The organism is Streptomyces sp. NPDC026206 (assembly GCF_040638465.1).
Taxonomy (GTDB): domain Bacteria; phylum Actinomycetota; class Actinomycetes; order Streptomycetales; family Streptomycetaceae; genus Streptomyces.
On sequence record NZ_JBEZYL010000002.1, the window covers coordinates 57672 to 288357 of the forward strand.

The 230686-nt window shown below is 71.1% G+C and carries 189 protein-coding genes and 3 pseudogenes (2 of these 192 only partly in view); 109 read left to right on the plus strand and 83 right to left on the minus strand.

What is annotated here, in order from left to right; all coding sequences use genetic code 11:
- The 4 genes in view from AB0F13_RS03790 to AB0F13_RS03805 are tightly spaced (at most 57 nt apart) and all read left to right on the plus strand, a layout consistent with a single transcriptional unit that may run on beyond the window.
- A protein-coding gene (locus AB0F13_RS03790) for a GNAT family N-acetyltransferase (RefSeq protein WP_362074647.1) crosses the window boundary here: on the plus strand, nucleotides 1–2703 show its 3' portion. It extends 96 nt beyond the left edge of the window; the window shows 2703 of its 2799 coding nt (coding positions 97–2799); the start codon falls outside the window, past its left edge; the stop codon is at nucleotides 2701–2703.
- A 57-nt stretch (nucleotides 2704–2760) separates the two neighbouring features.
- Entirely contained in the window at nucleotides 2761–3357 is a 597-nt protein-coding gene (locus AB0F13_RS03795) for a DUF5998 family protein (protein ID WP_362074650.1), read from the plus strand.
- Nucleotides 3357–4577 carry a nucleotide pyrophosphatase/phosphodiesterase family protein gene (locus AB0F13_RS03800; RefSeq protein WP_362074653.1) on the plus strand — a complete coding sequence of 407 codons (1221 nt, stop codon included), beginning with the start codon at nucleotides 3357–3359 and terminating at the stop codon, nucleotides 4575–4577. The genes AB0F13_RS03795 and AB0F13_RS03800 overlap by 1 nt, the downstream gene beginning before the upstream one ends.
- A gap of 45 nt (nucleotides 4578–4622) precedes the next feature.
- The gene (locus AB0F13_RS03805) at nucleotides 4623–5282 is read left to right on the plus strand and encodes a thymidine kinase (RefSeq protein ID WP_362074656.1); all 660 of its coding nucleotides are present in this window, start codon (nucleotides 4623–4625) and stop codon (nucleotides 5280–5282) included.
- Here AB0F13_RS03805 and AB0F13_RS03810 read toward each other — a convergent pair.
- A complete protein-coding gene (locus tag AB0F13_RS03810) occupies nucleotides 5279–6085 on the minus strand; it encodes a VOC family protein (RefSeq protein WP_362074659.1) in 807 nt (268 codons plus the stop codon). The two genes, AB0F13_RS03805 and AB0F13_RS03810, sit on opposite strands and share 4 nt — an antisense overlap.
- A 269-nt stretch (nucleotides 6086–6354) precedes the next feature.
- Here AB0F13_RS03810 and AB0F13_RS03815 point away from each other — a divergent pair, with 269 nt between their 5' ends.
- Complete coding sequence (locus AB0F13_RS03815; RefSeq protein ID WP_362074662.1) at nucleotides 6355–7191, plus strand: sulfurtransferase; 837 nt, start codon at nucleotides 6355–6357, stop codon at nucleotides 7189–7191.
- Between the two features lie 54 nt (nucleotides 7192–7245).
- Here the strand turns inward: AB0F13_RS03815 and sepH are convergent, their stop codons facing one another.
- Nucleotides 7246–8310 (minus strand): septation protein SepH, encoded by a 1065-nt coding sequence (gene sepH, locus AB0F13_RS03820; RefSeq protein ID WP_362074665.1) that lies wholly within the window; start codon nucleotides 8308–8310, stop codon nucleotides 7246–7248.
- A gap of 587 nt (nucleotides 8311–8897) precedes the next feature.
- Between sepH and AB0F13_RS03825 the strand changes: the two genes are divergently transcribed.
- Nucleotides 8898–9695: a hypothetical protein gene (locus tag AB0F13_RS03825; RefSeq protein WP_362074668.1), complete on the plus strand. Its 798-nt coding sequence runs from the start codon at nucleotides 8898–8900 to the stop codon at nucleotides 9693–9695.
- 18 nt (nucleotides 9696–9713) lie between these two features.
- Here the strand turns inward: AB0F13_RS03825 and AB0F13_RS03830 are convergent, their stop codons facing one another.
- Nucleotides 9714–11036 carry a D-arabinono-1,4-lactone oxidase gene (locus AB0F13_RS03830; protein WP_362074671.1) on the minus strand — a complete coding sequence of 441 codons (1323 nt, stop codon included), beginning with the start codon at nucleotides 11034–11036 and terminating at the stop codon, nucleotides 9714–9716.
- Nucleotides 10993–12240, minus strand: coding sequence for an MFS transporter (locus AB0F13_RS03835; protein ID WP_362074674.1), 1248 nt, complete (start codon nucleotides 12238–12240; stop codon nucleotides 10993–10995). The genes AB0F13_RS03830 and AB0F13_RS03835 overlap by 44 nt, the downstream gene beginning before the upstream one ends.
- A gap of 139 nt (nucleotides 12241–12379) precedes the next feature.
- Here AB0F13_RS03835 and AB0F13_RS03840 point away from each other — a divergent pair, with 139 nt between their 5' ends.
- On the plus strand, nucleotides 12380–13507 hold the full coding sequence (locus AB0F13_RS03840) for a ferrochelatase (protein ID WP_362074677.1): 1128 nt from the start codon (nucleotides 12380–12382) through the stop codon (nucleotides 13505–13507).
- Nucleotides 13508–13521: 14 nt separating this feature from the next.
- Nucleotides 13522–14322 carry an inositol monophosphatase family protein gene (locus tag AB0F13_RS03845; RefSeq protein WP_362074680.1) on the plus strand — a complete coding sequence of 267 codons (801 nt, stop codon included), beginning with the start codon at nucleotides 13522–13524 and terminating at the stop codon, nucleotides 14320–14322.
- A gap of 96 nt (nucleotides 14323–14418) precedes the next feature.
- Here AB0F13_RS03845 and AB0F13_RS03850 read toward each other — a convergent pair whose 3' ends face one another.
- The gene (locus AB0F13_RS03850) at nucleotides 14419–14586 is read right to left on the minus strand and encodes a hypothetical protein (RefSeq protein WP_177337439.1); all 168 of its coding nucleotides are present in this window, start codon (nucleotides 14584–14586) and stop codon (nucleotides 14419–14421) included.
- A 300-nt stretch (nucleotides 14587–14886) separates the two neighbouring features.
- Here AB0F13_RS03850 and AB0F13_RS03855 point away from each other — a divergent pair, with 300 nt between their 5' ends.
- The 4 genes from AB0F13_RS03855 to AB0F13_RS03870 all read left to right on the plus strand — a co-directional run bounded on the left by AB0F13_RS03855 (nucleotide 14887) and on the right by AB0F13_RS03870 (nucleotide 18336).
- The gene (locus tag AB0F13_RS03855; protein WP_362074683.1) at nucleotides 14887–15540 is read left to right on the plus strand and encodes a response regulator transcription factor; all 654 of its coding nucleotides are present in this window, start codon (nucleotides 14887–14889) and stop codon (nucleotides 15538–15540) included.
- Between the two features lie 6 nt (nucleotides 15541–15546).
- Entirely contained in the window at nucleotides 15547–16827 is a 1281-nt protein-coding gene (locus AB0F13_RS03860; RefSeq protein ID WP_362074686.1) for a HAMP domain-containing sensor histidine kinase, read from the plus strand.
- A gap of 407 nt (nucleotides 16828–17234) precedes the next feature.
- The gene (locus AB0F13_RS03865) at nucleotides 17235–17531 is read left to right on the plus strand and encodes a DUF4193 domain-containing protein (protein ID WP_361895416.1); all 297 of its coding nucleotides are present in this window, start codon (nucleotides 17235–17237) and stop codon (nucleotides 17529–17531) included.
- A 13-nt stretch (nucleotides 17532–17544) separates the two neighbouring features.
- The gene (locus AB0F13_RS03870; protein WP_362074689.1) at nucleotides 17545–18336 is read left to right on the plus strand and encodes a hypothetical protein; all 792 of its coding nucleotides are present in this window, start codon (nucleotides 17545–17547) and stop codon (nucleotides 18334–18336) included.
- Nucleotides 18337–18349: 13 nt separating this feature from the next.
- Here the strand turns inward: AB0F13_RS03870 and AB0F13_RS03875 are convergent, their stop codons facing one another.
- Nucleotides 18350–18793, minus strand: coding sequence for a DUF3093 domain-containing protein (locus AB0F13_RS03875; RefSeq protein WP_362074692.1), 444 nt, complete (start codon nucleotides 18791–18793; stop codon nucleotides 18350–18352).
- A gap of 59 nt (nucleotides 18794–18852) precedes the next feature.
- On the opposite strand from AB0F13_RS03875, the gene AB0F13_RS03880 reads away from it, so the two are divergent.
- The 7 genes from AB0F13_RS03880 (at nucleotide 18853) to kdpC (ending at nucleotide 25671) form a co-directional block, all read left to right on the plus strand.
- Nucleotides 18853–19437, plus strand: coding sequence for a PaaI family thioesterase (locus AB0F13_RS03880; RefSeq protein WP_362074695.1), 585 nt, complete (start codon nucleotides 18853–18855; stop codon nucleotides 19435–19437).
- 85 nt (nucleotides 19438–19522) lie between these two features.
- Complete coding sequence (dut, locus tag AB0F13_RS03885; RefSeq protein WP_360910664.1) at nucleotides 19523–20023, plus strand: dUTP diphosphatase; 501 nt, start codon at nucleotides 19523–19525, stop codon at nucleotides 20021–20023.
- Between the two features lies 1 nt (nucleotide 20024).
- The gene (locus AB0F13_RS03890; RefSeq protein WP_362074698.1) at nucleotides 20025–20810 is read left to right on the plus strand and encodes a DUF3710 domain-containing protein; all 786 of its coding nucleotides are present in this window, start codon (nucleotides 20025–20027) and stop codon (nucleotides 20808–20810) included.
- Nucleotides 20811–21124: 314 nt separating this feature from the next.
- Nucleotides 21125–21214, plus strand: coding sequence for a K(+)-transporting ATPase subunit F (gene kdpF, locus AB0F13_RS03895; RefSeq protein ID WP_043188605.1), 90 nt, complete (start codon nucleotides 21125–21127; stop codon nucleotides 21212–21214).
- A gap of 8 nt (nucleotides 21215–21222) precedes the next feature.
- Nucleotides 21223–22914, plus strand: coding sequence for a potassium-transporting ATPase subunit KdpA (gene kdpA / locus AB0F13_RS03900; RefSeq protein WP_362074701.1), 1692 nt, complete (start codon nucleotides 21223–21225; stop codon nucleotides 22912–22914).
- The gene (gene kdpB, locus AB0F13_RS03905; RefSeq protein ID WP_362074704.1) at nucleotides 22911–25019 is read left to right on the plus strand and encodes a potassium-transporting ATPase subunit KdpB; all 2109 of its coding nucleotides are present in this window, start codon (nucleotides 22911–22913) and stop codon (nucleotides 25017–25019) included. Before kdpA ends, kdpB begins: the two co-directional genes overlap by 4 nt.
- 4 nt (nucleotides 25020–25023) lie before the next feature.
- The gene (gene kdpC / locus AB0F13_RS03910) at nucleotides 25024–25671 is read left to right on the plus strand and encodes a potassium-transporting ATPase subunit KdpC (RefSeq protein ID WP_362074707.1); all 648 of its coding nucleotides are present in this window, start codon (nucleotides 25024–25026) and stop codon (nucleotides 25669–25671) included.
- Nucleotides 25672–25741: 70 nt separating this feature from the next.
- Here kdpC and AB0F13_RS03915 read toward each other — a convergent pair whose 3' ends face one another.
- The 5 genes from AB0F13_RS03915 to AB0F13_RS03935 form a co-directional block, all read right to left on the minus strand.
- A complete protein-coding gene (locus AB0F13_RS03915) occupies nucleotides 25742–26350 on the minus strand; it encodes a DUF6875 domain-containing protein (protein WP_362074710.1) in 609 nt (202 codons plus the stop codon).
- A 51-nt stretch (nucleotides 26351–26401) separates the two neighbouring features.
- Nucleotides 26402–26848: a lasso peptide biosynthesis B2 protein gene (locus AB0F13_RS03920; protein ID WP_362076003.1), complete on the minus strand. Its 447-nt coding sequence runs from the start codon at nucleotides 26846–26848 to the stop codon at nucleotides 26402–26404.
- An 8-nt stretch (nucleotides 26849–26856) separates the two neighbouring features.
- Nucleotides 26857–27087, minus strand: a complete 231-nt coding sequence (locus AB0F13_RS03925; RefSeq protein WP_362074713.1) for a lasso peptide biosynthesis PqqD family chaperone — start codon at nucleotides 27085–27087, stop codon at nucleotides 26857–26859.
- 29 nt (nucleotides 27088–27116) lie between these two features.
- On the minus strand, nucleotides 27117–28940 hold the full coding sequence (locus tag AB0F13_RS03930) for a lasso peptide isopeptide bond-forming cyclase (protein ID WP_362076005.1): 1824 nt from the start codon (nucleotides 28938–28940) through the stop codon (nucleotides 27117–27119).
- A 112-nt stretch (nucleotides 28941–29052) separates the two neighbouring features.
- A complete protein-coding gene (locus AB0F13_RS03935) occupies nucleotides 29053–29190 on the minus strand; it encodes a lasso RiPP family leader peptide-containing protein (RefSeq protein WP_362074716.1) in 138 nt (45 codons plus the stop codon).
- A 362-nt stretch (nucleotides 29191–29552) separates the two neighbouring features.
- Between AB0F13_RS03935 and AB0F13_RS03940 the strand changes: the two genes are divergently transcribed.
- Together AB0F13_RS03940 and AB0F13_RS03945 are read left to right on the plus strand one after the other, a co-directional pair.
- Complete coding sequence (locus AB0F13_RS03940) at nucleotides 29553–31403, plus strand: NAD-binding protein (RefSeq protein ID WP_362074719.1); 1851 nt, start codon at nucleotides 29553–29555, stop codon at nucleotides 31401–31403.
- Between the two features lie 45 nt (nucleotides 31404–31448).
- Nucleotides 31449–31565, plus strand: coding sequence for a DUF6191 domain-containing protein (locus AB0F13_RS03945; protein ID WP_362074722.1), 117 nt, complete (start codon nucleotides 31449–31451; stop codon nucleotides 31563–31565).
- A gap of 28 nt (nucleotides 31566–31593) precedes the next feature.
- Here the strand turns inward: AB0F13_RS03945 and AB0F13_RS03950 are convergent, their stop codons facing one another.
- Nucleotides 31594–32133: a GNAT family N-acetyltransferase gene (locus tag AB0F13_RS03950; RefSeq protein ID WP_362074725.1), complete on the minus strand. Its 540-nt coding sequence runs from the start codon at nucleotides 32131–32133 to the stop codon at nucleotides 31594–31596.
- A 269-nt stretch (nucleotides 32134–32402) separates the two neighbouring features.
- On the opposite strand from AB0F13_RS03950, the gene AB0F13_RS03955 reads away from it, so the two are divergent.
- The 4 genes from AB0F13_RS03955 to AB0F13_RS03970 all read left to right on the plus strand — a co-directional run bounded on the left by AB0F13_RS03955 (nucleotide 32403) and on the right by AB0F13_RS03970 (nucleotide 37007).
- Nucleotides 32403–34955, plus strand: coding sequence for a sensor histidine kinase KdpD (locus tag AB0F13_RS03955; RefSeq protein WP_362074727.1), 2553 nt, complete (start codon nucleotides 32403–32405; stop codon nucleotides 34953–34955).
- 85 nt (nucleotides 34956–35040) lie between these two features.
- Complete coding sequence (locus AB0F13_RS03960; protein WP_362074730.1) at nucleotides 35041–35730, plus strand: response regulator; 690 nt, start codon at nucleotides 35041–35043, stop codon at nucleotides 35728–35730.
- A 128-nt stretch (nucleotides 35731–35858) separates the two neighbouring features.
- The gene (locus AB0F13_RS03965; RefSeq protein ID WP_362074733.1) at nucleotides 35859–36257 is read left to right on the plus strand and encodes an OB-fold nucleic acid binding domain-containing protein; all 399 of its coding nucleotides are present in this window, start codon (nucleotides 35859–35861) and stop codon (nucleotides 36255–36257) included.
- 3 nt (nucleotides 36258–36260) lie between these two features.
- Entirely contained in the window at nucleotides 36261–37007 is a 747-nt protein-coding gene (locus AB0F13_RS03970) for a DUF3159 domain-containing protein (protein ID WP_362074736.1), read from the plus strand.
- A gap of 69 nt (nucleotides 37008–37076) precedes the next feature.
- Here AB0F13_RS03970 and AB0F13_RS03975 read toward each other — a convergent pair whose 3' ends face one another.
- The 3 genes from AB0F13_RS03975 to AB0F13_RS03985 form a co-directional block, all read right to left on the minus strand.
- On the minus strand, nucleotides 37077–37754 hold the full coding sequence (locus AB0F13_RS03975) for a TrkA family potassium uptake protein (RefSeq protein WP_362074739.1): 678 nt from the start codon (nucleotides 37752–37754) through the stop codon (nucleotides 37077–37079).
- Nucleotides 37751–38422: a TrkA family potassium uptake protein gene (locus AB0F13_RS03980; RefSeq protein ID WP_362074742.1), complete on the minus strand. Its 672-nt coding sequence runs from the start codon at nucleotides 38420–38422 to the stop codon at nucleotides 37751–37753. The genes AB0F13_RS03975 and AB0F13_RS03980 overlap by 4 nt, the downstream gene beginning before the upstream one ends.
- A gap of 247 nt (nucleotides 38423–38669) precedes the next feature.
- The gene (locus AB0F13_RS03985) at nucleotides 38670–39692 is read right to left on the minus strand and encodes an RICIN domain-containing protein (RefSeq protein WP_362074745.1); all 1023 of its coding nucleotides are present in this window, start codon (nucleotides 39690–39692) and stop codon (nucleotides 38670–38672) included.
- Nucleotides 39693–40448: 756 nt separating this feature from the next.
- On the opposite strand from AB0F13_RS03985, the gene AB0F13_RS03990 reads away from it, so the two are divergent.
- The 8 genes from AB0F13_RS03990 (at nucleotide 40449) to AB0F13_RS04025 (ending at nucleotide 49574) form a co-directional block, all read left to right on the plus strand.
- Complete coding sequence (locus tag AB0F13_RS03990) at nucleotides 40449–41978, plus strand: ATP-binding protein (RefSeq protein ID WP_362074748.1); 1530 nt, start codon at nucleotides 40449–40451, stop codon at nucleotides 41976–41978.
- On the plus strand, nucleotides 41975–42409 hold the full coding sequence (locus tag AB0F13_RS03995) for a roadblock/LC7 domain-containing protein (protein ID WP_362074751.1): 435 nt from the start codon (nucleotides 41975–41977) through the stop codon (nucleotides 42407–42409). The genes AB0F13_RS03990 and AB0F13_RS03995 overlap by 4 nt, the downstream gene beginning before the upstream one ends.
- Entirely contained in the window at nucleotides 42406–42768 is a 363-nt protein-coding gene (locus AB0F13_RS04000; protein ID WP_361895462.1) for a DUF742 domain-containing protein, read from the plus strand. Before AB0F13_RS03995 ends, AB0F13_RS04000 begins: the two co-directional genes overlap by 4 nt.
- A complete protein-coding gene (locus AB0F13_RS04005; protein ID WP_362074754.1) occupies nucleotides 42746–43375 on the plus strand; it encodes an ATP/GTP-binding protein in 630 nt (209 codons plus the stop codon). The genes AB0F13_RS04000 and AB0F13_RS04005 overlap by 23 nt, the downstream gene beginning before the upstream one ends.
- The gene (locus AB0F13_RS04010) at nucleotides 43372–44877 is read left to right on the plus strand and encodes a cytochrome P450 (protein ID WP_362074757.1); all 1506 of its coding nucleotides are present in this window, start codon (nucleotides 43372–43374) and stop codon (nucleotides 44875–44877) included. Before AB0F13_RS04005 ends, AB0F13_RS04010 begins: the two co-directional genes overlap by 4 nt.
- On the plus strand, nucleotides 44859–45980 hold the full coding sequence (locus AB0F13_RS04015) for a cytochrome P450 (protein ID WP_362074760.1): 1122 nt from the start codon (nucleotides 44859–44861) through the stop codon (nucleotides 45978–45980). The genes AB0F13_RS04010 and AB0F13_RS04015 overlap by 19 nt, the downstream gene beginning before the upstream one ends.
- Before the next feature lie 127 nt (nucleotides 45981–46107).
- Nucleotides 46108–48159: an APC family permease gene (locus AB0F13_RS04020; RefSeq protein ID WP_362074763.1), complete on the plus strand. Its 2052-nt coding sequence runs from the start codon at nucleotides 46108–46110 to the stop codon at nucleotides 48157–48159.
- Between the two features lie 86 nt (nucleotides 48160–48245).
- The gene (locus AB0F13_RS04025) at nucleotides 48246–49574 is read left to right on the plus strand and encodes a TRAM domain-containing protein (RefSeq protein ID WP_362074766.1); all 1329 of its coding nucleotides are present in this window, start codon (nucleotides 48246–48248) and stop codon (nucleotides 49572–49574) included.
- Nucleotides 49575–49914: 340 nt separating this feature from the next.
- Here the strand turns inward: AB0F13_RS04025 and AB0F13_RS04030 are convergent, their stop codons facing one another.
- Together AB0F13_RS04030 and AB0F13_RS04035 are read right to left on the minus strand one after the other, a co-directional pair.
- A complete protein-coding gene (locus AB0F13_RS04030; RefSeq protein WP_362074769.1) occupies nucleotides 49915–50211 on the minus strand; it encodes a hypothetical protein in 297 nt (98 codons plus the stop codon).
- 99 nt (nucleotides 50212–50310) lie between these two features.
- Nucleotides 50311–51711, minus strand: coding sequence for a hypothetical protein (locus AB0F13_RS04035; RefSeq protein ID WP_362074772.1), 1401 nt, complete (start codon nucleotides 51709–51711; stop codon nucleotides 50311–50313).
- A 214-nt stretch (nucleotides 51712–51925) separates the two neighbouring features.
- On the opposite strand from AB0F13_RS04035, the gene AB0F13_RS04040 reads away from it, so the two are divergent.
- Nucleotides 51926–52135, plus strand: a complete 210-nt coding sequence (locus AB0F13_RS04040) for a hypothetical protein (protein ID WP_362074775.1) — start codon at nucleotides 51926–51928, stop codon at nucleotides 52133–52135.
- A gap of 614 nt (nucleotides 52136–52749) precedes the next feature.
- On the opposite strand, the pseudogene AB0F13_RS04045 reads toward AB0F13_RS04040, so the two are convergent.
- The 3 genes and pseudogenes from AB0F13_RS04045 to brxD form a co-directional block, all read right to left on the minus strand.
- Nucleotides 52750–54638 (minus strand): annotated as a pseudogene (locus AB0F13_RS04045) (DUF2075 domain-containing protein).
- 217 nt (nucleotides 54639–54855) lie between these two features.
- Entirely contained in the window at nucleotides 54856–56985 is a 2130-nt protein-coding gene (locus AB0F13_RS04050; protein WP_362074778.1) for a DEAD/DEAH box helicase, read from the minus strand.
- A complete protein-coding gene (gene brxD / locus AB0F13_RS04055) occupies nucleotides 56985–58319 on the minus strand; it encodes a BREX system ATP-binding protein BrxD (protein ID WP_362074781.1) in 1335 nt (444 codons plus the stop codon). Before brxD ends, AB0F13_RS04050 begins: the two co-directional genes overlap by 1 nt.
- 148 nt (nucleotides 58320–58467) lie before the next feature.
- Between brxD and AB0F13_RS04060 the strand changes: the two genes are divergently transcribed.
- Nucleotides 58468–60285 (plus strand): DUF262 domain-containing protein, encoded by a 1818-nt coding sequence (locus tag AB0F13_RS04060; protein ID WP_362074783.1) that lies wholly within the window; start codon nucleotides 58468–58470, stop codon nucleotides 60283–60285.
- Nucleotides 60282–61322 (plus strand): CBS domain-containing protein, encoded by a 1041-nt coding sequence (locus tag AB0F13_RS04065; RefSeq protein WP_362074786.1) that lies wholly within the window; start codon nucleotides 60282–60284, stop codon nucleotides 61320–61322. Before AB0F13_RS04060 ends, AB0F13_RS04065 begins: the two co-directional genes overlap by 4 nt.
- A gap of 12 nt (nucleotides 61323–61334) precedes the next feature.
- Here AB0F13_RS04065 and pglZ read toward each other — a convergent pair whose 3' ends face one another.
- From pglZ to AB0F13_RS04080, 3 genes and pseudogenes are all read right to left on the minus strand, one after another.
- Nucleotides 61335–64229 carry a BREX-2 system phosphatase PglZ gene (pglZ, locus tag AB0F13_RS04070; RefSeq protein WP_362074789.1) on the minus strand — a complete coding sequence of 965 codons (2895 nt, stop codon included), beginning with the start codon at nucleotides 64227–64229 and terminating at the stop codon, nucleotides 61335–61337.
- Entirely contained in the window at nucleotides 64226–68140 is a 3915-nt protein-coding gene (locus tag AB0F13_RS04075) for a DUF6079 family protein (protein WP_362074792.1), read from the minus strand. Before AB0F13_RS04075 ends, pglZ begins: the two co-directional genes overlap by 4 nt.
- 419 nt (nucleotides 68141–68559) lie before the next feature.
- Nucleotides 68560–68761: pseudogene (locus AB0F13_RS04080) on the minus strand (hypothetical protein).
- Between the two features lie 143 nt (nucleotides 68762–68904).
- Between AB0F13_RS04080 and AB0F13_RS04085 the strand changes: the two are divergent.
- The gene (locus AB0F13_RS04085) at nucleotides 68905–69057 is read left to right on the plus strand and encodes a DUF397 domain-containing protein (RefSeq protein ID WP_362074795.1); all 153 of its coding nucleotides are present in this window, start codon (nucleotides 68905–68907) and stop codon (nucleotides 69055–69057) included.
- Between the two features lie 126 nt (nucleotides 69058–69183).
- On the opposite strand, the gene pglX is transcribed toward AB0F13_RS04085, so the two are convergent.
- Nucleotides 69184–72801: a BREX-2 system adenine-specific DNA-methyltransferase PglX gene (gene pglX, locus AB0F13_RS04090; protein WP_362074798.1), complete on the minus strand. Its 3618-nt coding sequence runs from the start codon at nucleotides 72799–72801 to the stop codon at nucleotides 69184–69186.
- Nucleotides 72798–77444 (minus strand): BREX system serine/threonine kinase PglW, encoded by a 4647-nt coding sequence (gene pglW / locus AB0F13_RS04095; protein ID WP_362074801.1) that lies wholly within the window; start codon nucleotides 77442–77444, stop codon nucleotides 72798–72800. Before pglW ends, pglX begins: the two co-directional genes overlap by 4 nt.
- Before the next feature lie 248 nt (nucleotides 77445–77692).
- Here pglW and AB0F13_RS04100 point away from each other — a divergent pair, with 248 nt between their 5' ends.
- The 4 genes and pseudogenes from AB0F13_RS04100 to AB0F13_RS04115 all read left to right on the plus strand — a co-directional run bounded on the left by AB0F13_RS04100 (nucleotide 77693) and on the right by AB0F13_RS04115 (nucleotide 82348).
- Nucleotides 77693–77851: a DUF4011 domain-containing protein gene (locus tag AB0F13_RS04100; RefSeq protein ID WP_362074804.1), complete on the plus strand. Its 159-nt coding sequence runs from the start codon at nucleotides 77693–77695 to the stop codon at nucleotides 77849–77851.
- Between the two features lie 191 nt (nucleotides 77852–78042).
- Nucleotides 78043–78165: pseudogene (locus AB0F13_RS04105) on the plus strand (DUF4011 domain-containing protein); the annotation flags it as partial.
- 155 nt (nucleotides 78166–78320) lie between these two features.
- A complete protein-coding gene (locus AB0F13_RS04110; RefSeq protein WP_362074807.1) occupies nucleotides 78321–79091 on the plus strand; it encodes an AAA domain-containing protein in 771 nt (256 codons plus the stop codon).
- Nucleotides 79092–80449: 1358 nt separating this feature from the next.
- A complete protein-coding gene (locus AB0F13_RS04115; RefSeq protein ID WP_362074810.1) occupies nucleotides 80450–82348 on the plus strand; it encodes a hypothetical protein in 1899 nt (632 codons plus the stop codon).
- A gap of 973 nt (nucleotides 82349–83321) precedes the next feature.
- Here the strand turns inward: AB0F13_RS04115 and AB0F13_RS04120 are convergent.
- From AB0F13_RS04120 to AB0F13_RS04150, 7 genes are read right to left on the minus strand one after another with little or no spacing between them, the layout of a single operon-like run.
- Nucleotides 83322–83621: an antibiotic biosynthesis monooxygenase family protein gene (locus AB0F13_RS04120; protein WP_362074813.1), complete on the minus strand. Its 300-nt coding sequence runs from the start codon at nucleotides 83619–83621 to the stop codon at nucleotides 83322–83324.
- A complete protein-coding gene (locus AB0F13_RS04125; protein WP_362074816.1) occupies nucleotides 83618–85165 on the minus strand; it encodes a class I adenylate-forming enzyme family protein in 1548 nt (515 codons plus the stop codon). Before AB0F13_RS04125 ends, AB0F13_RS04120 begins: the two co-directional genes overlap by 4 nt.
- A complete protein-coding gene (locus AB0F13_RS04130) occupies nucleotides 85149–86114 on the minus strand; it encodes an aromatase/cyclase (RefSeq protein ID WP_362074818.1) in 966 nt (321 codons plus the stop codon). Before AB0F13_RS04130 ends, AB0F13_RS04125 begins: the two co-directional genes overlap by 17 nt.
- 43 nt (nucleotides 86115–86157) lie before the next feature.
- On the minus strand, nucleotides 86158–86925 hold the full coding sequence (locus AB0F13_RS04135) for an SDR family oxidoreductase (protein ID WP_362074821.1): 768 nt from the start codon (nucleotides 86923–86925) through the stop codon (nucleotides 86158–86160).
- A complete protein-coding gene (locus AB0F13_RS04140) occupies nucleotides 86922–88604 on the minus strand; it encodes an FAD-dependent oxidoreductase (RefSeq protein WP_362074824.1) in 1683 nt (560 codons plus the stop codon). The genes AB0F13_RS04135 and AB0F13_RS04140 overlap by 4 nt, the downstream gene beginning before the upstream one ends.
- Nucleotides 88601–89218, minus strand: a complete 618-nt coding sequence (locus tag AB0F13_RS04145; protein ID WP_362074827.1) for a dTDP-4-dehydrorhamnose 3,5-epimerase family protein — start codon at nucleotides 89216–89218, stop codon at nucleotides 88601–88603. The genes AB0F13_RS04140 and AB0F13_RS04145 overlap by 4 nt, the downstream gene beginning before the upstream one ends.
- A complete protein-coding gene (locus AB0F13_RS04150; RefSeq protein ID WP_362074830.1) occupies nucleotides 89206–90366 on the minus strand; it encodes a nucleotide disphospho-sugar-binding domain-containing protein in 1161 nt (386 codons plus the stop codon). Before AB0F13_RS04150 ends, AB0F13_RS04145 begins: the two co-directional genes overlap by 13 nt.
- A gap of 199 nt (nucleotides 90367–90565) precedes the next feature.
- Between AB0F13_RS04150 and AB0F13_RS04155 the strand changes: the two genes are divergently transcribed.
- The 4 genes from AB0F13_RS04155 to AB0F13_RS04170 are packed head-to-tail and all read left to right on the plus strand — an operon-like array spanning nucleotide 90566 to nucleotide 95295.
- Nucleotides 90566–91765, plus strand: coding sequence for a nucleotide disphospho-sugar-binding domain-containing protein (locus AB0F13_RS04155; protein WP_362074833.1), 1200 nt, complete (start codon nucleotides 90566–90568; stop codon nucleotides 91763–91765).
- Nucleotides 91766–91781: 16 nt separating this feature from the next.
- Nucleotides 91782–93068, plus strand: a complete 1287-nt coding sequence (locus AB0F13_RS04160; RefSeq protein WP_362074836.1) for an acyltransferase — start codon at nucleotides 91782–91784, stop codon at nucleotides 93066–93068.
- Nucleotides 93065–94267: a nucleotide disphospho-sugar-binding domain-containing protein gene (locus AB0F13_RS04165; protein WP_362074839.1), complete on the plus strand. Its 1203-nt coding sequence runs from the start codon at nucleotides 93065–93067 to the stop codon at nucleotides 94265–94267. The genes AB0F13_RS04160 and AB0F13_RS04165 overlap by 4 nt, the downstream gene beginning before the upstream one ends.
- Before the next feature lie 11 nt (nucleotides 94268–94278).
- Entirely contained in the window at nucleotides 94279–95295 is a 1017-nt protein-coding gene (locus AB0F13_RS04170; protein ID WP_362074842.1) for an NAD-dependent epimerase/dehydratase, read from the plus strand.
- Here the strand turns inward: AB0F13_RS04170 and AB0F13_RS04175 are convergent.
- A complete protein-coding gene (locus tag AB0F13_RS04175; protein ID WP_362074845.1) occupies nucleotides 95268–96494 on the minus strand; it encodes a class I SAM-dependent methyltransferase in 1227 nt (408 codons plus the stop codon). The two genes, AB0F13_RS04170 and AB0F13_RS04175, sit on opposite strands and share 28 nt — an antisense overlap.
- Nucleotides 96495–96660: 166 nt before the next feature.
- Complete coding sequence (locus tag AB0F13_RS04180) at nucleotides 96661–99135, minus strand: excinuclease ABC subunit UvrA (RefSeq protein WP_362074848.1); 2475 nt, start codon at nucleotides 99133–99135, stop codon at nucleotides 96661–96663.
- A gap of 89 nt (nucleotides 99136–99224) precedes the next feature.
- On the opposite strand from AB0F13_RS04180, the gene AB0F13_RS04185 reads away from it, so the two are divergent.
- Genes AB0F13_RS04185 through AB0F13_RS04195 form a run of 3 tightly spaced genes read left to right on the plus strand, consistent with a single transcriptional unit; the run spans nucleotide 99225 to nucleotide 101549 of the window.
- Nucleotides 99225–99803 (plus strand): PadR family transcriptional regulator, encoded by a 579-nt coding sequence (locus AB0F13_RS04185; RefSeq protein ID WP_362074851.1) that lies wholly within the window; start codon nucleotides 99225–99227, stop codon nucleotides 99801–99803.
- A gap of 2 nt (nucleotides 99804–99805) precedes the next feature.
- The gene (locus AB0F13_RS04190) at nucleotides 99806–100777 is read left to right on the plus strand and encodes an ATP-binding cassette domain-containing protein (protein WP_362074854.1); all 972 of its coding nucleotides are present in this window, start codon (nucleotides 99806–99808) and stop codon (nucleotides 100775–100777) included.
- A gap of 16 nt (nucleotides 100778–100793) precedes the next feature.
- Complete coding sequence (locus tag AB0F13_RS04195) at nucleotides 100794–101549, plus strand: ABC transporter permease (RefSeq protein WP_362074857.1); 756 nt, start codon at nucleotides 100794–100796, stop codon at nucleotides 101547–101549.
- A gap of 77 nt (nucleotides 101550–101626) precedes the next feature.
- Here the strand turns inward: AB0F13_RS04195 and AB0F13_RS04200 are convergent, their stop codons facing one another.
- From AB0F13_RS04200 to AB0F13_RS04230, 7 genes are read right to left on the minus strand one after another with little or no spacing between them, the layout of a single operon-like run.
- Nucleotides 101627–102898, minus strand: coding sequence for an AMP-binding protein (locus AB0F13_RS04200; RefSeq protein ID WP_362074860.1), 1272 nt, complete (start codon nucleotides 102896–102898; stop codon nucleotides 101627–101629).
- Nucleotides 102879–103862, minus strand: a complete 984-nt coding sequence (locus AB0F13_RS04205; protein ID WP_362074863.1) for an aldo/keto reductase family protein — start codon at nucleotides 103860–103862, stop codon at nucleotides 102879–102881. The genes AB0F13_RS04200 and AB0F13_RS04205 overlap by 20 nt, the downstream gene beginning before the upstream one ends.
- A 7-nt stretch (nucleotides 103863–103869) precedes the next feature.
- A complete protein-coding gene (locus AB0F13_RS04210) occupies nucleotides 103870–105360 on the minus strand; it encodes an FAD-dependent monooxygenase (RefSeq protein ID WP_362074866.1) in 1491 nt (496 codons plus the stop codon).
- 9 nt (nucleotides 105361–105369) lie between these two features.
- Nucleotides 105370–106551, minus strand: a complete 1182-nt coding sequence (locus tag AB0F13_RS04215) for a nucleotide disphospho-sugar-binding domain-containing protein (protein WP_362074869.1) — start codon at nucleotides 106549–106551, stop codon at nucleotides 105370–105372.
- 15 nt (nucleotides 106552–106566) lie between these two features.
- Nucleotides 106567–107592 (minus strand): methyltransferase, encoded by a 1026-nt coding sequence (locus AB0F13_RS04220; protein WP_362074872.1) that lies wholly within the window; start codon nucleotides 107590–107592, stop codon nucleotides 106567–106569.
- Between the two features lies 1 nt (nucleotide 107593).
- On the minus strand, nucleotides 107594–108355 hold the full coding sequence (locus tag AB0F13_RS04225) for an SDR family oxidoreductase (protein ID WP_362074875.1): 762 nt from the start codon (nucleotides 108353–108355) through the stop codon (nucleotides 107594–107596).
- A gap of 8 nt (nucleotides 108356–108363) precedes the next feature.
- Nucleotides 108364–109392: a class I SAM-dependent methyltransferase gene (locus tag AB0F13_RS04230; RefSeq protein ID WP_362074878.1), complete on the minus strand. Its 1029-nt coding sequence runs from the start codon at nucleotides 109390–109392 to the stop codon at nucleotides 108364–108366.
- A 481-nt stretch (nucleotides 109393–109873) separates the two neighbouring features.
- Here AB0F13_RS04230 and AB0F13_RS04235 point away from each other — a divergent pair, with 481 nt between their 5' ends.
- On the plus strand, nucleotides 109874–110776 hold the full coding sequence (locus AB0F13_RS04235; RefSeq protein WP_362074881.1) for an AfsR/SARP family transcriptional regulator: 903 nt from the start codon (nucleotides 109874–109876) through the stop codon (nucleotides 110774–110776).
- Between the two features lie 15 nt (nucleotides 110777–110791).
- Here AB0F13_RS04235 and AB0F13_RS04240 read toward each other — a convergent pair whose 3' ends face one another.
- Nucleotides 110792–111544: a TylF/MycF/NovP-related O-methyltransferase gene (locus AB0F13_RS04240; protein ID WP_362074884.1), complete on the minus strand. Its 753-nt coding sequence runs from the start codon at nucleotides 111542–111544 to the stop codon at nucleotides 110792–110794.
- 192 nt (nucleotides 111545–111736) lie between these two features.
- Here AB0F13_RS04240 and AB0F13_RS04245 point away from each other — a divergent pair, with 192 nt between their 5' ends.
- Genes AB0F13_RS04245 through AB0F13_RS04260 form a run of 4 tightly spaced genes read left to right on the plus strand, consistent with a single transcriptional unit; the run spans nucleotide 111737 to nucleotide 116281 of the window.
- Complete coding sequence (locus tag AB0F13_RS04245) at nucleotides 111737–112804, plus strand: glucose-1-phosphate thymidylyltransferase (RefSeq protein ID WP_362074887.1); 1068 nt, start codon at nucleotides 111737–111739, stop codon at nucleotides 112802–112804.
- A complete protein-coding gene (rfbB, locus tag AB0F13_RS04250; protein ID WP_362074890.1) occupies nucleotides 112801–113781 on the plus strand; it encodes a dTDP-glucose 4,6-dehydratase in 981 nt (326 codons plus the stop codon). Before AB0F13_RS04245 ends, rfbB begins: the two co-directional genes overlap by 4 nt.
- A complete protein-coding gene (locus AB0F13_RS04255) occupies nucleotides 113778–115046 on the plus strand; it encodes a beta-ketoacyl-[acyl-carrier-protein] synthase family protein (RefSeq protein ID WP_362074893.1) in 1269 nt (422 codons plus the stop codon). Before rfbB ends, AB0F13_RS04255 begins: the two co-directional genes overlap by 4 nt.
- Nucleotides 115043–116281: a ketosynthase chain-length factor gene (locus tag AB0F13_RS04260; protein ID WP_362074896.1), complete on the plus strand. Its 1239-nt coding sequence runs from the start codon at nucleotides 115043–115045 to the stop codon at nucleotides 116279–116281. The genes AB0F13_RS04255 and AB0F13_RS04260 overlap by 4 nt, the downstream gene beginning before the upstream one ends.
- 92 nt (nucleotides 116282–116373) lie before the next feature.
- On the opposite strand, the gene AB0F13_RS04265 is transcribed toward AB0F13_RS04260, so the two are convergent.
- From AB0F13_RS04265 to AB0F13_RS04285, 5 genes are all read right to left on the minus strand, one after another.
- Nucleotides 116374–116802 (minus strand): nuclear transport factor 2 family protein, encoded by a 429-nt coding sequence (locus tag AB0F13_RS04265; protein WP_362074899.1) that lies wholly within the window; start codon nucleotides 116800–116802, stop codon nucleotides 116374–116376.
- Between the two features lie 34 nt (nucleotides 116803–116836).
- On the minus strand, nucleotides 116837–118123 hold the full coding sequence (locus AB0F13_RS04270) for an FAD-dependent monooxygenase (protein WP_362074902.1): 1287 nt from the start codon (nucleotides 118121–118123) through the stop codon (nucleotides 116837–116839).
- Between the two features lie 80 nt (nucleotides 118124–118203).
- Nucleotides 118204–118959 carry an NAD-dependent epimerase/dehydratase family protein gene (locus AB0F13_RS04275; RefSeq protein ID WP_362074905.1) on the minus strand — a complete coding sequence of 252 codons (756 nt, stop codon included), beginning with the start codon at nucleotides 118957–118959 and terminating at the stop codon, nucleotides 118204–118206.
- 9 nt (nucleotides 118960–118968) lie between these two features.
- On the minus strand, nucleotides 118969–119949 hold the full coding sequence (locus AB0F13_RS04280; protein WP_362074908.1) for a Gfo/Idh/MocA family oxidoreductase: 981 nt from the start codon (nucleotides 119947–119949) through the stop codon (nucleotides 118969–118971).
- Complete coding sequence (locus AB0F13_RS04285; RefSeq protein ID WP_362074911.1) at nucleotides 119937–121322, minus strand: NDP-hexose 2,3-dehydratase family protein; 1386 nt, start codon at nucleotides 121320–121322, stop codon at nucleotides 119937–119939. Before AB0F13_RS04285 ends, AB0F13_RS04280 begins: the two co-directional genes overlap by 13 nt.
- A 174-nt stretch (nucleotides 121323–121496) precedes the next feature.
- Here AB0F13_RS04285 and AB0F13_RS04290 point away from each other — a divergent pair, with 174 nt between their 5' ends.
- The 3 genes from AB0F13_RS04290 to AB0F13_RS04300 are packed head-to-tail and all read left to right on the plus strand — an operon-like array spanning nucleotide 121497 to nucleotide 123288.
- Nucleotides 121497–121748 (plus strand): acyl carrier protein, encoded by a 252-nt coding sequence (locus AB0F13_RS04290; protein WP_362074914.1) that lies wholly within the window; start codon nucleotides 121497–121499, stop codon nucleotides 121746–121748.
- A gap of 1 nt (nucleotide 121749) precedes the next feature.
- The gene (locus AB0F13_RS04295; RefSeq protein ID WP_362074917.1) at nucleotides 121750–122496 is read left to right on the plus strand and encodes an SDR family oxidoreductase; all 747 of its coding nucleotides are present in this window, start codon (nucleotides 121750–121752) and stop codon (nucleotides 122494–122496) included.
- A gap of 15 nt (nucleotides 122497–122511) precedes the next feature.
- Nucleotides 122512–123288: a cyclase family protein gene (locus AB0F13_RS04300; RefSeq protein WP_362074920.1), complete on the plus strand. Its 777-nt coding sequence runs from the start codon at nucleotides 122512–122514 to the stop codon at nucleotides 123286–123288.
- Nucleotides 123289–123303: 15 nt separating this feature from the next.
- Here the strand turns inward: AB0F13_RS04300 and AB0F13_RS04305 are convergent, their stop codons facing one another.
- Entirely contained in the window at nucleotides 123304–124107 is an 804-nt protein-coding gene (locus AB0F13_RS04305; RefSeq protein WP_362074923.1) for an alpha/beta fold hydrolase, read from the minus strand.
- 111 nt (nucleotides 124108–124218) lie between these two features.
- Between AB0F13_RS04305 and AB0F13_RS04310 the strand changes: the two genes are divergently transcribed.
- Nucleotides 124219–125133 carry a MerR family transcriptional regulator gene (locus AB0F13_RS04310; RefSeq protein WP_362076008.1) on the plus strand — a complete coding sequence of 305 codons (915 nt, stop codon included), beginning with the start codon at nucleotides 124219–124221 and terminating at the stop codon, nucleotides 125131–125133.
- Between the two features lie 272 nt (nucleotides 125134–125405).
- On the opposite strand, the gene AB0F13_RS04315 is transcribed toward AB0F13_RS04310, so the two are convergent.
- The gene (locus AB0F13_RS04315; protein WP_362074926.1) at nucleotides 125406–126590 is read right to left on the minus strand and encodes an amidohydrolase family protein; all 1185 of its coding nucleotides are present in this window, start codon (nucleotides 126588–126590) and stop codon (nucleotides 125406–125408) included.
- Nucleotides 126591–126931: 341 nt separating this feature from the next.
- On the opposite strand from AB0F13_RS04315, the gene AB0F13_RS04320 reads away from it, so the two are divergent.
- The 6 genes from AB0F13_RS04320 to AB0F13_RS04345 all read left to right on the plus strand — a co-directional run bounded on the left by AB0F13_RS04320 (nucleotide 126932) and on the right by AB0F13_RS04345 (nucleotide 131322).
- Entirely contained in the window at nucleotides 126932–127423 is a 492-nt protein-coding gene (locus AB0F13_RS04320; protein ID WP_362074929.1) for a hypothetical protein, read from the plus strand.
- Between the two features lies 1 nt (nucleotide 127424).
- The gene (locus AB0F13_RS04325; protein WP_362076011.1) at nucleotides 127425–128618 is read left to right on the plus strand and encodes a DUF6545 domain-containing protein; all 1194 of its coding nucleotides are present in this window, start codon (nucleotides 127425–127427) and stop codon (nucleotides 128616–128618) included.
- A gap of 160 nt (nucleotides 128619–128778) precedes the next feature.
- Nucleotides 128779–129186, plus strand: a complete 408-nt coding sequence (locus AB0F13_RS04330) for a cell division protein SepF (protein ID WP_362074932.1) — start codon at nucleotides 128779–128781, stop codon at nucleotides 129184–129186.
- Nucleotides 129187–129210: 24 nt separating this feature from the next.
- Nucleotides 129211–130359, plus strand: coding sequence for an ATP-binding protein (locus AB0F13_RS04335; RefSeq protein WP_362074935.1), 1149 nt, complete (start codon nucleotides 129211–129213; stop codon nucleotides 130357–130359).
- A complete protein-coding gene (locus tag AB0F13_RS04340; RefSeq protein WP_362074938.1) occupies nucleotides 130356–130745 on the plus strand; it encodes a nucleotide pyrophosphohydrolase in 390 nt (129 codons plus the stop codon). Before AB0F13_RS04335 ends, AB0F13_RS04340 begins: the two co-directional genes overlap by 4 nt.
- A gap of 118 nt (nucleotides 130746–130863) precedes the next feature.
- Nucleotides 130864–131322, plus strand: a complete 459-nt coding sequence (locus AB0F13_RS04345) for a DUF6099 family protein (RefSeq protein ID WP_362074941.1) — start codon at nucleotides 130864–130866, stop codon at nucleotides 131320–131322.
- Between the two features lie 44 nt (nucleotides 131323–131366).
- Here the strand turns inward: AB0F13_RS04345 and AB0F13_RS04350 are convergent, their stop codons facing one another.
- Nucleotides 131367–131576: a hypothetical protein gene (locus AB0F13_RS04350; RefSeq protein ID WP_362074944.1), complete on the minus strand. Its 210-nt coding sequence runs from the start codon at nucleotides 131574–131576 to the stop codon at nucleotides 131367–131369.
- Between the two features lie 317 nt (nucleotides 131577–131893).
- Between AB0F13_RS04350 and mmuM the strand changes: the two genes are divergently transcribed.
- From mmuM to AB0F13_RS04385, 7 genes are all read left to right on the plus strand, one after another.
- Entirely contained in the window at nucleotides 131894–132802 is a 909-nt protein-coding gene (gene mmuM / locus AB0F13_RS04355; RefSeq protein WP_362074947.1) for a homocysteine S-methyltransferase, read from the plus strand.
- Nucleotides 132803–132836: 34 nt separating this feature from the next.
- Entirely contained in the window at nucleotides 132837–134387 is a 1551-nt protein-coding gene (locus tag AB0F13_RS04360) for a 3' terminal RNA ribose 2'-O-methyltransferase Hen1 (protein WP_362074950.1), read from the plus strand.
- Nucleotides 134384–136987, plus strand: coding sequence for a polynucleotide kinase-phosphatase (locus tag AB0F13_RS04365; RefSeq protein ID WP_362074953.1), 2604 nt, complete (start codon nucleotides 134384–134386; stop codon nucleotides 136985–136987). The genes AB0F13_RS04360 and AB0F13_RS04365 overlap by 4 nt, the downstream gene beginning before the upstream one ends.
- A 114-nt stretch (nucleotides 136988–137101) precedes the next feature.
- Nucleotides 137102–138334 carry an arginine deiminase gene (locus tag AB0F13_RS04370; protein WP_362074956.1) on the plus strand — a complete coding sequence of 411 codons (1233 nt, stop codon included), beginning with the start codon at nucleotides 137102–137104 and terminating at the stop codon, nucleotides 138332–138334.
- Nucleotides 138335–138417: 83 nt separating this feature from the next.
- Complete coding sequence (gene argF, locus AB0F13_RS04375) at nucleotides 138418–139419, plus strand: ornithine carbamoyltransferase (protein ID WP_362074959.1); 1002 nt, start codon at nucleotides 138418–138420, stop codon at nucleotides 139417–139419.
- A gap of 126 nt (nucleotides 139420–139545) precedes the next feature.
- Complete coding sequence (locus AB0F13_RS04380) at nucleotides 139546–140373, plus strand: enoyl-CoA hydratase family protein (protein ID WP_362074962.1); 828 nt, start codon at nucleotides 139546–139548, stop codon at nucleotides 140371–140373.
- Nucleotides 140358–142622, plus strand: a complete 2265-nt coding sequence (locus AB0F13_RS04385; RefSeq protein ID WP_362074965.1) for a bifunctional salicylyl-CoA 5-hydroxylase/oxidoreductase — start codon at nucleotides 140358–140360, stop codon at nucleotides 142620–142622. Before AB0F13_RS04380 ends, AB0F13_RS04385 begins: the two co-directional genes overlap by 16 nt.
- 55 nt (nucleotides 142623–142677) lie before the next feature.
- Here AB0F13_RS04385 and AB0F13_RS04390 read toward each other — a convergent pair whose 3' ends face one another.
- Complete coding sequence (locus AB0F13_RS04390) at nucleotides 142678–143514, minus strand: PaaX family transcriptional regulator C-terminal domain-containing protein (protein WP_362074968.1); 837 nt, start codon at nucleotides 143512–143514, stop codon at nucleotides 142678–142680.
- Nucleotides 143507–145147 (minus strand): AMP-binding protein, encoded by a 1641-nt coding sequence (locus tag AB0F13_RS04395; protein WP_362074971.1) that lies wholly within the window; start codon nucleotides 145145–145147, stop codon nucleotides 143507–143509. The genes AB0F13_RS04390 and AB0F13_RS04395 overlap by 8 nt, the downstream gene beginning before the upstream one ends.
- 139 nt (nucleotides 145148–145286) lie before the next feature.
- On the opposite strand from AB0F13_RS04395, the gene AB0F13_RS04400 reads away from it, so the two are divergent.
- The 8 genes from AB0F13_RS04400 (at nucleotide 145287) to AB0F13_RS04435 (ending at nucleotide 156499) form a co-directional block, all read left to right on the plus strand.
- Nucleotides 145287–146441 (plus strand): acyl-CoA dehydrogenase family protein, encoded by a 1155-nt coding sequence (locus AB0F13_RS04400; protein ID WP_362074974.1) that lies wholly within the window; start codon nucleotides 145287–145289, stop codon nucleotides 146439–146441.
- Nucleotides 146442–146640: 199 nt separating this feature from the next.
- Entirely contained in the window at nucleotides 146641–147042 is a 402-nt protein-coding gene (locus tag AB0F13_RS04405; protein WP_362076014.1) for a RidA family protein, read from the plus strand.
- Between the two features lie 281 nt (nucleotides 147043–147323).
- Nucleotides 147324–148913: an AbfB domain-containing protein gene (locus AB0F13_RS04410; protein ID WP_362074977.1), complete on the plus strand. Its 1590-nt coding sequence runs from the start codon at nucleotides 147324–147326 to the stop codon at nucleotides 148911–148913.
- A 46-nt stretch (nucleotides 148914–148959) separates the two neighbouring features.
- Nucleotides 148960–149511 (plus strand): RICIN domain-containing protein, encoded by a 552-nt coding sequence (locus tag AB0F13_RS04415; protein ID WP_362074980.1) that lies wholly within the window; start codon nucleotides 148960–148962, stop codon nucleotides 149509–149511.
- A 119-nt stretch (nucleotides 149512–149630) separates the two neighbouring features.
- Nucleotides 149631–150257, plus strand: coding sequence for an RICIN domain-containing protein (locus AB0F13_RS04420; RefSeq protein ID WP_362074983.1), 627 nt, complete (start codon nucleotides 149631–149633; stop codon nucleotides 150255–150257).
- Nucleotides 150258–150308: 51 nt separating this feature from the next.
- Nucleotides 150309–151412: a hypothetical protein gene (locus tag AB0F13_RS04425; RefSeq protein ID WP_362074986.1), complete on the plus strand. Its 1104-nt coding sequence runs from the start codon at nucleotides 150309–150311 to the stop codon at nucleotides 151410–151412.
- Between the two features lie 192 nt (nucleotides 151413–151604).
- Nucleotides 151605–155915: a polymorphic toxin-type HINT domain-containing protein gene (locus AB0F13_RS04430; RefSeq protein WP_362074989.1), complete on the plus strand. Its 4311-nt coding sequence runs from the start codon at nucleotides 151605–151607 to the stop codon at nucleotides 155913–155915.
- A gap of 2 nt (nucleotides 155916–155917) precedes the next feature.
- On the plus strand, nucleotides 155918–156499 hold the full coding sequence (locus tag AB0F13_RS04435; RefSeq protein WP_362074992.1) for a hypothetical protein: 582 nt from the start codon (nucleotides 155918–155920) through the stop codon (nucleotides 156497–156499).
- A 440-nt stretch (nucleotides 156500–156939) separates the two neighbouring features.
- Here the strand turns inward: AB0F13_RS04435 and AB0F13_RS04440 are convergent, their stop codons facing one another.
- On the minus strand, nucleotides 156940–158469 hold the full coding sequence (locus AB0F13_RS04440; protein ID WP_362074995.1) for a UDP-N-acetylglucosamine 1-carboxyvinyltransferase: 1530 nt from the start codon (nucleotides 158467–158469) through the stop codon (nucleotides 156940–156942).
- Nucleotides 158470–158566: 97 nt separating this feature from the next.
- Here AB0F13_RS04440 and AB0F13_RS04445 point away from each other — a divergent pair, with 97 nt between their 5' ends.
- Entirely contained in the window at nucleotides 158567–159550 is a 984-nt protein-coding gene (locus tag AB0F13_RS04445) for a DUF1648 domain-containing protein (RefSeq protein ID WP_362074998.1), read from the plus strand.
- Between the two features lies 1 nt (nucleotide 159551).
- Nucleotides 159552–159914 (plus strand): GntR family transcriptional regulator, encoded by a 363-nt coding sequence (locus tag AB0F13_RS04450; RefSeq protein ID WP_362075001.1) that lies wholly within the window; start codon nucleotides 159552–159554, stop codon nucleotides 159912–159914.
- 19 nt (nucleotides 159915–159933) lie between these two features.
- Here AB0F13_RS04450 and AB0F13_RS04455 read toward each other — a convergent pair whose 3' ends face one another.
- A complete protein-coding gene (locus AB0F13_RS04455) occupies nucleotides 159934–160488 on the minus strand; it encodes a Uma2 family endonuclease (RefSeq protein WP_362076017.1) in 555 nt (184 codons plus the stop codon).
- A gap of 172 nt (nucleotides 160489–160660) precedes the next feature.
- Here AB0F13_RS04455 and AB0F13_RS04460 point away from each other — a divergent pair, with 172 nt between their 5' ends.
- From AB0F13_RS04460 to AB0F13_RS04480, 5 genes are all read left to right on the plus strand, one after another.
- A complete protein-coding gene (locus AB0F13_RS04460; protein WP_362075004.1) occupies nucleotides 160661–161560 on the plus strand; it encodes an alpha/beta fold hydrolase in 900 nt (299 codons plus the stop codon).
- Between the two features lie 207 nt (nucleotides 161561–161767).
- Nucleotides 161768–164482, plus strand: coding sequence for an aconitate hydratase AcnA (gene acnA, locus AB0F13_RS04465; RefSeq protein ID WP_362075007.1), 2715 nt, complete (start codon nucleotides 161768–161770; stop codon nucleotides 164480–164482).
- A 277-nt stretch (nucleotides 164483–164759) separates the two neighbouring features.
- Nucleotides 164760–165032, plus strand: a complete 273-nt coding sequence (locus tag AB0F13_RS04470; RefSeq protein WP_362075010.1) for a hypothetical protein — start codon at nucleotides 164760–164762, stop codon at nucleotides 165030–165032.
- Nucleotides 165033–165060: 28 nt separating this feature from the next.
- The gene (locus AB0F13_RS04475) at nucleotides 165061–165399 is read left to right on the plus strand and encodes a hypothetical protein (protein ID WP_362075013.1); all 339 of its coding nucleotides are present in this window, start codon (nucleotides 165061–165063) and stop codon (nucleotides 165397–165399) included.
- Between the two features lie 122 nt (nucleotides 165400–165521).
- Nucleotides 165522–166847, plus strand: a complete 1326-nt coding sequence (locus AB0F13_RS04480; RefSeq protein WP_362075016.1) for a hypothetical protein — start codon at nucleotides 165522–165524, stop codon at nucleotides 166845–166847.
- Here AB0F13_RS04480 and AB0F13_RS04485 read toward each other — a convergent pair.
- From AB0F13_RS04485 to AB0F13_RS04510, 6 genes are all read right to left on the minus strand, one after another.
- Entirely contained in the window at nucleotides 166825–167034 is a 210-nt protein-coding gene (locus AB0F13_RS04485) for a DUF397 domain-containing protein (RefSeq protein WP_362075019.1), read from the minus strand. The genes AB0F13_RS04480 and AB0F13_RS04485 overlap by 23 nt on opposite strands.
- Nucleotides 167018–167863, minus strand: coding sequence for a helix-turn-helix transcriptional regulator (locus AB0F13_RS04490; RefSeq protein WP_362075022.1), 846 nt, complete (start codon nucleotides 167861–167863; stop codon nucleotides 167018–167020). The genes AB0F13_RS04485 and AB0F13_RS04490 overlap by 17 nt, the downstream gene beginning before the upstream one ends.
- 57 nt (nucleotides 167864–167920) lie before the next feature.
- Complete coding sequence (locus tag AB0F13_RS04495; RefSeq protein WP_362075025.1) at nucleotides 167921–168862, minus strand: VCBS repeat-containing protein; 942 nt, start codon at nucleotides 168860–168862, stop codon at nucleotides 167921–167923.
- A gap of 131 nt (nucleotides 168863–168993) precedes the next feature.
- Nucleotides 168994–169857, minus strand: coding sequence for a VCBS repeat-containing protein (locus tag AB0F13_RS04500; RefSeq protein ID WP_362075028.1), 864 nt, complete (start codon nucleotides 169855–169857; stop codon nucleotides 168994–168996).
- A 145-nt stretch (nucleotides 169858–170002) separates the two neighbouring features.
- Nucleotides 170003–170938, minus strand: coding sequence for a VCBS repeat-containing protein (locus AB0F13_RS04505; RefSeq protein ID WP_362075031.1), 936 nt, complete (start codon nucleotides 170936–170938; stop codon nucleotides 170003–170005).
- Between the two features lie 204 nt (nucleotides 170939–171142).
- On the minus strand, nucleotides 171143–171601 hold the full coding sequence (locus AB0F13_RS04510; protein WP_362075034.1) for a VCBS repeat-containing protein: 459 nt from the start codon (nucleotides 171599–171601) through the stop codon (nucleotides 171143–171145).
- A gap of 805 nt (nucleotides 171602–172406) precedes the next feature.
- Here AB0F13_RS04510 and AB0F13_RS04515 point away from each other — a divergent pair.
- The gene (locus tag AB0F13_RS04515; protein ID WP_362075037.1) at nucleotides 172407–174164 is read left to right on the plus strand and encodes an ALF repeat-containing protein; all 1758 of its coding nucleotides are present in this window, start codon (nucleotides 172407–172409) and stop codon (nucleotides 174162–174164) included.
- A gap of 68 nt (nucleotides 174165–174232) precedes the next feature.
- Nucleotides 174233–174628, plus strand: a complete 396-nt coding sequence (locus AB0F13_RS04520) for a hypothetical protein (RefSeq protein WP_362075040.1) — start codon at nucleotides 174233–174235, stop codon at nucleotides 174626–174628.
- Between the two features lie 118 nt (nucleotides 174629–174746).
- On the opposite strand, the gene AB0F13_RS04525 is transcribed toward AB0F13_RS04520, so the two are convergent.
- Entirely contained in the window at nucleotides 174747–178640 is a 3894-nt protein-coding gene (locus tag AB0F13_RS04525) for a GH92 family glycosyl hydrolase (RefSeq protein WP_362075042.1), read from the minus strand.
- A 473-nt stretch (nucleotides 178641–179113) separates the two neighbouring features.
- On the opposite strand from AB0F13_RS04525, the gene ngcE reads away from it, so the two are divergent.
- From ngcE to AB0F13_RS04540, 3 genes are all read left to right on the plus strand, one after another.
- The gene (gene ngcE, locus AB0F13_RS04530) at nucleotides 179114–180550 is read left to right on the plus strand and encodes an N-acetylglucosamine/diacetylchitobiose ABC transporter substrate-binding protein (protein WP_362075045.1); all 1437 of its coding nucleotides are present in this window, start codon (nucleotides 179114–179116) and stop codon (nucleotides 180548–180550) included.
- Nucleotides 180551–180625: 75 nt separating this feature from the next.
- Entirely contained in the window at nucleotides 180626–181543 is a 918-nt protein-coding gene (locus AB0F13_RS04535) for a sugar ABC transporter permease (protein ID WP_362075048.1), read from the plus strand.
- Nucleotides 181543–182466: a carbohydrate ABC transporter permease gene (locus tag AB0F13_RS04540; RefSeq protein ID WP_362075051.1), complete on the plus strand. Its 924-nt coding sequence runs from the start codon at nucleotides 181543–181545 to the stop codon at nucleotides 182464–182466. The genes AB0F13_RS04535 and AB0F13_RS04540 overlap by 1 nt, the downstream gene beginning before the upstream one ends.
- A 54-nt stretch (nucleotides 182467–182520) precedes the next feature.
- Here AB0F13_RS04540 and AB0F13_RS04545 read toward each other — a convergent pair whose 3' ends face one another.
- A complete protein-coding gene (locus AB0F13_RS04545) occupies nucleotides 182521–182922 on the minus strand; it encodes an ATP-binding protein (protein ID WP_362075054.1) in 402 nt (133 codons plus the stop codon).
- 485 nt (nucleotides 182923–183407) lie between these two features.
- Between AB0F13_RS04545 and AB0F13_RS04550 the strand changes: the two genes are divergently transcribed.
- The 6 genes from AB0F13_RS04550 to AB0F13_RS04575 all read left to right on the plus strand — a co-directional run bounded on the left by AB0F13_RS04550 (nucleotide 183408) and on the right by AB0F13_RS04575 (nucleotide 191947).
- A complete protein-coding gene (locus tag AB0F13_RS04550; RefSeq protein WP_362075057.1) occupies nucleotides 183408–184610 on the plus strand; it encodes an ROK family transcriptional regulator in 1203 nt (400 codons plus the stop codon).
- A gap of 166 nt (nucleotides 184611–184776) precedes the next feature.
- Entirely contained in the window at nucleotides 184777–185889 is a 1113-nt protein-coding gene (locus AB0F13_RS04555) for a substrate-binding domain-containing protein (RefSeq protein ID WP_362075060.1), read from the plus strand.
- 37 nt (nucleotides 185890–185926) lie between these two features.
- A complete protein-coding gene (locus AB0F13_RS04560) occupies nucleotides 185927–186718 on the plus strand; it encodes an ATP-binding cassette domain-containing protein (RefSeq protein WP_362075063.1) in 792 nt (263 codons plus the stop codon).
- Nucleotides 186715–188004 (plus strand): sugar ABC transporter permease, encoded by a 1290-nt coding sequence (locus AB0F13_RS04565; RefSeq protein ID WP_362075066.1) that lies wholly within the window; start codon nucleotides 186715–186717, stop codon nucleotides 188002–188004. The genes AB0F13_RS04560 and AB0F13_RS04565 overlap by 4 nt, the downstream gene beginning before the upstream one ends.
- A gap of 218 nt (nucleotides 188005–188222) precedes the next feature.
- Nucleotides 188223–190193: a 1-deoxy-D-xylulose-5-phosphate synthase gene (gene dxs, locus AB0F13_RS04570; protein ID WP_362075069.1), complete on the plus strand. Its 1971-nt coding sequence runs from the start codon at nucleotides 188223–188225 to the stop codon at nucleotides 190191–190193.
- A gap of 221 nt (nucleotides 190194–190414) precedes the next feature.
- Nucleotides 190415–191947: an amino acid permease gene (locus AB0F13_RS04575; RefSeq protein ID WP_362075072.1), complete on the plus strand. Its 1533-nt coding sequence runs from the start codon at nucleotides 190415–190417 to the stop codon at nucleotides 191945–191947.
- Nucleotides 191948–191998: 51 nt separating this feature from the next.
- Here the strand turns inward: AB0F13_RS04575 and AB0F13_RS04580 are convergent, their stop codons facing one another.
- On the minus strand, nucleotides 191999–192391 hold the full coding sequence (locus AB0F13_RS04580) for an NTP pyrophosphohydrolase (protein ID WP_362075075.1): 393 nt from the start codon (nucleotides 192389–192391) through the stop codon (nucleotides 191999–192001).
- A gap of 111 nt (nucleotides 192392–192502) precedes the next feature.
- Here AB0F13_RS04580 and AB0F13_RS04585 point away from each other — a divergent pair, with 111 nt between their 5' ends.
- Entirely contained in the window at nucleotides 192503–193594 is a 1092-nt protein-coding gene (locus AB0F13_RS04585) for a hypothetical protein (RefSeq protein ID WP_362075078.1), read from the plus strand.
- Nucleotides 193595–193623: 29 nt separating this feature from the next.
- On the opposite strand, the gene AB0F13_RS04590 is transcribed toward AB0F13_RS04585, so the two are convergent.
- From AB0F13_RS04590 to AB0F13_RS04605, 4 genes are read right to left on the minus strand one after another with little or no spacing between them, the layout of a single operon-like run.
- A complete protein-coding gene (locus tag AB0F13_RS04590; RefSeq protein ID WP_362075081.1) occupies nucleotides 193624–194730 on the minus strand; it encodes an NlpC/P60 family protein in 1107 nt (368 codons plus the stop codon).
- Between the two features lie 30 nt (nucleotides 194731–194760).
- The gene (locus AB0F13_RS04595) at nucleotides 194761–195243 is read right to left on the minus strand and encodes a poly-gamma-glutamate biosynthesis protein PgsC/CapC (RefSeq protein WP_362075084.1); all 483 of its coding nucleotides are present in this window, start codon (nucleotides 195241–195243) and stop codon (nucleotides 194761–194763) included.
- Complete coding sequence (gene pgsB / locus AB0F13_RS04600; RefSeq protein ID WP_362075087.1) at nucleotides 195240–196457, minus strand: poly-gamma-glutamate synthase PgsB; 1218 nt, start codon at nucleotides 196455–196457, stop codon at nucleotides 195240–195242. Before pgsB ends, AB0F13_RS04595 begins: the two co-directional genes overlap by 4 nt.
- Nucleotides 196458–196463: 6 nt before the next feature.
- Entirely contained in the window at nucleotides 196464–198707 is a 2244-nt protein-coding gene (locus tag AB0F13_RS04605) for a HAMP domain-containing protein (protein WP_362075090.1), read from the minus strand.
- Between the two features lie 314 nt (nucleotides 198708–199021).
- Here AB0F13_RS04605 and AB0F13_RS04610 point away from each other — a divergent pair, with 314 nt between their 5' ends.
- A complete protein-coding gene (locus tag AB0F13_RS04610) occupies nucleotides 199022–200047 on the plus strand; it encodes a hypothetical protein (RefSeq protein ID WP_362075093.1) in 1026 nt (341 codons plus the stop codon).
- Between the two features lie 120 nt (nucleotides 200048–200167).
- On the opposite strand, the gene AB0F13_RS04615 is transcribed toward AB0F13_RS04610, so the two are convergent.
- From AB0F13_RS04615 to AB0F13_RS04635, 5 genes are all read right to left on the minus strand, one after another.
- Nucleotides 200168–202294 carry a 3-hydroxyacyl-CoA dehydrogenase NAD-binding domain-containing protein gene (locus AB0F13_RS04615; protein WP_362075096.1) on the minus strand — a complete coding sequence of 709 codons (2127 nt, stop codon included), beginning with the start codon at nucleotides 202292–202294 and terminating at the stop codon, nucleotides 200168–200170.
- The gene (locus AB0F13_RS04620) at nucleotides 202291–203511 is read right to left on the minus strand and encodes an acetyl-CoA C-acyltransferase (RefSeq protein WP_362075099.1); all 1221 of its coding nucleotides are present in this window, start codon (nucleotides 203509–203511) and stop codon (nucleotides 202291–202293) included. The genes AB0F13_RS04615 and AB0F13_RS04620 overlap by 4 nt, the downstream gene beginning before the upstream one ends.
- 559 nt (nucleotides 203512–204070) lie before the next feature.
- Entirely contained in the window at nucleotides 204071–205348 is a 1278-nt protein-coding gene (locus tag AB0F13_RS04625; protein WP_362075102.1) for a ribonuclease D, read from the minus strand.
- Between the two features lie 78 nt (nucleotides 205349–205426).
- Nucleotides 205427–206086: a response regulator transcription factor gene (locus AB0F13_RS04630; RefSeq protein ID WP_086571339.1), complete on the minus strand. Its 660-nt coding sequence runs from the start codon at nucleotides 206084–206086 to the stop codon at nucleotides 205427–205429.
- Between the two features lie 426 nt (nucleotides 206087–206512).
- Nucleotides 206513–207184, minus strand: a complete 672-nt coding sequence (locus AB0F13_RS04635; protein ID WP_362075106.1) for a DUF3000 domain-containing protein — start codon at nucleotides 207182–207184, stop codon at nucleotides 206513–206515.
- A 91-nt stretch (nucleotides 207185–207275) separates the two neighbouring features.
- Here AB0F13_RS04635 and hemE point away from each other — a divergent pair, with 91 nt between their 5' ends.
- Nucleotides 207276–208352: a uroporphyrinogen decarboxylase gene (gene hemE, locus AB0F13_RS04640; RefSeq protein ID WP_362075109.1), complete on the plus strand. Its 1077-nt coding sequence runs from the start codon at nucleotides 207276–207278 to the stop codon at nucleotides 208350–208352.
- Nucleotides 208353–208432: 80 nt separating this feature from the next.
- Here the strand turns inward: hemE and AB0F13_RS04645 are convergent, their stop codons facing one another.
- The 4 genes from AB0F13_RS04645 to AB0F13_RS04660 form a co-directional block, all read right to left on the minus strand.
- A complete protein-coding gene (locus AB0F13_RS04645; protein ID WP_362075112.1) occupies nucleotides 208433–209803 on the minus strand; it encodes an FAD-dependent oxidoreductase in 1371 nt (456 codons plus the stop codon).
- Nucleotides 209804–209840: 37 nt separating this feature from the next.
- The gene (gene pcaG, locus AB0F13_RS04650) at nucleotides 209841–210401 is read right to left on the minus strand and encodes a protocatechuate 3,4-dioxygenase subunit alpha (RefSeq protein WP_362075115.1); all 561 of its coding nucleotides are present in this window, start codon (nucleotides 210399–210401) and stop codon (nucleotides 209841–209843) included.
- Nucleotides 210401–211081, minus strand: a complete 681-nt coding sequence (pcaH, locus tag AB0F13_RS04655; protein ID WP_362075118.1) for a protocatechuate 3,4-dioxygenase subunit beta — start codon at nucleotides 211079–211081, stop codon at nucleotides 210401–210403. Before pcaH ends, pcaG begins: the two co-directional genes overlap by 1 nt.
- 101 nt (nucleotides 211082–211182) lie before the next feature.
- A complete protein-coding gene (locus tag AB0F13_RS04660) occupies nucleotides 211183–212376 on the minus strand; it encodes a thiolase family protein (protein ID WP_362075121.1) in 1194 nt (397 codons plus the stop codon).
- A gap of 122 nt (nucleotides 212377–212498) precedes the next feature.
- On the opposite strand from AB0F13_RS04660, the gene hemG reads away from it, so the two are divergent.
- Entirely contained in the window at nucleotides 212499–213929 is a 1431-nt protein-coding gene (gene hemG, locus AB0F13_RS04665) for a protoporphyrinogen oxidase (RefSeq protein WP_362075124.1), read from the plus strand.
- A gap of 4 nt (nucleotides 213930–213933) precedes the next feature.
- Nucleotides 213934–214647: a hydrogen peroxide-dependent heme synthase gene (gene hemQ / locus AB0F13_RS04670; protein WP_362075127.1), complete on the plus strand. Its 714-nt coding sequence runs from the start codon at nucleotides 213934–213936 to the stop codon at nucleotides 214645–214647.
- A gap of 26 nt (nucleotides 214648–214673) precedes the next feature.
- Here hemQ and AB0F13_RS04675 read toward each other — a convergent pair whose 3' ends face one another.
- Nucleotides 214674–216236 carry an alpha/beta hydrolase gene (locus tag AB0F13_RS04675; protein WP_362075130.1) on the minus strand — a complete coding sequence of 521 codons (1563 nt, stop codon included), beginning with the start codon at nucleotides 216234–216236 and terminating at the stop codon, nucleotides 214674–214676.
- A 217-nt stretch (nucleotides 216237–216453) separates the two neighbouring features.
- Here AB0F13_RS04675 and AB0F13_RS04680 point away from each other — a divergent pair, with 217 nt between their 5' ends.
- Nucleotides 216454–217143, plus strand: coding sequence for a nuclease-related domain-containing protein (locus AB0F13_RS04680; RefSeq protein ID WP_362075133.1), 690 nt, complete (start codon nucleotides 216454–216456; stop codon nucleotides 217141–217143).
- Between the two features lie 16 nt (nucleotides 217144–217159).
- Here the strand turns inward: AB0F13_RS04680 and AB0F13_RS04685 are convergent, their stop codons facing one another.
- Nucleotides 217160–217564 carry a BlaI/MecI/CopY family transcriptional regulator gene (locus AB0F13_RS04685; RefSeq protein ID WP_362075136.1) on the minus strand — a complete coding sequence of 135 codons (405 nt, stop codon included), beginning with the start codon at nucleotides 217562–217564 and terminating at the stop codon, nucleotides 217160–217162.
- A gap of 274 nt (nucleotides 217565–217838) precedes the next feature.
- Between AB0F13_RS04685 and AB0F13_RS04690 the strand changes: the two genes are divergently transcribed.
- A complete protein-coding gene (locus tag AB0F13_RS04690; RefSeq protein WP_362075139.1) occupies nucleotides 217839–219788 on the plus strand; it encodes a transglycosylase domain-containing protein in 1950 nt (649 codons plus the stop codon).
- A 52-nt stretch (nucleotides 219789–219840) separates the two neighbouring features.
- Here the strand turns inward: AB0F13_RS04690 and AB0F13_RS04695 are convergent, their stop codons facing one another.
- Together AB0F13_RS04695 and AB0F13_RS04700 are read right to left on the minus strand one after the other, a co-directional pair.
- Nucleotides 219841–221115, minus strand: coding sequence for a hypothetical protein (locus tag AB0F13_RS04695; protein ID WP_362075143.1), 1275 nt, complete (start codon nucleotides 221113–221115; stop codon nucleotides 219841–219843).
- Nucleotides 221116–221158: 43 nt separating this feature from the next.
- Entirely contained in the window at nucleotides 221159–221869 is a 711-nt protein-coding gene (locus AB0F13_RS04700; protein WP_362075146.1) for an aminoacyl-tRNA hydrolase, read from the minus strand.
- Between the two features lie 55 nt (nucleotides 221870–221924).
- Between AB0F13_RS04700 and AB0F13_RS04705 the strand changes: the two genes are divergently transcribed.
- Nucleotides 221925–222815, plus strand: coding sequence for an ATP-binding cassette domain-containing protein (locus tag AB0F13_RS04705; protein WP_362075149.1), 891 nt, complete (start codon nucleotides 221925–221927; stop codon nucleotides 222813–222815).
- On the plus strand, nucleotides 222812–223480 hold the full coding sequence (locus AB0F13_RS04710) for an ABC transporter (RefSeq protein WP_362075152.1): 669 nt from the start codon (nucleotides 222812–222814) through the stop codon (nucleotides 223478–223480). Before AB0F13_RS04705 ends, AB0F13_RS04710 begins: the two co-directional genes overlap by 4 nt.
- Nucleotides 223481–223547: 67 nt before the next feature.
- On the opposite strand, the gene AB0F13_RS04715 is transcribed toward AB0F13_RS04710, so the two are convergent.
- The gene (locus tag AB0F13_RS04715) at nucleotides 223548–224441 is read right to left on the minus strand and encodes a LysR family transcriptional regulator (RefSeq protein ID WP_362075155.1); all 894 of its coding nucleotides are present in this window, start codon (nucleotides 224439–224441) and stop codon (nucleotides 223548–223550) included.
- 83 nt (nucleotides 224442–224524) lie between these two features.
- On the opposite strand from AB0F13_RS04715, the gene lpdA reads away from it, so the two are divergent.
- The 4 genes from lpdA to AB0F13_RS04735 all read left to right on the plus strand — a co-directional run bounded on the left by lpdA (nucleotide 224525) and on the right by AB0F13_RS04735 (nucleotide 229200).
- Nucleotides 224525–225943: a dihydrolipoyl dehydrogenase gene (gene lpdA, locus AB0F13_RS04720; RefSeq protein ID WP_362075158.1), complete on the plus strand. Its 1419-nt coding sequence runs from the start codon at nucleotides 224525–224527 to the stop codon at nucleotides 225941–225943.
- 97 nt (nucleotides 225944–226040) lie between these two features.
- Nucleotides 226041–226952 carry a GNAT family N-acetyltransferase gene (locus tag AB0F13_RS04725; RefSeq protein WP_362075161.1) on the plus strand — a complete coding sequence of 304 codons (912 nt, stop codon included), beginning with the start codon at nucleotides 226041–226043 and terminating at the stop codon, nucleotides 226950–226952.
- An 84-nt stretch (nucleotides 226953–227036) separates the two neighbouring features.
- Nucleotides 227037–228830 carry a malto-oligosyltrehalose trehalohydrolase gene (gene treZ / locus AB0F13_RS04730; RefSeq protein WP_362075164.1) on the plus strand — a complete coding sequence of 598 codons (1794 nt, stop codon included), beginning with the start codon at nucleotides 227037–227039 and terminating at the stop codon, nucleotides 228828–228830.
- A 79-nt stretch (nucleotides 228831–228909) separates the two neighbouring features.
- Complete coding sequence (locus AB0F13_RS04735; RefSeq protein ID WP_362075167.1) at nucleotides 228910–229200, plus strand: hypothetical protein; 291 nt, start codon at nucleotides 228910–228912, stop codon at nucleotides 229198–229200.
- Between the two features lie 46 nt (nucleotides 229201–229246).
- On the opposite strand, the gene msrB is transcribed toward AB0F13_RS04735, so the two are convergent.
- On the minus strand, nucleotides 229247–229654 hold the full coding sequence (gene msrB / locus AB0F13_RS04740) for a peptide-methionine (R)-S-oxide reductase MsrB (protein WP_362075170.1): 408 nt from the start codon (nucleotides 229652–229654) through the stop codon (nucleotides 229247–229249).
- 43 nt (nucleotides 229655–229697) lie between these two features.
- Nucleotides 229698–230686 carry the 3' portion of a UDP-N-acetylmuramate--L-alanine ligase gene (gene murC, locus AB0F13_RS04745; RefSeq protein ID WP_362075173.1) on the minus strand. Its footprint extends 406 nt past the window's final position, so 989 of the gene's 1395 nt are visible here — the last part of the coding sequence; its start codon lies beyond the right edge, outside the window; its stop codon occupies nucleotides 229698–229700.

The window sequence follows — 230686 nt, forward strand, 5'->3', positions numbered from 1 at the left end:
GACGACGCTCAGCGCCTGGTCAGCTTCTACGAACAGGTCTCGGACGAGTCCAAGTACTACCGCTTCTTCGCCCCTTACCCCCGCCTCTCCGACCGGGACGTGCACCGCTTCACCCACCACGACTACGTCGACCGGGTGGGCCTGGCCGCAACCGTCGGCGGCGAGTTCATCGCCACGGTCCGCTACGACCGCATCGACGGCCACGGCATGCCCGCCTCGGGCCCCGCCGACGAGGCCGAGGTCGCCTTCCTCGTGCAGGACGCCCACCAGGGCCGGGGCGTGGCCTCCGCACTGCTGGAACACATCGCGGCCGTCGCGCGCGAACGCTCCATCGGGCGCTTCGCCGCCGAGGTGCTGCCCGCCAACACGAAGATGATCAAAGTCTTCACGGATGCCGGCTACACGCAGAAGCGCAGCTTCGAGGACGGCGTCGTGCGCCTGGAGCTCGACCTCGAACCGACCGACCGGTCCCTCGCCGTCCAGCGCGCCCGTGAGCAGCGCGCCGAGGCCCGCTCGGTGCAGCGGCTGCTCGCCCCCGGCTCCGTCGCCGTCGTCGGCACCGGCCGTGAGCCGGGCGGCCTGGGCCGCACCGTCCTGCGCAACGTCCTGGCCGGTGGCTTCACCGGGCGCACATACGCGGTCAACCACGCCTTCCCCGAAGACCTTTCGGTGCTGGAGCCCGAGGGGGTCCCCGCCCACCGTTCCGTCCTGGGGATCGAGGGCCCCGTGGACCTCGCCGTCATCGCCGTGCCCGCCGCCCACGTGCCCGCCGTCGTCGCCGACTGCGGCGAGCACGGCGTCCAGGGACTCGTCGTGCTGTCCGCCGGATACGCCGAGAGCGGGGCCGAGGGCCGCGAGCGGCAGCGCGAGCTGGTGCGGCAGGCCCGCTCGTACGGCATGCGCGTCATCGGGCCCAATGCCCTCGGCCTGATCAACACCGCCGGCGGCGTCCGGCTCAACGCCTCCCTGTCGCCCGAACTGCCGGCCGCCGGGCGCGTCGGGCTCTTCAGCCAGTCCGGCGCGATCGGCATCGCCCTGCTCGGCGGGCTGCACCGGCGCGCGGCCGGCCTGGTGGGCATCTCCACGTTCGTCTCCGCCGGGAACCGCGCCGACGTCTCCGGCAACGACTTCCTGCAGTACTGGCACGACGATCCGGACACCGACGTCGCCCTGATGTACCTGGAGTCGATCGGCAACCCGCGAAAGTTCGCGCGCCTGGCCAAGCGGACGGCCGCCCGCAAGCCGCTCGTCGTCGTCAAGGCCGCCCGCCACGGCTCCGCCGCGCCCGCCGGCCATGCCGTGCCCACCACCCGCATCCCCGACGCCACCGTCTCCGGACTGCTGCGGCAGGCCGGCGTCATCCGGGTCGACACGGTCACCGAGCTGGCCGACGCGGGCCTGCTCCTGGCCTCCCAGCCCCTGCCGGCCGGCCCCCGCGTCGCCATCCTCGGCAACTCCGAGTCCCTCGCCCTCCTCACCTACGACGCCTGCCTCACGGACGGCCTGCATCCGCTGATGCCGCGGGACCTGACCACCGCCGCCGCACCGGCCGACTTCCACGCCGCCCTGGCCGAGGCCCTCGCCGACCGGGCCTGCGACGCCGTCGTCGTCACCGCCATCCCCCGGGTCGGCGACGCCTCGGCCGCGGACCTCGCGAACGCCCTCCGCCGGGCGGTCGCCGAAGCCCCGGCACCCAAGCCGGTGGCCGTGGTCCACCTGGAGATCCCCGGCCTGGCCGAGGCGCTCGCCGCCCCGGCACCGGACACGGGCGGGACCACGGCACCCGCCGCACAGGAAGGCGCCGCCGACCACGGCCCCGCCCCCGCTGTCCGCATCCCCGCCTACCCCGCCGCCGAGCGGGCCGTCCGCGCGCTCGCCGAGGCAGTGCGGTATGCCCGGTGGCGGCGGCAGGCCGTGGCCCCCGGGCGGGTGCCCGAGTACGAGGACATCGACGAGGCGGGCGCCGCCGCCGACATCGGCGTCCTGCTCAAGGCCCACGGCGCCACCGCGCCCCGGGCCGTGACGCTCTCCGCCGCCGACACCCAGCGCCTCCTCGCCCGCTACGGGATCGCCGTGCTGCCCGCACTGCCCGCGCCCGACCCCGGCAGCGCCGTGCGCGCCGCGCACCGGCTGGGCTTCCCTGTCGCGCTCAAGCCCACCGCGCCCCACCTGCGACACCGCGCCGACCTCGGCGGGGTCCGGCTCGACCTCGGCGGCGAAGCGGAACTGCGCCGCGCCTACGCCGAGTTGACGGAGCTGCTCGGCAAGCCGGAGGAGATCCGGCTCGTCGTGCAGTCGATGGCCCCCCGCGGCGTCGACACGGTGGTGAGGGCCACCATCGACCCCGCCGCCGGAGCCGTGCTGTCCTTCGGGCTGGCGGGCGCGCCGTCCCTGCTGCTCGGCGACACCGCCCACCGCCTCGTACCGGCCACCGACCGGGACGCCGCCGAGCTCATCCGCTCGATCCGCACCGCGCCCCTGCTGTTCGGCTGGCGCGGCTCCGCGCCCGTCGACACCCCGGCCCTCGAGGAGCTGCTGCTGCGCGTCTCGCGACTCGTCGACGATCATCCCGAAGTCGTGGGCGCCGACCTGGAGCCGGTGATCGTCGCCCAGCACGGGGTGCACGTCCTCGGCGCCTCCATACGGCTCGCGCCGCCACCGGCCCGCACGGACCTCGGCCCGCGCAGCCTGCCACCGTACTGAGCGCCCTGCCCGGGGATGGGCGGCAGCCGTGCCCCGTACGCCCCGTAGGATGGGCGTATGGCGAAGACCGGTACGACGACCCAGGGGCTGCGCGCGGCTATCGAGCGCAGCGGCTACTACCCGGCTCTCGTGGCCGAGGCGGTGGAGGCCGCCGTGGGCGGGGAGGCGGTCGTGTCGTACCTGGTCCACCAGGAGACGACGTTCGACTCCAACGAGGTCCGCCGCCATGTCACGGTCCTCGTCCTGACCGGCACCCGATTCATCGTCAGCCACACCGACGAGCAGGCCGCCGACGGCACGTCCCCGTCCCCGTACGCGACGACGTCCACGGAGTCCGTGAAGCTCGACCGGATCTCCTCGGTCGTGCTCAGCCGGGTCGTCGCCAACCCCGAGGCCTACACCCCGGGCACGCTGCCGCGCGAGGTCGTCCTGACCATCGGCTGGGGCGCCGTCTCCCGCATCGACCTGGAGCCCGCCGCCTGCGGCGACCCCAACTGCGACGCCGACCACGGCTACACCGGCTCCTCCACCGCCGACGACCTGAGCCTGCGGGTCAGCGAGGCGGGCGACGGCCCCGACACCGTCCGGCAGACCCTCGCCTTCGCCCAGGCACTCTCCGAGGCCACGGCAGCCACGGCAGCGACCGCCCACTGATGTCCGGATACCCCGCCGGCCACACGGCCGCAGGCTCCGCCTGGCACGATCCGGCCCCGCTCGACCCCCGCTCCGCCCCACTGCCCCGCTACGGCACCGGCTCGCTCGCCGACCTGCTGCCCACGATCGCGGCCGGCATGGGCGTGCCCGGCCTCGGCTCGGGCATGGAGCTGGCGCCCGCCGACCGCGTGTGCGTCTTCCTCATCGACGGCCTGGGCTGGGAGCTGCTGCGTGCCCACCCCGCCGAGGCGCCGTTCCTGCACTCGCTGCTGCCGAGCTCGATGAACGGCACCGGCACGCCCATGACCGCCGGCTTCCCCTCGACCACCGCGACGTCCCTCGCCTCGGTCGGCACGGGCCTGCCGCCCGGCGCCCACGGCCTGCCCGGCTACACCGTCGCCGACCCGGCCACCGGGCAGCTGATGAACCAGCTGCGCTGGCGCCCCTGGACCGATCCGCACGCCTGGCAGCCGTACCCGACGGTCTTCCAGCTCGCGGATGCCGCCGGGGTCGCCACCTGCCAGGTCTCGGCCCCCGACTTCCAGCACACCCCGCTGACGAAGATCGCGTTGAGTGGCGGCACCTTCCACGGCCGCCTCTCCGGCGAGGAGCGGATGGATCTCGCCGCCGACCGGCTCGGCGCCGCCGACCGCTCGCTCGTCTACACCTACTACAGCGAGGTCGACGGCAAGGGCCACCGCTTCGGCGTCGACTCCGAGGAGTGGCGCGGCCAGCTGATGTACGTGGACCTGCTCGCCCAGCGCCTGGCCGAGCAACTGCCCCCACGCTCCGCGCTCTACGTCACCGCCGACCACGGCATGATCGACATCCCGTTCGACCCGGAGTCGCGCATCGACTTCGACGAGGACTGGGAGCTGCGCGCCGGCGTGGCACTCCTCGGCGGCGAGGCCAGGGCCCGCCACGTCTACGCCGTGCCCGGCGCGGCGGGCGACGTGCTGGCCGTCTGGCGCGAGGTGCTCGGCGAGCAGATGTGGGTCGCCGGGCGCGACGAGGCGATCGAGGCGGGCTGGTTCGGCCCGCCCGGCGAGGGCGTCGACGACCGGGTGTACGGGCGGATCGGCGACGTCGTCGCGGCCGCCCGCGACGACATCGCGATCGTCGCCACCGAGACCGAGCCGAACGAATCGAAGATGGTCGGACTGCACGGCTCCATGACGCCCGTCGAGCAGCTCGTGCCGCTCCTCGAAGTCCGTTCCTGACTCCGTCCCCACCCCCACGACACAACGAAAGGCCCTGGCTTCCCCATGCCCGAGCTGGTGTTCTTCTCCGGAACCATGGACTGTGGAAAGAGCACCCTCGCTCTGCAGATCGAGCACAACCGCTCGGCCCGCGGACTGCAAGGCATGATCTTCACCCGCAACGACCGCGCGGGCGCGGGCAAGCTCTCCTCCCGGCTCGGCCTGGTCACCGACTCCGTCGAGGCGGGGGAGGAGTTCGACTTCTACGCGCACGTCGTCGCGCACCTCTCGGCGGGCGGGCGTGCCGACTACGTCATCGCCGACGAGGCGCAGTTCCTGGCCCCGGAACAGGTGGACCAGCTGGCCCGGATCGTCGACGACCTCGAACTCGACGTCTTCGCCTTCGGCATCACCACCGACTTCCGTACCAGGCTCTTCCCCGGCTCCCGCCGCCTGATGGAGCTCGCCGACCGCATAGAGGTGCTGCAGGTCGAAGCGCTGTGCTGGTGCGGGGCGCGGGCCACTCACAACGCCCGTACGATCGGCGGACAGATGGTCGTCGAGGGGGCTCAGGTCGTCGTCGGTGACGTCAACCAGCCCGAGACCGTGGTGGGTTACGAGGTGCTGTGCCGGCGCCACCACCGCCGCCGGCTGACGGCCGCCGCGGCCCGTGCCGCCGCGCTGTCGCCCGATGTGCTGCCGGTGGACCCCGACGGCTGCGACTAACGGGCCGTCCGCAGCAGGGTGAAGACCGCACCCTCCGGGTCCTCGACCGTCGCCACCCGTCCGGCCTGCGCCTCCTCGGGGCCGCCGACCACCCGTCCGCCCAGCTCACCGACGCGCCGCGCGGTGGCGTCCACGTCCGCCACCTCGAAGTACGTCATCCAGTGCGGATGCAGCAACGAGGGCCCGGCGCCACGGATCGAGGCGACCGGACGGCCCTCCACGTGCAGCGTGAACATGTCCGAGTCCACCGCTCCGGCCGCCTTCGTCTCGTACCCGAACAGGGCGCGGTAGAACTTCAGCACCGCGGACGCGTCATGGGTCACCAGTTCGTGCCAGACCGGCGTGCCGGGAACGCCCCGGACCCCCGTCGGCCGGGGGCACAGCAGCCGCTGCCCCTGCCAGACGCCGAAGGGTGCCCCCGCCGGGTCGGTGGCCAGCACCAGCCGCCCGGCCTCCTCGGCCGCCAGCGGGCCCACCCCGACCGTGCCGCCGGAGCAGCGGATCCACTCCGCGGAGACGTCCGCGTCGTCGCTCGCCAGATAGGTGGTCCAGGCGTTGGCGAGTTGACGGTTCGCCGGCAGCTCACCGATTCCGGCCACGTTGCGGCCGTCGAGCGTGGCGCGGACGTACGGGCCCAGCTCGCGCGGACCGGGGCTGTAGTACGACCAGCCGAACAGACTGCCGTAGAACTCCTTGATCGCCTCCAGGTCGTGCACCAGGAGGCTGGTCCAGCAAGGAGTGCCCGGTGTGTGATGCCGTGTCTCCTCCTCGCCGGTCTCGGAGGATCCCCATACCTCGGTCATCGTCAGTTGTCTCCTCGGACCCTCGTGGTGGCCGCGCGTCCCGCTCCGGTCGCGCGCGGGGTTGGTACAGGACGGTGCCCGACCAGATGTTTGCACCACCTGTCGTGAGACGCCCCCCGGCCGCGCCGGACTTCATGGGTTCCCGCAGGAGAATGCCCGCATTCGCGTCCGCTTCCCCGCCCGCGCCATTGCGGTCCAGTATCGATCAGCATCGCAGGGTCTGGCCAGGGGGCCATTCGGCGCAGCGCCGGCTGCGCCAGGATGGGGTCATGGACACCATCATCACCGCGAAGGAATGGGCGAGCGCGTCGGACGGCGGGCAGCCGCCGGCCCTCCTGGACATCCGGTACCGGCCGGGCGGCCCGCCCGGCCTGCCGCAGTACGAGGCCGGGCACATCCCCGGCGCGGTCTTTGTGGACCTGGAGACCGCACTGGCGGGGCCCGCGGGACCGAGGGGCCGTCACCCGCTGCCCGATCTCGCGGAGTTCGGCGCGGCGATGCGGCGCGCCGGAGTCCGCTCGGACCGCCCGGTCGTCGTGTACGACGACGGGCTGGGCTGGGCCGCCGCCCGTGCCTGGTGGATGCTGCGCTGGGCGGGGCACCCGGACGTACGGGTGCTCGACGGCGGGCTCGCCGCGTGGACGGCGTGGGGCGGGCGGCTGACGGCGGAGGTGGCGCCGGTGGCCGAGGGCGACTTCGAGCCGGAGCCGGGCGCGCTGCCGCTTCTCGACGCGGACGGCGCGGCGCAGCTGGCGCGCCGGGGACTGCTGCTGGACGCCAGGGCGGGGGAGCGCTACAGGGGAGAGGTCGAGCCGCTCGATGCCGTCGCCGGCCATGTCCCCGGCGCGGTCTCCGCGCCCACAACCGGCAATGTGACTGCCGACGGCTGCTTCCGTCCTGCCGGGGAGCTCGCGGAACGGTTCGCTGCGCTCGGCGCGTCGGGCGGTGCGGAGGTGGGGGTCTACTGCGGCTCGGGCGTCTCCGCCGCCCAGCAGGTGCTCGCGCTGGCGATCGCGGGCATTCCGGCGAGCCTGTACGTCGGTTCGTGGAGCGAATGGTCCTCCGACCCGGGCCGGCCGGTGGCCACGGGCCCGCAGCCGGGCTGAGGTGCCGCCCCCGGGGTGGGCTCGGCCGAGCCCACCCCGGGGGCGTGACCCCGGCTAGTCCTGTTTCTTGCGGCGGGTGCCGAAGACGATCTCGTCCCAGCTCGGGACCGCCGCGCGGCGGCCCGGCCGGACGCCGTCCGCTTCGGCCTGGCGGTCCGTGGTGCCGGTCAGGCGGTCGCGGTGACCGGCCACCGAACGGGGCATGAGCACATCGGCGTACGCGGATCCCGCACTGGCGGCGGGGGCCGGCGGCTCCACGGCGTCCGCATCCTCGGGCGGCGGCTCGGAGGCCGGCGCGGCGATCGGAGCCGTGGTGGCGCTCTCCGGCACGACCATGTCGCCCCGGAAGCTGGGCACCGCCTCCAGCAGGCTCGTCAGCGAGTCCCGCTCCTTGGCGGGCTCCTCCGCCGGCGCCTCGTCGGAGGACGCCTCCGGATCCGTGGGGGGAGCGGACGTCTGCCGGTCCCGGTCCAGGGAGCGGTCCAGCGGCCGGTCGCGCGGCAGCCGTGCGATCCGTGGCACGAACGGGAAGCTCGGCTCGGGCGTTTCGTCGGTCTCGCCGATGAGCGCCCGGGCCTCGTCGTCCAGCGCCTGAACGATCCGGCGCGGCGGATCGTAGGTCCAGCTGGCCGCGTGCGGCTCACCGGCCGCGCGGTAGACGAGCAGGACTTCCCAGGTGCCGTCGTCGCGGCGCCACGAGTCCCACTGTGCGGTTTCCTTGTCCGCGCCGCGCAGCAGCAGCCGCTCCGCCACGGTCTCGCCGAGCGGCGGGCCGGTGTTCTCACCGGGCCGGCGCACGGGTGTCTTGCGGGCCCGCTCCGCCATGAACGCGCGCTCGGCGAGGACGGGGCCCTCGAAGCGCCGGACCCGCTCCACGGGGATGCCCGCGAGCTGCGCGACTTCCTCCGCCGACGCTCCGGCCCGGATACGGGCCTGGATGTCGCGGGGGCGGAGGTGGCTCTCCACTTCGATCTCGATCTGGCCGAGACGCGCACGGTCGTTGCGCACGGCGGCACGCAGCCGCTCGTCGATGGGAAGCGTGTACTCCGTGCTGTCCGCAGCCTTGAGCACCAGCCGTGTGCCGTCGTTGGAGACTGCCACGACACGCAGTTCGGGCATGGGGACCTCCCGGGTGGTGCCTGCCGACGTCACCTGCGTCGCTGCTTCCGCTAGTCGAGTGTGGCCTGCCCGGGTAGCAGCCTGCCACAACATTGCCGAGTTGACGGGGCCAGAGCCGCCCGGGCCCCTCCCGTTGGGTCCGGTTCGTTCCGGGCAGCCGGACGGGATATTGGGGCCAGGGCTCGTCACAGTACTCCATTCGGGCCACTGGGGGTGGATCGGCGCGCCAGCGAAGTTCACCTGGGACAAGGGAGTTGAAATGCGCCCCTTGTGGCGGAGCGCCTACCCGTGGGTGGCGAGGTTCACACAATCGCCTGATCCGGAACTGTTCGTTAGGCTCGAATGTCTCTTCTGACTACAAGAGGGACCGAAGGGACCAACAGGGGCTGGAGATGGACGACAAAGCCGAAAGCGAGGCAAAACCCCAGGGGAAGCGTCTCGACTTGAGCGTCGCACAAGTGTCCGGCAGTGCACTGGCAGCGGTGATTGCCGCGCTGCTCGCAGGCAAACTCGGTGTATATGGCACGGTGATTGGTGCCGGTGTTGTCAGCGTGGTGGCCACCACGGGTGGCACAGTTTTTCACCACGTGTTCAAACGTACGGGTGAGCAGTTCCGCGACGCGACGCTCCCGCAGGAGCCCGGGCTTCGCCGGGTTCCCGTACGGGGCACGGTCGAAGCGGCCCGGGTGCCGCCGCGGGCCGAGGATCGCAGGCACCATCCGCACCAGGCGCCCGACCCGGGTGCAAACCCGGCGCAACCAGAGGCGCACGCCGGTGCGTACACCGGCGCACCTGATCACGCGCACTTCCACGGCCATTCCGAGGAGTACACGCAGGGCACGACCCACGGCACCAGGCTGCGCGGCTGGAAGCGCCCGCTCCTGGCGGCCGCCGCCGTCTTCGCGCTGGCGATGGGCACGGTGACCGCCGTGGAGCTGGTCTCCGGCTCCAGCGCGGACGGCAGCAAGGACGGCACGACGGTCAGCCGCCTGTTCCAGCCCGGGAGGCAGGAGCAGGAGCAGGACCGGGATCCCTCGCGCTCGCCGGGGCCCGGCCGTTCCCAGGGCGGCGACGAGGACACGGGCGGGACCCACGGCCCGGTGCCCTCTCCCGGTGCCTCGCAGGGCGGCGGTACCGACAAGCAGTCGCCGGGGCCGAAGCCCTCCCCGCCCGCCGGCGGCGGGTCCTCGCCGTCGCCGAACCCCGGCACCCCCGGCCCCAGCCCGTCGCCCGGCGGCGGCAAGGGCGGGGACGACGGCAAGGGCACCACCACCGGTGGCCAGGGCACCGGCGGTACCGTCGGCGGCCAGTCCGCCGCACCGCCGCCGGGCCAGAACGCGGCGGCGGGCACGGGTGCGGGCACCGTCGCCGGCACGGCCTCGTAGGCCCGGCCACCGGCGGCCTCACTCCCCGAGGACGCGCCGCAGATAGTCGTTGCCGAAGACGCGGTGCGGGTCCAGCCGGTCCCGCACCGCACGGAACCGCGCGAAACGCGGGTAGACGCGGGCCAGATACGCCGCGTCACGGCTGTGCAGCTTCCCCCAGTGGGGCCGGCCCCCGTGGGCCGTCATGATCTGCTCGGCCGCCGTGAAATACGCCCGGTGCGGTGTCCCCTTGTACATGTGTACGGCGATGTAGGCGGTCTCCCGCCCGGAAGCCGTGGAGAGCGGAATGTCGTCCGCCGGGGCCGTCCGTACCTCTACGGGGAAGGCGGTCCGCAGCCGTTTGCGCTCGATGACCTCCCGCAGTTCCCGCAGCGCCGCCATCGCGGCCTCGCGCGGCAGCGCGTACTCCATCTCCAGGAAGCGGACCCGCCGGGGGCTGGTGAAGACCTTGTACGGCACGTCGGTGTACGTACGGGCCGACAGCGCCCGGGCGGCGAGAGCGGCGATGCCGGGGACGGCGGCCGGCACGGCCCGGCCCAGCGCGCAGGCGGCCCCGAAAACGCCGTTGGACAGCAGCTCGTCTTCCACCCAGGCGCCGACGCGGCCGTTCGGCGCGGCGGGGCCCGCGCTGCGGTTGTTGCGCTTGGTGGTGCAGCTTTCGGTATGCGGAAACCAGTAGAACTCGAAGTGTTCGTTCTCGGCGACCAGCTGATCGAACTCCGCCGTCACCCGGCCGAGGGGCATCGGCTCCTCGCGGGCCCTGAGCAGGAACTCCGGCTCCACCGCGAAGGTGATCGCGGTGATCACGCCGAGCGCGCCCAGGCCCACCCGGGCCGCCGCGAAGACGTCCGCGTTCTTGCGCGCGGAGCAGGTCAGCACCGAGCCGTCGGCCGTCACCAGCTCCAGGCCGGTGATCTGGGCGGCGAGCGAGCCCGACGCGCGGCCGGTGCCGTGGGTGCCGGTGCTGACGGCCCCCGAGACGGTCTGCTCCATGATGTCGCCCATGTTCGTCAGCGACAGACCGTGGGCCGACAGCGCGGTGTTCAGGTGTTTGAGTGTCGTGCCCGCGGCGACGGTCACCGTCCCGGCCGCCCGGTCGATCGCGCGAACGCCGGTCAGCCGTTCGGGGCGTATCAGCAGGCCGTCCGTGGCGGCGGCGCCGGTGAAGGAGTGACCGGTGCCCACCGCCTTCACCTTCAGTCCGTCCGAGGCGGCCCGCACGACCGCGTCGGCCAGCTCCCGCGCCGTGGCCGGAGCCACCGTCCGCTGGGGACGGGCGGTGACATTGCCCGCCCAGTTACGCCAGGCACTGCTCGTCCTCGTCCTTGTCGTCGCGGTCATCAGCGCCAACCCCCACCCGCTCAGGCGCCGGCCGGAGCCGGCGGTACCCGAGGAACGCGCCGGCGGCCGCGAGCAGCCCCGCCGTGCCGGGCACCGCGTACCCCGCCCCGGCACCGGCGGCGTCCACCACCATGCCGGCGGCCGACGAGCCGAGCGCCACCCCGACCGCGAGCCCGGTGCTCGTCCAGGTCATGCCCTCGGTCAGCTTCGCGCGCGGTACGTGCTGCTCGACGAGGGCCATCGTGGTCACCATCGTCGGCGCGATGGCCAGGCCCGCGACAAAGAGCGCCACGGCCAGGAACGGCAGGTTCCCGACCAGTTGGAGGGGGATCATACTCACGGCCATCGCACATACGCCCAGAACCCAGCGGCGTGCGGCGTCGCCCCTGAGGTGCAGCAGGCCGAAGACCAGCCCCGCCAGGCCGGAGCCCAGTGCGTACACGGCGAGCACCAGGCTCGACGCCGCCTTGTGGCCCTGGTCCTCGGCGAACGCCACGGTGACGACCTCGACCGAGCCGAAGAGGGCGCCCGTGGCCACGAAGACGACCACCAGGACCTGCAGCCCGGCGGAGCGCAGGGGAGAACCGCCCCCGTGGTCACCGCGCGGATGCGGCCTGGGCTCGGTGGCCCGCTGCGCAGTCAGCCACAGGATGCCGGCGGCCAGGAAGCAGGCGGCCAGCAGCGGACCCGCCTCCGGGAACCACCGCGTGGACAGGCCGATCGACAGGATCGGGCCGACGATGAAGACCACCTCGTCGATGACGGACTCGGCGGCGTAGGCCGTGTGCAGCTCGCGGGGCGAGCCGCTGTAGATCGCCGCCCAGCGGGCCCGCACCATCGACCCCACGCTCGGCACGCAGCCCGCACCCGCCGCGAAGACGAACAGCGTCCACTCCGGCCACCGCTGGTGCGCACTCACCAGCAACCCGGCCACCGCCATCAGGGAGACGGCCGTCGCCGGGCGCAGTATCCGCCGCTGCCCATGCCGGTCGACCAGGCGTGAGACCTGCGGGCCGAGCAGGGCCGCGGAGAGCGCGAGGGTCGCCGCGACGGCACCCGCCAGCCCGTACCGGTGCGTGAGCTGCGAGATCATCGTGACGACACCGATGCCCAGCATGGACAGCGGCAGCCGGCCGAGGAGGCCCGCGGCGGCGAAGCCCTTGGTGCCGGGGGCGGCGAATATCGCACTGTACGGACTGGACAAGGACGGCTCCCATGAGCTCGGAGGGGGACGGGACGAGGGTGCCGTAAGGGACGTAGGTAGCCGATACAGCTTACGGCCGGACGTTCGCTCGACGCACTCGCATTTCCGGCTGTCAGTGCCGGGTGGCAGGATCGGAGCCATGTCGGATCAGCCAGCCCACGCCCCCTATGACGCCCTGCTGTTGCTCTCCTTCGGCGGGCCCGAAGGACCGGACGACGTCGTCCCGTTCCTGGAGAATGTGACCCGCGGCCGCGGCATTCCCCGCGAGCGGCTCAAGGAGGTCGGGCAGCACTACTTCCTCTTCGGCGGCGTCAGCCCCATCAACGACCAGAACCGCGAGCTCCTGCGCGCCCTGCGCGAGGACTTCGCCGCCCAGGGCATGGACCTCCCGGTCTACTGGGGCAACCGCAACTGGGCGCCGTATCTGACCGACACCCTGCGCGAGCTGGTCGCCGACGGCCGCCGCCGCGTGCTCACGCTGGCCACCAGCGCCTACGCCTCCTACTCCGGCTGCCGGCAGTACCGGGAGAACCTCGCCGACGCGCTGGCCGCACTGGAGGCCGAGGGCCTGCCCCTGCCGCGCGTCGACAAGCTGCGGCACTACTTCAACCACCCCGGCTTCATCCGGCCGATGGCCGAGTCGACCCTGGCCGCGCTGGCGCGGCTGCCCGCGGACGCACGGGCCGGGGCGCACCTGGCCTTCACCACGCACTCCATCCCGACGGCCGCCGCGGACACCTCCGGCCCGGCCGAGGGCCACGGCGACGGCGGGGCGTACGTCGCCGAGCACCTGGACGTGGCCCGGCTCGTCGCGGAGGCGGTGCGCGAGGAGACCGGCGTGGACCGGCCGTGGCGCCTGGTCTACCAGTCGCGCAGCGGCGCCCCGCACATCCCCTGGCTCGAGCCCGACATCTGCGACCACCTGGAGAGCCTGCACGGCCAGGGCGCGCCGGGCGTGGTCATGGTGCCGGTCGGCTTCGTCTCCGACCACATGGAGGTCAAGTACGACCTCGATACCGAAGCCACGGCCAAGGCCGCGGAGCTCGGTCTGCCGGTGGCCCGCGCCGCCACGGTCGGCGCCGACCCGCGCTTCGCCGCCGCCGTGCGCGAGATGGTCCTGGAGCGTGCCGCGAGCGAACGGGGCGAGCTGCCCGAGCGCTGCGCGCTGGGCGCCCTCGGGCCCGCCCACGACCTCTGCCCCGTGGGCTGCTGCCCGGCCCGCGCGCCGCGCCCGGCCGCCGCGGGCGCCGACAGTCCGTACGCGTAAGGAGCACCTGCACCGTGAGCGACACCCTGATGGCCGAACTCCTGGCCGTGGCCCTGGAGGCCGCGGACCGGGCCGGCACCATGCTGAGGGACGGCCGCCCGGCCGGCCTGGGCGTGGCCGCCACCAAGACCAGCCCCATCGACATCGTGACCGAGATGGACATCGCCGCCGAGAAGCTGATCACGGGCTTCCTCACGGAGCGGCGCCCGCACGACGGCCTGCTGGGGGAGGAAGGCGCCAGCAGCGAGGGCACCAGCGGCGTGCGGTGGGTGATCGACCCGGTCGACGGGACGGTCAACTATCTGTACGGGCTGCCGGCCTGGGCCGTGTCCATCGCCGCCGAGATCGACGGCGAGGCGGTCGTCGGGGTCGTGGCGGCGCCGGTGCGCGGCGAGACCTACCGGGCAGTGCGCGGGCAGGGCGCGTTCATGGGCGACCGGCCGTTGCGGTGCCGGCCCGCGCCGGCCTTCGAGCAGGCCCTGCTCGGCACCGGCTTCGGCTACCTGACCGCCCGCCGGGCCGCGCAGGCGGAGGTGGTGCGCTCGCTGCTGCCGGAGGTGCGCGACATCCGGCGCAGCGGGTCGGCCGCCATCGACCTGTGCGACGTGGCCTGCGGCCGGCTGGACGCGTACTACGAGCGGGGGCTCAACCCGTGGGACTTCGCGGCCGGGGCGCTGATCGCGCGCGAGGCGGGGGCGATGACGGGTGGACGCCCGGGCTCCGAGGCCTCGGGCGAGCTCACCGTGGCGGCGCCGCCGGGGCTCTTCGAACCGCTCCAGGGCCGCCTGGAGGCGCTGGGCGCCTGGCACGACTGAGCCGGGTACGGGGGGCGACGTCGAACGCCGTAGGGGCTGAGGATCCAGCCCGTACGGCGTCCGAGGACCGCGGCCGGGGCGGGGCCCCGGGTGGGATCAGGCGGCGCTGATCGGTACGCCGTGCTCGGCGGCCAGGCGGTGGAGGTCCTCCAGCTCCGCCTGTTCGACGTCGGCGAGGTAGTCGTCGCCCGTCCGGCGGGCGTGGTCCAGGTCGGACCGGGTGCTCTCTATGCGCTGCAGAATGCCGGCAGTGAACGCGTCCATGGTGCTGCGCCCCCTCGTCGTGGATAGGCGGCACGGGGGTGTGCCACGGCGAAAACGATCACGTGCGTGGGTATCCGCGTACGCGTATACGTACGGAGAAGCGTGATCGCGGGTGTGCAGACGTCTTCCCCACCCGCGCCGCGTGGGAAACCTGCGATCGCCGAGCAATCCGGAATCCCTTCCCCTCCTGGCCGCAGGCCACCCCTTACGGCCGGTTTATCGACATCCGAGGCAGGATGGAGTGACCCACCGGGGTTCAACCAAGCCGCCCATCAGGGCTCAACAGGAAGGAACAGCGCCGTGCGCGTACTCGTCGTCGAGGACGAGCAGCTGCTCGCAGACGCCGTAGCCACCGGACTGCGCCGGGAGGCCATGGCCGTCGACGTCGTGTACGACGGGGCCGCCGCCCTGGAGCGTATCGCCGTCAACGACTACGACGTCATCGTGCTCGACCGTGACCTGCCGGTCGTCCACGGCGACGACGTCTGCCGCAAGGTCGTCGAGCTCGGCATTCCCACGCGCGTGCTGATGCTGACCGCCTCCGGCGACGTCAGCGACCGCGTGGAGGGCCTGGAGCTCGGGGCCGACGACTACCTCCCCAAGCCGTTCGCGTTCACCGAGCTGACCGCCCGCGTGAGGGCCCTGGGCCGGCGTACGACCGTCGCCCTGCCGCCCGTCCTGGAGCGGGCCGGCATCAAGCTGGACCCCAACCGCCGGGAGGTCTTCCGCGAGGGCAAGGAGGTCCAGCTGGCGCCCAAGGAGTTCGCCGTGCTGGAGGTGCTGATGCGCAGCGAGGGCGCGGTGGTCTCCGCCGAGCAGCTGCTGGAGAAGGCCTGGGACGAGAACACCGACCCGTTCACCAACGTCGTGCGGGTCACCGTGATGACGCTGCGCCGCAAGCTCGGGGAGCCCCCTGTGATCGTCACCGTTCCCGGCTCCGGATACCGGATCTGACCCGCGATGCCACCCACCCCCGCCACCCCGGCACCCCCCACGCCCCCGCAGGCCGGGCCCTCGGCCACCCCGCCGAAGCCCACCTGGGACCCCCGCCAGCCGGTGGTGCGCCCGTTCCCCTGGCTGCGCCCGACCATCCGCATACGGCTCACCCTGCTCTACGGCGGGATGTTCCTGATGGCCGGCGTCCTGCTGTTGACGATCATCTATCTGCTGGCCGCCAACGCGCTGAGCGTCGGCAGCGAGCCCCTGATCAAGCTCGTCAACGGCAGCCAGGTCCAGGTCACCGGCAACACCTGCCCCGACCTCAAGAGCCCGGGCCTGACCGCCGACCAGGCGAACGACATCCTCCGGCAGTGCATGCTCGACCAGCGTGCCCAGGCCCTGGGCACGCTGCTGCGCCGGTCGCTGCTGGCGCTGCTCGGGCTCGCCGTGATCGCCTTCGCCTTCGGCTACGCCATGGCCGGCCGGGTCCTCTCGCCGCTGGGCAAGATCACCCGTACCGCCCGCCGCGTCGCCGGCACGGACCTGACCCGGCGCATCGAACTGGGCGGGCCGGACGACGAGTTGAAAGAGCTTTCGGACACCTTCGACGAGATGCTCGACCGGCTGGAGCGGGCGTTCACCGCACAGCAGCGCTTCGTGGCCAATGCCTCGCACGAGCTGCGCACCCCGCTGGCGATCAACCGGACCTTGCTGGAGGTCCACCTCTCCGACCCCGCGGTCTCCCCGGAGCTCCAGCAGCTGGGCAAGACGCTGCTGGCCACCAACGAGCGCAGTGAGCAGCTCGTGGAGGGCCTGCTGCTGCTCGCCCGGAGCGACAACGAGATCGTGGACCGCAAGCCCGTGGACCTCGCCGAGGTGGCCTCCCAGGCCCTCGACCAGGCCCGTTCCGAGGCCCAGGCCAAGGGCGTGGAGCTGCGGGGCACCCGGCAGCCCGCGGTCGTGCAGGGCAACGGCGTGCTGCTGGAGCGGATCGCGCTGAATCTGGTGCAGAACGCCGTGCGCTACAACACCCCGGACGGCTGGGTGGAGGTCACCACCGAGGGGCAGCCGGGGCAGGCGGTGCTGGTGGTGGAGAACACCGGCCCGGTCGTCCCCGCGTACGAGCTGGACAACATCTTCGAGCCCTTCCGCCGGCTGCGTACGGAGCGTACGGGCAGCGACAAGGGCGTCGGCCTGGGCCTGTCCATCGTTCGCTCGGTGGCCCGCGCGCACGGCGGGCGGATCACCGCCGAACCCCGCGAAGGTGGTGGCCTGGTGATGCGTGTGGTGCTTCCGACCTGACCGGGGCCGGAGAGTCTGCGACAATAGGTCGGCCACTGGTTCGCTTTGGGCGGAATTTTCCCATTCCGACCGATGCTGTGGCTGTGTGTGTTCAGTCACATGCGCAGACTTCCGGCCATCTACTCTCCGTGACCGAAAGAGCCCGGGGAACGCCTGAAAAATGGGGGTTTCCGGGGGTCCTGATCACGGGAAGTACACGAGATGGTGCGGCCGCACCCGGCTTCCCGGCCGTGTACGGTCCCGATCGCCACCCATCCCCATCACCTCTTCAGGTGTGCGATTGGGTGTCGATTGAGTAACAGACCTTGATGTGAGGCAAAATCTCCGCCTCGGGTCGGGCACAAGTCCGGCCTCTCACGCGTTACGTGCGCTGGAGACACCGCAGACACCCAGAGGGGGAGAGCGACATGGCAACGGACTACGACACCCCACGCAAGACCGATGATGATGTCAACGAGGACAGCATCGAAGAACTGAAGGCCAGGCGGAACGACAAGTCGACCTCGTCGGTAGACGTCGACGACTTTGAAGCCGCGGAGGGCCTGGAGCTGCCCGGCGCGGACCTTTCCAATGAGGAGCTGTCCGTACGGGTCCTGCCCCGGCAGGCCGACGAGTTCACGTGCATGAGCTGCTTCCTCGTGCACCACCGCAGCCAGCTGGCCGGAGAGAAGAACGGCCAGCCGATCTGCCGCGACTGCGAGTGAGGCAGGGTCTGCGATGGCAGGCTCGACCCCGTTCCGGAAGCGGCGTTCCCGGCAGCCCGAGCAGGTCGGCGGGCTTGCCGAGAACGCACCCGGCGGTTCGGCCGGGAAGGGTGTGAACCCGAGCGTCGAGCGAGGCCGTAAGGCCTCGCTCGCGGCTGTCGTCGGCCGCGGCACCCAGAAGGTGAAACAGGGCGGCCGGGGAGCGCGGGCGGGTCTCACCGCCGTCGCCGACCGGATCATCGCGAACGCCCCGCGCATTCCCGTGCGCGACCTCGCGACCCTTCGCATCCAGTTCCCCGGCCTCGGCCCGGAGGAGCTGGCGGACAAGCTGGTGGCCGGCGCCGTGTACGGCACGTCCACCGTGGGCGCCGGCGTCGGCGCGGCGGCGATGCTGCCGGTGCCGCCCGCCATGCCCGCCGAGCTGGCGGCGGAGATCATCGGCGTCGCCGCCGTGGAGTTCAAGATGATCGCCGAGCTGCACGAGGTGTACGGCGTCCCGGCGCCCGGGACCGTACGCCAGCGGGCCACCGCCTACCTCGGCGCGTGGGCCGACGAGAGGGGCATCGACGTCACGTCCCCCCTGACGGTCAACGCCGCGCTGGGCGGCCAGCTCAGGCGCGAGCTGCGCCAGCAGATCCTCAAGCGCACGTTCCGCAGCCTGCCGAACCTGGCGCCCTTCATGATCGGAGCGGCCGTCGGCGCCGTGCTGAACCGCCGCGACACCAAGAGACTCGCCGAGAAGGTCCGCAAGGACCTGCGGACCAGGCAGGTGCCCTGGGACGGGCCGCCCGCACTGCCCGGCTAGCCGCCGCCGGGCGTCAGGCCCGTACGGCCGTCAGGGCGGCCGCCAGGCGCTCGGGGGAGCGTGTGGAGAGGTAGAGGTAGGGGGTCGGGTCCGCAGGGTCCGTGACCTCGATGCGCACCGCCGTGGGCACGTACCCGCGCAGCAGCATGAACGCGCGGACGTCGGCCTTGTGGGTCCGCCAGGCGCGGGCCTCCTCCGCGTCCAGGACCTCCGGCACCCCGAGCGCCTCGACGGGGATTTTCGCGTCCCCCGCGACGAGCGCGCCGCCCACGACCCGGATCCGGACGGAGCCGTACGAGCTGACCGCGACCGCCGCGATCGCCCCGCCGCCGACCAGGCCGCCGAGCATCGGCAGGGTGCCCAGGGGCAGCAGGATCAGCGCCATGGCGATACCGGCGAGAACCGCGATGAACCACCAGGAACGGGGCGCGGTCAGGCGTTCTTCGTAAGGCTGCATACGCACAAGCTTGGCACGGACAGGACCGGGTGCCGCCCGCGCGGGTAAGGTCAGCCCCTGTGAGTGGACGAACGACAGCGCTGACACCGCCGGCCGACGCCGGGCCCCCGGTGCGGCACCCCGAAGCCCCCGCGCCCGGAGAGGTCATCGGGTCGCACTACGAGCACTGTTTCGGCTGCGGCGGCGGCATGCCGCACGGGCTGCACCTGGAGACGAGGGCCGGCGAGGGCGTGAGTGTCACCGCCGAGTTCCGGGTCAAGCAGGCCCACCAGGGCGCCCCCGGCCTGGCGCACGGCGGCGTGCTGGCCACGGCCCTGGACGAGACGCTGGGCGGCCTGGGCTGGCTGTTGCGGGTCATCGCGGTGACGGGACGGCTGGAGACGGACTTCGTCCGCCCGGTGCCGGTGGACACGGTGCTGCACCTGAGCGCGGAGGCCGTGGCCGTGCACGGTCGCAAGATCTACTGCACCGCCACCGGCCGGATCGGCGGCCCGGACGGGCCCGTCGCGGTCCGCGCGGACGCGGTGTTCATCGAAGTCAAGATCGACCACTTCATCGAGAACGGCCGCAAGGAAGATATCCAGGCGGCACTGGCCGACCCCGACCGGACGAAGGTCGCACGCGCTTTCGAGGTGAACCCGTGAGTGCCGCACCCGGGGCCCGCGGGCCGCAGAGCACGTACGACCCGCGGGCCGGTTTCGCGGGCGCAGGAGCGAGCAGGAGCATGCAGTGAGCCGTCAGCCCGTCGACGTCCTGATCCGCCGGGTCGACCCCGAGGTGGCCATTCCCTCGTACGGTCATCCCGGCGACGCGGGCTGCGACCTGGTCACGACCGAGGCCGCCGAGCTGGCGCCCGGCGAGCGGATGGTGCTGCCCACCGGCATCTCCATCGCGCTGCCCGACGGGTACGCCGCGTTCGTGCACCCCCGCTCGGGCCTCGCCGCCCGGTGCGGGGTGTCCATGGTCAACGCCCCGGGCACCATCGATGCCGGGTACCGTGGAGAGATCAAGGTGATTGTGGTCAATCTGGACCCGCGCGAAAGCGTTCGGTTCGAGAGGTTCGACCGCATCGCCCAGTTGGTTGTTCAGCAGGTCGAGAAGGTCCGCTTCCACGAGGTGGCGGAACTTCCCGGCTCGGCGCGGGCCGAAGGGGGCTTCGGGTCCACCGGTGGCCACGCTGCCGTGGGGAATGGATTCGCTTCGGTCGCCTGCGACCGGGAAGGACAGTGACGTGTTCGGTCGTCGCCGCAAGCGCAGCGAGGACGTCGTCGATCGGGTTGATCGCATCGACGACGTGACCTCCGAGGAGTTGGCCGAGGACTCCCTCGCCAACGAGGACGCACATGCCTCCGCGGCCGAGAGCAGGATCCGGCTGGAGCCGGAGCCCCGCCCCGACGGGCCGTGGGACATCTCCGAGGTCATGGAGCCCGGCGACGGCCGGGTGGACCTCGGCGGGCTCTTCGTGCCCGGCGTCGAAGGCATGGAGCTGCGGGTCGAGGTCGCCGGTGACGCGATCGTCGCCGCGACCGTCGTGCTGCGTGACAGCGCCGTACAGCTCCAGGCGTTCGCCGCCCCCAAGCGCGAGGGCATCTGGCACGAGGTGCGCGAGGAGATCGCCGGCGGCATCACCCAGCAGGGCGGTGTCGTGGACGAGGTCGAGGGACCGCTCGGCTGGGAGCTGCGGGCACAGGTGCCCGTGGCGCTGCCGGACGGTACGAACGGGGTGCAGCTGGTGCGCTTCGTCGGCTGTGACGGGCCGCGCTGGTTCCTGCGCGGTGTGATCTCCGGCCAGGGCGCGGTGCAGCCGCAGACCGCCGGGCTGCTGGAGCAGATCTTCCGGGACACGGTCGTCGTGCGCGGCGAGTCCCCGATGGCCCCGCGCGACCCGATCGTGCTCAAGCTGCCGGAGGACGCCCAGATGGTGGCCGAGGGCCTGCAGCAGGAGGAGCAGGGCTCCCGCTTCGCGGGAGGCGTGGACCACCTGCAGCGCGGCCCGGAGATCACCGAGGTGCGCTGACCCGGGGCGCTGCCATCAGGCCGCCGGGCGGCTGGAAGATGCCGTTTCGCTGGGCCGGAACCCGAAGTACGGGTTCCGGCCCAGCGGCGTTTGCGCAGGTCCGGGCCGCGCCCGTATGGATCCCGTCAAGGGCGCGCCAATGGCCGTAAGAGAGGCGTCAACGCCACTCGTACCCGTCGGTATCGGCGGTTTCCTCTAGAGGTCCGTTCATCCGAACCTCTCTAGGAGCACACGATGGCCGATGTGGCCTTCGTCGTCACCACGATCGCGGTCTTCGCGGTGGTGGCTCTCGTCGCCAAGGGGGTGACGAAGCTGTGACCGCCGAGAACATCGTCGGCCTGGTCGTGGCCGTCGCCCTCCTGGGCTACCTGATCCTCGCCCTCGTTTTCCCGGAGAGGTTCTGAGCACAGATATGAGCCCCGTCCTTTCCGGAGTTCTCCAGCTCACCGCGGTCATCATGGCGCTGGCGCTCGCCTACCGCCCCCTGGGCGACTACATGGCCCGCGTGTACAGCTCCGACAAGCACCTGCGCGCCGAGAAGTGGATCTACCGCTCGATCGGCGCCGACCCCGACGCGGAGATGCGCTGGCCCGCGTATCTGCGCGGCGTCCTCGCCTTCTCCGCGGTGGGCGTCCTCTTCCTGTACCTGCTCCAGCGGATTCAGGGCGTCCTGCCCGACTCGCTGTCGCTCGGCTTCACCGCGATCACCCCGGACCAGGCGTTCAACACCGCCGCGTCCTTCGTCGCCAACACCAACTGGCAGTCGTATTCCGGCGAGCAGGCCATGGGCCACGCCGTCCAGACGCTCGGCCTCGCGGTGCAGAACTTCGTCTCCGCGGCCGTCGGCATCGCCGTCGCCGTCGCGCTCGTCCGGGGCTTCGTCCGGTCCCGCACCGGCGACCTGGGCAACTTCTGGGCCGACCTGGTACGCGGCACCGTCCGCATCCTGATCCCGCTCTCCGTCATCGGCGCGGTCGTGCTCGTCGCGTGCGGCGCGATCCAGAACTTCGCGGGCATCCACGAGATCGGACAGCTGACCGGCGGCACCCAGCAGGTCAACGGCGGCGCCGTGGCCTCGCAGGAGGTCATCAAGGAGCTGGGCACCAACGGCGGCGGTTACTTCAACGCCAACTCCGCCCACCCGTTCGAGAACCCCAACGCCTTCACCAACCTCTTCGAGATCTTCCTGATCCTGGTCATCCCGTTCTCGCTGACCCGGACCTTCGGCAAGCTCGTCGGCAATGTCAGGCAGGGCTACGCGATCCTGGCCACGATGGGCGTCATCTGGGTCGCCTTCACGGCGCTGATGATGTGGACCGAGCACGCGCACCACGGCGCGGCCCTCCAGGCGGCCGGCGGCGCGATGGAGGGCAAGGAGCAGCGCTTCGGCGTCGGTGCGTCCGCGATCTTCGCGACCACCACCACCCTCACCTCCACTGGTGCGGTCGACTCCTTCCACTCCTCCTTCACCGGCCTCGGCGGCGGCCTCACGCTGCTGTCGATGATGCTCGGCGAGATCGCGCCCGGCGGCGTCGGCTCCGGCCTCTACGGCATGCTCGTCATGGCGATCATCGCGGTCTTCATCGCGGGCCTGATGGTCGGCCGTACGCCCGAGTACCTCGGCAAGAAGATCGGCACCCGCGAGATCAAACTCGCCGCGTGCTACATCCTCATCACCCCGACCCTGGTCCTCGGCTTCACCGCCCTGTCCATGGCGCTGTCGGCCCCGCCGGACTCGATCCTGAACACCGCGGGCAACTCCGTGCACAACAGTGGCGCCCACGGCTTCTCCGAGGTGCTCTACGCGTTCACCTCCGGCGCCAACAACAACGGCTCCGCGATGGCCGGCCTCAACGCCGACACGCAGTGGTACAACACCACGATCGGCCTCGCCATGCTCCTCGGCCGCTTCCTGCCGATGGTCTTCGTCCTGGCGCTGGCCGGCTCGCTCGCCGAGCAGAAGCCCGTCCCCGAGACGGCGGGAACCCTGCGCACCGAGAAGCCGCTCTTCGCGGGTCTGCTCGTCGGGGCGATCCTCGTCATCACCGGCTTGACCTACTTCCCGGCCCTGGCCCTAGGCCCGATGGCGGAGGGACTTTCATGAGCACCACCACCCCTGTCCGTACCGAGCCCGAGGACCCCAAGGACACCCGTCCGCACGGCTGCGAGGAGCCCGGACGCGTCTCCGGTGGCCTCTTCGACCCGGCACAGCTGATGAAGTCGCTGCCGGACGCGTTCCGCAAGCTCGACCCCCGGGTGATGATCAAGGCCCCGGTCATGTTCGTCGTCCTGATCGGCTCGGTGGTCACCACCGTGCTGGCGGTCAAGGACGCCGGCGACTGGTTCGGCTGGGCGATCACGGTCTGGCTGTGGCTGACCGTCCTGTTCGCCAACCTCGCCGAGGCCGTCGCCGAGGGCCGCGGCAAGGCCCAGGCCGACACCCTGCGCAAGGCCAAGACCGACACGGTGGCCCGGCGCCTGACCGGGGCCGGTCAGGAGTCGGTGCCCGGCACCGAGCTGCGCGTGGGCGACCTCGTCGTCTGCGAGGCCGGCGACATCATCCCGGGCGACGGCGACGTCGTCGAGGGCGTCGCGAGCGTCGACGAGTCCGCGATCACCGGGGAGTCGGCCCCGGTCATCCGCGAGTCCGGAGGCGACCGCAGCGCCGTCACCGGCGGTACGAAGGTGCTGTCCGACCGCGTCGTCATCAAGATCATGACGAAACCGGGCGAGACCTTCATCGACCGCATGATCAACCTGGTCGAGGGCGCCGCCCGGCAGAAGACGCCGAACGAGATAGCGCTCAACATCCTGCTGGCCTCGCTCACCATCGTCTTCCTGCTGGCCGTCGTCACCCTGCAGCCCTTCGCGATCCACGCGGACGCCGAGCAGTCGATGATCGTGCTCGCGGCCCTGGTGGTCTGCCTCATCCCCACCACCATCGGCGCGCTGCTCTCCGCGATCGGCATCGCCGGCATGGACCGGCTCGTCCAGCGCAACGTGCTGGCGATGTCCGGACGCGCGGTCGAGTCGGCCGGTGACATCTCCACGCTGCTGCTCGACAAGACGGGCACCATCACCTACGGCAACCGCCAGGCGGCCGGGTTCGTCCCGGTGAAGGGCACGATGGCCGCCGAGGTGGCGGACGCCGCCCAGCTCTCCTCGCTCGCCGACGAGACGCCCGAGGGCCGCTCGGTCGTCGTTCTCGCCAAGGAGAAGTACGGCCTGCGCGAGCGTCACGAGGGCGAGCTCGTCGGAGCCGAGTGGGTGCCCTTCACGGCCCGGACCCGGATGTCGGGTGTGGACGTGGACGGGCGCAAGGTCCGCAAGGGCGCGACCGGTTCGGTCGTCGCCTGGGTCGAGGAGCGCGGCGGCCGTGTCGCCGAGGACGCCCGGACGCTCACCGAGGAGATCTCCCAGGCGGGCGGTACGCCGTTGCTCGTCGCCCTGGAAGACGAGAAGGGCGCCCGTGTGCTGGGCGTCATCCACCTCAAGGACGTCGTCAAGGAGGGCATGCGGGAGCGGTTCGACGAGCTGCGCCGCATGGGCATCAAGACCGTCATGATCACCGGTGACAATCCGCTGACGGCCAAGGCCATCGCCGAAGAGGCGGGTGTCGACGACTTCCTCGCCGAGGCCACCCCCGAGGACAAGATGGCCCTCATCAAGCGCGAGCAGGCCGGCGGCAAGCTCGTCGCGATGACGGGCGACGGTACGAACGACGCTCCCGCGCTCGCCCAGGCGGACGTCGGTGTGGCCATGAACACCGGTACCGCGGCCGCCAAGGAGGCCGGGAACATGGTGGACCTGGACTCCGACCCGACCAAACTCATCGAGATCGTCGAGATCGGCAAGCAGCTGCTCATCACGCGCGGCGCGCTCACCACCTTCTCGATCGCCAACGACGTCGCGAAGTACTTCGCGATCATCCCGGCGATGTTCGCGGTGGCCTATCCGGGCCTGGACAAGCTCAACATCATGGGCCTGGCCTCGCCGGAGTCGGCCATCCTGTCGGCCGTCGTCTTCAACGCCCTGGTCATCGTGGCGCTGGTGCCGCTCGCCCTGAAGGGCGTGCGCTACCGGCCGATGAGCGCCGACAGCATGCTCCGGCGCAACCTCACCGTCTACGGACTGGGCGGCCTCATCGCCCCGTTCATCGGCATCAAGATCATCGACCTGCTCATCTCCCTCATCCCTGGCATCGGGTGACGTCATGAACATCTCCGTACGCAGCACAGCCCGCCTGCTGGGGGCGGGGCTCCGCGCCCTGCTCGTCCTCACGGTGATCTGCGGGGTGATCTACCCGCTGGCCGTCACCGGCATCGCCCAGGCGGCCTTCCACGACAAGGCCAACGGCTCGGAGATCAAGGCCGGTGGCAGGTCCGCCGGCTCCGAGCTGCTGGGCCAGAGCTACAACCTTCAGGAGAAGGACAAGGACGGCAACCCGCTGCCCGACCCGAAGTACTTCCAGCCGCGCGCCTCGGCGGCCGGCGCCAACACCGAGAACACCCGGTACAAGCTGCTGGTCTCCGGTGCCTCCAACCTCGCCGCCGACAGCAGGGTGCTGCTGGAGACCGTCGGGAAGCGGCGCACGGACGTCGCCGCGTTCAACGGCGTCCGCCCGGCGTCCGTCCCGGTGGACGCGCTGACCGCCTCCGCCTCGGGCGTCGACCCGGACATCTCGCCGGACTACGCCCGGCTGCAGGCCAAGCGGGTCGCGAAGGCGAACGGCCTGCCGGAGGCGAAGGTCGCCAAGCTGGTCGAGGACCACGTCGACGGCCGCGTCCTGGGCTTCATGGGCGAGGAGCGCGTCAACGTCCTCAAGCTCAATGTGGCGCTGCGCGAGCTGGCGGCCGAGTAAGGAGGGGCTGAGGCTCGCCGGTACGGCCGGCGAGCCTCAGCCCTCGTGTGTCCGGTGGCGCCCGGGCGTACTACTGCTTCGGCAGGAGCTGCCGTGCCCACAGTTTCACGTCCTTCCACTCGCGCGAGAGCTGCGCGAAGACGTCCCGCCCGTCGTCCGCCGCGGCCGCCACGGCATCGGCGAGGTCCGGTGTCCGGCTCAGGAAGAGCGGGTCGCGGGCCCGTACGACGAACCGCACGGCCATGAACGACAGTGGCGGTTCCGGGATGACGCGGCCGTGGTGGTCGGCGATCTGATCCCCCACCGGAAACTTCCCGAACATGACCCCGACCGGGGCGTAGAGGTTCTTCAGGGCCCAGTGCGGCCACGCCAGCACCTCCCGGCCGGCGCCGAGGACCGCGATGTTCTCGCACACCAGCGCACCGTGACGGCGGTTCGCCTGCGTCCGGATCCATTCCGCGGCCTGCACTCCGGCCTGGAACACGGCCGCCTCGACATCCGGCGCGTCCCCGGCCGCCTCGTACACCGTCCAGCTCGTGAGCTCGCGCTGCACGGACGGTTCGAGATACGGGCAGTGCACGGACATCGATCGCACGTACTCCGTGACGTCCACCGCCCTGGGGCTGGTGGTGCGGCTCTCCACGAGACGGAGCGCCCCGGCGGTGTGCACGGTGGTCATATGGCGGCCACCTCCTGAGCAATGGTGTGCACGGGATCCCCCCTTGGGTCATTACGAATGGGACGGGTACTTCTGTGCGGCGTCGGCGCCGGCCTCGGTGCGGGGCGGGACGGTCAGCAGCGGCTTGTAGTAGCCCTCGGGATGGGGCTCGCCGATCAACTGGCCGTCGGCTTCCACCCAGGCGTGGGCGGCGAACGGGTGAGTGCGTACGCCGGTGCACCAGGTCGGCCACACGCCGCGCGCCCGGCACAGCAGCGCGGTGGCGATGGAGCGCTGCAGGCAGTTCTGCCCCGCGCAGCGCAGGCTCACGGCCACGACCTGATCGCGCGCGGCTCGCGCCTGCCCGGCGCCGGCCGCTGACGCCCCGCGGCGCGCGCATTCGAGCACGGTGCGCAGCCGTGCGGGCTTGAGGCGGGCGAGCAGCCGGGCGGCGCCGACGGCCAGCAGCGGCAGGAGGCGGTGCCGCAGGGGAAGCCGTGGCCGCGTCGCCAGTGCCATGGACTGGCTCACGAGGCCACCGTCAGCCCGGCGGTGCGCAATTGCCGGATCACGGCGCCGACGTCGTCCGCGGCCCGCTGCGGATCGATGCCGTAGGAGGCGGCGAGGCCTTCGGCGATGGTCTCGGGAGTGTCTCCGTCCAGCAGGCGGTGCAGTACGCGGCTGCCGGTGATGTTGAGCTGCCAGTAGCGGCCGGTGCGCTGGTGCAGCAGCACCGTGCCGTCGTCGGTGTCCGTCATGGATACGTCGGGGGGAAGCCGCATACGGGTCAGACCTTCCGTGGGGCGGGGCCGTTGCTGTGATGGGTGGTGCTGCCCCGGCCGGTGGCCGTGCGCAGCCAGGTTTCGCAGCCGAGCAGGTTCTCCAGCGCCTGGGACACCGTGTTGTCCGACTGCGGGAGGGCCAGCCGCATGCGCAGTTCGCCGGGGTCGATCAGGCCGCGGGCCGCCAGCTCGGAGTCGGCGAACACGTCCAGGATGGCGGGCAGGTTGCGGCGCAGCCCCCTTCTGATGTCCTCGCCGAACTCGCCCTTGGTGGACCGTGCCCGTATCTCGTCGGGCACGATGCCGTGCATCGCATCGGCCAGCAGCGGCTTGTACCGCCACGGCCCGGCGTGTTCGTGTGCCGGTACACGCAGCACGGCGTCGAGCACGGTGTCGTCCAGGTACGGCATGTCCAGCTCCACACCGGACTCGGCGTACAGCCGCGCCAGCAGCCGGTAGGCGACCGTGTTCGAGCGGACCATGAGCAGCATCGTGTGTGTGGCGAGATCCTCGGCGAGGGGCTGCGCGTGGTCGGCGGTGCGGCGCAGTGCTTCGCGGGCCAGTTCGGCGCCCTCGGGGGTCATCCAGGGCGCCGCTCGTACGGGCCCCAGGCCCCAGCCCAGCATCGGGCGCCGCAGGGGCGGCCGGGGTTCGGTCAGCCCGTCGGCCTGGGCCCGCCACCACGAGGCGTAGGTCCCCGGGTTCGCGATCTCGGCGAGCGTCGCCTTCACCGGCCAGCGTGTCAGCGCGCAGTACGCCCGTACGTGCTTGAGCGCGGTCACCGGGCGACGGCGCATCAACTGATGCAGATAGCCGGGCATCGGGGAGAACAGCTCGTCGCCCCCGTGTCCTGCCAGATGCCGGCCGGCTCCGTGGTCGGCGAGCAGCCGGGCACCCCGGCGGATCCGGGCCGTCGCGCGCGTCAGCGAGATGGGTTCCTCGGCGGAGACCGCGACGCCGGGGTCGGCGAAGATCTCGGGGAGTTCGTGCTGCGGAACCACCAGGTGTTCGGCACGGTCGAGCAGCTTCGCCGCGTGCCCGGCGTAGGCCGCGTCGTCGTTGCCCGCTTCGGCTTCGCCCCAGCGGAAGGTCAGCAGCTCCGGGGTGCTCCGGGCCGCCAGGAAGCACAGGGAGGTCGAATCCAGCCCGCCGGACAGGTCCGCACTCAACCGGCCGTTGAGGGGTGGCCTTCGCTCCAGTACGGCGGTCAGGGCGTCCCGTACCGCCGTCGCCCCGTCCTTGAGCGACCGGTCCGGCTCGGGCGGTCGCCACCACGGCACTTCGCTTTCCCGGTCACCGTCCCACAGCAGGAAGTTCTCCGGGGCGAGCGTGCGGATGCCCGCCCACGTACTCCGCGCGTTCGCCGGGAAGGGCACCTGCAGGCCGCACGCCACGCGCAGGGCCAGAGTCTCCTCGTCCACTCCGGCCCCGGTCATCGCCGCGAGCACATCGGACCGGTCCGCGGCGAGGTGCACCCCGTTCACCCGGGTGCGGAAGACGCGGCGCAGTCCGGAGAGGCTGCCCTGGAACCGGACCTTCCCGCCCACCGATGCCACGATGTGGCAGGACCCCAGCAGCGAGGGAATGACCCGGGCCACGTCCGGCAGGCGGGAGATGCCGGCGGTGAGCTGCTCCAGCCGGCCGGCGGTGACCGGGCAGGGTCCGATCACGGCCAGACGTGCGGGGCCCGCCGAGGCCACCGTCACCTGGTCCTGGGTCCACCGGCCGACCAGCCACGGCCGCCCGGAGGCGTGGGTGATCACCTGGGGGCTCGCCAACGGTACGAGCGCCCGGATCTCCGCGCCGTCGGCGGTGTCCGGCAGGACCACGAACCCAGCAGTCATCTTCGCCATCCCCGTCGGTCGGAGCCCAGAGGGGGACCGGGCCCGCCCAGGCGGACCCGGCCCCCGTCAGTACGTCCGCAGTGGTTCTGCGGACGGTCTACCAGTTGTAGTTGAAGAACCAGTCGGGCGACCTGCCGCTCGAGCCCAGCGTGTCCTCGGTGAACTCACCCACCTCCACCAGGGTCGGCGGAATGTACTCCGTGGGTGTTTGCGTCTGCTCAGAGTGCTCGTTCAATGCGACCTCCGCTAACTAGCAAGCAGTAACACGGACTTACCGGTGGCGGAATTTAGCACCGGGCCGACTCCGTGCATGTGACCTGCATCGCACACACCGGCTGACGGAATGTCGGAAGATCGCGGGAACGCCTGGTCCCTGAATGAATTACCGGTAAAACGGAAGACCAAAAAAGGAAGCTCCCCTCCGGGCCGCGGGAGCGCCCCCGCCCTTTCGTTCCTCCGCCGGCCGAGAGCGACGGCACGGCGCGACATGCCGGTGGGCGGGGCGCATGCCCGGCCCACCGGCGTATTCGCATACCGCGATGTGCTCCGAGGAGGCACTCTTGGTGCGTGGTGTCCCTGCCTCAGCAACCTCATGTCATGTCACCCGCCGCGCACATGGTCGTATTCGGCGACGACGGGCTCGTGCACCGGCTCGCGGCGGAGCTCTCGGGTGTGTACGGCGAGCACGTCACCCTCGTGGTGCCGCCGGCGCGTGACGGCCGCCGGCCGTCGGTCGCGCCGGGCCGGGCCGCGGCCCTCTTCGGGCGGGTGACCGGCGTCGTCGGGCGCGGCGCGAACGGCGGTGGGCCGGGCGGAGCGCCGGGCGCCGGGTCGGTGCGCATCGTGGAAGCGGCCGAGCCGGACGACGAGGCGCTGGCCGAGGCCGGCATCGAGCGGGCCGCGGCGCTGGCGCTGGTCTACGACGACGACGAGACCAACATCCACGCGGCACTGCGGGCCCGCCGCGTCAACCCCCGTCTGCGGCTGGTCATCCGCCTGTACAACCGCCGGCTCGGCCAGCACCTGGAGGAACTTCTCGACCAGGCCGTCCTGGTGGACGACGCCGACGCGGGCACCACCGTCCTCTCCGACGCCGACACCGCCGCACCGGCGCTGGTGGCGGCTGCCGTCGCGGGCAGGAGCAAGGTCATCGAGGCGGGCGGCCTGCTGTTACGGGCGGCCGAGCGGCCCGCGCCGGGTTCCGGCGGAACCTCCGCGCCCGGCCCCTGCGTCCTGGCGCTGCTCTCCGACGGTGAGGGCCCCGTGCTGCTGCCGGACGAGCGGCAGGTGCGGCAGGCTGCGGGGCGCGCCCGGATCGTTGTGGAGAACGTGCGCTACCCGGGCCCGTCGCTGCCGCTGTCCCCGTCCCGGCTGGCGGCCGCCCGCAGCCTGCCGCTGGGGTCGTTCTTCTCGCGCCGGCTGCGGTGGGCGCTGGCCGGGCTGGCGGCGGCCGTATGCGGGCTGGCGGTGGCGTCATGGCTGGTCGTGGACGAGAGCAGCGCGAAGCACGCGGTGTATCTGTCGCTGCTGGACCTGTTCGCCATCAACGACCCGGCGACGGACGAGTCGTTGGGCCGCAAGGTCCTCCAGCTCCTCTCCGGCCTGGTGGGTCTGCTCTTGTTGCCGTTGCTGGTGGCGGCGGCCCTGGAGGGACTGGGGACCTTCCGGTCCGCCTCCACGCTGCGGCGTCCGCCGCGCGGCATGTCCGGTCATGTGGTGCTGCTGGGGCTGGGCAAGATCGGCGCACGCGTCCTTGCGCGGCTGCGCGAACTCGACATCCCTGTGGTGTGCGTGGAGCGGGACCCCAGCGCCCGTGGCATCGCCCTGGCCCGCTCGCTGCGCGTGCCGACCGTCATCGGCGACGTGACGGAAGAGGGCGTGCTGGAAGCCGCGAAGATCGGCGAAAGCCGCACCCTGCTGGCGCTCACCAGCAGCGACACCACCAACCTGGAGGCCGTGCTGTACGCCCGGGCGGTCAAGCCGGACGTGCGGGTGGTCATGCGCCTGTACGAGGACCGGTTCGCCCGTGCCGTCTACCGCACGCTGCGCGACTCCCACCCCCGGGCCCTGACCCGCAGCAGAAGCGTCTCCTACCTGGCCGCCCCCGCCTTCGCCGGGGCGATGATGGGCCGCCGGATCCTGGGCGCGGTGCCCGTGGAACGCAAGGTGCTCCTGATCGCGGCCCTGCCCGTGGAGGGCCACATCGCCCTGGAGGGCCGCTCGGCGGCGGAGGCGTTTCAGCCGGGCGCGTGGCGGGTGCTCGCGCTGGAGCCGGGCACCGGCGGCCGCCCGGCCGGCGCCGGTGAGCCGAGGCCCGGGCTGCCGCTGTGGGACCTGGACCCCGGGCATGTGTTCGCCCCCGGCGACCGGGTGGTGGTGGCCGCCACGCGACAGGGGCTGGCCGACCTGCTCGGCCGCCGCTCCAGGCCGCGCACGGACGTACGGTAGGCAGCCCCCGGAGCCTTGCCGGGAACGGGAGTTCGCCTGCGTGCGTTGAGCCGTTGTGACGGGCCTGGCGGCCCTCCGCAAGAACAGGACGGCGCGCCGCGCAGGACCGGCATCGACCTCGACTCGGGGACGGCGCGCACAGCGGGGCCCAGCGGCCGGTAGGCCTGCGGAGGTGTCCCTCCGTCCGGGCTCACCACACGTCGCCCGGACGCCAGTCGCAGACCAGTTCCGCGTCCAGGTCGACCTTCACGCCCGGCACGGGCAGCACGTAGATGCAGCCGTCCTCGTCCGGCGTGCGCTCGATGCCCGTCGGGGCGAGCACCGAGGACGGGCCGCGCCACCGCTGCCAGCCGCGGCCCGTGTACAGGGGCACCGCCTCGTCGGCGGCGCCGAGCGCGCCCAGCTCGTACCCGCCGTGGAACAGGACGTGCTCCAGGGCCGTCATGACGGCTGTGCCGTGGCCCCGGCGCCGGCGGTCGGCCCGTACGGCCACGGCCTCGACGTACCCCGTGCGCAGCGGCCGGCCGCCGTGCAGCAGGCGGCGCTGGACGAGCGAGCCGTGGGCGATGAGAACGCCGCCCTCCCGGACCGTCGCGTGGATGCCGCACACGGTGTGGTCCCAGTCGTCGTCCGTGAACTCGCCGTCGAACGCGTCGTCCATGAGGGCGCGGATCCCGGCCAGTTCGGCGGGGGTGAGGTCGCTGGTGTGGGCCGTACGCAGCTCGGTCATGGCGGCATCCTCGCGTCGGGGCGGTGTGCAGGAGATCCGGCCGCGTCATTGTGCCCGCGGGGCCGGGCGGACGGCACGGCGATTTCCCGGCCGCCCGGCGGTGGTCACGGCGGCGGGCGTCAGGACTGCGTCAATACCTGACGCACGGCCCGCTCCCGCCCCATTTGTCCCGAACCCTGGCCGTAAGGTCGACGGTACGCGGCAGTGCAGCACCTCAGGACGGAGAACCGGCCCGGACACCGTCGCGCATCGTGAAAGACAATGGGGCCATGGGACGCGGCAACCTCCGGATCTATCTCGGCGCGGCACCGGGCGTCGGCAAGACGTACGCCATGCTCTCGGAGGCGCACCGCCGGGTGGAGCGCGGCACCGACGTGGTCGTCGGATTCGTGGAGCACCACGGGCGCCCCCGCACCGAGGTCATGCTGCACGGCCTGGAGGAAGTGCCCCGCAAGGAGCTCCCCTACCGGGAGTCCGTCTTCACCGAGATGGACGTGGACGCGGTCCTCGCCCGCCGCCCGCGCGTCGCCCTCGTCGACGAGCTGGCCCACACCAACGTGCCCGGCTCGCGGAACACCAAGCGCTGGCAGGACGTCGAGGAGCTGCTGCAGGCGGGCATCGACGTCGTCTCGACCGTCAACATCCAGCACCTCGAGTCGCTGGGCGACGTGGTCGAGTCGATAACCGGGGTGCGCCAGCGCGAGACGGTCCCCGACGAGGTCGTACGGCGCGCGGACCAGATAGAGCTGGTCGACATGTCGCCGCAGGCCCTGCGCCGCCGCATGGCGCACGGCAACATCTACAAGCCCGACAAGGTCGACGCCGCCCTCTCCAACTACTTCCGCCCCGGCAACCTGACGGCCCTGCGGGAGCTGGCCCTGCTGTGGACCGCCGACCGCGTCGACGAGTACCTGCGGCAGTACCGCACCGACCACAGCGTCTCGACCATCTGGCACGCGCGCGAACGCATCGTCGTCGGCCTCACCGGCGGCCCCGAGGGCCGTACGCTCATCCGCCGCGCCGCCCGCATGGCGGCCAAGGGCTCCGGCAGCGAGATCCTCGCCGTCTACATCGCCCGCAGCGACGGCCTGACGTCCGCCTCGCCCAAGGAGCTGGCGGTCCAGCGCACCCTGGTCGAGGACCTGGGCGGCACGTTCCACCACGTCATAGGCGACGACGTGCCCGCCTCGCTGATGGAGTTCGCGCGCGGGGTCAACGCCACCCAGATCGTGCTCGGCTCCAGCCGCCGCAAGACCTGGCAGTACATCTTCGGCCCCGGCGTCGGCCAGACCGTCGCCCGCGACTCGGGCCCCGACCTCGACGTCCACATCGTCACGCACGAGGAGGCCGCCAAGGGCCGCGGACTGCCCGTGGCGCGCGGCGCCCGGCTCGGCCGCGGCCGGATCGTGGCGGGCTGGGCGGTCGGCGTGCTGGGGCCCCTGCTGCTCAGCTTCCTGCTGACGCAGATCGTCCCGGACCTCGGGCTCGCCAACCACATGCTGCTGTTCCTGTGCGCCACGGTGGCCGCGGCGCTGCTCGGCGGCCTCCTCCCGGCCCTCGCCTCGGCTGCCTTCGGCTCACTGCTGCTGAACTACTTCTTCGTCGAGCCCCTCCACCAGTGGACGATCACCGACCCCAAGAACATCGTCGCCATATCGATATTCGTCTTCGTCGCCGTCTCCGTGGCGTCCGTCGTCGACGTGGCCGCCCGCCGCACCCACCAGGCCGCCCGGCTGCGCGCCGAGTCGGAGATCCTCTCCTTCCTCGCCGGCAGCGTCCTGCGCGGCGAGACCAGCCTGGACGCCCTGCTGGAGAGGGTCCGCGAGACCTTCGGCATGGAGTCCGTCGCCCTGCTGGAGCGCGTCAGCGAGGTCGACCCGTGGACGTGCGCGAGCAGCGTCGTCACCAGCACCGGCAAGCCCCTGCTGCGCCCCGAGGACGCCGACGTCGACGTGCCGGTCGGCGACAACATGGCGCTGGCCCTCTCCGGCCGGGTGCTGCCCGCCGAGGACCGGCGCGTGCTCGCGGCCTTCGCCGCGCAGGCCGCGGTCGTCCTGGACCGCCAGCGGCTCGTCGGCGAGGCCGAGCAGGCCCGGGAGCTCGCGGAGGGCAACCGCATCCGCACGGCCCTCCTGGCCGCCGTCAGCCACGACCTGCGCACCCCGCTGGCCGGCATCAAGGCCTCCGTGACCTCCCTGCGCTCCGACGACGTCGCCTGGTCCGAGGAGGACGAGGCCGAGCTGCTGGCCGGCATCGAGGACGGCGCGGACCGGCTCGACCACCTCGTCGGCAACCTCCTCGACATGTCCCGCCTGCAGACCGGCACCGTCACGCCGCTGATCAGGGAGATCGACCTCGACGAGGTGGTCCCGATGGCGCTCGGCGGCGTCCCCGAGGGCAGCGTCACGCTCGACATCCCCGAGACGCTGCCGATGGTGGCCGTCGATCCGGGCCTGCTGGAGCGCGGCGTCGCGAACATCGTCGAGAACGCCGTCAAGTACAGCCCCGACGGCCGGCCCGTCCTCGTCGCCGCCAGCGCCCTGGGCGACCGGGTGGAGGTCAGGGTCGCCGACCGTGGGCCGGGCGTGCCCGACAGCGCCAAGGACCGCATCTTCGAGCCCTTCCAGCGGTACGGTGACGCCCCGCGCGGCGCCGGAGTGGGCCTCGGCCTCGCGGTCGCACGCGGCTTCGCCGAGGCCATGGGCGGCACGCTGGCCGCCGAGGACACCCCCGGCGGCGGGATGACCATGGTCCTCACGCTGCGGGCCGCCGCCGGCCGGCCGCCCGTACGGCCGGACCTCCCGGCCCAGGCCACGACGTGACGCCGCCCGGCGCCGCACAGACCGAACCGGACCAGGACCCCGGGCCCCGTCGCGGGGCCCGCATGAACAGCAGAGGTGGTTCAGCATGAACCGGGTGCTCGTGGTGGATGACGAGCCGCAGATCGTCCGCGCTCTCGTGATCAACCTCAAGGCGCGGAAGTACGAGGTCGACGCCGCGCCCGACGGCGCCACAGCACTCCAGCTCGCCGCGGCCCGCCACCCCGACGTGGTCGTCCTCGACCTCGGCCTGCCCGACATGGACGGCGTCGAGGTCATCAAGGGCCTGCGCGGCTGGACCCGGGTGCCGATCCTCGTCCTCTCCGCCCGCCAGACCTCCGACGAGAAGGTCGAGGCGCTCGACGCGGGCGCCGACGACTACGTCACGAAGCCGTTCGGGATGGACGAGTTGCTGGCGAGACTGCGGGCCGCGGTGCGGCGGGCGGAGCCGACGGGGCCGTCGGCCGCGGGCGACGACGCGATCGTCGAGACCGAGGTCTTCACGGTGGATCTCGCGGCGAAGAAGGTCAACAGGGGCGGGAAGGACGTACGCCTCACGCCGACGGAGTGGCACCTGCTGGAGGTGCTCGTGCGCAATACGGGTCGTCTCGTCAGCCAGAAGCAGCTGCTCCAGGAGGTCTGGGGGCCGTCGTACGGGACCGAGACGAACTACCTGCGGGTCTACATGGCTCAGCTGCGACGCAAACTGGAGCTCGATCCTTCGCACCCGAAGCACTTCATTACGGAGCCGGGGATGGGGTACCGGTTCGAGGTGTGACCCGGAGGTGGCCGGGGGGCCGGGGTCGGCCCTCAGGTGGACCCGGGCGGCATCGCGGGGTCGTGCGGCCCCGTTTTCGCCGTGTGAGCGCTGATCCGGCCTGCCCCTGCCCCCGGTACGCTGGGGGCATGAGTGCCGTACCCCGTTCCGAGAGGCCGACCGGCCGTTTCCGCCGGATGCTCGACCGGCTGTCCACCTCGCAGGAGGAGCTGCACCACGCGGAACTGCAGCAGGACACGGCGGCCGTCGGCTGCACGCGCATATGCGACTGCGACGACCGGCAGATAGTGAAGGTCACCGGCACGCTGCGGACCGTCACCCTGCGGCCGCGCGCCGGGGTGCCCGCACTGGAGGCCGAGCTGTTCGACGGTTCCGCCGCGCTCGACGTGGTCTGGCTGGGGCGCCGCTCCATCGCGGGCATAGAGCCCGGCCGTAAGCTGATCGCCTCCGGCCGGATCTCCATGAGCCGCGGCCGGAGAGTGCTGTTCAACCCCAGATACGAACTCCGACCGCTCGGACAGGAGTAGCCGTTGTCGTCTCTCGACAAGCCGACGGATCACCCAACCACCCAGGACGCGCGGGGCGTGCCGCATGTGCAGGGAGCGGACTCCAGATCCGTCACCGAGGCCGCCCTGTTCGAAGCCTTCGGCGGCGTACGGGGCATGGTGGAGACCACCGTCCCCGGCCTGGTCTTCGTCGCGGTCTACACGGTCAAGCGGGACATCCACTTCGCGGCGATCGCCGCACTGGGGCTGTCCCTGGTGCTCGGCCTCGCCCGGCTCGTGCGCAAGGACACCCTCAAGCACGCCTTCAGCGGCGTCTTCGGGGTTGCCTTCGGCGCCGTCTTCGCGATGATGTCCGGCGACGCCAAGAACTTCTACCTGCCGGGCATGCTCTACAGCCTGGGGCTGGCGGTGGCCTACATCGTCTCGTCGATCGCCGGCTATCCGCTGATGGGCCTGATCCTGGGGCCGGTGTTCAAGGAGAACCTCTCCTGGCGCACCCGCAACCCCGGCCGCAAGGTCGCCTACACCAAGGCCAGTTGGGCGTGGGGCCTGATCCTGCTCGCCAAGTCCGCGGTCCTCTTCCCTCTCTACTGGTGGGGTGACGTCACGCAGCTGGGCTGGGTGAAGGTGGCCCTCGGCATCCCGCCGATGCTGCTGTCGGTGTACCTGACCTGGATCTTCCTGTCGAAGGCGCCGCCGCCGATCGACGTCTTCGCGGAGATGGAGGCGGCCGAGGCCGCCGAGCGCGAGGCCGAGGCCACGGCACGCTGACCACGCGCCGCACATGCGAGGAGGGCCCCGGGAGACTTCCCGGGGCCCTCCTCGCATGCGTACCGGGGCTCAGCCGGCGGTGTCCTCGCGGCGCACCGACAGCAGGTCCTCCAGCTGCTCCTCACGGGCCGGAGCCGCCACGAACAGCAGCTCGTCCCCCGCCTCCAGCGCGTCCTCGCGGTTGGGGGTGAGCACGCGGTTGCCGCGGATGATGGTGACCAGGGAGGTGTCCTCCGGCCAGTCCACGTCCCCGACCCGGGTGCCGGCCAGGGCGGCCTCCGGCGGCAGGGTGAGCTCGACGAGGTTGGCGTCGCCCTGGCTGAAGCGCAGCAGGCGCACCAGGTCGCCGACGCTCACGGCCTCCTCGACCAGCGCCGACATCAGGCGCGGGGTGGAGACGGCCACGTCCACGCCCCAGGACTCGTTGAACAGCCACTCGTTCTTGGGGTTGTTCACGCGGGCCACGACCCGCGGCACCCCGTACTCGGTCTTGGCGAGCAGTGAGACGACGAGGTTGACCTTGTCGTCACCGGTCGCCGCGATGACCACGTTGCAGCGCTGCAGCGCGGCCTCGTCGAGCGAGGTGATCTCGCACGCGTCGGCCAGCAGCCACTCCGCCAGCGGCACCCGCTCCACGGAGATGGCCGAGGGGGCCTTGTCGATGAGCAGCACCTCGTGGCCGTTCTCGAGCAGCTCGCCCGCGATCGACCGGCCGACGGCGCCGGCACCTGCGATAGCAACCCTCATGAGTGCGACGCCTCCTCGGGACCGGCGGAGAACGCCGCTTCGACCTTCTCGACCTCGTCGGTGCGCATCATCACGTGCACCAGGTCACCTTCCTGGAGGACCGTCGCGGACGTCGGCAGCATCGCCTCGCCCAGCCGGGTGAGGAACGCCACCCGCACCCCGGTCTCCTCCTGCAACAGGCTCACCTTCTGGCCCACCCATGCCTCGGACACGGGCACCTCGGCCAGCTGGACGCCGCCGCTGGGGTCGCGCCACAGCGGCTCCGCGCCCGACGGCAGCAGCCGCCGCAGCATCTGGTCGGCCGTCCACCGTACGGTGGCCACGGTCGGGATGCCCAGCCGCTGGTAGACCTCGGCGCGGCGGGGGTCGTAGATGCGGGCCGCCACGTTCTCGACGCCGAACATCTCGCGCGCCACGCGGGCCGCGATGATGTTGGAGTTGTCGCCGCTGCTGACCGCGGCGAAGGCGCCCGCCTCCTCGATGCCGGCCTCGCGCAGGGTGTCCTGGTCGAAGCCGACGCCGGTCACCCGGCGGCCGCTGAACCCGGAGCCCAGGCGCCGGAAGGCGGTCGGGTCCTGGTCGATCACGGCGACCGTGTGGCCCCGCTGCTCAAGGGTCTGCGCGAGGGCCGAGCCCACTCGCCCGCACCCCATGATCACGATATGCATGACTATTGCCCCGTGCTCCGGTCTACCGCGCTGACCTGCACCAACACCCTGCTCACATCTTCCTTCTTCGGCTCACGGCCCCGCGGGAGCCCTCCCGTGGGTACGACGCGACGCGCCCACGGGAGAATCGTCCGCGCACGGCGCATGGCACCACCGTATCCGCAACGCCGCACGGACCGGGCCCCCGGACCGCCGACTGGCCCCCGGCCCTTGCCCCGCGGGCCGCCCGCGCCGGGGGAGGCTCCGCTCAGTTCGGAGAGGAGAGCTGCCAGGCCTGGTTCTTGTTGTTGCCCAGGCACGTCCACTGCTGGAGGTGGGTTCCGCTCCGGGGCGGATTCACCACCGGGTTGTCGGCGTTCGCGGCGTCCAGGCACTTGTCGCTGTCGACCGAGCGTATCTCCCAGAAATTGTCGGTCCGCCGGTGGAAGTACCACTTCTGGTTGGTGCCGCCGTGGCAGGGCCACTGGATCACGGGCGCGCCGTCGTTCTTGCTGAAGCCCTGCACGTCCAGGCACTTGCCCGAGTGGCGCGCCACGATCTCGAAGGTGTTCTGGTAGGCGACGCCGCCTCCCGCCCGCCGGAACGTGAAGTTCTGCCGGCCCGGGGTGTTGCTGCGGAGGGTGACCTTGGTGCCGTCCGCGGTGCTGCCCCCGTAGATGTTCGCGTACAGCCAGGGCGAGGTTTGGACACTGCGGATCCGGTAGTAGGCGTCCGCGTACCAGAACGGGTGCTTGTCGACGTCGTTCCCCGTGATGCGGTCGCGGGTGGCCACCCAGTACGACGTCGCCCGGTCGGTGTCCCCCCGCGCGTCCCGGGCCGCGGTCCGATGGACGCAGGTGCGATCGTTGGGCACCGCCCAGCGCCAGACCCAGTTCGAGGGCGTGCAGCTGCCGTCGGGCCGGGTGTGCTCCGGCGCCTCGGCGTTCTGCCGCCTGATCAGGCTGAGCCCGTGCTGGGTGACGCAGACGTGGTCGCCCGGGATCGCCTTGCGCCAGAACATGCCGCGCACACAGGTGTCCGGTCCGGAGGAAGGCATCGAGGCCGCGTCCGGGGGAGCCGCGTCCGGGGCGTCCGGGAGCAGCGACGCCACGTCCTGGTCCGTGAAGAGCCCCGAGGTCATGGCCGCGTCCGGGCCGGCGGAGGGCCCGGAGGCCAGGGCCGGGTCCGTCCGTGCGCCCGCGCCGGTGGCCTCGACCGTGGAGACCACGAGGATTCCGGCCAGGACGAGGGCGGGCCTGGCGCGCCGCCCCGTCCGTCTCGTTTCGCGCATGAGTCTGCCCACCTTGTCGCCTTGTCGCTGCGGGGGAGAGATCCGCCGTCCGCCGGAGGGATGTCCGGCGCGTCGGCGCCGGGGGCCGTGCGCCCGGCACGGGGGAAGGGGCGTGCCGCTGCCGGCGGGCCCGCCCGGCCCGTGGGCCCCGCCGCGCGTCGCGGCCCCCGCGGCGCCTGCTTTCCTCACCCATGGTGCGCCCGCCCCCTGTGCCATGCATCCCCGGGGCCGGGCGGTCCGGCGACCCTCCCCTTCATCGCGCGGCGCGTTCGCCATAGGCTCGGGCGATGATCAGGACGCGCGGAACACCGGAGCGGATGCGCGGGACCGCCGGGGCTCCGCCCCCGGAAGGCCCGGCCGTCCCGGCTGCCCGGGCCGTCCTGGCCCGAACGTGCCGCCCTGATCGCGTCACCCCCGCCCGCCGCGGCCCCCGCCCCTGGAGGGTGTGGTTCCACCGTGGCCGTCCTGCTGGGCGGTCCACAGCCGGACGCCATCGGTCGCGTGACGGGCCGTCGGTAATCGCCGGACTTCGGCCGGATATCGCCTTACCTCTCCCGCTCCCCGGTATGTGCGCGAAGAAGGGGCGTAAGCCTGTTCGGTATTCGTGACGGAGATCGGACACACGGTCACCCGCACGGCTAGGATGATCGGCGTATTCCGCTTCTGGACGGGACGTCAGGACGCCGAACCTGTCCCTCCTCCGGCTGCCGCCGGGGGGTGGCGCCACCACATGTCCCCGTATGCCAAGAGGAATTGATGTCACATCACATACCCGAGGTGGTGATCTGGTGTCTGGCCATCGCGCTGACCGCCGTCGCGGTCCTGCTGCTGCGCCAGCGGACGATCGCCACCGCAGTGCGCAGGCGCGTCGCCCAGCTGGAGGACAGCCTCCGCGCGCGTGACGAGGAGCTGGGGCACCTGGTCGGCGTCCGGCTGCCCGCCGTCGCGGACGCGGCGACTGCGGACGCCCCCCTCCCCGGACCGCTCGACGAGCGGCTGACCGGAACCGCATTCGCCCAGCGCCTGCAGTCGGTGATGGAGCTGTTCGCCCAGGCCGGGGAGAAGGCGCAGGCCCGCGCCGACCAGTCGGCGAAGGCCGCGCTCAAGGCGTCCATGCGCGCCCTCCAGGGGCTGGCGCACGAACAGCAGCTGGCCATCTCCGACATGCAGGACCGGCACGACAACCCCGATGTGCTCAGGGACCTGCTGGAGATCGACCACGCCAACTCCCAGTTCGGCCGCCGCGCCCAGGCCATCGCCGTCCTGTGCGGCTCCTGGCCCGGCCGGCAGCGCGTCGCCTCCCCGCTGACCGACGTCGTACGGGGCGCCACCTCGCGCATCCGCGACTACCGCCGCGTACGGGTGCATCCGCACGCCGAGATCGCCGTCGTCAGCCGGGCCGTGGAGCCCGTCGTCCTCGCCGTCGCCGAGCTCCTCGACAACGCCGCCCGCCACTCCCAGCCCAACACCACCGTCGAGGTCAGCCTCCAGCCGGTGCACAACGGCGCCTGCGTCGTCATCGACGACGCGGGCGTCGGCATGGACGGGCAGGAAGTCCAGCAGGCCGTCGCGATGCTGTCCGGCCGGCGGGCGGTGGACGTCTCGCGCCTCGGCGACCCCCCGCAGTTCGGCTTCCCTGTCATCGGGGTGCTCGCCGCGCGCTACGGCTTCAGCGTCTCGGTCGACACGCGCTCGCCGTACGGCGGTGTCCGGGCCGTCCTGTTCCTGCCCAGCGCCCTGCTGACCCAGCTCGAGATCGACGGGCCGAGCACCACGCCGCTGACGGGGCGCAGGCGGGCCCGTAACGGGGCGAACAAGCAGCCCCGTACGCACGAGGCGCCCCGTACCCACGCGCGCCCCCCGGAGCGGACGCACGCTGCGGAGGAATTGCCTCCGCTCGGCCCGCCGGCCGCCCCGCCCGCCGACGGCGCGGCCCCCGGCGGCCCGGCCGTCACCGGCTCCACCGCCGGCGGGCTGCCCAAGCGCCGCCGTCGGCAGCCCGGCGCCGGCGCGCACGGCCGGCCCGCGGCGCCCATGCCCACCGAGCTGCCCCGTGAACGCACCGCCGAGGAGAACGCCCGGCGCATGGGCGCCTTCGCGCGCGGCACCCGGTCCGGCCGCACCGGCAACCACCCGCTCCCGCACCTCCCCGGCGGACCGGCCACCGGTCCGCAGCCGCCGGCCGGGGGCCAGGTCCCGGGCCCACCGCCCGGCTTCCCCGGCGGCCAGGCCCCCACCCGCCCTCCCGGCACCCCCGCAGAAGACGAAGGGAACCCGCACGCGTGAACGACCACCTGAACAAAGAGCTGGGCTGGATGCTCGACGAGGTCGTGAAGATGCCGGAGGCCCGGCACGCGATCCTGCTGTCGGCCGACGGCATGCTGCGTGCCCACTCCCGCGGCATCGACCGGGACGAGGCCGAGCGCCAGGCCGCCGCCCTGTCCGGGCTGCAGTCCATCAGCCGCTCCACCACCGAGTTCTGCACCCACCCCACCCATCAGGACAGCCCCTGGCGGCAGACGCTGGTGGAGTTCGCCCACGGCTACGTCTTCCTCATAGCCGCCGGTCCCGGCGCCTACCTCGCCGTCTCCGCGGGCGCGGACGTCGACATGGAAGCCGTCACCTACCGCATGCAGAAGACGGTCGACCGGCTCGGCAAGGAGCTGGTCAGCCCGCCGCGGCAGGACGGCTGGCAGGGCCCGGGCAGCCCGGAATGACCCCGCCGGCGCCGAGGCGCGAGAAAGGGCTGGTGCGCCCGTACGTCGTCACCGACGGGCGTTCCCACCCCACCCGCAACACCTTCGACCTGGTCACCCTGGTCATGGCGCACGGCGACCTGCCGCTCGGCGGCCTCAGCCCCGAAAAGCGCGCGCTCATGGAACTGTGCCTCGGCGGCGCCCTGTCCGTCGCCGAGATCGCCGGCCACCTGATGCTGCCCGTCAGCGTCACCAAGGTGCTGCTCGGCGACCTCGTGGACAGCGGCCACCTCTCCACCCGCGCCCCCATTCCCTCGGCACAGCTGCCCGAGGCCCAGATCCTGCAGGAGGTGCTCGATGGACTCCGCGCTCGCCTCTGACCCCGGCGCGTACGGCTCTCACCCCGACGGCGGCGTCTATCTGCGGCGGACCGTACGGACCGCCGCCAAGATCCTGGTCGTCGGACACTTCGCGGTCGGCAAGACCACGTTCGTCGGTTCGCTGTCGGAGATCCGGCCGCTGCGCACCGAGGAAACCATGACGCAGGCCGGTGCGTTCGTCGACGACCTGGCCGGCATCGAGGGCAAGACGACCACCACGGTCGCCATGGACTTCGGCCGGCTCACCCTCAGCGACAGCCTCGTGCTGTACCTCTTCGGCGCCCCCGGCCAGCAGCGCTTCACCCGGCTCTGGCAGGACATGACCCAGGGCGCGCTCGGCGCGCTCGTCCTCGCCGACACCCGGCGGCTGGAACAGTCCTTCGACGTCATGGGCCTGCTGGAGGAACACGGCCTGCCCTACGCCGTCGCGGTCAACCACTTCGACGGCGCGCCCGCCCACCCCGAGGCGGAGATCCGCGAGGCCCTCGACCTGCTCCCCGAGACCCCGCTGGTCACCTGTGACGCCCGCGACCGGATCTCCTCCACGCACGCCCTGATCACCCTGGTGGAATACCTCCGCACCCGCACCGCCCAGGAGCACGTGTGACCCACCATCCCGACGCCGGCCCCGTGCCGCCACCGGGCTGCCCCGCCCACCGATCCCCTGCGCCCCGGCCCGTCCGCCAGGGCCCCGGCACCCCCCTGTACGGCCCCGACTTCGCCGCCGACCCGCAGGCCGTCTACCAGCGGCTGCGGCAGTACGGGCCCGCCGCGCCCGTGGAGCTGGCACCCCGCGTACAGGCCACCCTCGTCACCGACTACCGCGCCGCGCTCGAGGTGCTGCGCAGCCCGGACCGGTTCGTCAAGGACGCCCGCCACTGGCGGGCCCTGGCCGACGGCCGGGTCGCGCCCGACAACCCCGTCGTGCCGATGATGGCCTACCGGCCCAACTGCCTGTTCTCCGACGGCGACGACCACCGCCGCTACCGGCAGGCCGTCGACGACAGTCTCGCCCGGATCGACCCCAACGCCCTGCGCGGCTACGTCGAGCGCAGCGCCGACAGCCTCATCGACCGCTTCACCACGCTCGGCGAGGCCGATCTGCTCGGCAGCTACGCCAAGGTCCTGCCGCTGCTGGTCTTCCAGCAGCTCTTCGGCTGCCCGCCCGAACTCGGCGACCGCCTCGTCGAGGGCTTCTCCGGCATCTTCGACGGCGTCGACGCCGAACGGGCCGACGCCCTCATCACCAGCAGCCTCCTGGAGCTCATCGCCCTCAAGCGCCGGCAGCCCGGCGCGGACATGACGTCCTGGCTGATGGCCCACCCGGTCCAGCTCGGCGACGAGGAGATGCTCCACCAGCTCGTCGTCCTCATCGGCGCCGGCACCGAGCCGCAGCAGAACCTCATCGCCAACGCGCTGCGCCTGCTGCTGTCCGACGACCGCTTCGCGGGCGACCTGGCCGGCGGCAGCATGCCCGTCGAGGACGCCCTCGACGAGGTCCTCTGGCTCGACCCGCCGATGGCCAACTACGCCGTCCACTACCCCCTAGAGGACCTGGACTTCGGAGGCGTGCCGCTGCGCGCCGGCGAGCCCGTCGTGGTGAGCTTCGCCGCAGCCAACACCGACCCCGCCCTGCGCTCGGACCGCCGCGCGGGCAACCGCGCCCACCTCGCCTGGAGCGCCGGCCCGCACCACTGCCCGGCCAAGGACCCCGCCCGGCTCATCGCGGCCACCGCCGTCGAGAAGCTCCTGGACCGGCTCCCGGACCTGGAACTGGCCGTGCCCGCCGACCGGCTGGTGTGGCGCCCCGGCCCCTTCCACCGCGCCCTGACCGCCCTGCCCGTGCGCTTCCCCCCGGTGCCCGTGCCCGTACCGGCGCCCGCCCCCGTCCACCCGGGACGGCCCGGCCACCCGGGCGACCGGCCGCACCACCCGTCCGCCGAGCACCTGCCGCCCGAGATCTCCGGAGAGAGCCGATGGAACGCCACACCTGCCCCGTCCCGATCGACCCCACCGGCCGTGACATCCATGGCGAGGCGGCCCGCATCAGCGCCCACGGGCCGGCGACCCCTGTGGAGCTCCCTGGCGGCGTGGTGGCGTGGGCAGTAACCACCCAGGCCCTGCTCAAGCAGCTGCTGACCGACCCCCGCGTCTCGAAGGACCCGCGCCGGCACTGGCCCGCCTGGATCAACGGCGAGATCTCCCCGGAGTGGCCGCTGTACACCTGGGTGGCGGTGCAGAACATGTTCACCGCCTACGGCAGCGACCACAAGCGGCTGCGCGTCCTCGTCTCCAAGGCCTTCACCGCCCGCCGCACCGCCGCCCTGCGCCCCCGCATCGAGAAGATGGCCGCCTGCCTCCTCGACGACCTCGCCGCCACCGCGCCCGGTGAGATCGTCGACCTGCGCGAGCGCTACGCCTACTCCATCCCCATCCAGGTGATCTGCGAGCTGTTCGGCGTCGACGACGAGCCCACCCGCGAGGGCCTGCGCGAGTGCGTCGACTCGATCTTCCACACCTCCGCCGACCCGGAGGAGGTCACGGCCAACTACACACGCATGTACGGCCTCCTGGGCGGCCTCGTCGCCGCCAAGCGCCAGACGCCCGGCGACGACATGACCAGCGTCCTGATCTCCGCCCGGGACGACGACGCCGAGACCCCGCTGAGCGAGCAGGAACTCGTCGACACCCTCCTGCTGATGATCGGCGCCGGCCACGAGACCACGGTCAACCTCCTCGACAACGCCATCCACGCGCTGCTCACCCACCCCGGCCAGCTCGCCCTCGTCCGCGACGGCAAGGCCGGCTGGAACGATGTGATCGAAGAGACACTGCGCGTCCAGGCCCCAGTCGCGAACCTCCCGCTGCGCTACGCCACCGAGGACATCGCACTCGACGGCGGCATCACCCTCCGCAAGGGCGACGCGATCATCGCCTCCTACGCGGCGGCCGGCCGCGACCCGCAGCTCTACGGCGACGACGGCGCCCGTTTCGATGTGACTCGTGCCACCAAGGAGCACCTCTCCTTCGGCCACGGCGTCCACTTCTGCCTCGGCGCCCCGCTGGCCAGGCTGGAGGCCGCCATCGCGCTGCCCGCCCTCTTCGAGCGCTTCCCCCGCATGAGGCCGGCGGCGGCCCCGGAGCAACTGCTCCAGGTGGATTCCTTCATCTCCAACGGCCACCGGTCGCTGCCCGTCGTGCTGCGCCCCTGAGACCGAATACCGCCCCCGCGGCGCCCGTCAAGACCCGTCCCGGGCTCTTAACGGCCCCTTAACGGATTTCGGCTCCGCCGGGTAGCCGGGTGGGCGGTATCGATATCGAACCCTTACGATCCTCTGCGTGTCCAAACTGACCGACCTGCCGAAACGGATCCTCATCGGCCGGGCGCTGCACAGCAACAAGCTTGGGGAGACCCTTCTCCCCAAGCGCATCGCCCTTCCCGTCTTCGCGTCCGACCCCCTCTCCTCCGTGGCGTACGCGCCGGGCGAAGTGCTGCTCGTCCTGTCCGTGGCAGGCGTGTCCGCCTACCACTTCAGCCCCTGGATCGCCGTCGCGGTCGTCGTGCTGATGTTCACGGTCGTCGCCTCCTACCGCCAGAACGTGCACGCCTACCCGAGCGGAGGCGGCGACTACGAGGTCGCCAACACCAACCTCGGGCCCAAGGCCGGACTCACCGTCGCCAGCGCCCTGCTCGTCGACTACGTCCTGACGGTCGCCGTCTCCATCTCCTCCGGCATCGAGAACCTCGGCTCCGCGATCCCCTTCGTCGTCGAGAACAAGACCACCTGCGCCATCGCCGTCATCGTGCTGCTCACGCTGATGAACCTGCGCGGCGTCAAGGAATCCGGCAAGCTCTTCGCGATCCCGACGTACGTGTTCGTCGGCGGCGTCTTCGTGATGATCGGCTGGGGTGCGATCCGCGGCCTGTTCATGGGCGAGACCATGAAGGCCCCGACCGCCGACTACACCATCCACGCCGAGCACCAGGGCCTGGCCGGCTTCGCGCTCGTCTTCCTGCTGCTGCGCGCGTTCTCCTCCGGCTGTGCCGCCCTGACGGGCGTGGAGGCGATCAGCAACGGCGTGCCCGCCTTCCGCAAGCCCAAGAGCAAGAACGCGGCCACCACCCTCGCCCTCATGGGCGGCCTCGCCGTCACCATGTTCTGCGGCATCATCGCGCTGGCCATGGTCACCAAGGTGCGCATGGCCGAGCACCCGGCCACCGACCTGCTCAGGAACGGCACGCCCGTCGGCGAGGACTACACCCAGAACCCGGTGATCTCCCAGGTCGCCGAGGCGGTCTTCGGCAACGGCTCGTTCCTGTTCATCGTGCTCGCCGCCGCCACCGCGCTGGTGCTGTTCCTGGCCGCCAACACCGCCTACAACGGCTTCCCGCTGCTCGGCTCGATCCTCGCCCAGGACCGCTACCTGCCGCGCCAGCTGCACACCCGCGGCGACCGGCTCGCGTTCTCCAACGGCATCGTGCTGCTCGCCGCGGCCGCCGTGATACTCGTCTACATCTACGGCGCGGACTCCACGAAGCTGATCCAGCTCTACATCGTCGGCGTCTTCGTCTCCTTCACCCTCAGCCAGATCGGCATGGTGCGGCACTGGAACCGCCACCTGCTCGCCGAGACCGACCCGGCCAAGCGCCGCCACATGATCCGCTCCCGGGCGATCAACGCCTTCGGCGCTTTCTTCACCGGCCTGGTCCTCGTCGTCGTGCTGCTGACGAAGTTCACCCACGGCGCCTGGGTGGCCCTCCTCGGCATGGTGATCTTCTACGCCACCATGACCGCGATCCGGAAGCACTACGACCGGGTCGCCGAGGAGATCGCCGCCGCCGACGAGCCCGGCGACGAGACGGTACGCCCCTCCCGGGTGCACTCCATCGTCCTGGTCTCCAAGGTCCACAAGCCGACCCTGCGGGCCCTGGCCTACGCCAAGCTCATGCGCTCCGACACTCTGGAGGCCCTGACCATCAGCGTCGATGCGGCCGAGACCAAGGCGCTGCGCGAGGAGTGGTCGCGCCGCGGCATCGACGTACCGCTGAAGGTCCTCGACTCGCCCTACCGCGAGATCACCCGGCCGATCATCGACTACGTCAAGCGGCTGCGGAAGGAGAGCCCGCGCGACGTGGTCAGCGTCTACATCCCCGAGTACGTCGTCGGCCACTGGTACGAGCACCTGCTGCACAACCAGAGCGCCCTGCGGCTCAAGGGCCGGCTGCTCTTCACGCCCGGCGTGATGGTGACCTCCGTGCCCTGGCAGCTCGACTCCTCCGAGGCGGCGAAGCTGCGGGCCCGCAAGCGCGCCGAGTGGAGCGCCCCCGGTGCGGTGCGGCGCGGCCCCGTCACGGAGCCGAAGAAGGAAAAGGCCGCCACCAAGAAGTAGCGCGGTCACGGGAGGGGTGAGGCGGGACGTAGACTGGACGGCTGTCCCCGCCTCACCCCTTTTGAACGCTCTGGAGTCGACCCGCCATGCAGCAAGAGACCGAAGCATCGCTGGTCGGCCACGAGTACGAGGTCGAGGTCGGCCCGGTCGCACACGGCGGTCACTGCGTCGCCCGCACCGAGGCGGGCCGCGTCCTGTTCGTCCGCCACGCGCTCCCCGGCGAGCGCGTCGTCGCCCGGATCACCGAGGGCGAATCGACGTCCCGCTTCCTGCGCGCGGACGCGGTGGAGATCCTGGACGCCTCCAAGGACCGCGTCGAGGCCCCCTGCCCCTTCTCCGGCCCCGGCAAGTGCGGCGGCTGCGACTGGCAGCACGCCGCCCCCGGCGCCCAGCGCCGCCTCAAGGGCGCCGTCGTCGCCGAGCAGCTGAGCCACCTGGCGGGCCTGACGCCCGAGGAGGCCGGCTGGGACGGCACCGTCATGCCCGCCCCCGGCGACAAGGTCGCCAAGGGCGAGGTCCCCGCGTGGCGCACCCGCGTCCAGTACGCGATCGACGCCGAGGGCCACGCCGGCCTGCGCAAGCACCGCTCCCACGACGTCCAGGTGATCGACCACTGCATGATCGCCGCCCCCGGCGTCAGCGAGCTCGGCATCGAGAAGCGCGAGTGGCCGCAGATCGCGACGGTCGAGGCCATCGCCGCCAGCGGCTCCGCCGACCGTCAGGTCATCCTCACCCCCAAGCCGGGCGGCCGCCTGCCGATCGTCGAGCTCGACAAGCCGGTCTCCGTCATGCGCATCGGGGAGAAGGACAAGGCGGTGCACCGCGTGCACGGCCGCCCCTTCGTCCGCGAGCGCGCCGACGAGCGCACGTACCGCGTCGGCGAGGGCGGCTTCTGGCAGGTCCACCCCCAGGCGGCCGACATGCTCGTCAAGGCCGTCATGCAGGGCCTGATGCCGCGCAAGAACGACATGGCCCTCGACCTGTACTGCGGCGTCGGCCTCTTCGCGGGCGCCCTCGGCGAGCGCATCGGCGAGAAGGGCGCGGTGCTCGGCATCGAGTCCAGCAAGCGCGCCGTGGAGGACGCCCGCCACAACCTCCAGGACCTCGACCGCGTCCGCATCGAGCAGGGCAAGGTCGAACAGGTCCTCCCGCGTACGGGCATCGATTCCGCGGACCTCATCGTCCTCGACCCGCCCCGCGCCGGCGCCGGCAAGCAGACGGTCCGCCACCTCGCCTCCCTGGGCGCCCGCCGCATCGCCTACGTCGCCTGCGACCCGGCGGCACTGGCCCGCGACCTGAAGTACTTCGCGGAGTCCGGCTACCGCCCGGTGACACTGCGGGCGTTCGACCTTTTTCCGATGACCCATCACGTGGAGTGCGTCGCCATCCTGAAGCCCACGGGAAACCCCGCCTGACCTGCGGTTTTACCTGGCGTGCATTATGTGCGCTATGGGCGTTAGGGGCGAATTTCTGACGCTGAAATGACGCTCGTGACGCTCTCCTGACGCTCGTCGGGAGGGCAGCCAGAGGGCAAGAATCTGCCCGTCGGCTGGCCGCAGGGGTCTGCTGGCGGGCGGTTGCGTTGGGCCTGAGAAGACGCTTCGCGGTATTCGTAGGCTGTGCGGCAGGTGTCTTCGGGAGTTGGTGGTCAAGCTCGGGGCGAACGACCGGCGCCATTCGGCATCAGTGACGACACTGCGGGGCGTCGAGTTCGACCTGCCTGAGGTGGGTGTAATGCTCAACCACGGCGGGGTACTACCGGGCTGTTGTGGAAGGCATCCAGAGACTCGTGGAGCGTGCCAGTGACCGACCTCGCCTCGGTCTGGTAGGCGTTGCTGGTGCAGGGCGGCGGGGGCTGCAGGCGATGATCGATGCCGTGGTGTGCGGCGGCGAGCGCGCCAGGTAGGGGTTGGCGTCCGCTTCCGGTAGGCGGATCTCCAGGTGCAGTCCGTCGCCGTGGCCGACGACGCGGACGGCGCAGGTGCCGTTGTCCGTCCCCCAGGTAAGGCGGTCGGAGCGAACGAGCTGGGCACACTGCCACGCGCAACGCATCGTCGAAGCCGGCCGGGCGGGCCCTGCTGCCTGTGATCCCCGGTTTGGTCAACCGGGGATCGTGCGCCACTTGGGGTCAGCGGGATTGCGGGAGGCGGGTCACAGCGGGCGCTTTCTGCGGATCGGCAGGATGCTCAGGGCCATGACGGTCCCGTCCTCGTGGAAAGAGATCGGGCCGTTCCAGCGTCTGGCTGCATCCGCGCCGTGCCAGTGGGAGCGGAGCTTATGGGCTGCACGTCGGTAGTCTTCGACGCGCCCCTGGCTGATCAAGTCGTACAGCTCCTCGACCATGCCGGAGAATGCCTCGATTCGCACGGTCTCCATGCGGAAGACGTGATCCGTGCCGACGAACTTGGTGCCACCGATCACGATATGTGCGTCGTGAAAGCTGGACGTGGCTGCGAAAGTGGGCACGTCGTAGTGTTGTCGTCCCTGGCCCTTGGTCAGGTATTGGGCCGTCCTGGGACCTCCGCCGGCGAACGCGGTCAGGCCGGCGCTCCCGGTTCGGGCCAGGAGCTGGCCGAACCAGGCCAGATCCTCCTCGGACACCTGGAAGCCGTCGACGGTCCGTGCCCTCTTCCCCTCGCATGCGGGTATGTGGATCGCGTTCGGGTAGGGGATACCGCTCCTTTCCTCAGCCTCAAGATCGGCGTTTCGCGGCGCACCGGGTATGCGCTCGGGAAGGAGCGCTTCACCGGGGGATTGCAGGACGTTGACCACGACTCCGCCCTGTCCCATGAGTTCGGTGGAGAGCAGCAGGCACTGCGCTGTGTTCCACGGGCCGATCTGCATGCCCTCGGCCAGCTCTGAGCCCCTGGCCAGTTGTCGGACTGTGGTGCTGCGGGATCGGCGGGTCCGCTTGCTCGGCTTCTGGTGGTTTCCTCTGCACACCACGAAGGTGACGATTGACGGCTCGCCGGGCTTCCATGCCTCGATGAGGTAATCAGGCCGGGGCCGTGAGCCCTTCGACCGCTCGGAGCCGCCCAGGGCCCAGCCGGCACGCAGCACTGTGCTCGTGTCCACGACCGAGACCACGTGGTCCGGGTACTGCCGTTTCATGATGTGCTCTGCCGCGGCGAGTCCGAAGCCGACGCCCAACTCCTGAGACTGCATGGCCTTGTACCTGCGCTCGGCAGTCCGACCCTTGTCCGTGAGCTCCATGGCTCCAGCCCGGTCGCCGTGCACTGCCTCGCAGTACTTCAGGCTCTGCCAGTGTTCCGCGAGCCCCCGTCCCATGCCCTGGCCTGCCAGCACGTAACCCCGCGCTACGGCATGCAGCACCTGCCACGGCGTCAGCTCGATGGTCCGGCCGCACTCGGCCCGCACAACCGGCTGCAGGTCGGACTTTCTGCGCCCTGCTTCCTGACCCTTCTCGCGTCGCTGCTTGTCGATGGCTGCCGCTGCTTTGCCCGTGTGCTCCACCAGGTCCGCTGTCGAACGGACGTGGATGGTCGTCGAGACGTTGAGTTCCCTGAGGATCTGTCGCGCAGTTCTTGCCATGCGTCCCCCCGCGGTGTCCGCGTGCTCCGGCCGGCCGAGAACGGTAGGCCGGGGCATTGGGGCGCACACAAGTGCGCAAGCTGGGCTGGGGCAGAGAACTGGCCATGCCGGAGGACTCGCGGACTAGAGCAGCATCCGCCACTCAGTGCCTGGAGCGTCAGCCCGCTGTGAGGGATCGGCGGTCACACAGAAGGTGCTGTCGACGCTGTGTCCGATGGGTTGCTCGGCTTGGACGCTGGTGCGCCGGAACTGGTTGGGTCTGGCACCCATCAGCGAGGGCACGGGCAAGACGGTGATCGGGCTGCGCCGTGGCCCACCTCGCCAGGCTACCGGCGGCCGGACCCTGTACGTCACCGAGCTGCGCCGGCCGCACCGGCAAGCCGAGCGGGTGCTGTACGAGGCGTACGAGTTGCTGCGCATCTAGCGCGGCGTACACGACTTCAACGACGTCCTCTCGCTCGCCCTGGCAAAGCGGCGCGTCACATGGCCCGGCCCATACGCTGGCTGTCATCGTCGATGAGGTCCAGGAACTCACCCGTGCCAGGGCTGCCCGCACAGGGTGGTTGGCTGATGAAGGCATCGACGACCGAGGAATCATGGTCGAAGAGCCATCGCGGTTTGCCGGGTTCACACTCGATCGACAGCTCACTGTCTCGAAGCACTGCCAGCTTGCTACACAACTCGGTGCCCTTCGTCGCCAGGAGACGAACGGTCCAGTGGCCGACCTTCGTACCTACTGCACGATGCCCAACGCATCGATGAAAGCCTGCTTGAGGTTGTCTTCTCCGGCCAAGCCTGCCCCGGACTCACGCCCATGGCAGCGGCCGCGCTGAGAGCGCCGCCGTGCGGATCAGAAAGGAGTTATAGAGGCTCACTGGTGGGCCGAGACCGCACCGGCTCCAGCCGCGCAGGAACGGTTGCAGGTCAACGGTGCGAGGTTCTGTCGCATAGCAGCTTTCCGGCGGCGCAGTGTGACGCGGCCGCCTCCGCCGAGGGCAGGACCCATTGGCGACATGAGTGAAGTCCCGTCGATCCGTCCTACGTGAGGGTCGGCAGCTCCGCGGCCGGGGGGATCAGCGAGCGGAGCTTCTCACGGGTTTCAGGGTCCGTCGAGTAGATGATCGTTCCGATCATGCCCCGGGTCAGTAGCACCTTGTAGGTGTTGCGGACGAGTCGGTCGACGTCCTCGTCCGGGGTGGTCTTGGTGAAGGAGGGATCCTTGGATTCGGTGCGGTCCACCACCCAGCGGTCGGTCCGCCAGGTGAGGTCCGGGCCCATGATCACGCCTGACCAGTCGTACTCGAAGCCCTGCGCGGTGTACACGCACCCGACCTGCCCGAAACCGGCGGGATCGGTGGACCAAAGCGGTGCCGGGGGCGCACCGAACAGGGAGCGGTCCCCGTACAGGTTCCACGGCCTCGCCCAGTCGCCGATGACCACGTCCGCAGGCAGCCCCGACATGCTCGGAGTGATCTTCGTCGTCCACTTCCAGCAGTAGCCCGCCGACATCCGAGCGCCGTAGTCCTGGGCCCGAAGCGCGGCCAGGAAGTCCTCCAACTCCTGGGGGCTGTCAGCCGTCAGCAGCTGCACCTTGCCGTCCGGCTCCCACACGGCAGGTTTGTCGCCCTCGAGTCTCAACAGGCCGACGACCCACCGCAGATACGCGTCACTGCCACCACACCGGAACTGGCTGTCCAGCTCCACGACCGTGCACTCCAGCCCCTGCTCGGCCGCGGCCTCCCGGATCTGCTCCACCGTCCCCATCTCACCCGGACGCACCACCTGGTGCTGACCAGAAGGAACACCGGAACCCGGGCGGCGTCCATCAGCTCCGCCACTTGCGGGCGGCCGGTGCGCAGCGTGGCCTTGGTGTAGCGGTTGGCGGAGGTCTTGCGGAGCCGGTGCGCCTCGTCGCAGACGAGCACGTCGAGATCGTTGGGCTCGGCTTCCATGAAGCTGTTGAAGTAGCGGAAGAGCCTCTGGACCTCGGGCTTCCGGGCGCCGGCGACCTTGCGCATCGTCTTGGTGAAGGACTGCGAACCGGTGGCGTGCAGCGCTGGCACTCCGCGCCGGTACAGGTCGCCCAGCAGGGACAGGGCGATCACGCTCTTGCCGGAGCCCGGGCCACCGGCCACCACGACCACCTGCTTGTGGTGGGACCGCCGTGCCTTCCGGACCGCGGACATCACCGTCTCGTAGGCGAGTCGCTGCTCGTCCAGCAGCACGAACTGTTCCCGGTTGCGGACTTCTTCGGCAGCGACGGCCATCAGCTGCTTGGACGGCCGCACCTTGCCCTGGAGCAGCGCATCAGCCGCGTCGGCGCCCGGCTTCGGCGCGAGCCTCGAGCGGAGATAGTTCAGGAAGGCACCGCGCTGCTCACCGGTGAACATGCGGCCCCGATGGTTCTCGGTGACAGCGCGCAATCCCGCTACCCCGAACTCGGTCGCGTTGTGCAGGTACGCCACCCCGGCGACCGACTCCGGAGTCCGCTCCAACGCCCCATTGAACGAGACCAGGTAATCGCAGTAGACCCGCACTTGCTCGATCGGATTGAGGACGGGCGTCGGGTAGGCAGGGATGCGGCACCGCAGCGGATCGTCGTCCTCCGGGTAAGCCTCGCTCCACTGCTTGAGTTCCACCACCACGTACGACGGCTCACCGTCGGCCGGGTGTACGCCGGCGAGTATCACGTCCGCGCGCTTGCTGGTCAGCGGTAGCCCGTACTCCAGCAGCATCTCGACCTCGCCGAGCCCGGCTTCCACCAGCGCGTTGGTGAGCGCGGGGATACTGCGGTCCCAAGAGCGCACCTCCGACGGCTGAGGCCGACGGCGGTGCTTGTGGAGGAAGTTCTCGGTCAGGAGCTCTGTCAGCCGTCCTTCAACGTGCGTGCGTTTGGCCAACGACGCCGCGGACTCACGGAACAGCAAGAAAATGCCCCCAGGCAGCACGAAGTAACTCTGCGGGTGGGGGCATGTCCTTCGGTTCCGCAGAGGCGGAGCGGAAGCCCGTCGGGCCGCTGAGATGGTCCTGGCCATCCTAGAGCAGGAGGTGGATCACGCATCCAGAGCGTGGTTCCCGACGTCGGTCAGGAGGACTGTGCCACGTGTCCCGTCGCGGACATCGTGCCCGACGCACGGCTTGCCGTCAGGCGGAGGAGCCGAGGTGGAAGCGCACTGGCTCCGCCAGTGCTGCGCGCGCCCCGTCGAAGTCCGCGAGCCGGGTGGCGACCGTCGTCACCGCGAGCCGCTGGGGCAGCGCGGCGGAGAACTTCAGCCCTCGCACCGCGCGGTAGTCCACATCGGGGAGCACCAGAGCCGCGCCCCCCTCGGCACCTTCACAGGCCGTGCGCCAGGCTGCGGGCGTCAGGTCCTCCCGTAGTCGCACGCAGCAGTCCGTAGGGCGTTGGACGGGATCGGCGACCGACGGCAGCGTCGCCGCCAGCGTGGCATTGGCGCGGTAGCCGGCCCAGGTCCACCAGCGCACATCACTTCCGGTCCGGGTCACCAGTGTTCCGCCGGGGTGCACGACATGAGGAGCGTCTTCCTGCCGCCACTCGGCAAGGCATGCCACGGCCCGGCGGGTCAGCGAGACAGGAGGGTCCTCGCCCAGAAGGACCTCGCGCATGGCACGGGTGAGCGCGTACGACAAACCGGCGAGCGAACCACTGTTCCACTTGGCGATGCCCCCGCTGCCGACGGGTTCGACGAAGACGCGCTTGCGGCCCCAGTCGATGAAGGTCACCTGCCAGCTGCGCCCGGCGAGCAGCAACCGGCGAGGGCCCGGCCGCTCTTCGGTCAGGACGGACGGATCCGTCCGTCCGATCTCCGTGCGCCCTGACAGTACGGTGAACTGCGGCGGAGCGGTGAAGGAGGCGGTCAGCTCGATGAAGTGCCGGTGTCCGAAACGCCGTTCGGACTCCGGGCCGATGAACAGCATCCCGCCGTCCTCGTCGAGGAAGCCCTCACCCACCAGATGCCGCAGGATCGGGACCGCTGAGCGGTCGAAGGGGGCGAGACCGTTCCACTGCTCCGGCCACAGCTGGTCGCCGATCTTGCGTTCTTGGAGCATGGCGGCCAGCAGTTGCTGCGCCACCAGGTGGCGGGGCTCGAGCGGCGCGGTCACCGGCTCGACCCAGCCCCGTCCCCAGAGCAGGAGCAGCGCGGCCGCCTGCAGCAGAGTGTCTTTGCCTGTCGCGAGGAACAGGCAGTTTCGTGTGGACCCCGGACGCCGCCCTGTACGCCCGAGGCGTTGCAGGAAGGAGGCCACCGTGCCGGGTGCGTCGATCTGGATGACGCGGTCCAAGTCGCCCACGTCGATGCCGAGCTCCAGCGTGGACGTCGAGACGATGACACAGTCGCGCGCCTCCGCGAATGCCTGCTCGGACCTGGCCCTCTCCTCCGCGGCCAGGGAGGCGTGCGAAAGGAACACGGTCACATCGCGTGCCCTGAGCGCCGCGCCAAGATGCTCCACTTGCCGCCGCGAGTCGCAGAACACCAGCCGCTTTTCCCCTTTGTGCAGGGCGGAGATGAGCTTGGCGGCGTTGTCCAGGGAGCCGACGTAGTCCAGTTCCACCGCGCCCGCCGGGCGTGCGCTGTCCGGAGTCTGCGCGATGACCCGGCCCGGCCGTCTGCCGGCGCCGGACCCTTGCAGCCAGGAGAGGAGCTGCTGAGGGTTCCCGACGGTCGCCGACAGCCCGATCCGCTGCAGCGTACGCCCGGTCACCCGCTGCAGACGCTCCAGCACGGCGAGTAGATGCCAGCCGCGGTCGTCGCCCGCGAAGGCGTGCACTTCGTCGATGATGACTGCCCGCACGTTCCCCAGGAGGCGGGCATGGTCGGTCTTCACGCCGATGAGCATGGCCTCCAGCGACTCCGGTGTGGTGAGCAGGATGTCCGGAGGGTCGGTGCGCATGCGCTGCCGCTGTGACTCCTTCGTGTCGCCGTGCCACAAGCAGGCCCGTCGCCCGAGCCACTGGGCGTACGAGTCGACGCGTGTCGCGAGATTGTTGAGCAGTGCCTTGAGCGGACACAGGTAGAGCACGGACGTGCCGCACCAGCCTTGCCCGGACATGGCCGACAGGATCGGCAGGCAGGCCGCCTCGGTCTTGCCGCCCGCCGTCGGCGCGAGCAACACGGCGTCCTCGCCGTCCATCAATGGGGTGATCGCGTCGCGTTGCAGCGGTCGCAGGTCGCGCCAGCCGAGCGTGTTGACCACGTGGTGGAGTACGACGGGGTCGAGCCGGTCGACGGGGTCCGGTTCGCCGGCGCCGGTCATCACACGTCCAACTCGACGTCGTCGGCCGATCCAGCAGCCATCGTGTTGCGTTCGACGTCGGTGAGTTCGCTGTCGGCCACCGTCAGACGGTAGTGCTTCCTGGGGTCGAAGTCATCGAACTGGTCGATGCGGTCGAGGACATCACCGACGAGCTTCTTCAAGAACAGCCGGGGTGCGACGCCGGCTTTCCCGCCCAGGGTCCCGCCCACGGCATGGGCGAGCTCGGCGATGTACGCGTCATCCGCGCGTGCCCTGACGCGGTCGGCGGCGTCGGCGCCCGCCGCGTACAGATCCCGGATGGTCACGCCGAGATCCACCAGCGACTCCTGGTCGAACCCGGGCAGCCGCAGCTGCACCGCGCGGGGATTGTCGAAGCGGGGAACGGTGGTGAAGTCGGTGGCGAGGCGCTGCGCGAGTGGCGCGAGCCGCTGCACACCCTGCTGGCCGTCGTAGAACGCCGGGGTACCGGTGATCACCAGGTACAGGCCGGGGAACCGTCCCGAGTGCACCTCGTCCATGAGCTGCCGCAGCGCGTTCAGCGCTTTGTCCCGGGCATCCGACCGAACGCGCTGCAGCGTCTCGACCTCGTCGAGGACCATGAACAACCCCCGGTGTCCCGAGTCGCGCAGCACGGTCAGAAGGCCCTGCAGAAAGCCGAGGGCGCCGAAGTGGTCGAGATCGCCACGCACCCCGGCCGATCGCCGTGCCGCCGCGGCCACATGCGGCTGACCGCCCAGCCAGGCCAGGACAGCGGCCGCGGTCGCCTCGTCGCCTTCGGTGAGAGCCGACCGGTAACCGCGCAGAGCGGTTGCGAAGGACGGGGCGTGCCGGGACACTTCGGCGAGTCGCGCGATCAGCAGCTTCTCCACCCCGGCGGCCAGTTCCTCCTCGCTCGCTCCGGCAGTGAGGGCGTCTTCCTCCAACGCGTAGAACCAGGCGTCCACGACCGGCCTGAGTGCGCTGGGCGGGAAGCTGGGGGTGCTCAGCCGCTCGGTCAGCCGCCGGTAGACGGTCTCGAGCTTGTGCAGGGGCGTCTCGGTCTCGGAGATCTGGACCTCGGCCACGGCGAAGCCGAGCCGCTTGGCCCGCTCTCCGAGCCACCGGGTGAAGAACGTCTTGCCGGAACCGTATTCACCGCGTACGGCTTTGAACACCGATGCTCCGGAAGCGACCGCGTGCAACTCGTCGTCGAGCGCTCCCTCGAACCGGTCCAGTCCGGTGGCCAGCAGGTCGAGCCCGGCCTCGGGCACGGCACCGCGCCGCAGGGCGTCGATCACCGTGCGGCGGCGCGCCGCGCTCACGGCGGCGGGTCGCGTGGGCCGAGCGGTACTCATGTCCTCCAGTGTCCCATTGGGCCGGAGGTGCGTGGGCGTCCCGGCCCAAGCCTCGTCCCGCGGAACCGCGTTGACTGCCTCGTCGCCCTCTTGGTCTAATCGCTGCTCGCGCACGCGAGCGCGAACCGCGAGGGTGGGGTAAGGCGCTGTGGCAGGACTCGACAATGTAAGGCTCAAGGCAATTCTGGCGGATGTGGCGTCAGGGACACTGCAATTACCGGATTTTCAGCGCGACTGGAAATGGGACGACGATCGAATTCGCGCCATCATCGCGACGGTGACGCTCGACTATCCCCTCGGCGTGGTGATGACACTGGAGACGGGCGGTGAGTCGCCGTTCCGGGCCCGGACTCTCACAGGAGCGCAAGCGGCGGAGGAGTCGGAGCCCAGCTTGCTGCTCCTCGACGGCCAGCAGCGTCTCACCTCACTGTTCCAGGCGCTGTTCCAAGACCGGCCCGTGGAAACCAAGGACGCGCGGGACAACGTCAAACGCTGGTACTACATCGACATCGACAAAGCCCTCGGTTCTCCCGCGGACCGTGACGAGGCGATCGTCTCCGTGCCCGAGGACAAGATCCTGCGGGCGAATTTCGCCCGCGATGTCATCCACGATCTGACCAGCCCCGAGGGCGAGTGCACCGCCGGACTGTTCCCGCTGCGCATCGTGTTCGACACCCAGAAGGTGAACGCCTGGCGGCGGGTGTACGAGAGGGGCGACGACCGGCGCTTCGACCTGTGGAGCCGTTTCGAGGAGCAGGTCCTCGAGCACGTGCGCTCCTTCCAGGTGCCCATGATCAAGCTGGCTGCCTCCACCTCCATGGACGCCGTCTGTGCCGTCTTCGAGCGGGTGAACACGGGTGGCGTTCCCCTCAACGTCTTCGAGCTCCTGACCGCCACCTACGCCGGTGATCGCGCCTACCGGTGGCGGGAGGGCACGTACTACCAGCTGCCCAAGGCGTGGCAGGCGATCAAGGGGGAACTGGCCGGCCGCTACCCGGTGTTCGGCCGTCTGGACATCGGCCTGGACGACGGCCTGAGCAGCAGCGACTTCCTGCAGGCCGTCGCGCTCGTACGGACCTGGCTCCGTAAGCAGGACGGGCTGGGCACCGGCGTCTCCTGCAAGCGCAGGGATCTTCTCGAACTGCCTCTCACGGACTTCGAACAGCTGGCGCCCCGGCTGGCGGACGCGTTCGCCTGGGTCGGTGCCTTCCTCGAAAAGCAGTGCGTCGTACGCGTCACCGATCTGCCCTATCGCACCCAGCTGGTGCCGCTCGCCGCGGTCCGCGCCATCCTCGGCGAGGATACCGACAAGCTCGGCGCCGAGGACATGATCACCCAGTGGTACTGGTGCGGCGTGCTCGGCGAGATGTACGGAGGCTCCACCGAGACGCGCTTCACCCGCGATGTCGAGCAGCTCATCGCGTGGATCCGGCGTGAGGGCGTTGCTCCCGAGACCGTCAACGACGCGTACTTCTTCTCGGAGCGTCTGGACACCCTCACCACCCGGAACAGCGCCGCCTACAAGGGAATCTACGCCCTGCTCGTCAAGCAGGGGGCCGTGGACTGGCACTATACGGACGCCCCGCTGAAGCCGAGCGTCCTGGACGAGTACGGGGTGGACATCCGGCATGTCTTCCCGCGCACCTGGGTACGGCGGCACCGGCCCGACGGCAGTTTTCCCGCCAACTCCATCGTCAACAAGACGCCGCTCTCCTTGCGCGCCGCCCAGGCCCTGACCGGTCCGCCGGCATCCTGGCTCGATTCCCTGGCCGTGGCCGCCGACATGCGCCGTGAATGGTTCGACGACGTGATCGCCACGCACCTCATCGATCCGTATCTGCTGCGGAAGAACGACTACGAGGAGTTCTACTCCGCGCGCGCCAAGCAGCTTCTGGCGATGGCGCACGCGGCCATGGGCAAGCGGACCATCCTGCGCGACATGCCGGACGACGAGGTGGTCCGGTGAACCGTCGGCCCAGTGAACGCGAGCTCATCGAGCTCAAGGGCTCCGAGGTGCCCCTCGGGGAATTACTCGATCTCTTCGGCGAGCGGGTGCGTCGGCCGTGGAATGTCTATGACATCGCCAAGGTACTGACAGATGCGGGCCTTGCGACCCTGCCCGACTTCGCCACCTGCGGGGTGGGGGACCGCGTGCAGATCGTCGCCCTCGCGACGGCTGTGTCCCCCACCCCGCAGAGCGACGACGCGGCCGAGGACGAACCGCTGCCGTCCGGCGCGCTTCCGCGACGCCTGCTGATCGGTGACCTGCCCTCCGCGCGCGACGGGGTGCACTGCGTTCACGCCAACGCCGCACTGACCCAAGCGACGTTCCTCATGCGTCGTCAAGGATGTGATCAGGTCCCCGTCACCACAGGCATGACGGCGCTGCACGGCGTCGTCACCTGGCGCTCTCTGGCACTCATGTACGAGCGGAGGAAGGAACCCACGCTCGAGAACGCCATGCAGCAGGATTCCTTGCCGACGGCAGACGTCCGGGACGAGTTCTTCGGTTGCCTGCCGACGCTGAGGGAACAGGGCTACCTGCTGGTTCGAGGCGAGGACGGAGCGCTGTGCGGCATCGTCACCCAGGCACACGTCGTCGACCGCTTCGAGAGCGCGGCACGCCCGTTCTTCCTGCTCGGGGATATCGAATCGCTGCTGCGCCGGTGGCTGGGCGCCACGCTCAGCACCGATGCCGTCAAGGCCGTCCAGACGACCAAGAAGGCCGAGCAACGTACGGGCAAGGTCGAGGACCTGGTGTTCGGCGACTATGTGCGCCTGCTCGACGGCGAGCAGAAGAAGACGGCAATGGCGCAGCTGGCCGATCTCAACTGGACAGCCTTGGGGTGTGAATCGCTGGATCGGGTGCAGTTCGTCCGTCACTTGCAACGGGTGCAGGCGATCCGTAACCGGATCGCCCACTTCGATGCGGAACCGCTCCCGCCCGAATCCATGCGGGAGCTGACCGCCTTCGCCGCCTTGCTGCGCGATTACGTCGGCTGAGCTCCTACGGCGTCACAGGCCGAATTGCAGCCGCAGCAGATCGCTGTGCAGGCGAAGGGTCCGCCCGTCCGGCAGTGTCTCCAGGACCTGCACCCCGTCGTAGTTGAGAAGCTGCCGCAGAATCGCCGCGAAGCCATCGGCCCGGGTGGCGGGGTAGTCCGCCCGTTGCGCCAGTGCCGTGACGGGCAGGGTGCCTCCCGTGCCGAGGAGAGCCAGCAACGCCTTCGCCACTTTCTCCTGCGGTGGTTGACGGGCCAGCAGGCCGACCTGGTCCCGGAACGCCTCGGAAGCGAGGAGCGCGGTCACCAGGGTTTCATCCGGCGGCACCAGCGCCGTGGTGATCAGCGTCTCCGCGCTCTCGCCCGCCGGCACCAGCGCGACCTGGAACAGTGGGTCGTGCGCCTTGGCCAGCTCGGCCTGCGCCTTCGTCGGTTTCTGCCGGCCCGGCTTTCTCGGCGGGGGGAGCGGCTCGGTCCGCGGCGCGGCGGAACCAGACTGCTGCTCGTCCAGATCCCACCACGTCGGCCGCTGATCACCCAGCTCCCGCCAACCCCTCGGCGGAGTCGCGCCGAAGGGGAGAAAGGCAAGGACGGGGATGGCGAATTCGGCGAGCGACGCACCACCGTGGTAACCCGCCTTGCGGGCGGTGTAGCGGGAGTCTCCGTCCCACAGGGCGACCACCGAGGCGCCCGGCTCCGGCCAGATCACCCGTGGGCCCGAGAGTACGACCTCGGTCGCCCCGATCGTCCCGTTCGGCACTCGGTGCCGGGCGGACTCGGTGGCGGACGGCGCCTCGGCCCTGACACCGTGCCGGTCCACCACGTGGCCGTGATCGCTGGTCAAGAGTATGGCCATGCCTTGGGCGGCCGCCACACGGAGCAGTTCGAGCAGCCCGGGAATGTGATCGGCCTGCCAGGCCCCGTCGCCGAGCTTCTGCTCTTTGGCGAGCCTGTCGTCGATGGCGTTCAGCACGACCGCGACATGCGTGCGCCCGTCGGTGAGGGCCTCGGTGAGGGCCGGACCGAAGGTGTCGCCGGCCCCCTCGCCCCGCAGGTCGTCCTTGTGGAACACGGCCGCGGGAGCCCCGCCCCAGAACTTGTGGAGGGGGAACAACCGCTTCTCGTCCGCTTGCGAGCCCTTCATCAGCTTCCCCGCGAACAGGGACGTACGGGAGACCGCGGTCACCGTCGGCAGGGCCGCCGCCATCGCGCGGCGCCCGGGATCACGCTCGTTCACCGGATCGAACTCCGCCCAGGAAGCGCGGAGTTCCTCTGCCAGCTCGCTGGCGATGGCAGCGCTCATCCCGTCCAGCACGAGCAACAGCACCCGTCGACCCGCGCTGCCGCGAACGGTCGGCTTCACGACCCGGTCGAGGAACGTCTCGACGGTCAGCATCGATTCGGGCGAAGTGCCCGCGGTCGTCCAGTCCGCCAGGGCGAGGGCGAAGTTCCGGTCGATCTCGTGCCGGCGCTCACGGACCCGGGCGCCGAGCGTGTCGTACGTGGACTTCAGAACGGGGTCCGGATCCCCACCGGCTTCGATGTGCTCAAGCGCCCGGTCCACCCATCCCGTCTCGGCGATCTGCCGCTCGATCGCGGCGGCCACCGTGTCCGCCTCGACGGCCGGGTCGCTCGCCAGCCACTGTGCGAGGCGCCCCGCCATACGGGCCCGTTCGATGCGCGCCCGCGCCTCGGGCAGGTCGGCACGCTTGTGCGCGTCCAGGGACCGGACCGTTTTCGCGAGAGCTTCGAGTCGCTCGGCCGCGAGCGCCCGCCCCACGGCCGTGAACCCGGCCTCCAGGCCCGCGGGCAACACCGGGCTGAACTCCGCTGCTTCCTCCGCGCCGAACTGGCGGACGAGCGCGGAGGCCCGGTCCAGCACGATCGCGCTGATCCGCCGTGCCTCCCGGGCCTGCTCCCTGACACTGCCCGTTCCACGTGAAGCGCTGGTGAGCAAGGTGCAGACGTAGTCTTCCGAAGCCCGCCCGAGGGCGGACACCAGCGAGTCGAGCTGCTCACCGGCCGCGGGGGGCTGCTCACCGAACCACCGTTCGGCACGCCCCCGCGCCCGGTAGACGGCGGCGTCCGGCGCGGCGTGCCGCCACAGCGCCGCGCACACCAGGCCGAACGCGACCGCGTCAGCACCGTGCTCGGCCTCGGCTAGAGCCAGGAGCGCCTGGCCTGCGAGGCCCGCCTGCTCCTCCTCGCTCAGGAACGCGGCCAGGCCCTCACGCTCGGGGCCGCGCAGCCGGAGGAAGCGCTCGGGGCCGCCGACGGTCAGGGACCAGCCGAGCAAGGTCTGCGCATCGAGGCTGCCGTCCGCCGGCCCGAGCCCCGAGCGGGGCGGCCCGGCATCGCCGTCGTACGGGCCGAGCCGTAGCCGCCGCAGCGCCAGGGCGGACAGGGCTGTGTGCCGGGACAGCATGCGGCCCGCGATGGGTGGCCAGTTGCCCTGATTGGCGTCCAGGAGCGATTCGGCGGCCCAATTGTCCTCCTTGAGCCTGGGGTCGACCTGCTGCGCGCGGAACGCCTGGCGGACCACATCCCAGCTGTCCACGGCCTCGATGCGCCGCTTGTGGGCGCGGCACAGGATCGCCGGGTCGAGTTCGTTCTGCTCACGGTCGGTCAGCACCACAAGGACGTTCGGTCCCTCCGCCCCGTCGACGAGGTGGCCGAGAAGCAACTCATGGACGGCGAGCGGGGAGGGCGCGGCCGCGATCCGAGCGGTCTGCCCGTCGGCCCACACAGGTTCGACGGGACCCTCCCACTGCGGCGCCGAGCGCAGCAGCACCGCCCGCCGCTTGCCGCCGCCGGTGAGCGAGGCGGCAAGCGAGGACTGGGACGACAGGTACTGGGTGATAGTCGCGAGGTTCAGCCGCACGGCGACCGAGGTGGCCATTGCACTCATGAGTCGATCACCCGCCAGGTGATCTCTATGGTGACGCCGGGCTCCCGCGAGGCCAGATCCGCCAGATCCGCCTGCAGTTCCGCCACCGCCTGGGCCGCCGTGGTGCGTCCGCCACCCGACCGGCGACGCACCTTCACCGTGCCGCCGACGGGCGCGGACGGCTCGCCCTCCGGGACGGGCGGGTGGCTGGTGCCCGTGGTCAGCGATACGTCCCCCGCGCTTCGGGGAGCGGGAATGGACGTACGCGTGGGCGCGGGCGACGGGGTGGCGGCCGCCCGGTTCCGCTTGATCAGGGCCAGCACCTCACGCTGGGTGCGTGCCAAGGCATCCCGCAGGTCACCGGTCCGCTGGTCGCCTCGGGCCACGTTCCGCAGCGACTCGAGGAGTGCCTGGCCTTCCGGCCCCTCGGCGGAGGCGAGTTCGAGAGTGGTCCAGGAAGCCGAGGCCAGCGCTTCGGCCACCGCCTTCGCCTGCTTGACCGATGTTCCGTAGCGATCCGCGCTGACCGTGCCGAGTTCGAAGGAGGCCAGTGCTTCCACGGTCTTCTTTGCTCCCGCGGCACCCTGGCCTGCCGCCTGGGCGAGTGCCTTCAGCAGGTCGACGGCCCGCCGCGCGATGCCGAGGCGGCCCGTTTCGTCGGTCTCGTTGAGCTCCAGGAAATCGGAGTGCTCCTCCAGCCGTCGTACGAGTTCGGCGGCCGGTTCCTGGCAGGCACGCGCCTGCTCGGTGATCTGGCGGGCGAACTGGTTGACCATCCGCCCGCGCCGGAGCGTCGGCGCCGTCTCCCCGAATACCGTCCCGAAGCGCTGCCGGGCCGTCTCCCAATCCTCCTCGGACGGCAGCGGCTGGCTGCGCAGCGTGTCCCGGTCCTTGATCGTCGACAGCTCCGGGGCCGGATCGAGTGGCATGCCTTCGCGCACCCATACACGGTCGTCCATCTCGGCGAAGGACGCCACCACGAGCTTCGCGATGAAGTCGGGCAAGCCGCGCGGCTGAGGCCGGTCGGTCCAGTCGGTGAGGGTGATCAGGGAGAGATCCCCCGTGATCCCCTGTTCACGTGCGAGCTGCCGGAAATGGTCAGCCCAGTAGGAAGAAACCTCGAAGTACGCCTCTTTCTGCGTCCCGAGCCGCAGCGGCTGAGCCACCCGCTGCATCAGCCTGCGGTCACCCGCGGGGACTTCGGTGCGCCCGTCGCGGGCCTCGGCGGCGGCCCGGATGTGTGTGAACACCTTGCGCGCGTCGGCCGCGGTGACGACGGTCTTCGCGGTGCCCTCGGGGTCGAAGTCCGGATGCTCCGGGTACTGGCCGGCGAGCAGCTTGCCCGCGATGTGCCGGATGCCCTCACGCAAGGACTGGCCGAAGGACAAGGCGAGACCGTCGACGTCGCGCAGCGACTCCAGGTGGTCGCCGAAGCCGAGCTCCACGTCCGTGGCCTTCTTGTCGGCCAGTCCGTAAGCCTGCTTGAACGCTGCCTTGATGTTCTTGAGCAGAGCCTCCCGCTGCGTCTCGAGGAGACCCTTGGCGCGGGCGCGGTTGTCCGCGTTGAGGTGGCCCGCGTACTGGGTGTCGAAACGCTGCTCGTCGGCCAGCGCCTTGTCGATGATGACGAGACGGCGGAAGTCCGCGTACCGCTGGCTGGAGAGGTGGGTGGGCAGCCACGCGACGGTGCGCCACCGCTCGCCTTGCTGCTTCTCGCGCAGCCCCCGCATCCGGTTGACGTCGTCGACCGCTCCGTACTCGCCCTCGTCGAAGGGCAGGTCGATGGCGATCCGCCAGCGGCCTTCCGTCTGCGGCTCCAGGTCGTGGTCGGGCATCTCGTCCTTGTCCGCGATGTTCCCGAAGACCACCTCGACGCTGCGCTCCGTGCCCCGCCACACGAGGTTCAGCTCGTCACTGAACCTGCCCTGCTCGACGCCGAGCTCCTCCACGAGGATCCGCCTGGCCAGTGCCTGGCGATTTCCCGGGTTGTCGTTGACGTTGGCGTTGGCTATGACGGAGTCCACGTCGACGCCGGAGAGCTCGAGGCGGACACCCGGGTTGGTGTCGGTGCCGGTCTCCTTGATCTCCGGGAAGCGGCCCGCCCACTCGGCGATCTTGTTCTTCAGGATGCCGTACTCGCGCCCGGGGATCGGTGCGACGACCGATCCGTAGTTGAGGGCGGACAGTCGCCGGATCGTCAGGTCGGACAGTGCGGGCGTGCTGGGCGCGAGGGCGGACAGCAGCAGGGTGCCGATGATCCGGTTGTCGCCGGCGAAAGCCTTGGCGCGGCCGCGCAGATCCGGGTCGGTGATGCTGTCGGGGTGCTTCATGTACCGCTCGACGTCCTCCTCCGACACGTTGTACGTGGCGAGGAGGTACGGGCGCAGCTTGGTCCTGTACAGCTTGTCCGCCGCCTCGAAGACGACCTTCAGGCTGTCCGTGAACGGCTTGTCGCCACCTGCTGTGATCAGCGGATACAGATCTCCCACGGGGATCAGGTCTCCCAGGCGTAACCCGTTGCGGTGATCGGCCAGCAGCTGCCCCATCAGCTTCATACCGGTCCGGTTGCGCTGGAGAGCCGAGGAGACATGGACGAGGGTGTCCATGAACGCCGGCGAGAACGGGTACGTGAGGCGGAAGCTCTCCTCGTCCGCACCTACGCCGCCGGTGCCGTGGTCGGACCCGAGGAAGGTGTCCCACACGTCCCGGCGGACCTTGCGGGTCTTCTCGAACTCGGCGTCGACGAGCGCGGCCGCTTCGGTGCTCCTGGGCCGCAGAAGGCGCGCCCGCGCGATCTGGGGAAGGTTGCGGTCCTCCAGCGTGATCTTGTCGAAGCGGCCGGATGCCTGGTTGAGGGTGTCCCGGATGGCGGACTCGGCCGCTCCGGAGAGCTCTTCGCCGACGAGCTCGCGCAGGTCGCGCTGGCGGGCGATGAACGACACGATGGGGATGGCGCGGCGCGCGTCGGCGCCCTCCACGAAGTTCGAGATCTTGCCGGCTTCCCGCCCCACGAACTTCTGGTCGTGGATCAGCGTGGCGAGCCACAGGATCAGTTCGTCGAGGAAGAGGATCAGCCCGTCGTAGCCGAGTGACTTGGCGTGTGCCGCGATGACGGACAGGCCGGCGTCGAGCGAGATGAACCCGTGCTCGTTCTCGACGGCGTTCTGCGCGAAGCCGGGCAGCAGGTTCGCACTGGCGTCCTGGACAAGCCGCGCCCGCAACTCGGCCGGAGTCGACGGGCTGACCAGGTTGATGGCGTGTCCCGCCTCGTGGACCTCTTCGGCGGCGAGCGCGGCATCCAGGAGGGCCGGGGTCCAGGCGAAGGACTCACCCCACTCGTCGTCCTCGTCCACGGCGCCGTCACCGACTGCTGGAGCCAGGCCCTTGATGACGGCATCGTCGCCCATGCGGGCTCGCATGGCCCAGATGTCCGCGAAGAGGGCGTCCGTCCGGTACACCTGCGGAGTGGGCGCATCCGGATGCAGCTTCTTGACGTGGGTGACGTAGCCGCCGAGGACCCGCTGCTCCATGGCCTTGGCCCCGAGCATGTGGTACGGCACGAGCAGGAATTTCTTCCCGTCCGTGGTGAGCCATTCGTGCTTGGTGAGAAGGGGATCGAATTCACGGCGCTCACGGCCGGCCGGGCTGCCGCTGAGCAGGGCGTGCAGTACGGCCATGAAGTGCGACTTACCGGAACCGAAGGAGCCGTGCAGATAGGCGGCCTTGGACCGGTGCGAGTCGAGGGACGCCTTGATGTACCCGAGAGCCTCGTCGAAGTTCTCCAGCAGCCGCTCCGTGACCACGTAGTCCTTGAGCGCGGCATTGGCCCCCTCGGGGGTCGTCGCCTCGGACAGCTGCAGGACGAAGTCCGAGGTGGAGATGGACTCCTTGATGTCGATGACATCGCGGAGCAGAGGCGGCTGCTGGGCCATGGGGGACTCGTTCTCCTTCTGCGTGCGCTGCGCTGCGCGGCGGTGCGGGTCCGGGCGGGCTGTCCGTGCCGATCAGGGGACACCAGACATCCTGTCAGTTATCCGTACTGGTCCGTCAGGAGACCATGAGCAAAGCCGGTGTGCTGCTGGTGACGCGCACCACGTGGGTGTGGGTATGGAAGGGCCCCCGGCCCTGGTGGGACGGGGGCTGCGCCCGGTGGACGGGCTCGGTCACTCCAGGAGCGTTGCTCGCCAGCAACGGTGGACGGTCTCGCGGTACGCGGTGTGCGAGGGGTGGCGCCCGCTGTGTGTGAAGGCCCAGTTCAGGGCCGCCGCGAACTCCCGGCAGCGTCAACCGGTCGAAGCACACGACGCACTCGAGGTCATGAGTGATCCGTGGAATGGCGGGCACCTTCTCCTCACTGATCGCCCACCGGGCGAACCGGATGACGGACGGGATCACTTCCCCCACCTGTTCCCACGCTCTCCGCGTTCGCGGCCTGCACCTTGGCCGTCAGCTTCTCGGCTTCCGTAGCGGGGCGGACGTCGTCCGGCCGCGCGTCCCATTCGCGGCCGCCCCGTGGCGGGCGGAGCTGGGAGGAACGGGCCTTCGTGGCCCATGACCTGACCGATCCGGCCTCGGCGCAGGTCGACGACGAACGATCCCTTTCGACAATCTCCCTGCTAGCGCTCAGACCTGACGCGTCTGCGGGTCTGATTGCTGAAGTGGCCAAGGAAATGCGGTAAGGAGTGTAGGTAGTGCGGTGAGTCGGCTCGACTTCTCTGAAGTTATATGGCGAAAGAGCTCTTACAGTAGCGGTAACGGTCAATGTGTCAAGATCGCTCTCCTTCGCGGGGCGGCGATAGCGCGTGACAGTAAGAACCCTGACGGGGACGGTTCTGGCGTTCGAAGCTAATGCGTGGTTGTCATTCGTTAGTGCTGTGCAGAATGGCGGCTTCCCAGCCGTGACTTGAGCTGAGCACCCAGTCGAAGCGGTTCCGTGACCCGGCTTGGTCAGGAGCCGTCGGCAAGTTCGGCGAGGCTACTTCTTGGCGGTGCCACGCCCGCGGGTAGCGGTGGGTGGGCGCCAGGCGCACAGGTTGTCGTCGGTCAGACCGTGCTCGCCCTGGACCATCTGCCGATCCCCTCGGAAGAACGCGGCAGGGGAGGCGCTGAAGGTGGGATCGAACTCGTCGTGCCACTGGTCCAGCCATGGCTGGAGTTCCAGCAGCCCTGCGAGGAACGGCGTCAGCTCGTCAGTCGTCAACGCCTCGTTGGAGGCGATGTGCGCATCGAGGGCGTACGCCTGCTCCCCGTGATCCCAGCCGGCCCAGCCGTACAGGTGAGGCGTGGCCACGTTGCTCTGCCCGTATGAGATAAACCGTTCCTTGGGCACGTCGAGCTTGCCGCGGGCCCTCCAGTAGGACGGCCGTAGGAAATCGGCCGAGGTGTACTTCGGCGGTACGGGGATGGAGTCCCGGATCTTCTTCTTGAGAGCCTTGTCCGTCTCGGCGTCCTCCTTGCGCTGAAGATCCCAGACATGCTCCCAGTCGACACGCTTCTTCAGCCCGGAGGGCTTGTAGCGCAAGGCGGGTAGGAAGGGGACGTGCTCGTTGGTCAACAGCTCGGCGACCACGGCCGAGAGTTCCTTGCGAGGTGCGTAGATCTTGGCGACGGAGACGAAGTCCTCGTCGCGGGAGAGGGCGTCGGTGAGCCGGGAGAGGGAGACGAGGGCGGGCATATCGTTCTCGTCGTACCAGTGGTCGCGGTTCTCGATCCGGTCGAGAAGCCAGGAGCGGAGGGCTTTTTCCTGAAGGGTGTCCCACCCTTCGGTGGCCCAACGCCGCTTGTACTCCGGTCGCTCAACCATGCCGATGGCGCGGCTTGACTCGATGGCGTCGATCCGCTTCTGGACGACCTCGCGGTAGGCGGCGGGCCAGTGGGCGGGGATCTCGGTGATGGGGGTGGAGCCGTGCCGCTTGAACCACTCACCGCTGGCTTCGCCTGCGGCGACTCGGCGGGCGAGGACGATCTCGAAGGCGCGTTCGCCGAGGGCGAGTTCGGGGATGTCGGGGGAGCGGGGGTCCTCTGAGACGCGCAGGTCTTCAGGGTACAGGTTGTAGAGCGAGTAGACCTGCCAGTCCAGCTCTTCTTGGAGGGCGATCATCCGCGCGCGGGTGGAGTGCCAGGTGGCGCTGGCTTGACGGAGGGCGGAGATGGTAGGAGCGAACTCGGCAGCCAGGACGGAGGAGCTGGTGGAGGCGAGTTGCTGGGCGAGGATGTCCAGCGCTGCGGCAAGGGAGTTGGGGTATCCGGAGGGGAGTGGGAACTCCTGAAGCTTAGTACCAGTAAACTCGTAGAACTGCTCCCAAAGCTCTGTCTTGATGCCGGACTGGTGCCCTTCAGTCCCCTTGCTGTGGCTCACCATCTTGAGCCAGAAGCAGGCGGTGGAGCTATTGAGCAACCCAAGCAGCCGAAGATGTTCCTTTTCTGCAGCCCCCTCTTGTAGCTTGATCACTGGCGCTGTACGGATGAAGACTTGGCTGCCACGGCTCATTGCGAAATGATTGTGTGTGGAGACGAACGGGAATGCAATCGACAATGGAACCTTGTATCGGTTCTTGAAGAACATGGAGTACTCGAACCACGAAAGGCCGCGCTCAAGCTGGGTCTTCCCGAATGCGACACGACCTCGAAGGTAGATTCGGGATGGCCAAAGCAGTCGTTCCGCAACGCCGGGTGCGTCGGCTCTGAGGTCGAGTTCGTTGTAAGGCCACAGCGATAGAACAGGATCGACAACGAGGTAGTCCCGCACTTCCCCTCCCTCAACTAGGGGTCGCTGATGGCTCGGCGGAATGCCGTAACGGCGAAGTGCTCCCGCGCCAACCATGTAGGCTTCATCTTCGCGGGTAACAGCCCCGGCGCCGATCACGGCGGTAATTGATTTCAACTGCAGTTTTGAATTTGCAGCCAACTGCCCAACCATTTCAAGCCCGCCGTCCGCCAGAATCCACGGCTGCTTACCGAAATACCGGCTCCTGTCGAGGTCGCCAACCGAGACCCACTGGCTTAGCGAGTCCGGCTTGTCGATCTGCTCCACGATCGCGCGCCACACCAGTCCGTCCTCGCCGTGCTCTGGTGCTGCAGGCTCACCCTGGACGCTTCGAACAGTGCGAATGGTGGGTGAGCGCCTTCTGCCCTCGCGTCGCCTACCTACGAGAATCACGGTAGGTGTCCCATGGCCGGGGATATAGGCACCAGAGGTGTCGATGACCTCAGTCAACTCTATGGAGTGGCCGAAGTAAGATTCAATCAGCCTGGTGCCAAACTCGCGTTTCATAAACGAGTTCGCCGTGATCTGCCCCACCATGCCGTACCCGCACCCTGTATCGGCATCCCCGGATTTTGCCAGCTCGAAGAATCGCTGAGCGAAGGGCACAGACAGTGCGTAAGTCCCCGCGCACGCGTCGTACAACCTCCGGTATAACGCATTGAGCTTCTTGTCCTTCACCGTGATGTACGGCGGATTGCCCACCACCACGTGATACCGCCCCGGCTCCAAAATCCCCGGATACTCGTGCACGTCCTCCGTCTCATACTTGAACTCCGCGAGTTCGTCCGCCGCCTCCGCATCCGAGTCGTCGAACAGATTCCCCTGCCGATGCCGCCGCTTGATCAGCGAATCCCCCACCGCCAAATGAACCGGCCACTCATACCTCCCAGCCTCCGCCACCGTCCGGACCCCACTCGCAGCCATAGCCGCAACCAGCAACCGGAACCGCGCGACAGCCACCGCGAACGGGTTCAGATCAACCCCATGCACCGAATCCAGCGCAGCCCGCACCCGCTCATGCAAGTCCCGCCCCGGCTGCCCCTCCGCCCACCGCCGCAGCAACCGCCGGAAAGCACCCAGCACAAAGTGCCCCGACCCACACGTAGGGTCGATCATCTTCAAACCCTCGTAGCCGAATTCCCGGACCGCCGGGTCCATCGTCCGGTCGAGGATGAACTCCTCCACGAACTCCGGCGTCTGCAGCAGCGCGTACGTTTTCCGAGCCGCCTCGCTCAGGTCCTGGTACAGGTCGCCCAGGAAGCGCGTGTCCCAGCCCTCCGTGCCGTCCTCGTTCAGCCGGTCCGTGAAGTCGTGCACCAGCGCACCGGACTCGTCCCGCGTACGCCAGAACTCGATCAGATCGCGAGCCCCGTCGTGCGACAGCGGGATTTGATATAGCGCGTTGTGCCGCCGGTCGAACAGCAGCCGGCCCGCCTGTCCTGCCCCCAGCTCCTCGAAGGCCCGCTCCAGCCACCCACGGAACGTCGGGTCGTCGTCCTTCGCGACGTACTCCTCGTGACGCGCGAGCGCCAGGTCCCGGCGATCGTCCTCCGGTGCCGTAACGTACGGCTCCGGGATCAACCCGTTGTCCTCGCAGAACCGGACAAACACCGTGCCCAGGACCCAGGCCACCCCCACCTGCGTGATCCGGTCATCCAGCCAGGAGTTCCACGTCGCCGCCGTCCGGCCGAGCTTGCGCGCCCGGTCGTATTCCTCGCGCAGCCGAAGGCCCACCTCCGTGACGACCTTCACCTGCTTCGACAGGTCGGCCTCGACCGCTTTGGCCTGCTGCTTGAGGTCGTTTAAAAGAGCTTTGCGGTCGATCACTTGACGTCTCCCTCGGTTCCCGCAGTGTCATTCGTGTCTGTGTCGCCGGCCCGGTGCGCGTTGTCCACCCACGAGTCCGGAATCTCTATCCACTCGCCCAGACCCGCCTGGTACGCCACCGCGACATGCCCCAGCTTCGGCTCCCGCGCCGGGTCGCCCTGCGGGACCAGGAGCCAGAGGCCGCGTCCGCCCTGCCGGGCGGCCTCCGCGAGCCGGTGGAGGACGCCCATCGCGTCGTACCGGGCGAACACCGCGGCCTCGGTCAGCAGGACCGGGCCGGACGGCGAGCCCGAACCGCCGACGTCCAGCAGCGTGCGCACCCGCGGTTCCACCGCACCCCACGCCGTCCGCGCGTACTCGGCGAACTTCATCGCACCGCGCGACCCCGGCTCGGCGACGTCCGCCTTGAGCAGCGTCTCCCAGGTCGGCTTCGTCTCCGGCGGGACCAGGGCGTGCATGGCCTCCAGGAACAGCTCCGTCACCGAGACGACTTCGGCACCGAACCGGTCGGCCCGCCTCAGCTGCCGGGCCGCGTTCCACGCCTTGTCCCGGCGTACCGTCAGTACCCGGTAGCCGTCCCGTCGTGCCGAGGCCGTCAGCCGTTCCTCCGCGCGGACCGCCCCCGCGAGCAGCGGGTCGTCGGAGTAGCGCGTCACCGCGCCCACATCGGTCGCCCGGCGCCAGGCACCGCTCGTCAGGTAGCTGGACGAGCTGTCGACGCGCGTGGGCAGATAGCGCAAGGTCCCCGTGTCCTCGTGCCTCGACAGGGTGAGGTCGAAGCCCGCTTCTCGCAGCTTTTTGGTCAGTGGGCCATCGGTCGGCAACTCGTGGGTGAGGGTGCCGCGGCTGTCCCGGACGACGAGTTCGGGGAAGCGCGCCCTGACGCGCTCGTGGACGTCCGCGCCGGTCAGGCCGGGCTGGCGGGCCTCGGGCACACCGGGGATCAGCGGTACGAGGCCGGCCTGGGTCAGGCGCAGCGCGCGGACCAGGGGCAGGTCGCGTGGGTAGATCTCCAGACGCGGGGTCGCCGCGGCGTTGAGGGAGGCCGCCGCCGCCAGTTCCACGATCCGGCGCTCGTCCCAGTCCAACGCGCCCGGCGGCAGAGTGAGCGCACCCAGCTCGGTGAGGACCGTCGTGGCGGTCGGAAGGGTGTCCAGCCTGGCCAACCGGTCGGCCGTGCGGCCCAGCCGTGTCGCGTAGTCGAGGAGGCCGGGCGCGGTCGGGGTGTCCGGGGCATCGTTCTCCCGTACGTCCAGGGCGAGCAGGCCCGCGCCGAGAGCTTCTTCAGTGGCCTTTCGGTTGGGCTGGTGCTGGAACTCCGCTTCCTGCGGATTGAGTTGTTCCACTTCGACCACGGCCCGTACCGCGGCGAGCGCGAGGCTCCGCCGCTGCTCGCGCCGGGGTAACTGCGTGCCGCGTCGTACGGCCAGGGCGTCGGCTATCTCGACGGCGGAGGCCACCCGGCCGAGGCCGGCGAGCAGATCCATGATCTCCTCACGCAGTGCCCGGACCGCCGGGTGCTTGTGCCAGCGGCTGCGCTCCTCCTTGAGCATCTGCGGGATGCGCCCGGCCGACAAACCGAGCTCTTCCGCGACGTCCTTCTGCTTGGGCCAGACACCGATGCCGGGAAGCTCGCCGCGCTCGTCGGGCAGACGCAGCAGCAGCCGGACCATTTCGACCTTGTTGCGGTTGGAACCGTTGTTGTTCAGCTCCGGTACGAAGATCGTGGCGAGGGTGTCGAGACTGACCTGGCGCAGCGCGGCGCCGGCCAGGCCACCCCCGTCCTCGCGCTCCGACAGGGCGTCGAGCACGGCGGACTCGGCGGCGGACAGCTGCGCGAGTTCTTCCTTGGCTTCGGCCCGGCCTCGCGGGGTCAGGGGCGAGACCGGCGCCTCGCGCAGCCGCTCGCCCCACTCACGCTGGCGCTGTTGCACCTCGCCGCGGGTCTTGGCGCCCAGGCCGGGAGCGTTGAGGAGTTTGCGGCGGCTGTAGTCGAGGAGGTCACCGACGGTGGTGATGCCGAGACCGTAGAGGAAGGACTCGGCGGCCGGGGTGAGACCGGCGGCCGACAGGTGCGTGTCACGGGTGACCTGCGCGGCCAGCCGCTCACGCTGCTGCTCGGCGGTGAGCGGCTCGGCGTCCGGGATCGCGGCCCGCCCGCCCGGCGTCTGCGCAGGCCTCTCCGGATGGCGGGAGCGGTGGCTGGAGGTGACGGTCTGCGCGGCGTCCAGGAAGATCTTCTTCCAGGCGTCCCGCATCGGCTTGAGTTCGGGGAAGCGTCTGGTGGCGTCCCGGTGCAGGGCCTTCTGGAAGAAGGCGACCAGGCCGTCCCGGACAGCGGGCTCGAGGGCGTCGGCGGCGATCGTCGGCCAGGGGAGTTCCTTGGGGTCCGTCATTTTGGGCAGGACGGACCCGTTGCCCCACCTGGGCAGCTCGCCGGAGGCCATCTCGTGCAGGGTGACCCCGACCGCGTACCGCTCGGCGTGCGAGTCGTAGGCGCCGCGGGTGAGCGAGTCGATGAACGGGTCGAGGTAGCCCTCCGTACCGGCGTCATGGTCCGTGGCCGGGTAGGCGGCCAACGAGAAGTCGATGAGGACGAGTTCGCGGGTGCGATTCGGGCGGACGCGGATGGCGATATTGTCCGGTTTGATATCGCGATGCCAGACACTCTCGCCTTCCAGGAAGTCGACGGCGCCGAACAAGTAGTCGCTGTACGCCTCCAGTTGGTCGATCGGGAGGCGGCCCCTCTCGCGCAGCTGGAGGGCGACCGTCTCCTCGCGGCGTCGTGCGCGGGTGCCGGCCTCGGTGCCCTCGCTGGCCCCCTCGCGCTCGTCGCCCACGTACTCCAGAGCGAGGACCGTACGATCCGCGATGCGCAGGGGCTCCGGCTCGACCAGGCGGATGATCCGGGAGTCGGGGCGCAGGCTCCTCATGACCGCGGCCTCGCGGGCCAGGATCTCGCCTCTGCTGTCGGAGAGCGCCACCTTGAGCACGGCCAGCGGGCGTGTCCTGCGGGCCTCGGCCTCGAAGTCGCGCACCAGGAAGGCGCGGCTGGTCGATCCTGTACCGAGGCGGCGCCGGACCTCCCAGCGGCCTCCGAGGACGTCACCCGCGACGGCTTCCAGGGGATCTTTTTCGCAGACCTCGGGAGCGGACGGGGACGTGAGCGTGTCCTCGACCAGCTCCAGCATCTCCAGGAACTCGTCCACCGAGGAAAGGCGTTGCTCGGGACGGTACGCGGTGGCCGCCTGTACCAGTTCGTCGATGTCCTCGGACAGGCCGTCCACCAGCGAGCTGGGGCGCAGGCCCTCGCCCGCTTCGAGACGGGCGAGGAGCTCGGCCTGGCTCGCGGCCGGCGCCCTGCTTGTGACCAGCAGGTAGGTGAGGACGCCGAGGCCATACACGTCCAGAGACACCGGGTCGGCGTTGAGCGCGGTCAGCTCTGGAGCGAGATACGGGTCGGAGCCTTCGGCCACGTGCATGGCGGACAGCGCCGTCGGCGCGAACCGGCTCGCGCCCTGTGCAGGACTGCCGCTGACGCTGCGCTGCGCCGCGATCTGCCAGTCGGAGATCTGCAGGTGAGGGGCGAGCCATGCCGCCTCTTCGCCGATCGCCTGCTCCTTGGGCCCCCGGTTGCGAGGGATGACATGGACCGAGCGCGCGGCCAGGGCCCGGTGGTGGATACGGCTGGAGTGCGCCGACCGCATCGTCTCGGCGAGCTGTCGTACGAGCGCCATGCGGCCGAGGATGTCGAGCTGCTGTCCGTGCTGGAGCAGGTACTCGCCCAGACGCAGGGTCTGCGGGTGGTAGTCGAAGATCAGCGCCGGTCCCGCCGAGTGCCCGGAGGGGTCGTACTGCTTGAGCTGGACGGCGCCGGGGTGGCGGAAGCGCCGCAGGACCGCGGCCTCGCGCCGGGCGGCACGCTCCACCGACTGCCGGATCGAGGCGTCCGAGCCACGCTCTCGCAGATAGATACGGACGCGGGCCAGTTCGGGCAACTCGCTGTGAGGGGCGGCGTAGTCGGCCCAGGTCGGTCCTGAGTCGAAGGACTTCCGCTCCAGCTGGTACGGGCCGACCTTGTATTCGGCCTGGCTGCGGTTGATGCCGATCCGGTCGAGCGCGGCCTTGATCTCGCGCGATTCGACAGCGGTGATCCGGTGGCGCTCATCGCGCGGTGGCCGCTTCAGCATCTCGACCAATTCGGCGATGGTATAGACGCCGTTGAGGTCGTTGGCCGGAAGGCGGATGCGGAGCGCGTCATCGGTGAAACAGACGGCCTCGCCGACCCACACGCGCTTGGATTGCTGCTTCAGCAGCCCGGCCAGCTCCTTCGCCTTTTTGTTGGCCAGGTGCAGGGGGTTGCCGTGCGTGCGGCGGTGGCCGTTCTGGGTGGTCTGCACCCAGGTGCCGTTCTCGCTGATGACCGAGCCGTGCCAGTCCTTGAGCTCGATCAGGCATACGCCGCTGGGGGCGACGACGAGGAGGTCGACCTCGCGGACGTGACCGCTGTTAGCGGTGAAGGTGAAGTTCGACCAGGCCCGCCAGGGGTCGGAGTCGGGCAGCTGCTCGCAGATGGCTTCCAGGCCGCGGCGCTCGTGGACGAACCCTGACTCGGTGACCGTGGTCCACCGGCCTTCACGCATGCACTGTCCCCCGCTTCTGGATCCCCGCGGTGAACGGCCGTCCGTCTGTTGTCCGTCTCGAGCAGGACAATCCAGGCAAGCCGATCCCCTCTGTATATGCGGATCGTATAATCCTGCCCATCGGCAAGGGGGGGCCAGCTGACGTTGTGTGGGATTCGAGCGGGAGAACCGCCTGATCCCACATGCCGTGCCGCGGGTCGGTGAACTCCGGTCTGTACCCTCACGAGTGACGACCAGTGGGGGGAAGCGTGGCGGATCCGGAAGCCTTGGGCGCCGACGATGGGGTGGAACGACTCAAGGCGATCCTGGCCGGGTGGCGGTCCTTCCTCGTCGACTTGAGCGGACGCAACCGATTGCTCAACTTCCGGCACACCAAGGCGGCGACCTTGGAGATTGTGTCGCCGTAGGCCGGCGCTCTTTGCAACGGTCTCGGCCGGGGTGGGACTTCGCTCCGCTGTGCGAGGAAGACCCGCTGCCCGATGAGAACGAGCTCGCGTCGACGGAACCGGAGTACCTGCCGGATACGCTGCGTCCCGACGCCGACGGCGGGGTCTTCACCCTGCGGAGCAAGTCGGTTCAGATCTTCAACGATTACGGCTTGTGGACGCTTCAACTCGGGGTGGGCATGCTCCGCTGGCGCGACGTCGGGGCACAGACCGGCAGCGACGCACCGTTCGTGCTGCTGCCAGTACGGATCGAGCGCCTGGCGAACGGTCGCATGCGGCTGCGGGCGAACGAGGATGACGAACCCCGGCTCAATCCGGCGCTGAAGGTGAAGCTGGAGCAGTTCGGCATCGACTGGACGCCGGTGACCGATCTGGACCCGCTCGACATCACCGCCGTTCGGAAGCCGCCGCCCGTGCTGTGGAGGGGAAGGTGGGGTGGACCGTCTCCTCCCGGGCGGTCATCTCGCTGTTCGCCTCGCACAAGGAGTCGATGTACCAGGACCGGCTGGACAACGAAGAGCGGGTCGTCAGCAGTGATCTCGTCCGGGCCCTCGCCCTCGGGCCAGACAATGGTCTGGCGCCCGACCGGTTCGACTTCGAAGAGATCGACCTGGACCGCGTCGACGAGCTGAGCCCGCCCGAGGACAGCCCGCTCGTCCTCGACGCCGACGCATCACAGCGGCAGGCGATCGCCGCGGCCGTGGCCGGGCGGTCCTTCGTTCTGGACGGGCCTCTCGGCACCGGCAAGAGCCAGACGGTTACCAACCTGATCGTCGGCCTCATGCACGCCGGACGCACCGTGCTGTTCGTCAGTGAGAAGGCCGTCGCGCTCGACGTCATGCTGAACCGCCTCAAGGCCGTCGGCCTGGACTCGTACGTGCTCGCTCTCCACAGCCGCAACACCGTCCGCCAGGCAATCGCCCGCGAATTGGGCCGGGCCCTCACCGAGAAGCCGCAGGCGCCGAGGCTGGCCGACGAGGCGGTGACGCGGGCCGGGGAGACCCGGCAGGCGCTCAGCGCGTCGGCGGACGCGATGAACGAGGTGCGGCAGCCACTGAGGCGCACGCTGCACGAGGCGATCGGCAGGGTCGGCCAGTTGTCCGAAGTGCCCGTGGCCTACCTCGGCCCTGGCAGTAACGGAGCATCTCCCGGTCGGCCACCTTCCGGCCGGATGTGCTGGACGCCCAGGACCTGGAGATGATCACCCAGGCGGCCCAGGCCATCGCCGGTTCCTGGGCACAGTCGCCGATCCGGATTTTTCCTGGCGGGATCTGCAGCCCGACGTGCCACATTCCCGCCCCGCGCTGGGGCAGGCCGTGGCGTCCCGGGACGCGCTGGCCGGCGCCGTGGCCCGGTACCGGGATCTCGCACCCGACGATGAACCCATGACGACCAGCTCGCCATCGACCGCCTGATCCGCCTCCTGGGACTGCTCGACTCCCGCGTTACGGTCCCGCAAGGCTGGCTGACAACGGAACGGTTCGCGGCTGCGGTTCTGGATCCCTTCGATGCCTTTCTCGGGGACCTGCGCAGAACCGGACGGGTACGCGATGCCGCCCGGAGCGCAGTCGGCGAGCGCTGGCAGGAGCTGTCCCTCCGGCTGCGGGCCGAACCGGGGACGCCGAGCAGGCTCTGAGAGCCTTGTCGCCGATCAGCCTCGATCTCGCGGACCTCACCGAGGAGCAGGCCCGTGTAATTGCGGCCGAATGCGAGGCCGTCGCTGCCATCGTGGAGCGCGCGCAGCGGACTCTGGGGGAGCTCTGCGATCACGCTGACATCGAGCAAGCAGTCGGCCTGGAGCAGGCCCGGAGCCTCTGCACGCTCCTGGCCACGGCGGGCGCGGAGCGCCGCCCGTCGGCAGGCTGGCTGACGTCGCCAGGCACTTCAGCGCGTGCGCTGCACAGCACGAGGCGGGCAAGCGGTCTGCCCTTGCGCCGGTGGGGGCATGAGCAAACCCAGTGTCCTAGTAGCCGCCGTATCGGTGAGTACGGTCGCGTTGCCCGCAGGGTCCTTGATCCCGGACTCGGCGAAGGCGGCGCAGCCGTTGTGGTTGCCCGGCAGCGGTCGCCCGAGATCCGGCCGACGGCCGCCGCAGAGATCCTCAACAGCGGGGCGAGCTGCCGCATCGTGAGGTTGATGCGGCAGCGCAACGCCACCAGAGGTCTCAGCGCCACACCCATGGGCAGACCGGGCGGTCCGGATCCCATGGGTCGGCTGCCTCACGGTGGACGGCTCGCACCAGGCGCTAGGACCGACGCGGAGCCCGGTGTCCCCTCGCGGAGCTCACGAGGATCGGAGGCGACTTGCACGATCAGCTCAAGGCAGCATCCGACCAGGAGTTTGCGAGACAGCTCAGCGCTGGCCGCCTTCATCGGTTTGTCGAAACCTGCCGATGTGCGTGGAGACGTTGTCTGGAGCAGTCTGGAAGAGGGGAGGGCGGCTCGGGCAGTAGTGGTTCCTCCGGCGTCAAGGCCACGGCTGCTCCGGGCGCCGGAGACCACGTGATCTCACGCCGAGATCGCTGCTGAAAGGTACTGCGTCCGGCGAGAGGGGCATCTGGTGGATGAAAATAAGCATTTCCAGGTGCTCGTGCTGGATTACACGATGGCACGAGAGGACGAGCGGACCTTTCAGGCGATTCAAGCGACGGTTGCAGGCTTCGCTGTGGCTCTTCTGGCGGTTACTGCCACCGTTGCCAGCGAAACCTGTAAGCTGAGAAAGCTGCCGCGTAACAATCCGTCCTGCAAGGATCCGCCCGATATTTTTCTCGCGGCGGTTCCATCGATCCCGCTCGCTCTGCTCGCCTTTTTGGAACTGCTCGGTCTAGTGGCCTCCCTGCGTAGCTACTATCTCAGGGCTGTTGAAAAAGAGCTGCGCCAATACACTGCACCTCTGTCCGAGCTTGAGGGCATTGGCGCGGTCAGGCCGGTATCCTACATGGGCATTATGACTGAGGTTACTACCCTACGCAGAGGCAGAGCTGGCTATCGCGTCCTTTCCGTCATGATCATGTTCATAGCCCTCTTCTTCTTCGGTGGCATGACCATCTATATTGCCATGGAGCTTGGTGGTAGATATAGAATCGCAATGCTAGTGGCTTACGGGTTCGCCTTCTCGATCCTTGCATTTGATGTTGCGGCTGCGACCTTTGGGGCGCGGAGTACTTTCCTCAAGATTGCCAAAAGGTTTGTCGAACGGCAATCCAAGCCGATCCTTAGTGGCGCTGTTGCCTCAGGGCGTGGCCTCGGGTCCTACCTTGCTATACCCAGACCGGAAGACTGGGTAAAATGGCTCTTCATTCCAGTTGTTTTTGTGATTACTTCCTGGTCGGGTAGTTCGGGTTTTCGATGGGGGCGAATGCTGATAATTCTGCTGATCGTGGAGTATCTGGTCTACTCGGCTAGGTATCAGTGGAATGATGTTCGCGGCTTGAAGGATGATGCCGAGCACCCGGAAAAGAGAGCCAGGCGACGCCTGCCGATCAGTCGGGACGCGGCACGACAACGATTCTTCGTTGGTAGCAGTCTTTTTTTGGCATTTCTCCGGCTCATTATTGCAGGTATTGTCGGCTACTACACCGGGCTCCTCTCATTTGCCCTGGTCTTGACAGGTCTGGTGTTTTCTGTAGCCGCTGTGTACGAGTTTTTGCGCGCGGTTGAATCAGCTCATCCGGTGGCAGCCAGAGGTCTGTGGTTGGTCGTCGGCGCAGGCTACTCTGTCCGGTTTCTGGCGGGTGTCGTTGCTGCGGACATGCCTCTTGGTGGTTCCATGGCGATCGCAGGTGCTGTCTTCTCGTTTTTCTTCGGAATAATGTTCGTCCTGCTTACGTGGGTGTTGGAAGGGACTAGCTATTGTCAAGCGGATTCCGACAACATCTGGCATGTTGCCGGTGAAAGGATGCAACAAAAGGCGCATATCATTTCCCTCCTCAAGTGTTTGATTCACCCGGAGGTTCGTAAGGGTGGTATGTTTCTTTTGATGCGATCTACTGAGGATTGTGGAGATTCGACGATTCTTGAGAAACGAAGTCTGGCCGGTATGCCATGGAACAAGGCTTATCTGATTGCATCCGTGAGCGGCGCGCTTCTGGCGGCGTGTCTGGCTCATCTGAGGCCGCTGGCGCTTATCTGGGTAATTGTTGCGCTCAGCGTGATCGGTGCTATCTGTGTTTCTCTCTCCGATGTTCCAGTACCAGCTGTGATCTTCGGAGTTGCTGTGCCAGTAGAGCTTCTGCTTGCCGAAGCATTGATCGGCGGTGTGCCTGGCGCGAAGAATGGTCTACTTTTGATTTCTCCGTGGCTCATAACGTCGGGGACGTATATTGGATTTCGTCAGCAAACCTATAGGCGTCTCAAGAACTTCCCCGACCTCGTGGCTGAGGCTTTCGAAAAGTTTGCGCATGGTACAGCGAGACTTGTTGTTGGTAGCGATACTTGGGATCTAATTCGGCGACGCTAAAAGAGTTGGAGCCGTCTAAAAGCTATCTCGGAAGGGTGCCAGGCCAGTGTCAGGAGCATCGCCACTGATGTGTTGCGGAGGTAGCGATGCGGTCGCGATCGATCGCGGTGGTGTGAGGCACTCGAGTCCCTTGAAACGGTGCATGGTGCCGACAAGAGTTTTTGCCGTCTGTAGTACATGCCTACTAACCGTGTCGTGGTCGGCGACACACGCGGCGAGGATTTCGGTACTGCCAAGATTATCCGCTGTGTGGCAGTGGTGCAGAAAGGCCTGCGGCGTGTACGCCTCTCATGGCCCAGTCCAGGCACATTTCCACTTCCCGAGAGCCAACACCATGCTGGGTCAGTGGCTCAGCGCCCCATTAACTAGCAGTTTGTCGGGCGTCGTCCGGCTCAGGCGGCCGCGATCCTATGTCCCTGCCCGAGAGGGCGCTCATGGAGGTCGAATACCGGCCAGCCAGCCGGCAGAGAGACCGCCCTGCCACGTCGGTGATGCCGCGCGTCCGGAGGTACTGCTGGATCCGGTCGGTGAGTTCTTGCGCTCTGCTCGTCATCCACGCTGGCTCACGCCCGGTGATACGGAGAGTCGCGTCATCGGGCTGGGTGGTGACGATGGTCCGCTGCGGGACCCGGGTCAATCAGATATGGACGCTTCCCGCGACCAGTGACCCCGCGCTGATCACCAGCTCGACGGTGCCCATGAGGTCCGCAGCCCTTGTCCGTGCGGCCGGGTGTGCGCTGACGGGGTGCGTTCAAGGCGGCATCGGTGTCGGTACCGGCGATCTCACCGCGCAGCTCGTGCGCTTCGCGGCGGGCGCGCAGGGATCATGGTCGGTGATCAATATCCGGTACCGGCTCCGGTCTCCGTGGATGGTGCTTACATGCCCCTTGGTCCACCGTGCGAGGGCAGCCCGCATCCGCTCACCGTAACGGAGCCCTGCATGGTCCGTGGTGCCCGAAGAGCATGAGCCCCCTCAGCCCAACCCGCCCCCCGCCTCCTCCAAGGTCTCGAAGATGTCCGGCTCCGGCGTCGCGAGGCTGCTCAGGGCGCGGACCTTTTCGCGGAAGGCGTCGGCTGTCATGGCCTGGCGGTGGGACTGGGCGTCGGTCCACTCGGCGGTTTCTATGTAGATCTCGGGGTGGTTGAGGGAGCGGTGGAGGCGGTGGCTGAGGAAGCCGGGTTGGGTGCTCATGTGGTCGGTGATGCCGCTGAGGACCTTTTCGAAGGTGGCGGTGTCGCCGTGCACGGTGAGGCGGTTGATGACGGTGATCACGGGGTGACTCCTGTCGGGTCGTCGGAGGCCGCGGCTCGTTCGCGCAGTTCGCGGCGGAGGATCTTGCCGTTCGGGGAGCGGGGGATGGCCGGGAGCACCGAGAGGTACTTCAGGTGCTGGTAGTAGGGCACTTGGTCGTTGACGTAGGCGGTCAGTGCGCTCGGTTGTGGTGGCTCGCGGTCGCGGGCGAGGACGACGAACGCGTGGGCCACCGCGCCGCTGAAGGGTTCCGGGTGGTCCACCACCGCGCAGTCGTGGACGGCCGGGTGACGGATGAGAACCCGTTCGATCTCCGTGGGGGAGACCAGCCAGTTCTCGCACTTGAAGACGTCCTTGAGGCGGTCGGCCAGGAAGAGGTGGCCCTCCTCGTCCTGGTAGCCGACGTCACCGGTGGAGAACCAGCCGTCGGCGTCGGTCGCCGGGGTGGCTGCGCCCAGGTACCCCTTCATGAGCTGCGGCCCCCGCACCTGGACCTCGCCCTGGCGTCCGGTGGGCAGCGGTGCCCGGGTGTCCACGTCCACCACCCGGCAGTCGGTGCCGGGTACGGCGGTGCCCACCGATCCCGGCCGGGGCCGGGCGGGCGGTTCGCAGTGGGTGAGGGGGGAGGTCTCCGCCAGGCCGTAGCCCTGGACGACCGGGATGCCGAAGTGAGAGGCGAGGGTCCGGGCCGGTGCCGGCAGGAGCGCCGAGCCGCCGGAGAAGATGGCACGGACCGTGTGCAGGGCGAGCTGCGGCAGCCGGGGATCGGCCGCGAGGTGCGCCAGGCGTACGGGCAGGCTGTAGTAGTGCGTCGCCGCGTGGCGGTTGGCCGTCCCGATCGCCGTCGCCGGGTCGGGGTCGGGGCACAGCAGCTGTGTCGCTCCCGCGTGGACGGCCGAGTTCAGATGCATGGGGTGGTAGAGCGGGAGGTGGTTGAGGGTGACCGAGCCGCCGTCCAGCCCGTGGACGGCGGCGATCTGCGCTGCGTTGACCACGAGATTGCGGTGGGTGAGCTGGACGGCCTTGGGGTCGCCGGTGGTCCCGCTGGTGAACTGGATGCAGGCCACCGAGCCGGGGTCCGTCCTGATGGCACTCACGTCCGGCCCGTCGCCGGTGACGGCGTCCGGTGCGACCACCGTGCGCAGGTGCGGCAGCCGGTGGCGGACGCGCGCCATCCGCTCGGCGACCTGGGGTGGTGCGACCGCGACGGACACCTCGGCGGTGCCGAGCGCGTACGCCAGGGCCTGCTCGTTCAGCAGCGGGTTGATGAGGGCGATCACGTTGCCGGCGCGCGCCGTGGCGTAATAGGCCACGGCGAAGGAGGGGTCCAGGGTCGCCACGATCCCCACGGCGGCCCCGCGCCGGCCGGCCATCGCGGCCAGCGCGCTCGCACACCTGCTGACCTGCTCGTCCAGCTCGGCGAAGGTCGTCTGCCCGGCCGGGGTGCGGAGGGCGACGCGGCCGGGCGCCGCCGCGGCGGCCAGGCGCAGCAGGCCGTCGAGCGGCACGTCCGGCACGTGCGCCAGGCCGGGCGGGGCGCCCATGGCCTCACGCGGTGACGGCATTGAGGCGCTCCTCGGCGAACTGCTGCGCGTAACGGAGGGTCTGGAGGCTGTTGGTGCTCAGGACCCGGCGCAGGTACTTGCGGGCGTCGGCGACCGTGGTGCCCTCGCCCAGCAGCGACAGCGCGGATGTCTTGATCGTCGCGGTGTGCCGGGCGTGGGCGATCACACCCTCGGGGGTCTCGGTGAACACCCAGTGCCCGGTGTGCGCGTCGAGCAGGGCGGGCAGGTTGATCTGCTTGTACACGATCTTGTGGGCGGGCAGGCAGACGCGTACCGACCGGGTGGTGTGGTCACGCCCGTCGGGGGTGTGGGTGTGCATGTCGAAGAACTGGATGCCCGGGGTCTCCTCGGACATCTCCAGCTTCGCCACGTGCGGGACCCGCTCGGGCCACTTGTCGGCGGCGTACAGGAACGCGTAGACGTCCTCCAGGCGGCCGCCGATGAACAGCGGGTCCTCGAAGGAGATGACCCGGGGTTCGAGGTCCTCCCACTCCTCGGCCGTCTCCTTCAGGGCCGCGAGCTGGGCGGGGGTCCGCTCGTTGAGCTCGTCGGTGAGCCGGTCCACGGCCGCGGCGGGGCCGGGCTCGTCATCGCGGACCGTGAACTCATGGGTGAGGTCCACGGCCGTCGTGCCGTCGGCCTGAGCCACGAAGGTCCAGGTGGCGCGCATGCTCTCCAGCGGGGCCTGCGGGTCCACCTGGTCCAGGGTGATGCGCAGCCCGTTCCCGTCCAACTGCCGCCGGGCGTCCCAGCAGCGCACTGTGGTGCCGCCGGTCAGCGCCCAGCGCCGTACGAGCTCCGTTCCGTCCTCGCCCCGCTCCAGGACTTCGGCGTGCACGGCCGGCGCGAAGTGCTGGGCCCACTTGCCGAGATCGGCGACCAGGTCGTAGACGAGCCGGGCCGGTGCCCCGGCCGTGATGGTGTGCCGGACGGTGTGTGCGTTCGCCATGCTGCTCCCTCTTCCGGTGTGAAGTGCTGTGCTGTCTGCCGCGCTACCTGCCGCCGGTCACATCGATCACGGTGCCGGTGATGTTGCCGTTCGCCTCCGAGCACAGGAAGGCCAGGACGCGGGCCACGTCCTCCGGCGAGCTGAGCCGCCCGCTGGGGGTACGTTCCGTCTCCTTCTCCCGCACCCGGACCGGCAGATCGGTCAGGACGCCGCCGGTGCGGGTCAGGCCGGGGCTGACGACGTTGACGAACACCCCGTCGGGCCCGGTGTCCCAGGCCAGGCTGCGGGCGAAGCCGTGCAGCGCGGCCTTGCCGGCCCCGTAGAACTCCTGGCCGGGAGCCCCGTCCCGGGCGATGTGGGACGACAGCATCGCCACCCGGCCCCACTTGCGCGAGCGCATGCCCGGCAGGACCAGTTGCACGGTGCGGATCGTCTGCTCCAGGTTGTCCCGCAGCAGCGGCTGCCACTCGCTGACGGGCACCTCCTCGGTGTGGCTGCCGGGCAGGCGCCGCCGGCCCCGCCGCACGGCGTTGGCGACGAGGACGTCCACCCCGCCCCACCGGCGCTCGGCCGCCGCCACGGCCTCGCCGACGCGTACGGGGTCGCTCAGGTCGTACGGCACGGCGCACGCCATGTCGTCGGCGGCGCCCAGTTCCGCGGCGAGACCGTGGGCCTGCCGCTGCGCCGAACGGTAGGTGATCACCACGCGGGCGCCCTCGGCGGCGAACGCCCTGGCGGTGGCCAGGCCGATGCCCGAGGAGGCCCCGGTGATCAGGACGGTCCTTCCGGCGAGTCCGAGGTCCACGGTCACGCCGCCCGGGCGGCGGGCCGCGGGCGGCCGCGTACCGCGTCGAGGGCGGGCGCGAGCGAGCGGGGCGTCAGCGACTCGCCGCGTGCGCACAGGTATCCGTCCGGCCTGACCAGCAGCCAGCCGCCCGCGGTGAGGCCCAGCCGGCGTCGCAGGTGCCCGTCCGGATCGGCCAGCGGGCCGGGCCCGGTGGGGTCGTCAATGGTGCGGACGGACAGCCAGTCGGCGTGCGCGTCCCGCAGCTCCCGGGCGGTGCGGGTGGCGGATTCGTGGCCGCCCGCGAGGAGGAGGGTGCAGCGGGTGTCGCGCAGTTCGTCGGCCACCGCGGCCCAGGCGGCGCCGCGGGCCTCCTGGGCGGTCACCTGGGTGAGCCGCGTACCGGCGCGCGGGCCCGCGGCGCCCGGGGGGCGGGTGTCGGCAACCGTCAGCGGGCTCGCCGTGTAGTCCAGGGCCAGCGCCGACATCGCGCCGATGATCTGCCGCTCGATCCTGCCGCGCAGCGGCGCGAACCTGCGGACCAGGGCGAACACCAGCGGCAGCGCCACGGCCGCCGCGGAGTTCTTCAACTGCACGAAGTACGTGGCCTTCTTCGTGGACCCCAGCAGGGCCCGTCCGATGGGCACGCGCTCGGCCGAGTAGGTGTCCAGCAGGGCGGCGTCCGCGTGGCCCTGCTCGACCATGGCGAGCTTCCAGGCCAGGTTGTAGGCGTCCTGGATCCCGGTGTTGAGGCCCTGCCCCGACGCCGGGCTGTGTACGTGCGCGGCATCGCCGGCGAGCAGGCAGCGGCCCTTCCACATGCTGGTGATCATGCGTTGCTGAATGGTGAAGACCGACACCCAGCTCGGCGTGTGCACCTTCGCCGGGCGGCCGAGCCCGCGGCGCAGCTTGCGGGCGAACCGCTCGGCCACCGCACCGGGGTCGCCGTCGTAGTCGGCGTCGGCGGTGTCCAGCAGCCGCCACTTGCGCTCCTCCGGGAAGGGGACGGCCATGACCGTGCCCTTGCCGACCTTGATCCAGTGGATGCTGTTCTGCGGCAGGTCGACGTCGACCTCGGCGTCGGCTATCAGCCAGGTCTCGCTGGAGTCGCCGATCAGCGGCATGCCCAGGATCCTGCGGACCGTGCTGTGCCCGCCGTCGCAGCCCACCAGCCAGCTCACGGTGAGGTGTTCCTCGTCCCGCGACTCGTCCCGCGACTCGTCCCGCGACTCGTCCCGCGACGTGCGCAGGACGGCGTGCACGGCGTCGGCGTCCTGGGTGAATCCCGCCAGCCGTACGCCCCACTCGACCTCCACGCCGAGCTTGGAGACGGCCTGCCGCAGTGTGTCCTCGGTGGCCGCCTGATCGATCATCAGCGTCATCGGGAAGCGGGTGGGGACCTGGGAGTAGTCGGGCCCGAGACTGGCCAGTTGCCGGCCGTTGAGGTGCATGGTGAAGCGCTGGATGACCCGGCCCCTCGCCATGAGGTCGCCCAGCAGGCCCTGCTGGTCGTAGGTCTCCAGGGAACGGGCGTGGGTGGCCATCGCCCTGCTGGTGACGGCCGGGCCGGCGGCCGCGTCGACCAGCCGCACGCGCAGCCCGCGCCGCAGCAGCTCCAGGGCGGTCATCAGGCCCACCGGGCCCGCGCCCGCCACCAGGACCTGCGGTGCGGCGGCCGGAGCCGCCTCGCTCTCCTGCGTCGTCATCGGGGTCTCCTCAGGATGTCGGGGGACGGGCCGGCCGGCCGCGGGGCTGCCGGGGCCGGACAGGGCGGCAGGAGGCCGCGTCGCCTCGCCTGCTCCAGGGTGGGGGCGTCGCGGTCCCGCTCGGAGACCGTGTGCTCCATGTCCGCCGGCCACGGCAGCGCCAGCTCGGGGTCGAGCGGGTTAACGGCCCGCTCCAGGGAGGCGTCGTAGGGCGCGGAGCACAGGTAGAGCACGGTCGCCCGGTCGGTCAGGGCCATGAAGGCGTGGCCGAGCCCCTCGGAGAGATGGACGGCGTTCCAGTGGCCGGGACCGAGCCGTACCGAGTCCCACTGCCCGAAGGTGGGCGAGCCCTGGCGCACGTCCACGGCGAAGTCCAGGACCTCGCCGCCGACACAGGTGACGTACCGGGCCTGGCCGGGGGGCACCGTGACGTAGTGGATGCCGCGGATCACGCCCTTGCGGGAGATGGAGAGTCCGGCGAGCTCGACGGGGAACGGGGCCCCTCTCGCGTCGGCGACCTCCGCACCGCGATACCACTCGGCGAAGGTGCCGCGCTCGTCGTGGTGGGGCCGCAGGGCGACCTCCCAGGCGCCCGGCACGGCTAGCGGGCGCACGGCGCCTCCCCGGCTCCCACGGCGTCCTTCAGGGCGGGGACCAGGTGGGCGGGGGAGGGCTGCCGGGCGATCTCGGCGGCGAGGGAGAGGGCACCGTCCCGGTAGGTGGGATCGCGCAACAGGGCGCGGCACTCCTCCTCGACCGCGGCCGCGGTGATGCCGGCGGGCGGCAGCGCTCTGCCGGCGCCCAGGGCCGACACCTTCTCCGCGTAGGCGGCCATGTCGGAGGAGGCGTGCGGCAGGATCAGCTGGGGCAGCCCGTGCACGAGCGCGGTCATCGTCGTGCCGGGACCCCCGTGGTGCACGACCAGGTCGCAGGCCGGGAGCACGGTGTTCAACGGCAGCCAGCCCGCCGCCCGTACCGCCGGGGGCAGCGGGCCGCGCTCCCGTCCGGTGTCCATGGCGAGGACCACCTCCGCATCCAGCCCGGTGAGCGCGAGCAGGACGTCGTCCAGCAGATGCCGGGTCACCGTGGGCAGGACGCTGCCCAGCGTGACGCACACCCGGGGCCGGTCCCGGGGCAGCAGCGTCCAGGGCGGCACGGGCGAGGAGCCGTTGTAGGGCACGTACCGCATGCGGCGCGTCGGCACGGACCGCGTGTGCGCGTGCTGCATCCGGGGCGGGCAGACATCGAGGACCAGCCGCGGGGCGGGCAGCCCCGGCAGGCCCAACCGGGCGAGTTCCGGGGCGAGTTCCTCCCCGGCCGCCTCCTCGTACAGCGGGGACGGCGTCAGCCCCCACCCGTGTTCGACCCACGCCACGCCCAGGTGGGCGGCCGCCATCCGCCCCGCGTACTCCGTCGGTTCGCTGATCACCAGGTCCGGCCGCCAGCGCCCGGCGATCCGCACGGTCCGCTCCAGGGTGCGCGCGGCGAGCCTGCCGAACCCCCGGCCGCTGCGCCGCTGCTTCTCCCGCGGATCGGCCGGCCACGGCACGGGCGTACCGTCGCGTCCGAAGCCGATCATCTCGCTCATCGACACGGCCTCGCCGTTCTCGACGGCGGGCAGTCCCGCGGCGAGCGCGACCGAGGCGAAACCGGCGGGCGCGGCGAGGAGAACCTCGTGACCCGCCGACCGCAACGCCCAGGATAGCGGGACCAGTTGCAGCACGTGCCCGTACATGGGCGCCGTGGTCAGCAGAATCCTCATGAGCCCGACCATGGCAGATGCGAAGGCCCGCGGAACAGAGCGGCCGGCCCGCCTCGATTCAAGGTCGAGCAGGGCTCGACCACGGCTCGTGGTCACGCTGACAGAAATAGCCGTGGGCCGAAAGGCTGCCCGGAATCCGGAGGGTTTTGGAATGCGCGTGCTGTTCACCACCTTTCCCTCGCCGTCCCACCATTTTCCGATGGTTCCGCTGGAATGGGCGGCGCGCTCGGCGGGGCATGAGGTGCGGGTCGCCGGCGCACCCTCGCTCGCCGGCGCCATCACCGCCTCGGGGCTGCCGGCCGTCGCCCTGGGCCCCGCCGTGGACCTCGCCGGCAGCGCGCGCGGCAAGGACCTGTCGTCCTGGCACGACCACGACCGGTGGCCGGCCGACTGGCCCGTACGGCCCGAACTCCTCGACGACCGGCGGAAAGGACTGCTCGAAGCCCTGGGCAGACGGCAGTTCGCCATGGCGGAGGCCATGCTGGAGGACCTGGTCGACTTCGGCCGGCACTGGCGTCCCGATCTCGTCGTGCACGACGCCGTGTCCTACGCGGGACCGGTCGCCGCCTCGGTCCTGGGCGTTCCCAACATCAGTCACCTGTGGGGCAGTCCGGGCCTGCAGCGGCTGGAGATGAAGGGGCTGGGGCCCGAGCCCCAGGACGGATACGTCCGGCTCTTCGAACGGTTCGGCGCCCCGGTGCGGACCTGGCCCGACGCCTGGGTGGACCCCTGCCCGCCGAGCATGGGCTTCGGGCCCGCGGCCGACGTCTGGCCGGAGCAGTACGTTCCGTACAACGGGCCCGGCATCACCCCGGACTGGCTGCTCGACCCGCCGCCCGGCCCCCGGGTCTGCGTCACCTGGGGCGCGACCACCGCCAAGCTGCTCGGCTCCGCGATGACGGATCTGCTGCGGCAGGCGGTCCAGGCCGTGGCCGCGCTGCCCGTGGAGGTGGTCCTGGCCACCACCGCCGACCAGCGCGAGCTGCTCGGCGAACTGCCCGCCACCGTACGCACCGTGGTCTCCCTGCCGCTGCACCTGCTGCTGCCCACCTGCTCCGCCGTGGTCCACCACGGCGGGGCGGGCACGACCCTGACGGCCGCCCGCTCCGGCGTGCCGCAGCTGACGATCACGCGCCGCCCGGAGCCGGCCCTCAACGGCGAGCGGCAGGCCGTCACCGGCGCGGGCATCCACCTGACCTACGGCGAGCTGAGCCGGACGCCCCACCCGGTCGACGCGATCCGCGAGCAGGTCACCCGGCTGCTGGAGGTCCCCTCCTACCGGGACGCGGCCCAGCGGCTCGCGGCGGAGATCACAAGCCTGCCGGCGCCCACGGACATCGTCTCCGCCCTGGAGAAGCTGGTCCCGGGCGACGGCCCCCGCAACACCGAGCGCCCATAAGACGAGAGAGGCACATATGGCTGTCCCCGCAGTCGGCTCCGCCGCGCCCACCGGATCAGTGGCCGACCATCTCGTATCGCTCACCGGATTACGCGGAATTCTGGCCCTCACCGTATTCGGCGCACACTTCTACCTCGCCTTCACCATGGCCGGCGGAACGCTGGACACGCCCTTTGTGCAGGACGTCTTCCGGGTGCTGTTCTCCCGTTCCGGCGGGACCGCAGTCTCCTGTTTCTTCCTGCTGAGCGGATTCGTCCTGACCTACATAGCCCGCCCCGAGGACAGTGCCACGTCCTTCTACCGCCGGCGCATAGCGAAGATCTACCCGGTGCACCTGGTCTCCACCGCCATCGCGTTCACGCTGGTGTCGGTGCGGTACGAGGTGCCGGGGCCGAAGGTGTCGCTGTCCCATGTGTTCCTGGTGCAGGACTGGGTGCCCAGCCAGTGGTACTACCTCACGATGACCGGGCTGGACTGGTCGCTGAGCTGTGAGGCCTTCTTCTACCTGTGCTTCCCCGTCCTGCTGCTGGTTCTCACCCGGGCCAGGACGTGGATGCTCTACACCGTCCCGGCCTGCTGCGTGCTCCTGGTCTTCACGCTGCCCTACGTCGTCGGGCACACCTTCAGCCTGACCCACCCCGACCCGATGGAGATGGTGCCGACCGGTGCCTACGGCGGGCCCATCGGCTACTGGTTCGCCTACGTCTTCCCGCCCATGCGCATGCTGGAGTTCGTCATCGGCATCGCCATGGCCCTGCTGGTGCGCCGGGGCGCGTGGCGCGGGCCCGGGGTCGCCCTGTCGCTGCTGCTGTGCGCGATCGGGTGGGGCGTCAACCTCCGCCTCGGCAGCTACCTGCCGCTGGCCGCCGGCATGGTCATCCCCTTCGCCCTGCTCATCGCCGCGCTCAGCCGCGCCGACATCGGGGCCACCTGGTCGCCGCTGAGGTGGAAGCCGCTGGTGTGGTTCGGGGAGCTGTCCCTGTCCTTCTACGTCACCCATCTCCTGGTCCAGGAGGAGCTGTTCAGCAGGCTGTGGAACGTGGGAATGGACGCGGGGCTGCTGCCCGCACCCCTGCCGGTGCTGTCCTGGTGGGTGGCCGTGCTCTCGTTCGTCGCGCAGTTCGTCCTGGCGACCACGGCGGCCTGGCTCCTGTACCGGCTGGTGGAACTGCCCATGCTGCGCAAGCTGCGCCCCAAGGGGGTGTCCCCGCTGCCGGTGGCCCAGAGCGAGTCCCCGGCGCTGCCGGCCGGCGAGGCGAGGACGGCGAGCGCACCGAACTCTTCGGACCTGGTGGAGAAATGAGCGGCATGAAGGTTCTCTTCGCGGCCTCCGGCTGGCCCACCCACTACGTGGCCATGGTCCCGCTCGCCTGGGCGCTGCGGGCCGCGGGGCACGAGGTGTGGGTGGCGGCCCAGCCGTCCATGCACCCCACGATCGTCCGCTCGGGCATGCCGGCCGTCCGGGTCGGGCCCGATGTCGACTTCGTGGCGGTGCGCAAACGCACCCTGCCCCACGAGAAGCGGGACGGGGACGGGCCCAGGACGGAGGCCGAGCTGCGCGAAGCGGCCCGGCAGGACGACGGCGGCCTCTTCAGCGCCTGGGGCGAGGCGACGTCGGCCGCGCTGGAGGACACCGTCGCCCTCGCCCGCGCCTGGCGGCCCGACCTCGTCATCGGGGACACGATGGCGCCGTCCGCCCTCGTCGCCGCCCACGTCCTCGGGGTGCCGGGGGTACGCCATCTGTGGGGGCCCGACATCCTCGGCTCCGAAGGCGGGGAGAAGGTGCTCGACGTCCTCCCCGGCTACTGGGACCAGTACGAGCGCTTCGGCGTCACGGCCGAGGGGGACCCCGCGCACAGGACCGTCTCCCCCTGTCCGCCGAGCCTGCAGGCGCCCGGCGCACCCACCCGGCTGTCCCTGCGCTGGGTCCCGTACAACGGATCGGGGAGGGTGCCCGACTGGCTCGGCCGGCCGGCCGCCGCGCCCCGGGTGTGCGTCACCTGGGGCACCTCGACCACGGATGTGCTCGGAGGCGACGGCACGAACGTCCCCGACGTGCTCACCGCGCTCGCCGGCCTCGACGTCGACGTCGTCGTCACGGTCACCGCCGCCGAATGGGACCGGATCGGCCCGGTCGGCCCCCGGGTGCGGGTGCTGGAGAACATGCCGCTGCACCTGCTCATGCCGGGCTGTGATCTGCTCGTCCACCAGGGCGGGTTCACGACCGCGCTGACCGCCGCCCACCACGGTGTGCCCCAGCTGGTCATTCCGCAGCTGCCCAACCAGGTCAGCGACGCGAAGGTGCTGGCCGGATCCGGGGCCGCCCGTCACCTGCCGGCCGAGGAGGCCGGCGTGGACACCGTGCGCCGGGCCGTGCGGGAGATGCTGGAGCAGCGCTCGTACGCGGACGCCGCGGAGCGGCTGCGCGCGGAGATCCACGAGCAGCCCGCGCCCCGCGAGGTCGCCGATGTGCTCCACGAACTCGTCCGCAGCGGGCCCTGACCGTGGCGGCGATGCCCCGCACCGGGCCGCTGGTCGTCGTGCTCGGCGCCTCGGGCTACATCGGATCGGCCGTCGTGGCGGAGCTCGCCCGGCGGCCGGTCCGGCTGCGGCTGGTGGCGCGCCGGGCCGGCACCCTCCCGCCGGGCGGCGGTGCGTGGATCGAGAGGTGCCCGGCCGACGTGAGCGCGCCGGGCGCCCTCGCGCGTGCCGTGGCGGGCGCGGACGTCGTCATCCACCTGGTCGCGCACAAGGCGGGCGGCGCGGTGTCGTGGCGTGCCGCCGAGGGCGACGCGCTCGCGGAGCGGCTCAACGCGGGCCTGATGCGCGAGGTCGTGGCGGCCCTGCGGGCGCAGGGCCGCCCGGCCGGGCGGCCGCCGGTGGTTCTCTTCGCGGGGTCGGCCTCCCAGGTGGGCCGGCCCGGCCGGATCGACGGGAGTGAGCCCGACGAGCCCGTGACGGTCTACGCCCGGCAGAAGCTCGACGCGGAACGGGCGCTCATGGCCGCCACCGCCGAGGGCGTGGTGCGGGGCATCTCGCTGCGGCTGCCGACGGTGTACGGCAGGGGCCCGGGCCCGCACGGCGGCGGTGTGGTCGCGGCGATGGCGCTGCGGGCGCTCGCCGGCGAGCCCCTGACCGTATGGAACAACGGGGCGGTGGAGCGCGATCTGGTGCATGTGCGGGACGTCGCGCGCGCCTTCTCGGCGTGCCTGGACCATGCGGACGCGCTCGCCGGGAAGCACTGGCTCGTGGGCACGGGCCGGGCCGTGCGGGTCGCGGACCTCTTCCACGCCGTCGCCGCAAGCGTGTCCGCCCGCACCGGCCTGGCCCCGGTGCCGGTGATCCCGGTCGAGCCCCCGGCGACGGCGACGGCCGCGGACGCCCGCGGCACCGTCGTCGACTCCTCGGCGTTCCATTCGGTCACCGGCTGGCGGCCCCGCCTGCCGCTGCGGGAGGCTCTGGACGAGCTCGTGGCGGCTCTCGCGGTAGGAGAGCGGGGCGCTCAGAGGACGCGGACCTCGGGCACGTAGAGGATCCACCGGCCGCCCCGGTCGCGGAAGCGGCTCTCCTTGCGCATGATCTCCTCGGCGTGGTTCCAGGCGAACAGCAGCGCGTAGTCGGGGTAGGGGTCGGCGAACGCCTCCGGCGAGCGGACCGGGATGTGCGATCCCGGGCTGAGCGTGCCCTGCTTGGCGGGGGTGCTGTCGGCGATGAACGACACCAGGTCGGGGCCGATGCCGCAGTAGTTGGTGAGCGTGGCGCTCTTGGCGGTGGCGCCGTAGCCGACGACGCTCCTGCCCTCGTCGCGGCAGCGCTCCAGCAGGCCGCGCAGCGTGGCGCGCAGGGACTCGATGTTGCTCGCGAAGCGGTCGAGGGTGGAGCGCTCGGTGATGCGGCCGACCTTCTCCAGCTCCAGGTACCGTGCGACCGCCGGGCTCGGGGTACGGGCCCCGGGCCGGGCCACGGTGTAGCGGATCTCGCCGCCGTGGACCGGCAGGTGCTCCACGTCGACCAGTTCGAACCCGTAGTGGGCGGCCATGGCCTGCACGGACCGGACGGTGAAGAAGTAGAAGTGCTCGTCGTAGATCTGGTCGAAGGAGGTGCGCTCGATGATGTCGGCCATGTACGGGTCCTCGAAGACGAAGACCCCGTCCGGGGCGAGCAGCGCGTCCACTCCCCGGAAGACGGAGTCGACGTAGGAGATGTGCGAGAAGGTGTTGGCGGCGTAGATCACCTTCGCCGGGCCCTCGGTGGCGGCCACGTCGGCCGCGGTGGACTCCTCGAAGAAGGCGTTGCGCACCCGGATGCCCTTGGCCGCGGCGGCCTGCGCCACGCCCGCGCAGGGTTCCACGCCCAGGTGGCGCCGGCCTGCCCGGGCGACGGTGTCGAGCATGATGCCGTCGTTGCTGCCGAATTCCACGACGAGGTCGCCCGGGTCGCGCAGTTCCCGGTCCAGGAAGTACCGGGCCGTGGCGCGGAAGTGCTCCTGCATCGCGGTGGAACCCGACGACAGGTAGGGGTAGTCGGTGCGGAACATGCGCTCGCGGGGTACGTCCTCGAGCAGTTGCACCATGGTGCAGGAGGCGCACATCGCGACCGCCAGCCGGTGGAAGAACTCTTCGGAGGCGTCCCCGGGGGTGACGAACGCGTCAGCCAGCGGCTGGCGTCCGAAGTCGAAGAACTCGTGCAGCGTACCGCCGCAGATACGGCAGTCGAGCGTGACAGTCATGATGTGTTCCTCAGCTCCTGTCGAAGACGCGGCCTGCGGCCGGCCGGGCGAGCAACCCCCGGTGTGCCGCCCTCGGTGGTCCCGGCGTACGGGGACGATCCCTCTTGAGCGGGATCGTCCCCGGCGTGGCTCGACAATCGCTCGAAGCGTGCTGGACGGCCGGTGCTCAGCCCGTGACGAGGGGCCGCAGGTACTCCGCGGTGACGCCCGGGCCCGCCGCGATCACCGCGGGCGGCCCCTCGTTGATGAGCTTTCCCCCCTTGTCGCCGGCGCCCGGCCCCATGTCGATGATCCAGTCGGCGCAGGCGGCGACGTGCAGGTCGTGCTCGGCGATGACGACCGAATTGCCCTGCGCCAGCAGGGTGTCGAACGCGTCGACCATGCGCTGCACATCAAAGGGGTGCAGGCCGGTGACCGGTTCGTCGAGGAGCACCAGGCCACGGCTGCGGGCCCCGCTGCCCAGCAGCATCGCGTTGGCCAGCTTCAGGCGCTGCGCCTCGCCCCCGGAGAGCTCGGTGCCGCTCTGGCCGAGCTGGAGGTAGCCCAGCCCCGCCCGCTGGGTGGCGCGCAGGGTGGCCGCGAGGCCCCCGGGTTCGGTGAAGAACTCGGCCGCCTCGTCCACCGTCATGCTCAGCACCTCGTCGACGGCCTTGCCGCGGTAGGTGACCGCGAGCAGTTCCGGGGTGAAGCGGCGTCCCTCGCAGACGTCGCACTCGACCCACATGTCCGGCATGAAGTGCATGTCCACCTGGCGCCTGCCGTATCCCGCGCAGGTCTCGCAGCGGCCGCCGGGGGAGTTGAACGAGAACGCACCGGCCCCCAGCCCGAGGCTCCTGGCCCGCGGGGTGGCGGCGTAGAGCTTGCGGATCGCGTCGAACGCCTTGGTGTATGTGGCGGGGTTGGAGCGCGGGGTGCGGCCGATGGGGTCCTGGTCGACGACCGTCACCCAGTCCAGCGCGCCGGCGCCCTCGATGCGGGTGACCGCCTGCGGGGGCTTCCCGCGCAGCGTGGCGTCCAGGCCCGCCCCGAGGGCCTCGTGCAACAGGCTGCTCTTGCCGCTGCCGCTGACCCCGGTGATGCAGGTGAGCGTGTTGAGGGGGATGTCGACCCGCTCCAGCTGGACGTTGTGCACATCGACGCCGATCAGGCCGAGCCGGGGCGCGGCGGAGGGGTCGGACCGGCGGGGACGCCGCACCCGGGGGCCGCGCCCGGCGAGGTAGGCGCCGGTGACCGACTGCTCGTTGCGGCTGAGCTCCGCCGTGGGGACGGACGCCACGAGCGTGCCGCCCTCGCGCCCGGCTCCCGGGCCGAGGTCCACCACCCAGTCGGCGAGCGCAATGAGTTCGGGGTCGTGCTCCACGAGCAGCACGGTGTTGCCGGCGTCGCGCAGGTCGGTGAGGATCTCGCGGAGCGGGTGCTTGTCGGCGGGGTGCAGCCCCGCGCTCGGCTCGTCCAGGACGAAGATGATGCCGGTCAGGTCGAGGTTGAGCTGTGAGGTGATCCGCGCCCGCTGGAGCTCTCCGCCGGACATCGACGGAGCGGTGCGGGTGACCTGCAGGTGCCCCAGGCCCAGCTCGACCATCAGCCGCACCCGCCGGGCGAGGTCGGGCAGGAGGTTGTCGGCCACCTGCCGCTGCATCGGGGTGAGCGTGGCGTCGATCGTGCCCACCCAGTCCCGGAGTTCCTCGATGGGCAGCCGGATGACCTCGGGATAGGTCCGGCCGCCGAGTTTGAGGGTGCGGGCGACGTGACCGAAGCCGCTGCCGTCGCAGGCGGGGCAGTCCGCGCTGCGCATGAACTGCGCGTAGTGCTCCTTGGCCGAGTCGGTGCCCGCGGCGTCGTACAGCCGGGAGACCTCCGAGATCGCTCCCTTCAGCGGCACGCTGCGCTCGATGGTGGCTTCGGACTCCGACTTCTTGTGCTTGGTCGTGATCGTGAAGGTGACCGCTTCGTCGCCCGTTCCGTGCAGCACGGCGTGCCGGAACGCCTCGGGCAGTTCGCGCCAGGGCAGGCCGAGGTCCGCGCCGTGGCGCTCGGCGAGGGCGGGAACGGCCAGTAATTCGCCGGAGTTGGCCCGGTCGAACCAGGGTGCGCCGCCCGCGAGCAGCGGCAGGTCGGGCCGGGTGACGATCCTGTCCTGGTCCGGGGTCACCGTCACGCCCATGCCGCCGCACTGCTTGCAGCGGCCTTCCATGCTGTACCGGTCGAAGTAGGCGCTGGTCAGCCCGCGCAGCTCGGGGAACTCCACGGCCTCGGGGCCCAGCGCCGGCATGCGGGCGAACAGCAGCCCGAGGAAGTCGTTCAGCCCGGTGATGCTGCCCAGTGTGGACCGCGGGCTGCGGTTGAGCCTGCGCTGGTCGACGGCGAGGGTCACGCCCAGGCCGCTGATGCGGTCGACCTGGGGGCGGTCCTTGGGGGAGATGAACTGGCGGAAGAACGGCGAGATGCCGTTGAGGTACCGCAGCTGGGCCTCCGCGTGGACGGTGTCGATGGCCAGCGAGGTCTTGCCGCTGCCGCTGACGCCGGTGAAGGCGACGATCTTGTTCTTGGGGAAGGTGACGCTGACGTTCCGGAGGTTGTGCGTGTTGGCTCCGACGACCTCGATGACGTCGTCGCCGGGCGTGTCCGTCTGGTGACTCACCGCTGCTCCTTCGGTGGCTGTTGCCCGCCTTGAGACTTGACTCGGGATATTACTCTCACGATACTAGCGTCGTGAATCTGACTCGACTTATGGCCCTTGGCACTCTGCAGAACGTGGGACCGCTGCACGGTCACGAAATCCGGCGCATCGCGGATGTGACGAGCGTCAGCAGTTGGGGAGGCGTCAGTGCGGGCGCGCTCTACCGCGAGCTGCGGACGATGGACGAAGGGGGGCTCATCCGCTCCATCCGCACCGAGCAGGTCGGCAGGCGACCGGCGCGCACGGTGTACGAGATCACCACCGACGGCGAGGCGGAGCTGCGCGCCCTGCGCGAGCAGGCCGTCACCCAGGTGCACCACGGCACCGATCCCTTCGGCGTCGCCCTGCTGTTCACCCGCACCACCGAACTGCCGACCCTGCGCGACCTGCTCAAGCGTCGCCGCGTCGCCGTCCGGACCGTGCGGGACGACATCGCCGCCGAGTGCGCGAGGCTCCAGAAGGACGGCGTGATCGGTGCGCTGGACGCGGTGATGTTCCGGCGCAGGGTGATGCAGCTCGACGCGGAGCTGGCGTGGCAGGACGAGCTCGACAAGACCATCGAGGAGTCGGCCGCGTCCGACGCCTCCGGCGCGCACACCACCGACCAGACAGCGGAGGCTTCCCAGTGAGCATGATCGATGTCCGAGGACTGGCCCGCACCTTCCAGGCGGCGCACGGAGAGGTGAACGCCGTCCGCGGGGTCGACTTCACCGTCGGCGAGGGAGAGATCGTCGGCTTCCTCGGCCCCAACGGCGCCGGCAAGACCACCACGCTGCGCATGCTGACGACCCTGCTGCGGCCGACCGCCGGAACCGCCACGGTCGCCGGCCACGACCTGCTCGCCGACCCCGTCGGCGTCCGCAGGCGCATCGGCTACGTCGCGCAGGGCGGCGGCGCCAACCCCGCCGAGGTCGTGGCCAACGAACTGATGCTCCAGGCCAGGCTGTACGGGCTGTCCAAGGACCGGGCGCGCACCCGGATCGAGGACCTGGCCGGCCGGCTGGGCCTGGACGGCCTGGAGAGCCGCCTGGTCGGCAGCCTGTCCGGCGGCCAGCGGCGACGGCTGGACATCGCGCTCGGCCTGGTCCACCAGCCGCCGCTGATCTTCCTGGACGAGCCCAGCACCGGACTCGACCCGACCAGCCGCAACAACCTGTGGCAGCACATCCGCGGACTGCGCGACGAGCTCGGCGCCACCGTCTTCCTCAGCACCCACTACCTGGACGAGGCCGACGCGCTGTGCGACCGGATCCTCATCATGGACCGGGGCACCATCCTCGTCGAGGACAGCCCGCAGGAGCTCAAGGGCCGGGTCTCCGGGGACGCGGTGACCCTGGAGGTCGCCGAGGCGGGCGTGGGCGACGCCACGGCCGTCGTCGAGGCCCTTCCCTCGGCCCGTTCCGTCACCGTCGGCGGGAACACCATCCGGTTCCGGACCGAACACAGCAGCCGGACCATGGTGGACATCATGCGGGCCCTGGAGGCCCGGGCCGTCGAGACGGTGTCCCTCCAGGTCGACCGGCCGACGCTCGACGACGTCTTCCTCACCCTCACCGGGCAGCCGGCCGAAGAGGCCCGGGCCGCCACGCCCAGCACCGTCTGACCAGGGAGCAGCCGCCATGCAGACCCTCCGCGAGACGTTACTCGTCTTCGACAACCAGCTCCGCTTCACCTTCCGCTACAAGATCACCATCGTGATGGGCATGGTCCAGCCCGTCCTGTACCTCCTTCTCTTCGGCCCGCTCCTCACCAAGCTCGGCGGCATGGGAGGCGCCTCCAACACCTGGCAGACCTTCGTCCCCGGCGTGCTGGTCTACCTGGCGCTGTTCGGCGCCGGATTCTGCGGCTTCGGCATCATCTCCGACGTGCGCTCGGGCGTCATCGAGCGGCTGCGCGTCACGCCGGTCAGCCGCTTCGCCCTGCTCATGGGGCGCGTCACCCGCGAAGTCACGATCCTGCTGGTGCAGTCCGTCATCATCATCGCCGTGGGCCTGCTGCTCGGCCTGCGCGCGAACGTCCTCGGCATCCTGGCCGCCGTCGTCCTGGTCGTCCTGCTGGGCATCGCGCTCGCGTCGCTGTCCCTGTCGCTGGGCGTGGCGCTGAAGTCCGAGGACCAGTTCGCGCCGCTGCTCACCTCGGCCGCGCTGCCCATCATGCTGCTGGCCGGCATCCTGCTGCCCATGGACCTGGCACCGACCTGGCTGGACATCCTGTCGCGGCTCAACCCGCTGCGCTACATCGTGGACGCCATCCGCGAGTTGTTCGCCAACCAGTTCACCACCTGGGTGGTCCTGGAGGGAACGGTGGTCGCGGCCGCCCTCGCCGCGGTGTGCGTCTTCATCGGCATCAGGACGTTCGCCCGGGAGAACGCCTGATCCCCGCGCAGGACCGGTAACCGCCGCAGGAGCGTCCCGTCCGGGGCGCTCCTGCGGCGTACAGCGGGCGGGCCGGGTCACCCCGGCGCGCGGCCGCACAGGTAGAGGTAGCCCTCGCGGTCCAGCCGGCCGAGGTCGCCCGAGCGCAGCCAGCCCCGGCACACCGCCCGCGAAGTGGCCCCGGCGTCCCTCCAGTAGCCGCTCATCATGTGCGGCGCCCGGATCCGGACCTCGCCCACCTCGCCGGCGCGAAGGCCGCGGCCGTCCGGCCCGCAGATCCTGATCCCGACGTCCGGCAGCCCCTGCCCGACGGACGCCAGCAGTTCGGGGCGCCCGTCGGCGGCGGCCAGGTGGTCCTCCTGCCGCAGCAGGGTGATGGCACGGATCTCGCTGCTGACGTAGTTCTGCGACAGGACCGGGCCGAAGGCGTCGACGGCCCGCCGCAGGCTGTCGGGGGAGATCGGGGCGTTGCCGTACGGCAGATACCGCAGGCTCGACACGTCGGTGCGGGTGAGGTCCTCGTGGGCGACGAGCCGTTCCAGCTGCCCCGACAACAGGTACACGCTGGCGATGCGTTCCGATTCCACGGCGGCCAGCACCCGGGCCGGGTCGAAGTCGTCCATCAGCATCATGGTGCAGCCCGCCCTGAGCAGCATGAGCGCGACCTCGCCCGCGTTGTCCGCCAGGGGGCCGGCCACCAGGGACGTCACCCCCTCGGCAAAGTCGCCCAGCTCGCCCTCCTGCGGGCGGCGCCAGGTGACGTTCATGCCGGAGAAACGGTGCACCGCGCCCCGCCGGCGGCCGGTCGTGCCGCGCGAGTAGACCAGGAGCGCGACGTCCTGTTCACGGGCGCGCGGCTCCATGGCCGCACCGGACTCGGTGCCGGCCAGCGCGAGCAGGTCGCAGCCGGCCGGCCCGGCCCCCAGCGTCAGCATGCCCGGCACCGGCTCCGGCAGCGCCGCGGCACCCCTGCGGTCCACGACGAACACCGCGGGCCTGGCCTCGGCGAGCACCTGACGGCAGGTGACCACGTCCCCGGGCGTGGTGACGTTCAGCGCCGTGAACCGGCAGCCCAGCAGGTGAGCGGCCAGGCGCAGGGACACCAGCTCCGGCGGGTTGGCGGTCAGGGCGACGACGCCGTCGCGGCGGCCGAGCCCCGTCCCGTCCAGGGCGCGGGCGATGCGGTAGCTCTCCTCCAGCAGCTGGTCGAACGTGACGCGCCGGTCGCCCGCCCGCAGCGCGGTCCTCGCGCCCCAGCGCCGCAGCCCGGCGAACAGTTCGGCCGCATAACGGGCCGGTGCCCCGGTGTCCACGCGGCCCTCCTCCGGTTCACGCGTCGGCAGGGTCATGGACCACCACGGGACCCAGGATCTCGTCCATACGGCTCACCACGGCGGGGTCGAGCTTCACCCCGGAGGCCGCGGCGTTCTCGCTCACCTGCCCGGCCCGGGACGCGCCGATGACGGCACCCGCGACGTTCGGATGCCGCAGCACCCATGCCAGGGCGAGCTGCGACATGGTCAGCCCCGCCTCGTCGGCGAGGGGGCGCAGGCGCTGGACGCGCCCGAGCACGTCCTCGGTCAGCAACCGCCGCATGAACGCGGCCCGGCCGCCCACCAGTTCGGCGCCGCCCCTCGACCCCTCGGGAGGGGGGCGGCCCGGAAGGTACTTCCCGGTCAGCACGCCCTGGGCCAGGGTGAAGTAGGGGATCTGGCCGATGCCCAGCTCCTGGCAGGCGGGCATCACCCGCGCCTCGGGCTCGCGCCAGAGCGCGGAGTACTGCGGCATGCTGGAGATGAGGTGCACACCCAGTTCCCTCGCCAGGCCCGCCGCCTCACCGATCTGCTCAGCGGTCCACTCCGAGACGCCCATGTAGAGCACCTTGCCCGCGCGCACCAGATCGGCGAAGGCGAGCACGGTCTCCTCCAGCGGCGTCTCCTGGTCGTAGCGGTGCGCCGTGTAGAGGTCGACGTAGTCGGTGCGCAGCCGCCGCAGGGAGGCGTCGATCCCCTCCCTGATGTGCTTGCGGGACAGCCCCGAGCCGTTCGGCCCGTTGCCGGCCGGGAAGAAGACCTTGGTGCAGATCACCACGCTGTCGCGCGGTTCGCCCGCCAGGGCCCTGCCCAGGAGCTCCTCCGAGCGGCCCATCCCGTAGATGTCGGCGGTGTCGAAGGTCGTGATCCCGCTGTCCAGGGCGGTCCGCAGAGCGCCGAGCACCGTCTCGTCCGGTGTGCTGTCGTGCGGATAGAGCAGATTGCCGAAGACGATCTCGCTGATACGCAGCCCGCTGCGTCCCAGGTGCCGGTGTTCCATCCCGCGCCTACCTTCCGTTCTCTTGTCCGAACCACCGGGTCAGCGCCTCGCGCAGCCCGTGTCCGGGTGCGGTCCCGGCCGCCCAGGCCACGTGTCCGTCGGGCCGGATCAGCAGCGCCCGCGCGGGCGCCTCCTCGCGGCGGACGGCCGTCACGACGTCGATCCGGTCCTTCCAGGGCCCGGCGACGGACGCCGGGCCGCCGTCCCCGGTGAGGTCCAGCAGGAACCCGCGCCCGGCGTGCAGCAGCTCGGCGGTCCGCACCTTTGCGCCCCCCACCTCCACTTCGAGGTCCGGCGCGAACAGGCCCTCCAGCGGATGGCCGGCCCCTCGGCCGCCGGCCGGGTCGTAGCGGACGTCCAGCCCGTTGAGCGCGGCCGTCAGGTGCCGGTTGGTGTCCTGCAGCGCCAGCAACTCCTCGAACACCTCCCGCAGCGCGCTCACATGGTGCTCGTCCGGGTTCATCAGCGCGAGCTGCGCCCGTGTGTACAGCAGCACCCGCTGCCCGGTGCTGTGCCGTTCCTCGTGATAGGTGTCCAGCAGCCCCGGCGGCGCCCAGCCGTTGATCTGCGCCGCCAGCTTCCAGCCGAGGTTCATGGCGTCGTGGACCCCGGTGTTGAGGCCCTGGCCGCCGATGGGGAAGTGCACATGGGCGGCGTCCCCGGCCAGGAACACCCGCCCCGACCGGTAGCGTTCGGCCTGCCGGGTGGCGTCGCTGAACCGGGACATCCACGCCACCGGTTCGCTGAAGGCCAGTTCCCGCCCGTGGACCCGGCGCACCGCGGCACGCAGCTCCTCCAGCGTCACCGGTTCGCCGGGCGACGGATGGGGGCGGCCGTACTCCATGACCACGACCCGGCCGGTCCCGCCCTCCGGGGGGAAGGCGAGCACGACCACCCCGTCCGGGGTGCGCTGCCACCGCCGGGGCACGTCCTTCTCGTCGAGCGTGACGTACCCGATGAGGGCGCTCACCGAAGGCGCGAAGCCGGGGAAGCCGATGCCCGCGAGGCGGCGCACGGTGCTCCGGCCGCCGTCGCAGCCCACCAGGTAGGCGGCGCGTACGTCCCGGCCGCCCTCGGGGGTCTCCAGCGTGACGGTCACCCCTTCGGCGTCCTGCCGCAGGCCGGTGACGGTGTGGCCGCGCAGGACCGGTACGCCCAGCCCGGCGGCGTGCGCGCCGAGCAGTTCCTCCGTGCGTGACTGGGGCACCAGCAGGCTGTAGGGGTGGGCGGTGTCCAGCAGCCCGTGGTCGAGGCCGCGGCTGAACATGCCGGCGAACGGAAGCCCGGTGACCGTGTCCATCCCGTCCTTGAACCGCTCCAGCAGGCCGCGGATGTCGAGGCACTCCACCGTGCGGGTGTGCAGCACGCCCGCCCGGTCATGGCCCGCGGGCTCCGTCAGTCTCTCCGCCACCAGCACGCGCACGCCCGCCAGTCGCAGTTCGCAGGCGAGCATCAGGCCGACCGGCCCGCTGCCCGCCACCACCACGTCGTACTCCATGGGGCCTCCTCAGCCGTCGCTCGCCGCGCCCGCACCGGCGGGCAGCCGGTCCTCGATCCGTCCGACCGCCTCGGTCAGCGACGGCATGGCGAGGATCTCCTCGCGCAGCCCGCGCGAGGCCGCCGCGTAGGGCGCCCCGTCCCGGAGCAGCTCCGTCATGGCGGCGCGGATGCCCTCGACGTCCGCGTGCTCGGCCTTGAGCTGGACGCACGCGCCGGCCGCCTCCAGCAGGTCGGAGTTGAGCCGCTGCTCGAACAGGTGCGGGATGGTGAGCTGGGGCACCCCGAAGCGTGCCGCGGACAGGACGGTCGTCGCGCCGCCGTGGTGGATCACGGCGGAGCAGCTCGGCAGCACGGTGTGGATGGGCAGGTCCTGCACGACCCTGGCCCGGGAGCCCACATCGCCCAGCAGCTCACGCTCGGCCGCCGTCACGGCGAGGACGGCCTCCACGTCGAGCCCCGCCAGCGCGTCGAGCACCTTGGGCACCAGGAACATCTCCGGCTGGTCGGTGGCGGTGGAGGTGAAGGTGCCCCAGGTGACCAGGACCCGGGGGCGGGAGGGGGGTTCCAGCACCCAGGGGGGTACCACGCCCGGCCCGTTGTAGGGCACGTACTCCATGGGTACCGACTCCCCGGGGGCGTCGATCCGCAGGCTCGGCGGGGTGGGGTCGACGGCGAGCCGGTCGAAGGCGGCGGGGGCGCTCACGCCGTACAACTCGTAGGTGGGGCCGAGCCGTTCGAGTACGTTGTGGGCGAGCCACTTGCCGGGGTCGGTGCCGTACAGGTCGGGGCCCCAGGCGTGCCGCACGAGCGGCGCGCCGACCACCTCCGCGGCGACGGACGCGGCGAAGGCGACCGGATCGCGCACGATCAGCTGGGGCCGCCAGGAGCCGGCGAACGCGACGAGGTCGGGGGTCATCATCTCCGCGACGCGGTGGAAGATCGTGATGATGGCGTCCCGCGTCCGGTACAGGGCGGGGTCGGTCCCGGCCACGAACTTGCGGTGCAGCTGCGCGAAGTCCAGGTCGGGGCCCACCGGCACGGCGACCAGGCCGGAGGTGAGCACGCTCTCCACCACATGGGGCTGGGCCGCCACCCGAACCTCGTGACCGGCGGAGCGGAACGCCCAGGCCAGGGGGACCATGAACATGTAGTGGGACGGCCAGGCCGCGGTGGTCAGCAGAACACGCATGGCAGACTCCGGGGGTCAGGACGGCTTGGACGCGATCAGGACACGGTCGCCGGTCAGGCTCTCCACGCGCTCGGCCGACTCGAATCGGAAGCCCGCCCGCTCCGCGTAGCCGCGGCACTCCCCGACGGTGTACTCCGAGCCGCCGTCGCGCATGATCGAGCAGTTCAGGCTCTGCAGCAGGGAGACGGCGTCGTCCCGCTCGTCGTCGATCATCGCGTCGTAGACGACGACGATCCCGCCCGGGCCGACCGCGGCGTACACGCGACGCAGGAGCTCCTCGCGGGCGGCCGGCGGCCAGTCGTGCAGCACATGGCCGAGGATCACGACGTCGGACGCGGGAAGCGGGTCGGCGAAGAAGTCGCCCGCGGTGAAGGAGACCTTCGACGCGGTACCCAGGGCCGCCATGTGCTCGTCGAACAGCGGCTCGACCTGCGGCAGGTCGAAGACGCCGCCGCGCAGATGCCCGTGCACCCGGACCAGGTGCGCGGCCACATTGCCGCGCGCGCCGCCCACGTCGAGGAACGTGGTGTGGCGGGACCAGTCCACGCACCGGTCGAGCTCGTGGGCGACGAAGCTGTTGAAGGCGTCCATGTGCCCCATCAGCCGGCGGACGTTGTCCAGGTTCTCGAAGTCCTTGCGGAAGTCCTGCTGGACCTTGACGGGCTCGTTCTTGAGCACGTCGGTCAGCGACGCCCACGAGCGGTAGTGCAGCCGGGCGTGCTGGGCGATGCTCCCGCCCAGGTACCGCGGGCCGCCGGGCACCAGGAACTCGGCCGCCTCCGGGTGGTTGGAGTAGTGGCCGCCCTTCCTCTCCAGCAGGCCGAGGCCGGCCAGCGCGTCGAGGAAGTCGGCCCCGGGCCGCGGCCGCAGGCCCAGCCGCTCGTGGATCGCCGCGGCGGTGGCCGGCCCCTCGGCCAGCAGCTCGAACAGGCCGAGCTCCACGGCGCTCTGCAGCACCTTCGCCTGGAAGTAGGCGGTGTTCAGCCGCAGGATCGATCGTGCCACCGACGCCGGGCCGGGGGACTGGGTGAGCATCGTCATGTCATGCCTTTCCGTGGGAGTGCGCCGGCGGCCCGTCGAGGTATCTGTCGATGACCGTCCGGTAGTAGTCCGCGCCGAACGCGGGGCGAGCGGAGTCGGGCAGGAGGGCGAGCAGCTTCCCGTTGGAGGCCGGGCGGGCGTCCTCGGCGCTCACGAACTGCCGTGCGGCCACGGTGCCGAGCCGCCTCTCCAGGTGGCCGATGATCTTCTCTATGGGCACGGCGAACCCGGAGGCGACATTGACCACTTCCCGCGAGACGCCCTTGGCCAGCAGCGCGTCGATGACCGTCACGACGTCGAGGACGTGGATCAGGTCCCGCCTGGCGCCACGGTGGACGCGGACCGTGCCCGAGCGGATCTGTGCCACGAGGGAGGGAACGAGCTGGTGCCGCCGCTGTTCCCGGCCGACGGTGTGCGCCAGGCGCAGCACCAGGACGTCCGCTCCCGAGGACTTCAGGACGCCCTCCATCGCCAGCTTGTGCCGGCCGTAGGGGGAGCTGGGGAAGACCGGCCCGTCCTCGCGGCCACGGTGGTCGCGGGTGCCGTACATCCCGCTCGCGCAGGTCGAGAAGTACACCAGCCTCCTGCCCTCGCCCCCGCAGCGGTCCAGCACCCGGTAGAGCAGGCCGGCCTCCCGCGCGAACTCCGCGTCGCAGGTGCTCTGCGCGCTCGACACACCCGCCGCGAAGACGACGGTCGTGGGGTGGGCGTGCGCGAGAGGGGCGAGGCTCCGGGCGAGGAAACCGTGCCCGACGATCTCCATGACACCTCTCAGAGCCGGTCGGCGATCAGCACGCGCAGCGGGTTGTGCGGCAGGGTGTAGAGCTTCGGCCGGGCGAATCCGGCGGACGCCACCATGTCCTCGTACGCGGAGACGGGGTGCACCTGGCCCTCGGAGGTCCAGGCCAGCATCAGCGCGGAGAACAGATGCGGGACCGGGTCGTGGCGGGGGTGGCCGTCGCTCGTGCTGATGGCGATGGCCACGAGCTTCCCGCCGGGCCTGACGGCCTCCGCCACCCTGGCCAGCAGCAGCCCGGCGCGCCCGGCGGAGAAGTGGTGCAGGACGTTGGCGACGACGACCACGTCGTACGGGCCCTCCAGCGGCACGTCGAACATGTCGCCGGCGATGAAGTGGGCGCGCTCGCGCACCCCGAGCCGCTCCGCGTTGGCCTCGGTCACCGCCAGCACGTTCGGCCAGTCCAGCGACCAGACGTGGGCGCGCGGCTCCCGCCCGGCGAGGGTGTAGCCGTACAGTCCGTGGCCGCAGGCGACGTCGAGCACCTTCAGCTCGCCCTGCTCCCCGGGCCACGGCAGCAGCTTGTCCGCGACGAGTGCGGCGATCGGCGGGGTGTTGAGCGTGCCCAGCGCCGCGAAGTCCTCCCAGAAGGCGTACGAGGGGCTCTCGGCGTTCTCCTCCATCACCGTGCCGCCCGAACGCACCGCGTCCGCCAGCCGTTTGATCGCGTCCCACTCGTAGTCGCTGGCGGCCAGGCGAACGGCGTGTCCGTAGTAGTCGGGATGGGTGGTGACCAGTGTGCTCTCGGCGCCCGGCGCGAGCAGGAAGCGGTCACCGTCGGTCTCCAGCAGGCCGGTCGCGGCCAGCGCGTTGAGCAGGATCCGGGTGCCCCGCGGGTCGGCACCGCAGGATGCGGCGACCGCCTCCGGGGCGGCGGGCCCGCCGGCGAGGGCGTCGAAGACCTTGAGCTCGACGCCGGCGCGGAGGATGCCCGTCCTGCGCACCGACGACATCATGGTGAGCAGGTCCTGGCGGGTGACGGCTGGTGCTCGGTCCTCGGTCATGGTTCTCCCGGCGTGAGAGTGTGCGCTGCCAGTTCGCTTCCGGATCATGTGGCCGGCGACTGGGAATCCGCTTGAGCGGCGCTGGAGGCGCGGGGCGGCGCGCACGTCACGAGGCAAGAGTGACGTAAGTCACGTTGTGAGGGCCGAGCGGAGGGAAGAGTTCACCGTCTGTGATGCGTGCGCGGATCCCACTTTCGGCCACGGTTCGATTTCGTCAGGTCAGGGAAGGCCGCGAGTGTCTGACGCCCCTTCAGGGGCGGCCACTCTTCGTGGCCGGGCGGCACGGTGGCTCCTGTGGCGCACCGGGTGGCCGGCCGCGGGCCATCTCTGCGTTCATCAGGGGTTTTTGCTTGTTACGCATATGACAACGGCCCTTCGGGGAGAAAGGATTACGCCGTTCCGAACCGTCCTTGACGCTTGAAACTAATCTCATGACACTAGCCTCAGGATTCCAGCGACGACCGAAACTGGGGGCCCTGAATTGATCAACGGCCACTGCACGGAGCGCATAAAGATCCAGGTACTGGGTTCACTGAAGCTGGCGACTTCCGAGCATCACAACATCGTCGATGAACTCACCGCACCGAAACCCCGCAAGATCATTGCCCTGCTCGCGATGCAGGCCAATCACGTCGTACCGACAGCGGCGATGGCCCGGGAACTGTGGGGCGACAATCCTCCCGCGAGCGTACAGACCACTCTGCAGACCTATGTCCTGCAGGTGCGCAGGTTACTCAGCCGCGCCTCGGGCCTCTCCTCCCGCGAGATCGCCCGGCGCATCCTGGTCACCAAGTTCGGCGGATACCAGCTCAATCTTCGCCACGGCGATATGGATGTCCACGAATTCGACCGGCTGGCCGCCGAGGGCCGGCAGGCACTGGCCGACGGACACGACGAGGCGGCCGCGCGCCTTCTGACCGAAGCCCTCGCACTGTGGAGCGGGCCGCCCCTGGTCGACATTCAGGCGGGACCGCTGCTGGAAGCGGAGATCCGGCGCCTGGAGGAGAACCGGCTGACCGCCCTCATGCAGCGCGTCGACGCCAAACTCCGGCTCGCCCTGCACCACGAACTGCCCGGAGAACTCGCCGGCCTGGCCGCCCAATACCCGATGAACGAGAACCTGCACGCCCAGTACATGCTCTCCCTCTACCGCTGCGGCCGCTGTCCCGACGCCCTGGAGGTGTTCCGGCGACTGCGCGAACACCTGGTCGGCGAGCTGGGGCTGGAACCCTCACTGCGGATCCAGGGCCTCCATCGCGCGATGCTCACCGCCGACCCGGCCCTGGACCACGGGGCCGACTTCACCGACGGAAACCTCCTGCTCGACCGGTTCGGCGCAGCGCCCGCCGCACCACGACCGTGGGTGCCCCGGCGCGCCAGCTGATCCCTTCCCTCCGGTTCACGCCGTCCTGCGCCAGTAGACCCCGCAGGTGTCGATGGCCTCGATCCGCTCGTCCACGCCGTGCCGGCTCCGGTAGTCGTGCACGGCCTTCCTGCACGGTTCGATGTTGTAGTCGTCGATGATGACGAATCCCCCGGCCGACAGCCGGGGATACAGATGCGTCAGGGCGTCCGTCGTCGACTCGTAGAGGTCCCCGTCCAGACGCAGCACGGCCAGCGGACCGGTGGGGGCGGCGGGCAGCGTCTGGCTGAACCAGCCCTCCAGGAACCGGACCTGGTCGTCCAGGAGCCGGTAGCGCGAGAAATTCTCCGCCACCTCCGCACGGGAAACCTTCAGGACGGAGTTGATGCGGTGAAGCGCCATCTCCTGATCAAGAGGATGACTCCGGTCGTTCACCACGGGAACGCCCTCGAAGGAATCGGCCACCCATACCCGGCGGTCCCGCACCCCGTACGCCTGAAGAACGGCACGCATCAAAATGCACACGCCACCGCGCCATACGCCGGTCTCGATGAGATCCCCCGGGACGCCGTCCTCCAGGACGCGTTCGACACAGGATCGGACATTCGCCAGACGCTTGAGGCCGACCATTGTATGGGCCGAAGTGGGCAGGTCCAGGCCCATGGACCGGCTGTTCGTGTCGTAACCGTCGAGATCGCCGTACCACCCGACGGGAGCGTCCTCGTGGATGACGCCGGCGAGCACCCGCTCCATGAGATCCAGATAGAGCTCGCCATCCCTTGAGACCATGCTGCCTCCTCGGCGCAGAAATTCTCCGGCGCAACGGAACCAGAACGCTAGGCGCCCGTACTCAAAATTCGCTCGAGCGTCCCGCCGTCCCCATTCGGATTCGAGTTCCGCTCGACCTGTCCTGTGGTGAGCGCGCGATACGAAGGGAGTGACGTGCCCACCCGGACCGTGCGACGGGAAAGAGGGATTCCATTGAAGGCTCTGGTTCTGGCCGGAGGCATGGGTACACGGCTGCGCCCGCTCACCCACGCCATGCCCAAGCAGCTGGTGCCCATTGCGAACAAGCCGGTGCTGTTCCACGGCCTGGAAAGCATCCGCCGGGCCGGCATCACCGAGGTCGGCGTCATCGTCGGGGACTGGCACAAGGAGATCGAGGACGCCGCGGGGGACGGCACGGCGTTCGGACTGCGGATCACCTACATCCACCAGGAGGCCCCCTTCGGCCTGGCCCACTGCGTGGTGCTCGGGCGGGAATTCCTGGCGGACGACGACTTCGTGATGTACCTCGGGGACAACGTCTTCGGCGACGGCATCCACGAGATGGCCGACGCCTTCCGCCGCGACCGGCCGGCCGCACAGGTGGCCGTCACCGCGGTCGACTCCCCCCAGGAGTACGGCATCGCCGAGACGGGCCCGGACGGGCGCGTGGTCAGGCTCCAGGAGAAGCCCCGCCGGCCGAGGAGCAACCTCGCGGTGACCGGGGCCTACTTCTTCTCGCCGCTCATCCACGAGGCCGTGCTGGACATCGAGCCGAGCTGGCGCGGCGAGTGGGAGATCACCGACGCCATCCAGCTCCTGGTCGAGCGGGACCAGGACGTACGGGCGGTGGCGTTCTCCGGCTGGTGGAAGGACACCGGGCGCATCGAGGACATCCTCGACTGCAACCGGCGCCTGCTGGACGTGGCCCAGACCTCCGTCCGGGGAACCGTCGACGCGGCGAGCACCCTGCTGGGGCCGGTCGTGGTCGAGCCCGGCGCCCGCATCGTGCGCTCCCACCTGAGGGGACCGCTGATCGTCGGCGCGGACTCCGTGGTGCAGGACAGCTACGTGGGCCCCCACACCTCGCTCGGCGCCGGCTGCGCGCTGACCGACGCGGGCGTCTCCCACTCGATCCTGCTCGACGGCGCCTCGGTCAGCGACGTCAACGGCATCCACGGATCGGTCATCGGCCGCTCGGCCCGGGTGGGAGTGTCACCGGAGGGCGCCGGACGGCACCGGCTGGTCGTCGGCGACGACACCGAACTCGAAGTCATCGCATGAGGCTCCTGGTCACCGGCGGCGCCGGTTTCATCGGATCCCACTACGTACGCCGCCTGCTGTCGGGGGCCTGCCCCGGCCACGAGGAAACGTACGTCACCGTCCTGGACAAGCTGACCTACGCCGGCAACACCGCCAACCTGCCGATGGACCACCCCCGTCTGACGCTGGTCCGCGGCGACGTGTGCGACCGGCGGCTGCTGCTCGACACCCTTCCCGGGCACGACGCCGTCGTGCACTTCGCCGCCGAGTCCCACGTCGACCGCTCGATCCACGACGCCTCCGTCTTCGCCCGGACCAACGTCGTCGGCACGCAGAACCTCCTGGACAGCTGCCTGCACACCGGCGTACGGAAGGTGGTGCACGTCTCCACCGACGAGGTCTACGGCTCCATCGGCGAAGGCTCCTGGACCGAGGACCACCCGCTGCTGCCGAACTCCCCCTACGCCGCGTCCAAGGCCGGCGCCGACCTCATGGCGCGCGCCTACTGGCGCACCCACGGACTCGACGTGTCCGTCACCCGCTGCTCCAACAACTACGGCCCCTACCAGCACCCGGAGAAGATGATCCCGCGGTTCGTCACCAACCTGCTGGACGGGCGGGACGTGCCCCTCTACGGGGACGGGCGCCACATGCGCGAATGGCTGCACGTGGACGATCACTGCCGGGCCGTCCAGCTCGTCCTGGACAAGGGGGAGCCCGGCGCCCGCTACAACATCGGCGGCCTGGAGCTGTCCAACGAGGAACTGACCCGCAGGCTCCTGCGGTTGTGCGGCGCCGACTGGAGCCGGGTGCGCCCGGTGGCGGACCGCAAGGGGCACGACCGGCGGTACTCCGTCGACGACACCCGCATCCGCGACGAACTCGGCTTCGAACCCCGCGTCCCGCTCGACGAGGGGCTGGCCGGGGCCGTCCGCTGGTACCGCGACAACAGGGCGTGGTGGGAGCCGCTGACGCACACCGACGGGGAGGCAGGATGAGCAGGAGGGTCGTCATCACCGGCATGGGCCTGGTCGCCCCCGGCGGCACGGGGACCAAGGCGTTCTGGGAACTCATCACCTCCGGCCGTACGGCGACCCGGCCCATCTCCTTCTTCGACGCCTCGCCGTTCCGCTCCAGGGTGGCCGCCGAGTGCGACTTCGACCCGGTCCTGCACGGTCTGACCCCCCAGGAGACCAGGCGCATGGACCGGGCCGCGCAGTTCGCGGTCGTCGCCACCGACGAGGCGGTCGCCGACGCCGTGCTGGAGCCCGACCAGGTGGACCCCACCCGCGTCGGCGTCTGCGTCGGCAGTGCCGTCGGCTGCACCACGAGCCTGGAACGCGAGTACGCGACGGTCAGCGACGGCGGCCGCTCCTGGCTCGTCGACCACACCTATGCGGTACCGCACCTGTACGGCTACCTCGTGCCGAGCTCGATGGCGGTCGAAGTGGCCTGGCGGGTGAACGCCGAGGGCCCGGTGACGGTCGTCTCGACGGGGTGCACCTCGGGGCTGGACTCGGTGGCCCACGCCCGCGAGCTGATCGCCGAGGGCAGCGCCGACGTGATGGTCGCCGGCGCGACCGACGCACCGATCTCACCCATCACGGTGGCCTGCTTCGACGCCATCAAGGCCACCACCCCGCGCAACGACGACCCCGAACACGCCTCGCGCCCCTTCGACGCCACCCGCAACGGCTTCGTCCTGGGCGAGGGCTCGGCGATGTTCGTGCTGGAGGAGTACGAGCACGCCGCACGGCGCGGCGCCACCGGCTACGCCGAGATCACCGGATTCGCCACCCGCTGCAACGCCTTCCACATGACCGGCCTGCGGCCCGACGGCAAGGAGATGGCCGAGGCGATCCGCCTGGCGCTGGCCGAGGGCGGCACCGCCCCCACCGCCATCGACTACGTCAACGCCCACGGCTCGGGAACCGTGCAGAACGACCGGCACGAGACGGCAGCGTTCAAGGCCGCCCTCGGTGCGCACGCGTACGCCACGCCCGTCAGTTCCATCAAGTCGATGGTCGGCCACTCGCTCGGCGCCATCGGGGCGATCGAGATCGCCGCGTGCGCGCTCGCCATCCGGCACGGAATCATCCCGCCGACCGCCAACCTGCGCGAGAGCGACCCGGATTGCGACCTGGACTACGTGCCGCTGCGGGCCCGCCGCAAGGACCTGGAGACGGTGCTCAGCGTCGGCAGCGGATTCGGCGGGTTCCAGAGCGCCATGGTGCTGGCACGCCCCCGGGAGCGTGCGGCATGAGGCCCGCCGCCGTCACGGGCATCGGCATCCTCGCCCCCAACGGCGCGGGGCTCGACGCGTACTGGGCCGCCACCCTGCGCGGCACGAGCGGGCTCGGGCGGATCACCCGGTTCGACCCCGGGCCGTACCCGGTCCGGCTGGCAGGGGAGATCACCGGCTTCGACGTGTCCGCCCGGCTGTCCAACCGCCTGATCCCGCAGACCGACGTGGTCACCCGGCTGTCCCTGGTGGCCACCGACTGGGCCCTGGCCGACGCCGCCCTGGACCCGGCCGGGATGCCCGGCTACGACATGGGGGTGGTCACGGCCGGCACCGCGGGCGGCTTCGAGTTCGGCCAGCGCGAACTGGAGAACCTGTGGTCCAAGGGCGCCGGCTACGTCAGCGCCTACCAGTCCTTCGCCTGGTTCTACGCCGTCAACACCGGCCAGATCTCCATCCGGCACGGCATGCGCGGGCCCGGCGCGGTCGTGGTGGCCGACGGGGCCGGCGGCCTCGACGCGCTGGCCCAGGCCCGCCGGCTGATCCACAAGGGCACCCCTGTCGTGGTCGGCGGGGCGGTCGACGGTTCGCTGTGCCCGTGGAGCTGGACCGCCCAGCTCACCGGCGGGCGGCTCAGCACCCGGGACGACCCCGGCGACGCCTACCTCCCCTTCGACGACCGTGCCTGCGGCCACGTCCCGGGGGAGGGCGGCGCGATCCTGGTGATCGAGGACGAGCACACCGCCCGCGCCCGCGGCGCCCGCGTCCACGGCCTCCTCGCCGGATACGGCACCGCCTTCGACCCCCGGCCGGGCTCTGGGCGCGAAGGAGGCCTGCGCCGGGCCGTGCTCCAGGCGCTCGACCAGGCCGCCTGGGACGCCGGGGACGTCGACGTGGTCCTCGCCGACGCGGCGGGCACGCCCGAGCTGGACCGGGCCGAAGCGGACGCCCTCGCCGCCGTGTTCGGCCCCCGCGGGGTGCCCGTCACGGCCCCCAAGACCATGACGGGACGGCTGGGGGCCGGCAGCGGGCCGCTGGACGTGGCGACCGCCCTGCTGGCGCTGCGCGACCAGGTGATCCCGCCGACCGTGAACGTGCGCCGGCCGGCCGGCGCCTACCGGATCGATCTGGTCACCGCCCCCAGGGAGACCCCCCTCAGGCGTGCCCTGGTGCTCGCCCGCGGCCAGGGCGGGTTCAACTCCGCGGTGGCCGTGTCGGCCCCGGCCGGCGCGCCGGCGCCCACCACGTCCGGGTGAGCAGCCAAAAGAGGCACCGGGGAAACAGCCACCACGGCCCGGTACCCGCCCGACAGGCGGATCCCGGGCCGTCGACGTGACCGGCCGCCCGCTCAGGCACCGTCACGCGTGACGCACCGGGTCCGCACCTGCCACTCGGACCCCACCGTCACCAGCACGTCCTCGCAGACACAGGAACGGTGCAGGCGCGGGTCGCCGCCGCGAGGGGTGAGCACGACCAGGGCGTAGCAGCGGACGTGCACGGTGCCGTCGTCGCGGGCGCTGATGTCGAGCATCCCGTGCCAGTGCCGGTGGGTCTCGCCCGCGGCCGTGTGACCGGCGAACGCCCGGCGGGCCCCCTCGGCCAGCTCGGCGCGGCCCCGGCTCGGCCCGGGCCTGCCCGGCAGGGCGAAGGTGCCGTCCTCGGTGAAGGTACGCGCCCAGCCCTCGGCGTCGCCCGAGTCCAGTAGCTGCATGTGCCGGGCGTAGAACTGCTCGATCTCGGCGCGGAGCCGCTCCTGCGGCGGTGTCGCGAGAGCCATGTCGTGGCTTCCTTTCGTCGGCGGGAACCCGGGCCTACGGGGCGACGGGAAGAACGGGGGTGAACAGGTCGGAGCGCACGCGTGCCCGGGGGCTGCCGTGGGCGATACGCCGGGTGATCCTCGATCCGAGCGGCGTGTGCTGGACGAGCGCGGCCAGCCGGGGACGCACGGCACGGGCCACCCTGCCCTGCGAGAGCATGGCCTTGGCCTGCATCGTCTGCATCTTCATCACCTGCTCGACGTCGCGGGAGCGGGGCACCGCGTAGGCGTTCAGGCGCCCTGCGCGGACGTCGCCCGCGTGCAGGGCGTCGACGAGGACGGGGTGCAGCAGGGCCGCGTCCTGGATCGCGAGGTTGATGCCCTGGGCCCCGAGCGGGCTGTGGGTGTGCGCGCTGTCGCCGATCAGCACCAGGCCGTCGCGCACCCACTCGCGCGCCCTGCCCGCGAAGACGTCGAGCAGGGTGAAGTCGGTGAGGGCACCGATCCGTTCCCGGATCAGGCCGGCGTAGCCGGGGACCGCCCGGCAGATCTCCGCCTTGACGTGGTCGATGCCGCGTTCGGCGAGCGCCGCGTACCCCTTGTGCGGAAGCGTCCAGCCCAGCTGTACGGAGCCGGGGAACGAGGGGTAGACCAGGACCGGGCTGCCGGCCGCACGGAAGACGCGGACCTCGCGTCCGGGTGCGCCGGCCCAGGGCAGCTTGAACCACAGCACGTCGAAGTCGAACACGTCGTGCCGGTCGCTACCGATCCCCGCCAGCCGCCGCGTCTTGGAGAAGCGGCCGTCGGCGCCGACCACGCACCGGGCCCGCACGGTGCGGCGCCGGCCCCGGCCGTCGGCCACCGCGCCCCGCACGGCGCCCCCCTCCTCGACCAGCGAGGTCACCCTGTACCCCGACAGGGCGCGGAAGCCGTCGAACGTACGGCACCTGCCGAGCAGTTCCTCCAGCACGTGCCGCTGGGGGATGCTGAGCATCGAGCGGTGCGGCGTGGGCAGCGACGCGTAGTCGATGTCGAGCAGTACCCGGTCCCGTTCCACGAGCTGGAACCGGTCCAGGGCGTAGCCGCCGCGGGCGGCGGCGGGCGCGAGCACGCCGAGCTGGTCGAGCAGCGCCAGCCCGCCGGGCTGCAGGATCTCGCCGCGGTACGCGCGCTCCAGCGACGCGGAACGCTCGATCAGGGTCACCCGGACGCCGGAGCGGAGCAGGAGCAGCGCGAGGGTCAGCCCCGCGGGCCCGCCGCCGACGACGCAGACGTCGGTGGAGGAGGTTTCGGTGGCGGCGTTCGCATCGGTTGAACCGGTGGAATCCGTGGAGGCGACCATCCCGTTGGCTCCCGGTAGTGAGGTCATATCGAGTGAGGTGGGTGCTGCCGTGCTGGCCACCCAGGGCGTACGGGCCCGGCTCAGGGCCGGCCGGAGGGCGGCACGGCGGCCAGGTAGGCGTCGATCACATGCCGGTAGTAGCCGGGGCCGAAGCCCAGCTCCGCCGCCGCGGGCACCAGCCGCCGGAGCCGGTCCGTGCAGACCGGGTCCTGGGGCGGCACATCGGTCACCTCATGGTCCGCCGCGACCGCGAGCCGCCTCTCGATGTGAGCGACGATGTCCTCCACGGGAACGGCCCAGCCGGAGGCGACGTTGACCACCTCGCGGGAGACGCCCCGGCGCAGCAGCGCGCCGATGAGCGTCACCGCGTGGCCCACGTCGATCAGGTCACGGCGCGCCCCCCGGTGGATCCGCACCCGGCCCCGCCGGACCTGCCCGACCAGCGAGGGGAGGAACTGGTGGGGACGCTGTGCGGCCCCCACGGGATAGGCGAGCCTGAGGATCAGATGGTCCGCGCCCGAGTTCCTGATGACCTCCTCCATGGCCAGCTTGTGCCTGCCGTAGGGCGAGGCCGGGCGGACGGGGCCGTCCTCCCGCCCGGCGCGCCGCTGGATGCCGTACATGCCCGCGGACGCCGTGGAGAAGTACAGGAGTTGCCGCCCGGTCCGGCGGCAGCACTCGACGGTGTCGTAGAGCAGCGTGGCCTCCCGCGTGAACTCGGCGTGGTCGGCGCCGTCGCCGCTGGAGACCCCGGCGGCGAAGGCGACCGCCTCCGGGTGGGCATCGGCGATGGTCCGGATGCTCCGCGCCAGGAAGCCGAGGCCGACGATGCGCATGGTGGGCTCCTATGCGGGGTGGGGGCCTGCGGCGGCCGCCAGTCGGATCCGCTCCAGCAGGACCGCCTGGCGGACGATGTCCTCCCCGTGCCCGGTGAAGTCGCCGCCGCGCAGAGCGGTGGTGGCGAAGGCGGTGACGAGGTTGGCGAAGTGGTCGTCGGCCGGCAGCGTCAGCTCCTCGGTGCGGTCCTGCCGGTCGACGCGGACCACGGGCCGCACCGTGGGCGGGGGCGTGAACGCGCGGTCCAGCGTGATGGTCCCCTCGCTGCCGCGCAGGGTGTACCGGCTCCGGTAGTGATGGACCATCCCGAAGGAGACCTGTGCCGTCATCGGCCCCGCGCTCAGCAGCGCCGCGCCCGAGACGTCCACCCCGGTGACCGGGTCCTCCACGAGGACCGCGCCCGCCGGCGACAGCCCGGGGCCGCAGTAGTGCCGGGCCGCCCGCACGGTGTAGCTGCCGAGGTCGAACAGGGCGCCGCCGCCCAGGTCGGGGCGGTGGCGGATGTCGCCCGCAGGGAGCGGGGGAATGGTGAACTCGGCACTGAACATGCGGGGTTCGCCGATGCGCCCCTCGGCGACCAGTTCGCCCACGGCCCGGTGGACGCGGTGATGAAGGAACATGAAGCCCTCCATCAGCAGCAGCCCGCGCTTCTCGCTGAGTTCGACGAGCTCCCGGGCGGTCCCGGCCGCCGTGGTGAGCGGCTTCTCCGCCAGAACGTGCTTGCCCGCCTCCAGCGCCCGCGCGATCCACTCGGCCCGCAGCCCCGCCGGGAGGGGAATGTAGACGGCGTCGATGCCGGGCCGCTCCAGCAGCGCCTGGTAGCCGGTGACCGCCTCGCACCCGAAGGCGGCCGCGAAGCGTGCCGCCTTCTCGCCCGTACGGCTGGCGACCGCGCGGAGCCGGACCGAGGGGTCGGCCGACAGTGCGGGCAGCGTCTTGCGCCAGGCGATGCCGGCGCAGCCGAGCACGGCGACGTTCAGCTGGTCCATGACGGTTCCCGTCCCCACAGCGACTGCAGACAGGACACCAGCGTGCGGGCCTCCACGTCGAAGTGGTTGCTGAATCCGATGAACCGCTTGACCTGGGACAGCGTCAGCCAGCGGTACTCCTGCGGCACCTCCCGGGGGAAGGACGCGTCCGCCTCGACGATGAGGTAGCGGTTGGCGCGCTCGTGGAACCGGCCGCCCTCCTCCGACAGCACCGCCGAGTAGCGGACGCGGTCGGCGGGCGCGGAGAGCACGTAGTCCAGGAAGGGCGGCGGCTGCGGCAGGTCGGTGCAGCCGTCCGTCACGCACTGCACGGTCGGCGCCAGCTCGGTGACGTCGAACGTGCCGGGCTGCGACAGGCCCTGGACGAGGACCTGCGGCGCGCCGCCGGACCACCGGATGACGAACGCGGCGAGCCCCTGCCGCTGCGCGGCCAGGAGCGGCTGCGTCCAGCTCGTCACCTCGCGGTTCCCCGCGAGCACGGAGACGGCGAGGACCCGCAGGTGACGCCCCCGGACGTGGGCGATCTCCTCGGGGGTGCGCCGCCAGTCGCGGACCTCGGACAGCGGGATCCGCTTCACCTCGCGCTCGCGGCGGGTCTTGAGCCCGGCGAGCCAGCTGAGGAGCTCGGTGTCGGTGTGCGGGGCCGTGGCGTCGTCCCCGTCCGCCGGGGGGAACGGGAGCGAGGACAGCACGGTGCGGGCGTCCATGTTGACGAGGTTGTCGACCGCGAGGAGCCGGTGGATCTCCCCCAGGGTCAGCCAGCGGTAGTCGTCGTGCTCCTCGATGTCACCGGTGATCTCGACGACCATGTTGCGGTTGCGCTTGCGCAGGAAGCTGTCGCCCTGCTCGGACTGCAGGACGTCCGTCAGCACCGTGCCGCGCCGCGGCCTCACGAAGTACTCGACGTAGCGGGTGGCCCGGCCCCGGTGCACTCCGGTGTAGTTGCTGCGGGTCGCCTGGACCGTGGGGCCGAGCTGGAACAGGCCGATGTTGCCGGGCTCCATCTTGGCCTGCATGAGGAAGTGCGGTACGCCCCCGATGTCCTTGACGAGGATGCCGAGGATGCCGGTCTCGGGCTGGTTGATGACCGGCTGCGACCAGACGGGGCCGTCGTCCTCGCGGACGCTCAGGCCCTCCACCGAGAAGAAGCGCCCGGTGTCGTGCACCAGATTGCCGGTGTCCGGCTCGAACGCCCACTTCTGCAGCCGGTCGAAGGGGATGCGCCGGACCTCGAACGTGCCGGCGCGCCGCCGTTCGGACAGCCAGCCGGGTACCTCGTCCGCCCTGTCGCCGGCCAGCGCCGACCGCGCCAGCCGGCAGGCGTGCTGATCGTAGGACCGCGCCCGTGCGGTGCGTGCCGCTGCCTGAGTCATCGCTACACCTTGTCCGGTGGACGTGTTGAGGAGCTCAGGCTTTCCCCGCCGGGTCGAACCGTGCTCGAAGCAGGCTGGAGCACGCCGTTCCACGACGGCTCGAGCCGTGCTCCAGCCGGGACGGCGAGCCTCGGCACCTGACATCTCCATGGAGCATTCAGGAGGAACGCCGTCATGATGACCGCAGAGGACCTCAAAAGAATCATGCGAGAAGGGGCCGGCCAGGACGAAGCGGTCGACCTTGAGGGCGACATCACCGACGTGACGTTCACCGAGCTGGGATACGACTCGCTCGCTCTCCTGGAGACGGTCAGCCGTGTCGAGCGCGAGTTCGGCGTCCGGATCTCCGACGACATCGTGACGGTGGCGAAGACCCCCGGCGAATTCATCGGCCTGGTCAACCAAACCCTCACGGAGGTGCGCTGACATGGGGGCATGGGAGGGCAAGGCCGCGCTGGTCGCCGGCGGCACACGCGGGACGGGGCTCGCCGTCGCCCGCGCGCTCCTGGCCCGCGGCTGCGATGTGTTCCTCAACTACGCCCACGACGAGACCGCCGCGAAGAGCGCGGTGACCGGCCTCGACCACCTGCCGGGCACCGCGACCGCGCTCCGGGGGGACATCACCGACCCGGCCACCCTGCCCCGGCTGCTGCACACGATCCGGCAGCGGCACGAACGGCTGGACGTCTTCGTCCACAGCGCCGCGTCCTTCCACCCGATGGACGCGGCGGACCCGGCACCCGACCTGATGCGCACGGACCTGACGACCGCGCTCGCCCCCCTCGTCCAAGGGGTCCGGCCGCTCGTGAAGGCGATGGCGGGCGGCCCGGGACGCATCGTCGCCATCTCCAGCAACGGCGCCCGCCGCGTGGTTCCCCGGTACGTCAGCGCCGGCATGGCCAAGGCCGCGCTGGAGGCCCAGGTGCGCTACCTCGCCGCCGAGCTCGCGCCCCTGGGCATCACCGTCAACGCGGTGTCCACCGCCAGGATCGACAAGGGTCCGGGGACCGCGGACGCGGACCTGATGCGTGCCCTCGCCGCCCGGACACCGGCGGGCCGGCTGACCACCCCCGACGACATCGCCGACGTGGTGACCCTGCTGTGCGCCGACGAGGCCGCGTGGATCCACGGACAGGTGATCACGGCCGACGGCGGCCTGAGCCTGCGCGCCTGAGAACCGGAGGAGACCATGCGGATCATCGACCTCTCCACGCCGATCGACGCGGCGGGATGGGAACCGGAACCGGTCGAGCACCGGGTCATGAGCCCGGCGGAGGGCGCCCGGCACATGAGCGAGGAGATGCGCGAGCACTTCGGCCTGGCCTTCGACCCCGCGGTCCTGCCGGAAGGGGAACTGCTGTCGGTCGACACGCTCACCCTCACCTCGCACACCGGCACCCACATCGACGCCCCGTCGCACTACGGCTCGGTGGCGTCCTACGGGGACGGACGCCCGCGCCACATCGACGAGATGCCGCTGGAGTGGTTCCACGGCCCCGGGCTGGTCCTCGACCTCACCACCGCCGGCCCGGGGGCCGTGGACGCGTCCTTCGTCAAGCAGGAGCTGGACCGCATCGGCCGGACCCCGTCCCCCGGTGACATCGTGCTCCTCCACACCGGCGCGGACCGGCACTCCGGCACCCCCGCCTACTTCACCGACTTCACCGGACTCGACGGTTCGGCCACCCATTTCCTGCTGGACGCGGGGGTCCGGGTGATCGGGACGGACGCCTTCAGCCTGGACGCGCCGTTCCGGAACATGATCGAACGGTTCCAGCGGACCGGGGACAGGAAGGTCCTGTGGCCCGCCCACTTCGCCGGCCGGGACCGCGAGTACTGCCAGATCGAGCGGCTGGCCAATCTGGCGGACCTGCCGGGCCCGACGGGGTTCACCGTCGTGTGCTTCCCGGTGCGGATCAAGGGCGCGGGAGCGGGCTGGACGAGAGCCGTGGCGCTCGTGCCCTGACCCCCGGCGGGCGGTTCATGCGCCCCCGGCGGCGGTCAGCCGGTGCCCTTCTCCCGCGGCGGCCCGCAGCAGCACCCCGGCCAGTTCGCCGGGGACGGAGAGCATCGGCCAGTGCCCCGTGGCGAGTTCGAAGAAGCCCGCCCGGGGGTCGGCGAGCCGCTGGAAGCGCGGGTCCCCCGAGGCGACCAGGGCCTCGACCGTGGCGATGTCCGACCCGCCCCCGGCAGTGCAGAAAATGCCGGTCATCGGCAGCCCTGCGGCAGCACCGGACAGCCGGAGCGGCTGGGTGAACGTGCGCAGCGGCTGCGGTGCGGCGAGGCGCCGCAGCCGTGCCAGTGCCTCCGCCGGGACGCCGGGGACCCCCGCTCCCTGCCCGCCATCGAATGACGGCGGGAGCATCCGCCAGCCGTCCTCGGCCTCCTCGGCCCTGCGCAGCATCGTGCCGCGGAGCTCCGGGTCGGCCATCTGTTCCCGCACCTGGTCGAGCAGCGAGTAACCGTCCTGCGGCATGGGCGAATTCAGGTAGACGATCCGGGAGATCCGCTCCGGTCGCCGGTCGGCGGCGCCCACCACGGGGTAGATGCCGTAGCAGTGGCCGACGATCACCACGTCCGGCTCGTCCACGTGGTCGATCAGCTGCACCAGGTCCTCGATGTGGGTCTCCAGGTCGGTGCCGGGTCCCGCCTGATGGCGGCGGTCCCCCATGCCGGTGAGCGTCGCCGGGTACGCCTCGGCCCCCGCCCTCCACAGCCGAGCCGTGACCTCCTGCCACAACCAGCCGCCGGTGTGGGTGCCCGACACCAGTACGAACGCCGTCATGAATGCCTCCTCGCGTGCCTCGTCCGCACGGCCGGCCCCAGGTGCCGTCCGCGCTCACCGGTACGGTAGGAACTCCTGCTGGGGGAGGTTCAAGCCGTGTCACCTGACGGCATGTGGAGCATCGGAGAGCTCGCCGAGCACGCGGGCGTCACCGTCAAGACCGTCCGCTTCTACTCGGACCGCGGTCTGCTGCCCGAGGCCGGCCGCAGCACCGGAGGCCATCGCCGGTACGGTCCCGAGGCGGCCGACCGGCTCCGCCTGATCCGCTCGCTGCGCACCCTCGACGTGCCGGTCCCGGACGTGGGCCGGGTCCTCGACCAGGAGGACGCGCTGGAGGACGTCATCGCGGGGCAGCTCCGCGAGCTCGGCTCGCGGATGACCGCCCTGCGCTGGCGGGAGGCAGCGCTCCGGCTGCTCCAGGAATGCACCCCCGAGGAACGCGCCGACCGACTGCGCCTCGTCGGCGGCATATCCACCCCGCCCAGCACGGCCACGATGGTGCGCTTCTGGCGGCGCTGGCTGCCTGCGAGGCTCCCGGCCCGGTTGGTCACCGCGATCCTCGAACAGGCGGTGCCCCAGCCTCCCGACGACCCGACCCCGGCCCAGGTGCTGGCCTTCGCCCGGCTGCACGCCTTCACCTCCGGCCCCTGCCTCGGCACCGGCCCCTACCAGCCCGAAGCACACCGGACCGACAAGGGCTACCGCCCGGCCGTGCTCTACGACGGTCTGCGCGAGGCGTACGCGCTGGCGTCGGCGGACCTGCGGGCCCGACGACCGCCGCACCAGGGCGAGGCCCTGGACTGCTTCGTCTCCGCCCACGCCCGCGCGCGCGGCACCCGGGACACTCCCGCCTTCCGCCGCCGGCTGGGCGTCCAACTGGCCGCCGACCCCCGCATCGACCACTACTGGCAGCTCGTCGCCGAACTGACCGCCTCTCCGTCCGGCCCGGCCGAACCGACCGCCGGCGCCACCGACGACTGGCTCCGCACCGCCCTGAACACCCGGACCGCAGGGGTGGCCGTCTGAGCTGTACCGCCTCTCCGGCGCGTACCGGTCCTGCGGCGCGTACCGGCTCTGCGGCGCGTACCGACCCTGTGGCCCGTACAGGCTCTCCGGCCCGGGCGGCTTCAGCCGGGTGACCGGCGAACAAGGCTCCGGCCATGGCAGCTTCACGGTGCAGCCCGTGACCCGAGGAGCCGCCGCCGTGGCGGCAACCCGCCCCCCGGCAGGGGCTCCGGGGCAAGCCCCGACGGCTCCCGCCCGGGCCCGGGCCAGGTGCGTGATCCGCCGGACAGGTCTCAGGCCGCCCCCGCGAACACCGGTCGCCCGGCACGGTAGACGGCGCGGACCTCGCCGATCGCGCCGATGTCGCGGACGGGGTCACCGGCCACGGCGAGAAGGTCGGCGTCGTAGCCGGGGGCGATACGGCCCGTGCGGTGACCGAGGCCGCAGGCCTCGGCGGCGAGGGAGGTGACCGAGGTGAGCGCCTCGGTGTTGGTGGCGACCTGCGCGGCGAAGTAGACCAGGTCGCTGGGGAGCACGTCGTGCGGCTTGTGCGGGTTGATGCCCGCGTCGGTACAGCAGACGACGCGCACGCCGTGGCGGTGCATGTAAGCCTGGTTCTCCCAGTACGGCTCGACGGTCCGCAGCACTTCGGCGGGCATGTCCTCCCGGGGCTTGACGACCGTGCAGCCGACGAACGTGCCGGCGGCGGCCATCGCATCGACGGTCGCGGGGTCGAGCCGCACCCCGGACGGCGTCATGAAGGTGCAGTGTTCGATGCCGTCGACCCCGGCGGCGACGGCATCGGCTATGCCGGAGGCCGCGTGCGCGTGCGCGGTGACCGGCAGGCCCAGCCCGTGCGCCGCCCGCGTGACGGCCAGCAGCTCGGCCGGGCCGAACTGGGACCCGCCCGGGTCCGAGCCCCTGGTGGACATGCCGCCGGTCGCCATGATCTTGACGAGGTCCACCCCCTGGCGGGCCCGGGAGACGACGGCGGCCACCGCCTGCTCGGCGCTGTCCGCCTCGCCGCCGAGGTACCAGCAGTGCCCGCCGCCGCGGGTGATGGGCGGGCCGGCCGCGACGATCCGCGGGCCCGGGGCTCCCGCGGCGAACTCCTCGCGCAGTCGCAGCGAGAGATATCCGCGGTCCCCCAGGTCGCGCACCGTGGTGATCCCCGCCCGCAGCGCACGCGCGGCGTGCTCGCGCATCCGGGCCAGCACGGTGGCGTCGTCGTCGTGGACCATCTGGTGTTCGGTGGGACCGCTGGGGTCGAAGACCAGATGGCTGTGTGCGTCCACCAGCCCCGGCAGGAGGGTGACGTCCCCCAGGTCCGTCACCGCCACACCCTCCGGCGGGTGGGCGCCGGTGACGTCGACGTCGGTGATCCGGCCGTCGTCGACCAGGACCATGACCGGGCCGCCGTGCGCGGTGGTTCCGTCGAATAAACGGGCGGCACGGATGGCCGAGCGGGAGTCGTCCACGAACGTTGCTCCAAGTGTCGTCGGGGGCGGTCGGGATGCGCCGTCGTTCGCCGGCGACCTGGCGGAAGTCCGGCCGGTGCACGCCGGACTGGCGTGAAAGCGGCGCTCAACGGCACCGCGGGCCCAGTCCGGACGGCCCACGGCTATCAGATCGTTCCCCATGTGTCCACCGGCATGTACAGTTGAACAGCTGATCGGACAGGCGGGGGACTTGGGGGAGTCACCGGGTGGGGCGGGACAGCGGCGGGAGATGATTTCGGCGAGAGCCAGGACCTGTCGTGCAACCCCATCGGAGAGTGATGAGTCGGCGATGCCCGCCAACGCAAGGAAGAGGTGAGCCCATGACTGGTAAGCATGTGCGGGCCGAAGCCGAAGAGCTCGTCATGAGACTCCCCGGCCTTCCCCGCCCGTGGGACATCGAGGTGCTGTGCCGCTCGCTGGCGCAGTCCCGGGGCCGGCCGTTGACGCTGCACCCGATGGACCTGCCGGCCATGCCCTTCGGGCTGTGGTTCGACGACGGATCGGGTGACCGCATCATCTACCGCTCCTCGGCGACCGGTTACTACCGCGACCACATCGTTCTGCACGAGATCTGCCACATGCTGGCCGGGCACGGCAAACCGCCCGAAGAGCTGCTGAGCCGACCGGAATCAGCCGGTTCGGCGGATGGGGGCGAGCAGTCCGCCGCCGGCAAGGCGTGCAGCAACGCCGAGGAGGAACTCGCCGAGACCTTCTCCACCATGGTGCTCAAGAGGGCGGGCCAGATGCGGCCCAGGAGCGTAAGCGCCGTCGAGCGCCGCGCGGAGCAGCTGCTCGGAGCCGGCTTTGCATAATGTGCCGGACTGGGTCGAGTCCCTGCGCGGGGTCATCCTCCTTGTCGTCTGGGCCGTTCTGGTCCTTCGTATTTCCGCCATCTGGCGCGCGCCCCAACGTCCCGTCTGGGTCGTGCTGCTGGTGCTGGCGACCGGCTCGCTGATGATCCAGGCCCCGGTGGGGCGCTGGCTCGACAGCACCACCGGCGTGGCCAAGGCCGGCGAACTCTCCGTCGCCCTGGTGGCGCTCACCGACTTCGCCGCCGTCTGGTGGTTCGCAGTGGCGCTGCACATGGCGGGCCACTCCACCCCGGCCTGGCTGCGCCGTGCCCCGGCGGTGAGCGCGGCCACCATGGCCGTCCTCGCCGTCGTCTTCTTCGTCATCACTCCCGCGCCCGACCGCTTCGGTGCGCAGGCCCACGGATGGTGGGCCGGATACGCGGTCGCCTGGATCACCTTCGGCCTGCTCACGGCGGTGGGGGCCGGGGCCCTCTTCTGGCGCCACGGCATCACCATGCGCAGCCCGGTCCTGCGCCTGAGCATGCTGGCGCTCGCCGTCGGCACCACCGCCGAGCTGCCCTACCTGGCGATCCGTGCCGTCCGGTGGTTCACCGAGGCGCCGCCGACCCTCGCCCTGGTCGGTTTCTGGTGCTCCTTCACCCGCTTCGTGCTCGTCGCCCTCGGATGCTCGCTGGCCGCGCTCGAACCGCTGCGGAAGGCCGCTCTGTTCTGGTACCGCAGGCAGCGCCTTTACGGCCTGTGGATGCTGCTCCGCCAGGCGACGCCCGAGCTCGTGGTGATCGCCCCGCGCTCGCGCGTCTCGGACGTCCTGACGCTCAGCAACACCTGGGAGCAACTCCACCAGCGCGTCATCGACATCCGCGACAGCATCACCTTCCTGCACGACGGCTGGGCGTCGCCGCAGCTGTTGCGGGAGGCCGCGCAGCGGGCGGCCGGGCTCGGCCACCGCGACCGGGAGCGGCTCCTCGCCGCGGCGTGCTGGATCGAGGCCACGCGGCGCGACGCTCTGGCGGGCGCCGCCAAGCTCCACCACGAACTCGACAAGGACCTCCTGCCGGAGGTGCACGCCAGCGAATCCACCGTGCACCGCGAGATCCGTCACCTGCTCCGGCTCCACCGGGCGTTGCGGACCCGCACCGTGCAGGCCTTCGCCGACACCGTCCAGCACCGGCCCCCGGCGACCGCGGCCCCGTGACCGCGCCGGGGCCCGGTGGCTCGCGCGCCCGCTTTCGCTCTGTCCTTCGAGGGTGTCCCCGGTCGTGGAGCGGCGCGTGTCATTGGGCCTAACGGGGGTGTTCATCCCTAGAATCGCGGGATGTACATAGCCAGCACGTTCCCCGGAAGGGTGTGATCCGGTGAACAGGTCCGAGGCCACCGATGAGCAGTGGCAGGGACTGGCCGAGGTCGTCCCGTTGCGCGGGCATCAGACATGGCCGTCCTGGCCCGATCACCGGGCTCTGCCCGAGGAGGAGCCCGAGCAGAACCAGCGGCGGCTCGTCGTGCTCCGCGTACAGGTCTTCGCGGACGCACGCGAGGTCGCCGAATACCTGATCGCCCGGATTCCGGTGCTGCTCGACCTCACGAGCGCCGACTCCGATGTGGCCAGACGGATTCTCGACTTCTCCAGCGGTGTCGTCTTCGGGCTGGGCAGCGGTATGCACCGGGTCGACACCAATGTCTTTCTGCTCGCGCCCGAAGGGACGGAGGTGGCCTCGGGGTACCCCGATCGTAGGAAGAGTGATCAGCTGAAACGGTTTGGCTGAGCCGTTGCCCCATACGGTCCGGGCATGGAAGCAGCCACTCAGCTTCAGCGCCCCGCCGTGACAGAACTGCGGCTCTCCGCCTTCAAATCACACCGCAACGCCGTCTATCCGCTCGGCCCGCTGACCCTCTTCCGGGGCCCGAGCGGCAGTGGCAAGTCCAGTGCCCTCCAGGCCTACGAGACCCTCGCCCGGCTCGCGGGCGGCGACACCCTCGACGAGGCGCTCGCCCCCGTGGCCGGCGGCGCCACCGCGTGTGTACCGCAGTACGCCAGGCCCGACGAGCAGGGGCGGCGCGGCTTCCGCATCGGCTGCACGGTGCAGGGGCCGGTGGGCCCGGTCCGCCTCGACGTCGCCGTGCAGGCCGAGCCCGAACTGCGCATCGTCGGCGAGCGGCTGACGGGATCGGGGCGGACGCTGTTGTCCACCGCGCTGCGCGACCCGGGCCTGCCCAGGGTCGAGGCGGCCTGGCACACCGCGGGCTCCGTGCCCGTCACCCGGGCCCCGCTGCCCGACGACCGGCTGGGTACCGCGCTGCTGCCCCTGCGGGTCGCGGGCAAGACGGCGGGGCAGCGCATGGTCCTGGACGCGGCCGAGCAGGCGGTGGTCGCCCTGCGCTCGGTCTTCCCCTGCGATCCGCGCCCCGAGCTGATGCGCGCCCCGGTCGCCGCGCGCGACGGGCTGTTGCGTGGCGCGTGCGACAACGTTGCCGCGGTGCTGGGGCGTACCCGCAATGAATGCGTCACCCGGCACGCGGCTCTGGTCGCGGCGGCGGGAGCCGGGTGCCGGGGTCAGGTCGAGGGCGTGTCGGTGCAGGGCCTGGAGGGCGGTCTCGTCCGGGCCGTGCTGGCGCGGCAGTCGGGGGCGGCGACGCCCCTGGAGCGCCTGGGCGACGGCGAGCTGCGATATCTGGCCCTGTGCCTGGTGTTGCTGACGGGGCCCGGGGTGCTGGCGGTGGACCCAGCCGCCGAGGTGCTGCCCGCCCGGCAGGTGCTGACCGTCCTGGCGGACGGCCTCGACCGGTGCCTCGATCCACGGCAGGTGCGGGAACTGCTGGCGCTGGCGGCGCGGATGTGCGAGCGGGGGCACATCAGGCTGGTGGGGACCGTGCAGGGAGCGGTGGGGGAGGTGGCGGAAGAGGTGGCCGGGGCGTCGATGGTAGACCTGGGGGAATGACCGGACATCCCGAGCAGCACCTTGACCTCCACGCGCTGCAGCGCCGTCTCGCCGCGTTCGCGGCCGAGCGCGACTGGCAGCCGTTCCACACGCCCAAGAACCTGGCCTCGGCGCTGAGCGTGGAGGCGTCCGAACTGGTGGAGATCTTCCAGTGGCTGACGCCCGAGCAGTCGGCGCGTGTGATGGAGGCGCCCGCGACGGCGGGCCGGGTGGAGGACGAGGTCGCGGACGTCCTGGCCTACCTGCTGCAGTTCTGCGAGGCGCTGGGGATCGACGCTCTGGCGGCACTGTCGGCGAAGATCGACCGAAATGAGCGGCGATTTCCGGCGCCGGGGAAGCCGGGCGGCCGGGGCGGGGATCATGAAGGTGGTCACTCTCCGGAGTGATTGAGTTATCCACACCGCATCTGGTATCCACAGATTTCTGAATTCCCCTGGCTTTTCCGGCGGTTAGTCATCACTCTGGGTAGTGAGAGCGGGCGGACGGGAAATGTGGGGGACGGTCATGGAGGCAGCGCGGCTGATCGATGTCACCAGGCGCGCTCTGGCGCAGGCCAGGGCGGTGCAGGACATCGTCGTGGAGGCATGGCAGGCGCAGGCGCTGGCGGAGGCGGTCGGCAGCCATCTCGCGGTCCATGGACCCTTCGAGGCGCGCGCGGCGGCCCGGGGGCTGAGCGAGGCCGGAGGCCGGGCCTCCGGCGCGCTGCACAGGACGGCACTGCGCGCCGGAGGCTTACGAGCGGCACAGCTCACCGAAGTGCACGACCCCTGGGCGGTGCTGGCGGCCCTCGGAGAGCTCCTCGGAGAGGTGGGCATAGCCCTGGTCGGCGTCGCCTGCGTCTGCGAGGAGGACGCCGTGTACTGGCAGTGCATAGAAGGGATCGACGCCGCCGACGAGACGACGGACCGGATCGGCGGACTGCTGAGACGGCTCGCCCTGCGGGAGCGGGGAGGTGCCGCATGAGGAACGCACGGAGCGCGGGTGTGCCGGTGCCGGCGGGATGCGGGTCAGTCCGTGCCGGCGCCGCCCTGGTCCGGTGCCTGCCCGGCCGCGGACGGCCGGTCGGAGGACTGGAGGTCGGCGTCGAGCTGCGTCAGATCGGCGTTGAGCGCCGCCATCAGCTCCTCCATCTGCTGCAGCAGGCCCTTGGGTGCGCCCTGCTGCTGGGAAGCGGCCTGGGTGGGCACGGCCTCTTCGGGCACGGCTTCCTGGGTCATGGTGGCCTCCTCGGCCCTCGCCCTCCCGGTGGGGGCGGGCGGCGTTGCGTTCGTCGCCTCCGGCAGCCAGCACCGGTGCGCGGGCCGGGCGGTCCGGCTCCGCCCGAGCCAACGATCACTGGGCGCGCCGGACACTGGCGGATACTCCGCCGGCCCACGGGGGCCGGGGAATTTCACCCGCCGGGAGTGAGTCGGACGGTGGGCGTCGTGGTCGGTTGACGAGTGTTCGAGAGGGCAGGATGGAGGGCCCGGGCGCCGGCGCCCGTGAGGCGGCCACCCGCCCGCCCGGGGACGGAGACCGCAGAGGAGCACCCCCGATGGCCGCGCCCACCACATCCCTCGCCGACGCGCTCGCGCGCGAGCCGCTCGTCCTGGACGGCGGGTTGTCCAACCAGCTGGTGGAGCAGGGGTGCGACCTCTCCGACGAGCTGTGGTCGGCCCGGCTGCTCGCCGACGCTCCCGAACAGATCGAGGCGGCGCACACCGCGTATCTACGAGCCGGTGCGCGGGTGCTCATCACCTCCAGCTATCAGGCCACGTTCGAGGGCTTCGCCCGCCGCGGCCTCGGGCGGCAGGAGGCGGCCGCGCTGCTCGGGCGGAGTGTGGAGCTGGCGCGCCGGGCGGCCGCGCGGGCGGAGCGGGAGGTGTGGGTCGCCGCGTCCGTCGGGCCCTACGGGGCGATGCTCGCCGACGGCAGTGAGTACAAAGGGCGGTACGGCCTGGGCGTGGCCGAGCTGGAGCGGTTCCACCGGCCGCGGATCGAGACGCTGGCCGCGGCCGGGCCGGATGTGCTCGCGCTGGAGACCGTGCCGGATGTGGACGAGGCCCGGGCGCTGCTCGGTGCGGCACGCGGGTGCGGGGTGCCGGTGTGGCTGTCGTACAGCGTGACGGGAGGGAGCACCAGGGCGGGGCAGCCGCTCGCCGAGGCGTTCGCGGTGGCCGCCGGCAACGACCAGGTCCTCGCCGTCGGCGTCAACTGCTGTGAACCGGGCGACGCGGAGCGGGCCGTGGAGATCGCGGCCCGGGTGACGGGCAAGCCGGTCGTGGTCTATCCGAACAGTGGGGAGGGGTGGGATGCGCGGGCACGGGACTGGCGGGGGCGGCCTACGTTCGACCCCGCACGGATCGGTCTGTGGCGGGCGGCTGGGGCCCGGCTCATCGGCGGCTGCTGCCGCGTCGGCCCGCAGCAGATCGCCGAACTGGCGGGGCTGGTCGAAAACCGATAGGAAACGGGGCGTACGGGCCGGGATAATCGGCAGTGTGTTCCTGACGATCAGTACCTACGGCGCTCCCGGGCGCCCCGCGACCGACCTCGGATTCCTGCTGCACAAGCACCCCGACAACGCACAGCAGTTCTCGACCTCCCACGGCACGGCGCACGTCCTCTATCCCGAGGCGAGCGCGGAGTGCTGCACGGCGGCACTGCTGCTGGAGGTCGACGCGGTGGCGCTGGTCCGGCGCGGCAAGGGCAAGGGGCGCGGCGGCGCCCCCGACTCCACGCTGGCCCAGTACGTCAACGACCGTCCCTACGCCGCGTCCTCGCTGCTGGCCGTGGCCATCGGCAGTGTCTTCTCCACCGCGCTCAAGGGCCAGTGCGCGGCCCGCCCCGAATTGCCCGGGCAGCGGCTGCCGTTGCGCATCGAGGTGCCCGTGCTGCCCGCCCGGGGTGGTGCCGGCCTGGTGGAGCGGCTCTTCGCGCCGCTGGGCTGGACGGTGACGGCCCGTCCGGTGGTGCTGGACGAGCGGTTCCCCGAGTGGGGCGAGTCGCGGTACGTCTCGCTGGTGCTGGAGGGCGAGCTGCGGCTCGCCGACGCGCTGCGCCACCTGTATGTGCTGCTGCCCGTGCTCGACGACGGCAAGCACTACTGGGTGACGCCGGACGAGGTGGAGAAGCTGCTGCGCTCCGGCGAGGGCTGGCTGGAGAACCACCCCGAACAACGCCTCATCACCGGCCGCTACCTCGCCCGCCGCTGGTCGCTCACCCGTGAGGCGCTCGACCGCCTCGCCCTCGCCCGGCTCGCCGAGGCCGACGAGGCCGCTGAGGCCGCTGAGGCCGACGAGAGCGGCGAGGCAGGGGCAGGGGCGGGGGAGTGTGACGACGCGGCGCGGGAGAAGGATCCCGCGTCCAGCGGTGAGGAGGGAGCGGGCAGGCCCGTGCCGCTGGCCGTGCGGCGATGCGAGGCGATCATCGAGGCGCTGCGCAAGGCGGGGGCGGCGCGCGTGCTCGACCTGGGCTGCGGTCAGGGCCGGCTGGTGGGGGAGCTGCTCAAGGACCCCCGCTTCACCGAGATCGTGGGCATGGACGTCTCGGTGCGCGCCCTGAAGGAGGCCGCGCGGCGGCTGGGCCTTGACCGCATGCCGGAGCGCCAGGCCGCACGGGTGGCCCTGCTGCAGGGCTCGCTCGCCTACACCGACCGGCGGCTCGCCGGCTACGACGCGGCCGTGCTCAGCGAAGTCGTCGAACACGTCGACCTGCCCCGGCTGCCCGCCCTGGAGTACGCGGTCTTCGGCGCGGCCCGTCCCGCGACGGTCGTCGTGACCACCCCCAACGTCGAGTACAACGTCCGCTGGGATTCCCTGCCCGCCGGGCAGGCGCGCCACGCGGACCACCGCTTCGAGTGGACCCGCGAGGAGTTCCGCGCCTGGGCCCGGAAGGTCGCCGAGCGGCACGGTTACGGCGTGGAGTTCACGCCGGTGGGCCCCGAAGACCCCGAGGTGGGTCCGCCGACACAGATGGCCGTCTTCCACAGGAACGACATGAACGAGCAGCACAGCAGGAACGAGACCGTGAAGGAGGCGGAGGCCGTATGACCACGACGACCACGCCCGTCGCCGTGCCCGACCTGTCCCTCGTGGTCCTCGTCGGCGCCACCGGCTCCGGCAAGTCCACCTTCGCCGCACGCCACTTCAAGCCCACCGAGACCGTGTCCTCCGACGCCTGCCGCGGCATGGTCAGCGACGACCCGAACGACCAGAGCGCCGGCAAGGACGCCTTCGACCTCCTGCACTACATCGTCGGCAAGCGGCTCGCAGCCGGGCGGCTGACCGTCGTCGACGCGACCAATGTGCAGCCCGAGGCCCGCAAAGAGCTCGTACGGCTGGCGCGTGAGCACGACGTGCTGCCCGTCGCCATCGTCCTCGATGTCCCCGAGGGCGTCTGCGCCGGGCGCAACGCCGCCCGTCCGGACCGGGCCGGCCTCCCCCGCCGCGTCGTCCAGCGCCACCAGCGCGAGCTGCGCCGCTCCCTGCGCCACCTGGAGCGCGAGGGGTTCCGCAAGGTGCACGTCCTGCGCGGGGCCGAGCAGGTGGAATCGGCCGAGGTGGTCCGCGAGCGCCGGTTCAACGACCTGCGGCACCTCACGGGCCCGTTCGACATCGTCGGCGACATCCACGGCTGCCGCTCCGAGCTGGAGAGCCTGCTCGGCCGTCTCGGCTACGTCCTCGTCCGCGACGGGGGCGGCCGCCCCGTGGACGCCGCACACCCCGAGGGCCGTACCGCCGTCTTCGTCGGCGACCTCGTCGACCGGGGCCCCGACAGCCCCGGGGTGCTGCGCCTGGTCATGGGCATGGTCACCGCCGGGCACGCCCTGTGCGTACCGGGAAACCACGAGCACAAGCTGGGCCGCTTCCTGGGCGGCCGGCAGGTCAGGGTTGCGCACGGTCTGGCCGAGACGGCCGAGCAGCTGGAGCGGGAGGCGCAGCGGGACCCGGAGTTCCGCGAGCGGGTACGCGACTTCATCGCGTCGCTGGTCAGCCACTACGTCCTCGACGGCGGCTCCCTCGTCGTGTGCCACGCGGGGCTGCCCGAGAAGTACCACGGCCGCACCTCCGGCCGGGTCCGCTCGCACGCGCTGTACGGCGACACGACCGGCGAGACCGACGAATTCGGCCTGCCCGTGCGCTACCCGTGGGCGGAGGACTACCGCGGCCGTGCCGCCGTGGTCTACGGCCACACCCCCACCCCGACGGCGAGCTGGCTGAACAACACCATCTGCCTGGACACCGGTGCCGTCTTCGGCGGCAGGCTCACCGCCCTGCGCTGGCCCGAGCGCGAGCTCGTGGACGTACCGGCCGAGCAGGTCTGGTACGAGCCGGTGAAGCCGCTGGTGGCCGAGGCGCCCGGTGGCGCGGACGGCCGCCCGCTGGACCTCGACGACGTCACGGGACGCCGCGTCGTGGAGACGCGGCACCTGGGCCGCGTGGCGGTGAAGGAGGAGAACGCCGCGGCGGCCCTGGAGGTCATGAGCCGCTTCGCCGTCGACCCCCGGCACCTGGTCTACCTCCCGCCGACCATGGCGCCCTGCGCCACCTCGAAGGAGGAGGGCTATCTGGAGCACCCGGCGCAGGCCTTCGCCGCGTACCGCGCGGACGGCGTGCGCCAGGTGATCTGCCAGGAGAAGCACATGGGCTCGCGCGCGGTGGTCCTCCTGTGCCGGGACGCGGACACCGCCCGCGAGCGCTTCGGCGCGGTGGGGGGCCTGCCGGGGGCGGTGCACACCCGTACGGGGCGCCCGTTCTTCGACGACGCCGGGACGGCCGGGCGGGTGCTGACCCGGCTGGGCGAAGCCGCCGGGAGCGCCGGCATATGGGAGGAGCTGGACACCGACTGGCTGCTGCTGGACGCCGAGCTGATGCCCTGGTCGCTCAAGGCGACCGGCCTGCTGCGCAGCCAGTACGCGGCCGTGGGCGCCGCCTCCCGCACGGTCTTCCCCGGCGCGCTCGCCGCGCTGGAGTCGGCCGCCGCGCGCGGTGTGGACGTATCCGGCCTCCTCGGCCGCCAGCGCGAGCGAGCCGAGGACGCGGCGGCCTTCGTACAGGCGTACGGACGCTACTGCCGGCCCGCGGGCGGCGGCGAGGACGGCCTGGCCGGCATACGGCTGGCGCCGTTCCAGATCCTGGCCGTGCAGGGCCGCAGCCTGGCCGCGCTTGCGCACGACGAGCAGCTGGCGCTGATCGACCGGCTCGTCGAGGCGGACCGCCCCGATGACGAGCCCGCCCGCCTGCTCGCCCCCACCCGCCGCCTGGCCGTCGACACCGGGGACGAGGACTCCGTCGCCGCCGGCATCCGCTGGTGGCTGGAGCTGACCGCCGCCGGTGGCGAGGGCATGGTCGTCAAGCCGCTGAAGGCCTGTGTCCGCGGGGCCGACGGCAGGCTCGTCCAGCCCGGCATCAAATGCCGCGGCCGGGAGTACCTGCGCATCATCTACGGCCCCGAGTACACCCGCCCGGAGAACCTCACCCGCCTGCGCATACGTCACCTCGGCCACAAGCGCTCCCTGGCCCTGCGCGAGTACGCGCTCGGCCTGGAGGCGCTGGACCGGCTGGCGGCCGGGGAGCCGCTGTGGCGGGTCCACGAGGCGGTTTTCGCGGTGCTCGCCCTGGAGTCCGAGCCGGTGGACCCGCGCCTGTAGGGGCGCTCGCCCGTGGCCGGGGCCGGCGGCCCCGGCCACGGGCACTCGGCACGCGGCGGCACTCCGTGCCCCGCGTGCCGAGTGATCACGCCGGGTTCAGGTCAGGATGGGGGGATGGGATTCCATGTCGATTCCGAGGCCGGGCGGCTGCGCCGTGTCATCCTGCACCGCCCCGACCTGGAGCTGAAGCGGCTCACGCCGTCCAACAAGGACGCACTCCTCTTCGACGACGTGCTCTGGGTGCGCCGCGCCCGCGCCGAGCACGACGGCTTCGCCGACGTGCTGCGCGAGCGCGGGGTGGAGGTGCACCTCTTCCAGGACCTGCTGGAGGAGAGCATGCGCTCCCCGGTCGCCCGGACGCTCGTCCTGGACCGGGTCTTCGACGAGAAGGAGTACGGCCCCCTGGCCACCGACCACCTGCGTGCCGCCTTCGACGAGATGCCCGTGGCCGAGCTGACCTCCTGGCTCGTCGGCGGGATGACCAAGCGCGAGTTCCTGGAGCGGCACGCCGAGCCGGTCTCCGTCCGCTTCCACGTCATGGAGCAGGACGACTTCCTGCTCAACCCGCTGCCCAACCACCTCTTCACCCGGGACACCTCCGCCTGGATCTATGACGGGGTGTCCATCAACGCCATGCGCTGGCCGGCCCGTTGGCACGAGACCGTGCACTACGAGGCCGTCTACCGCCATCACCCGCTCTTCGCGCAGGGCGGCTTCCACATCTGGTGCGAGGGGCAGGCGGCCTACCCCTCGACGATCGAGGGCGGTGACCTGCTGGTCATCGGCGAGGGTGCGGTGCTGATCGGGATGAGCGAGCGCACCACCCCGCAGGCGGTGGAGATGCTGGCCCGCGGGCTGTTCGCCGCGGGGTCGGCCCGTACGATCGTGGCGCTGGACATGCCCAAGGGGCGGGCGTTCATGCACCTGGACACCGTGATGACCATGGTGGACGGAGATACCTTCACCCAGTACGCGGGGCTGGGCATGCTCCGCTCGTACACCATCGAGCCCGGTGCCGGCGAGCGCGAGCTGAAGGTCACCGACCATCCGCCGGAGCACATGCACCGGGCGATAGCCGCCGCCCTCGGGCTGGACTCCATACGGGTGCTCACCGCCCGGCAGGACGTGCACGCCGCGGAGCGCGAGCAGTGGGACGACGGCTGCAACGTGCTGGCCATAGAGCCGGGCGTGGTGGTCGCCTACGAGCGGAACGCCACGACCAATACGTTCCTGCGCAAGCACGGCATCGAGGTCATCACCATCCCGGGCAGCGAACTGGGCCGGGGCAGGGGCGGGCCGCGGTGCATGAGCTGTCCGGTCGAGCGGGACCCGGTGCCCGGGCCCTGACCCCCTATCTGCATACTAATGCGAGTGGTTGTATAGACTTCCAACTTTGTACGCGCAGTGTCGATGACCTAGGAGCCCATCCCATGGCGACAGACCTCAAGGGCCGTCACTTCCTCAAGGAGACGGACCTCACCGCCGAGGAGTTCCACAGCCTGATCGAGCTGGCTGCCGAGCTCAAGGCCGCCAAGCGCGCCGGCACCGAGGAGCGCCGCCTCCAGGGTCGCAACATCGCGCTCGTCTTCGAGAAGACCTCCACCCGCACTCGCTGCGCCTTCGAGGTCGCCGCCGCGGACCAGGGGGCCCGTACGACCTACCTCGACCCGAACGGCTCACAGATCGGCCACAAGGAGTCGGTCAGGGACACCGCGCGGGTGCTCGGCCGGATGTACGACGCCATTCAGTACCGCGGCCACGGCCAGTACGTCGTCGAGGAACTCGCCGCCTATGCCGACGTGCCCGTCTACAACGGCCTGACCGACGAGTGGCACCCCACCCAGATGCTCGCCGACGTGCTCACCATGAGCGAGCACACTGCCAAGCCGCTGGAGCACGTCGCCTACGCCTACCTCGGCGACGCCCGGTACAACATGGGCAACTCCTACCTCGTCACCGGCGCCCTCCTGGGCATGGACGTGCGCATCGTGGCGCCGCAGGAGCTCTGGCCGGCCCCCGAGGTCGTCACCCGCGCCCGGCGGCTGGCCGAGACGAGCGGCGCACGCATCACGCTCACCGAGGACGTCGCCGAGGGCGTGCGCGGGGCGGACTTCGTCGCCACCGACGTGTGGGTGTCGATGGGCGAGCCCAAGGAGGTCTGGGACGCCCGGATCGCCCTGCTCGCCCCCTACACCGTCACCATGGACGTGCTGCGCGCCACCGGGAACGCGGCCGTGAAGTTCCTGCACTGCCTGCCGGCCTTCCACGACCTGGGCACCACGGTCGGCCGCGAGATCTACGAGCGCCACGGCCTGACCTCGCTGGAGGTCACCGACGAGGTCTTCGAGTCGGTGCACTCCGTCGTCTTCGACGAGGCCGAGAACCGGATGCACACCATCAAGGCGGTGCTGGTGGCCACGCTGGCCGGCTGACCGCCCGTCGCGAGTGCGCGGCAAGGGCCACCTCACCCTCTATCGCGCACTCGTGACGACGGTCACGTGGCGGTGATAACTTCACCGGGCAGGCACCAGCCCCCCGGCTGAAGGAGGCCGTCCTCCGTGAGTCCGTTCACCGGCTCCGCGTCCCGCACCGAGGAATGGCGGCACCTGCGCCTGACCCTCGACTCCGGCGTCGCCACCGTCACCCTCGCCCGCCCCGGCAGGCTCAACGCCCTCACCTTCGGCGCCTACGCCGACCTGCGCGACCTCCTGCCCGAACTCGCCCGCGACGGCTCCGTACGCGCCCTCGTGCTCGGCGGCGAGGGCCGGGGCTTCTGCTCCGGCGGCGACGTCGACGAGATCATCGGCGCGACGCTGGCCATGGACACCGGCCGTCTCCTCGACTTCAACCGCATGACCGGTCAGACCGTACGGGCCCTGCGCGACTGCCCGTTCCCCGTGATCGCCGCCGTTCACGGGGTGGCCGCAGGCGCCGGCGCCGTCCTCGCGCTCGCCGCCGACTTCCGCGTCGCCGATCCGACCGCCCGCTTCGCCTTCCTCTTCACCAAAGTCGGCCTCTCCGGCGGCGACATGGGCGCCGCCTACCTCCTGCCCCGCGTCGTCGGCCTCGGCCACGCCACCCGGCTGCTGATGCTCGGCGAGCCCGTCCATGCGCCCGAGGCCGAACGCATCGGACTCATCAGCTCCCTGACCGGCCAGGGAGAGGCCCACACCGCCGCCCAGGCCCTCGCCCGCCGCCTCGCCGAAGGGCCCGCGCTCGCCCACGCCCAGACCAAGGCCCTGCTCACCGCCGAACTCGACATGCCGCTCGCCGCCGCCATCGAGCTGGACGCCGCCACCCAGGCCCTGCTCATGAACAGCGCCGACTACGCCGAGTTCCACGCCGCCTTCACCGAGAAGCGGCCCCCCAAGTGGCAGGGCCGGTGACGGCGGCCGCGCGCGTCGCGGTCATCGGCGGCGGCCCCGGCGGCCTCTACGCCGCCGCGCTCCTCAAGCGCCTGGACCCCCGGCGCGAGGTCACCCTCTGGGAGCGCAACGCCCCCGACGACACCTTCGGCTTCGGCGTCGTCCTCTCCGACGAGACCCTCGGCGGCGTCGAGAGCGCCGATCCGGCCGTGTACGCCGCGCTCAGCCGGGAGTTCGTGCGCTGGGACGACATCGACATCGTCCACCGCGGAACCGTGCTGCGCTCCGGTGGTCACGGCTTCGCCGCACTGGGCCGCCACCGGCTCCTGGCGGTCCTCCACGCGCGCTGCCGCGCGCTCGGCGTCACCTTGAGATTCCGCGCCGAGGCACCGCCCGCCGCCGAACTGGCCGGCCGCCACGACCTCGTCATCGCCGCCGACGGCGTCCATAGCCGCACCCGCCACACCCACCGCGACCTCTTCGGCCCCACTCTCATCACGCACCGCTGCCGCTACCTCTGGCTCGCCGCCGACTTCGCCCTCGACGCCTTCCGCTTCGAGATCGCCGAGACCGAACACGGCATCATGCAGCTCCACGCCTACCCCTACGGCCCCCAGGCCAGCACCGTCATCGTCGAAATGCGCGAGGAGGTGTGGCGGCGGGCCGGCTTCGACCGCTGTGACGAGAGAGCCTCGGCCGAGCAGTGCGGCAAGTACTTTGCCGACCTCCTCGGCGACCGCCCGCTGCGCTCCAACCGCTCCACGTGGACCGCGTTCCGCACGGTCGTCAACGAACGGTGGTCCCACGGACATACGGTCCTGATCGGCGATGCCGCCCACACCGCCCACTTCTCCATCGGATCCGGCACCAAGCTCGCCGTCGAGGACGCCCTGGCCCTCGCCGGTCACCTCCAGGACGCGGCGACGGTGCCCGACGCCCTGGCGGCGTACGAGGCCGAGCGGCGCCCGGCGGTCGAGTCCACCCAGCGCGCCGCCCGCGCCAGCCTGGAGTGGTTCGAGAACCTCGCGCTCCACGCAGGCGGGCCGCCCCGCCGATTCGCCTTCGACCTCCTCACCCGCAGCCGTCGCGTCACCCACGACAACCTCCGCCTGCGCGACCCGCGGTTCGTCGCCGGCGTCGAGGCCGAGGCCGGCATACCACCCGGCACGCCCCCGATGTTCACCCCCTTCCGGCTGCGCGGCCTGACCCTGCGCAACCGCGTCGTGGTCTCCCCGATGGACATGTACTCCGCCACCGACGGCACCCCCGGCGACTTCCACCTCGTCCACCTCGGCGCCCGCGCCCTCGGCGGCGCGGGCCTGGTGATGACCGAAATGGTCTGCGTCAGCCCGCAGGGCCGCATCACCCCGGGCTGCGCCGGTCTCTACGCCCCGGAGCACGAGCGCGCCTGGCGCCGGATCACCGGCTTCGTCCACGGCCGGGCCCCCGGCACCGCCCTCGGCGTCCAGCTCGGCCACTCCGGCCGCAAGGGCTCCACCCGCCTGATGTGGGACGGCATCGACGAGCCGCTCCCCGACGGCAACTGGCCGCTCGCCGCCCCCTCCCCCCTGCCCTACCGCCCCGGCGTCAGCCAGACCCCGCACTCCCTGACCGTCCCCGGACTCGCGGCGATCCGCGAGCGGTTCGTGCGGGCCGCCGAGGCCGCGGCCCGCGCCGGCTTCGACCTCCTGGAACTGCACTGCGCGCACGGCTATCTGCTCTCCAGCTTCCTCTCCCCGCTCACCAACCACCGCGAGGACGCCTACGGCGGCAGCCTGGAGGCCCGGCTGGCCTACCCCCTTGAGGTCTTCGACGCCGTGCGGGCCGCCTGGCCCGCCGACCGGCCGATGACGGTCCGGATCTCCGCCACCGACTGGGCACCGGGCGGCACCACCGCGGACGACGCCGTCGCCATCGCCCGCGCCTTCGCCGGTCACGGGGCCGACGCCATCGACGTCTCCACCGGCCAGGTCGTCCCCGACGAGCGCCCCGAGCGCGGGCGCTCGTACCAGACGCCCTTCGCGGACCGCATCCGCCACGAGGTGGGCGTACCGGTGATCGCGGTGGGCGCCATATCGTCGTGGGACGACGTCAACTCCCTGATCCTGGCGGGCCGGACCGACCTGTGCGCGCTGGCACGCCCCCACCTCTACGACCCGAACTGGACCCTGCACGCGGCCGCGGACCAGGGCTACGAGGGCCCGGGCGCGCCGTGGCCCGTTCAGTACCGCGCAGGTAGCCGGAAGCCGCCGACCGGGCGGCGGGCCTGACCGATCCAGCCCGTCCGGCGTTTGAGGACCGGGGGCGGAGCCCCGGCACGGGCGCCTACGTCAGCCCCAGCGCCACGAAGTGCGCCCCCGCATCCCGCAACCGCGCGTGCAGCGCCGCGAAGACCCGCGCCGCCCGCCCGCCCGGCCACTCCGCCGGCAGCAGGGCCGCCGGCAGCCCGGGGTCCGCGTACGGCAGCCGCCGCCAGGAGTCCAGTGCGAGGAGGTAGTCGCGATAGGCCGCCTCCGATGGCACCGGCTTACGGCGCGACCAGCGGCGCAGCACCGGCTCGTGGGTGCCCAGGAACGCCCGGTGCTGCCTGGCCAGGGCGTCCAGGTCCCACCACCGGGCCACCGCCTCGGCCGTCGGCTCGAACCCCAGGTGGCTGCCCCGGAACAGGTCGACGTAGTCGGCCAGTCCCAGCCGCTGCAGGGTGTGGCGCGTCTCGTCGTGCACGTGGGCCGGGGCGATCCACACGCCGGGCGCCGCCGTGCCGAAGCCCAGCCGTGCCAGTCGCGAGCGCAGCAGGTGCCGCTTGTGCCGCTCCTGTTCGGGTACCGAGAAGACGGCCAGCAGCCAGCCGTGGCCCGATCGCCCGGAGGGGCGGCCGTAGATGCGCCGGTCGCCGTCGTCCAGCAACTGCCGGGCGGTGTGCGACAGTCCGTACGCCGCGGCGCCGCCGGCCGTGCGGTCCGCGACGAGCAGACCGCGCCGCTTGAGCCGGGAGACGGCGGACCGTACCGACGGGGAGTCCACGCCCACCGCACCCAGCAGCCGGATCAGGGCCGCGATCGGCACCGGGCCGGCGGGGGCGTCGACGCTACCGCGTCCGTACGCGCCGTAGAAGGTGACGATGAGGGACCGGGGGGTATGGAGCGGTTGCTGGTCAGTCACGGGGAAACTGTAAAGCGCCCGCGCGCAGCCTGAATCGCTGCAATTTGCCGGTGGGCGTACGGGGCAGGCCGTCGTGGAACACGATCTCGCGAGGGCACTTGTAGGGAACGATCTCCTTTTTGATGAACTCCCGCAGCTGCCGCACCGTTTCCCCTGTGCGCGGCACCCCGGCCCGGAGCACCACATGGGCGACGACGACCTCGCCCCGCCGCTCGTCGGGCCGGCCGACCACGGCAGCCTCCAGGACGTCGGGATGGCGCAGCAGGGCCTCCTCGACCTCGGGTCCGGCGATGTTGCAGCCCGCCGAGACAATCATGTCGTCGGCGCGTGCCACATAGTGGAAGTAGCCGTCGGGGTCGCGGACGTAGGTGTCACCGGTGAGGTTCCAGCCGTCGCGTACGTACCCACGCTGCCGCTCGTCGGCCAGATAGCGGCAGCCCGTGGGGCCGCGCACGGCCAGCAGGCCCGGCTCGCCGTCGGGCGCGGGCTCGCCGTCCGGGCCGAGGACGCGGGCCTCGTAGCCGGGGACGGGCAGGCCCGTCGCGCCGGGGCGGATGCGGCCGTCCGCCGCGGAGATGAAGATGTGCAGCATCTCGGTGGCGCCGATGCCGTTGATGACGCGCAGCCCTGTGGCACGCCGCCAGTCGTGCCACAGGGCCGCGGGCAGGTGCTCGCCCGCCGAGACGCATCTGCGGAGCGAGGAGGTGTCGTACGCGCCGAGCGTTTCGAGCATCGCCCGGTAGGCGGTCGGTGCGGTGAACAGCACGGAGACGCGGTGGCGTTGGATGTCGGCCAGCAGCTTCCCCGGACCGCGCCAGTCGGCCAGCAGCGTCGAGGCGCCCGCGCGCAGCGGGAAGACGACCAGGCCGCCGAGCCCGAAGGTGAAGCCGAGCGGGGGGCTGCCCGCGAAGAGGTCGTCCGGGTGCGGTCGCAGGACGCACGCCGAGAAGGTGTCGGCGACGGCGAGGACATCGCGGTGGAAATGCAGACAGCCCTTGGGAGGTCCGGTGGTTCCGGAGGTGAAGGCGATGAGCGCGACGTCGTCGGCGGAAGTGTCCAACGCCACATAGGATGTGGGTTTTTTCGCCGAACGCCGCAGAAGGTCGTCGGGAGCGTCACCGCCGAACAGCGTAATCCGTAAGTGTGGCACCGCCGCCTTGATCAGGTCGTCGGCCGATCGGGTGTCGCAGAGGGCGTGCCGCACCCGCGCGATCCGGCAGACGGTGGCCAGCTCGCCCGGGCGCTGCGCGGCCAGAACGGTCACGGCCACCGCGCCGGCCTTCATCACCGCGAGCCAGCAGGCCGCCAGCCAGGGCGTGGTGGGGCCGCGCAGCAGCACCCGGTTGCCGGGGGCGACGCCCAGGTCGGTGGTGAGCGTGTGCGCTATCCGGTCGACGTGCGCCTTCAGCTCGCCGTACGACCACACGCGCCCGCAGGCGTCCCGTACCGCCGGCCGGTCCGCACCCAGCCGGCCGGCCGTACCGTCCAGCAGCTCCACGCCGCAGTTGAGCCGGTCCGGGTAGCGCAGCCCCGGGGACCCCTGGAGGTCGAAGCGGAGATCCGGCCACTGTGCGGCGGGCGGGAGGTGGTCACGCGCGAAGGTGTCCACGTGCGCCGACCGGTTGAGCTCCATCGCGGATGCGCCCCCTCGCGCCGGGAGGGATGGGAGGTGAACGGGGGTCTTGCCAGCGACACGGATCCACTGTCAGCGTAGCGAGTCGGTGACGGCAGTCAACAGAGCGCGATATCTCAGGCGCGGGAGGGCGGGCCAGGTGACCACACCGTTCACACTGGACGGGGAGCAGCGCAAGTGGTGTGCCGAGCTGCGCACGCTCGCCGCACGACAGTTGCGCCCCCTGGCCGGCCCGGAAGCCCCGGGCCGCGTCAACCGTCCGCTCGTCCGGGCGCTCGGTGAACTCGGCCTGCTGGCCCGTGTCCTGCCCTCCGACGGCCCCGTGCGCGCCATGGACCTGTGCCTGCTGCGCGCATCGCTCGCCCAGGAGTGCACGGAGGCCGAGACGGCCCTCGCCCTCCAGGGCCTCGGCGCGTACCCGGTTCTGCGGTTCGGCACCGGGGAGCAGCGCTCGCGCTGGTTGCCGGAGGTCGTCGCGGGCCGGGCAGTGGCCGCCTTCGCGCTGAGCGAACCGGGCGCGGGCTCGGACGCGGCGGCACTGGAGCTGCGGGCCGCGCCCGATCCGGGCGGGGACGGCTGGCGCCTCACCGGCGAGAAATGCTGGATCTCCAACGCCCCCGGGGCCGACCTCTACACCGTCTTCGCCCGTACCGGACCGGCCCCCCGCGCGGCCGGCATCACCGCCTTCCTGGTGCCCGGCGACCGCCCCGGCCTCGGCGGGCAGCCGCTGGAGATGCTCGCGCCGCACGCCCTCGGCACCCTCACCTTCGACGGCGTCCCGGTCGGTGCCGGCGACGTCGTCGGCGAGGTGGGCGGCGGCTTCCGCGTCGCCATGAACACCCTCGACCTCTTCCGCCCGAGCGTCGGCGCCTTCGCCGTCGGCATGGCACGGGCCGCTCTCGGCGCGGCCCTGGCCCACGCAGGCGAACGCCGTGCCTTCGGCGGCCCGCTGAAGGACCTGCAGGCCGTCTCCCACCGGCTCGCCGACATGGCCACCCGCACCGAGGCAGCCGCCCTGCTCGTCCACGCCGCGGCGGCCGCCTACGACGCGGGGGAGCCGGGCATCGCCCGTCGCTCCGCCATGGCCAAGCTCTTCGCCACCGAGACCGCGCAGTACGTCGTCGACGCCGCCGTGCAGATCCACGGCGCCCGCGCCCTCCAGCGCGGCCACCTCCTCGAACACCTCTACCGCGAGGTCCGAGCACCGCGCATCTACGAGGGCGCCACCGAGGTCCAGCGCACGATCATCGCGAAGGAGCTCTACCGCGCTGCGGACGTCTACGGCGGCGAGTAGCCCGAGCCGTGCGCCGAGCCGCACGGGACGCAATAGCCGCACCGCCAGCGGACCGTCTTGACGACACCCCGTCTTGACCGCGGACCGCTACCGCACCCGACAGACCGCACCCGACAGACCGCACCCGCCCGACCGCCCCCGACAGACCGCCCCTGACAGACCGCCCCCGCCCGACCGGCACCGAGCCCGAGGAGCCCCGCTGATGACGCTGCACCGCACCAACCCCGCCGGGCTCTCCCCGCCCACCGGCTTCACCCACGCCGTCACAGCCACCGGTGGCCGCCTGGTCTTCCTCGCAGGCCAGACCGCGCTCGACGCGGGCGGCAGGCTGGTGGCGGGTGGCCTGCCGGAACAGTTCGAGCGAGCCCTGGGCAACCTCCTGGCCGCCCTGCGGGCCGCCGGGGGCGAGCCCCGCCACCTGGCGCGCGTGACCGTCTACGCCACGGACGTCGGCGCCTACCGTTCGTACGCCCGTGAACTCGGCGAGATCTGGCGCCGCCTGGCCGGTCGCGACTACCCGGCCATGGCGGTCATCGGCACCACCCGGCTCTGGGACGAGGAGGCGCTGGTCGAGCTGGACGGGGTGGCCGTGCTGCCCTGACGCCGCGGAACGCTGGGCAAGGGTGACGTTTCGACGGGACGGATTCCATGGCTTGACGGTTTTGAGCCGCGCTTGCGTCTGGCAGGGGCTCAGAAGATGCATCGGGCATCAGGAATGCAATAGCAAACTGGCGCGCAGGTGAACAGGCAAGCTGAATGTATCTCATATCTCACTCGTCCGGTTTGACTCCTATCCGGTGAATCTTCAAGACTTCGCCTTCGACCACCCTGCACACATCGGGAACTGCGTGCGGGGACGCTAGAGGGGTAACCAAAAACAGAATGAAGAAGAGTCAGGCCAACTCCGCACGCATGCGGAGGGCCATCACGCGCGGGCTCGTGACCACCACCGCGCTGGCCGCGGTCGCCGGTGTGGCCGCACCGGGCTCCGCCGTCGCGACGCCGTCGGGCGCAGTGGCCGCTGCAGCCGGTATCGGAACCAGCGACACGCAGCGGGTCGACGCGGCCGCCGTGGTCCGCCTCGACCCCAGCCCGGACGTGCTCCTGCTCAGCGACCACGACTTCATCCACGCGCTCTGGCAGAAGGCGAGGGACGCGGGCCAGAGCCTGGAGGCGGTGCGCCTGGCCGCCGAGGACGCCATGATGAGCAGTTCGGCCGACGACCACGTGCGGTTCATCACCACCGGTATTCACGAGGCGTACGCCATCGACAAGCAGCGGGAGAAGGACCGGGCCGACGGCGACCGTGCGGCCCGCCTCGCCAAGTCCCAGGCGCTGATCGCGGTGGGCATCCCGAACAGCCCGGACCTGCTGGGGCTCAGCGATGACAACTTCATCCGCGCGATCATGAAGCACGACGCCTCGGGCCCGGAGGCCAAGGCCGCGGCCGCCCGCGCGCTGGCCGGGGACGCCGCCGCGTGGCAGGAGTTCATCACCAACGGCGTCCGTGAGGCCCACCAGCGCGACGTGGCCAACGAGCTGAAGGAACTGGAGCAGAAGAACCGCGAGGAGGCCGAGCGCCGCAAGGAGCTGGCCGCCCGCAAGAACGCCGCGGCACTCTTCCGCATCACGCCCTCCGAGGCCATGCTCGCCCTCAGCGACGACAACTTCATCCGCGAACTGCTGCGCAGCACCCCGGGCGACGCCCAGGGCACCGAGCTCTACGCGGCGGGGCAGCGTGCGGTGCTCAGCTCCGACGCGGCGGTGTGGAAGGAGTTCATCCGCACCGGCGCCGAGCAGGCCTACAAGCGCGACGACGAGGCACGCCGCAAGAAGATCGCCGAAACCAACCGGCGCCGCGCGCTGCAGATCCAGGCCGGGGCCGAGAAGACGGGGATGAACCCCAATCTGGTGGCCGCGGCGAAGAAGGCGCTGGCCGGCAGCGACGAGGACGTCGTCGAGTTCCTCAAGGAGGACAGCCAGTACCGGGCGAAGCGGCAGTCCCTCCAGCCCAGCGGTGGCAAGCAGGCCGGCTGGTACGTCCGCCAGTCCGGCGTGGACGGCGGAGAAGCCTTCGTCGCCCCCGTCGACGCCAAGGGCAAGCAGTCCGACCGCGAGGACGCCACCTGGGTCATCGTCCCCGCGCTCGCCAGCCAGGCCGGCTGCTTCTCCTTCGAATCGGCCCGCAAGCCCGGCTACTACCTGATGCAGAAGGACCTCCGGGTGCGGATGGCCGCCGACGACAAGAGCGACCAGTTCCGCAAGGACGCCACCTGGTGCGCCCGCAAGGGCCTCACCGGTTCCGGGACGTCCTTCGAGTCCGCGAGTCAGTCGGGTCGTTGGCTGCGGCACTTCTGGGGTGACCTCTACGCGGCCGACAAGGCCGACAAGAGCGGCAAGCACCGCTTCGACACCGCCGAGAACTTCGCCCAGGACGCCACCTGGAAGCTCTCCGCCCCCCTCGCGCGCTGACCGCTGCCCGCCGAGTTCACTCCTCAAAGAAGAACGGAAAACCCCCATGTCTCGGATCATCCGAGCCGCACTGGCCACCGCCGCCAGTGTCGCCGCGCTGGCCGGCAGCGTCACCACCGCACACGCGGACGAAACCACTCCCCGTGCCGCCGCCGCACCCTCCTTCGTGCAGCTGCAGGCCCAGCACAGCGGCCAGTGCCTCACCATCGCGAACGGCAGCCTCCGCAACGGCGCCGACGCGGTGCAGTCGAAGTGCGCGGACGACCTGGACAACCAGCTCTTCGACCTGGCCCCCACCGGCTCGGCGACCTTCGAGCTGCAGGCCAAGCACAGCGGCAAGTGCCTGGAAGTGGACAACGCCGACACCAAGGCGGGAACGAACACCCAGCAGTGGTGGTGCGTCGGCAAGCCCCAGCAGCGTTGGAAGCTGGTCATGGTCGACGTCGCCAAGGAACTGTACGAGCTGCGTCCCATGCACGCCCCGGAGCGCTGCCTGGACATCTCCGACGCCAGCCTCAAGGACGGCGCGAACGCCCAGCAGTGGTACTGCAACGGCACCACCGCCCAGCGCTGGCGGATCCAGCCGGCCAAGGCCTGACGTTCCCGGACGCCGCGGAGCTGATCACCACATGGTGACCGGCTCGGCAGCGGCATGCGCAACACCGTGCCCAACACACTCTGGGCACCCATGACTTTCGAGAAGAAACGGATCACACCATGGCACGGATCATCCGAGCCGCGCTGGCCATCGGCGCCAGCCTCGTCGCGCTGGCCGGCGGCGCGACCACCGCATACGCGGACGGGCGCGACCCCGCCGAGGCTGCCGCCCGCGCAGCAGCCGCTGCCGCCGAGGCCGCCGCCAAGGCCCGGGCGGCGGCCTTGGAGGCCCACAACCGCACGGGACTGCCGGAAACGGTCGTTCAGCTCCAGGCCGCACACAGCGGCAAGTGCCTGGACATCGACCACGCCAAGACCGAGAACGGCGTGCGGGCCCGGCAGTGGACCTGCAACGGCAGCGACGCCCAGAAGTGGCGCATGGTCCCCGCCGCCGACTCCTCCTACGAACTGCGGTCCGTACCCAGCGGCAAGTGCCTCGAAGTGGAGAACAGCGACACCAAGGCCGGCGCCGCCGTCCAGCAGTGGTCGTGCGTCAACACCAAGCAGATGCGCTGGCAGGTCGTTCTCGTCGACCCCGTCAAGAAGCTCCACCAGCTGCGCCCCATGCACACCGAGGACCGTTGCCTGGACATCGTCGACGCCAAGACGGACAACGGCGCGAAGGCACAGCAGTGGTCCTGCAACCAGACCGACGCCCAGCTGTGGCAGATCCAGCCGGTCAAGTGACCTCCGCGAGGGGACCACTGCAATGAAGACTGTTTTCTTGAGAGGGCCGAAGTGAGTCGTCAGTGGTGGGTCGCCCAGGCGTTGACGGTCAGCATGCTGGCCGGCGGAGGCGCGCTCGTGGGAGCGGCACCGGCGTTCGCCGATGCCAGGGTTCCGGCGGTCGCCCCGGCCGACCAGCCGGCCGATCAGGCCTCGCTCATGAAGGCCGCAGCGGCCGAGGAAGCGCGTAACTGGGTCCTCTCGCTGGCGAAGTCGCGTCTGCCTGCCGAGGTGCGCACATCGGCGTGGAACGCCCTGCGCAGCACTCGTGGGGACGACGCGATCGCGGAGTGGATGGCGCCCGGTGGCGGCTACGACGCCGCCAAGCAGCGGACCCGGGACGCCCGGGCCCGGAACAAGGCCTTCTGCGAGCGGGTGGTGGCCACGCACACCAAGGAGTTCTCTCCCGAGGTGCGCGCCGCGGCTGAGCGTGCGTTGAAGGGTACGGCCGCCGACCAGGCGGCGTTCGTGAAGACTGGATACGCCGACGCCCAGCGGCGTGACCGCGCCGTCCGGGAGTCGAACGCGCAGCACAAGCTGGACGTCGCGGCGAAGGACCGGGACTTCGTGCGTTCTCTCGCGGAGCACGACCCGGGCGAGCAGGTACGGGTGGCGGCGCAGTGGGCGTTGCGCCCCGGTGCCGTCGACGCGGACGTCGCGGAGTTCTTCGGCTACGGCTGGGTGACCGGCGGAACGCTGGACCTGGAGAGTCAACGGATGCGGGTCGCGGACGCGGAAACGCTGCGGCACCACACCTTGTCCCTCCTGATTAAGCAGGCGGTGGCGGCCGAGGAGGCCGTGAAGGGCGCGGCCGACGCCGCGAAGGCCAGGGCCGAGGCCGAGCAGGCTTGGAAGGCGGTGTCCGAGCACTCCGCCGCCGCGCAGAAGGCATGGGAGGCCGAGCAGGCCGCCACCACGGCTCAGATGGAGAACTGGCAGAACATCGCCAAGGCCGCCCGGGAATCCTCGGACGAGCTGTGGAAGAACATCGCCCAGCCGGCCGAGGCCAACCAGGACGCCTGGTCCAAGGAGCAGGCCGAGTCGCTCGAGGCGGCGAAGTACTGGAAGGCCATGTTCGACCGGGCCCGGGACGGCGAGAGCCGCGTCAAGGGCTGATCGACCTCGTACGTCCGGCCGGTCCGCCTGACCTGCGGACCGGCCGTATGCGAGCACCCTGCCCACGCACATGAGGGGGCAGGGGCATTTTTCTGTTCACATCAAAATAGGGGGACTCTTCCTGTGATGGGTAGATTCCGGCCGAGGGCCGGACGGCTACGTGGTGACGTAGCCGGAGTAATGAGAACGGTCGTGTCCACGGCGGTGGCCGTGGCGATTCTGGGTGGTTCGACCGGGGAGGCCACCGCCGCGACCGCGACGCGTGCCGAGGCGGCGGCGAAGGCCCAGACGCTGGCCACGCTGGACCGTCTGGCCGCCTCGCTGCCGAAGCCGGCCCCCGCGCCGACGGCCGCTCCGCGGACCGAGCTGGACAAGGTCAGCGCGGAGCGTGACCGGCAATTGGTGCAGGACTACGCGGAGTTCGACGACGAGGAGGAAGTCCGCGAGGCCGCCAAGAAGGCCCTGGAGAGCAGCGACCCGAACGCGATCCGGGAGTTCCTGGAAAAGGGCGAGGCCGAGGCCCGCAAGCGTGCCGCGGAGAAGCGAGCGGGCTCCGACGAGAAGAACCGCAAGCAGATCGAGGGGATGCGCGGCACTGGCGGGTCGTTCTTCAACGCCGAGGTCGAACGTGTTCTGAAGGGCACGCCCAAGGACCGGGCCGACTTCCTCGCCTTCGGCGCCGAGATCGCCAAGCAGCGGGACAACAAGGACAAGGAGAACGCCGAAAAGCGCGCCGCGGAGCTCCGCAAGCGCGTGGAGATGCTGGCGGCCTCCGGTGGTCCGGAGGTGAAGAAGGCCGCTCAGGCGGCGCTGGACACCAACGACAACGCCAAGATCGAGGAATTCCTCGAGAAGGGCTACCAGGTCGCCGCGCAGAAGGACGCCGACGCCCGGGCCGCCCATGAGAAGGCCCTGAAGGAAGCACAGGAAGCCGCGGAGAAGCTGCGGCAGCTGGCCGAGAAGGCCGCCCGCGCCGCCGAGGCCCGTACGAAGCTGATCGCCGCTCACGGCGACGCGGTCAAGGCGCTCAAGAACGCCGCCAACGCGATGACGTCGGCTGCCGCGTCCTCCCGCGAGGCCGACCGGATGCTCGCGGCCGACCGGGCCGGCAAGCGCCTGTCCGACTACGGCAACGTCAAGGCCGAGGTCGCCCGCCAGGTCGAGAACGCCGGCACTGCGGCCAAGCAGGCCAAGGTCGCGGCCGCTCAGGCCAAGGTGCAGGCCGATGTGCTGGTGGAGACCGGGCTGACCTACGGCACCCAGTGGTCCGAGGTCGCCTCGGGCATCGCCGCGGCGGCGGAGGCGGCTGTCAAGGCCGGCGAGACCGCACAGCACGCCGTCGACGCCACCGAGGCCGACGCCAAGGGTCTGAACGCCAAGAACCAGGCCGAGCTGCACGAGCAGCAGGCCAAGCAGTGGCGCGCCAACGCGGAGGAGCACGCGAAGGTAGCGGCCAAGCTGGCCGAGGCCGCCGAGAAGCAGGCGAAGATCGCCGCGGATGCGGCCGCCCGGACCAAGGCGGCCCGCATCGAGGCGGAGAAGGCCGAGCAGCAGGCCTGGGAGCACGCCAAGAAGGCGCGCGAGGCCCGCATCGAGGCGCAGCGTCAGGCGCAGATCGCCGCTGAACAGCGCGCGATCGCCGAGCGCGAGCGCGACCTGGCCGCGGCGGCGCGGGCACGCGCCGAGCGCGAGCGGGACATCGCCGCGGCGGCGCGTGCGCGCGCCGAGGCCGAGGCCCGAACGGCGTCGGCAGCACGAGCGGAAGCCACGGCGGCTGCGGCTACGGCGGCTGCGGCGCGGGCGGATGCCGCGGAGCAGGAGGGCATCGCGTCCAAGGCGGACGAGAACGCCCGCGGTATGGAGACTAAGGCCCGCGACGCCTGGCGCAAGTCCCGCGAAGCCAGGATGGACTCCGACGCCAAGGCGTCCCGGGCTCAGGCCACCGCGTCGATGGCGGCCGCGGCCAAGGGCACCGCATATTCCGTGGAGGCTCAGACCGCGGCGGCCACGGCTCGGGCGGATGCCGATACCGCCAACTCGGCGGCCGGTGAGGCCCAGGGTGCCGCTGATACGGCCAGTGGTGCCGCGATCCGGGCACGTTCGGCGGCGACTGAGGCCGCTGGTGCGGCGGCTCGTGCACGGGCGGCGGCGGCGGAAGCCACCGCGCACGCTGCACGCGCCAACGAGGCGGCGAGCAAGGCCGAGGCGGCCGCCGCCGCCGCGAACGCGGCGGCGAACAAGGCCGAGGCCGAAGCCGCCGCCACCCACGCCGCGGCTCAGCGCGCCAACCTCAAGGCCGCTGAGGCCACCGCACAGGAAGCGCGTGCGGGCATCGCCGCGCACGAGGCCGCACGTCTGGCCGGGCTGGCCGCGATGGAGGCCAACAACGCCCTGCAGGCGGCCAACCGCACCAAGGACGAGGCCGAAGGCGCGGTCCGCGAGGCCGCTATGGCCAGGCTCCAGGCCGGCATCGCAGTCCAGGCCTCCACGGCGGCCCGGTCCACGGCGGCCGGCATCGCCGACCCGGCGAACACGGCCATTGAGCTGACGGCCCCGTTCTCCGGCAAGGACGTCGACGCCGACTTCGCCGCTGCGGTAGCCACCGCAGCACAGGAGATGGGCGCGGAGCAGGTCGCCTCCGCGGAAGCCAAGGCCGCCGAAGCGGTCAAGGCCGCCGAGGCCGCCGAGGAGGCGGCGAAGCGGGCCAACGCCCAGGTCGCCCCGGCTTACAAGGCCGCCGCGAACGCGGCACGATCTGCGGCGAACGCCGCACGCTCGACCGCGGCGGCGATGAAGTCCGCCGCCGAGGCCGCAGCGGATGGCGCCAAGGCCCGAGCCGCCGCAGCCCGCGCCAACCAGGCCGACGCGCAGGCCCAGGAAGACGCCAGAGTCGCCCGCCAGGCCGCCAACCAGGCCTACGCCGACGCGTCAGCAGCACGCCAGGCCGCCAACCAGGCCGAGGCCGAAGCAGCCCGCGCCCGCGGCGCCGCAGCCGAAGCGGACCAGCACGCCGCCGCAGCGAACAGCGCGGCCAACCTGGCCGAGCACGAAGCCACCGTCGCCCAGGGTGCAGCGGCCCAGGCGAAAGAGGACGCCGTCGCCGCCGGCAAGCTCGCCGACTCCGCCGAATCGCACGCCAAGTCGGCGAAGGAGGCGGCCGGCAACGCCCTCAAGTACGCCAAGGAAGCGGATGAGGTAGCCAAGAAGGCCGAGGCGGAGTACGAAGAGCGGCAGCGCAAGGCCCGCGAAGAAGCCGCCAATGCCGACAGGGTAAGTGGCCGTGAGCTGACCGCAAAGGACAAGCGGGCACTCGAAGACATCGGCTTGACGCCCGAGGAATACGCGAAGTATCAAAAGCTTGCGAACATGAACTTCGCTGACTTCCTGAAGGAAATCGGTGGCGAGCTTCTCGCGCAATACTTCGACGTAGAGAACATTCAGAAGTGCTACAGCGAAGGCAACGTTGAGGCATGCTTCTGGGCGTTGGTCAATAACCTTCCCTGGGGCAAGGCGCTCAGGGCAATCGAAAAGTTCCCGGAGATCGTCAAGGCCATCAAGCGTCTTGTCGGTATCGACAAGCTCCTCGACGAGTCAGCTAAGGCAAAGAAGCTGATCAAGGAGACGGAGGAGGTTCTCGAGGAGGTCAACAAGAGGGCTCCCTTCTGTCCGGTAAAGCCCAAGCCCAAGAGCTTGGCGGCGCCCGGGAACAGCTTTACACCGGAAACCCCGGTACTGATGTCCGACGGCACCCGCCAGCCGATCAAGGACATTCGGATCGGGCAGCAGGTTCTGGCCACCGACCCGGAGAGTGGCACCACTGACGCACGCATGGTCACCAATGTGATCATCGGCGAGGGTCAGAAGGACCTGGTCGAGATCACCATCGACACAGGCGGCGAAGCTGGGCATGCCACCAGCGCGGTCACCGCCACCGGCAACCACCCGTTCTGGGTGGAAAACCAGCACCGCTGGCTGGACGCCGCAGACCTCAAGGTGGGTGACCGTCTACGCACCCCTGACGGTAAGCTGCGAGAAATAGTTGGCGCCCGTTCCTGGTCCGAGTTCCGTAAGGTCTACAATCTCACCGTCGAAAGCACCCACACGTTCTACGTGTTGGCTGGCAACACGCCGGTCCTCGTTCATAATGATGCCGGGGGCTTGGGGCTGAGCCGCGAGGAGTGGATTGCAAAGCTGATCGGTGGCAAGGTCGCCAAGGGTCCCAATGGACAGGACATTCCAATTCACATGCCGAATGTGGGATCAAGTGGCCTTGACGTTTTCGGGCCGGACGGGGAGTATGTTTTCGTGGGTGGTGGCGCCAAGGCCAAGAACCCGTCGAAATTCGGTGGCGCCCTGAAGATAGCCAAGTATGCCGCAGACCAGGCTGGCGTCAAGGCGATTTACTACCTGGCCGACAATACGCCGGAGTCGGCTGTGGCCCAAGCCAAGAAGGTATTCGGAGACGAGAACGTGCACATCTTCACACTGCCGACGAAGTGCTAGTCATGTCCGATGCATTCATTCGGTGGTACCGCGAGTCAGCCACTACGCCGGTTCTCGCCGAGCAAGTTGAACTCTTCGCGAAGCATGGAATTCAGCTTCGCCACCCGGCCCTGGGTGCAGTCATGGCGATCGACGTCGAGGGGAATAATGTCCCTCTGGAGCGAGAAGAGCTTGATCGCCTTCTCGGTCTTCGGATCTCGTCCATCACTATGAACTGGTGGTTCTCGGAAAACGTAAATGTAGTCGACGAGTACTCCTACGAACCGCTCGGCTGCGAGATCCAGACATTCTGGCTGGATGGCCTTACTGGCGAAGAGGCGCAGAGGGTGGAGACGGCTCTCACGGAGGCTGCAACAAGATTTCCAACGCCTACTCGTGCTTTGGTCATTGACCGACGCGGTATCTCCGATCCTGACGACTGGGACTCGATCATCCTTTATGAGGGCCAGATGGTTCCGGAGTTCCCTGACAGGGTGATAGTGCAGGGCCAGGTTGCATCAAGGTTTCTGCAGGCTTCACCTGAACTCCTCAGGGAGGAAGGCGGAAGTGGGCTGAGTCTGCTCACGTCACGCCGCCTGGCGTGAGCATTTTTGGGTCTGCCGTCAAGGCGCCTTGAATGCAACGGTTGATCGAGCCGGGCAATGCGGCATCAGTCACGGACGACATCGATTGATGCCATAAACCGGCTCAGTAAGGCGAGTTACGGCGGGCACTCGCACGAGTGCCCGCCGTAACTTTTGGTCGAACCGGGCGATCTGTGCCGTAGAGGGATGACGGCAGAGGTTTCTCCCAGCCCGAGGGGATCCACTGTGGTTTGCTCTACAGCGCCCGCCACCCGCAAAGCCGGGTACCCCAGGCGCTGTGCCCCTGGCTCATGCTACGGACGCGCCCCCATCCCCCGTCGAGCCGTCAGGTGCGAGAGTGCCCAGCCGTTGGCCGCGTCCTCCGCGAGTGCGGTGGCACGGACGACGGCTCACAGGCAGCCGGCCGAGGTGGCTGAATGTCATCTCGGCTCCCGGGGCTGCTAAATATCCCGGAACGTCTCGATCTGCGCCCCCACCGAGTTCAGGCGCTCCGCCAGTTCCTCGTACCCCCGGTTGATGACGTACACGTTGCGCAGCACCGACGTCCCCTCCGCCGCCATCATCGCCAGCAGCACGACCACCGCCGGCCGCAGCGCGGGCGGGCACATCATCTCGGCCGAGCGCCAGCGCGTGGGGCCCTCGACCAGCACGCGGTGCGGGTCGAGGAGCTTGACGTCGGCGGCGAGGCGGTTGAGGTCGGTGAGGTAGATGGCGCGGTTGTCGTAGACCCAGTCGTGGATGAGGGTCTGGCCCTGGGCGGACGCGGCGATGGCCGCGAAGAACGGCACGTTGTCGATGTTCAGGCCGGGGAACGGCATGGGGTGGATCTTGTCGATCGGCGCGCGCAGCTTGGACGGGCGGACCGTCAGATCGAGCAGGCGGGTACGGCCGTTGTCGGCGCGGTACTCGGCGCTGCGCTCGTGGTCGAGGCCCATCTCCTCCAGGACGGCGAGCTCGATCTCCATGAACTCGATCGGCACCCGGCGGATCGTCAGCTCCGACTCCGTCACCACGGCGGCGGCCAGCAGGCTCATGGCCTCCACCGGGTCCTCGGACGGCGCGTAGTCCACGTCGCGGTCGATGGTGGCGACGCCGTGCACGGTCAGGGTCGTGGTGCCGACGCCCTCGACCCGTACGCCGAGCTCCTCCAGGAAGAAGCAGAGGTCCTGGACCATGTAGTTGGAGCTGGCGTTGCGGATGACGGTCACGCCGGGGTGGCGGGCGGCGGCCAGCAGGGCGTTCTCGGTCACGGTGTCGCCGCGCTCGGTCAGCACGATGGCCCGGGTGGGGGAGACCGAGCGGTCGACCTGCGCGTGGTACGTGCCGTCGGTGGCCGTGACCTCCAGGCCGAAGTGGCGCAGGGCCGTCATGTGCGGCTGGACCGTGCGGGTGCCGAGGTCGCAGCCACCCGCGTACGGGATCTTGAAGTGGTCCATGCGGTGCAGCAGCGGGCCGAGGAACATGATGACGCTGCGGGTGCGGCGCGCGGCCTCGGTGTCCATGGCCGCCAGGTCGAGCTCGGCGGGCGGCACGATCTCCAGGTCGTTGCCGTCATTGATCCAGCGGTGCCGGACGCCGATGCTGGCGAGCACCTCGAGGATCCGGTAGACCTCCTCGATCCGCGCGACCCGCCGCAGGGTCGTGCGGCCGGCGTTGAGCAGCGTGGCGCACAGCAGCGCGACACACGCGTTCTTACTGGTCTTGACGTCGATGGCGCCCGAGAGGCGGCGCCCGCCGACGACGCGCAGGTGCATCGGCCCGGCGTAGCCGAGGGAGACGATTTCGCTGTCGAGCGCCTCACCGATGCGGGCGATCATATCAAGACTGATGTTCTGATTTCCGCGCTCGATGCGGTTGACCGCGCTCTGGCTGGTGCCGAGAGCGTCCGCGAGCTGGGACTGGGTCCAGCCACGGTGCTGTCGGGCGTCACGGATGAGCTTGCCGATGCGGCCGAGGTAGGCGTCTGTCATGAGACAGACGGTATCTCAGATATGAGATTACTTCTCCGTACGCCATGGCTCTCCACTTCTTCTACTACTATGCGAACAACTTGGAGGTGTCATGAACGTGTCCGCACTGACTGCGAAGGACCGGCGACGTCCACTTCTTCTCGCGCTGCCGTATCTCCTCGGCTGTGCCACCTTCCTGACGGCCTTTCTGCTGCGTCGCGACCGCCTTCCCGATCCCATGGCCACTCACTTCTCCGGTGCCGGTCACGCCGACGGCTACACGGCCCTCGGTTCGTTCCCGTATACCGCCCTCGCACTGTTGCTCGTGCCCGCTGCTCTGTTCGTGGGGCTCGCCTACGGCATGAGAGGCGGGCGCACGAGAGCCCTGGTCGCTCTCGGATACGGCCTGGCGGGCCTCATCGGCCACCTCCTCTGCGCCCTCGTCCTCGACAACGCGCGGGCCGGCGCCGGCGAGGACGCCCGGCTCGGCCCCTGGCAGCTGGGCGTCGCCCTGGCCGTAGCCACGGCGGCGGGCGGCCTGGGCTGGCTGCTCGCGGGCCGGGACGCGCAGCCCGCACGGCAACCGGAGGGCTCCGGCCCGGCCGTGCCCCGCCTTGCGCTCCGCGACGGGGAGGCGGCGACATGGACCCGGTCCGTCGGCTCGCGTCCCCTGCGCTACGGCGGCCTGGCGGCCGGCCTGCTGGGCGCGGCCCTCGGCCCCCTCGCCGGCTGGGGCCCCGGCGCCGGGCTGCTCGTCGGCGGCCTGGTGACCGCCGCCTTCTCCGGCGTCCGCGTCACCGTCGACCGCCACGGCCTCACCGCCTGCCTCCCCTGGCTGCCCCGTCCCAGACTGCGCGTGCCCCTCGCCCGTATCGAAACGGCGACCAGCCGGCACATCAGCGCGCTCGCCGACCTCGGCGGCTGGGGCTACCGCGCCGTCCCCGGCCGCAGCGGCGTCGTCCTGCGCTCCGGCGAGGCTCTGGTCGCCCGGCTCACCACCGGCAGCGAATTCGTCATCACCGTCGACGACTCGGCCACCGCCGCCGCGCTGCTCAACACCCTCGCCGACCGGGCCCGCCACCACACCGGCGACGGGGCCTGACGTGCTGATCCGCCTCGACCCCGGCTCCCCGCTCCCACTCGGCGACCAGATCGCCGCAGCCGTCCGCGGTGCCATCGCCGACGGCTCCGTACACCCCGGTGAACGCCTCCCCGCGGCCCGCACCCTGGCCGACTCCCTCGGCGTCAACGTCCACACCGTCCTACGCGGCTACCAGCGGCTGCGCGAGGAGGGCCTGATAGACCTGCGGCGCGGCCGCGGAGCGGTCGTGGCCACCGGCACCGCACCCCCCGGCCGCGCCCGGCTCGTCGAGGGAGTACGCCACCTGGTCGCGGACGCGCGGGCGCTGGGGATGTCGGACGAGGAGGTCGTGGACCTCGTGCGGACGGGGCTGACCGCGAGTTGACCCTCCGGTCCGGTGCCGGTCAGAACTCCGACGTGTCGAGTTCGAGGTCGAAGGGGGCGGGGAGGTGAACGGCGGTGCCGAAGGGGTGAGGACCGTCCGTCCGCGTGTAGCCGGACTCTCCCGGCTCGCTGAACAGCGTGCCGGACCGCTCCTGACGGTCGACGAGGAGGTAGAGCGGCGCCCCGTATTCGGCATAGCGGCGGCGTTTGACGATCCGGTCGGTGTCCCCATCGGAGTCGGAGGTGACCTCGACGATGAGCAGCGTCTGGTCGGGGAGCAGCGCACCGGCGCCCTTGGCCAGCTCCTCCGGGACGACGGCTACGTCTGGAACGTACCAATTGAGGCTTCCGGGAAGGTCCAGATCGCCGGAGCCCGAGATGCAACCGAGTCTGCCCACTACGGGACCCGTCTGCGAGCGAATGCTGCTCACAGAGGACTCGTGGTCCCAGCTCCGCCGCATGAGTGCGATGACCCCTTCCACGATCTGCACGTGGTCATCTTCGAAGTGGCGGATCGCGTACTTCAGTGCGGCTTCGGGATCGTCGGCTGAGTACGTGCGGCGGTGTGTGCTCATCGGTCCCGGGTCTACAGCAATCCGCCCCGGACGCAGCGGCGTTGGGCTCTGCCTCCACTCGTACAGGTGAACCACCCCCGCGAAGACGAAGAACCGGCCCCCTGCGAAGATCGATCCAGCGGTGACCGCACAAGCGGTCGCTTCGAGGGGAGTTCGAGGGGGAGGCAGCCGCATGAGCGGGAGCGCAGAGATCAGTTCCTTCGCCAGTGACGACGCGCGGGTCCGCATACTCGCCGCCTACGACCGGGCCATGGAGTCCTGGCCGGAGCCGCGCGAGGAGCGCGACGTGCAGACCGGCTCCGGAACCACCCGTGTCCACTGCTACGGCACCGGCGACGGGACGCCCGTCGTCCTGCTGCACGGGCAGTGCGCGGCCCCGGCCGAGTGGGGGCCGAACGTGGCCGCGCTCGCCGAGGGGCGGACCGTGCTGGCCGTCGACCGGGTGGGGGAGCCGGGGTACAGCACGCAGACCGCCCCGATCCGTACGCAGGACGCCACGGCGGCGTGGCTGGAGGAGGTCCTCGCCGGGCTCGGCCTGGAGCGGGCGCACCTGGTGGGCCACTCGTACGGCGGCTGGGTGGCGCTCAACCAGGCCGTACGCTTCCCCGGCCGCGTCGCCTCCGTCACCGCCTACGACCCGCCGCGCGCCCTGGCCCCGCTCAAGCCGGGCTTTGTGCTCGGGGCCGTCGCCGGCTTCGTGCTCGGCGAGAAGTTCCAGCGCCGGTGGCTGTCCCGGCTCATCGGCGAGACCGGTGCTTCGGCCGAGGTGGACGAGGCTCAGGCGCGGCTGTCGCTGGAGGCGATGCGCGGCTTCCGCGTGCGGTTGCTGCCGCCCCCGGGGATGAGCGACGACGAGCTGCGTTCGATCGCCGCGCCTGTCCTGGTCATGCTCGGTGGGGGAAGCCGGGTCCACGACGCCCGCCGCGCCGAGGCCAGGGCGCGTCGTCTCATGCCGGATGTGCGGACCGAGGTCGTGCCGGGCGCCGGGCACGGCATGCCGGTGGAGCTGCTGAACAACCGGGTGCCGGCGTTCCTGCGCGAGGCGGACCATGGCCTCGCGGCCCGGGCCTGACGGCCTCGCCCCACGCTCGGCCCATCTGGGCATGACCGTTCGACGGCGATGTACTAGAGTTATCTCGACATCGAGATATCTGCCGAGAGACGTACAGCCGTCGCGCCAGTAAGGCGTACCTAACTTAGGCACACCTTAGCGGACCCGCGCGGTGTCGGGGCGGCAGGATTGCCGCAGTACGCGAATTCATGCATGAAGGAGACTGTCGTGTCGGCGAACAGCTTCGACGCCCGCAGCACGCTGCAGGTGGGCGACGAGTCGTACGAGATCTTCAAGCTGGACAAGGTCGAGGGCTCCGCCCGCCTTCCCTACAGCCTGAAGGTGCTGCTGGAGAACCTGCTCCGCACGGAGGACGGCGCGAACATCACCGCCGATCACATCCGCGCGCTGGGCAGCTGGGACTCCCAGGCCCAGCCCAGCCAGGAGATCCAGTTCACGCCGGCCCGCGTGATCATGCAGGACTTCACCGGTGTGCCCTGCGTCGTCGACCTCGCCACCATGCGTGAGGCCGTCAAGGAGCTCGGCGGCGACCCGGCGAAGATCAACCCGCTGGCCCCGGCCGAGCTGGTCATCGACCACTCCGTCATCGCCGACAAGTTCGGCACGAAGGACGCCTTCGGCCAGAACGTCGAGCTGGAATACGGCCGCAACAAGGAGCGCTACCAGTTCCTGCGCTGGGGCCAGACCGCGTTCGACGAGTTCAAGGTCGTCCCGCCGGGCACCGGCATCGTCCACCAGGTCAACATCGAGCACCTGGCCCGCACCGTCATGGTCCGCGGTGGTCAGGCGTACCCCGACACCCTCGTCGGCACCGACTCGCACACCACCATGGTCAACGGCCTCGGCGTGCTGGGCTGGGGCGTGGGCGGCATCGAGGCCGAGGCCGCGATGCTCGGCCAGCCGGTCTCCATGCTCATCCCGCGCGTCGTCGGCTTCAAGCTGACCGGCGAGCTCCCGGCCGGCACCACCGCCACCGACCTGGTGCTCACGATCACCGAGATGCTGCGCAAGCACGGCGTCGTCGGCAAGTTCGTCGAGTTCTACGGCGAGGGCGTCGCCGCCACCTCGCTGGCCAACCGCGCCACCATCGGCAACATGTCGCCGGAGTTCGGCTCCACCGCCGCGATCTTCCCGATCGACGGCGAGACCCTGAAGTACCTGCGTCTGACCGGCCGCTCCGAGCAGCAGGTCGCGCTCGTCGAGGCGTACGCCAAGGAGCAGGGCCTCTGGCTCGACCCGGCCGCCGAGCCCGACTTCTCCGAGAAGCTCGAGCTCGACCTCTCCACGGTCGTCCCCTCCATCGCCGGCCCGAAGCGCCCGCAGGACCGCATCGTCCTGGCGAACGCCGCCGCGCAGTTCGCGCAGGACGTCCGCAACTACGTCGACGACGTCGACGAGGCGGGCAAGGAGTCCTTCCCGGCCTCCGACGCCCCGGCCATCTCCACCGGTGCCCCGTCGAAGCCGGTCACCGTGACCGCCCCCGACGGCTCGACCTACGAGATCGACCACGGCGCCGTCACCGTCGCCGCGATCACCTCCTGCACCAACACCTCGAACCCCTACGTCATGGTCGCCGCCGCGCTCGTGGCCAAGAAGGCGGTCGAGAAGGGCCTGACCCGCAAGCCGTGGGTCAAGACCACCCTCGCCCCGGGCTCCAAGGTCGTCACCGACTACTTCGACAAGGCGGGCCTGACCCCCTACCTCGACAAGGTCGGCTTCAACCTCGTCGGCTACGGCTGCACCACCTGCATCGGCAACTCCGGCCCGCTGCCGGAGGAGGTCTCCAAGGCCGTCAACGACCACGACCTGGCCGTCACCTCGGTGCTCTCCGGCAACCGCAACTTCGAGGGCCGGATCAACCCCGACGTCAAGATGAACTACCTGGCGTCCCCGCCGCTGGTCGTCGCGTACGCCCTCGCGGGCTCCATGAAGGTGGACATCACCAAGGACGCCCTCGGTATCGACACCGACGGCAACCCGGTCCACCTCAAGGACATCTGGCCCTCCGAGGCCGAGGTCAACGACGTCGTGGCCAACGCCATCGGCGAGGACATGTTCAACAAGTCCTACCAGGACGTCTTCGCGGGCGACGCCCAGTGGCAGGCCCTGCCGATCCCGACCGGCAACACCTTCGAGTGGGACCCGCAGTCCACCTACGTCCGTAAGCCCCCGTACTTCGAGGGCATGACGATGGAGACCACCCCGGTCTCCGACATCGCCGGCGCCCGCGTCCTCGCCAAGCTGGGCGACTCGGTCACCACCGACCACATCTCCCCGGCCGGCGCCATCAAGGCCGACACCCCGGCCGGCCAGTACCTCACCGAGCACGGTGTCGAGCGTCGTGACTTCAACAGCTACGGCTCCCGCCGCGGCAACCACGAGGTCATGATCCGCGGTACGTTCGCCAACATCCGCCTGCGCAACCAGATCGCGCCGGGCACCGAGGGCGGCTTCACCCGCGACTTCACCGTCGAGGGCGCCCCGGTTTCGTTCATCTACGACGCCTCGCGCAACTACATCGAGCAGGGCATCCCGCTGGTCGTCCTGGCCGGCAAGGAGTATGGCTCCGGCTCGTCCCGCGACTGGGCCGCCAAGGGCACCGCGCTGCTCGGCGTCAAGGCCGTCATCGCCGAGTCCTACGAGCGCATCCACCGCTCGAACCTCATCGGCATGGGCGTCCTGCCGCTCCAGTTCCCCGAGGGCGCCTCGGCAGCCTCCCTGGGCCTGACCGGCGAGGAGACCTTCACCTTCACCGGCGTGACCGAGCTGAACGACGGCACCACGCCCCGCACGGTCAAGGTCACCACCGACACCGGTGTCGAGTTCGACGCGGTCGTCCGCATCGACACCCCCGGCGAGGCGGACTACTACCGCAACGGCGGCATCATGCAGTACGTGCTGCGGAGCCTGATCCGCAAGTAAGCGGTCCGCACACGCGGTTGAGGGCCGCACCCCGTCTGTACGGGGTGCGGCCCTTCGGCGTTTCCCGGGGTGCGGCCGGGCCTTCGGCGTGTGCCCGGGGTGCGGCCGGGCCCTCCGGCATGTGCCGGGCGTATGTTCACCTCTGCACTCTCCCGGGTTATCCCCCAACACGACTGGGTGATCAGAGGATTGATGAGGTGTCGGGTATTCCTATGCGGGTTAGGCTCCCGGCCGGGACGACGCGAAACGGTGTCGGTCCCCAGAGGGGGGAGGAGCGATGGGATCCGCCGTTACCTTCGGGGAGCTCGGCCGGCTTTCCGGTGAGGTGCTTCCCGCGCGGATCGCGCTTTCAAGCGTGCTGCTGCCGGCGGGCACCGATCAACCCGTATATCCGACGCTGGTGAGAACGGAGCACGGCACGACGGTGGCCTACGCCTGTCAATACCGGCAGAACGCGGGCAGCCCCGGCCTTCTCGTCGCGCTGGGGCTGGCTCCCAGCTCTCCCGGTTACAGCACCACGTGTATTCCTGCGGCTGTCTCCAGCCGCTGACCGCCGCTTTTCGAGAAGGGGTACGGAAATGGAAAACGCCATCAGCTTCGAGGAACTCGACAACGTTGCCGGTGAGGTGCTGCCCGAACGCACCGTCATGGGCATCGTGGCCACTCCGCTCAACTTCGCCGGTCCCGGCGATCCCAACGGCGGTGCCGGCGCCGGTGCCGGCAGCAGCAGCTCCGCGTCGGCCTCCGGCGGAGGCGTGTACGCCCCCGTCCCCCACGACCACGGCACGACGATCCTGTCGTCCTGCCAGTCCGTCGACCGGCAGGGCACCCCGGGTCTGTTCGGTTCGCTCGGCCTGCCGTCCACGAACCCGACCACCAGCATGACCTGTACCCCCGCGGCCATCTCGAGCCACTGATCACCTAGCGGCTCGCCGTACGCGCTCGGGGAAGGGCCGGGAGCCTCCGGTCCTTCCCCGCCACTCCTTCCCCCCACCTTGACCTTGCGGGCCGTCCGCCAGCCACCTCACGGAGAGCGCCCATGTCACTGCCATCCGCCCAGCGCAGCACCGAAGCCGGACGGGCGGAGGAGCCCGCGCTGGTGGACGGCATCGAACTGGTCGGCGAGTTCGAGGGCTCCGGCTACCGTGAACCGCCCCACCTGGTCTGCCGCCCCGACGGGCAGATCGTCCGGCTACCGGCTCTGCTCTACCAGGTCGTCCGGGCGCTGGACGGCCGACACCGGGAGCGCCCCGGAGGGGAACCGGTGATGGCGTGGGTGGCTGCCGAACTCTGCCGGGAGACGGGCCGCCGGTTCACCACGGGACACGTCGCTTTCCTCATCGACAAAAAGCTCGCCCCTCTCGGTGTCACCACCTACAGCGACGGGTCGCCACCTCCCCTCACCCCCAAAGACAACCCTTTCCTCGCCTTCCGGTTCCGGTTGGCGGTGGTTCCGGAACATGTCACCTGGTTTCTCTCCGGCCTCTTCGCCTGGCTGTTCCGCCCCCTGTTGGTGGCCGGTGCTCTCGGCGCATTCGCGGCAGGCGAGGTATGGCTGTGGACGACGCAGGACACCGGTGCCGCACTGCAGACGGTGCTCTCGTCCCCGGCCAGTGTGCTCCTCGTCGTCTTCCTGGCCATCGCCTCCTGCGCGTTTCACGAATTGGGCCATGGCGCGGCATGCCGCTACGGAGGTGTACGGCCCGGTGTCATGGGATGCGGTATCTATCTCGTGTGGCCCGCCTTCTACACCGACATCACCAACTCCTACCGGCTGGGCCGCGCCGGGCGCATCCGGACCGACCTGGGTGGTGTCTACTTCAACGCACTCTTCGTCCTGGGCCTGCTCGCCCTGTACGCGGCGACCGGTTCCCCGCTTCTCCTGGTGGCGATCCTCTCCGTCCACCTGGAGATGATTCAGCAGCTTCTTCCCACGCTGCGGTTCGACGGCTACTACATCGTCGCGGACCTGATCGGCATTCCCGACCTCTTCAAGTACATCGGCCCCATCCTCAAGCGCGTCCTGCTCCGGCGCCGGAACGACGACCGACTGCGAGCCCTCAAACGATGGCCGCAGATCGTCGTCGCCGTCTGGGTCATGTTCCTGGTGCCCGCGCTACTTCTCCCGCTGGGCATGGTGATCGTCAATCTGCCCCAACTGCTCCGGGCGGACTGGCAGAGAATCAACCTGCTGGCGCAGAACGCGGATTCATCCGGCAACCTGGCCCTCGGCACGCTCTCGGCATGCCTCCAGTCCCTGCTGCTCGTGTTGCCTATTGCGGGGCTGGCACTGGCGCTCGTGCCGCCTGTGCGGTCGGTTGTGCGGGTGGCTTGGCGCGGGGTTAAGCGTCTGCGACGCGCTTGAGGGTGCGGATGAGGGAGGCCCAGGCCGCTGTCGGGAAGATGAGGGCGGGCACTTGGGGGTTCTTGCTGTCGCGGACGCGGATCGTGCCGGGAACAGTGTCGGCGATCTCGACGCAGTTGCCGCTGGTTCCATCGGTGTAGGACGACTTACGCCATGCTGCCGTGCTTAAGTCAGATGCGGTGCTCATGCGTCGCCCAGTCCTTCGCCGCCGATTCGATCAGGGCTAGGGACGCCTCTGGCGGGAGCGCGGCGGCCCTGGCCAGATCGTATGACGATTGACACTGCGCCACCAGGGCCGGATCCTCGATGAGCCGACCCGTCCCCGCGCCTTCGGTATAGACGACAGGGGGCGCGTCACTGAAGTGCATCAGTGAGACCATTGTGTTCAGGAACAGATGTGCTCCGGCGGCGAACGGCATCACCTGGAGCACGAGATTGGGCAGGGCCCGAATCATCTCAGCGAGATGGCCCAGCTGTTCCTTCATGACGACAGGGCTGCCCACGGTCACACGAAGGGCCGCCTCATGGACGATGGCCCAATAAACGGGCGCGGACGGGCCTTCAAGCAGCTGCGCCCGCTCCCGCCTGGCGCTGACGGCCTGCTCCACCACCTCTTGTGGGGCGAACCGTTGAGCACCCCGAGTCACGGCCCGTGCGTATGCCTCGGTCTGCAACAACCCGAGCACGTACATTGACGAGTACTCGCTGATGGTCTTTGCTTGCTGCTCCAACTCGGCCGCATCCGCGAAGTAGTCAGCGACCCTCGACTTGCGGGCCAGCCGGCACAGCCGCTGGAGATGCTTGCCACTCCCCAGCACCTCGTCGAGCAGCTCGGACAGCTCCAACTGAGGGCGCCTGACCGCCGTCTCGAACTGGCCGATGTACGAGCCGGAGCAGAAGCCGCGCTGACCGAGCTGCTCCTGCGTGAGACCGGCGGCCTCACGCAGGCGGCACAGCTCGGACCCGTAGAACGCCCGTGGGTCGCTGTACGGGTCCGTGTTCCTGGACTGAGTCACGTACTCAGCGTAGCTTCAAGCAACCGCTCCGTGAGGGGCGTTTGAAGCGCACCGGACTCAGAACATCGTGCTGTACTGGTCCCAGCCGCCGCCGATCCGCACGCGGTTCTCGAAGGGGTCGGTGGCGTTGCCGTTGCCCTTGTAGAGCCACAGGACGCCGGACTTGTCGCGGGCGAGGAAATCGGTGCGGCCGTCGCTGTTCATGTCACCGATGGACAGGAGCGTGTCGTACATGTCCCAGCCGCCGCCGACCTTGGCTCGGCTGGCGAAGGGGTCCTTGTAGTCGCCGGTTCCCTTGTAGAACCAGAGGACGCCGGTCTTGTCCTTGGCGACGATGTCGGCCTTGCCGTCACCGTTGATGTCGCCGCGGCCGACGATGTCGGTGTAGATGTCCCAGCCGGGGCCGACGCGGTAGCGGTCGCTGAGGGTGCCGTCCGGGTGGGCGAGGTAGATCCAGAGCACGCCTGACTTGTCGCGGGCGAGGATGTCGGACTCGCCCGCGCCGCCGAGGTTGCCGGGGGAGAGGATGCGGTCGTAGATGTCCCACCCGCCGCCGATGGTCACGGTCTGCGTGCTGACGCCGTCGTTGTAGTACAGCGTGCCGGTCTTGGCCTGGCTGTACAGGCCGTCGGGAAAACCGTCCTGGTTGTGGTCGACGCGCGTGGCCCCGGCCATGACCTGCCAACCGGTGATGACGCGGTTGCTGCGGTCGCTGAGTGCACCCTGGCCGTCGGACTTGTACATGTAGACGTCGCCGGACCGGTCAGCGACCGTCAGCGGGAAGACGGGGGCGTCGGCCCGTGGCGCCGAGACGGCTGCCTGCGGGGCGGCCTGCGTCCGGACGCCCGCCTCGGCGGCCTTCTGCGTCGACGGAATGGCAGGTGCCGGGTTGTCGGCGACGGCCGTTCCGGCGGTGGTGCCGATCAGTGCGGCGGCTATTGCAGCGGTGGCGAGACGCGACAGTGCGCGCCCGTGCTTACGGCCGGGAAGATTCCCCACGTAGTTCTCCTATGCCGATGAGAAAGAACGCGGCGCCCCTGGTCGGGGACGCCGCGAGATTCCTGGATCATTGCACAGGATCTTCACACGGAGGCGGGCCGTACCTCCTTGGAGGTGCGGCCCGTCCGGACTCAGAAGAAGTTGTTGTACTGGCCCCAGCCGCCGCCGATGCGGACGCGGTTCTCGAAGGGGTCGGTGGCGTTGCCGTTGCCCTTGTAGAGCCACAGGACGCCGGCGGTGTCACGGGCGAGCAGGTCGCTACGGCCGTCGCCGTTCACATCACCGCTGGAGACCAGGGTGTCGAAGATGTTCCAGCCACTGCCGACCTTGACGCGGCTCTCGAACGGCCTGGTGGGGTCGCCGGTGCCCTTGTAGAACCACAGCACGCCGCTCTTGTCCTTGGCGAGGATGTCGGTCCTGCCGTCGCCGTTGAGGTCGCCGCGACCGGCGATGTGGGTGAACATGTCCCAGCCGGGGCCGACGCGGTAGCGGTCACCGAGGGTGCCGTCCGGACGACCCTGATAGATCCACAGAACGCCGGACTTGTCCCGGGCGAGGACGTCGGGCTCCTTGGTACCGCCGAGGTTGCCCGGGGAGAGAAGACGGTCGTAGATGGTCCAGCCGCCGCCGACGTAGACGGGCTCCTTCTCGCCGGTCTCGTCGGTGGTGTCGGCGAAGAACAGCATGCCGTCGGTCAGCCGGATGTAGGCGTGGTCCGCGGTGCCGTCCTGGTCCTGGTCGGTCTGCATGGCGGCCGTGATGCCGGTCCACTCGTTCTCGACCAGCTTGCGGTCGCCGAAGCCGCCCGCGCCGTTGGGCAGGTACTCGTAGAGTTCGCCGGACGCCTTGGAGGCCATGAGCGGGAAGTAGGGCGCCGGGGCGGTGGGGGCGGCGGACGCGGTACCGGCGGTGGTGCCGACCAGTGCGGCGGCTATCGCCGCGATGGCAAGGCGGGACAGGGCGCGCCCGCGCTTGCGGCCGGAGGAAAGGGCCACGTGGTTCTCCAAGGGGAGGGGACGAGAAGTGCGGCGCCCTTGACGGGGCGCCGCGAGATTCCCCGGATCATTACACAGCGCTTTTCCGCCACTTCAGGAAGGTGGCGGAAAAGTGTTGCCGCGAATGGTGTGGCACGCCGTGGGATCAGAACATGAGGCGGTACTGGTCCCAGCCACCACCGATCTTGCTGCGGTTCTCGAAGGGGTCGGCGGCGTTGCCGTTGCCCTTGTAGAACCACAGGACACCGGACGCGTCGCGGGCGAGCATGTCGCTACTGCCGTCCTTGTCCATGTCGCCGACGCTCACGAGCTTGTCGTAGGCGTTCCAGCCGCCGCCGACCTTGACCCGGCTCTCGAAGGGGTCCTTGTAGTCGCCGGTGCCCTTGTAGAACCAGAGGACGCCGTTCTTGTCCTTGGCGACGATGTCGGTCCTGCCGTCGCCGTTGAGGTCGCCGCGGCCCGCGATGTCCGTGTACTGGTCCCAGCCGGGGCCGACGCGGAAGCGGTCGCTGAGGGTGCTGTCCGGGTGCGCCAGGTAGATCCACAGGACGCCGGACTTGTCACGGCCGAGGAGGTCGGGCTCGCTTGCGCCGCCGAGGTTGCCCGGGGACAGGATGTTGTCGTAGGTGTTCCACCCGGCGCCGATCCTCACGGGGCCCATCGAACCGCCGTAGTACAGCACTCCGTCGCTGCCCCGGAGGTAGAAGCCGTCGCGCAGGCCGTTCTGGTCCATGTCGAGCTGCACCGCCGCGGTGATCGGCTCGTACTTGGCGGACCGGAATACGGGGTCTTCGAATCCGCCGCGACCGTTGGCCTCGTACTCGTAGAGGAAGCCGTACTGGTCAGCCGCCATCAGGGGGAAGGCAGGAGTGGCGGACAGCGCGGTGAGGGGGGCCGCAGCGCGCGGCGCGGCTTCGACCCCGGTGGTGGCCTTGGCAGCGGCCTCCGCAGCTTTCTGCGGCCCCGCCGGACCGTCTGCGGCCGAGACTCCGGCGGTGGTGCCGATCAGTGCGGCGGCTATCGCCGCGGTGGCGAGGCGCGACAGGGCGCGCCCGCGCTTGCGGCCGGAAGTGTGGGCCACGTGGTTCTCCTATGGCGACGGTTGAGATGCGAAGTCCTGGTGAGGACCTCGGGACACCTCCCGGATCATTGCAAAGGATCTTCACACATCAACTGTGTTTTGTGAGGCCCTGGAGAGTCGCCTGCCGGGAAAAGGGTCCGGGCCCCGCCTCTCGGGAGGCGGGGCCCGGACCAGAGGCGTTTACGGACAGCGACGGGCGCTGCGTCAGGAGGCGGAGGCCCGCATGGGGCTGCGCTCGTCAAGCGTGCCGTCGCCCTTGATGGGGTACAGGTACAGCTCTCCAGCGCCGTTGAGGGCGGCGATGTCACTCTTCCCGTCGCGATTGAAATCGCCACCCAAGACGGCCTGGTAGGAGTCCCAGGTGTTGTCGCGCCACATGGATGTGCCGGAGTCGAACCGGCCCTCGGCATTGCCCAGGTACAGATGCATCGCGCCGTTGTTGGCGATGGCGGCGATGTCGTCCCGGCCGTCGCCGTTGAAGTCGCCGGTGGTGACGAGCTTCTTGTTCCACGTCTTGTCGTGCCACATCTCGCGCCGCTGGTCGAGGAGCACACCGTTGGGGCCAGTCGCATAGGAGTACAGCGAGCCGTCCTTGGTGACGGCCAGCAGGCCGTCACGGCCGGAGCCGTCTGCCTTGAAGCGGCGTGCGGCATCCCGTCCCACGTCGTGTCCTTCCACATATTCACGGGCTGGCCCAGCGGGCCGTCCTTAGTGCCGGGATAGAGACGGAGACTGCCATCGTGGGCGATGGCGGCGATATCGGCTATGCCGTCACCGTTAAAATCACCGCCGACGATCTTCTGAGTCGCGCCCCAGGTGGCGTCCTCTCTCCACAGCGGACGGTATCCCTGGAGTTTGCCGTCAGGTCCCGTGTAGAGCGCGTACAGGTGCCGCTGCAGCGGCTGATGGCGCAGCGGCTGCCGCTGCCGGCCAGGCCGCCGCGCGTGCCTACTCGGCTGCCGCAGCGGCTGCCGGCAATGCCAGTGAGGCGTCGACGGCCCGTCAGGCGGCCCAGGCCGCCCGGGATGCCGCCGCTGGCGCTCGGACCGCAGCTGCCGCCGCCTCTCACGCCGCTGATGCGAGCGTCGCAGCCGGTGCGTCTGGCGCCGCCGCCGCCCGTGCCGCGCAGAACGCCGCGGCGGCGGCCGAGGCATCGGCCGAGGCCGGCAGTTCCGCCGGCGATGCCAGTGCTCAGGCAGAGCGGGCTCGCGAGGCCGCCAGTGTCGCCCGCAGCGCGGCCGCCACGGCCACCTGGGCGGCCGGCCGAGCCCAGTCGCTCGCCAACCAGGCAGCTACCGCTGCCCGTGAGGCACACCGGGCTGCCAACAGCGCCGCCGAGCACGCGGACAAGGCTGCCGCTGCTGCTGACAAGGCAGCCGATGAGGCAGGCAAGGCCCAGGATTGGGCAAACAAGGCCACAGATCACGCCAATAAGGCCAACGAGGCTGCCCAGGCGTCGTCCGAGGCGGTGGCGCAGGCCCAGAGCGTTGAGAAGCTGGCCCGCGAGAGTGAGAAGGCCGAGCTCGACGGGGACACAAAGCTTGCCATCGAGGAGGCCAAGGACCTCAAGAAAGACGACCAGAGTGAGCGGAACCAGCAGCGGGAGCTGCAGAAGCAGGCTGGTGCCACCGACGAGGCGACCAAGCAGCTGCTGACCAAGGCTGCTGTGCCCGAAACCGACGCCAAGACGGTGGTTGAATTCGGTCGCAAGGCCGCTGTCAACCTGATGGACAACACGGGCATCTGGACTCGTCAGGCTGCTCAGGACGCTTTGGCTGGGACTGACGACGCCGTTGCCACCTGGGTGAAGTCGGGTTATCGGCAAGCTGTGCGCCAGGACCAACGGGAGAAGGTTCTCGCTCTCGCGAAGGTTGGCGGTCCCGCTCTGGCGGAAGCAGCACAGAAGACGCTGGAGAGCCGGGACGCCGAGCGAATTGAGAAGTTCCTCGCAGAGGGTGCGTACGACGTTCAGGTCGAGGACTACCGGCTCCAGGTCCTCAAGCTCATGAATGGCGCGGGTAGGTCAGTTGTCGAGGCCGGTGACGCGGCTTTGAAGAGTGGCACCGTCAAGGCGCTGCACACCTTCCTGGTCGATGGCTACCGCGAGGCCCAGGTCGAGGACGACCGGTTCGAGACTCTCAAGGTCATGCACAACGGCGGCCCCAAGGTGCAGGCCGCTGCTCAGGTCGCGATGGCCGGGCCTGCCTGGATGCAGCACGAGTTCGTGACCCGTGTCCAGCACAAAGCGGCCCAGCAGGACCTGGACACCGCCACCCACGTGGCCGCTGTGCGCGCGATGATCGCCAATGCTGCAGGCGACGCCGCTCGGGCGAACGAAAACGCGGCTCTGGCCTACGAGGTGGCCAAAAAGGCTCAGGACAAAGCAAGGGAAGCCGGGGAGTGGGCCGACAAGGCCCGTGCATGGGCCAACGAGGCCAAGGGTTACGCCGCCGAGGCGCAGAAGAAGGCTCATGAGGCCGATGCGTCGGCGGCGTCGGCGGCATCCTCCGCTCAGAAGGCGAAGGCCGCCGCAGCCACCGCTCAGCAAGCCAGCCGACAGGCCAACTATTCGGCCAGTCAAGCCACGGCCTCTGCCGAACAGGCTGCCGCATCGGCGAGTAGCGCGCAGTCATCGGCAGCCAGCGCCAGTCAGTCTGCCGCTGCCGCCGGCAAGGACGCCGCAGCAGCCTCCGCAGCCGCCACCGAAGCCCGCAATATTGCGGATGAGAAGTACCAGGCTGAACAGATCGCCGCTGCAGCCAAGGCGGCACAGGAAGCGAAGGAAAACGCCAGCAAGGGCGTCAACCCCGCCGACGATCCCAAGAACGACACTCTCGACACGCCAGGCAAGGGCTCTGCCGGTGGTGACGGCAAGGGTGACCCCCACAAGGACGCGAAGGCGTGGGCGAAGGGCCTCTCTGTAGCGAGTGCGGCCACGGGCATCGCTGCCACCTACGCAGAGAAGATGCCGTTCCCCCAGGCACAGGCCCTTGGTCGTGGGCTCAGAGTCACATCGGACGTCCTGGCGCTGGGAAGCGCGGTGGCGACCGGCATGGCCTACGGTTTCACCAGCGATGAGTTCCAGAAATCTCTCGGCAAGTTCGCGTTGGGTAGAGTGTTCAGCGGCATAAATAAGACGTATGTGGCTGCAGGAGCTTCGGGGCGTGTGGCGGGAATGATGAGGAAGGGGCGGACTCTCGTCTCTGACATCATAAAGATTTTCTGATCATTTCCGGCTGGAGTGATACCTCGCAGGGCCGGTTGGGCCGGCCCTGCGAGGTCAAGGAGTACACCATGCATCCCCCCTCTCTTCCCTTGTCCGCTTGGTGGATCATCTCCGTCCTTGCGACGGCGATATTTTGCGCGTTTTTCATTCCGCTCATGCCGAGCAGAAAAGTCAGGATTCAAATCTGCTCGGCTCCGCCGATGGCGATGGCATTCGGTGTTGCCTGTTCTCTCGTTGAGCCTATGAATGCCGAAGTGTTGCTTCCGCTGTACTGCGCTGTAACGTTGGCGTTTGTTCTTGGGTTCCTTGGGCGTCAGGAAGACGTGAGACTAGGTGCTATCGAATACGAAAAGCACGGGGATCAGGCCGAGGTCAAGGGGTCTTCGGGTCTGTATGTGCAACTTGTGCTGGCGCTTGTGGTCATGACAGCAGCTGGTATTTGGCTTTCCTCGGCGGCATGGTGAACGGGCCTGTGCGCCGCTATCCAATCCGTATGCTCACCGCCCTCCCCAGCGGGGCGAGCGCCCCGCAGTTTGCTCCTCAGACTCGTGTGAAGCCCTCCAGCCCAGCGGCTGGAGGGCTTCACTGCTCTCCGGAAGACCCCAGCAGCTCCACCTCCGCCAGCCGTCTCTCCGTGCCCTGCGCCACCAGCCTGTAGTGCGCGTACGTCGCCGCCGCCCGGACCTCGAAGGCTCGGGTCTGGTGGTTCCAGGTGAAGGGCTCGCCCGAACGGCGGTCCACGTCCGTCCAGTGCGCGCCGTCCGGGGAGCCCTGGAGGGTCCAGGCGGACGGGGCCCTGGTGCGGTCCGAGGACGTGAGGGTGTACGTCGTCACCCGGGCGTCGTGGGCCGTTGTCAGTGCGGCCGTCGTCAGCGGTCCGTCCGTGCCCGAGCTGTTGTCCGTCAGGGCCGAGTCGCCGGGGAGTGTCACGTCCCGCTGGGGGGCCGGCACCTTGTCGTCCTTGGTGATCGACGTGGGGGCGGCGCGCTCGGACGTGGCCCAGTTCGACGGGGTCGGGCCCATGGCGAACTCCAGGGTGGCGCCCTTGGTCAGGACGGAGTGGGGGAGGGCTGTGGAGTCCCAGGAGTGGCCGTTGACGCGGAGGGACTGGACGTAGAGGTTGCGGGCGCTGTTGCGGGGGGCCTTGATGACCAGGTCGCGGCCGCCTTCGAGGTGGACGGTGGCCTTGGTGAAGAGGGGGGCGCCGATGGCGTACTCGCCCTGGCCCATGACCAGCGGGTAGAAGCCGAGGGTGCTGAAGACGTACCAGGCCGACATCTCGCCGTTGTCCTCGTCGCCCGGATAGCCCTGGCCGATCTCGCTGCCGAGATAGAGGCGGGAGAGGACCTCGCGGACCTTCTCCTGTGTCTTCCAGGGCTGCCCGGCGGCGTCGTAGAGATAGGCGATGTGGTGCGAGACCTGATTGCTGTGGCCGTACATGCCCATCCGGACGTCGCGGGCCTCGGTCATCTCGTGGATGACGCCGCCGTAGGAGCCCGCGAACTCCGGCGCGCCCGTCTCGGGGGTGGCGAAGTAGGTGTCGAGCTTCTTGGCCAGGCCGGTGCGGCCGCCGTGGAGGTTGGCGAGGCCCCGGGTGTCCTGGGGTGCGGTGAAGGCGAAGTTCCAGCCGTTGGTCTCGGTGTAGTCGTGGCCCCAGACACGCGGGTCGTAGGAGCCCGGCGGCAGCCGCCAGTTGCCGCTCTCGTCCTTGCCCTGGAAGAAGCCGGTCCGGGAGTCGAAGAGTCCGACGTAATTGCGGGCCCGGTTGAGGAAGTAGCCGGACTCCTCGCGGTAGCGGGGCTTGTGGGTCTTCTCGTAGAGCGCCCGGCCCATCTTCGCGAGGCCGAAGTCGTTGAGGTAGCCCTCCAGCGCCCAGGACGTGCCCTCGCGGATCCTGGTGCTCGTGTAGCCGAGGAAGACGGAGGTGTCCATGCCCTTGCGGCCGGTGCCGGGGTCGTCCGGGGCGACGGTCGCGTTCTTGAGCGCGGCCTCGTACGCCGCCTCGGCGTCGAAGGCGACGCCCTTGACGTAGGCGTCGGCGAAGGCGACGTCCGAGCTGGTGCCGGTCATCAGGTCGGCGTAGCCGGGGGAGGACCAGCGGGAGATCCAGCCGCCGTCCTTGTACTGCTGGACGAAGCCGTTGACCAGCTTGCCGGCCAGCTTGGGGGTGAGGAGGGAGTAGGCGGGCCAGGCCGTGCGGTAGGTGTCCCAGAAGCCATTGTTGACGTACACCTCGCCGTCCACGATCTTCGCCCCGGTCGTGGCCGGGGTGTTCTCGCCGGCGGGCGGGGAGAAGGGGCTGGCGTAGCGGGGGCGTGGGCGGCTGGCGGTGCCGGTGTTCTCGTGGCCGGAATTGGGATAGAGGTACAGGCGGTAGAGGCTGGAGTACAGGGTGGTGAGCTGGTCGCGGCTCGCGCCCTCGACCTCGACGCGGCCCAGGAGCGCGTCCCAGGCGGCACGGGCCCGGTCGTGGACCCGGCCGAAGGAGATGTCCGCCGGGATCTCCTGCTTGAGGTTGGCCTTCGCCTGGTCGACGCCGATGAGGGACGTCGCCAGGCGCAGGGTGACTGTACGGTCCCGGCCCGGGGCGAAGCGCATATAGCCGGTGACGCCGTCGGCACCGTCACCTCTGCTCTTGCCGTCCCCCTTGACCTTGCCGCTCGCGGTGACGGGCATGTCGAAGACGCCGTAGACGAAGAGGCGGCCGGCGCCCTTGGACAGCCCGCTCCTGACGTCCGAGTAGCCGGTGAAGGAACGGTTGGCGGGATCGAGGGTCAGACCGCCCTGGTTCTTGACGTTGTCAAGGATGACGCTGGCGTTGTCACCCGGAAAGGTGAAACGCATCATCGCGGCATGGTCGCTGGGGACGATCTCGGCCTTCAGGCCGTTCTCGAAGGTGACGCCGTAGTAGTGCGGCTTGGCGCTCTCGCGGGAGTGCCGGAAGGGGAGGGCGCGGGCGGTGCGGGAGGCGGAGGGGGTGTCGGGGGCCACCGAGGGCATGACCTGGAAGGTCTGCCGGTCGCCCATCCAGGGGCTCGGCTCATGGCTGGCGCTGAAGGCCTGGACGGTGGGGAGGTTGTCGGGATTGTTGGTGGCCGCGTACTGGTAGAGCCAGTCCCCCGAGCCGGCGTTGGTGACGGGGGTCCAGAAGTTGAATCCGTGGGGGACGGCGGTGGCGGGGAAGGTGTTGCCGCGTGAGAAGTTCGAGCTGGAATGGGTGCCGCGCGTGGTGAGGGCCCAGTCCGCCGGGTGGGCCGGGGGTTTCTCCTGGGGGGCCGGGGCGATCGAGATGTCGTCCACCCAGCCGCGGAATTTCGCGGGCCCGGCCGGCGAGTCGTACGCGACGAGGACGCGTTCGACGGTCTTGCCCGCCGCGACGGCGCCGATAGGCGACTCCTTGTTGTTCCACTGGTTGACGTACAGCGTCCGGGAAGCGGCCTGACCCTGCGGTGTCAGCCGCGCGCCGTGCTGGTCGACGGCGCCGAGATCGCTGAGGTAGGTGCCGTCGGTGAAGGCGAGGTCGATCGAGACATGGGTGGCGGGGTAGCGGGCGTCCCGTTCGGGCATGGAGGGGAAGACCTTGTACGACAGCAGGGTCCTCGGCGTGACCTTGGTGTGCACGCTGAAGACCTTGTTGTACGAATAGCCGCGGCCCGTGGCCAGGTGCATGCCGCCGTAGCGCAGCGCATGGGTGCCGGTGAAGCCCACACGGGCCTTGGCCGTGGGGGAGCCGGTCGGGCCACGGTCGATGTGGCTGCGCATGTCGGCGGGCGGGGGAGTGCCGTCGCCGTCGATGGCCAGCTGCACCTCGGCGAGCTGGAGGACCGGCTCGCCGCCGTTACGGGTTATCTCCAGGCGGTACTGCCGGTGGGCGGTGGTGCCCGCGAAGGAGAACTCCCGCGTCTGCAGGCGGTTTTCGAAGACCTCGTCGTGGCGGGCGTCGAGGGCCGTCCAGGTCTTGCCGTCGTCGGAGCCCTTGAGCGTCCAGTCCCGGGGGTCGCGGCCGGGAGTGTCGTTCGCCGAGGTCAGGGCGTAGCGGACGGCCTTGACCGGCTGCGCCAGCTCGAATTCCAGCCAGGCGGTGCGCTCGAAGTCGAGCCATTTGGTCGCGCTTTCGCCGTCGATGAGGTTCTCCTTCACCTCCCCCGCCTCGGTGTGCTCCCCGCTGGCGCGGACGGCGGTGACCCGGTCGGTGACATTGCCGGGGATGCCGCCCGTGTCGTCGCCGTCGACCCCCGCGGACCGCCTTCGGCCGTCCGGGCCGGTCTCGACGGCGTTGCGCCAGTCGGGCTGCTGCTCGCCGGCCTCGAAGGACGAGGCGAAGCTTTCGGTCGCGGTGTCCTTGGGCCCTTCGGGCGATGCCGACACGGAGGGACCCTGCGTGATCTGAGCGACCGTCATCAGTACGGTGGCCAGGACGAGGGCCGCGGGGCGGGCGCCTGTGCGCCGGCGGCGGTGTCCGAGTCCGATTCGCATCCCTTGCCTCTCCACGAAGCTGCCTCCACGAAGCCCACGAAGCCACGAAGCAACGAAGCCCACCGAAGCCGACAACGTTGTCACCCGAGTCGCGCAGTGATAAGTAGGGCGTGAGACATCAGTGGTGTCAAGGGTCTCGGGCTGGTGTCGCGCAGCATGCGCTGATGGGGCGTCACTGATCGGCCGCCGGGAGCCATGAGGTCTCAACTCGGGAAAGACTGGCGGTCAAAGGCGCTCTCGATCTTGCCCAGTTGATCGGAGTGGACTATACCTGTCGGCGTCCGGGGTGGCCGTAGTCCGCCGCGCGGACCCGGGGGAGAGCGGCGAGGCGCACGCCGCGGGGGACTTCACTCCGGTGCACACCCAGCACCACGCTTCAACTGACCCGCGGTGTCGGGCCCTTCGGCGGTTGGCGAGTTCGCAAGGGGAGACCGCTACACCGCCTGAGTCCTGGAGAAGGCGAGGACTTGAGCATGGGATCCACCCCGGAATTCAGCCGGCGCGAGATGATCAGGCGAGCGGCGGCGGTCGGACTGATCGCGGTCCCGGCGATGAGCGCGCTGAGCGCCTGCGCGAGCGGCGACAGCGGCGGTGACGGCGGCAAGGTCGACAAGGGCAGGAAGAGCGAGAAGAACCCGCTCGCGGTCAATGAGAGCGCACCGCTCGACGTCGTCATCTTCGACGGCGGGTTCGGCCAGCAGTACGCCAAGGACGCCGAGGCCGAGTACAAGAAGGCGTTCCCGGACGCCACGGTCAAGCACTCCGCCACCCAGGAGATCCAGACCCAGCTCCAGCCCCGCTTCAACGGCGGCACCCCGCCCGACCTCATCGACAACTCCGGTGCCAAGCAGATGGACATGGGCACCCTGGTCGGCAAGAAACAGCTGACCGATCTCAACGCCCTGCTGGACGCCCCCTCCTACGACGACCCGGCGAGGAAGGTGCGCGACACCCTGCGCCCTGGCGTCGTGGAAATGGGCCAGTTCGACGGCAGCGAGACGTGGATCCTGTACTACGCCTACACCGTCTACGGCGTCTGGTATTCGAGGACCAATCTGCAGAAGCTCGACGCGCAGTACCCGCAGACCTGGGAGGAGATGCTCAAGGTCTGCGAGACGGCGAAGAAGAAGGGCATCGCCGGCTGGACCTACCCGGGTAAGCACCCGTATTACCTGCCGTTCAGCCTCTACCCCTTCATCGCCAAGATCGGCGGCGTGGAGGTGCTGAACAGGATCGACAACCTGGAGCCGAACGCCTGGAAGGACCCGGCCGTCAAGGCCGCCTTCGAGGCGTACTACGAGCTCTACAAGAAGGGCTATATCCTCCGCGGCACCCCGGGCCTGACCCACATCGAGTCGCAGACCGCCTGGAACGAGGGCAAGGTCCTGTTCATCCCCAACGGCTCCTGGGTGGAGAACGAGTCCAAGAAGACCACTCCCCAGGATTTCGGGATGGCGGTCGGCGCCCCCTCCAGCCTCGACAAGAGCAGCGACAAGATGCCGTTCGGCACCCTCTGGGCCTCCGGCGGCGAGCCCTTCGTCGTGCCGAAGAACGCCAGGAACCCGCAGGGCGGCATGGAACTGCTGCGCGTCATGCTCGGCAGGAAGTCCTCGCAGAACTTCATCAAGTCCGTCTCCTCGCTCACCTCCCTCAACGGCGGCACCGAGGGTCTCACCCTGCCGCCGGGCCTGGCCTCCTCGCAGGAAGCACTCACCAAGGCCGGCAAGAACGTCGTCAATCCCCGGATCCAGGACTGGTACGTCGCCCTGCAGAAGGAGAAGATCGGCGTGGGGGCCATCGGCGAGATGATGGCCGGCCGGCTGACGCCCGACGAGGCGATCAGCAAGATCCAGCGCTTTGCCGACGACACCGCCAAGGACAGCGCCATCAAGAAGTACAGGCACAAGTGAGCCTCGTACCACCAGCGGCGGCACCCGTGGGAGAGGGGCCGGCAGAGGTCCGGGAAAGGATCGGGGTCGGAAGGCATGCAGCACGGTAAGTACCGCTTCATCGCGGGATTCCTGATCCTGCCTCTGGCGATCTACGGAATCTTCGTCATCTCGCCGTTCGTCCAGGCCGTGTACTACTCCTTCACGGACTGGACCGGACTGAGCTCCGACTTCCGGATGACCGGGTTCGACAACTACCAACGCCTCTGGAACGACGAGGTGTTCTGGACATCGGTGGGACACAACGTCCTGCTGCTGTTGGTGCTGCCGCTGGTGACGCTCGGGCTCGGCCTGTTCTTCGCGTTCATGCTCAACGTCGGCGGCCGGCGCAGGAAGAACGCGGCGGTGGCGGGCGTACGCGGCTCGGGCGTCTACAAAATCGTCTACTTCTTCCCGCAGGTGCTCTCGATCGCCATCGTCGCCCTGCTGTTCCAGTTCGCCTACAACCCCAACAGCGGTGCCCTGAACTCCTTCCTGAGCGCGATCGGCCTCGACTCCCTCCGGCCGGAATGGCTGGGCGACCCCTCCCTCGCGCTGTGGTGCGTCATGGCGGTGATGGTCTGGAGCAACGTCGGCTTCTACGTCGTGCTGTTCTCGGCGGGCATGAGCTCCATCCCCAGGGACTTCTACGAGGCCGCCCTGCTCGACGGCGCCACCCGCGTCCAGACCTTCTTCCGGATCACCCTGCCGCTGCTGTGGGACACCGTCCAGACCGGCTGGGTCTACATGGGGATCATGGCGCTCGACTCGTTCGCCGTCGTGCAGATCATGACCGTGGGGCCGGGCGGACCCGACTACTCCACCGAAGTGCTGTCGTTCTACCTCTACACCAAGGCGTTCCGGGACGGGCAGGCCGGATACGCGACGACGCTCGGCGTCGCCCTGCTCATCGTCACCCTGATCTTCGCGGGCATTGTCATGAAGCTCGGCCGTCGCGAGCGGCTGGAGTACTGATGGCCGCGGGCACGGATTCCACCGAGGGGAGCGGCACTGTGACCTCGCGCGCCGGCAGGCCCGGCACCGACTCGCCCCGCGGGCGCATGGGCAGTGAGGGCACGGTCCTCAACGTCTTCTCGCACGGCATCCTCGCGCTGTGGGCGCTGATGGTGACCCTGCCGCTGCTGTGGGCCGTGATGAGCGCCTTCAAGACGGACAAGGAGATCTTCACCTCCCCCTGGGCGCTCCCCGCCGGCCTGCACTTCGGCGCCTGGAGCCGCGCCTGGTCGCAGGCGCACATGGGCGAGTACTTCCTCAACTCCGTCGTCGTGGTGGCCGGTTCCCTCGCTGGCACCATGCTCCTGGGCTCGATGGCGGCCTATGTGCTGGCCCGCTTCGACTTCCCCGGCAACCGCTTCATCTACTTCCTCTTCGTCGGCGGGATGAGCTTCCCCGTCATCCTGGCGCTCGTCCCGCTGTTCTTCGTGATGAAGAACATGCAGCTGCTCGACACCTACCACGGGCTGATCCTGGTCTACATCGCCTATTCGCTGCCGTTCACGATCTTCTTCCTCAGCGGCTTCTTCCGGACCCTGCCCAGCTCCGTCGCCGAGGCGGCACTGATCGACGGGGCCTCGCACACCCGCACCTTCTTCCAGGTGATGCTGCCCATGGCCAAGCCGGGCCTGATCAGCGTCGGCATCTTCAACTTCCTCGGCCAGTGGAACCAGTACCTGCTGCCCACGGTGCTCAACGTCGGCGACGACGGCAAGAAACTGCTGCCGCAGGGACTGGTCGCGCTCGCGGTCAGCCAGGGGTACAAGGGGGACTGGTCCGGGCTCTTCGCGGGGCTGGTCATGGCCATGCTGCCGGTCCTCGCCGCGTACATCGTCTTCCAGCGCCAGGTCCAGGCGGGGCTGACGGCGGGTGCCCTGAAGTAGCCCGGCGCCGCGCCACCGCCGGGCGCCCCGGAGCAGCCGGGCCGCCCGGCGGGCTCACGTCAGGGTGAACCAGACCGCCTTGCCCGCGCCCTGCGGAGCCGGGGAGACCCCCCAGGCCGTGGCACAGCCCTCGACGAGGGTGAGCCCTCGGCCCGACTCGTCGTCGACCCCGGCGCCGCGCCGCGCGGGGACCTGTGAGCCGACGTCGTGGACGTCGACGCGCAGGGTCCTGGAGCGGCAGCTGAGATGGACGGTCACCGGCGACTTCGCGTGCACCACGCCATTGGTGACCAGCTCCGTGGCGAGCAGGCAGGCGGTGTCGGCGAGGTCCGGGCGGCCGTGCCGCTGCAGCGCCAGGCGCAGCGAGCTCCGGACGACGCTGATCATCCAGGTCTGCGCCGGGATGCGGAGTGTGTACCACCAGTCGGCGCCGGACAGTTGAGGGTCCTCGCACATGCTCGGGGCTCCGTTCGTTCTTGCCGCGGAAGCACCCCACTATCGGGCAGGAGCACCGGGACGGTTCCCGGGCCGGGTCCGGGGCGCTCCGCGCCCGGCGGTGGTTATGTCGGATGAACATGCCGCAGAGCCGCTTGAGTGCGGACAAGCCCAGAACTGTCGGGTGGCACCCGGGTGAGCTGTGGATTCGCCCGTTCGAGCTACCCGGCCTCCCGGCGCGCGCCCCCCCTCGGCGCCGGGCGCGGTGGCCCGCTCCGTACGATATGGGGTCGGCACGGGCCCCGGCGCGAGCCCGGCGCGGGGCCCGGCGGATCTCGGTACGGCAACGGTGCGGGAGCCGGGATCGGCGTCAAGCCCTTGACGGGATGCAACCCGGGCAGCTCAGCTTAGAGTTCACATGTTGTATGGATGGCCGGGCTCCAATGCTGTAGTCCGGCCCACGGGGCGGCGGTCGTGCCGCCCCGGTGAGGCGGGAGTGGATGGGCGTGGAGACTCCGGGGTCGCAGTCATCGCTGCACCGGGCCAACCTGGAGCGGGTCGTGCGCGCGGTGCGCATGGCAGGGTCGCTCACCCAGGCGGAGATCGCCCGGTCCACCGGGCTCTCGGCCGCCACGGTCTCCAATATCGTCCGGGAGCTCAAGGACGGCGGAACGGTCGAGGTCACCCCCACCTCCTCCGGGGGCAGGCGGGCGCGCAGCGTCTCCCTGTCCGGTGACGCCGGCATCGTCGTAGGGGTCGATTTCGGGCATACCCATCTGCGGGTGGCCATCGGCAACCTCGCCCACCGGGTGCTGGCCGAGGAGGCCGAGCCGCTGGACGTGGACGCCTCCGCCGCGCAGGGCCTGGCACGTGCGGAGCACCTGGTCACCAGCCTGGTCAAGGCGGCGGGCATCAGCCCCGGCAAGATCGTCGGGGTGGGTCTCGGCGTGCCGGGGCCGATCGATGTGGAGTCCGGGGTGCTCGGCTCGACCGCGATCCTGCCGGGCTGGGCCGGCACCAACCCCCGCGACGACCTCGCCGCCCGCCTGAACGTGCCGGTCCACGTCGACAACGACGCCAACCTCGGCGCCCTCGGCGAGCTGGTCTGGGGCGCCGGGCGGGGGGCGCGGGACCTGGCCTACATCAAGGTCGCCAGCGGCGTCGGCTCCGGCCTGGTGATCAACGGGCAGATCTACCGGGGGCCGGGCGGCACCGCGGGCGAGATCGGCCACATCACCCTGGACGAGTCGGGCCCGGTCTGCCGGTGCGGCAACCGCGGCTGCCTGGAGACCTTCACCGCGGCCCGCTACGTCCTGCCGCTGCTCCATTCGGCCCATGGGGCCGACCTGACCATGGCGCGGATGGTGCAGCTCGCGCACGAGGGCGACCCGGGCTGCCGGCGGGTGATCTCGGACGTGGGGCGGTACATCGGCAGCGGTGTGGCGAACCTGTGCAACCTTCTCAATCCCAGCCGCGTCGTCCTCGGCGGCGACCTCGCGGACGCGGGCGAGCTGGTGCTCGCGCCCATCCGCGAATCCGTCTCGCGGTACGCCATTCCCAGCGCCGCACGGCAACTGGAGGTCGTGCCGGGCGGCCTGGGCGGCCGGGCCGAGGTGCTGGGTGCACTGGCGCTCGTACTCAGCGAAATGGGCGATTCGTCGCTGTTGGACGAGACACTGCCCGCGCACGCCCCCACACTGAATCGATAGCGTTCGCCGCCGCTTCCCGGGCGGCGCTCTTGAGTTCAAACAGATAACGAATGGCATCGTTGCCATCTCGTTAAGAATTTACTTCTTGACGCTTCCTTGGCGGCCGAGTTGACTTCCAGCCACCTCGGCCGCAACGGCGCGGCCTCGTCAGGGAGGTATCTGCAATATGAATTCGCATCTGCGTCGTGCGGTTGTGACCATGGCCGCGGTTTCGATGGCCGCCGGACTGGCGGCGTGTGGCAGCGCCAAGGAAGCCGGCGACGGCGGGGAGAAGAAGAAGGACAAGAAGGGCCCGCTGACCATCGGGCTCCTTCTCCCGGAGAACCAGACCGCGCGTTACGAGCGGTTCGACAAGCCGCTGATCGAGAAGAAGATCAAGGAACTGGCGGGCGCGGACACCGTCGTTCTCTACGAGAACGCCAAGCAGGACGCCTCGGTCCAGCAGCAGCAGGTCGACACGATGATCACCAAGAAGGTCGACGCGCTGATCGTCGACGCGGTGGACGCGAAGTCGATCGCGAGCTCGGTCAAGAAGGCCACCGACAAGGGCATCCCCGTCGTCGCCTACGACCGGCTGGCCGAGGGCCCGGTCAGGGCCTACACCTCCGTGGACAACGAGCGCGTGGGCAAGATCCAGGGCGAGTCGCTGCTCAAGGAGCTCGGCGACAACGCCTCCAAGGGTCAGATCGTGATGATGAACGGCGCGATCACCGACCCCAACGCCAAGCTGTACAAGCAGGGCGCCCACTCCGTGCTCGACGGCAAGGTCAAGGTCGGCAAGGAGTACGACACCAAGGAGTGGAAGCCGGAGAACGCCAACGAGAACATGAAGGGCGCCGTCTCCTCGCTCGGCAAGGACAACATCGTCGGCGTCTACTCCGCCAACGACGGCATGGCCGGCGGCATCATCACCGCCCTCAAGAGCGCCGGCTTCGACAAGCTCCCGCCCGTCACCGGCCAGGACGCCGAGCTCTCGGCCGTCCAGCGGATCCTCTCCGACGAGCAGTTCATGAGCGTCTACAAGCCGTACAAGCCCGAGGCCGACGCCGCCGCCGAGCTGGCCGTCGCCCTTGCCCAGGGCAAGGGCGTCGAGGATTCGATCGCCAAGTCCACCGTCGACAGCGGCAGCCAGAAGAAGATCCCCGCCGTCATCGTCACCCCCTTCGCGCTGACCAAGTCGGACATCGGCCAGTACGTCGGCAAGGAGGGCTTCTTCAACCTGAACGAGATCTGCACCGAGAAGTACAAGGCGCAGTGCGACCAGGCCGGACTGAAGTAAGCCCCACAGGCTGCCGCCGGTCACGGCGGTGAAGGAGATGATTCACGTGTCCGCTACGCCCGTGCTGGCGTTGCGCGGAATCTCCAAGCGGTTCGGTGCCGTCCAGGCGCTCACCGACGTAGAGCTGGAGATCCACCCCGGCGAGGTGGTCGCCCTGGTCGGCGACAACGGCGCCGGCAAGTCCACCCTCGTCAAGACCATCGCCGGAGTGGGCCCCGCCGACGACGGCGTCGTCGAGTGGGAGGGCAGGCCCGTCACCGTCGACCGGCCGCACGCCGCCCAGGAACTGGGCATCGCGACCGTCTACCAGGACCTCGCGCTGTGCGACAACCTCGACGTCGTCGGCAACCTCTTCCTCGGCCGCGAGATCGTGCGCGCCGGGGTGCTGGACGAGGTCGAGATGGAGCGCCGCGCCCGCGAGCTGCTCTCGACCCTCTCCATCCGCATCCCCAGCGTCAGGATCCCGATCGCCTCCCTCTCGGGCGGCCAGCGGCAGACCGTGGCCATCGCCCGCTCGCTGCTGGGCGAACCCAAGGTCGTCATCCTCGACGAGCCCACCGCGGCGCTGGGCGTCGAGCAGACCGCGCAGGTCCTGGACCTGGTCGAGCGGCTGCGCGAGCGGGGCCTGGGCGTCATTCTCATCAGCCACAACATGGCCGATGTGAAGGCCGTCGCCGACCGGGTCGCGGTCCTGCGCCTCGGCCGCAACAACGGCACCTTCGATGTCCGGACGACCTCCCAGGAAGAGATCATCTCCGCCATCACGGGCGCGACGGACAACGCTGTCACCCGCCGCAAGGCACGCACGACCGCGGAGGGCGAGAAGTGACCACCAACCTGTCCAAGGACGAGAGCCCGGAGCCGCGGGAGACACCGCCCGCCGCCGAGGCCGCCGTCACCGCGGTCGACCCGCGCCTGCTGGTCCGGGAGGAGGGCTTCGCCGGCTACTGGAGCGAATTCCGGCGCAAGCTGCGCAGCGGCGAGCTGGGCTCGCTGCCCGTGGTCGTGGGGCTGCTCGTCATCGGCCTGGTCTTCCAGCTGCGTGACCCCGCCTTCCTGGGCGCGGAGAACCTCTCCAACCTCTTCGTCACCGCTGCCGGCACCGGTCTGATCGCGGTCGGCATCGTCTTCGTGCTGATCCTCGGCGAGATCGACCTGTCCGTGGGCTCGGTCAGCGGCCTGGCCGCGGCGATCTTCGCGGTGCTCAACGTCAGCAACGGCATGCCGGAGTGGCTCGCCTTCGTCCTGGCGATCCTCTCCGGCGCGCTCGTCGGCGCGCTGCACGGGTTCTTCTTCGCCCGCATCGGCGTGCCCGCGTTCGTCGTCACCCTGGCCGGCCTGCTCGGCTGGAACGGCCTGATGCTGCAGGTGCTCGGCTCCAACGGCACCATCAACCTCGACGACTCCGGGCTGGTCGCGGGGCTGACCAACCACTACTTCAGCGACGTGGCCGCCGCCTACGGGCTGGCCGCGCTGAGCGTCGTGGGGTTCTTCCTGGTCTCCCTGCGCGACAGCAGGCGGCGCGAGGCGGCCGGCGTCCCCAGCCGCCCGCTCAGCGAGCTCGTACTGCGCACGGCAGCCCTGGCGGTGCCCGCCTTCGTGGTGGCGTGGCTGCTCAACCAGTACAAGGGGCTGCCGCTGGCTGTGGTGATCTTCCTCGGGGTCGTGGTCGCGCTCGACTTCGTGCTGCGCCGCACCTCCTACGGGCGGAAGGTCTTCGCCCTCGGCGGCAGCGTCGAGGCGGCCCGCCGGGCCGGCATCAACGTCGCCGCGATCAGGATCTCCGTCTTCGCGCTCTCGGGCACGATGGCGGCGCTCGGCGGCATGTTCCTGGCCTCGCAGATCAACGCCGCGAACCAGTCCTCGGGCGCCGGCAGCCTGCTGATGAACGCCATCGCGGCGGCCGTCATCGGCGGCACCAGCCTCTTCGGCGGCCGGGGCAAGACCTGGTCCGCGCTGCTGGGTGTGCTGGTGATCCAGTCCATCGCCTCCGGCATGGCCCTGCTGGGCATCGCCTCGGCCGTCCAGTACATGATCACCGGCGCGGTGCTGCTGGCCGCCGTGGTCATCGACTCCGTCTCCCGCCGGACCCAGAAGACCGCCGGACGGGCGTAGTCTCGTACGTACGAACGGGTGGGCCCCGACCGGTGAAGGTCGGGGCCCACCCGTTCGCTTTCGGGCGGTTTGGGGCTCTGGTCGGCCATTCGCGTGAGGTTGGTCGCATCACCCGTTCATCGCCACGGCGGGCGGAACATTAGACTCGACGGATCTAGAAGCATTTCGATGAGCTTCTGCAGCTTCTGCAAGCCGACAGCTCGATGAAGGAGGCACGGGTGGCCCTGCTGACCCGCATCAGGGAACCGCGCGATCTGGACCGGCTGACCCCGGAGCAGCTCGACCGGCTGGCCGCGGAGATCCGCACCTTCCTCGTCGACGCCGTCTCCAAGACCGGCGGGCACCTCGGGCCCAACCTCGGTGTGGTCGAGCTGACCATCGCCCTGCACCGGGTCTTCGACTCGCCCAAGGACAAGATCCTCTTCGACACCGGCCACCAGGCCTACGTCCACAAGGTCCTCACCGGCCGCCAGGACTTCTCCCGGCTGCGCGCCAAGGGCGGCCTGTCCGGCTACCCCTCGCGCGCCGAGTCCGAGCACGACGTCATCGAGAACAGCCACGCCTCCACGGTGCTCGGCTGGGCCGACGGCCTCGCCAAGGCCAACCAGGTCCTGGGCAAGGACGACCACGTCGTCGCCGTCATCGGCGACGGCGCCCTGACCGGCGGCATGGCCTGGGAGGCGCTGAACAACATCGCCGTCGCCAAGGACCGCCCCCTCGTCATCGTCGTCAACGACAACGAGCGCTCCTACGAGCCCACCATCGGCGGCCTCGCCAACCACCTCGCCACGCTGCGCACCACCGACGGCTACGAGCGCTTCCTGGCCCGCGGCAAGGACCTGCTCGAGCGCACCCCGGTCCTCGGCAAGCCCCTCTACGAGACGCTGCACGGCGCGAAGAAGGGCCTGAAGGACTTCATCGCCCCGCAGGGCATGTTCGAGGACCTGGGCCTGAAGTACGTCGGCCCGATCGACGGCCACGACATCGAGGCGCTGGAGTCCGCGCTCCAGCGCGCCAAGCGCTTCGGCGGCCCCGTCCTCGTGCACTGCCTCACCCAGAAGGGCCGCGGCTACAAGCACGCCGAGCAGAACGAGGCCGACCGCTTCCACGGCATCGGCGCCATCCACCCCGACACCGGCCTGCCTCTCGCGTCCGGGGGCGCCAGCTGGACCTCGGTCTTCGCCGACGAGATGGTCGAGCTCGGCCGCGAGCGCGAGGACATCGTGGCCATCACGGCCGCCATGATGCAGCCGGTGGGCCTGGGCAAGTTCGCCAAGGAGTTCCCCGAGCGGGTCTACGACGTCGGCATCGCCGAGCAGCACGCCGCCACCTCGGCCGCCGGCCTCGCCACGGGCGGCCTGCACCCGGTCTTCGCGGTCTACGCCACCTTCCTCAACCGCGCCTTCGACCAGGTCCTGATGGACGTGGCCCTGCACCGGTGCGGCGTCACCTTCGTCCTGGACCGTGCGGGCGTCACCGGCGACGACGGCGCCTCGCACAACGGCATGTGGGACATGTCGATCCTGCAGGTCGTCCCCGGCCTGCGCATCGCCGCCCCGCGCGACGCCGACCAGGTCCGCGCCCAGCTCCGCGAGGCCGTCCAGGTCAAGGACGCGCCCACGGTCGTGCGCTACTCCAAGGGCACCGTCGGCCCCGCCGTCGAGGCCGTCGGCCGCGTCGGCGGCATGGACGTGCTGCGCCGCCCCGCGCAGGGCACCACCCGGCCGGACGTCCTCATCGTCTCCGTCGGCGCGCTCGCCCCGATGTGCCTGGAGATCGCCGGCCTCCTCGACAAGCAGGGCATCTCCTCGACCGTCGTCGACCCGCGCTGGGTCAAGCCCGTCGACGAGGCGCTGCCCGGCCTCGCCGAGCAGCACCGCGTCGTGGTCACCGTCGAGGACAACGGCCGCGTGGGCGGCGTCGGCGCGGCCGTGGCGCAGGCGCTGCGCGACGCGGGCGTCGACCTGCCGCTGCGTGACTTCGGCATCCCGCCCCGCTTCCTCGACCACGCCTCCCGCAAGGAGATCATGGCGGAGATCGGGCTCACCGCCCCCGACATCGCCCGCCAGGTCACCGGGCTCGTCGCCAAGCTGGACGGCCGCTTCGACCAGGCGGCCGCAGCAGCCGAAACGGCCGGGGCCGAGGAGTCCACGAAGTCGAACGAGCCCGTCGAGGCCGTACGCGACTGACGGGCCGTCAACCCCCCTGCCGCTCCCTTCCGCCGTGCCCGAGGGCCGGCCGGTCACCCCTCCGGGTGGTCCGGTCGGCCCTTCGGCATGGATGCGCCTGCCCTCCATCGGGTGAATCCTGGAGAGGGTGGCTGTGGCCGCCCGGGTACGGCCCGGATCATCGCGGACACTCGATCGGTTTCAGGAGGACGAGTGACGCCGAGCAGCGTGGAGGTGAGCCGATGAGCACAGAGCAACCCGTCCGAGGCAGCGGCCGCGGCCGGAGCGGTATGTTCCGGACCAAGACGGTGGAGCAGTCCATCCAGGACACCGAGGAGCCGGAACACGCGCTCAGGAAGGACCTCTCCTCCCTCGACCTCACCGTGTTCGGCGTCGGCGTCGTCATCGGCACCGGCATCTTCGTGCTCACCGGCAAGGTGGCCAAGCAGAACGCCGGCCCCTCGGTGGCACTGGCCTTCGTGCTCGCCGGCATCGTGTGCGGGCTCGCGGCGCTGTGCTACGCCGAGTTCGCCTCCACCGTGCCGGTCGCCGGGTCCGCGTACACCTTCTCGTACGCCTCGCTCGGCGAGCTGCCCGCGTGGATCATCGGCTGGGACCTGATCCTGGAGCTGGCGCTGGGCTGCGCCGTGGTCGCCGTCGGCTGGTCCGGATACATCCGCTCGCTGATGGACAACGCCGGCTGGCACCTGCCGGGCCCGCTGACCGGTCCGCACCACGGCGACTTCGGCTTCGACCTCCTCGCCTGCCTGCTGGTGCTGGTACTGACGGGCATCCTCGTCGCCGGCATGAAGCTCTCCTCGCGGGTGACGGCGGTCGTGGTCGGGATCAAGGTCACCGTCGTCCTGATCGTCATCATCGTCGGCGCCTTCTTCATCACCGGTGCCAACTACGAGCCCTTCGTCCCGCCCACGCAGAGCGCCGAGGGCGCCGGCGGGGTCGCCGCCCCGCTCATCCAGCTGATCTTCGGCTTCACCCCCTCCCACTTCGGCGTCATGGGCATCTTCACGGCCGCCGCGGTCGTCTTCTTCGCCTTCATCGGCTTCGACATCGTCGCCACCGCCGCCGAGGAGACCCGCAACCCGCAGCGCGACGTGCCGCGCGGCATCCTCGGCTCGCTCGCCATCTGCACCGTGCTGTACGTGGCCGTGTCCATCGTCGTCACCGGCATGCAGAAGTACACCGAGCTCTCCACTGACGCGCCGCTGGCGGATGCCTTCAAGGCCTCCGGGCACCCCTTCTGGGCCGGCCTGATCAGCTTCGGCGCGGCCGTCGGCCTCACCTCGGTCTGCATGATCCTGCTGCTCGGACAGAGCCGGGTGTTCTTCGCGATGAGCCGCGACGGGCTGCTGCCGCGCTTCTTCTCGACGGTCCACCCGCGCTTCGGCACGCCCTACCGGTCGACGATCCTCCTGGGTCTCGTCGTCGCCGTCGTCGCCGGCTTCACCTCGATCGACGTGCTGGCCGAGCTGGTCAACATCGGCACCCTCTTCGCCTTCGTCGTCGTCGCGATCGGCGTCGTCCTCCTGCGCCGCGCCCGCCCCGACCTGCCGCGGGCCTTCCGCACCCCGTTCGTGCCCACCGTCCCCGTGCTGTCCGTGCTGGCATCGCTGTGGCTGATGCTGAACCTGCCGGCCGAGACCTGGCTGCGGTTCGCCGCGTGGATGGTCCTCGGCGTCGTCGTCTACTTCCTCTACGGCCGCCGCTCCAGCCGGGTGGGCGCCGGCCCGCACCGCCCGGAGCCGCCTACGGTCTGACGGCCCGTCCGGCCCGTCCGGCCTGCCCGGGGCCCCGCACGGCCCCGGGCCCTACGGCCGTACCGCGCGCGGCCCCGTCACCTCGGCGCCCAGGGCCGTCACCCGCGCCCGCAGCCCGCGGTCGGCGGTGACGACCACGCAGCGCCGGCCCGGCTCGCGAGCGGCCACCACCTCCACGACGCGGTCGTCGCCGCTGCCGTCCGCCGCCTCCACGCCTACGCCCGGCACGGAGGCGAGAGAGCGCGCCGCCCCCTCCACCACCAGCACGACCTCCGGCGGCCCGGCCAACGGCGGGGTCACGGCCCCCGCCGGCAGCCCGTCCGCCGCACAGCCGACGAGACGGTCACGCAGCCTCGCGGCCGCGCCCAGCCGGTCGCGCCACCAGCCGTCGGGCACGCTGCCGACGACATTCGCGGCATCCACGACAAGAAGAGCAGCTGTCATGGCGACAGCCTCGCACGCGGTGGCAGGCCCGGAATCCGGGGACCGCCACAGTGTTATCGTCGAGGGCCCACAAACAGGGCCCAGGGTCCAAGAGAGGCTGGTCAGCGAGTCATGGCAGTGCGGACGGCCACCACCACCGGCTGGTTGCTGCGAGGCAAGGACGGCCGCCTGACGGCCTACGCCCCGGCCCCCGGCGGCATCGTCCGCTGGACCGAGACCCGCCCCGGTGGCCCCGAGTGGAGCGGCCCGCAGCGGTTCGAGGTGCCGGGCCTGGAGCCGTACGTCTCCATAGCCCAGAACGCCGAGGGCTACGTCTTCCTCGCCGGAGTGCGCCGCCGCGCCCATGAGGACGGCCGGGCCGAGACCGACGTCGTCTACGCCACGCAGTTCCAGTCGGGCCGCGCCCTGACCAACTGGCGCTCCATCGGCACCCCCTACGGCCAGGACTGGGAGCGCGCCGACCAGATCGGCGCCCCCACGGCGGTGGCGGACGGCGTGGGCCTGCACCTCTACTTCCGCAACGCCGGCCGCGGCGTGAGCGGGCGGCGCCAGGACGCCCGGGGCATCTGGGGCCCGTGGCTGGACCTGCACGGCAGCCGCGTCCTCGACACGGGGGCCGCGGGCGTGAGTGCCGACGGGCGCGTCGAACTCCTCGCCTCCACCGCGGACTGCGTGCTGCGCTGGCGTCAGGAGGAGCCCGGCGGCCCGCTGCAGCGTGTCCCCGACACCTCCGCCAAGTCCCTGACCGGTTCCTTCACTTGCGCCCCGGCGGACGACGGCCGCGTCGACCACTTCTGGCGCGCCGAAGCGGACTCCGTCCTGCACGTCCAGCACCCCGCCGCCCCCGCCGGCCAGGACAGTGCCGAGGCCCCCGCCCCCATCGCCCTGACCTCCCTCGGCACCGACGGCACCGGCCCGGTCGCCGTCCTGCGCACCACCCTCGACGGCCAGGACTGCACGGTCCTGGCCCAGCGCTCCGCCTCGGGCCTGCCGGCCGTCGCCGCGTACGCCACTCAGGAGCAGGCCCCGGCCGACGCCTCGTGGTCCGAGACCGGCGAGGAGTGCGTGGGCGTCCCCGCGCTGGCCCTGGACGCCGCAGGCCGCGTGGTCGCGGCCGCCCTCGCCCCGGACGGCACCCTGCGCGTGGCGCGCCAGCGCACGGACGCGAGCGGGCTGGCGCTGGGGGACTGGGCGCGGGTGTAGGGGGCAGGGGCCGGGCGGCCCCTGCCGGTTCAGAGCCGCTTCGCGCTGCGCAGCCCCGCCGCGTAGAAGCCGTTGCCGTCGAGGCGGGCCGTGCCGCCCTTGTCGCCGAAGGTGGGGCCGTTGGCCTCCTCGCGGCTGGAGAGGAAGCGGGGCTTGCCGTCGGTGTCGAGCCCCATGTAAATGCCGACGTGGTCGAGCCGGTCGCCGGTGCGCTTGTCGATCTCGAAGAAGACCAGGTCGCCCGGCTGCAGCTTGTCGATGGCCTCGGGACGCTTGCCGTTCAGCTCCAGCACCGGCACGCCGGGGGCCAGGCGGGCCATGCCGTCGGCGGTGCGGGGCAGGCCGTCGCCCTTGACGTCCTTGCCCAGCAGCGGATAGCGGGCGCGGTAGCCGAAGACCGTACGGACGAAGCCCGAGCAGTCCATGGCACGCAGCCGCTGGGGCTCGGGGCGCTCCACGGTGCCGTCCCGGAAGGTGTAGGGGATGCCGAGGTAGTCGTAGAAGTCCGACTGCTCCAGGCGCATGTCGCCGGCCCCGGAGCCGGCCGGGTTGATGGGGCCGAACTGGGCGTCACCCGCATAGACGACGCCCCGGACGTCCTTCTTCTGGGGCGAGCCGTCCAGGTACTCCATGGAGATGGCGAGGACGTCCGGCTCCTTGCCGCCGAGGCTCCTGTCGAACCAGTCCTTGAACCAGGGGGCCTTCTCCGAGCCCTCCTTCCACGCCTCCGGCAGCAGCCGTACCCAGCTGTCGGTGACCACCTTGGCGGAGGTGAACTTGGGCTCGGTGAAGGTGCGGCTGGGGCCGGTGAGCACGGCGGTGCGGGCATTGTCGGTGAAGGTGGCCAGGACGCCGCCGTCGGCGGAGCGGACGACCGTACGGGCCGGGCCGGCCAGCCGCTCGAAGCGGCGTTCACCGGCCGGGACGGCCTTGCCACCGGAAGCGCCGGACCCGGCGCCCACGGACTCGACCGGCGGTGCCTTCTCCTGCTGCCGGTCGCGCAGCTCCACGGTCAGGTAGGCGCTGGTACCGAGCAGGCCGAGCACGACAAGCGTCTGCAGCGTGCGGCGGCCGCCCCGGCCCCCGGCCTTCCTCCGGGCCTTCGGCTTCCTGCGTTCCGTTGACTTCCGGGACATGGGTCTGCGCTCCGTCGGGGAAAGGGGGGATCAGGCGGTGGGCATGAAGCCGAGCAGGATCCCGGCGGTCAGGACGACGTAGTTGGCGAGCGACACCGTCCCGGTGGCCAGCAGGGTCGCACCCCGCGGCTGGCGCACCAGCTGGTAGGCGATCAGGCCGGGGACGATGAAGCCGAGGGTCTGGTTGGCGTACATCAGCGGGAACTGCTGCTGGAGGATGACGAACAGCGTCGCCTGCAGCACCACGCCGGTCAGCACGACGGCCGCGAACAGCCGCTTGCCGTAGAGGATCACGTAGCGCTGCAGCAGCAGCGTGCCCAGGTAGGTCAGGACGGTGATGCCGACGACCATGGCGGCGCGCTGGAGGTCCTCGACCAGGGTGAGGGCCAGCCAGCCGGGGGTGATCATGCCGCCGGGGGACAGGTTGGTCGTCAGGTAGCAGACCAGCGAGAACAGCAGGCCGAGCGCGATCCCGATGGCGGCGATCTCCGGGGTGAGGACGGCGGGGATCAACGGAGGTCTCCTGTGGTCTGCTCTTGCGTTACGTCGTCGGAGTGCAGCTCGGCCAGCCGCTCCAGCAGCAGCTCGCCCTGGCCGTGGATGTTGCCGATGGCCACCAGCGAGGCGCCGGGGCCGAGGCGGCCGAGGATCTCCCGTTCCAGCTCGGCCGCGTCGCGGCGGTCACCGCCGAGGTCCACGACCCGGTCCCGCCACGCGGCGGGGATCGCGTCGTGCGCGCTCCTGGTGGGGTGGCCGATGAGGAAGACCGAATCGGGTGCCAGCCGGGGGATGATCTCGCCCATCTGGCCGTTGCGCTCGACACGGTCGGGGCGGCAGTTGATGAGGACGTGCAGCGGGCGTTCGATGGCACCCAGGCTCAGCAGCTGCTCGACGTTCATCAGCGTCGACTCGGGGTCGTTGGCGGCGAAGATGTTGGCGAAGCGGAACGGCATGCCCTCGGGCGTGAGGCAGCGCTCCACGGACAGCACGCCGGGGTCCGGCGGCGCGTCGTACATCCCCTGCAGCGCGGTGGCCCGGTCGACGCCCAGGAGCTCGGCGACGGCGAGGGCGATGGCGACGTTCTCCTTGAACGTGAACCAGCTGAAGCCGCGCAGCTCGGCGTCGCTGACCGTCTCCGGGTCCACGGCGATCAGCCGGCAGTCGCGCTTTTCGGCCTCCTTCCGGAGGATGTGCAGCCGGTCGGCCTCGGCCGTCACACAGATCCCGCCGTGCGGCATGGACCGGCTCAGGGAACGGGCCACGTCGTCGAGGGTCGGGCCCATCTCCGCCAGGTGGTCCTCGCGGACGTTGCACAGCACGCCGATGGTGGAGCGGATCAGCTTCGTCTGGTTGACCTCCTGCAGCGCCGGCATGACGGCCATGCACTCGATCACCAGGGCGTGCGGGCGGTACGCGGCGGCGCGCCGCACGATGCCGATCTGCTCGACGACGTTGGCGATGCCGAACTTGCGGTAGACGGGCTCCTCGGTGGCGTCCGGGTGGATGAAGCGGGCCGCGGTGCCGGTGGTCTTGGCGACGGTGACCAGCCCGCCGCCGCGCAGCGCGCCGGCGCACAGGCGGGTGATGGAGCTCTTGCCGCGGATGCCGTTGATGAGCACCCGGGTGGGGATCATCTCCAGGTTGGTGAAGTGGCGGCGCTGCTCGATGACCCCGGCGGCCAGGACGACGGCGCAGCAGATCACGAGGACCGTGTAGAGGAAGAGCACGCGGGGTCAGTTCCTTCCGGAGGGTCGTGCCAGCCGCTGCCGGATCAGCTCCAGGTTGCGTACGACCGCGCCGACCTCGTCGTGGTGCTGGGGGAAGAGCACGGTCTTGCGGTCGCCGCCCGCCAGCGCCTCGGCCCGGTCGGCGAGGGCGCGCAGCGGGCGGACGACGACGATGTGCAGCCAGCCCAGGCAGGCCACGGCGGCGGTCACGCCGAGCAGCCCGGCGAGCATGGTGTGCCGCTGGGCGGTGTACTCGGGCAGCTCCAGCCAGGAGGTCGGCTGGGAGCTGACGACCTGCCACTCCAGGTCCCGGACCGCGCCGCCGCCGGTGAAGGGGGCGGCGGCCGCGATGTCGGAGGAGCCGGTGGAGCGGTGCAGGACGGCGGTCCCGGTGCTCTTCCCGCTCTGCTTGCGGGCGGTGTCCACGAGGTCGTCGAGGTGGCCGGAGGGCAGCTTGGCGAAGGCCCGGAAGCCGTGGCCCCGGTCGGCGGCGATGATGCGGTGGCCCTTGTCGACCAGCCAGACCTGGCCCAGGCCGGGCCGGGTGACCATCGAGATCAGGAACTGCGGGTCGTACTCGCCGACCACCACGCGGCCCTTGCCGCCGGGTACGGCCGCGTAGGCGGCGACGGCGGGCTCCTTGCCCGAGGTGTTGAGCTGGGCGACGCCGTCCTCGTGGGGCGGCCTGCCGGCCGGGTGGCGGGGGGAGTCGCCGGCGCGGGAGAGGATCCTGCCCTCGCCGTCGATCATGTAGACCGCGCGGTAGCGGCCGTGCTCGCGCAGGGTCCTGTCGAGAACGGCCCGCTCCGCGCTCTCGGCTTCCTTGCGGTCGGCGTCGTCGCCGCGGGCGCCCGCGGCGACGGTCTGCGCGGCCGAGGCGACGTCGGCCCAGCCTTCGTTGAGCGCCTTGCGGACCCGGTCGGAGGCGGTGTCGGTGCGGCGGCGCTGGTCGTCGACGAGCTGCTGGGGCACGGAGACCGAGCTGCCGGCCCGGTTGAGGAGGAGCAGCAGCGGCGCCGCCCAGGCCAGGAGGATCAGCGCGCACACGATGACGGTGCTGCGGGTGCCGAAGCCGCCGCGCGCCCGGCCGGTGCGGGTGGGCCGGCCGCCCTGCAGCTGGCCGCGCAGGCTCTCCAGGGCAGCGGCGATCCGGGCGGGCTCGCGGCCCTTGAAGCGGGGCAGGGGGCGGTCCGGTTCGCCCCGGGCGAGCCTGCGGCTCTCCAGGTACAGCCGCAGCAGGGGCCGCTGGACCGTACGCAGCAGCACCCAGCTCACCAGCAGGGCCAGGACGAGCAGGATGCCCGCCGCGACGAGACCGAAGGCCTGGGTGCGTACGACCGTCGAGTCGTCGGTGACCCTGACCGAGGTGATCACCGACAGGCCGAGGGTGCCGGCCGCGCTCGTCTCGCCCGGCGTGCGGCTCGCGGCGGCGTAGCCCACGGCCGTACGGACGTCACCGCGCACATCGCCCATGAGGTGGCCGCTGGCACCGGGGTGGCCGCCGGGCTCGGGGGTGTCGGCCCAGTCGGCGGCGGCGGTCCGGCGGGCCTGCCTGGCCCAGGACTTGCGGGCCACGGACGGGCCGTCGCTGGCCAGGACGGTGCCGGCGGAGTCGACGACCAGGAGGGAGCGGTTCTCGCCGGAGGAGATGCCCGGCACGTTCAGGGTGCCGGAGGCCACGAGCAGCCGGGTCGCGGCGCCGCCGCGCAGGACGGCCACGACGAGCATGCGGGTCTCGCCGGACGGCAGCTTCACCAGCCGGGGACCGAGAACGTCCTTACCGTCCTTGCTGTCCTGGTTGTCCTTGGCGTCCTTCTCGGCCGGCCCCTTCAGGACGGTCGCGAGCGGAATGTTCTCGCCGCGCGCGGCGAGCAGGGTGCCGCCGGCCGGGTCGACGACGGCGATGCCGCGCCACTTGTTGTAGACCTTGCCCAGGGTGTCCAGGACGGTGTCGGGTGCCGCGGCTTCGGCGCCGCTGAACTGCGCCGCGGCGCGCTCCAGGTCGGTGATGCTCTCGTCGAGGGACGCCCGCAGCGACAGGGCGCCGTCCTCGGCCACGTGCTGCTGCGAGGTGAGGACGGCCGTGTCGATCACCGCCCGGTCGCGGTCGCCGAGCACCAGCGCCGTCGTGCCCGCGACCGCCAGCAGCAGCGCCAGCAGGGCCGCTATGGGGGGCCGGGCACCGCCCAGCAGGGGCATGTCGGCGCGGCGGCGGGCCTTGCGCCGGCGCGAGCCGCGCGAAGCGGGCAACAGTCTTCCTCTCGGTCGCGGCACGCGGGGCATGCCGGGACCTCGGGGTGCCTGAACTGTCTGCCGCACTGCGGATGCGTAAGGTAAAACGTTTGGATTCTAGGGAAATTCGAAAGAATTACCAAAAGAGTACGAGCGGTCTTGATTGCATTCCGACCTTTGGTGCTACCTATTCCAAGATCGACGACGTGTTCATTTAAGATCGCCAACACCCGCAATCCCTCCGCATTCACCCGGAACCGGGTGCGCCGCGACGAGGAGGGGGAGGATTCGGCCGGTCATGGGGAGCGCCGCGCCGGGGTATTTTTGCCCGCATGAAGCTCAAGCCCGCCATGGCCGCCCCCCTGAGGCACGCGCTGCTCGGCGTGGTGGCACTCGCGGTGCTCGGTGGGTCCGCCGGCTGCGCGCAGCAGTCCGCCCAGGGCCTCGCGGGCCGGCGGGACGGCCGTGACGCCGGCGCCGGGCGGGATTCCGGTCCCGCGGCGCCGGAAAACTCCGTCGATCTCGGTCGCCGCATCACGGAATTCACCGACCGCATCAATCAGGACGGTCGGTACCGAATTCCCGCCGCCCGCGACCGCCGGGCCGTCGCCGATGGCGTCCGCCTGCTCCTGGACGGCGACCGGGCCGCCTCCGAGCAGGTCCTGGGCGCGGCCGGCTACACGGTGCGGACCCTCACCGACCGGGCCGCCGGCGGACGGCAGTTCGCCGAGATAGCCGACGCCACCGCGGACGGCGACGCCACCCGGGGCTGGGGCCGGGTCTACGTCGACCTGCACGGCCCCGCACGATGGTCGGTGCAGGTGCCGCACCCCACCGCCGACCAGCGGAGCGAGCAACTCGGCCTCGGGCTGCTGCGCGGCGCTCCGGGCGGCGTGCTGATCCTGGCCGGCGCCTACCGCACGGTCGGCGACGGCGAGGGCGGGGCGGCGGACGCCGCCGATGTCGCCCACCGGTCCGACTCGGTCTTCGCCGCCGTCGCCGACGCCCTCGCCGACCGCCGGATGCCCGCCGTCCAGGTGCACGGCTTCGCCGACAGCAGCCTCCCCGACCACGACGTGGTCGTCTCACCCGGCAAGGGGGACGCGGGACTGCCCTCCGCGCGGCGGCTCGCGTCCGGCCTGCGACAGGAGGGGCTGCGGGTGTGTGAGGTGTGGCAGCGGGAGTGCGGCCGGCTGGAGGGCCGCACGAATGTGCAGGGCGACCACGCGGACGCGGTGGGAGTGCCGTTCCTGCACGTGGAGCACAGTCGGCGGGTGCGGTTCGACGACGGGCTCGTCGCGAAGGCGGTGCAGGCGCTCGTGGCGGTGGCCGGGCGCTGGAACGCGGGCCGCACGTAGGGGATTGTGCCTGGGAGGTGCCCCCAAGTCCTCAAATGCCGGACGGGCTGCAATCGCAGCCCGTCCGGCATTTGAGGACCCGGGGTCCGGAGGCGGAGCCCCCGGACCCCGAGCGGCGCGTTACGCCGGGACGCTCGCCACACCCTCGGCGAGGAAGCGGCGGCCGAGCACGCGCTCGGAGACACCCTCGCGGTCCAGGTACGGCGTGACGCCACCCAGGTGGAAGGGCCAGCCCGCGCCCGTGATCAGGCACAGGTCGATGTCCTGCGCCTCGGCGACGACGCCCTCGTCCAGCATCAGGCCGATCTCCTGCGCGACGGCGTCCAGGACGCGGGCGCGCACCTGCTCCTCCGTCAGGACGGTGTCGCCCTGCACCAGCAGCGCGGCGACCTCGGGGTCCAGCTCCGGCTTGCCGGAGTCGTAGACGTAGAAGCCGCGCTTGCCGGCCTTGACCACGGCGGCCAGGTTCGGCGAGACCGTGAAGCGGTCCGGGAACGCGCCGTGCAGCGTCTCGGAGACGTGCAGGCCGATGGCCGGGCCGACCAGCTCCAGCAGGACCAGCGGCGACATCGGCAGACCGAGCGGCTCGACGGCCTTCTCGGCGGTGGCCACCGGGGTGCCCTCGTCGATGACGTTCTGGATCTCGCCCATGAAGCGGACCAGGATGCGGTTGACGACGAACGCCGGGGCGTCCTTGACCAGCACCGCGGTCTTCTTCAGCTTCCTGGCGACACCGAAGGCGGTGGCCAGCGAGGCGTCGTCGGTCTGCTCGCCGCGGACGATCTCCAGCAGCGGGAGGATCGCGACCGGGTTGAAGAAGTGGAAGCCCACGACCCGCTCGGGGTGCTTGAGCTTCGACGCCATCTCGGTGACCGACAGCGAGGAGGTGTTGGTGGCGAGGATGGCGTGCTCCGGCACGACCGCCTCGACCTCGGCGAACACCTTCTGCTTGACGCCCATCTCCTCGAAGACGGCCTCGATGACGAAGTCCGCGTCACCGAAGGCGGCGGCCTTGTCGAGGACGCCGGTCACCAGGCCCTTGAGGCGGTTGGCCTTGTCCTGGTTGATGCGGCCCTTGCCCAGCAGCTTGTCGATCTCGCCGTGGACGTAGCCCACGCCCTTGTCGACGCGCTCCTGGTCGATGTCGGTCAGTACGACCGGCACCTCCAGGCGGCGGGCGAAGAGCAGCGCCAGCTGAGAGGCCATCAGACCGGCACCGACGACGCCGACCTTGGAGACCGGGCGGGCCAGCGACTTGTCCGGGGCACCGGCGGGGCGCTTGGCGCGCTTCTGCACCAGGTTGAAGGCGTAGATGCCGCTGCGCAGCTCGCCGCCCATGATCAGGTCCGCGAGGGCCTGGTCCTCGGCGTCGAAGCCCTGGCGCAGGTCGCCGTTCTTGGCGGCGGCGATGATGTCCAGCGCGCGGTAGGCGGCCGGGGCGGCGCCGTGCACCTTGGAGTCGGCGATGAAGCGGCCGCGTGCGACGGCCTGGTCCCAGGCCTCGCCACGGTCGATCTCCGGCCGGGCGACCTCCAGCTCGCCCTTGAGGACGGACGCCGTCCACAGCAGCGACTGCTCCAGGAAGTCCGCGCCCTCGAACAGGGCGTCGGCGATGCCGAGCTCGAAGACCTGCTTGCCGCGCAGCTGCTTGTTCTGGTTGAGCGAGTTCTCGATGATGACCGAGACCGCGCGGTCCGCGCCGATGAGGTTCGGCAGCAGGGTGCAGCCGCCCCAGCCGGGCACCAGGCCCAGGAAGACCTCGGGCAGGGAGAACGCCGGGAGCGCCGCCGAGACCGTGCGGTAGGTGCAGTGCAGGCCGACCTCGACGCCGCCGCCCATCGCCGCGCCGTTGTAGTACGCGAAGGTCGGGACCGCCAGCGACGACAGCCGCTTGAAGACGTCGTGGCCGCCCTTGCCGATGGCCAGCGCGTCCTCGTGGCGCTTCAGCAGCTCGACGCCCTTGAGGTCGGCGCCGACGGCGAAGATGAACGGCTTGCCGGTGATGCCGACGCCGACGATCGAGCCGTCCTTGGCCTCCGCCTCGACCTGGTCGATCGCGAGGTTCAGGTTGGCGAGGGACTTCGGGCCGAAGGTGGTCGGCTTGGTGTGGTCGAAGCCGTTGTCCAGCGTGATCAGCGCGAAGCGGCCCGCGCCGGGGAGGTCGAGGTGGCGCACGTGCGCCTGGGTGACGACCTCGTCGGGGAACAGCTCGGCCGCGCCCTTCAGGAGCTCAGCGGTGGTGCTCACTTGTTGCCTCCGTCGAAGTGCGGGTTCTCCCAGATGACCGTTCCGCCCATGCCGAAGCCGACGCACATCGAGGTGATGCCGTAGCGGACGTGCGGCTGGTCCTCGAACTGCCGGGCCAGCTGCGTCATCAGGCGGACGCCCGAGGAGGCCAGCGGGTGGCCGAAGGCGATCGCGCCGCCGTACTGGTTGACGCGCGGGTCGTCGTCCGCGATGCCGTAGTGGTCCAGGAGCGAGAGCACCTGCACCGCGAAGGCCTCGTTGATCTCGAACAGGCCGATGTCGTCGATCGACAGGCCCGCCTTGGCCAGCGCCTTCTCGGTCGCGGGGACCGGGCCGATGCCCATGACCTCGGGCTCGACGCCGGCGAAGGCGTAGGAGACCAGGCGCATCTTGACCGGCAGGCCCAGCTCGCGCGCCACGTCCTCGGCGGCGATCAGCGAGGCGGTGGCACCGTCGTTGAGACCGGCGGCGTTGCCCGCGGTGACCCGGCCGTGCGGACGGAACGGGGTCTTCAGGCCGGCCAGGTTGGCCAGCGTGGTGCCCGGGCGCATCGGCTCGTCGGCGGTGGCCAGGCCCCAGCCCGTCTCGCCGCCCTCGGGGGAGGTGCGGCGGACCGAGATCGGCACCAGGTCGGCCTGGATCTTGCCGTCGGCGTACGCCTTGGCGGCCTTCTCCTGGCTGCGGACCGCGTACTCGTCGGCGCGCTGCTTGGTGATGTGCGGCAGACGGTCGTGCAGGTTCTCCGCCGTCATGCCCATGAACAGGGCGGACTCGTCGACCAGCTTCTCCGAGACGAAGCGCGGGTTCGGGTCGACGCCCTCACCCATGGGGTGACGGCCCATGTGCTCGACGCCGCCGGCCAGGGCGATGTCGTAGGCGCCGAGGGCGACGCCGCCCGCGACGGCCGTCACGGCGGTCATCGCACCGGCGCACATGCGGTCGATGGAGTAGCCGGGCACGGACTGCGGGAGGCCCGCGAGGATGCCGGCCGTACGTCCGAGGGTCAGCCCCTGGTCGCCGATCTGCGTGGTCGCGGCGATGGCGACCTCGTCGATGCGGGCCGGGTCCAGGTCCGGGTTGCGGCGCAGCAGCTCCCGGATGGCCTTGACGACGAGGTCGTCGGCGCGGGTCTCGTGGTAGATGCCCTTCGGGCCCGCCTTGCCGAACGGGGTGCGGACGCCGTCGACGAAAACGACGTCCCTAGCGGTACGAGGCACGTTGGCTCTCCTCCAGGTGCGGATCGCTGCGCGCGGGCATGCCGGTACGGCTCCGCCGCGGTGCGGGCTGACACCGTCATGCTACTTGCGGGTAACCCTGCTGCCCAGACCCCCCGGCCGGAGCGGCGAAGGTCACATTCCGCGTGGGTACGGGGGCGGCGATGCCGGGTCGCTGCGGGCTCGGGCACCGCCGGTCACCCCGGTACGGGTCGCTCGCCGTCGCGGCGGGGAAAAGGCCCCGGCCCCACCCTTTCGCCGTTTCCCAGGGCTCCGCCCCGGCCCCCGGGACCCCGCACCGCAGGACTGCCGCACCCCGGGACCCCCGGGGCTCGGGGGCTCGGGGGCTTGCCCCTCACGCGGCGGGCCGCAGATGGATACAGCTACAGCCGGAAGGGGCGGGCCGGGGAACAACATCCCGCCGTGACGGCGATCGACTTCGCCGTTTCCCGGGACCCGGGGCGAAGCCCCTCACGCGGGGGAGCCGCCGGGGCCGGGGAACAGCATTCCGCCGCGGCGGCGGTCGACGCCCGCGTACCTGTCCGGCGGTGCCGGACCTGCCTCAGGCCGAGGCCTCGCTCAGCGCCTTCACCAGCACCGGCGTCACCTGCTCGACCTGCCACGCACGCGCGCCGTGCGCGTCGAGGACCGCGGCCACGGCCTCCGGCGTGGGCACCGTCGGCGGCTCCCAGCACAGCCGGCGCACCGTGTCCGGGGTGATCAGGTTCTCCTGGGGCATCGTGAGCCGCTCGGCGAGCTCGGAGACCGCCGAGCGGGCCGCCGACAGCCGGGCCGCCGCGACCGGGTCCTTGTCGGCCCAGGCGCGGGGCGGGGGCGGGCCCGTCAGGGGCTGGCCGGGCTGCGGCAGCTCCACGTCCGGGATCGCCTTGGCGCGGTCGATGGCGGCCTGCCACTGCTCCAACTGCTTACGGCTCATCCGGTGCCCGAACCCGGGCAGCGCGGCGAGGGCCTGGGTGTTCGGCGGCATGTTGAGGGCGGCCTCGACGATCGCGGCGTCGCCCAGCACCTTGCCGGGGGAGACGTCGCGCCGCTGGGCGATGTGGTCGCGCGCGGTCCACAGCTCGCGGACCACGGCCATCTGCCGGCGCCTGCGCACCTTGTGCATGCCGGACGTGCGGCGCCAGGGGTCCTTGCGGGGCGGGGCGGGGGGCGCGGCGGCGATCGCCGCGAACTCCTCATGGGCCCAGGCCAGCTTGCCCTGCCGGTCCAGCTCCTCCTCCAGCGCGTCGCGCAGGTCCACCAGCAGCTCCACGTCCAGTGCGGCGTAGCGCAGCCACGGCTCCGGCAGGGGGCGGGTGGACCAGTCGACGGCGGAGTGGCCCTTCTCCAGGGCGTACCCGAGAACGTTCTCGACCATGGCACCGAGTCCCACCCGCGCGAACCCCGCGAGCCGTCCCGCCAGCTCCGTGTCGAAGAGCCGCGCCGGCGTCATCCCTATCTCGCGCAGGCACGGCAGGTCCTGGGTGGCGGCGTGCAGCACCCACTCGGCGTCGGCGACGGCCTCGCCGAGGGCGGACAGGTCGGGGCAGCCGACCGGGTCGATCAGCGCGGTCCCGGCGCCTTCGCGGCGCAGCTGTACGAGGTAGGCGCGCTGGCCGTAGCGGTAGCCGGAGGCACGCTCGGCGTCGACGGCGACGGGGCCGGTGCCCGCGGCGAAGGCCGCGACGACCCCTGCCAGGGCGTCGGCGTCGGCGACGACCGGGGGCATGCCTTCCCGGGGTTCCAGCAACGGGATCGGCGCCGAATCGACGTCGTCCGGGGGGCCGCCCCCGGTGGTTCGCAGTGTCGTGTCTGCTGCGGTGTCTTGGGCGTCGGTCACTGGTCAAGGGTATCTGTGGATGGCAAGCGCCCGTCGCCGGAACGTTCCGGCGACGGGCGCGGCGCGGATTCCCGCGGGTCAGTGGATGATGCCGGTGCGCAGTGCCACGGCCACCATTCCGGCTCGGTCCCCCGTTCCGAGCTTGCGGGCGATGCGGGCGAGGTGGCTCTTGACGGTGAGCGCCGAGAGTCCCATCGAGACGCCGATGGCCTTGTTGGACTGGCCCTCCGCAACCAGCCGCAGCACCTCCACCTCGCGTCCTGACAGCTCGCGGTAGCCACCGGGGTGGCCGGGGGCACCGGGTGGGCGCCGCTGCATCCGGGCGGCGGCGGAGCCGATGGGGGCGGCTCCGGGACGGCCGGGGACGCCGAGATTGGTACGGGTACCGGTGACGACATAGCCTTTGACGCCGCCCGCGAGCGCGTTGCGTACGGCGCCGATGTCATCGGCGGCGGACAGGGCCAGGCCGTTGGGCCAGCCCGCGGCGCGGGTCTCGGAGAGCAGCGTCAGGCCGGAGCCGTCCGGAAGGTGGACGTCGGCGACGCAGATGTCGCGCGGGTTGCCGATGCGCGGCCGGGCCTCCGCGATGGACGACGCCTCGATCACGTCGCGCACGCCCAGCGCCCACAGATGGCGCGTGACGGTCGAGCGGACCCGGGGATCCGCGACGACGACCATGGCGGTCGGTTTGTTCGGGCGGTAGGCGAGGCTAGCGGGTTGCTCGAGGAGAACGGACACCAGGCCTCCATTGGGGGGAGTGGCGGGGACCGGTGCCGACTTGGGGATAAGCCGGGGCGATCCGTATGGGAAGGGTCACAAGGTCCTTCGGCAATGAAACGGCCCGGCTTTAGGGAATGATCACGAATTGATGAGTAACAATTCGGGCAATTCGGACGATTGCCCGATCAACTCGCTCATTTTTTGTCATCGCAACTCGGCGCAAACCCCACGGAAGGATGGCAGAAAAGCACCGGTCGGAGGTGTCCGGGCCGCCCTCGGCGGTCCTCGGCCGTCCTCGGGTGGCCATGAGCCGTCGTGCCGGGCCGTCGTGAGCCCGGCAGTGCGAGCAGCCCGGTCCGAACCGGACCACCCGGGCGGCCCGGACCGCCCGGTCCGTCGAGCCGGCCCCGCCGTCCGGCCGGGACCGGGGCCCGGCCGATATAGTCAGCGGCTGCTGTGCGGTCCCCGCCGCTGCGGCAGCGTCACGATCCCCGCCTCCGGCGCGCCGCCCGGTGGCAGGCCCGCGATCTGGCACAGCAGATCGCACCACGCCGACAGATGCGCCGCCGTGTCCGGCGTCTGCGCGGCGGCCTCGGCCGGGCCCGCCGGACCCTTGGCCTGGGCCGGCGACCACGACGCCCGGATCTCGATCCGCGTCGACGGCTCGCGCTCCAGCAGCCCGCCGAAGTAGTGCGAACTCGCCCGCGTCACCGTGCCGCTGGGCGCCGCGTACGGCACCCGCCGGGCCTCCAGCGCACCCGTCAGCCACGACCAGCACACCTCGGGCAGCAACGGATCCGCCGCCATCTCCGGCTCCAGCTCCGCGTGCACCAGCGTCACCAGGCGGAACGTGCCGCCCCACGCCTCGTGCCCCGCCGGGTCGTGCAGCAGGATCAGCCGTCCGTCCGCCAGCTCCTCGTCGTCGACGACGACCGCCGCCTCCAGCGCGTACGAGTAGGGCGCGAGCCGCTGGGGCGGAGGCGTGGCGTCCAGCTCGATCTCGGGCCGCAGGCGTACCCCTTGCAGCCCCGCGACCGCTTGCCGGAAGACGGACGGGGTGTCCTCCCCATCCGCGTCGTCCGGACCGTCCGAGAGGTGTCCCTGCGCCGCAGCCATGCCCGGAAGACTAGGCGGAACAACCCGCGGTTCCGGGTAGGGACACCCACACGGGCGGGTCACTCGTTCGGCCCGTGCGAAGATTTGGGGCATGAGTGAGCGCAGCCAGCAGCAGACCGGCCGCACCGCGGCACACGATGCGGTACACGATTCGGCGTTCCTGCGGGCCTGCCGCCGCGAACCCGTGCCGCACACCCCCGTCTGGTTCATGCGCCAGGCAGGCCGCTCGCTCCCCGAGTACCGCAAGGTCCGCGAGGGCATTCCCATGCTGGAATCCTGCATGCGGCCCGAGCTCGTCACCGAGATCACCCTGCAGCCCGTGCGCCGCCACAACGTCGACGCCGCGATCTTCTTCAGTGACATCGTCGTGCCGCTGAAGGCCATCGGCGTCGACCTCGACATCAAGCCCGGCGTCGGCCCCGTCGTCGCCGAGCCGATCCGCACCCGCGCCGACCTGGAACGGCTGCGCCCGCTCGGCCCGGACGACGTCCCGTACGTCACCGAGGCCATCGGCATGCTCACCGCCGAGCTCGGCGCCACCCCGCTCATCGGCTTCGCCGGCGCGCCCTTCACGCTGGCCAGCTACCTCATCGAGGGCGGCCCGTCGCGCACGTACGAGAACACCAAGGCCATGATGTACGGCGCCCCGGAGCTGTGGGCCGAGCTCGTGGACCGGCTCGCCGGCATCACCGCGGCCTTCCTCGACGTCCAGATCAAGGCCGGCGCCTCCGCCGTCCAGCTCTTCGACTCCTGGGCCGGGGCCCTCGCCCCCGCCGAGTACCGCAAGTACGTCATGCCCGCCTCCGCCAAGGTCTTCGACGCCGTCGCGCACCACGGCGTGCCCCGCATCCACTTCGGCGTGGGCACCGGCGAGCTCCTCGGCCTGATGAGCCAGGCCGGCGCGGACGTCGTCGGCGTCGACTGGCGCGTGCCCCTCGACGAGGCCGCCCGCCGCGTTGGCCCCGGCAAGGCGCTGCAGGGCAACCTGGACCCGGCGGTGCTCTTCGCTCCGCGGGAAGCGGTGGAGGCGAAGACGCGCGAGGTGCTGGAGGCGGCCCGCGGCCTGGAGGGCCATGTCTTCAACCTCGGCCACGGCGTGATGCCGGCCATGGACCCCGACGCGCTGACGCGGCTCGTCGCGTACGTGCACGAGCAGACGGCGCACTAGCGGTCGGCGCCGGGGGGATTGTCGATTCAGCCCGTCCGGCGTTCGAGGACCGGGGTCCGGGGTCCGGGGCGGAGCCCCGGTTACGGTGCCACCGCCGCGGCCGCCTTGCGCGCCGCTACCAGGACCGGGTCCCACACCGGTGAGAACGGCGGCGCGTAGCCCAGGTCCAGTGCCGTCATCCGGTCCACCGTCATGCGGGCCGTCAAAGCCACCGCCGCCACGTCCACCCGCTTCGCCGCCCCCTCGCGGCCGACGATCTGGACGCCCAGCAGCCGGCCCGTGCCGCGCTCGGCGAGCATCTTCACCGTCATCGGGTGCGCGCCCGGGTAGTAGCCGGCGCGGCTCGTGGACTCGATCGTGGCGGTCACGACACGCAGCCCGACGGCGGCGGCCTCGGCCTCCAGCAGCCCGGTGCGCGCGATCTCCAGGTCGCAGACCTTGCTGACGGCGGTTCCGACCACGCCCGGGAACGTGGCGTAACCGCCCCCGATGTTGGTGCCGATGACCTGGCCGTGCTTGTTGGCATGGGTGCCGAGGGCGATGTGCCGGGTGCGGCCCGAGACGAGGTCGAGGACCTCGACGCAGTCGCCGCCCGCCCAGACGTTGCCGTGGCCGCGCACCCGCATCGCCAGGTCCGTCAGCAGCCCGCCCGACTCGCCCAGCGGCAGCCCCGCCGCGTCGGCCAGCCGAGTCTCGGGGCGTACCCCCAGGCCCAGGACGACCACGTCGGCCGGGTACTCGCGGTCCTCCGTGGCGACCGCGGCCACCCGGCCGCCGTCGCCGGTGACGATGCCGGTGACGGCCGTGCCCGTCACCACGTCGATGCCCATGCCGGACATCGCCTCGCGCACCAGTGCGCCCATGTCGGGGTCGAGCGTGGACATCGGCTGCCCGGCACGTTCGACGACCGTCACCTCGTAGCCCCGCCGGCTGAGGGCCTCGGCCATCTCCACGCCGATGTAGCCGGCGCCGATGACCACCGCGCGCCGGCCCGCGGACTGCTCCAGGCCGTCGAGGAGCGCCTGCCCGTCGTCCAGGGTCTGCACGCCGTACACGCCCGGTGCGTCGATGCCCTCCAGCGGAGGGCGCGCCGGCCGGGCTCCGGTCGCCACGACCAGGTCGTCGAAGCCGTGCCACTGCTCCTGGCCGGACGTCAGGTCGCGGGCGCGCACCCGCTGTCCGGCCAGGTCGATTTCGGTGACCTCCGTGCGCATGCGCAGATCGATGCCGCGCTCGCGGTGCGCCTCGGGCGTCCGGGCGACGAGCGCGTCCGGGCCGTCGACCACGCCGCCGGCCCAGTAGGGGATGCCGCACGCCGAGTACGAGGCGAAGCGGCCGCGCTCGAACGCCGTGATCGTCAGCTGCCCGGCGTCCTTGAGCCTGCGCGCCCGGGAGGCCGCGGACATGCCCGCCGCGTCACCCCCGATGACCACCAGCCGTCGTTCCGCCATCGCGTTCCCGTCCTTTCACCGGTCGTGGGGCCCCACGCTACGTGTGCCCTCCCCCGGCTCCCTGTTGGCCGGAGAAGTCCAGGAAGACGGTTTCCGCGCCGCCCCGCAGCCGTACGTCGAAGCGGTACGACCGGGGGCGGTCCGTCTCCTCGGCTGCCAGCAGCGTCGCGCGCCGGGCGGGCGGCAGGGCGGCCAGGAGGGGATCGTCGTCGGGCGGGCGGAAGTAGACGCGGGTGAAGAGGTGGCCGGTCAGGCCCCGCACGAGGAGGCACAGCGCCAGGTAGGGCGCACCGCCCGGCAGCAGCGTGCGCAGCGCGTAGTGGCCGTCGCCGGCGGTGGGGACGCGCGCGAAGCCGGTGAAGCGGGTGCCGTCGCGGTGCAGGCTGCCGGGGGCGCCGCGGAGCGAGCCGTCGGGGGCCGCCTGCCAGAACTCCAGCAGCGCGTCCGGCACCGGAGCGCCCTCGCCGTCGTGGACGTGCCCGTGCAGGGTGACCGCCCCGGGGTGCCCGGCGGGGGCGAGGTCAGCGCCGCCGGGGAAGGGCAGGGCGGTGCCGTAGAAGGGGCCGATCGTCTGGGAGGGGGTGACGGGCAGGGGCATCAGCGGCCCTCCTCGCACCAGGTGGCGTCCGGGCCGTCCAGGACGATGTCCCAGCGGTAGCCGAGGCAGAAGCCGGGTTCGTTCAGGCCGGGGTCGTAGGCGGCGACCAGCCGCCGGCGGGCGGCCGCCCCGGGCACGGAACGCCACACCGCGTCGTACGGCAGGAGCGGGTCGTCCGGGAAGTACATCTGGGTGACCAGGCGCTGCGTGAATGCCGTGCCGAAGAGGGAGAAGTGCAGGTGGGAGGGGCGCCACGCGTTGTGGTGGTGCGCCCAGGGATAGGCGCCGGGCCGGATGGTGACGAAGCGGTAGTGCCCTTCGGCGTCGGTCAGGCACCGGCCGGCGCCGGTGAAGTGGGGGTCCAGAGGGGCTCGGTGGCGGTCGAGCGGGTGGGCGTAGCGGCCGGCGGCGTTGGCCTGCCACAGCTCCACCAGCTGACCCCGTACGGGACGGCCCCGGCTGTCCAGGACCCGCCCGCCGACGCTGATGCGCTCGCCGAGCGGCTCCCCGCGGTGCTGCCGGGTCAGATCGCCGTCGAGCGGGCCGACGTCGGCCGGGCCGAAGACGGGGCCGGCCAGCTCGACCGCGCCGGGGACGGGCACGAGCGGCACCGGTGGTCGCAGGGGCCGGCGCTCGACGGCACCTGCGTACGGGGGGACGGACGGTTCAGCGGCTGCCATGGCCATGGCCTACCCCGGTGCGGGGCCGGTGATCCCCGCTGCCTGAGGCGACGTCAGGTCAGGGCGGCCCGCCGGGGAGCGCCGGACGAGTGCGCACGGGGTCAGCGCTCCAGGACCAGCGCCTGGCCCTGGCCCACGCCGATGCACAGCGCGGCCAGGCCCGTGCCCGAACCCGCCGCCGCGAGCTGATGGGCGACCGAACCCGTCAGCCGGGCGCCGGAACAGCCCAGGGGGTGACCGATGGCGATCGCTCCGCCGCGCCGGTTGACGATGCCGGGGTCCAGGCCCGGCCACTCCGCGAAGCAGCCCAGGGCCTGCGCGGCGAAGGCCTCGTTGAGCTCGACGTGGGTCAGGTCCGCGAACGTCCGGCCCGCCTTGGCGAGCGCCCGGCGCACGGCCTCGACCGGGCCCAGGCCGTAGAGGTCCGGCTCGATCCCGGTGACCGCCGACGCCCGCACCCGGGCCAGCGGCTCGCGGCCGGTCGCCCGCAAGCCCTCCTCGTCACACAGCAGCAGCGCGGCGGCGCCGTCGTTGAGGGGCGAGGAGTTGCCCGCCGTGACCGTGCCGCCGGCCTTCCGGAAGGCGGGCTTCAGCGCGGCGAGCGCCTCCGGCGAGGTGGCGTCGCGAATGCACTCGTCCCGTGCGAGGGTCACCCCGGGCAGGGGCACCACCTCCGCTTCGTATGCGCCGTCCTGCCACGCCCGCGCGGCCTTCTCGTGGCTCGCGAACGCGAACGCGTCCTGCTGCTCCCGGGTGATGCCGTGCTTGTCGGCGATCAGCTCGGCGCCCTCGCCCAGGGAGACCGTCCAGCGCGGTTCCATGGCCGGGTTGGTCATCCGCCAGCCCAGCGTCGTCGAGTACAGCTCCTGATGCCCGGCGGGGAAGGCCCGCGCCGGCTTGGGCAGTACCCACGGCGCCCGGCTCATCGACTCCACGCCGCCCGCGACCACCACGGACGCGTCGCCGAGGGCGATGGCCCGGTACGCCTGCACGACCGCCTCCATGCCGGAGGCGCACAGCCGGTTGACGGTCGCGCCGGGCACGGACACGGGGAGCCCGGCCAGGAGCACGGCCATGCGGGCCACATTGCGGTTCTCCTCACCGGCGCCGTTGGCGTTGCCGAAGACCACGTCGTCGATGCGGGCCGGGTCCAGCCCGGGCGACCGGTCGGCCAGGGCCCGCAGGACGTGCGCGGCGAGGTCGTCGGGGCGCACCGGCGCGAGGGCGCCGCCGTACTTGCCGACCGGGGTGCGGACGGCATCGACGATGTACACATCCCGGATGCGGTCGTTCATGGGGTCTCCGTAAACGTTCGGGGCGGGTGGGACGGTCATGTGCGCGCGAGTCTCGGCCGGGTGCCGGGCGCTGTCAATGGGGTGCCCACGGGCCCGGCGTGGGGATTTGAGAGAGTGGAGGCATGAGCGCAGCGCACACCTCTTCGCGGCACGTGGTGGTCATCGGTGGTGGGATCTCCGGGCTGGCGGCGGCCCACCGGCTGCTGGAGGGCGGTGCGCGCGTGACGGTCCTGGAGGGCTCGGACCGTCTCGGCGGCAAGCTGCACGCCGGTGAGATCGCGGGCGTCCCCGTGGACCTGGGTGCCGAGGCGATGCTCGCGCGCCGGCCGGAGGCCGTGGAGCTGGCCCGCGCGGTCGGTCTCGGCGACCGGCTGCAGCCGCCGGCCACCGCCGCGGCGGGCATCTGGACGCGCGGCGGCCTGCGGCCGATGCCCAAGGGACACATGATGGGCGTGCCCGGTGATCTCGGCCCGCTGGCCGCGTCCGGAGTGCTCTCGGACGAGGGCGTCGCCCGGGTCGCCCGGGACGGCGAACTGCCGCGCACCGAGATCGGCGACGATGTCGCGATCGGTGAGTACGTGGCCGGGCGGATGGGCCGCGAGGTGGTGGACCGGCTGGTGGAGCCCCTGCTCGGCGGCGTCTACGCGGGCGACCCGTACCGCATCTCGATGCGCGCGGCGGTCCCCCAGCTCTACGACGCCGCCCGCACGCACCACTCGTTGATCGAGGGCGTACGGGAGATCCAGGCGCGTGCCGCCGGGCGGCAGCAGACCGGGCCGGTCTTCATGGGGATCGACGGCGGCATCGGGCGGCTGCCGCTCGCGGTCGCGGACGCGGTGCGCGCGGCGGGCGGGGAGATCCGCACCCACGCGCGCGTGCAGGAGCTCGTACGCGGCACCGACGGCTGGCGGCTCGTCGTCGACGGGCGGACGCTGACTGCGGACGCCGTCGTCGTCGCCGTCCCCGCCGGGCCCGCCTCCCGTCTCCTGGCCCCCTCCGCCCGCGCCGCCGCCACGGAGCTCGCCGCGGTGGAGTACGCCTCCATGGCCCTGGTGACCCTCGCCTTCCGCCGCCGCGACGTCGAGGGGCTGCCGGCCGGCAGCGGCTTCCTCGTGCCGCCCGTCGACGGGCACAAGATCAAGGCATCCACCTTCGCCACCCAAAAATGGGGCTGGATCGCGGACGCGGACCCCGGCGTCTTCGTCCTGCGTACCTCGATCGGGCGGTTCGAGGACGAGGGCGATCTGGAGCGCGAGGACTCCGATCTGGTGGAAATGTCACTCAAGGACCTCGGCGAGGCCGTGGGTCTCGCCGCGTCGCCCCTGGAGAGCACCGTCACCCGCTGGCACGACGGGCTGCCGCAGTACGCCGTCGGCCACCTCGGCCGCGTCGCCCGCATCCGCGAGCACGTCGCCCGCCTCCCCGGGCTGCGGGTCTGCGGCGCCGCCTACGACGGCGTGGGCATCCCGGCCTGCGTTTCCAGCGGCCGGCGGGCCGCCGACGAGGTTCTCGCGACCCTGGCTCCGAGCGGCGGGGGCACCGGGGGAGAATAGGACCATGACTGACGCGCAGAAGACCCCGAACGCCGGCAAGAAGGCCAAGGACCTCAACGAGGTCGTCCGCTACACCCTCTGGTCGGTGTTCAAGCTGCGCGACGTGCTGCCGCAGGACCGCGCCGGCTACGCCGACGAGGTCGAGGAGCTCTTCGCCCAGCTCGCCGAGAAGGACGTCACGGTCCGCGGCACGTATGACCTGTCGGGTCTGCGGGCCGATGCCGACGTGATGATCTGGTGGCACTCCGAGACCCCGGACGCCCTCCAGGACGCGTACAACCTCTTCCGCCGCACGAAGCTCGGCCGCGCGCTGGAGCCGGTGTGGTCGAACATGGCGCTGCACCGCCCCGCCGAGTTCAACAAGTCGCACATCCCGGCGTTCCTCGCGGACGAGACGCCGCGCGACTACGTCAGCGTGTACCCCTTCGTGCGCTCGTACGACTGGTACCTGCTGCCGGACGAGGACCGCCGTCGCATGCTCGCGGACCACGGCAAGATGGCGCGCGGCTACCCGGACGTGCGGGCCAACACGGTCGCGTCGTTCTCGCTGGGCGACTACGAGTGGATCCTGGCCTTCGAGGCGAATGATCTTTACCGCATCGTCGACCTGATGCGTCACCTGCGCGCGTCCGAGGCGCGGATGCATGTGCGGGAAGAGGTGCCGTTCTATACGGGGCGCCGGAAGGCTGTGGCCGAGCTGGTGGCCGGGCTCGCCTGAGGTCTGCCCGGCGTTCGAGGCGTGCTTCAGGCCGTCGCGCGGGGCTGGGGGCGGGGTGAGCAGTAGGCGCGGCGGGAGGGGAGTTCGCCGGCGAGGAGGTAGGACTCCAGGTAGTTGTTGACGCAGGCGTTGGGTCCGCCGCCGATGCCGTGCGTGCCCGCGCCCCGCTCGGTGACCAGCACCGAGCGTGCGAGCCGGCGCTGCAGCTCCACCGCGCCCTTGTACGGCGTGGCGGCGTCCCGCTCGGCGGCCAGCAGGAGGGTGGGCGGCAGGCCGGAGTGCTTGCCCACCCTGACGTCGAGCGGCCGCTGGCGGGGGCCCTGCCAGAACGCGCACGGCAGGTTCATGAAGGCGTTGCTCCACGTCTCGAACGGGGCCCGCCGGGCGAGCCTGTCGTTGTCGCGGTCCCATGTCTCCCACGAGCGCGGCCAGGACGCGTCATTGCACTCGACGGTCGTGTAGACGGCGTTCTCGTTCTCGGCGTCCCGTGCGGAGCCCGCGTCGGGCGCGGCCAGTGCGATCAGCGGTTTGTCGTCGCCGCGCAGGTACGCCGCGAGCGCGCGGGCGTCCCGTGCCCAGTGGCTGTCGGAGTAGCCGGCCTTGAGGAAGGCGCCCTGCATCTGGCCCGGTCCGACCGTGCCGCCGGCCGGCTGCTTCTTCAGGCGCCGGCTCGCCTTCTCGTACGAGGCCAGCACCTCCTGGGGGTTGCGGCCCAGGTGGTAGACGGCGTTGTGCCGGGCCACCCAGCGCCGCCAGTCGGCCCAGCGCCGCTCGAAGGCCGCCGACTGGTCGAGGTTGTTGCCGTACCAGACCTTGCGCGGGTCGGGGTTGACGATGCTGTCGAAGACCATGCGGCGCACGTGCGTGGGGAAGAGCTCGGCGTACAGGGCGCCGAAGTAGGTGCCGTAGGACGCGCCCACGTAGGTCAGCTTCTTCTCGCCGAGCGCCGCCCGCAGGACGTCGAGGTCCCGGGCGTTGTTGAGGCTGGTGAAGTGGCGCAGGGCGCTGCCGTTTTTGCGGGCGCAGCCCCGTGCGTAGGCGCGGGCCTTCGCCAGCTGCCGCTTCTTGTACGCGGCCGTGGGGTGCTGCGGGGCCTGGGTCGGGCCCTTGACGAAGCCGGCCGCGTCCACGCAGGAAAGCGGTGCGGAGCGGCCCACGCCGCGCGGGGCGTAGCCGATCAGGTCGTAGGCGTCGGCGACGTTGCGCCACTGGGGGAGGCCGGCGAGCAGGGGATAGAACATGCCGTTGCCGCCCGGCCCGCCGGGGTTGAAGACGATCGAGCCCTGCCGCGCCGTGCCTCCGCCGGCGGCGTGGGCACGGCTGACGGTGAGGCGGATGTGCTTTCCGCCGGGGTGCGCGTAGTCCAGCGGTACGGAGACGGTGCCGCACTCCACGGGGTCGGGCAGGCCCTCGACGGCGGGGCAGTCGCCGAAGTCGATGCCCTTGGCGGCGGCCCGCTGGGCCGCCAGGGCAACGCCGCGCGCCTCGGCGCGGCCGGGATCCAGGGCGTGGGCCGGAGTTGCGGGGAGGCCGGTGAGTCCGGTGAGGATCAAAGATCCGATGGTTCCGTACAGGGCTGCTGCTCTCACTGGGCCCTATCCCTTCAATATGCAATGCGGCAAAAGGGATAATTAGGCCATCGGTTGGTGAAGTAAAGCACCGGGGCGCGATGTCGGATGTGAAGCGCCCGAACGCGTCAGCGCCCCGCCCGCAGGGGGTGCCGCGAGGCCTCGCGCGTTTCAGCGGGCGGACGAATGGGTTGGTTCCCGCGCTTCTGCGGCAATATGGCGAGTGGGGGTGATGGGCGTGGGCGACCGGCCGGAATCGAAGAGGAGTGCGGGCGGGAAGCGTTACGACCGCGAAAGGCTCTTTCTGCCTCCCGACGACGACCTCGCGCCGAACCGGCCCGGGGAGACCCTGCGCGCGCGGCTCGACATGTCCCGCAACGGCCGCTTCGCGCTGATGCTCGCCCGGCTCCTGGGCCGCCGGCCCGTGGAGGACCGCTGGCGCGGGGCGCTGGCGGCGGAGCAGCTCGTCGGGGCGGCGCTGGACGGGCTGACGGCGGGTGGCTGGGAGGTGGTGCACTCGATCGTCCTGCCGGGGGACGCGGTGATCTCCCACCTGCTGATCGGCCCGGGCGGCGTCTTCTGCGTCGAGGCCGAGCAGGCCCGCGGGACGCGGGTGGAGGTGGGCGGCGACGTGGCGGCCGGTGCGCGGGAGCGGTGGCCTTGTCCCTACGTCCGCCGGGCCCGGCAGAGCGCGGCGCGGTCCTCGCTCGTCCTCTCGCACGGCTGCGGCTTCCTGGTGCAGGCGCGCCCGGTCCTGGTGCTCGTCGGCGCCGCGGACGTGGAGGTGGCGGCCTCGGTGGAGGACGTGCGGGTGCTGCGGGAGCGGGAGGTGCCCGGGCTCGGGGCGCTGGGCGGCGTGCTCCGCCCCGACCGGGTGGAGCGGATCCACACCGTGGCGCGCGACCGGCGCGTCTGGCTGCGGGCCTGAGGGCCGGGAGCCGGCGCTAGCGGGGGCGGGGCGCGCCGCCGGGCTGCAGCAGCTGCCGCAGCAGCGCCTCGTCCTCGCCGGTCAGGCCCTCGGCGAAGCGGGTCAGTACGACCTCCCGGTCGGTGCGGCCGTCGAGGATCTTGTGCATCCGGCGGGCGGCGAGCCCGGCCTCGTCGGTGAGCGGCGCGTAGGCGTAGGCGCGGCCGCGGGGGGTGCGGGTGAGCACCTCCTTGCCGTGCAGGCGGCTGAGGATGGTCACCACCGTGCTGTAGGTCAGCTCGCCCGGGAGCGTGTCCTGGACCTCGCGTGGGGTCAGTGGGGCGCCCGCCCGCTGCAGTGCGGCGAGTACCTCGCCCTCCAGGGCTCCGCTCGCCCGGCGCCGGCCCTGGCGCACGACGGCGGTGGGTGTGGCCGCTCCCATGTATTCGACGTTCCTTCTGCTGGGCTTGCTGATTTTCTGTTTACCTCTACAGAAGTGTAAAGGATTCCACCGGTTCCCGACGCGCTGACGGATCGTCAGATTCCGGTTGTGGCAGACTCACGGGATATCGGGTGGTAGGTGCAGCGACAGGCGTTCGGACGGGATCGGGTCAGGTCAACCGGTGGTAGATAAGCAACGAATAAGGGCATTCGCCCGCAAATACTCTGCCCCGGCCCATGGCCGCCGACGGCGGGACGCGCCCCGCCGCACCCTGGTGCACCGCCTGCGCCCCGCCTACCCGCGTCCCGGGCGGACCGGCCCCCGCCGCTGGATACCCTCCTGGCGCCAGACGCTCGGACTCCTCGGCACCCTCACCGGCGCGCTCGCCGCTCTCATCGCGATCCTGTACGCGCGTACCGAGATACCCGACGACCTCAACGCCTTCGCCACCCAGCAGGACAACGTCTACTACTGGGCCGACGGCTCCGAGATGGCCCGCACGGGACCGGTCGACCGGCAGGACGCGGCCCTCGACAAGATCCCCGAGAAGGTGCGCTGGGCGGCCCTCGCCGCCGAGAACGAGACCTTCTACTCCGACAGCGGCGTCTCGCCCAGCGGCATGATGCGCGCCGTCTCCAGGATGGTCAGCGGCGGCAACACCCAGGGCGGCTCCACCATCACCCAGCAGTACGTGAAGAACGCCTACCTCAACCAGCAGCAGACCTTCAGCCGCAAGATGACCGAGATGTTCATCGCCATCAAGCTCGACAACAGGATGAGCAAGGAGGACATCCTGCAGGGCTATCTCAACACCAGCTGGTACGGGCGCGGCAGCTACGGCATCCAGCGCGCCGCCCACGCCTACTACGGCAAGGACGTCTCCCAGCTCGACGCGAGCGAAGGGGCCCTCCTCGCCGCCCTCCTCAAGGGCGCCGCCCTGTACGACCCGGCGGTCAGCGCCAAGAACCACGAGCGCGCCGTCGAGCGGTGGAACTGGATCCTCGACCGCATGGTCGCCATCGGCAGGCTGTCGCCCGGGGAGCGGGCCACGTACAAGAAGTTCCCCGAACCGAAGGCCCCGCCCAAGCCCGCCGGGCTGAACGGGCAGACCGGCTACCTCGTCGAGACCGCCCGCGCCTACGTCAGCGCCCACACCGACGTCTCCGACGCCGACTTCGACCTCGGCGGCTACCAGGTCCGCACCACCTTCGAGAAGCCCCGGGTCCAGGCGCTCGCCAAGGCCGTCGCCGACGTACGGGAGGGGCTCGAGCCCGGCAGTCGCGAGGCCGACAAGAACGTCCGCGTGGGCGCCGCCTCCGTCACCACCGACGGGCGGATCGTCGCCCTCTACGGCGGCCCCGACTACCTCAAGCAGGGCTTCAACGACGCCAACTCCACCGTCGTCCCCGCGGGCACCGCCTTCGGCCCCTTCGTCTACGCCGCCGCCCTGCGCGACGGCATCCAGCGCGAACGCGGCGGCCCCCGCACACCCGTGACCCCGGCCACCGTCTACAACGGCGACGACAAGGTGGCCGTACGCACGCCCGAAGGCCCGTACTGGGACCGTTCCGGGAAGATCGTGAAGGCGGTCAACGACGGCAACAGGTCCTGGGGGAGGATTCCGCTCAAGGAAGCGGTCGCGCAGTCCGTCAACTCCCCGATCATGCAGCTGGGCATGGACGTGGGCCTCGAGCGGGTGCGCACGGCGGCGGTCCAGACCGGCCTGCTCGCCGAGAGCATGGGCACCCAGGTGCCCGCCTTCTCCCTCGGCACCAGCACCCCCAGCCCCATCCGCATGGCCGGCGCCTACGCCACCTTCGCCGCCAAGGGCATGCACAACGAGCCGTACTCCGTCGACCGGCTCACCCGCAACGGCGACGCCGTCGCCGTCGAGAAGCCCCTGGCCGCGCGCGCCCTGCCCGCGAACGTGGCGGGCGCCGTGGACGACGCGCTGCACGAGGCCGTCCGGCGCGGCACCGGCACGGCGGCGAAGGCCGCCGGGGCCGACGCGGCGGGCAAGACCGGCACCGGGCCGGGCAACAAGTCCGCGTGGTTCGCCGGCTACCGCGGCACCACGTCCACCGCCGTGTCGCTCTTCCGCATCGACCCCGCCTCGCAGGAACTGCTCCCCCTGGACGGGGTGGGCGGCGCCGCGAAGCCGGCGACCGGGAGCACGTACCCGATCGACATCTGGACGCGGTACATGAGCCGCGCGGGGAAGTGACACCCGCGGGCCCGCCCCCGGCGGGTCCGCGGGGCTGCTCGGCGTAAGGCCCTTACTTGATGAAGGTCTTCCAGTCCGGCGCCTGCGCCGGATCCAGGCCCCGCAGCTTCGCCAGTACCTTCGGGTCCTGGGCGTCCAGCCAGTCGGCCACCTGCCGGAAGGAGACGCACCGCACCCCGTCCCGGCGGCAGACGCTCTTCATGACGTCCTCCATGGCCTTCATGTAGATGCCCCCGTTCCAGTCCTCGAAGTGGTTGCCTATGAACAGCGGCGCACGGCTGCCGTTGTAGACCCGCTCGAAGCCGTTCAGGTATCCCTCACGGGTGAGCCTCTGCCACTCGGCACGCTTGGCGGGGTCGCCGTTGGTGTTGTCACCGGACTGGTTGTAGAGGAAGTTGAAGTCCATGGACAGGACCTGGCGCTCGCTCTGGGGATACGGCAGCAACTGCAGCGGGAAGTTCCAGATGCCGTCGATCTTCGAGGGCCAGAGCTGGAAGTCGCCCGGCGAGCTGGCGTCGTAGCGCCAGCCCAGGGACTTCGCCGCCGGTATCAGGGTCTTCTGCCCCTCCAGGCACGGGGCACGGCCGCCCACGAGCTCCTTCTTGTAGTCGAAGGGCAGCGGGTCGACGTCCTTGAAGCCGGTGTTCGTCTTCCAGTTCTGCACGAACGAATAGGCCTGGTCGATCTCCTTCTTCCACTCGTCCGTGGTCCAGTCGCCGCCCCCGCCCTTGCCGCAGAAGTGGCCGTTGAAGTGCGTGCCTATCTCGTTGCCCTCCAGCCACGCGCCGCGCAGCTGCTCCAGGGTGTCCTTGATGTGCGCGTCGGAGGTGAAGTCGATGGCTGCTTCGCCCGCCTTGTGCCGGGGCGGCTCGTACTGCTTCCGGTCCGCCTTCGGCAGCAGGTATATGCCCGTCAGGAAGTACGTCATCTGGGCGTTGTTCTGCCGGGCGACCTCACGGAAGTGGGAGAAGAGCCTGTCGTCGTTCTCCAGCGCTCCGTCCCAGGAGAAGACGACGAACTGCGGCGGCTTCTCGCCCGGCTTCAGCTTCTCCGGCTTGGCCAGCTTCGGCTGCGGGCCGGTGTAGGACGTCGAACCGTCCCCCAGGACGTGGACCTTGCCGTCCCACTTCTCCTCCGCCGGCTTCCTGTCACCGTCCGCCCCGCCCTCCGGTCGTGCGGAGGCGGTGGCCGCGGCACTGCCGCGGTCGTCCCCGCCGGAGCCACCGCGTGTCAGCCCGGCGACGAGCGCCGCCACCACGCACACGGAGCCCAGAGCCGTCGCCACGTACGGAGACTTCCTCGCGCCGTACAGAGCCTTCTTCGACAACTTCGTACTCCCTGACGCCAGTACACGTGTTCATGCGCCAGTATCACAGGCGAGTGTGACAGCTCCGTATCAACGGATGATCCGCGACAACTGTGAACGAACCGGGCGCAATCTCAGTAAAACCGGCGTCCCGCACCACCGGCAGTCCGCTCGCCGTCAGCTCCGCCCACCGCTCCGGCGCCGCGGTCCGTACCGACAGCGCGAAACCGTCCTCCCGCCAGGCCGCGCGCGCCGCCCCGTCCAGGGCCCACCACGCCAGCTGGGCCCCGTGCCCGGCCTGTGCCATGGCCTTGCCCGCCGACATCTCCAGCTCCGGGTTGAGCCACAGCACCGGCCGTGCGGGATCCGGCGCGGCCGGCGGCTCCGGGTCGTCCAGATCCGTGCCCGACACCTGCAGCTTGACCAGCTCCTTGGGCCAGCCGTCCAGCGGTACGGGCGGGAACACCCGCACCTGGGCGCCGTCCCCCTCCACCGTGATGCCCGGCAGCACCGACGCCTTGCGCCACTCCGCGCCCCGCGCCCGGCGCACCACCTTGCGGATCCGGGCGTCCTGCCAGTCCGCCACGGCCCGCGCCCACTCGCCGTCCTCCGCGGTCGCCCGCTCGTCCGACAGCAGCGCCAATACCGCGCGCGCCGCCGCCTGAAGGGCGTCCGTACGCGCCGGGGGAGCCGTCTTCTCGATCCGCACCACGAGCGGCAGGACGAACTGCGGTGCCTCGTCGCGGCGGTCCTCGGGGGTGTCAGTGCTGGTCACGCCCCCAGTCTGCCAGCCGTTCCGATGCGCTCCGCCGCCCGCTACCGTGGGGCGCATGATGCTGAGGGGGGTGGGGCGCCGCTACGCACTCGGCGGCCCCTGGGTGCTGCGCGACGTCGACCTGGACGTTGCGCCGGGTGCGCTGCTGCGGATCGAGGGCACCAACGGCAGCGGCAAGTCCACGCTGCTGCGCATCCTCGCGGGCATCGACGCGCCCAGCGCGGGCCGCGTCACGGGCCGGCCGCGCACCGCGTACGTCCCCGAGCGCTTCCCCGCGGCCCTGCCCTTCACGGCGGCCGGCTACCTCACCGCGATGGGCCGTGTCCACGGCCTGGGCCGAGCCGCCGCCGGCCGGGCCGCCCGCGAGTGGCTGGACCGGTTCGGCGCCGGCCACCTCGCCCGTACGCGCCTGTCGGAGCTGTCCAAGGGCAGCAGCCAGAAGGTGGCCGTGGCCCAGGGCCTGCTCGCCGCGCCCGGCCTGCTCGTTCTCGACGAGGCCTGGACCGGTCTGGACCCCGCGTCGCGCACGGTGCTGGACGAAGCCGTCACCGAGCGCGCCGCCGCCGGAGGGACGGTCGTCTTCGTCGACCATGACCCGCACCGGCTGGCGGGCGCGCCGGACGCCGTCTTCCGCGTACAGGAGGGACGGCTGGCGCCGGTGCCCGGCCCCGGCCCCGCGCCCCGTGCGGCGGGACGGGCCCGCACGCGCGTCCGCGTCGACGCGGAGGGCCCGGCGGGCGCGGAGCTGCCCGGCGCGCTGCCCGGCGACCCGGTCCGCGAAGCGGCCCCCGGCGGGCGGTCCGCCGCCGTCCGGCTGACCGTCGACGCCGCGCACTCCGACGCGCTGCTGCGCGCCCTTCTGACCGGCGAGCCGCCCTGGCACATCCGGGCCGTGACGGCCCTGACGACCGGGGCGGCGGCGCCCGGGAAGGAGCACGACCGATGACCGCTCTGCTGCGGTACCAGGCCGCGCTGCTGCTGCGCTCGCACCGGTGGCTGCCACCGCTCCTGCTGTACGGCGTCTTCATGGCCGTCGGCGTGCGGGCGGGGCAGCCGGTACTGGACTCCTTCGGCTACGCCGCCGCCGCGCTGCTGCCCGTGACCGCCTGGCTGGTGCGGATCTGCGTCACCAACGAGCCGCCGTCCGCGCGGGACTGCGCCGCCGCGGCCGCCGGGCCGTGGCGGGTGCACCTCGCGGCGCTGCTGACCGCGCTGCTCGCCTCCGCCGCGCTCGGCACCGCCGCGACCGCAGTCGTCGCCTTGATCAGCGACCCGCGCAGCGCCGACCGCCAGATCGCCGTGTCCCTGGGGCCCGCGGCCCTGGCGGGCCTGGTGGCGGCCGTCACCTGCGCGCTGCTCGGCACGGCCGTGGGCGCCCTGTGCAACCGGCCGCTGCTGCGCAGCACCGCCTGGGCCGTGCCCTGCACCGCGCTCGCCGCGCTCCTGGTGGTGTTCGCCGCGGTGTCGCCCGCGTACGCCGCCGTGACGGGACTGGTCACCGGTTCCCTCAGCGGGACCGTCCACGTGCCGCTGCTGCCGCTGGCGGCGGCGGCCGCCTGCGCCGGTGGCGCCGCCGCCGTGGCCTGCGCCGTCAGCACGCGCCGGGGATGAGGCACAGGCCCGGCGTGAGGCATGGGCCTCGGCGTGAGGCGCGGGCCCTGGTCACGGGGCGGGCGGGTCAGGCGAAGAGCCCACCGCCCGGGGCCGACGCCTGGCACCGCTCCACGAACGCCGCCGCCGCCCCCGTCAGGTCCACCCGTGAGAACGCCGTCTGCTCGCGCCGCCACGGCGGGTCGACGGCCACCGCCACCGCACCGGCCGTCGCATGGGCGATGTGTACGGGCGCCGCGACGATCCCCACCCCGGCCGCCGCCATCCGCACGGCCGTGGACGAATGCTGGGTCTCCACGGCCGTCACCGGCGTGAAGCCGTTCTGCTCGCAGACCCAGTCCAGCCACCGCCGCCCCTGAACCCGCGGTTCGAGCGAACAGCGCACCCACGCCCTTCCGGCCAACTCCGCTACCTGCACCGGTCCCGGACGTTCCGTCAGCGGATCCCCGGCCGAGGTGATCAGTACGATCTCCTCCTCGCCCAGGGACACCACCGGCCCGGGCCAGCCCTCCGGCCGGGGCCCGATCGCGAGGTCGGCGACGCCGCGCTCCATGTGCTCGCGCAGCTCCTCGGTGGTGGTGTACTCGTGCAGGTGCAGGCGGACGCCGGGGAACTCCCGCCGCCAGCGGGCGAACACCGGCGGGAGCACGCCGACCGCGAGGGCGTGCAGCGTCGCCACGTGCAGTTCGCCGCCCTCGGCCCCGGTGGCGGCCTTCGCCGCGCGGCGGGCCCGGCCGGCGCTGCGGACGGCGAGTTCGGCGTGCGGCAGGAAGGCGCGGCCCATGGGGGTGAGCCCGACGCCGCGCGTCAGGCGCTCCAGCAGTGGCCCGCCGACGGAGCGTTCCAGCGCCTTGATCTGGTGCGAGAGCGCGGACTGGGTGACGTCGAGGGTCTGGGCGGCCCGGCTGAAGGACTGCTCCTCGACGACCGCGACCAGGTATTCCATCTGCCGCAGGCTCATTACCCCTCCCATGAGGAGTCGTCATGGATCCGATCGAAAACTTGCGTTGGACTCATCATCCCTGGCAGAGGGAGGGTGAAGTCATGCATGAGACAGATGTCATCGTTATCGGAGGCGGCACCGGCGGTTACAGCACCGCGCTGCGCGCTGCCGCCCTCGGCCTCGACGTCGTCCTCGCGGAGCGCGATCTGGTGGGCGGTACGTGCCTGCACCGCGGCTGCATACCGAGCAAGGCCATGCTGCACGCGGCCGAGCTGGTGGACGGCATCGCGGAGGCGCGCGAGCGGTGGGGCGTGAAGGCGACGCTCGACTCCATCGACTGGCCGGCCCTGACCGCCACCCGTGACGACATCGTCTCCCGCAACCACCGCGGGGTGGAGGGGCATCTGGCGCACGCGGGCGTCCGCGTGGTGCGCGGTTCCGCGTCGCTGACGGGTACCCGTACGGTCCGTATCGACTCCGGCGCCGAGGCGGGTGCGCAGTGGCGGGCCCGGCGCGGGATCGTCCTGGCCACCGGTTCGCGGCCGCGCACGCCGCCGGGCCTGGAGCCGGACGGCGACCGCGTCGTCACCAGCGACGACGCCCTGTTCGCGCCGGGCCTGCCGGGCGCGGTGCTGGTCCTGGGCGGCGGGGCGATCGGTGTCGAGTACGCCTCGCTGCACCGCTCCATGGGCGCCGAGGTGACCCTGGTGGAGGCCGCCGACCGGCTGCTGCCGCTGGAGGACGCCGACGTGAGCCGCTACCTGACGCGCGGCCTGAAGAAGCGTGGCATCGACGTGCGGACGGGCGCCCGGCTGGCGGAGGTGACGCGTCCGGACGCCGGGGGCGTGCGCGCCGCCGTCCGCACCGCGCGCGGTGAGCTCCGTGAACTGCGCGCGGACCGGCTGCTGGTGGCCGTGGGCCGGGTCCCGGTCACCGACGGCCTGGGCCTCGCGGCGGCAGGCCTCGCCCCGGACGCGCGCGGTTTCCTCGCTCCCGCCGACTGGGCGCGGCTGGAGACGGCCGTACCGGGCATCCACGTAGTCGGCGACCTGCTGCCGCCGCCCTCTTTGGGGCTGGCCCACGCCTCGTTCGCCGAAGGCCTGACGGTTGCCGAGACCCTCGCGGGCCGCACGCCCTCCCCGGTCGACTACGCGGCCGTGCCCAAGGTCACCTACTCCAGCCCGCAGACCGCCTCCGTCGGGCTGTCGGAGGCCGGGGCACGCGAGCGGGGCTACGGGGTCCGGGTCGGCTCGATGCCGCTGACGGCCGTCGCCAAGGGCATGGTGCACGGGCAGGGCGGCCTGGTGAAGGTGGTCGCGGAGGAGGGCGGCGGCCGGCTGCTGGGCGTGCACCTGGTGGGCCCGCACGTCTCGGAGATGATCGCGGAGAGCCAGCTGGCCGTCGGCTGGGAGGCCGAGGCGGCCGACGTGGCGCATCACATCCACCCGCACCCGACGCTGTCGGAGGCGGTCGGCGAGGTGATGCTGTCACTGGCCGGGCGGGGCCTGCACCAGCAGTGAGCCATGGCAGTGAGCCATGACAGGTGAGCCGTAAAAGCGTTCGACGCGCATGATGCGGTGGCCTACGGTGCCGGAGCCGTCCATCTGAAGGGGCTTCATGACCGAGCTGGTCGTCCGCGCGCTCACCGAGCACGACACCGTGCTCTTCACCTCCTTGTCCGGTCCCGCCCTCGTCGGCCGTGCCGCGTTCGGCCACAGCTATGTGCCTGTCCATGAGGGCGGCGAGTACCGCCCCGACTGGACCTGGGTGGCGCTGCGCGAGGGCACCGTCGTCGCCCGCGCCGCCTGGTGGGGCGGTCCTGACGACGCGTCACCCAAGGTCCTCGACTGGTTCGACTTCGCCGACGGCGAGCAGGAGGCCGCCGCCCGGCTGCTGCGGACCGCGCCGTTCCGCACGGAGTACAGCCTGCTGGCGCCGCCCGGGTGGCGCCGGCAGCCGGACGTACGGGCCGCCGTCGAGGCCCGTCTCGCGGCGGCAGCGGCCGGTGGGCTGGAGCCGCTGGTCGAGCGCTACCGCTACGAGTGGACGCCCGGGTGCGGGCTGCCGGAGCGGCCCGGTCGGCTGGTGTTCCGGCCGGAGCCCGACGACACGGTCGTACGGGATGTCATCCGCCGCACGATGGACGGCACCCTGGACGCGCACGACCGCAAGAACATCGCCGAGCACGGCCTGGAGGCGGCCCTCGACGATGCCCTCGACTTCCTCCAGTGGCTTCCCTCACCCCGCGCGTGGTGGAAACTCGCCTGCACGCCCGAGGGGGAGCCGGTCGGCATCCAGGTGCCCGCACGCAACCCCACCGGGCCGTGCGTCGGCTACATCGGCGTGGTCCCCGAGCAGCGCGGACACGGCTACGCCCACGACCTGCTCGTGGAGTGCACCCACGACCTGGTGGCCGAGGGCGCCACCCGGATCGCCGCCGCGACCGACCAGGGCAACTTCCCGATGGCCGCCAACTTCGCCAAGGCCGGCTACCCCATCAGCCAGGAACGCATCGACCTCGTGCCGTAGCCGGGGCTCCGCCCCCCGGTTCCGCCGCCCGCTTACGGGCAGGATCGGGAGCGGGGAGGATTCCTCTCGTCGAGAGGAGCCGACGTGCTGTTCGAGGTGTGGGCACCACGGGCCCGGCAGACCGCGCTGTGGGCGGACGGGCGCACGTACGCCATGGAAACCGACCCGGCCCGCCCCGGCTGGTGGCGGTACGAGGCGCCGGCGACGGACGGCACCCGCTACGGCTTCGCCCTGGACGGCGGACCCGTGCTGCCCGACCCGCGCTCGCGCCGCCTGCCGGACGGCCCGGACGGGCCCGGCGCCGTCGTCGACTTCTCCCGCTTCACCTGGCGGCACGACTGGCCGGGCCGCCCGCTGCCGGGCGCGGTGCTGTACGAGCTGCACATCGGCACCTGCACCCGTGAGGGCACCTTCGACGCCGCCGCCCGAAGGCTCCCCCACCTGGCGGAGCTGGGGGTCACGCACGTGGAGCTGATGCCGGTCTGCCCCTTCCCGGGCCGGCACGGCTGGGGGTACGACGGCGTGGCGCCCTGGGCCGTGCACGAACCCTACGGCGGGCCCGCCGGGCTGCGGCGCTTGGTGGACGCGGCACACGGGCTGGGCCTGGGCGTCGTCCTGGACGTGGTGCACAACCACCTCGGGCCGTCGGGCAACCACCTGCCCGCCTACGGCCCGTACTTCACCGACACCCACCACACGCCGTGGGGAGCGGCCGTCAACCTCGACGCACCCGGGTCGGCCGAGGTACGCGCGTATCTGACGGGCAGTGCGCTGGCCTGGCTGCGCGACTACCGGCTCGACGGGCTGCGGCTGGATGCCGTGCACGCCCTGGCCGACACCGGGCCGAAGCACTTCCTGGCGGAGCTGTCGGCCGCCGTCGACGCCCTGGCCGCACGACTGGGACGGCCGCTCTTCCTCATCGCCGAGTCCGACCGGAACGACCCCGCCACCATCACCCCCCGCCAGGCCGGCGGCCTGGGCCTGCACGCACAGTGGAACGACGACTTCCACCACGCCCTGCACACCGCCCTGACCGGGGAGTCCGCCGGGTACTACGCCGACTTCGCCGCCGACCCGGCCCACGCCCTGGCCAAGACACTGCGGGGCGGCTTCTTCCACGACGGCACATACTCCTCCTTCCGCGCCCGCCGCCACGGCCGCCCCCTCGACCCCGCCACCACGCCCGCGTACCGGCTCCTCGGCTACGCCCAGACCCACGACCAGGTCGGCAACCGCGCCCTGGGCGACCGGCCCTCGTCCCGTCTCTCCACCGGCCTGCTGGCCTGCGCCGCCACCCTCGTGCTGTGCGCACCCTTCACACCGATGCTGTTCATGGGCGAGGAGTGGGGTGCCCGCACCCCCTGGCAGTACTTCACCGACCACACGGACCCGCAGCTGGCCGAGGCCGTACGCGCCGGGCGGCGGCGGGAGTTCGCCGCGCACGGCTGGCAGGCCGAGGAGATCCCGGACCCCCAGGACCCGGCGACGAGGGAGAGGTCCTGCCTGGACTGGACGGAACCGGAGCGTGCCCCGCACTCCGCGCTGCTCGACTGGTACCGGCGGCTGATCGCCCTGCGGCACGCGGAGCCGGCACTCACCGACCCGCGGTGGACCTACGGCGCGCTCTCGGCCACCGGCCAGGGCACGGTCTGCTTCCGGCGCGGCCCGCTGCTGGTCGCCGTCAACCTCGGCGGCCGGCCCGCGGCCGTACCCCTGGGCCCCGGCCCGGCCTGCGAGGAGGTGCGGGCCGCCTGGCAGCCGGTGGACCTGCCCGGCGAGGACGGAGTCCTGACGCTCCCCGCGGAATCGGCCGCCGTCCTGCGGTGCGGGGGCCGGTTGCACCCGCCCGCGACCGGGGGGACGCTGGAAGAGGCGTGACCACGTGGCCGCTCCTTCGCGAGCGCGGGTCCGAAGCGCCGGGTGCGGCACGCCGCGCTGCGCCGAGGGAGTGAGGGCCATGCGCACACTTCTGCGGGCCCGGATGGACACCCGCGCGGGGAACGAGGCGTTCCGGAACGGCTCGTTGTCGAAGATCATCGAGGGGCTGGTGGCACAGCTCCAGCCGGAGGCCGCCTACTTCACCGCACTCGACGGCGGCCGCACCTGCCTCATGGTCTTCGACCTGGAGGACCCCTCACAGATACCCGCCACCTGCGAGCAGCTCTTCCTGGAGCTGGAGGCCGAGATCGAGCTGCACCCGGTGATGAACCTGGACGACGTGAAGAAGGGCCTCGCCGCCGTGAAGTAGGGATTCCTGAAGCAGGGATCCGTGAAGCAGGGCTCCGGGCGGCGGCTCAGCCCGCGTCCGGCTCCAGGCGCAAGGAGATGGAGTTGATGCAGTAGCGCTGGTCCGTGGGCGTGGGATAGCCCTCGCCCTCGAAAACGTGGCCCAGGTGCGAGCCGCAGCGGGCGCAGCGCACCTCGGTGCGGGCCATGCCGTACGAGCGGTCCTCGACGAGCTCGACGGCGGAGCTGTCCCTGGGATCGAAGAAGCTCGGCCAGCCGCAGTGGCTCTCGAACTTCTCGGTGGACCGGAACAGCTCCGCGCCGCAGGCACGGCAGGCATAGACGCCGGCCGTCTTCGTGTCGGTGTACTCGCCGCGGAAGGCGGGCTCGGTGCCGGCCCGGCGCAGTACCTCGTACTCCGCCGGGGTCAGCTCCGCGCGCCACTGCTCGTCCGTCTTCTCGACCTCGTATGCCATGTCGCACGCCTTTCGGGATTACGGCCCTGCGTTCTGGCCGGTGTCAGCTCTCCAGGCGGGCCAGGATCTTCGGACCGAGGTCCGTGACGTCGCCTGCGCCCATGGTCAGAACGAGATCGCCGGACCGTGCCATTCCCGCGACGACGTCCGGGATCGCGGCCATGTCGTGCTCGCCCCGCACCTCGGCGCCGCTGTCCTTCGCCGCGTCGATGATCAGGGCGCTGGTGATGCCCGGGACCGGGTCCTCGCGGGCCGGGTAGATGTCCAGGACCACGGAGGCGTCGGCCAGGGCGAGGGCCTGGCCCATCTCCGTACCGAGCTCCTGGGTGCGGCTGAAGAGGTGCGGCTGGAAGACCACCAGGACCCGGGAGCCGGCGGCCGCGCCCCGGATGGCCTCCAGGTCGGCGGTCATCTCGGTGGGGTGGTGGGCGTAGGAGTCGATGACCTGGACCCCGGCGGCCTCGCCCTTGAGCTGCAGGCGGCGCTTGACGCCGGTGTACTTGCCGAGGGCGGAGGCCAGATTGTGCACGGGGATGCCCAGCGCGACGCCCGCGGCCAGGGCGGCCACGGCGTTGAGCGCGTAGTGGCGGCCGGGGACGGAGACGGCGAAGGTGAGCATCTTGCCGCCCAGCAGGACGGTGACCTCGCTGGCCAGGCCGCGCGGGTTGACCTTCAGGACGCGGACGTCCGCTTCCTCGGCCTCGCCGTAGGTGACGACCTCGATGTCGTGGCGTCCGGAGATCCGCTCCGTCAGCTCCCGGGCGCCGGCCTGGTCGGCGGAGACGACGAGCGTGCCGCCGGGGCGGATCCGGCCGACGAACGTCTCGAAGGAGTCGTAGATCTCCTCCATCGACGCGTAGTTCGCGTGGTGGTCCAGCTCCACGTTGAGAATGATCGCGACCTCGGGCGCGTACTTGTGGAAGCTGCGGTCGCTCTCGTCCGCCTCGGCGACGAAGATCTCGCCGCCGCCGTGCCGGGCGTTGGAGCCGGGGCCGTCCAGGTCGCCGCCGATGGCGTACGAGGGGCCGAGGC

Excerpts from the sequence above, each read along its gene's own strand:
- AB0F13_RS03795 (WP_362074650.1), top strand. The coding sequence starts at position 2,761 with ATGGCGAAGACCGGTACGACGACCCAGGGGCTGCGCGCGGCTATCGAG.
- AB0F13_RS03800 (WP_362074653.1), top strand. The coding sequence starts at position 3,357 with ATGTCCGGATACCCCGCCGGCCACACGGCCGCAGGCTCCGCCTGGCAC.
- AB0F13_RS03805 (WP_362074656.1), top strand. The coding sequence starts at position 4,623 with ATGCCCGAGCTGGTGTTCTTCTCCGGAACCATGGACTGTGGAAAGAGC.
- AB0F13_RS03810 (WP_362074659.1), bottom strand. The coding sequence starts at position 6,085 with ATGACCGAGGTATGGGGATCCTCCGAGACCGGCGAGGAGGAGACACGG.
- AB0F13_RS03815 (WP_362074662.1), top strand. The coding sequence starts at position 6,355 with ATGGACACCATCATCACCGCGAAGGAATGGGCGAGCGCGTCGGACGGC.
- sepH (WP_362074665.1), bottom strand. The coding sequence starts at position 8,310 with ATGCCCGAACTGCGTGTCGTGGCAGTCTCCAACGACGGCACACGGCTG.
- AB0F13_RS03830 (WP_362074671.1), bottom strand. The coding sequence starts at position 11,036 with ATGACCGCGACGACAAGGACGAGGACGAGCAGTGCCTGGCGTAACTGG.
- AB0F13_RS03840 (WP_362074677.1), top strand. The coding sequence starts at position 12,380 with ATGTCGGATCAGCCAGCCCACGCCCCCTATGACGCCCTGCTGTTGCTC.
- AB0F13_RS03850 (WP_177337439.1), bottom strand. The coding sequence starts at position 14,586 with ATGGACGCGTTCACTGCCGGCATTCTGCAGCGCATAGAGAGCACCCGG.
- AB0F13_RS03860 (WP_362074686.1), top strand. The coding sequence starts at position 15,547 with ATGCCACCCACCCCCGCCACCCCGGCACCCCCCACGCCCCCGCAGGCC.
- AB0F13_RS03865 (WP_361895416.1), top strand. The coding sequence starts at position 17,235 with ATGGCAACGGACTACGACACCCCACGCAAGACCGATGATGATGTCAAC.
- AB0F13_RS03870 (WP_362074689.1), top strand. The coding sequence starts at position 17,545 with ATGGCAGGCTCGACCCCGTTCCGGAAGCGGCGTTCCCGGCAGCCCGAG.
- AB0F13_RS03875 (WP_362074692.1), bottom strand. The coding sequence starts at position 18,793 with ATGCAGCCTTACGAAGAACGCCTGACCGCGCCCCGTTCCTGGTGGTTC.
- kdpA (WP_362074701.1), top strand. The coding sequence starts at position 21,223 with ATGAGCCCCGTCCTTTCCGGAGTTCTCCAGCTCACCGCGGTCATCATG.
- kdpB (WP_362074704.1), top strand. The coding sequence starts at position 22,911 with ATGAGCACCACCACCCCTGTCCGTACCGAGCCCGAGGACCCCAAGGAC.
- kdpC (WP_362074707.1), top strand. The coding sequence starts at position 25,024 with ATGAACATCTCCGTACGCAGCACAGCCCGCCTGCTGGGGGCGGGGCTC.
- AB0F13_RS03915 (WP_362074710.1), bottom strand. The coding sequence starts at position 26,350 with ATGACCACCGTGCACACCGCCGGGGCGCTCCGTCTCGTGGAGAGCCGC.
- AB0F13_RS03920 (WP_362076003.1), bottom strand. The coding sequence starts at position 26,848 with ATGGCACTGGCGACGCGGCCACGGCTTCCCCTGCGGCACCGCCTCCTG.
- AB0F13_RS03925 (WP_362074713.1), bottom strand. The coding sequence starts at position 27,087 with ATGACGGACACCGACGACGGCACGGTGCTGCTGCACCAGCGCACCGGC.
- AB0F13_RS03940 (WP_362074719.1), top strand. The coding sequence starts at position 29,553 with ATGTCACCCGCCGCGCACATGGTCGTATTCGGCGACGACGGGCTCGTG.
- AB0F13_RS03950 (WP_362074725.1), bottom strand. The coding sequence starts at position 32,133 with ATGACCGAGCTGCGTACGGCCCACACCAGCGACCTCACCCCCGCCGAA.
- AB0F13_RS03955 (WP_362074727.1), top strand. The coding sequence starts at position 32,403 with ATGGGACGCGGCAACCTCCGGATCTATCTCGGCGCGGCACCGGGCGTC.
- AB0F13_RS03960 (WP_362074730.1), top strand. The coding sequence starts at position 35,041 with ATGAACCGGGTGCTCGTGGTGGATGACGAGCCGCAGATCGTCCGCGCT.
- AB0F13_RS03965 (WP_362074733.1), top strand. The coding sequence starts at position 35,859 with ATGAGTGCCGTACCCCGTTCCGAGAGGCCGACCGGCCGTTTCCGCCGG.
- AB0F13_RS03975 (WP_362074739.1), bottom strand. The coding sequence starts at position 37,754 with ATGAGGGTTGCTATCGCAGGTGCCGGCGCCGTCGGCCGGTCGATCGCG.
- AB0F13_RS03980 (WP_362074742.1), bottom strand. The coding sequence starts at position 38,422 with ATGCATATCGTGATCATGGGGTGCGGGCGAGTGGGCTCGGCCCTCGCG.
- AB0F13_RS03985 (WP_362074745.1), bottom strand. The coding sequence starts at position 39,692 with ATGCGCGAAACGAGACGGACGGGGCGGCGCGCCAGGCCCGCCCTCGTC.
- AB0F13_RS03990 (WP_362074748.1), top strand. The coding sequence starts at position 40,449 with ATGTCACATCACATACCCGAGGTGGTGATCTGGTGTCTGGCCATCGCG.
- AB0F13_RS04000 (WP_361895462.1), top strand. The coding sequence starts at position 42,406 with ATGACCCCGCCGGCGCCGAGGCGCGAGAAAGGGCTGGTGCGCCCGTAC.
- AB0F13_RS04005 (WP_362074754.1), top strand. The coding sequence starts at position 42,746 with ATGGACTCCGCGCTCGCCTCTGACCCCGGCGCGTACGGCTCTCACCCC.
- AB0F13_RS04025 (WP_362074766.1), top strand. The coding sequence starts at position 48,246 with ATGCAGCAAGAGACCGAAGCATCGCTGGTCGGCCACGAGTACGAGGTC.
- AB0F13_RS04030 (WP_362074769.1), bottom strand. The coding sequence starts at position 50,211 with ATGCGTTGCGCGTGGCAGTGTGCCCAGCTCGTTCGCTCCGACCGCCTT.
- AB0F13_RS04035 (WP_362074772.1), bottom strand. The coding sequence starts at position 51,711 with ATGGCAAGAACTGCGCGACAGATCCTCAGGGAACTCAACGTCTCGACG.
- AB0F13_RS04040 (WP_362074775.1), top strand. The coding sequence starts at position 51,926 with ATGGGTTGCTCGGCTTGGACGCTGGTGCGCCGGAACTGGTTGGGTCTG.
- AB0F13_RS04050 (WP_362074778.1), bottom strand. The coding sequence starts at position 56,985 with ATGACCGGCGCCGGCGAACCGGACCCCGTCGACCGGCTCGACCCCGTC.
- brxD (WP_362074781.1), bottom strand. The coding sequence starts at position 58,319 with ATGAGTACCGCTCGGCCCACGCGACCCGCCGCCGTGAGCGCGGCGCGC.
- pglZ (WP_362074789.1), bottom strand. The coding sequence starts at position 64,229 with ATGAGTGCAATGGCCACCTCGGTCGCCGTGCGGCTGAACCTCGCGACT.
- AB0F13_RS04075 (WP_362074792.1), bottom strand. The coding sequence starts at position 68,140 with ATGGCCCAGCAGCCGCCTCTGCTCCGCGATGTCATCGACATCAAGGAG.
- pglW (WP_362074801.1), bottom strand. The coding sequence starts at position 77,444 with ATGCGTGAAGGCCGGTGGACCACGGTCACCGAGTCAGGGTTCGTCCAC.
- AB0F13_RS04125 (WP_362074816.1), bottom strand. The coding sequence starts at position 85,165 with ATGCCGTCACCGCGTGAGGCCATGGGCGCCCCGCCCGGCCTGGCGCAC.
- AB0F13_RS04130 (WP_362074818.1), bottom strand. The coding sequence starts at position 86,114 with ATGGCGAACGCACACACCGTCCGGCACACCATCACGGCCGGGGCACCG.
- AB0F13_RS04140 (WP_362074824.1), bottom strand. The coding sequence starts at position 88,604 with ATGACGACGCAGGAGAGCGAGGCGGCTCCGGCCGCCGCACCGCAGGTC.
- AB0F13_RS04150 (WP_362074830.1), bottom strand. The coding sequence starts at position 90,366 with ATGAGGATTCTGCTGACCACGGCGCCCATGTACGGGCACGTGCTGCAA.
- AB0F13_RS04155 (WP_362074833.1), top strand. The coding sequence starts at position 90,566 with ATGGTTCCGCTGGAATGGGCGGCGCGCTCGGCGGGGCATGAGGTGCGG.
- AB0F13_RS04160 (WP_362074836.1), top strand. The coding sequence starts at position 91,782 with ATGGCTGTCCCCGCAGTCGGCTCCGCCGCGCCCACCGGATCAGTGGCC.
- AB0F13_RS04165 (WP_362074839.1), top strand. The coding sequence starts at position 93,065 with ATGAGCGGCATGAAGGTTCTCTTCGCGGCCTCCGGCTGGCCCACCCAC.
- AB0F13_RS04170 (WP_362074842.1), top strand. The coding sequence starts at position 94,279 with ATGCCCCGCACCGGGCCGCTGGTCGTCGTGCTCGGCGCCTCGGGCTAC.
- AB0F13_RS04175 (WP_362074845.1), bottom strand. The coding sequence starts at position 96,494 with ATGACTGTCACGCTCGACTGCCGTATCTGCGGCGGTACGCTGCACGAG.
- AB0F13_RS04185 (WP_362074851.1), top strand. The coding sequence starts at position 99,225 with ATGGCCCTTGGCACTCTGCAGAACGTGGGACCGCTGCACGGTCACGAA.
- AB0F13_RS04190 (WP_362074854.1), top strand. The coding sequence starts at position 99,806 with ATGATCGATGTCCGAGGACTGGCCCGCACCTTCCAGGCGGCGCACGGA.
- AB0F13_RS04195 (WP_362074857.1), top strand. The coding sequence starts at position 100,794 with ATGCAGACCCTCCGCGAGACGTTACTCGTCTTCGACAACCAGCTCCGC.
- AB0F13_RS04200 (WP_362074860.1), bottom strand. The coding sequence starts at position 102,898 with ATGACCCTGCCGACGCGTGAACCGGAGGAGGGCCGCGTGGACACCGGG.
- AB0F13_RS04205 (WP_362074863.1), bottom strand. The coding sequence starts at position 103,862 with ATGGAACACCGGCACCTGGGACGCAGCGGGCTGCGTATCAGCGAGATC.
- AB0F13_RS04210 (WP_362074866.1), bottom strand. The coding sequence starts at position 105,360 with ATGGAGTACGACGTGGTGGTGGCGGGCAGCGGGCCGGTCGGCCTGATG.
- AB0F13_RS04215 (WP_362074869.1), bottom strand. The coding sequence starts at position 106,551 with ATGCGTGTTCTGCTGACCACCGCGGCCTGGCCGTCCCACTACATGTTC.
- AB0F13_RS04220 (WP_362074872.1), bottom strand. The coding sequence starts at position 107,592 with ATGACGATGCTCACCCAGTCCCCCGGCCCGGCGTCGGTGGCACGATCG.
- AB0F13_RS04225 (WP_362074875.1), bottom strand. The coding sequence starts at position 108,355 with ATGGAGATCGTCGGGCACGGTTTCCTCGCCCGGAGCCTCGCCCCTCTC.
- AB0F13_RS04230 (WP_362074878.1), bottom strand. The coding sequence starts at position 109,392 with ATGACCGAGGACCGAGCACCAGCCGTCACCCGCCAGGACCTGCTCACC.
- AB0F13_RS04240 (WP_362074884.1), bottom strand. The coding sequence starts at position 111,544 with ATGGTCTCAAGGGATGGCGAGCTCTATCTGGATCTCATGGAGCGGGTG.
- rfbB (WP_362074890.1), top strand. The coding sequence starts at position 112,801 with ATGAGGCTCCTGGTCACCGGCGGCGCCGGTTTCATCGGATCCCACTAC.
- AB0F13_RS04255 (WP_362074893.1), top strand. The coding sequence starts at position 113,778 with ATGAGCAGGAGGGTCGTCATCACCGGCATGGGCCTGGTCGCCCCCGGC.
- AB0F13_RS04260 (WP_362074896.1), top strand. The coding sequence starts at position 115,043 with ATGAGGCCCGCCGCCGTCACGGGCATCGGCATCCTCGCCCCCAACGGC.
- AB0F13_RS04265 (WP_362074899.1), bottom strand. The coding sequence starts at position 116,802 with ATGGCTCTCGCGACACCGCCGCAGGAGCGGCTCCGCGCCGAGATCGAG.
- AB0F13_RS04270 (WP_362074902.1), bottom strand. The coding sequence starts at position 118,123 with ATGGTCGCCTCCACGGATTCCACCGGTTCAACCGATGCGAACGCCGCC.
- AB0F13_RS04275 (WP_362074905.1), bottom strand. The coding sequence starts at position 118,959 with ATGCGCATCGTCGGCCTCGGCTTCCTGGCGCGGAGCATCCGGACCATC.
- AB0F13_RS04280 (WP_362074908.1), bottom strand. The coding sequence starts at position 119,949 with ATGGACCAGCTGAACGTCGCCGTGCTCGGCTGCGCCGGCATCGCCTGG.
- AB0F13_RS04285 (WP_362074911.1), bottom strand. The coding sequence starts at position 121,322 with ATGACTCAGGCAGCGGCACGCACCGCACGGGCGCGGTCCTACGATCAG.
- AB0F13_RS04290 (WP_362074914.1), top strand. The coding sequence starts at position 121,497 with ATGATGACCGCAGAGGACCTCAAAAGAATCATGCGAGAAGGGGCCGGC.
- AB0F13_RS04295 (WP_362074917.1), top strand. The coding sequence starts at position 121,750 with ATGGGGGCATGGGAGGGCAAGGCCGCGCTGGTCGCCGGCGGCACACGC.
- AB0F13_RS04300 (WP_362074920.1), top strand. The coding sequence starts at position 122,512 with ATGCGGATCATCGACCTCTCCACGCCGATCGACGCGGCGGGATGGGAA.
- AB0F13_RS04305 (WP_362074923.1), bottom strand. The coding sequence starts at position 124,107 with ATGACGGCGTTCGTACTGGTGTCGGGCACCCACACCGGCGGCTGGTTG.
- AB0F13_RS04310 (WP_362076008.1), top strand. The coding sequence starts at position 124,219 with ATGTGGAGCATCGGAGAGCTCGCCGAGCACGCGGGCGTCACCGTCAAG.
- AB0F13_RS04320 (WP_362074929.1), top strand. The coding sequence starts at position 126,932 with ATGACTGGTAAGCATGTGCGGGCCGAAGCCGAAGAGCTCGTCATGAGA.
- AB0F13_RS04335 (WP_362074935.1), top strand. The coding sequence starts at position 129,211 with ATGGAAGCAGCCACTCAGCTTCAGCGCCCCGCCGTGACAGAACTGCGG.
- AB0F13_RS04340 (WP_362074938.1), top strand. The coding sequence starts at position 130,356 with ATGACCGGACATCCCGAGCAGCACCTTGACCTCCACGCGCTGCAGCGC.
- AB0F13_RS04345 (WP_362074941.1), top strand. The coding sequence starts at position 130,864 with ATGGAGGCAGCGCGGCTGATCGATGTCACCAGGCGCGCTCTGGCGCAG.
- AB0F13_RS04350 (WP_362074944.1), bottom strand. The coding sequence starts at position 131,576 with ATGACCCAGGAAGCCGTGCCCGAAGAGGCCGTGCCCACCCAGGCCGCT.
- mmuM (WP_362074947.1), top strand. The coding sequence starts at position 131,894 with ATGGCCGCGCCCACCACATCCCTCGCCGACGCGCTCGCGCGCGAGCCG.
- AB0F13_RS04365 (WP_362074953.1), top strand. The coding sequence starts at position 134,384 with ATGACCACGACGACCACGCCCGTCGCCGTGCCCGACCTGTCCCTCGTG.
- AB0F13_RS04370 (WP_362074956.1), top strand. The coding sequence starts at position 137,102 with ATGGGATTCCATGTCGATTCCGAGGCCGGGCGGCTGCGCCGTGTCATC.
- argF (WP_362074959.1), top strand. The coding sequence starts at position 138,418 with ATGGCGACAGACCTCAAGGGCCGTCACTTCCTCAAGGAGACGGACCTC.
- AB0F13_RS04395 (WP_362074971.1), bottom strand. The coding sequence starts at position 145,147 with ATGGAGCTCAACCGGTCGGCGCACGTGGACACCTTCGCGCGTGACCAC.
- AB0F13_RS04410 (WP_362074977.1), top strand. The coding sequence starts at position 147,324 with ATGAAGAAGAGTCAGGCCAACTCCGCACGCATGCGGAGGGCCATCACG.
- AB0F13_RS04415 (WP_362074980.1), top strand. The coding sequence starts at position 148,960 with ATGTCTCGGATCATCCGAGCCGCACTGGCCACCGCCGCCAGTGTCGCC.
- AB0F13_RS04420 (WP_362074983.1), top strand. The coding sequence starts at position 149,631 with ATGGCACGGATCATCCGAGCCGCGCTGGCCATCGGCGCCAGCCTCGTC.
- AB0F13_RS04435 (WP_362074992.1), top strand. The coding sequence starts at position 155,918 with ATGTCCGATGCATTCATTCGGTGGTACCGCGAGTCAGCCACTACGCCG.
- AB0F13_RS04440 (WP_362074995.1), bottom strand. The coding sequence starts at position 158,469 with ATGACAGACGCCTACCTCGGCCGCATCGGCAAGCTCATCCGTGACGCC.
- AB0F13_RS04455 (WP_362076017.1), bottom strand. The coding sequence starts at position 160,488 with ATGAGCACACACCGCCGCACGTACTCAGCCGACGATCCCGAAGCCGCA.
- AB0F13_RS04460 (WP_362075004.1), top strand. The coding sequence starts at position 160,661 with ATGAGCGGGAGCGCAGAGATCAGTTCCTTCGCCAGTGACGACGCGCGG.
- AB0F13_RS04470 (WP_362075010.1), top strand. The coding sequence starts at position 164,760 with ATGGGATCCGCCGTTACCTTCGGGGAGCTCGGCCGGCTTTCCGGTGAG.
- AB0F13_RS04475 (WP_362075013.1), top strand. The coding sequence starts at position 165,061 with ATGGAAAACGCCATCAGCTTCGAGGAACTCGACAACGTTGCCGGTGAG.
- AB0F13_RS04480 (WP_362075016.1), top strand. The coding sequence starts at position 165,522 with ATGTCACTGCCATCCGCCCAGCGCAGCACCGAAGCCGGACGGGCGGAG.
- AB0F13_RS04485 (WP_362075019.1), bottom strand. The coding sequence starts at position 167,034 with ATGAGCACCGCATCTGACTTAAGCACGGCAGCATGGCGTAAGTCGTCC.
- AB0F13_RS04520 (WP_362075040.1), top strand. The coding sequence starts at position 174,233 with ATGCATCCCCCCTCTCTTCCCTTGTCCGCTTGGTGGATCATCTCCGTC.
- AB0F13_RS04525 (WP_362075042.1), bottom strand. The coding sequence starts at position 178,640 with ATGCGAATCGGACTCGGACACCGCCGCCGGCGCACAGGCGCCCGCCCC.
- ngcE (WP_362075045.1), top strand. The coding sequence starts at position 179,114 with ATGGGATCCACCCCGGAATTCAGCCGGCGCGAGATGATCAGGCGAGCG.
- AB0F13_RS04535 (WP_362075048.1), top strand. The coding sequence starts at position 180,626 with ATGCAGCACGGTAAGTACCGCTTCATCGCGGGATTCCTGATCCTGCCT.
- AB0F13_RS04540 (WP_362075051.1), top strand. The coding sequence starts at position 181,543 with ATGGCCGCGGGCACGGATTCCACCGAGGGGAGCGGCACTGTGACCTCG.
- AB0F13_RS04545 (WP_362075054.1), bottom strand. The coding sequence starts at position 182,922 with ATGTGCGAGGACCCTCAACTGTCCGGCGCCGACTGGTGGTACACACTC.
- AB0F13_RS04555 (WP_362075060.1), top strand. The coding sequence starts at position 184,777 with ATGAATTCGCATCTGCGTCGTGCGGTTGTGACCATGGCCGCGGTTTCG.
- AB0F13_RS04560 (WP_362075063.1), top strand. The coding sequence starts at position 185,927 with ATGATTCACGTGTCCGCTACGCCCGTGCTGGCGTTGCGCGGAATCTCC.
- AB0F13_RS04575 (WP_362075072.1), top strand. The coding sequence starts at position 190,415 with ATGAGCACAGAGCAACCCGTCCGAGGCAGCGGCCGCGGCCGGAGCGGT.
- AB0F13_RS04580 (WP_362075075.1), bottom strand. The coding sequence starts at position 192,391 with ATGACAGCTGCTCTTCTTGTCGTGGATGCCGCGAATGTCGTCGGCAGC.
- AB0F13_RS04585 (WP_362075078.1), top strand. The coding sequence starts at position 192,503 with ATGGCAGTGCGGACGGCCACCACCACCGGCTGGTTGCTGCGAGGCAAG.
- AB0F13_RS04590 (WP_362075081.1), bottom strand. The coding sequence starts at position 194,730 with ATGTCCCGGAAGTCAACGGAACGCAGGAAGCCGAAGGCCCGGAGGAAG.
- AB0F13_RS04610 (WP_362075093.1), top strand. The coding sequence starts at position 199,022 with ATGAAGCTCAAGCCCGCCATGGCCGCCCCCCTGAGGCACGCGCTGCTC.
- AB0F13_RS04635 (WP_362075106.1), bottom strand. The coding sequence starts at position 207,184 with ATGGCTGCGGCGCAGGGACACCTCTCGGACGGTCCGGACGACGCGGAT.
- hemE (WP_362075109.1), top strand. The coding sequence starts at position 207,276 with ATGAGTGAGCGCAGCCAGCAGCAGACCGGCCGCACCGCGGCACACGAT.
- AB0F13_RS04645 (WP_362075112.1), bottom strand. The coding sequence starts at position 209,803 with ATGGCGGAACGACGGCTGGTGGTCATCGGGGGTGACGCGGCGGGCATG.
- pcaG (WP_362075115.1), bottom strand. The coding sequence starts at position 210,401 with ATGCCCCTGCCCGTCACCCCCTCCCAGACGATCGGCCCCTTCTACGGC.
- pcaH (WP_362075118.1), bottom strand. The coding sequence starts at position 211,081 with ATGGCAGCCGCTGAACCGTCCGTCCCCCCGTACGCAGGTGCCGTCGAG.
- AB0F13_RS04660 (WP_362075121.1), bottom strand. The coding sequence starts at position 212,376 with ATGAACGACCGCATCCGGGATGTGTACATCGTCGATGCCGTCCGCACC.
- hemG (WP_362075124.1), top strand. The coding sequence starts at position 212,499 with ATGAGCGCAGCGCACACCTCTTCGCGGCACGTGGTGGTCATCGGTGGT.
- hemQ (WP_362075127.1), top strand. The coding sequence starts at position 213,934 with ATGACTGACGCGCAGAAGACCCCGAACGCCGGCAAGAAGGCCAAGGAC.
- AB0F13_RS04685 (WP_362075136.1), bottom strand. The coding sequence starts at position 217,564 with ATGGGAGCGGCCACACCCACCGCCGTCGTGCGCCAGGGCCGGCGCCGG.
- AB0F13_RS04705 (WP_362075149.1), top strand. The coding sequence starts at position 221,925 with ATGATGCTGAGGGGGGTGGGGCGCCGCTACGCACTCGGCGGCCCCTGG.
- AB0F13_RS04710 (WP_362075152.1), top strand. The coding sequence starts at position 222,812 with ATGACCGCTCTGCTGCGGTACCAGGCCGCGCTGCTGCTGCGCTCGCAC.
- AB0F13_RS04715 (WP_362075155.1), bottom strand. The coding sequence starts at position 224,441 with ATGAGCCTGCGGCAGATGGAATACCTGGTCGCGGTCGTCGAGGAGCAG.
- lpdA (WP_362075158.1), top strand. The coding sequence starts at position 224,525 with ATGCATGAGACAGATGTCATCGTTATCGGAGGCGGCACCGGCGGTTAC.
- AB0F13_RS04725 (WP_362075161.1), top strand. The coding sequence starts at position 226,041 with ATGACCGAGCTGGTCGTCCGCGCGCTCACCGAGCACGACACCGTGCTC.
- AB0F13_RS04735 (WP_362075167.1), top strand. The coding sequence starts at position 228,910 with ATGCGCACACTTCTGCGGGCCCGGATGGACACCCGCGCGGGGAACGAG.
- msrB (WP_362075170.1), bottom strand. The coding sequence starts at position 229,654 with ATGGCATACGAGGTCGAGAAGACGGACGAGCAGTGGCGCGCGGAGCTG.